Consider the following 230,686-nt stretch of genomic DNA (forward strand, 5'->3'; position numbering starts at 1 on the left):
GTACAAATAACAAGAGCGTCAGCTCCACTTAAGGCACTCTCTTTCGTACCAACCAACTTTAGATCAGGCCGATCACCATAAATTCGTTGGGTTTCTTCCATAGCTTCGGGATCAAAAGCTTGGACTTTAGCGCCGGCGGACCAGAGTGCTTCCATCAATACCCGCGAGGAGGCCTCACGCATATCATCTGTATTGGGTTTAAAAGCCAAGCCCCAAAGCGCAAACGTTTTTCCTGCGAGATTTGCACCGTAGTGTCGTTGAATGTAGCCAAATAATTTTTGCTTTTGACGCTGATTGACCGACTCTACTGCTTGTAATACTTGAGCTTGCACGCCGACCGCATGTGCACTCCGAGCGAGCGCCTGCACATCTTTAGGGAAACAAGAGCCGCCATATCCGCATCCGGGATAAATGAATTGATAGCCAATCCGGGGATCCGAACCAATTCCGCGACGGACGTGCTCAATATCGGCACCAAATGCTTCAGCTAAGTTTGCCATTTCGTTCATAAAGCTGATTTTGGTTGCCAACATACAATTGGCAGCATACTTCGTTAACTCAGCGCTGCGTACATCCATGACAATGACTTTGTCGTGATTGCGATTAAATGGTGCGTATAACTCTCGTAAACGCTTTTCAGCATACTCGCTGTCGGTACCGATAATAATTCTATCAGGCCGCATACAGTCATTAACGGCTGCGCCTTCTTTAAGGAATTCGGGATTCGAAACCACATCAAACTCAATCTCGGCATTTCGATGTCTTAAGTCACTTATAATTTTGTCCCTTACTCGGTCGGAAGTACCCACTGGGACGGTTGATTTAGTGACTATAATTTTGCGTTCAAACATCAATTCAGCAATTGAAGCTGCGACATTAAGCACATGCTGAAGATCCGCTGTACCATCTTCTTTTGGCGGAGTACCAACGGCAATAAAGATTATTTCAGCATGCTCAACGCCCTGAGATGGTTCAATAGAAAAGCGGAGTCGACCTGAACGATCGTTGTTCACGATGAGTGTTTCCAACCCTGGCTCAAAAATTGGAACTATGCCAGCCTGAAGCTGCTTTATCTTGCTTTTATTGCTGTCTATACAAACGACATCATGCCCAACCTCAGCTAAAACTGCTGCTTGTACGAGACCGACATACCCTGCACCAAACACAGTTATCCGCATAAGCGATTCACTTCCTGTCTATTCTTAACTCGCTTTTTTATATCCATTGCTTGTTACAAATCGAAGACACTTACAATTATTGCGACAATTTGGTCAAAAATTGTAGATGGGCAGACTTCGCGCATGAGTGGTTTGCAAGCTTTTTATGCCAGTGGTCAAATACCTCCGGTTGCATTGCGTTGAGCATGGTATCTGCTAGTGATGCTGCGCTGCGCGCCTCAAATGTTAGGCCAGCAACATCTTGGATCTTCTCTTTCATACCACCGATATTAGCTCCAATAAGTGGCCGTCCAAATCGAATGGCCTCCTGTATGACTACCGGCGAATTCTCCCACCAAATTGAAGGAATCACGACCCAATCACATTCTGCCATTCTGCTAGATAGTTGCTCAGCGTCATATTGACCGCGCATGTGTACCACATCTTCCACTTCTCGGAACAACTTAACAACTTTCTTTTTAAACGAACTTTCTTGCGCGTCCAGGTTTGCTCCATGCACATCGATACGAATTTTGCTGCGAACATCTTGCGGTAGAAGCGTTACTGCCTGTAATAATAAATCCAACCCTTTATAAGGATTTATCTGCCCAAAGAAGGCAAATCTGTAGCGTTTCTCAGTTTCCGCTAAAGGTCTCGGAGGGATTGCTTCTACATCGGGTAATACATTTTCAATCACATTCATTTTGTCAGCAGGAATCCCCCATTCAACATACCTTTGCGCAAGGAAATGGCTGGGCGATAGAAACTGATCGACTTGTGCAAACTGATCGAGTAAATATTGTTTGCGCAGGAAGAAATCACTTGGAGAGTGTTGCGGAAAACACTTATGGCAATCAGAGTATACGGCCTTATTGCATAGTTTCAACGCTCCCTTGGTGACCATTTGCCCATTGTGCATGCAAATCGCCATAAACTCGTGCAGAGTAAATACCAATTTTGCAGTTGGTACGGCGCGTTTAATAGCCGACAGTATTTCTATTCCCATATGAGCATAGTGATGAACATGCACAACGTCTGGCTGAAAACCTTGCAGTAAAGCACCAAAATCGTTAAACATTTTTTTTGTGTTGTTGGTACTTAAACAGAACCAATCATTGATCCCTGTATGAAACAATACCTCTTCTCCACGCTGTGAGAAGGTTGAGCCCCCATGACTGACTTCTTCTGCCCTGGCTATATAAAGGCATTCAACGCCCTGCGACTTTAACAACTGATAAAGATTCCATGATGCTACCTCTGCACCACCTTTACTCAGTTCTGGATGACCATGCGAAACAAACACTACTCTATTCATGAACAGCCGCTCCCGCATCGATGATCTTCACAATTTGACTCTTCCATTTTTCGTTAAATGTAATTGCGTTCAATATAGTTAGGTTGTGTTTCCAATGCCCAGATTCAACTAAATTTTGCGATTGACGCTCCAAGTGATAGAGCTCAGCGTCATGACAAATATAATTGGTATAACCTAGTGCTAGCGCTTTAAAGCACAAATCAGAATCCTCAAAGTCGCCTAAAACATAAACAGGGTCGAAACCGCCAACCTCAGTAAACACTTCTTTGCGCATCACCCAGCAAGCTGCTGTTAGCAAAGGCATTTTACGCAACACTGTTGAAACATTTACCAATTGCTTTGGCCAACCTTTTTTGGGGTGATCATTGAAATACAACCCCGGATATTCATGCAAAGTCATGGGGGCCATACCATCATGTTGGATAGTATCGTCTTCGAACAAAAGTCGAGCGCCTACGATGCCAGTTGTTTTTTGTTCTGCAACATTCAGCATTTTTTGCAGCCAACTGTCATCACTAGGGAGGACATCAGAATTCAATAAAACTAGGTTTTCAGAGCTAGTGTGCTTAACCGCTATATTATTTGCTTTCCCAAAACCCACGTTTTCAGCCAGATACAACACACTAAATGGGTGCTGAATACTGTAGCGTAAATGTTTCGATAATTTTTCCACAAAACTATTAAGTCTTGGATCATCCACAACATATAAAATCTCAACATCATGATATTCTGCATAGCGGTCAAAATGCGAAAGCTGGTAGCGCATGAAGTCATAGCGCCCATACAACGGGATGACTATACTTGCTCGCGGGGCTTCTATGCGACGTCCAATATCGACCCTTCGCACATCCGCCGTTTTATTGGCAGGATATAACGCTTCCAGTATTGGTCGAAATAATCCATGCGATGCCAACTGCGTTGGGTCATGAGGTACCCACGCATTCAACAGGCGCTTGAGCGTATTCATAGGCTCAGACGTTACATCGAATATCTCGCGGACGGGCACGGTTAACTCTTCAGTGTCGTCTAATTGCACTGTAAGGCGAAGATCGCCCTGTTTTATAGCCTTTGAATCATTTCTCTCAAGCAGAAGCATAAATCCCGTTTGCAGTTTTGTAGTTCCCGCTAGAGCTTCTTGTACATCGCGCCGACCAATACGCAGCTGCTTGACTATATTTGCGACAGACTTATTTTTACGGTCTATTAAAGTGGCGGAAATTTGCTCAGAGGCATCGTCTGCCCAACCAGCAAGGTAGATATGCGTTGAGGAAACAATAGCAAACTCGCAGGAGGCTTTATCATGGATATCAATTGGATGTAGCTCTCCACCATTGGCAGCCTCCACTGGAGGAGAAACAAATTGCTCAGCATTCTTGAACACTAACGGTATTCGCTTAACCTCGCCACTGGTTAAACTAGCGACCAAAACAATGTTCGCCAGCGCTACTTCTGTGTCAAAGATTAATTGGAAACCTTGCGCTGGCTGGCCTATTTGAGCAACAACATCTTGTCGTTGAATATCAGTTAAGTCACTTTCAAGATTATTACCGTCATTATCGACTATTGCGAGCGCATTGACTTGGTCGGACAAATACCATCCAATCACAACGAAGCCACTAGACGTCTTTGAGCAAATATCGACAGTAACCGGTTGCAACGTTGACGCGGAACGACCTATGAGTCGTTTAACGAGCGACTTAACTTTTTTCACAGAGTTTTGGATCCTATGGGTTAGACAGCGACTTAATCCAAGTTAACGTGTAAAAATAGCATAGACTCTAAAGTGTAATCAATGCGAAGGTAACCGACATCTGAGGTTTTCAGTGTGAATCTTCGTTGTAGGTATCACTCGATTAAATCTATCGGCTCAAAGTCAGAGTTGATTTATGTGCGAGCACTGAGAGTTGAACATTAACCGCAAAGATACAATTTCAATTTTGTTAGAAACTTGCGATAATTTTGCATTAGAAGTCGTACATCATGAAAGAACCGCGACAGCTCACCGTTGTAGAACAATAAACCTTACTGTTAACAATACGATTTTGAATTTGATTTGATGACCTCTTTTTATCTGCTTGATGCGCCCTATTCCGGCGCAGATGTTTTCTTACATCATTGTGAAATCCACAGTAAAGGTGAAATTAAAAGGTACAGAGATACGCTAACATTTGATGCTGACAATTCAACAATCAATGTAAGCTCTATTTCCCCTGAATTTTGTGCGCAAATACACCAAACTGTTGCCTCGCGACAACTGGGTATATTAGTTAAAGACCCTGCTATTCGACTTGCTCAGGCCTATTTTGTGCGTCAGAAGCTCGGCAAAGCAAAAGTCAGTTTTGCCGAATATTTCAGTACGCCGAGCAGGCTAAACATATATACGCAAATGTTACATGGACATAAGTTGGAAGACTTTGGCTTTGTTGGCGTATTTGAGCGATTTAATTCTAGCCTACTACTTGCGAAACAGTGGCTGAATAACGATCTGCGTATTCAACAATACTTTGATATTACAGCTGAATTAGAGCATGTTGTTGAATTACTGACCGTCGAACACCTTGCCGCAATCAGAACTTTGCATGCACAAGACTATGAGCTATACGATCGAGCCCTAGCCTTGGTTAACGAAAGATTTGATAGGCAACGACCACAGCAAACACTGCGCGTCCCGAAACAAAAAGAAGTGATCATCCATGTAGGTCCACCCAAAACCGGTACTTCTGCCATCCAAAAATGGCTAAATGAAAATCGTGATTCATTGGCTCGCTCTGGGATCTACTATCCGCCTCATTCAACAGATACCAATGGTGTCAGTTCCGGTAACTTTTTATCAGTGTTGAGCCCTTGTAAGGAAAATAACTACTACCGACTAGACCCGGATAAGTTCCAGAGTTTACTCGATGAATTGAAGCTGATGCCAAATCAAACGTTGTTATTGTCTTCTGAGATGTTTCATAATCACCTCCTAGACTTCTTCCAATTTCTGCCGAATGCCAAATATGTTTTTTATATCCGTCACCCAATAGACCTAATTGAATCAAGTTATCATCAAGAAGTTAAGCGGCATCGTCGCACAACGAATTTCAGAATGCCTGAAGTGTTGCGCTTTAATCGTTTGTGCGGATTCATAAATGTATGCGCTGAGTTAAAGATCAAACCCACATTACGGTTTTATGATGTTGGTTTACTTACTGGCGTAGATTTAATTACTGACTTTGTCGATATGTTGGAATTAACTGAGCAACCTACTTCCACAAGTCAAAAGGTTAACTCCAGGTTTGGTTTTGGAGAATTAGAGCTTATGCGTGAGTGTAACTCATTTCTTTCCGACCATTTACTTAGCAAGCTAGATTTATGGCTACAGCAGCAGAGCCAAAGCAAGCCATCATTCACGCTTGTTTCGAAAGTACAGTCGGATCAGGCTCGGCATTACCTTGTTAAGCAAATCAATGCACTTGTGAAAATCTCTCCAACGCTGTTTTCTACAAATGATTTAGTCAAAAAACTAGAGAAGCTCGCGCTGCTTGAAACACCACGCCCTTATTTTGATCAAAGCAATGGCAAACAGGAAGCTGGTCATGTTTGGAACATCCTGAAACGAAAAGAGTTGTCATTAGCTGGTGACATTGTTAAGCAATATCGCCAGCACATGTCAACTCAGCCAGATACTAAAAACTCAAATTTGTTCAAATGGACAACTTTGGACCAAGTACGCTTAAAATTTTCGACATTTTTTAAACGGTTCCAGCGCTAACTAGTGGGTTATGAGGGCAATGATTACTTTGCTCTCATCATTATTATAGCTGCTTCACTAGGGTCGATAGGTTTTCCACAACATTGCGCAATTCAGCGACTTTTTCTTTGTTTAAATAGGACAACACGGTTTTCAATTCGGTCGTTGAAATGTCTTTGGTTCTAGGTAGATATATAACCTTCACCAAGTCTTCTAAATCGTCAAATTTGCCAGCCCAATCATCGCCAATTGCGAATATGTCAGCTTTTTCACGTATTAAGTCCTCGCGCTTCTGCTCCCAGCACTTCTCTTCAAACACATGATCAACATAGCGACATGACATTAATATTTCATGTCTGTCCTTATAGGGTATGACGACTTGTTTGCCTTTCAGTGCATTAAATTCGTCGGTTGAAAGCCCTACGACTAGTCGGTCACCCATCTGTTTCAAACGTTTTAACAGGCGAACATGACCAACATGATACAGGTCGAAAGTTCCGTAAGTAACAATTGTAGTCAAAGCTATTAAACCTTACTGTCAGCGTTAAAATGAATATTCCATGGCCACTCATGGAACCTGTTTGACTCAGTCCATCCGTTACCGTAACGCTCAAGCAAGAACCTTTCTGGCTGCGAAGGTATTGGTAAATCGACATCGTAAAATGTCAGTGTGGAACGCTCGGCTAGAATATCCGCGGGGATGGACCTTACTGACATATTCTCCATGTAGAGCATGGTCTCGCCATCCTCATGCCAATATGGAAACACGTCAATCATAATATTAGTTTCTACATCGTAGAGATGGACATTCAAGTTTGCAACCTGACCAAAGCTTATTTCATAGCGGCCTGGCTCAAGTCGTTGCAACATTTCATCACGTAATTGCTTAGCCTCTTCAAAGCTAATATTTCCTTGCGCAAGCTCAATTAAAATATCAACGTCATCGTCATGTTCAATAAATTGGTTTTCGCGAATAGCGCCGAGTAGTGTGCCATAGGCTAAACATGGACGATACCCTAGGTTATCGAGTTCACAAACTACATTATTGAGTACAGTAACCACTTGACGTGGAGATTGTGTCAATATCCCTTTGGGCGCAATACCGTGTTTGGTAATTTGCACCAACTCCTGCGCATTGTGTGAGCGTAACTGATTGATTTTGTCTTGTAGAATATCGATACTCTCAGTTGACGCTAACAATCGCGAATGTACCCTCAAGTCATAGTCTGTATTCCGCAGAATATCTTTAAATACGACAATCGCTAGTAAGCTTAACTCTCGTTGCACATTTAAACTATCAAAAGGTTCATCAGACCATGTTAGCAGCAACTGTTTAAGAAAAAGTTCGTCAAACTGCCAACATTCATTAACATCGTCGTAGCAGCGCTCTACAATTTTACTCACGATCTGCTCTCGGACTCTTCGATTGTCACCAGCGCATTGGTTAATCTCTGACAACGAGAGAAACTGAGGTAAAGTGAGTTGTAACTGCTCTGCACCTAGTCGATGCTTATATCTATTGTAGAGCAGCTCAGCCTTCTGTTTCTTGTCTAATGCGTAAACCGCAAGATATTTAGCACGGATATTCCAATTGTCCTTGCGGTTTACAATTTTAATTCGCGATATAAAAGTTTTTTTGCTAAAGCTTATTTCCATCCATGGGTTATTCTCGAACCCTGAATGAAAACCGGCACCTTGTAGCACGGTAGTAAGATCTTTGTCTGGATTTAATTTTGAGCTGACGGCTATATTGATACTGCCTTCAGCAACTAGTCTTCTGCCATCCCTATCAAGGAGCTCCAAACCTGCAAAATTTAGATAAGTAGCCTGATTCTCAATGACGATTCGCAGGGCCTTTACTTTACGATCAACCGGGATATCTAATGGCATATTCTTGCCACCACCAAAAAAACCCAGTGATGGAAAAATCTGTTCAATACTCAAGTGCTCTAAAGTGCCGCTGACAGCCCTATCACCAAGTAGAGTTTCACATTTTACGGTTTGAATAAGACTCACTGTATGATTGTACAAAGTAAGGGTAACCAATCCTTTGGGGTTTTGGCGCAATACCGAGCTTTTCAGACTTATACGAAATCCAACAACCTCAGCCAGATCCGTGAATGGATTTTCATTCGCATTAATAATTTCCATACCACACACTTCATCCCCCATCGTGGCAAGCATAACTGCCTTATGCGACAAGTTAATATAACAAACGCCTGATAGGACAATGTTGTCGCGTCGCGGGGTAACTTGATGAATGATCCCCCGCGTTTTGAACGACAATCCGTGACTGGCATGATCGTCCGTGGTAATGGGTATCATTGAAGGATCAAATTCATGAACTATGCTTGTTGGCATTCCGTTTCCATTTATTTAACTGCAAAAGAATGACACTTCTGACTCACCGCGTCAGTCACGTCAACAATTACTTAGTATAAAGTTTTAGAGTCAAGTTAGCTAATCGGCCTCCTGGCAGAGAGACTTACAATACCCAATTAACTATCGGTAGCTTGCTTTTTAATTGGCTTTCCTGGGTAGGGGTTAACAAATTCATAGTTGTAACCTGCTGCAGCAACCACATGACATATAAGCCTTTCAATCGCATGTTCGTTGGATCCATCAGTCGCGACAGGAGAAGCAAAGTCACTCTCACTCCATTCATGTTCGGTTAACAGCGTCAATGCTTTTGGGCGATACCAAAACATACCACCTGCAGGAAAATCCCCAACCTCTTCAGGAATTGGTATCGCTAACCTTTCACCTATCGCCGTTGCTAACAAATAATTTCTTCCCCAATTAAGAGAATCGACAATAGCCGGATGATAAGGTGGCAACAGCACACCCAATTTTGGATCTGACTCAAACAATGCCAAAATGCGCTCGATGCTTGCAGCACTTCCGGCGAGAGACCATAACAGTAATAAACGCCACCCAGCTAATTTACCTGGGTTGAGGGGCTGTGTGTGTATTTTCAGCACAACATCACATTCGCTTAATCCACTTCGAGCCACTGTCAACCAAGCGTTAATATCACTCTCTTCTCGATGTAGTTTAAACAGCTGACAATGTTTGAACCGCTGGGTCAAACCCAGTAAAAACTCGTCGCATGACTCATATGAGGTTATAACAATTTGCGTCGATTGCGGTAAGACGCTAACAAATTCGATTAACTCCGGTAGCAACACCGGGTCTGTCACATGTATATGTAGGCCGATGAGATATTTTGTCAGTACTATCTGGTTAGGCTGCATATACTCAGATACGCTTGGCACCTTTCTTTCATTTAGCGTCTCAGGACAAAAAGCACTGAGTAAGGTCGGTGCAGCAAAAATCTTGTCTAAATGAGATAGTAAATAGTCAGTGAAGCACTCAATTGATGACCGATTCAGGGTTTGAGTAGCAGCGTCATACCAATTTGTATTATCACGCAGAATAAAGTTCGCGGTAACCATATATTTATCTAACTCTTGGCCCCAAGCCCGGTCTTGGGCCAATGCAGCAACCACAGTTTCATAGTCATTGATAGGCATAAATTGGTTCGTAATAGGCGTAAGACTGCTGTCGCTTTTACTCAATGATGCCTGTGCACGCGCTAACCTAATTTGCGCGTCTTTGATATTGGCGTGATCTTTATCGATAGATTGCGCTTCAACGATTCGTCGTTGTGCTGCGGAAAAGTCGCCTTCAGCGGTTGCAATGTCGGCAAGCTTAGCTATCAGCCCTGGATGATCCGGCTGACTGCTAAGCGCCTTCTGATAGCATAACTTAGCATTATCAATAAGCGACATACTGTAATAATGGTCCCCTAAGTGAGCCCATTGCCAATACAAGTCTCGCTTTATAACTGCCCTACTAATAAAAATCTCTGCAGCGTAGGTCACTTTGGCTTTAACCGCTAAATAAAACAGCTCTATAAGTTCATTATTAGTGCATGTTGACAGTCTGAGCAGATACTCCCAATCAACGCAAGCTAACAAAGAGCGGTCTAGTTGCTGCATGCGTTCAATCGCATCGGCAACTGACATATGCTTAAACGTTATTTTTCGCGCGCCAGTGTGGGGTAGTGCAAGCGCTTCTTGCTCCGGTTGAGATGGCTGCGGCGAATAATTGCTCAGCAACAATTCGGTTAATGGATGCGCCGAGCGAAGTTGTAAATTAGAGTGTGTACTAACATCAGCAATGCTCTTAAGCATGTGCATTGCTTCATCACATTCATGTTGGAGTGACGGCGAAATCATCGCTAGCAAACTCGCGGGGATCCCTGCTTGCAATAGCGACGGTTCGAGTGCTGTAGACGCCAAAAAAGAAGCGTTAACCCCCTTTTCCTGAGCTCGCTGGCAAAGCCGCGAATTTTCAGCAACAAACGCAGATTGTTCAAAGAGTAAAGTCTGCTCTGGGTATTTACGTGCACAATCAGCCATACGTTTGGCGGATTCTAACCACATTCTAGCCGCTAGATCTGGATATGCCCAAAAGGCCATATCGTCTTTGCGCTGAGATATTGGTTGATTAAACTGCAACAACAAGCGACTGTGCCTTTTCATGATAGACGAGACAGCAAGGCGCCAATCTCGGTATATCAGGATAAATCGAATGTCATCCTGCAATGCTTGATACCAGGCATCTAAAAACAACACAGCTCTTGGGTCTTTTGCCCCAAAACCGACGGCACTAGAGGAGACCGAAGCAGTTCTATGCGCTACGTAATCCTTAAGCGTAGCTAGAGCATTGGTAGGTAAAACTAAGTCAAATTCACCATGATAACGCCAGTCTGTGCCATTGGCGGCGAGCAAGTTATCATGAATATCGACTAAATTCTCATCTTCCCCATGGCCAAGTGCGTTTGAGAAGCTTGGCCCCATCAAGCGTTCTCCCATATCGACGCCGTTCGCTATCATGCTAAGCGACACCAGTGAGGTACCACTACGGTGGAAACCACTACACAACAGAAATGGATACGCACTCATAGGAAATACTTAGTCTTAACTAATCTTCTAACTTCCATGGCCACTCATGGTATTTATCAGGTGTTGCCCAGCTAGAACCATACCTTTCTTCAAGAAAGGCCTCCGGCTCGCCCGGGATCGGAAAGTTCTGACCGTATAAAGGGATTTCCTTCCGCTCGTGCATAATGTTGGCAGGCATGCCTCTGATCTGCATTTTCTCCATATGCAACATACACTGTGCACCTGCAGACCAGTAGGGAAACAAATCGATTAATACTGCACTTTTAATTACATAAACATGTAAATTTAAACTGTCACCGTGGTCATTCGAACGATTAACAATATATTTGTTTTTGTCTAATTGTTCCGCGATTGCTTGGTGCTGCTCTAACGCCTGACTAACCGTAAGGCCCTCACCGCTTAGCTCTATCAAAAGATCGACATCATCATCATGCGGGATAAACTTATTGTCGCGCACGGCCCCTAACAAGGTGCCGTAAGCCAAGCATGGCCTAACACCTAATTGCTCAAGGTCGTCTACCAACATTTTTATCGATTCGACAAAAACCTCTGGTTTAGTCGTAAGCTTGCTGGCCAAGGCTGTACCATGCTTGGTGATTTCAATTTTATCAAGTGACATCCGCTTTCGTAGCAGATTTATTTCGTCCTCAAGCAGCTGGATCTGATGACGATTAAAAAGTAGCGCTTCAAAACATTGAATATTTAACGAAATCCTGACTTTCATCTTATAAACCAAATAAATGGCTAAGAGCTTGATTTCCGTACTAGCCTCAGATTCTCGAACTCGCTTTTCACTCCACGACGAGAGTAACAATAGAATTAGATCAATGTTGTCTTCATTAATCGTATATAAATCTTCATATGTAAAATAATAATCAAGGAATAACTCAAGTACGGCTTGTCGACTCAGGTCAAAATGGAACTTTTTCGCGCCAAATAAACGCTGTATTTCATAATAGGTCGCCAACTTGGCATCTTTGTCTCCACACCGATATAAGCAATGATGGCGACTATCTATATCCAAACCATAAATACCAAGATGTTTGGAACGAACTCCCCATTTATCGTTACGATTAACAAAACGAATGTTTGATATGTAGGTATTGTCTACCAACTCCACTTCAATCCATGGTGACTCTTCCAGCTTTGAATGAAAGCCCCCTCCAGTTAAAGCGCTCGCTTGTACAGGCTCATTATTGCTTGAGCTACAGTGAATCGCCCTTATTGCGTTTTCGGGTAATACTTGGTCGTTGCCATCAAAGAGAAAGAGACTATTGAAATTTAGGTAATTTGTAACGCCATCTAGTACAACTCGTATGCGCTGAAAATATGCATTTACCGGAATATCTAATGGGTCGTTAAACGCACCGCCAATAAAGCCAAAAGACGGCGCTATCTTATCAACAAAAGTTACGATGGCCTTTTCATTGGCGAAATGTCGCCGTATCTTTTCGATCACAATTTCTTTAAGCACAGTACCTTTTTCATTTTCGATGCAAATCTTGCCGGAACCGCTTAGACCCTCGATCTTGCTTAACGCAGGATAAGGTAATTGATAAAGAGCCCAACGCTTGCCGTACTCCTCGATGTACGTAACAGCGGCCTGCGCTAATGTTACACCTTGAGCGGAAAATACAATGTTAATTCGTTCACTTAGCGCAACTTCTAGCTTCCCTACAGCCAGCAACTTGGAACCTTCCATTTAATCATTCTCTTTTAGTAAAACACGATGTAAGGCAAAAACTCTGCCCAAGCGGCACGCTTAGTAGCGCTAGACGACCGGCGTAATAATAGCAGTAAGTCAGAACGAGCCCAAGTAGCTTTGAATGAAATGTTCAGAAAACAAAAAAGGTGGCCGAAGCCACCTTTTTCACATTAACGTTTGTAACGTAGTAACTATTAGTTACCGTTGTTACCGTCGTTAGAACCGCCAGCTTCGTTGCCTTGTGTAGTCGCTGTCATGTTGAACAGTGAACCTTCACCAGTACGGATTAGGCCTAGACCTTCACAAGTATCGAATGCACCTTTAAGTACTAGACGTGCACGACCTTTATAATCAGTTGAGCCATCTACACCGAATGCAGTTTCAATGTCGATGATATCTTGGCCAGCTGCAGTAGTACGGTTAGCACCTTCAGTAGAGAATACCTGAGTTGCACTTGTTGCCAAGTCTGGAGCAATCGTTACGTCTTCACCAAGAACAGTTCCGTCTTGCGCGTAAAGCGTACCACGGATGTCACCTTCGTTAGTTGAAGATGTATTAGTCAAACGGATGTAAGCAGTATCAGCGTTACCTACAGCAGGTACGTTGAAGAAGCTTGCGATACAACCGTTACGTAGAAGCTCGCCGAAAGGACCTGCATCTTCTTCAATGTTGTCATAACGCGCGTTGAAGAAATCAATTTCCCAAGTAGCGTTGATGTCACCAGCTTCAGGAATAACACTTGTTCCGTCAACAGTGTAGCAAAGCTCGTATCCTGATGTTAGTTCAGTAGTTGTTCCACTTACAGCCAGCTCAAAAGAGTTGATTTCAGCTGCACTGATAGTATTTGAAGAGAAAACCGCACCTGTACAAGCACCCGCATTTAGCGCACGGAGCTCAACAATGCTGTCTTCCTGCAATGAACCAGAGTTAACAGAGAATGTTAACGTGTGGTCGTCACCGCCCTGGAAGTCGAAATCATCGCCATTTTCTTTCGCAATTTTCTCACCCGTAGTTGCAGGAGTGGCTGCTGCGTTGTAACCGAACCCTACGATATCTTGCAATTGAAGCTGCAAAGTACCTAGGAAAACTGTGTCAACGTCGCCTGCTGGATCAAAGTCGTTGATACCCGCGTTAGTGAATGACGTTTCTCCGTTACCAACGTTGATGCGAATACCGTTGCCAGCAACGTCTTCGATCACAGCAACCAAATCAACTGGTGCTTGTGATGCAAAAATAGTTAGAGGAGTGTCGGTTTCAGTTGCGTCAACAACGTCAGCAGCAAAGTCTGTTGCCTCAACATACTCCACACCTAGCTTCACGGTTTTATCAGTGCTTGAAGGGTTCAATGCGTCCTTTAAATTTTTGACTGCATAACCTTCGAATCGTAGGCTTGACAACTCAACATCATCTGCGGCAAAACTAATCTCAAACGTGATTGTGTTATCGCCAATCGCACCACCTTGAACCACTTCATAGGTCAAGCCGAGACCAAGGTTTTGTGAGTCGTTAATAGCCGCATCCAACTCGTCAACACCGATAAGTGTAAGCGCACCGAGGCCACCATTTGATTGCTCGACCAATGTAGTGGTTGAAAGGTCCTCACCAAAAACTGCACCGCGACCCAGCGTATACTTGATCGTTGCAACAGCATTTAGCGCACCGTTATCACCTTGAACTGCTGGCAACGCGCCAACCGCAGGAAGTGTAAAGTCTACAGTAGGAGCAGTAATCAACGTCTCTTCAGAGCCTTGACCGGGGTTACCATTACCGAAGATCACGTCAGCCAACACAACTGTGCGATCTGAGTTACCAAAATCCAAATCACCAGCAACAGCTGATGTAGCAGACATTGCCGCTACAGCAACTGCGAGTGCAGTCTTGTTAAATAGTTTCATTATGTAAATCCTTAAATATAGTTATAAAGCTATAGCCGTTTAGATCATTTAATTCACAGTTAGCGCACCGGCTTAAATGCCTAAACATGTTACTAAACGCATCAATTGAGATAGGGCACCCGAGTAATTGATGCGCCTTTCACAAAGAGCGATTCTATTATCACCATTTCAGAAGTCAACCCTTAGATTGGGCCTCTTCGTCAATTAAATTAAGTTTTTCAGTCAAATAGTCCGATTTATTTACTCGGTAATCTATCTGTTCTGTATTTAGTGAGTTAATCCGGAATCAATGTTTAAGCACCTAACGTTCCGGTTATTATTAACCTCCTTCCCAGACGACTAGGAATTTAAGACCTTCCCCTCACCCCAAAAACCATCATAGAACCCTGATTCATAAAAGATTTAGTGATTTTTGAGCGCCTTAGTTTGCTTATATTATAGTCCTCAATTTAGTTTTGTACATAGCCTTTATTTAAAAGGCTGTATCGATATTAATGAGCGTAAACACGCACATATTTAAGAAAAGAAACCATCACAGGTAATGTCAGGTTTCATTGGGTAGAACAGCGTATTGCGAAATATAAGTATTTATTTTTAGCAATAACTGAGTTTTAAGCAGATTTTACCTCAAATTTGCTCTTTGCCATTTTAAACTGGCTTGCTTGGAATAGCATCGAGCGTGTGTACAGATTGAGCTGTCAATCACATTGAGTTAATAATTCGATTGCATTAACATTGCGCGCTGGCTGTTACATCGCCAAAAATCTCTAATTACCCAGGCACGATAATAGATGACTAAACCCATTGGTGAATTGTTACAAGAGAAAGGCATTCTTTCTGACGCAGATTTGCAAAAAGCGTTAAACATTCAAGCTGAGATAGGCGGAAAACTTGGCGCGATCCTGATGAGAATAGGCGCCGCCTCGGAAGACATTATTGTGCGAACGCTCGCAGCGCAGCTAAATTTGCCATTAGTGGGTGATAATATACAACTTCCCGATGTTTCTCGTGTGATAGATACCTGTCGCGATGCCAGTATAGATGTTGAGTGGATGTTAGATCAGCACGCTATCCTCTGGGCAGAAAACAATTTAGATCAAACAGTTTATTGCGCGTCGCGAGATCCCTTATCCGAACATTTATTATCGTCACTGGAAATGCTTTGCCCTCAGACATCAATTGTTCCATGTTTTATTTTCTCGCAAGACTTTGACTCTCTCACCCGCAGCATTGACAAAATTAAGAGCGATTACTCCGGTAGTAAATCCGAAAGTGAATCCTACTTAAAGGAGTTGGCGGAAGAAGCCCCCACTATTGAATTGGTGAATAACTTGTTTGCTCAAGCGGTCGATGCGGGCGCGTCTGACATTCACTTTGAACCGGAAGAAAATAGTTTCCGAGTTAGATTTAGAAGCGATGGGGTGCTTACCACTAAGCTAACCCTGGGCAAAGAGAAGTTTGATGCACTGGTGTCTCGGATCAAATTGATTTCAGGTATGGATATTGCTGAGCGACGTTTACCGCAAGATGGCAGCATATCAACCCGCGCAGGCGGGCTAGAGATCGATATTCGTGTATCCGCGCTTCCGGGCGTTTACGGGGAATCCATGGTTTTACGCTTACTGCCAAAGGATAAGAAGCGTTTGAGTATGGAAAAGCTAGGCATGCTGCCCGATCAGATGACAATGATGGCGCGGTTAGTTCGTCAGCCCCATGGAATTATATTAGTCACCGGGCCTACCGGCTCAGGAAAGTCAACCACACTTTATACCGCGTTGGATGAATCCAATGAGAATGATAAGAAAATCATAACCGTTGAGAACCCTGTAGAGTTTAAGCTGGAGGGCATTACCCAAACCCAAACAAATGAAGAGATTGGACTCACTTTTGCAGCATGCTTACGCACCATTTTACGCCAAGATCCTGATGTAATCATGATCGGTGAGATCCGTGATTTGGAAACGGCCGAAATAGCCATGCAAGCAGCAATAACCGGCCACTTAGTGTTGTCTACATTGCATACCAACGACTCATTGAGTTCATTTACCCGGTTGATCGATATGGGTATTGAGCCGTTTATGGCAGCAACCCCAATTATCGCAACCCAAGCACAGCGACTGCTTCGCAAGCTCTGCACACACTGTGCGCAGCCTGCAACATCACTCCCTCAGGATGCTGTATCAACTTTAACTATCGCACAGCAAATTGGGCTTGAGCAACCAGCTAATTGGAAAGTTGCCGTTGGCTGTAAAGAGTGTCAGGGAACCGGTTATAAAGGGCGAATCGGTATTTACGAATTGATCGAGATTAAGGAAAAAATGCGCGCCTTAATATTAGAGCAAAAACCAGCCAGTGAACTCTATCGGTTAGCCAAATCTCAAGGTTATCGGAACTTGTATGAAGATGGCATGCTCAAAGCGTTTATGGGTCTTACCAGTGTGGAAGAGGTATATCGTGTTTGCCGTACCAGTGAAGCGAGCGATTTATGAGTCAATTTGCTTATGAGGGCGTTGATAAAACGGGCGAAAAAACCAGTGGTGTGGTTAACGCTGACAGCTTTCGTGCGGCGGCACGACAACTTGAAAGCCGAAATTTAAAAATTATTGCTTTAGATGCGGTTAGCAGCAATGCTGAGCAATCAGTTAAGTTGTCAAAAAAAGCTATTTCCAAAGATGACGTTATCCTTATATTTTATGAAATAGCAACCATGCTTAGAGCGGGTGTAAGCCTTAAAGAAGCGGTTGAAGCCCAATGTGATTCAAGTCACTCAGACGAAGTTCTTAGCGTATTCCAAAGCTTACTTAAACAATTGAAAAGCGGTACCGCCTTCTCGGTTGCGGTGCGCAATACAACGTTAAAAGTACCCGACTACATGCACTATTTGATTGAATCGGGTGAAATTACCGGGCGTTTGGCTGCATCAATTGAGCAAGGCGTTGAGCAGATGGAATATGATCTTAAAGTTCAATCAGAAACGCGTAGCGCTCTGATTTACCCGACGATACTCGTATTATCTGGAGTGATTGCGGTTGGGATCATGTTTTTATTTGTTGTCCCTAAGTTTTCATCCCTACTTAGTAGTGCCGACGAAATGCCGACTCTCGCCTGGTTAGTCATTTCGTCAGGTGTCTGGGTGAATGACAATAAACTCGCTGTATTAGTCGGTTTCACTGCTTTAATTGTCGCAGCATTTATGGTGTTCACCCAAGAGCGTTTCAGGATCCCTTTACTAAATTTTATGAGTAGAATGCCGGTCATTGGAAACTGGCTTAATGAAAGCGATATGGCCGTGTGGTCAAAAATGCTTGGCATTCTATTAGCGAGTAAAGTACCAATGCTAGATGCACTGACATTGGCTGCGAAATCCAGCCGAATTCCCTGGCGAAAGGCTCGTTTGGCTCAGGTGAAGGCTAGCGTAAAATCAGGCGTTGCGCTCTCTGCTGCACTGCAACAAGAAGCAGTCGTGTCGTCGACTACTGTCAACCTCGTTAAAGTCGGTGAAAAGTCCGGCGATATGTCTTCAACATTGGCCTCTGTTTCGCGTCTATACGACCAAGCGAGCAAAAAACGAATGCAAACCCTCTTGTCTTTGATTGAGCCAATCGCCATCTTAGTCATTGGCGTGGTTATTGGTGTAATTATTATGGGTATCATTCTGGCCATTACCAGTGCGAATGACATAGCTATTTAAACAAGAATTTAAAGTTATCTATTGATGAGGTTGTAATGCAGAGAGTTAGAAATCTTGGTTTCACATTACTGGAAATGATTGTGGTTCTGGTGATTATTGGATTGCTGATGGGGTTAGTTGGTCCACGCGTCTTTAAACAAGCTGACAAAGCCAAAGTACAAACTGCAGAAGCTCAAGTCACAATGCTAAAAGGCGCTCTGCAAACGATGCGCTTAGATATCAATCGTTTTCCAACGACAGAAGAAGGTCTTGCCCTGTTGATTAATAACAGTAATCCTGCAGATCCAAATTGGGATGGCCCCTATCTAGACGATGAAGTCCCCCTCGACCCCTGGGATCGCCCCTATCAGTATTCTTCACAAAAGACCAGAAACCAACCGTTCGAACTTTACTCGTATGGCGCAGATGGAAAATTGGGTGGCGAGGATTACGACGCTGACGTAGGCTACATCGCAGAGCGATAATTACTGAGCATATACTATGCAGCGTTTAGTCAAGAAGCATTATTGCCGCGGATACACACTTTTGGAGTTACTTATTGTCTTAGTGCTAATGGGATTGCTTATGGGATTAACTGCGCCGAGACTCGCGCAAATGTATGATTCAGTGAGCTTTTCGTTGCAAAGAGACGATGTGCTATTTCAATTACAAAGTGTGCCATTTATGGTGTTTCAACGTGGTGAAAGCTTTAGGTTACTAGACCTTAACGAAGCGCCCGATGCTGATGTCTTGGCTTTGCCGGACGGGTGGCAATTAGATGAAATTGGCACCACTGACGTGACCTATAACGCACTTGGATTTTGCTCGGGTGGCGAAGCTACATTTGTTAAAGAAGATCGGCGCTTACGAGTGCAATTAGATGCCCCAATGTGTCGACCAATTGTGTTGTAACTAACAATTATGCGAGTACCTCTCATTTATTCTAACCGTGGGTTTTCTCTATTAGAGGCGATAGTGGCACTGCTTTTAGTTACCATGGTAAGTATGGCAACGTTTTCGTGGATAAGTAATTTACTGTTGTCCATCAGTAAAATTGAAGAAAACGCTTACCGCAATGTGATGAAACGCAACGTGACCGAATATCTATCTGATGTGAATATGATGGCGCACCCGCAGGGCAGTAAAAGCTTAGGCGGGATCACTATTAATTGGACTGCAAATCTGGTTGAACCTATCAAAAAAGGGAAAAGTGTTAACGGTGGTAAGACGCCATTCGACATTGGTTTGTACCGGGTCACAGTGAACGTAGAAGATTTCACTGGTGAAAGAGCTGCGTTTGAACTTACACAAGTCGGTTACAGAGCGCTTTCAGATGGCATATTCTGACCATGCTAATGCTAAAAGCCGACGTGCGCGAATGAGAATGAGAGGCTTCACCCTACTTGAAATGATGGTGGTCCTCGTTTTAGTGAGTTTGATCACTGTTTTGATGATGCAGGGCTTTAGTTTTGTTACCGGATTACAGGAACGGATCCGTAAACAATTGGTGCAAGTGCAAGATGTGGAGCTTCGTGAGCAATGGTTTCGTGTTACGGTGCGATCTATGCACCGTGGGCGAAAATCTGATGATGCGCAATTTACCGGCGACCGCAATGAGTTTAGCGGCTTGACTCTACAGCCCCTCATACAACACTTGGGGTTGCCAACAAAAGTAACTTGGTATCTGGAGCCGCAGCAAGATAAAACAACCTTATTCTACAGTGAAGTCGATCATGAGCCTATTCCCATTATGACATGGCAAAATGCTAGACCTGAATTTCGGTTTTTGGATGCACAGGGGGAATTACAAAGCTCGTGGCCAGATGATAATCGAGGTACAGGGCTACCTTTCGACTTATTTGAAAACCCAGCAAATACCGCTTTGCCGCAAGGCGTCGCAATAATTGATGATTCTTCCGAAAGTGTTTTATTTTGGTATGTATCAATTTCCAACAATACCCTGCCAGAGGTTGACCCAGCACTATGATCCAAAGCTCAACACGCCAGCAAGGTTTCATTCTTGTCGCCTCAATATGGGTAATGGCCATTTTGATTATGATGGTTAGTGCTTTTGCCGTGTGGGTAGAAAAAAGTTTGGATAAAGCACTGCTTCAAAATCATCGCGCTAATATGGAAATCCATACAACTTCAACCCAATCCACTTTACTGTACCTAATTGCCACTCAAGGAGCTACTCAAGCCGGCATCAAAGTACCGATCGAGCAGTCAAATGGCGAACTTACCGATGTCACCTTGGATGACTTTTTGGGCGGTGCCGTGATTGATGATATGGGCTCAAAAGTTGTGACCATCGAAGGCTCAGAGCTGTACGTAGACGGCAGTTCCTATAAGGGTGTTGGCAACTCTCGGTTTTCACTTTTAGACTTATCGGGATTAATCCCCCTCAACTCCAGTTCACCAATTTTTACCGAAGAGCTTTTATCGCATTTAGCACTAGAGCCTGCTCGCATTCGACAACTCACAATGACTTTGCAAGACTATATAGACAAAGACAATGAGATGAATGCTAACGGGGCTGAATTGTTTCAGTACCAGCAAAGAGGACTACCTGCGCCACCTAATGGACAATTACTCTCAAGATTTGAGCTCAAAAATATCATTGGCTGGAGCGAGCTTGAAACCTTATGGGGTAATTCTGTCCTACACAATTCAATGGTTGCATCGACGATAGACCGGTACAACGTTAATGCGATGAGTCCTTTTATAGCGCAGGTTGTGTTTGACCTATCGCCAACTGAAGCAAATGTACTCGTTACCGAAGGGAAGAGGAAAAAGTACAGTCATTTTAAAGACATGGTAGACCGGACTGGATTAGCCTTGCACCCCTATTTCGACAGAGTAGAGTTTAACCCTTCGTCACGTTTCAGGCTCTCATTTTGGTATCCTGAAGCGAGACTTAAACGAGAACTTGATGTATACTTCCCGGTCGTTGTTCGTGCTGGTGACCTACCTTGGGTCATTAGCAGAGATCTAATAGTGCCTGTAACGGAATCTGAAGCCCTTGTTGAACCCCGTGAACCTCAAACACACCTTCTCCGCTAATCAGTATATTCAAGCGTCTCGGGAGGTTATTTTCCCAGAGAATTTGACGACTCGAGCACAGTGGATAATCGGCAGAAGTCTATGTTTGTACCGTACTTTTGAACTAGACGCTTTGCCCGATAAAAACCGTGAAGACGCTTTAAGTTTGTTAGTCAAACGCTGGGCGCCATTCTCTCGGGTAGGATACCACGCGGTATGGACTGAGCACTGTGTGGGAGTATGGGCATGGGACGCGGAGCGAGTTGAATCAGCGATTGAAGAAGTGGGTGTACAAGCTATCTCAACTCTGCCCGAATCAGTATATTTACCTAAATCCGACGAGACCAGAGCGCAGTGGCTCCCATCAGTGGATACCGGCAGGATTTTTCAACTCTGGATTAATGGAGTTTTAGTTGCCGAAAAGTGGTTTGCAGAAAAGCCTGAACAATCCAAATTTGACCTATTTTTACGTTCATTGACATTACCAGCATCTTTAACGATGGAGTGGAAAAGGCTGCAAACGTTGAGCCTCGAAGCTGCCGAGATTGAAGAAGTTGCAAGGCTTGCAACGCCTTGGGGAGCGAAAAACAAGACACTTTCGATAGTACAAAAACTGCCTTGGGAACACAGCCTTTTATTGTGCGGTGCAGCTGCGGTTCTGACTGGGTACGTGTGGGCATTTTCTTCCACGGTTTTTGCCACTATGGCGCTCAGTGAGATAAAGCAGCGAGCCGATTTAGTTGCTACGGAGGTTGAAACTGTATTAGATGCACGCTCAACAGCTGAAACCCTCAATCAACAAGCCCAATCGCAGATCTTACTCATCGATTACCCATCACAATCAAGTATGATGCTAGAGCTTGGACAAATATTTATGGAATTCAATTTAGTATTGAACGAATGGGACTTCAAAGGCTCTACGTTAGAGGTTGTATCCCAAGGTAATGTAAATACTTTAGATGTAGTTAAACGTATGGAAACTCTGGATTGGGTGGAGAGTGTATCTGTATCTTCCTTGCGCAATCGAAATCAAAATCGGTTTGTTTTGACATTGGAATCTCAGAGATAAGTCATGACCACTGTAAAAACACAAATTCTTGAACAATGGCAACAAGCAAGAGAGCAGATTGAAGCGAATACTCGCTTACGCGTTAGCTTATGGTTTATCGCACTATTGATCTTTGTCTACCCATTATTGCTCCTAGACGGTTTAAATACGGATATTCACGGTAACATTGAGAGAGAATTAGAGAGAGAAGCCAGAATTTTGCGTACTGCCAGCGAACAAGAGTGGTTTCAGCGAGCCGAACAGTTGAACCAGGTTGCCCAAACAATCGATGCTGCGTTTTGGAAAGCTCCCTCGCCCGGCATTGCAAAAGCAACTTTGTTTCAAACACTCACCGACTGGGCGCAACAAAATGAATTGAATAATGTGCAAATACGGCTTGAAGAGCCACTTGCGGTGAGCGGGCAGGCAAATATCTTCCGTATAGCAGGCCAAATTGACACAGCTTTTGATGTTACTCGTAGCCTCAAATTTTTACAGCAACTTGAAGCTAGCTCTAGCAAAATCGTGATTGAACAGATGGAAATTAGCCAACGAGCCAGGCCTTTACATCGCTTAGTTATAGCCGCTTACTTCAAGGTGGAGAGTTAACAGTCAGATGTCAATTAAGTCCTTAATTAGATTAAAAAAGTTGTGGGTAGCGGCAGTGGTATTAATGATTTTGGTCGCGTTTTTAGCCTACAATCAGCGGCCTTCGACACAAAGCATTAGTTTGGATGAAAGAAGCGATGAATGGGTAGTTACAGGCTTTTCATACGCAAGTGACAGCGAACCTTTGCTGCGTGCATTAAATGTCGACATATTATGGGGCAAGGAGAATGCTAGTGGCGAGACTCAAACCACAAGTGCCCCATGGTCTTTAAAAGGCACTATTGAAGAGGGTGATACCCGAATAGCCATTGTTGACGTTGATAAAGAAAGTAGAGAAGTTAAACGAGATCGCTACGTCAGGTTTAATGTCGGCGATACATTGCCAAATGGCGCTAAAGTAACGAAAATCGGCAAAAACCAAATAGAATTTGAAATGAACGGCGAAACTTACGTTAAAAAGCTTTATGAATAATTCGAGTAAGTCGCTGATAAACCGAGCAAATAGACAAAAATATAATGAAAATGCAGTGTGAAAAAATGAAAAATAAATGGATGAAGCAGATGCTTCTTCTGACCGTAGTTGCATCTGTGTCAGCTTGTTCAACTGTGCGTGAATATGATTTAACACCACAGCAGTTAAATGTGAAGAACAAACAAAGTACCAGCGCCAAGCAAAAAGATAACGCGAATAACTCGGACAGCATTGGCAGCGAAACTCGGATCACTCGCTCGCTCCCACAACCACCGCAGGGTAATTCAACCAATACTGCTTTAAGTTTCGAAGAAGCAATGAACTTAGAGGGTACAGAAATTGCGGTAAATATAGCGGGACTGCCATTACCTGAATTTATCCACGAGATTTTAAGTAACCAAATGGGCTTATCGTATCATCTAGATCCACGACTCGAAGATAAAAAGGATTTAGTAACGCTAAACATAGAGAAGCCTCTAAAGCCAAGAGAAATGTATCGTACCGTGCAAACTGTGTTGCAAGCGTACGGTGTAGCCTTACGCAGTGATGATGGGCTTGTACGAGTCGAGTTCTCGCCCTCAGGAGCGAGCACGGAACCACCGATCCTCGTCAGTGGTGCAGCCCTGCCTACTGTGCCCGCTACACACCGCCCCGTATTTTATTTGATGGACTTAAATGTTGTTCAAGCTCAACGTGCAGTAGGTTGGCTAGCACAAGCGTTTGAAGGGCAGAAGGCAAAATTCAGTTCAGATCCTGATCGCAATGCTGTATGGCTTAGGGGCTCTTTAGATATCGTGAAACAAGCGGCTGAAGTAGTCAAACTAGTCGACCAACCTTTAATGCGTGGTCGACATAGCATGCGAATAGAACCTCGTTACTTGGGTGCAGACGTATTATCCAATAGATTAACTCAAATGCTGCAGGCCCAAGGTTACTATGCCCAGCAAGACAAACCTGGCGCGGTTAGTCTATTTACTATTGAAGAAACAAATAGCATTATTGTGTTTGCTAACGATAAAAATGTCTTGTCTTACGTAGAGGATTGGGTAAGAGACCTCGATCAACCTCTCAAGCAAACCAAAGGCGATAGTGTTTTTTATTACGAAGTCAAAAATACATCTGCTCAAGATGTAGCCGATGCTATAAATGAACTTCGTTCACGCAGCGCATCTTCAGGTACAGCTAACAATAATTCCAATTCAGGCTCAAATGCAAACTCAGCTGGCGACCAAAGAGGCCAGCTGGTAGTTGATTTAGGCAGAAACGCTTTGTTGTTTTATGGCTCAAATACCGACTGGGTTACGATGCTACCAGCGATAGAACGCTTAGACCAGCGGCCATTACAAGTACTGATTGAGGTGATAGTTGCCGAAGTTACACTGAGCGACAGTTTCTCGTTTGGAGTAGACTGGGCAATTAATAATGTCGGCTCGGATCTTTTTGGAGGGGCGACACCTGAATCTATTGCTATCACCGGCGGCGCGCTAACCTTTTATCCAATAAGTTCGTCTGGCTACACGCGTGCAGTACTCGAGATGCTTGCGACTGATAGCAAAGTTAACATTTTACAAACTCCACGAATATTAGTCAGAAGCGGCCAAGAAGCCACCATTAACGTGGGTAACGAAGTTCCTATTATCGCTGCGACCCAAAGCAGCCAGGAAGGCGGAGCTATTACGCAAGAAGTTCAATACAGAAGTACCGGCAACAGCTTGTCGGTTAAACCCGTGATTTACGCGGGTGGCGAGGTTGACCTCGCGTTAACACAAGAGCTGAGCTCTTCGATCCCTGACAGTACCAATAATACGGGCTCTCCTACAATTTTCACACGCCGCGTATCAACCTCCTTGAGTATTCAAGATGGCGGATCAGTGCTCGTGGGTGGACTTATAGATAACAGTGAAAATGAATCTGAAAGCAAAGTTCCCTTCTTAGGTGATCTACCGTTTTTAGGCAAGCTGTTTACCACAACTTCAAAATCGACATCACGCACCGAATTAATGATTTTAATAGCTCCTTACGTGGTGAGCAGTGCAGATGATGCCAATGCTGTCACAGATGCATTTAAAGAGCAGTTAACTCTACACAACTAAGATGATTAGTAAGAAATTAATCTAGATATCAATAAAGGAGATGAAAATGCGGTTATTAGCCTTACTTTTACTCAGTTTCTCTGTAGCCATTTCTGCCGCAGATGAGGGTGATCAAACAATTAAGGTACAGGATTCAAATACAGAGGAACGTGAAATCGTATTGGATGGACACCTCTCAACTGCGCAGTTGGCAGAGCAATTTGAGGCTATTCAAGCACAAGGTATTGACACCAGCAAGCCCTATAAGTGGGAGTTTAGATTTACTGCAAAAGTGATGAGTTCTTTAGAAAACTTCTCTCAGATGGCCCATGCTTTGGATTTTTGGCCAGTCGCTTTGGAAAGTGACGTAAAGGGTGGTAAATACTGGTTGTATATTCAGAAAACCCATCAGTACAACAAAAGTGAGTTTGTCGATGAAGTAACAACCCTGTTTAAGATGGCTGACTATGGAAATTTAGACAGTTTTGACGGATTTAGTATAGATAAACCCGACACAACTGCGGCAAATTAGGCAATATTAAAATCACCATGAGCCACGAGTGATGAGTAAGTACTTGTGGCTTTTACGCTAGATTCTATTGATACCCCCACTCTTGCATATATTCACCGCACAATGCATTAACGGCAATCACGTCCTCTTGCGCATAAACCTTAGCAGTCGCCCCTCTTCGGATCGAAGCTACTACAGTTTTGGGCATTCTATCGCTCTTGATTATGCTTGAGATGAACGCCAACGTAGCTTCTGGCTTAGCAATCAAATCTTCGTAGCGAATGACATGAACGCGTTCCTTGTCTCGCCTAATAAGTTCCGCTAAATAGTTTAAATATAATGCGCGCTTAACTGGTGTGTATGGTTCCTGTCGAATGGCACTAAGTAAGCGGTGTTGCACACCATCAAGCAATGGGTCACTCTGGTCAGTAAAAGGGATGATATCAAAGTTAACGTCACGCAAATGCTCAAAGCTTTTCTTCCATGATGAAATAACATCTAACGGGTGGCGCACCATGATTATCTTCGGCATGTTTGGATGTGCATCACACAAGATCCTCAAACGTGTAAGAAACGCCAGTGGATTTTTAATCGCTAATGAGAAATCTGTGCGAGTTACTGCTGGTTGGTAGCGTCGACGAACATCGTTCAAGCGAGTGTCTTCGATCACGTCACCGGCTTCATTAACCTTGTTGCTTACGCCTTTGCCTAATAAGATATCGGTTCTCAACTTTCGAAATAGTAATCCAAGCTCATGACATTCAGGATCACTTTGAATGGCCGCAAAGACTTCCTGTGGCTCGTTGATTACCACTGTATTCGGTACCTTATGCAATAAATTGCATAACAAGCTAGTACCCGACCTTGGCAACCCGGAAATTAAAAAGTTCACATCATCGCTTAACGGTTGTCGAGCAGCAGGGGTGAAAAGGGTCAGAAGTCGATTTCTTTTAGGACTCAAGGCTGATTTATGCCTTTCAGCACGAGCAATAACGGCCTCCCATCGTGGGTACAATGCAATCAGCCTTTTTATCGCAGGAACCCCTCGCGACAACTGATGAACCACTTTGCTTAACATTTTCTCCTGTTCAATGACCTCAGGGGAGTGGTAATGACATAAGACAGGCTTCTTTTCAGCGTTAATACATTTCAAGTGGGCGGGATAATTAAATGCCTCTGTGAGTACCTCAAAAGGGTAACCCATGCTTTTTGCAGCTACTGGCAAGGCGATTTGATCAAGCCAGGGACGTTTGTGCTGAATTTCATTACATGTATCAATTTGTCTAGCAACCGACAACCAAGTCTCTGAAAAAGCTTCACCATCATGCACGGCAACAACACCGGCATTAAAGTACGGCAGCATTAATGCTTTGGATACCGTAGACAACACACGTTCTTTTGGTAACGCTTCACCAATAAAACTATAAGCCCGTTCCCATTGCTTGGGGCTTCCTTGGTAAGTATTTAAATCTGCAGGTTTAGCCTTTAACCCATTGGTTTTTAGCTGATTGAAATCGAGCGGCCCCAAACACAGAATGTCACTGTCCATAAAAACCGTTACAGAAGCCTGTGTACTAACTCCAATCGCTGCAAGTTTATTCCCAATCGGATAGTCTCTACCAAACGGAGATTCGATAATCACCTTGCGAACAGATAGATCTGCTAACGCTTGATGCGTTTGTGCCGACAAGTCTCCCCATACATCTGGAGATGGAACCGCAGCCACAAGGTCTACATTTGCTAAATTTCCGTATTTTCGTAATGAAGCAGCTAACAACAACCCTTTGAGTTCAAGTTCTCCGGCTTGACATACAAAAACAATACACAATTTATCAGTCATGTGGCCTCGGCTTGATCACACCCAACTTTGAACCACTATAACTAAAACTCATAGCCGAAATACTCCAAATCCTCAGCAAAACGCTCTTCAATAATTGTCCGCATTTCTTCACTATAATATTTGCGATAATCTGTGTGGCTAGACTTATTAATATGTGGCAAAGATACTAACGTTAGCCCTTTAATTTTACAAAGCCGTTCCACATCACGAGATAGATTCTCGAACCGACCAATAAAGTCTGCCCCAATATTTCCATCTGCTGTCTTAAGGTAGTCCGTCTGATTATATAAGAATGGTTTCCACCCTGACCTATCGGTTGCATCACTACAATTAAAAATAAACTCTTCAAACGTTGATGACTGGCTGAGTACGGTTTGCCAGATTTTGTTATAACCGGGATTTTTTTGCATTTCATAGTCAGACAACAGCCTTCCCGATTCCGTGATCATACTGTACCAAGATACAAGTCGGTCAAATGGATTTCGCACAAAGCCTACCTTAGTATATCGTTCGAATTCGGCACCCATTTTTTCTTGGGCGAAACGCAGTGGGTCATGGGGCCTTAAAAAAGCCTCAAGATCACAAATTTCTTGCTTCAAGAAACGAGTTAAACTTGTGCCTGCAGTCTTTTGAATGTGCACAAATAGTAGGGAGTGGTTAATACTAAGTAACATGAATGGTCTGTTCTAATAGCGTTTGTTTAGCGGTTAATAGCTTAACAAAAATTTATCAGGTAAATTTAATTGAAAAATAAAACGTGTCTCAGCCATCTGAAATAACGATTTAGAGCTGTGTATTTAGGCAGATAATCCGACTTACAGAAATAAAATGATTTCGTTTAAACGGTCACTAGGAACACTGGTTCGTTATTTCCAATTATCGGAGTACGCGCCAGTGGCCCCCCACAGTCCATCCCAAATACCACATAACATAAATTTAATCCGTTCCCTTCTTCGAGATTGCAAAATACTGTTGGCAAAGAAGCGAATCGGTAAGACACAAATATTTCGAATTTTCCAATAATTAGGTACATACCCTCTGCGTAATAATAAGAAAATATTTCTGAATTGATAATACAATCTTACCGGCGAACCAACTTTATAGGTCACACCAGCGAACTTACTGCGAGCATCGCCTAGTTTATGTACCATTTCTACCTTATCGGCAATAGCGACCATTAAATTCTGTTCTTTAGCGCGCCAACACCATTCATGGTCAACACCGTCAATAAACAAAGATTCATCTTTGAGCCCAATCCGCTCAACTTTCGACAAATCTATCATCATGCCAGACGAAATTATCTGAGTAACACACACTAACTCTTCATATCGGGCCACTTCACGTTGTACTCTGGGCCGCACGGTTTTCTCAGAAAAAGAACAAATGATCCGCGGACCAACAGCTACTAATGGGCGATTTTGCTGACGCGATGCAACCAGCAAAGATGAGAGGCGAAATGCAAACTCCTCGTTTATTTCACTGTCTTGATCTAGCAACATAGCGTATTCACACCCTGCCGTGATCAAATCACGTAAGCCAACATTATGTGCTGCGGCTACGCCAATGTTGTTAGCAAAATGATGATAATGAACGTTATCTGATTTCAGTTCAATCTGGGTTGCATGAGGAGAGTTATCAATGATTGTAACAACATCAACCTGTTGACTTACTGAGTGCAGTAAACGCTCAGTTTGAGCCATATCCGGTTTGTACAAAACAACAGCAGCACCAATCAATGTCTATCTCACTTGTTTAAGAAGTAGCGATCGATTTTATAGGCCAGCTTTATAAGCTTGGCCGGCATTAACCTCAAGAGTATAACAGCACATGCATAAAAGACATTGAAAAACGTCCTGCATCGTAAAACTCGCATAGCATAAAAACGCGCTTTAAACTCATTCAAGGACTTATTAAATCCCCGGCGCTTATAAAAGTCATTAACCCGACGAAACTTAAGTAACGCATCAGGCAAATTTGCAAATCTAAACCCGACGGCACACAACTCTATCCACAAAAAATAGTCTTGCGTATTTTTAAGCTCTGGACGATACCGATGCCCTTTAGCAAAAACGTCCATACGAATTGCTACAGTTGGATGATTTAGCGCACAGCGTCTCGGCAGTACTTTAAAGATTTGTTTATGATCAAGTGGCAATTGACGCTGGCCAACGATTCGACCTTTTTCATTAATCTCCACTAAAGAAGTCCCGAGAATCGAAACTTCTTTATGCGCATTGAAGAACTCAATCTGCTTACTAAGTCTATCCAACTCCGAAATATCATCCGCATCCATTCTAAAGAAGTACTTCGCACTAGGCACTTGGTCAAGCACAAAGTCGACTACATAATTCATGCATTGGCTTAGGCCAACATTATGCAGTCCCTTGAATAGAATGACATTTTTATTCTCAGCCGCTACTCGCTCTAGATACTCAAGCATAAGCACATCGATTTCACCATCGACGACGATCGCAAACAAAAAGTCACGATAAACTTGCTCAAGAATGCTATCAACCGCTCGGGAAACCCAATCTAATCGGTCCTCAGCATATACTGCCATCGCGACCACTGATTCAACCTGAAACGACAATTCAGCTGCGCCGCTGATTGTATAAGAATTACTCAATTAATGACTACACCTTACGCCATCATTGCGCGCATGTGTCCGCAGCCATGACAGCCAAATTTTAATCGCGCTAGTATAACAAAAATAGCAATCGAATATACTAAAGAATAGTGTGAAAAGGCGAAGCACAAAGTGCTCCAGATATACTTCTGGTGAGTTACTCTTTTATTGCGAAATTTTCTTGTCGCAAAGTTAAGTTGGGACTATATGCTGGATCGGCCGCTATGAACTCTGCCCATTGCTCTTTCAGGTAGTTAAGTTCTAGTTCAAATCTAGCGCGTTTTTCCGGTGTATTCTCTGAACCACGAGAGACTGATTCGTAATGAAACAACTCTGCCTGTGCACAATACAAATTACGATGCCCTAGAGAAGCAACTTTTAAACACAAGTCTACATCGTTAAACGCAACTGCTAACTTTTCCTCATTAAAACCATTCACCTGATTAAAGAGAGTCTTTTGAATCAATAAGCATGCAGCTGTGACTGCACTAAACGAATGAGTACAAGCAATACGATTTAAATAACCAGCATGGTAATCAGGGAAATATTTGTGCGCATGCCCAGCCCCACCGCCATAACCTAGGACTACACCAGCGTGTTGTATACGTCGGTTCGGGTAATAGAGCTTTGCACCAACGCATCCAATATCGTCTCTTAATGCATGCATCACCATATTCGACAACCAGTCAGGCGATATAACTTCAATATCATTGTTAACAAAAGCAAGCACGCTGCCATGTGCTTGCTTAACTGCAAAATTATTAATTGCAGAATAGTTGAACACAAAGGGGTATTGAATGAGCCTAACCTTAGCCTCTTGTGCTGCTAACTGGTTAAAATACTCTATCGATTCTATGTCATCAGACTGATTGTCAATAAGCAAAATTTCATAATTACTGTAACTTGTTTTGCTTAAGATTGATTGAATACAGGTCTCAACAAGTTCTCGCCCATTTCGTGTCGGAATAATAATGGAAACCAGTGGACTCTCATCCATAGGCCATTTCACAATCGCGTGCCCATCAGTACTATTTTCCATGAACGTGACAGGCCAATGCATATCGGTATAAAACGTGCTCACATATTTCCCCCAAGATTCTTCAAATACAACTTTTCGATGCAATAAGCTGAAAGCGACATGACTAACCTTCAATGCGGGGGTTTTGAAATTCAGGTCCGCAAGCCACAGAGCTAAACGCATTGGATGCGGATCAGGCATAACGAAGCTAACCAATTCTGCCTGTAAGCTTGGTTCACGCACACAAAAACCTGAATCTATATAACCACTTGCCAGCTGCAAATCAGGATCCCAGCTAGGAAAACACTTTGCATCACCTCGTGTACCATTTCGCTGAACGATATCATGATCACAAGTCAGGATATTCGGAGAAACGAGCAACTCGCTGGCAAAAGCTGCGATTGCTAGCTCATGGATAAATTCTCCATTGCGAAGAACGACCAGAGGAATATCACCTGTAAAATCATTTTGCCCGCGCAACACGCAAACCTTTTCGAAGGAAGAATAGATCGCTAAATTGGCTTCGTAATTTGCGTCAATTACAAACACTGTGGCAATGCGTGCGTTAAGCACGAGCGCCTGAATAGCTTCGCTGGGGTCCGAACCCAAGGTATTCACCAGCAGCGCGTTCATCTGCAGCGCCTCGTCTAAATCTGCAGCTAACAAGGCTAGTTTTTGCTCTTGCTGTTGAAGTAGTCTGTTGTATCGAGCTTGCTGCTTTTTGGGGGAAAGCGTGCCATAGAATAAATGAGAGAGGTGCAAAACTCTTGAGTACAGCTCAAGTAAGCGGTGCTGCTCTCTTAGACGTTTACGCCAACTATCTGGTAAACGATGTAAAACACTCCGTGCGCTAAGTAAAAAGAAACGTAAAACAGCACGTAAACTCAGCCCTTTCATCAAGTTCACTAACGCCTTAGCTCGTTCACTGTCGCGACAAACACGCGACAAATGCCAAATGCTAAAATATTCAACACTAAAAATAATGCTATGTTATAAACTCGATTAGGATATAAAGCCTCCTCTGGCTGCGTAGGTGATTCAATCGTAACCAGATACTTCAATTGTCTATATGCTTCAATTCGTGATTTTTCTAGTGAGACTTGAGATGAGGCATAGGCTTGCAGTGCAAGCTCCAAATCAATCTTGAATTCACTAAACTTGGCTAATATCTGACTCACACTTAAGTTTTGTTCGTCATCCGGTAAGTTTGGATCTTGTTCTGCTTGTTGAGATAGGCGAGCACGTTCAGAGTTAAGCTGCTCCTGCAAACTATCAATCTCAGCCTGTGTTTGTACCACCAAAGGAGCACTTGCACTCATACTTGAGCGTAAAAGTCTCAGTTGAGTTTGTTTAGCCGCTAATTGAGCTTCTAATCGATAAGTAATTTCTTGTAGCGCCATCCCCTCAGCTTCAGGGTTCAGTAAATTGTGACGCCGCTGGAAAGCGAGTAGTCTAGACTTAGTTTCGCGCAGTCGCTCATCAACTAGTTGATGCTCTTGCTGTATAAATCTTAGCTGCTCTTTCGCTAAATTATGCCCAATCTCGTTAATAAACCACTCGGCTCTTGCGACTATTGTTTGGTTCATTTTGTGTGCATAGGCGGAATCAAAAGCCTGAACTTCAATACTGATCACTTGTGAAGTTTCATCAATCGCGACCTCAACATGACTCTTAAAGTACTCGAGCAACTCTTCTTTCGTCGGCTCTGTATCTAAACGACTAAATATGTCGAAACGGCGATCGGTATAGTGCTCAGAAATAGACAATTGAGCATCTAAGAATTGCAACATGTCGTTAGAGTGAATAAACGCCTTAACAAGTTCGGTATCTGAACTGCCAGAACTCACCCCAAAACCCGAAAGCAAAGCTAGTGAAGTATCCAGTGTGGCAGCCGAATCAGGTTCCTTCACAATCAACTTCGCCTGACTGACGAAACGATCGGATGCAATCAATATTTGGTAAAGAGCAAACAAAAGAAAAGGAACTAAAACAAACGCTACAAATGGCTTCTTAACGAATGTTACAACTGTGTTTTTATCGGTTTGGAGTATTGAATCTGTCATACTTAGAGCGCCTGATACCGTTCAATCCCGTGCTCGAGATCATTATAAAAAGTTAGATTACCTTCATGCAGCACAATTGCACTATCACAGAACTGCCTAATTTCACTCATTTGATGACTTACCATAATGACATTTGCGTGCTCACTGAGCTCTTCAAGAGCCTCTTTGGCTCTCTTCCGGAATGTTGCGTCACCAACAGATGTGACTTCATCGATTAGATAAACGTCAAAATCGATACCAATGGAGCATGCAAATGCCAATCGAGAGCGCATACCACTAGAATAATCCTTAACTAGCAAGTCAAAATGAATACCTAATTCGGAAAAGGCCATTACGCGGTCCTCATAATTAGCTAAATTCGCGACACCATTTACCCGCCCAATAAAACGCGCATTTTCTCTTCCGGTCATTTGTGGATGGATGCCTGTCGCAAGAGCAACCGGCCAAGATAAGCTCAAATCAGTTTCAATGCTGCCTGAATTAGGATATTCACTACCAGCTATGAGCCTAAACAATGTTGATTTCCCTGAACCATTGGCACCTAAAATCGCAATGTTATGTCCGTCCGGTATAGTAAAATTTAGTTCTCTAAAAATAAACTGGTTACCCAGTGGACTGGGATAATACTTTGTGATGTTATTTAGACGAATCATCGACTTATCGCCTGCTTCCACGATACAAAGTATACCGCTAATGATAAAAATATTGAGGTCAATACTACTGAAAATAGGAACATTAAGCTCACCCCTTCATTTCCATAGGTGTGCGCAAGGCTGTACCGGCTTAATTCAATTGCATGTAGTATTGGATTCCACGCTAGGTAGGGCCAAAACTCTTGCGGAATGTCCTGCAACGAAAAGAACGTACCGGAGATAAAAAACATAGGCCTTGAAACTAGTTCGCGGATTTTACCTATCTCAGCAATATACAGTTCTGCAATTCCCGATAGTAAGCCCAACGCCCCAGCAAGCATTAAGAGCAGTGAAAAACAAACGATGAATTGCAAGCCATCTACTACTTTAATATCAATACCGAGAAAGTACATGATCACTAAAATACTGATGAGGGAAAATACCTTAACTAGGAATTCGAAGAGCATTGCGGCGATAACTGCGCTGATGGGTTGAACTTGTCGAAACGCAAACAATGCTTTATTTTTCTTAATCGACGTAGCACAAGCCGTTAAGGTTTTAAGAAAACTTTGAATATACAGAACACCGATGGCCATAAAGGTAAAGGTCGGCAATGTATGTGTGATAGGGCCGTTAATCAGCTCACGAATAAAGGCCAATGCGACAATAAACACCACCGGGTTTACTATCGCCCAGCTCATACCAAAGCGATCATTAAACCCAGTCTTTATCTCACGTGTAAATAAGGCGAAAATAACATCTCGCCACACCATCCATTTACTGCGTTTTTGTAATGTTACGGTCGCCAAGACAAATACACTAATCTAGCGCCACATTGGCGGTGATAGCGATCTGATACAAAATTTGCGTAATATCTTTGACGCTTTGCATAATTTTGCTATCGACCTTAGGTAACACCAGTATTTGGTCACCGGGTTGTAACTTATACTCTCTGTTGCCGGAGAACCAAAAGCCACTATCCCCTGTGGATACAAAGCGACTCAAGCCATTCGCTCGGACAATGACTACTTGGTCGGTATCTGCTCGCTCCGTAAAGCCGGCAGCCCATGCGATATAGTCGCCGATTTCCGCTTCTGCATTGAAAACCAATGCTTGCGGCATTAAAACTTCACCTGAAACTTGAACTAAGTCAGTGTTCTCAGGGATTACTATTTCATCTCCCTGCTCTAAACGGATGTTCGCTACCTGATCATTGTCTGCGACGATAACTTTCCCTAACGGCTCGACTTTTCTGGCTCGCTCAATAAATTGAGATACGAGCTGAGCTTCTCGTGAACGAATGAGAGCTTCGCCATCACTGGATGCCGGCGCGGTAAAAATACTGCGCTCCAGGCGCTGCAATGATTGTTCAATCAGGTACTTTTGTTGTTCAACAACACTTTTGCGCTTGATATAAACATGTTTGTAATTTGCCGAGTCTGGATCAATAGCAACATAACTCAACAAGTCAAGTAATCGGGTGCCTTTCTTCAGAGTATAAAATGAAGGTCCTTCATAACTTCCCGAAATTTGAACACTTATTACCTTCGGTCTTATGTCGTCATTAAACAATACGACATCACCATCTTCGACCGTGAAATTTTGAAACTCTTCAAAAGGGACATAAACAGAAATTGGTCCCTGCTCGCGATTACCTGTCACCGCTACGTGGGTTGTCTTCTTCAGTGGTCTCGAATAGTGAATTAAGTCGCTACCAGCACGATTTTCAGGCTTTAATTCAAATCTAAAGGGGTATCGTGCCGCCCCTTCAACCGTGATCATAGGCCCCTGCTCAGACACCAAAACAACATCATCATCTTGAAATGAGAACTCGTTGAGTTTACCCAGTTTAAGAAATTCATAAATGTCATAGGACGCAACTGCCTGCCCGTCCCTAAGAACTGAGATTTCGCGGTAACTGCCACGATAAGGATCTATCCCACCAGCCTGACTCAAAAAAAACAGCACTGAATCAGAAGCTAATCCTGCATATTGTCCTGGACGTTTCACTGGACCAGCCACATAGACACTAACGGGGGTTGCCGTCAACAGATTTACGTAGACATTAACATTATTGGGGTAAATCGTTCGAATACTATTGGTAACTACCGCGTTTAACTGTAAAGCTGGAATATTACCAACAGAAATAGGGCCTACGTCAGGCACGAAAATATTCCCCTGATTGTCAACAGTCACTACTTGCGAACGGGTTTGAGCGCCCCACATTTGAATCGCGATTTTGTCACCAGGAGCAATCAGATAACGGCTATTCAAACCATCGCTTCTTTCAGCTACATAACCACCTTTGAACAAATTACTACCGAATGGTGGTGGTAATCCTTTTTCCGCAACGGGGATATCTTCATCACTTTGGACTGGCGGTCTTGGTTGACGGCCTATATTACGACCATCAGATTGAATGTACTGCGACAAGTCTACTTGTTGTGACTGTGCAGCCATTTGTGCTTGCAATAATTGTTGCTGGGAAATGTCTTGTGCCAGTGAATTTGAACTTAGCAGAATAAGTACGACAACGACAACATTAACTATGTTAACTCGCATAATCACTGTTCCTCATAGCTATCTAACATATGCATATCAGATAAAACTGCTGGCACTGCAAACCAAATACCCTGGCTATTCCTGCAGTACAAATCTGTATCCTGAGGGCTTTTTAAATAGCGACAGTGAATACCTCTGGCAGAATAGAAAACTGGAGATAATTCGCTAGGGCCAATACCTCCTTTGTGGGTGTTTTTAGAGGCGGGCTGTTCTAGTAGCTGTTGTAATGCTGATGGCGCAGCCGCTTCCACCGAAAGTTCTGTTTTTGAGACTAATGGTATCTGCGCATTTGATTGCTTAGACGCCGAACACCCTGCCAAGAGCGCCATCATTCCTAACGTTACAAATAACTTAATCATATACCCTGAAATGTTTTTATTGTGTCAAACGCGACAACGCGATGCAGCCCAAAAAAACCGCTTTTAGGCTCCGAAAGTTTTTCTCACATATCGCAGGATTACCCAAATATTTTGCAACACTGCGCTATACAGGATTAACAGAACCATAAAGCTCCAAAACATAATATATTCTGGCACTTGGTACAATTCACCCATTATGCCGATTGCAGCGTAAACAACGCCTAACAACAAGATCATGGCTAATGCTCGACGGGATGAAAGACCTGCGCGCATGAAAATAAAATGCAGATGCTGACGATCGGGCTTAAGCACGGATTGACCTTTTTTAGCTCTGCGATACATAATTGCAGCCATGTCCATAAGAGGGAGCCCGATGATCCAGACTGCCGTTATTGGGCGCATCGCAGCATCTGCTCCCTGGGTAAAATCAACCATTAGCCAAACAATCGTCAGGCCCACGAACATGCTACCGCTGTCGCCCATATAAATTTTATTGCCTTTAAACCCTTTCCAACTAAGGTTAAACGCTAAAAATGGCACTAAAGCAGCTACGATTAACATGGGAGCCATGATCGCTTGCCCTTTATTACCCGCGACCAATAAAAATACTACAGCTAATAAAACAACTAAACTGATGCCGCCAACAGAACCATCAATACCATCGATCATATTGAAAGCATTGATAACACCAACAACGCATATAAGTGTGAAAAAGTATCCAGCCAAATCAAAAGTAATATTGCCAGTACCAAATATATTACCTAAAGACGTTATATAGTTTTGCGCAGCCAAAGCCATAATAGCCGCGACACAAAACTGACAAATCAAGCGCCCTTTTGGACTGAGATCAAATTTATCGTCCAGCATTCCCAATAGAACGATAAAAAATGAAGCGGTGAAAAACCAAGAACCATTTTTAATCCATACATCAGTAAGAATACTGGCTATAAGCACTGCTCCAAAAACTGCAACGCCACCCGTTAAAGGGATAACTCCAGCGTGTTGCTTGCGCGCTCCGGGATGATCAACAAGCCCTAATTGGTGAGCAAATGGTGTCATGAGAATAAGGAGAATTACCGCTACAAAAAAAGCGGTGAAGAGTGGAATAAATTCCAAATGTGCAAACATAGAGTCTAATGTCCCTTGCGGTTATCAGGCGAAACTAAAGCCTTAAACGTGGTCTTTCTTATTTTAATTATTAAGATTACTGATTTGTCTCCGACATGCGCAAAGCAAAAGCAACTCCCGTTTTGTCACACTCGGATTCAATGCTTCCGTGCTTCTGGAAGTATAACAAGAGACAGTAACAAGAATCTAGCACTATTAATGCTTACCCGATACAGCTTCAATCGTCTTTAGTAAGCAGTGGTAACCACCATTCTTCATTTGATAAATACCAAGCGACTGTTTTACGAATGCCGGATTCAAAACTTTCCTTTGGCATATAACCCAGTTCTTGCATACTCTTTTTAGGATTGATCGCGTATCTACGATCATGTCCAGGCCTGTCTTGGACATATTGTACCAGCTGCGCTGAATTGCCAGCATGCGCACTTTTAGCCAACGGGTACTTTGCAGCTAAAGAAACATCATTTGCAAAAGCTTCATCTAGTAACTCGCATATTAAAGTAACAATATCAATATTGGTCCACTCATTATTCCCTCCAATATTGTAATTCTCACCAACGGTCCCTTTACTCAACACTAACTCAATGCCTCGAGCATGATCTTCAACATACAACCAGTCACGGATTTGCTTACCGTCGCCATACACAGGTAATGGTTTGTTGAATAAAATATTTGTGAGTACTAGCGGAATAAGCTTTTCTGGGAAATGGAAAGGCCCATAGTTATTAGAACAGTTGCTGGTACTTACCTGTAATCCATAGGTATGGAAGTATGATCTGACTAAATGGTCGCTAGCTGCTTTACTTGCCGAATAGGGCGAGTTTGGAGCATACGCCGTTGCTTCCGTAAAAGCAGGATCGTCTGTTGCTAACGTGCCATAAACTTCGTCGGTACTGACATGATGAAAACGATGTTCAGGTACGCTGGGATTGTTCCCTAACCAGAGTTTTCGCGCCGCTTCGAGGAGTGAAAATGTCCCCACAATATTCGTTTCAATAAACTGACGAGGGCCAGTAATTGAACGGTCAACATGGGACTCGGCGGCAAAGTGCACAATCGTATCAACACGTTCTGCAAGCATCACTCGTTCAACGAGTGCTTGGTCGCAAATGTCGCCTTTAACAAAACTAAAGCGAGGCTCACACTCTAATTTTTTTAGACTTGCATAGTTACCTGAATAGGTAAGTGCATCAAGCACAATGACTCTGTCGTTGGCATTGTTGGCTAACCAATAATATACGAAGTTTACGCCAATAAACCCCGCACCTCCGGTTACCAGTAGCGTTCTATCTGTCATTTTCTGTATTCTTTATTTCATCGTTAATTTTGTTCATTACGTCAGTCAGCGCGGCTTGCCAATGAGGCAGATTCAAGGTTGGTAAAGCCTGCCGCAATGAAGCCGTGCTAAGTACACTGTAATGTGGTCGCTTAGCTGGCGTTGGAAACTGATCACTTGTTATTGGGTTTATCTGCACAGGTTGTGAAATAAGCCCTAAGCCTTGAGCTTGTTGGTAGATGGCGATAGCGAAATCAAACCAACTAGTCACACCAAGGTCGCAGGCATGATGCACGCCGATCAAACGTTGCTTAACACTTTGCAAGCACACACGCGCAAGAGTATGTGCCGACGTGGGTGCGCCAACCTGATCCATAACTACATTCAACTCATTCCGAGTCGCAAATAAGCGCAGCATCGTCTTAACAAAATTGTGCCCACACTCTGAATAAACCCAACTCGTGCGCAAGATACATGCGTTCTCTGAGTATACTTCAGCTACAGCTTTCTCACCCGCCATCTTCGACTCCCCATAGGTATTTATAGGGGCATAAGAAGTTGTGGGTAAATACGGTGACAGCGCTTCACCTGAAAAAACATAGTCTGTTGATATATGTACGAAATACAACGTTTGGCGACGACAAAAATCGACTAGATTAATCACCGCCTGAGCGTTGAGGGCGAAAGCAGCTTCACGCTCATCCTCGGCTTTGTCTACGGCGGTATAGGCAGCGGTGTTAATGATCCCTTGAATGTTCTCCAACGGTTCCAATTTGCTCGCTATATCCGCACTATCCAATAAATTGATATCATCACGTCCGAAACAGCGATAGGGTTGTTTCTCAGCTTCACATAAAGCCACACAAGCACGAGCCACCTGCCCGGATTTGCCAATAATAACTATCATAGTGACGTAAACTTAGGCGCTTGCGCAAAGGAAATACCCGCCGCGTCTTTTGCCGACAGCGATGGTTTTAACGCTGAGTCAAATGGCCATTGAACGCCAATTGTGGGGTCATCAAAGCGAATAGAGACTTCCGATTCAGGGTGATAGTAATCACTGCACTTATAGGTAAACTCGGCCTGTTCACTGGTAACATAGAAACCGTGAGCAAATCCTGCCGGAACCCACAATTGAAGCTTATTTTGTGCCGATAACAATACTCCGTACCACTGACCAAATGTGGGCGAAGATTCACGCATATCAACCACAACATCAAAAACTTCACCCGCAACCACGCGCACTAACTTACCTTGAGTTTGCTTAGTTTGGTAGTGAAGTCCTCTTAATGTGCCTCGCTGCGAAAGAGAGTGATTATCTTGCACTAAATCAACATCCGCACAATGTGCACGAAACCACTCTGTTCGAAAGGTTTCCATAAAAAAACCCCGCTCATCACCAAATACTTTAGGTTGGATCAGCTTTACATCGCCAAGTGCTGTCTCGATTACTTCCATTTACAAATGTCTCTCATTTAATATTTTCAATAAGTACTGGCCATAGCCACTTTTCAATAAAGGCTCCGCAAGGTTGCCTAACTGCACTTTACTGATAAAGCCTTTGCGATAAGCGATTTCTTCCGGACATGAGATTTTTAACCCTTGTCGTTTTTCAATTGCAGCGATGTAATTAGACGCATCGAGAAGACTATCCAATGTGCCGGTATCTAACCAGGCGGCCCCGCGCCCTAGCAACTGCACGTTAAGTTGTTGCGCGCGAAGATAGGTTAGATTCACGTCGGTTATTTCCAATTCCCCTCGCGGTGAAGGTTTAATCTCTTTCGCTATATCAACCACTTGATTATCGTAAAAATACAATCCCGTAACCGCATAGTTTGACTTTGGTTGTTGCGGCTTCTCCTCGATGGATATGGCCTTCCAGTTATCATCAAAATCAACGACACCGTAACGCTGAGGATCGTTGACATGGTATCCAAATACGGTTGCCCCATGCATAATATCGGTCAGTTTAGTGAGCTTACTCTGAAAGTCATGGCCATAAAAAATATTATCGCCAAGGATCAAGGTAACAGGATCAGAGCCAATGAATGTCTCACCGATCAGAAAAGCCTGAGCTAAACCATCGGGTGACGGTTGCTCAGCGTATTCAATGTTTATACCCCACTGCGCCCCATCGTTTAGTAACTCTTGGAAGCGAGGCAATTCAGCTGGCGTAGATATAATCAAGACATCTCTTATGCCGGCTAGCATAAGAGTAGACAATGGGTAATAAATCATTGGCTTGTCGTAAACAGGCATTAACTGCTTACTCACCACTTGCGTCAATGGATGCAAACGAGTACCCGCCCCACCCGCTAATATTATCCCTTTTCTGGCCATTAAATCTCCGCACTGCTCCTGTTTCTGGCGCGCGATCATACCCTCTTTAGTGAAAATTCTCGACCTCTAATTGCGCGCTTTTAAACGGACTAGGAATACCTTGCTGAGCTTGAACGCAGTTATGCCCTTGCGCAAGGTTAGGACTGTCTTGCATAATGACGCGCGAATTATAATAACGAAGTAATAATAACAATATGAATAAAACCAACGACACAAGTTTCTTCGGCCACCCAGGGGGCCTACAAACGCTATTCTTTACCGAAATGTGGGAGCGTATGAGTTACTACGGCATGCGCGCATTATTAGTCTTGTTCATGACAGCAAGTCTACAAGAAGAAGGGCTCGCGTTTACCGTAGCTACGGCGACGGCAATTTATGGCCTATACACCGGTGCAGTTTACTTTATGGGTTTACCTGGCGGTTGGTTAGCTGATCGCCTGTTGGGTGGGCAAAAAGCTGTGTGGTATGGCGGCATCATCATTATGTCAGGGCACATCGTACTGGCTATTCCCAGTACCCAAACGTTCTTTATCGGTTTGATCTTAGTGGTGCTTGGTACCGGACTATTGAAGCCGAATATCGGTGCCATGGTTGGTATGTTATACAGCGACGAAGATAAACGTCGAGACAGCGGCTACACGCTTTACTACATGGGTATCAATATCGGCTCAGTGATTGGCTACATTGTGTGTGGCTATCTTGCTACCAACTGGGGTTATCACTACGCCTTTGGTGCAGCTGCTGTGGGTATGGCGATTGGACTCGTGCAATATAAGCTAACCCAACCGAAGCTGGAGGGAGCAGCCGCTACTCCAACGGTTGATTTATCACCCAATGCCCAGCGCTTGAGCTGGATGGTAATCGTCGGCTTTTTAATTGCGTTAGCATTAGTTACATTCATGGTATCTAGCGGTGCATTAGTTATTGATGCCGTAGCGCTAGCCAAATATGTGGCGGTCTTCTTTACTCTTGTGTTCCTTGCCTACTACGCCGCCATCTTTTTCTTTGGTAATCTGGATGGCAATGAAAAACGCAAACTAGGTGCACTGTTTCTAGTCTGTATCGCATCAATTTGCTTCTGGGCTGGTTTTGAACAAGCAGGATCTTCACTAAACTTGTTTGGCCGTGACTACACTGACCGCATGCTAGGCAGCTTTGAAATTCCACCGGCATGGTTCCAGTCAGCTAACTCATTCTTTATCATCATTTTATCGCCGTTTTTTGCAGCGCTATGGATCAATCTGGGCAAGCGTATGCTTGACCCTTCTTATGGGTTTAAGTGTGCAATCGGCCTGATCATTATGGCAACCGGCTTTATTGTTATGTTTTTCGCAGCACAATTAGCCGCCAGCGGTCTAAAAGTAGCACCATACTGGTTAGTAATGACTTACTTCTTGCACACTGTGGGTGAACTTTGCTTAAGTCCAGTTGCATTAAGTGCAGTTAGCAAGCTTTCACCGAAACGTTTTGCAGGCCAAATGATGGGCGTTTTCGTACTTACCTATTCAATTGGTAACGTTGTAGCAGGCCTACTGGCGGGTAACTTTGATCCAAGCCGTCTCGATGAAATGCCTGGGTTGTACATGCAAATCAGTTTATTCAGCATTGCAATTGGTATCGTTGTGTTGCTCTTCGTATTAAAGACGCGACAGTGGGAAAAGCTCCCTTCGAATGATGAGAAAAAAGCAACCGCATGAAGCTCTACTTCTCAACCAAGCAAATCCCTCAATTGAGGGATTTGCCATTACAACAACGCATGGTTGCATTGGAACATGCAGCCTTAAAGATGAGCGTACCGGAGCGTTCATTGCTCAATGTATTAAAGCTCCTGATCATCGTGCCAGTTTTTGTTTTCATTTTACAAGCATCGGAAAACTGGTATGCGCTTGTTTGGGCGGCTTTAGTCTTACTCGTCTATCCGCTGTTCATTAAGCCATTGCAATACAGCTTAAGCGCAAAATACCTTGCAGAAGATATAGGGAAGTCAATATGAAAACTATTTTAGTTACCGGTGGTGCTGGTTACATTGGTAGTCATACCGTGCTGCAATTACTTGAACAAGACTACAATGTAATAGTGTTAGATAACTTGAGTAATGCATCAGAAGTCTCACTCCAACGAGTAGAAAAACTCACCGGTAAATCTGTCATATTTAGGCAAGGAGATATTCGCAATGAAGCGGATATGGAAGCGCTATTTACCCAGTACAAAGTCGACGCGGTTATCCATTTTGCCGGACTTAAAGCAGTTGGCGAGTCAGTCGAGCAGCCTTTGCGTTACTATGAAAACAATGTGTTTGGTACCTTGCAGCTATGTAAGGTAATGCAGCGACACAGTGTAAAAAACCTCGTCTTTAGCTCCTCCGCAACCGTGTACGGCGATCCGGTTGAGTTACCGCTGCGTGAAGATATGCCCACCGGGTCTCCAACTAACCCTTATGGGCAGTCAAAACTAATGGTTGAGTTAGTGTTACGCGACCTCTATCAATCAGACAATTCATGGAATATTGTCCTTTTACGGTATTTCAATCCTGTAGGCGCGCACCCATCTGGCCAAATTGGTGAAGACCCTAGCGGTATTCCTAACAACTTGATGCCATTTATCACCCAAGTCGCCACAGGCAAGCGCGAGTGCTTGAGTGTATTCGGCGATGATTATGATACCCCGGATGGTACGGGCGTACGTGATTACATTCACGTTGAGGACCTCGCTGACGGACATTTAAAAGCATTAACCAAACTGGCGGATAGGGCTGGCCTTTGTACTTTCAATTTAGGAACCGGCCAAGGCTATAGTGTGCTAGACATGGTTAAAGCCTTCGAACAAGAAAGTGGCCAATCTGTCCCTTATAAGATTGTCCCGCGGCGTAGCGGTGATGTTGCTTTGTGCTATGCAGATCCTACTCTTGCAGAACGAGAGCTTAAGTGGTCTGCAAAGAAAGGGTTAGTGGATATGTGTCGCGACTCATGGCGCTGGCAATCACAGAATCCAAATGGATACAAAAAAAGCGGCGAGTAAGCCGCTTTTTTTATTGCCTGAATAGGTTAAAGTAAGCGACACAGTAAGGTCATGAAAGGTAAGATGCATGGCGCAGAATCCGCTTTCATCTGCAAGCGATTATAGCTTGCTACGTTTCGAGCAGCTAAGCGTACACCAGCTCTATCAAATACTTAAATTACGCAGCGATGTATTTGTGGTTGAGCAAAACTGTGTATATCCCGATCTCGATGACAAGGACACAGCCCCAGACGCCCTGCATGTGTTTTCGCAATCTGATGAAACTTGCGCGCAACATAAAATCACTGCATACGCCCGCTGCTTAGCGCCGGGCGTCTCGTATCAGGGGTGCAGTATTGGGCGTGTGGTGGTGGCACCTGAACAACGAGGTATGGGTTACGCAAAAGCGCTCATGCTGGCGGCGATAAAGGCTTGTCAGCAGCAGTGGCCTAACTATCCGATTGAAATTGGTGCGCAGCTTTATCTGCAGGATTTCTATGCATCACTGGGTTTTGTAGTTTTTAGCGATGCATACGATGAAGATGGCATTATGCACATTGATATGCGGTTAGACCAAGTTATCTAATTATACGCAGTACACGCCGATGGACGAAAAGCGGGAACGTTTTTAATACTTGTGTAAATAGACTGCAATGACATGGCAGTCACGCGACAATCAAATAATAAAAAGGGGCGAATGTCACCCCTTCTAGATTGAATTTAACCGCTAATCTGTTGATCACAGGTCGTCTAACATGCTCTCGAAGTCTTCAAAATCTTCCAATTGCTCTTCTTCTGGCTCTTGTTGCTCAATCTTACCATCACTGACTTGAAAGGCTTTGTTTTGGAAGTACGCATTTTTCACAAATGCATAAGGATCAGCTGAGTTTTCAAGTTGTTGTTCTTGCTCCATCAACCTTGCCCGCGCTTCAAGTATTTCTACCCCCCACCGTAACAAGGTGAAATTACTGTTTAAGTAAGTCATTGGAAAGTAGGCATTGTCAACGTACTCGCCAGAAACTCCGCGCACATCGTTAGGGCCAGCACCTGGCAACATCAAGTAGGGCCCGTTACCAATACCCCATACACCCAATACTTCATCGAAATCTTCGTCTTGACGAGGTACGCCCATTTTTTCAGCAACGTCAAAAACCCCGAAAACGCCTATCGTGGTGTTCAACAAAAAGCGCACCATGCTATCCATTGAACCACCGACTTTGCCTTGTAGCAGGTTATTGACGAAATTCACTGGCTCTTCTAAATTTTGCGCCGCATTCAAAAGTCCGGTACGCGCAAACTTTGGCATCACAGTTACGTAACCAACGGTAACCGGGCGGACCAAAAATTCGTCAAGCACTTCATAATTAAAATCCCATAGAACACGGTTTACAGGTTCTAGTGGGTCACGCGGATCTCCATTACTTTGTTCAGCCGCCAATTGTTGTTGGCTTGATTGTGTTGCACATCCACCGAGGCTTAATAACAAAGAGCTCGCGAGTATGAAAATAAGTCTATTCATTGTATTTCCTGATCAATTAACACTTCAGCCTCGACAATCTGACCGGCTGACACCGGAATTTCTGTCATACCCTGAAGTTCGCCTTGCATGGCTTCTACATTCTCATCATTCGAGATTCTTGCGACCAATCGTGCCCGCTGGATATCATTCAGCGTAAATGTCGAGAGCATCGCTTGTTGCTCGGTTAATATCACCTTGGTTGGCAACTCAGAAAGCGGTAGCTTTACAACAGCGGCTGGTACTCGCATAGAGCCTTCTGCATCTTGGGCAAACACAAATAAAAAAGCGTTGGTCGGCAACTTTTCGCTAAGCTCGGATGTTATTGATACCTGCACACTAAAGCCAGTTAAATTTGTTTCATCTTGTTTCGAAGTTTCTCCACCAAGCTCAGCTAAACGCGCCGTTAACGACTGATACATATCACTGGTGGGTGACATTTTGGTTTTAATTAAGTCGAAATTTTCTTGTGCTTTAGCTAGCTTCCCCAACTGTGCAGTGACCACGGTTAACATTAAACGAATATTATCGTTTTGCGGTTGTTGGGTTAGCTCGAAATCGAGGATGCGCTCAGAGCGTTGAAGGTTCTCATCTACGCCAGTTAACATAAGCGCTTGGGCAAAGCTTAACCGCGTATTTACGTCTTCTGGAGCTATCTCAAACGCCCGTTCAAAAGCTTCGATCGATTGCTCGGAAAAGCCCATACTCATATACAATCGGCCAAGGTTTAACCAAGCCTGATCATCTTCAGGAGTCGCGCGCAAACGCTGTCGAATTGCCAGTGCAAGCAGCTGTAATTCCTCCGGAGAAATTTCTGCTTGGTTATTAGCTACCGCAATCAACTTGTCGCTCAATTCACTTATTGAAGCATTAGCCTGCACTAAAGTATCGACAGCTTTAAGGTGATTGGTTTGATAATAAACGACGCCACCAACGCCAAAAGCCAATATCAATCCAACCAGAATGGGTAACCTAACGCTCTCACTACTGCTCTGCTCTTGGTCTTTTACTTCATCCACTAGAGCAAGCTTTAACTCTACTATTGCTTGCTCCTTGTCAGTCGCAGAAATTAAGCCTTCTGTATGTTCCTTTTCTATTTCACTTAAACGTTGCTTAACAATTTGAGCATTGCGTAATTGGTCAGTGACACGTTGATTCCGTCGATGGAACCATGGCAAAGCGATACAGACAGCAAGCAGGCTTAAAAATCCCACCACTACAATATAGAAAACAGTCCAAGTCATTTATTCTTCTCGTTCCAGTAATGCTTCTGCGTGCTTTAATTTTTGTGCAACATCGTCTTGATCATTGTTCACTGAACGTTTACGCGCAATTAGAGCCAATGCGACTACAGCAAAAACCACCGGCAGCACCCAAAGCCAAAGTGTGTAAGGGGTAACTGGCGGTTGGTAATAGACAAAATCGCCATAGCGTGATTTCATAAAATCAATCACTTCCTGCTTGGTCTTACCTTGTTTGAGTAATTGGTACACCTTACGTCGCATGTCATGTGCAATCATGGCATCAGAGTCAGCAATGTTTTGATTTTGGCACATCGGGCAGCGCAGAACTGCGGTCAGTTCTAGAAATGTTTCACGCTGTTTAGGTGAAGCAAATTGATAACTATCAACGCCATCTTGAGCGAGAAATTCTTGCTCTTCAGCTTTGCTCGACAAACTGAATAACAGTGCGCTGGTGAATATAATTAACACACTTAATCTCATTGCACCTGCCCCGCACTTTGCTGTTCGGCAATCAATTGGTCATAGACCGGTTTGATTTTATGTGTCCATACGCGTTCATTAAGATCACCGATATGATGTAAACGTATTTGCCCCTTGGCATCGATAACAAAGTGCTCAGGAGCACCGGTAACTCCAAGATCTAAAGAATAGTCGCGGACCACATCAAATATCTGGAACTGATAGGGATTGCCTAATCGGTTGAGCATTTGGGTCACTTCGCCCTGAACCCGCTGCAAGGTTTTGGTACCAAAGTCAGGATCTAAATCCTGATCATAATACAAGCCTACAAACCGCACGCCATATTGCTCTCTTAGTTGAGTTAGATAAGGCAACTCGACAGCACACGTCACGCACCATACGCCCCAAACATTGAGAATACTTACTTCTCCGGTAAGGTCGGCTGGGGAGTAACGGATCTCTGGCTGAAACAAATCAGGCAGATCAAATGGCGGCAGTGGCTTGCCCAGCGCCATCGAATCACGCTCGCGAGGGTCACTGAACAAGCCCTGAAAAAGAAACACGACTAGCAGGGCAAAAATACTGACAGGTACTGCAAACCACCAGGCTTTTTTCATCATTTTGCTCCAGCTTGTGCTTGGTTCGTTGTTACTTGCTGGCTGTGCGAATTTATCTCGCGCCGAGCCACCTTTCTCAAGCGGTAACGCTTATCCGCTATCGACATAGCCCCACCTAAAGCCATGACGAACGCCCCAGCCCAAATCCAAACCACAAAAGGTTTGATATACAGGCGCACAGCCCAAGCATTCCCTTCTAACGGTTCGCCCAATGCAATAAACAGGTCACGCGTTATCGTGGCGTGAATACCCGCTTCAGTCATAGTTGTTCTTTGCACTGGATAAAAGCGCTTCTCTGGCTCGAGATGCACCAGCTTCTTACCGTCTTTGAACACGTCAAACACACCAACATCAGCACGGTAATTCGGGCCATCCACTTGCTTTACACCAGTAAACAAAAAGTCATAGCCCGCAAGGGAAACCGTATCACCGGGGAGCATGCGCACGTCGCGCTCTTGTTCATAGTTACTCACTAAGGTGATACCTATGAGAGTGATGGCAAAACCAACATGGCCCAAGACCATTCCCCAATGGCTACGGGTAAGGCCGCGCAATGCACTGAGGGTATCCTTATTTTGCTGAGCAGCCACTCGTTGGCGGACCTCTTGTACGGTGCTGATCAATATCCAGAAACTTAAGATCATACCCAAGGTCGCCATAAATGTTGGCTGGTCATAATTAAAGTTGACTAGTAACGCTGCACTGACACTAATACCAAAAGCGACCAGCATGTGATTGCGTAAATCTGCGACCGGTTGGCGTTTCCAACGTGATAATGGCCCGATCCCAAGCATAAACACAAACGGCACAATCAAAACCACAAACATTTGATTAAAAAAGGGTGCACCGATCGAGATAGTTCCTAGCCCTAGTTCTTTGTGCACCAAGGGAAACAAAGTGCCAAGTAAGACCACTAAAGTAGCGGCACACAACAGCACATTATTACCAATCAACAACACTTCACGCGAAAAACTGTCGTAGTTGCCACGGCTGCGTAGCTCTTTAGCCCGCAGCGCATAAAGCAATAAACCAAACCCACTCAGCACGATCAAAATCCCCAAAATAAATAAACCGCGCGCCGGATCACTGGCAAAGGAGTGGACTGATACAATAACGCCTGAGCGGACTAAAAACGTCCCCAACAAACTGAGCGAAAAGGCGGCAATCGCCAACAATACGGTCCATGATTTAAAGACTTTGCGTTTTTCGGTTACCGCCAAGCTGTGCATCAAGGCAGTACCCACTAACCAAGGCATAAAAGAAGCGTTTTCTACCGGATCCCAGAACCACCAGCCACCCCAGCCAAGTTCGTAATATGCCCACCAACTGCCTAGCGCAATACCTAATGTTAAAAAGGCCCATGCAGAAATCACCCAAGGTCTTGACCAACGCGCCCAAGTGCTATCGAGCTGACCGGAAATTAACGCCGCGATAGCAAAGGCAAAAGCGACGGAGAAGCCCACATAGCCCATATACAGCATGGGTGGATGAATAATCATGCCGAAATCTTGCAGCAAGGGGTTTAAGTCGCGTCCATCAACAGGAAATAGCGGTAATAAGCTTTCAAATGGATTGGAGGTGAGGAGCATAAACAGATAAAAGCCCACCGAAACCATACCAAGAATGGATAGCACACGAGCCACCATGGGTTGCGGGATCCCTTTGCTGAACACTGCTACCGCAATAATCCACCCGGACAACATTAACACCCACAATAAGAATGAGCCCTCGTGTCCGCCCCAAACCGCAGTCACTTTGTAGTAAATCGGCAATAAACTGTTGGAGTGGTGCGCAACGTAAGCCACACTAAAGTCATCGACTACGAAGGCGTAGGTTAGGCAGGCATAGGCAATCGCGGTAAACATAAATAACGCAATGCCTAACGGCTTGGCGGTTGCCATCAATTGGGTATTATTCGTTTGCGCGCCCCACAATGGATAAACCGACAATAAAATTGAAAGAATTAATGCGATAGTTAAGGCGATATTGCCAAGCTCAGGGATCATGCTTAGTAACCTGCTTCAGTCGGTTTGACGTGCTTAATGCCTTTCATTTTCTCAGCTAACTCAGACGGCATGTATTCTTCATCGTGCTTGGCTAATACTTCATGGGCTTCAATAGTACGCGGTTCAACTAGCACACCAGTCGCTACGATCCCCTGCCCCTCTCGAAAAAGGTCAGGTAGGATGCCGGCGTACCTAACCGTTACCTTTTCGCCAATATCAACCAAGTCGAAACTAACCGCGAGTGATTCAGACTCTCGTCTAACTGAGCCCTCTACCACCATGCCTCCTATGCGCAATCGCTGACCTACAGCAGGAATACTGCCGTTTTTGCCCTCAATGATTTCTGAGGGGGTATAAAAAAGGTCAATATTTTCATTTAGCGCATATAACATCAGGCCAATCGCGCCTGATATCAGCAATAAAATACTACCCATAACTACGAGACGTTTTTGTCTTCTTGGATTCATACAATAAACAACCTTAATTATGTATTCTTTGCGGAGTTCTTGCGTGCTTTGGCAATGCGCGCTTTGCGCGCTTGCTCAACGCCTACTTGAGCTATCAACTGGCGCTTTGCCCATAAGCTTTCAATGACAAGTAAGATCATGACCAATACTGTTACACCAAAAGAAAGCCACACAAAAAAGCCGTAACCGCCCATCGCTATAAATTCACTGAAACTGGTAAATTGCATGTACTGTTTAACTCACGTTGTTTTTCAGCTTCGCAACCATATCGACCACCCAAGGCCGATGCAGTTCGCGGCGTAGAATCTCGTTTTTCATTCGTATTAGTGTCACCGCTCCAACAAAAGCAGCAAAACCAAGGATATTAATCAATAGTGGCCACAACATTTCCGGTGCAATGGAGGGTTTGCCAAACTTAGTAATCGTGGCGCCTTGGTGCAGCGTATTCCACCATTCCACTGAGAAGTGGATAATCGGTACATTGATGACACCAACCAAGGCCATCACACCGGCAGCCTTGCCGGCCTGCTGTTTATCATCAAAGGCCGCATACAGGGCCATAACCCCCAAATACAGAAACAACAAAATCAACTCAGAGGTTAGTCGCGCGTCCCAAATCCACCAAGTACCCCACATTGGCTTACCCCATGCTGCCCCCGTCCATAATGCTACAAATGTCATTACCGCACCGACGGGTGCCATGGCTATCATCGCCATGTACGCAGTGCGCCATTGCCATATCATGCCAACGGCTGCGGCGACAGCCATTGCCACATATGTGCCCATAGATAACATCGCGCTGGGGACGTGGATATATATGATGCGAAAGGAATCGCCTTGCTGATAGTCAGCTGGAGCATACAACAACCCCCATACAGTACCAACCAATAAACTGGTTATTGCAGTGACCGCAAACCAAGGCATTAAGGTGTTGCACAACTGAAAGGCGCGCTCAGGTTTTGCGTAGGGATGTAACCATTTCCACATTAGTTCAGACTCACTTTAACTGCGTAGCTAATAGCAAACGGTGTAATCGCCATTGCCAAAAGTAATAATGCCCCGATCACCGCTAACTGTGGTAAGTAGGACAACTGCATCGCTGCGGCTTCGATTGCCGCGGTAGCAAAAATTAACAGCGGAATAAACAGGGGGATCAGTAACAACGCTAGCAGCACGCCACCGCGATTTAGCCCCATAGTTAACCCTACTGCAATTGCTCCAACCAGGCTAATCAAGGGCGTTCCTAGCGACAGTGTTGCTAATAGCGCCCAATACATCCCTTCAGTTAAATGTAAAAACAGCGCTAATAGCGGCGAAATAATAACTAAAGGAATAAACGACATCAGCCAGTGACAAGCAACTTTTATTGCCATCAAGCCTGCCATGGAAGCATCAGTTAGTGCCAACTGTTCCAGCCAGCCCTGTTGAAAATCGTCGCGAAACAATCGCTCCATACCCAACAAGGACGAAAGAATCGCGGCCACCCAAATCACACCTGGGCCAATTCGTTGCAACGTTTCTGGCGATGGCCCTACCCCTAAGGGGAATAAGCTAACCACAAGAACAAAAAACACCAAAGGCTGCACGAGTTCCGATTTTTGCCGAAATGCTAGGGTAAATTCGCGTCGCCACATCGCTGCGTATGGACTAAACCTCATAGTTGATACGCCAAATCTAATTGTTTGGATGGCACTACCGACTGCAACATTTGATGCGACGTCAACAAAACACATCCACCTTGTTGAATAAATTGTTGAATTTGTTGTTCAATTAACTGGATTCCATAGACATCAAGCGCTGTAAAGGGTTCATCTAAAATCCATACATTGGCAGCAGATTTTAACCATAAACGAGCCAATGCAACACGCCGATTCTGACCAGCTGACAATTGGCCACAAGGAACATCCTCTAACCCCACTAGACCGAGTACTTCAAGCACCTGATAAATGTCATTGACGGTTGCGGCGATCCCCTGTTGAGCACACCAAAATTGACTGTTCTCAAGCGCCGTCGCTCGAGGTTCAATGGCCGACTTATGTCCAATATAAACCAGTGAACGCGCGTAATTACGCCTCACATCCGCCTGCTGAATACTGCTCCCGTCGAAGAATAAATCACCCGCAAAAGGTTGATGAAACCCAACAACAGTGCGCAACAGACTGGTTTTTCCAGCCCCATTTTGTCCAGTCAGATAGACCAAATCGCCAGCGTTAATAGTGAAGCTGAGGTTCTCAAACAACAGCCGATCTCTACGCACACAGGACAGGTCAACAGCGCTAATACGTGACAACAATAATTCCTTATTCTGCTGAAGGGGTTTACTCGTCTTTTCTCTGGCGCGAGAGTTTACCATAACTGTGCAAAGGGTTTGGCACCTGATCCGTCAATTTAACTGAATAATTTAACAGAAAATCGCTATCATTTCGGTCAGGTCAGCGTATTCTAATACTTCAAGACGATGCTACTTTGCGCGAGATCAACGCACCTAATAGGTATGCAGTGATCGCGTATTCGACCGATAACGTTATTATGCAAGATGTTAATTTAGGTAACCTTTTAGCGTCACTTTCTAACTCAAGTGCCAATCCTGCGGCGCCTGAGTTAAAAAGTCTAACCAGTACGCGTATGCAGCCAGTCTCATTTGCTGCATTACAAGGCCAAATACAAGTGGTGCTCAAAGGTGGCCAACGTCAACCACTATTAGCGCTTACAAATGCTAATCTGCAAGGTATTAGCAGCGGACAGGTTGCGCTCAGCGCAGACGGTCAAAGCCTGATAGTCACTACAGAGCGTAAACAATTACTCGATACTATCGTGTCGTATCAGCAACAACATACGTTGTTCAAAGCACTTGCTAATCAACCTGGAGTAGCCAAGTTAGTTGAGCACAATCTCAATCTAGCCCAAATACGTCAAGCACAGGTGCTCAGTGTACAAGGTTCTGCGGTGGTTTTGCAGCTGCAACCACCAATCGGCAAGTTGGATACTCTTACAGTGCAATGGCCGCAATCAAAACCAGCGTTATCTCCTGGACAGACTGTGACATTGCAAGTGCAACAACAAGGCGACAAGTTTGTTGGTAAGATTTTACTTACCTCAGATTCGTCGCCAAAGTCCTCACCAGAAACGCCGACTATTAGTCACAGTGGTAGATCGGCTGTGAGTTCCAATGCAAAAACGGTTATCGCTCCGCTAGCTAATGAATTACCCATTTTAAAACAGGGTCTACCGCAATTAACCGCACAAGGTATCCCCCTTAAACTCGACAACGCAGTTACTCAAGCGTTAACGCCTTTGCTCAAGCCTGAAGCGCTTGCGTTACTCAAGCAAGCGGCGCAAACCGCAGGCTTGCAAGTGACTGTCAGAGCTTCTGGGGATCAACGTATGGCATTAGACATTGCGCTCCCCATCTTAAAGCAATCACTAAGCAGTAATCCTGTAAATACACTTTCTGACGCGGCAGCAAAAGGCGTTATGAGCGAGTCTAAAACAGCGCTACAGACGTTACCAAAGTTGCCGCTTATGCAAGAGCGCCAATTCAACACATTCTTTAAACTAAATGCGCAACAGCAAAGCCAGTTTATACAGGCAATAGAACGTTTCCCTCCGAGTAATGTCGGCATAAATGCGAATTCAGCACCATTAACCAGCACAGAAGCAGCTAGTTCCATCAATACTGGTATGTCTCTTGGGCAAAAAGACGCGAAAGTAGAGTCATCGTTGTTACAACAAATTCGCACGGTGGTGAAGCAACAATTTGTCAATGCAGACTCGACGAGTCAGACCTCCCAAACACTTAATCAGGCCTTACAAATACTCACGCAACAGGTTGATAATGAGGTTAAACCCTTATTCCAGCAAATTAAACAAGCACTGGTACCGCTGACCACACAACAACCTGACGCGCGACAACTACAACAATTACTGCAATTACCAGCAACACCAATTTCGAGCCAAGCGTTAGGGCAAATAAGCCCGGTAAATAATTTGGTAAGTGGTCTCGTTGCACTGTTGCAACTGAGTTTAGCTGCGCGTTCAGGTCGCAGCATTAACCTCGCTCAAGAGCGTGTCGGCCAGTTATTACAATCTTTGCAACAGGTACAAAGCCCAACTCTCGGTGCTGCTCCACCAACCGCTAATATGCGCCGATCAGCGCAGGAATTTACTCAACTGGAACAACGCCAACAACTATTGCGTAACCTAAGTAAAGCGCTTAGTCAGCACAGCTATAACAAGCTAAGCCAAACTGAGACTGCCGTTCAAGGACAAGAAAGCTTATTTTATGCCGTTCCAGGCACTGGCCAGCCTCACTTTAAGGATACTGAGTTTCTTATTCGCCGCGAAAATAACGCCCCAGATAATAAGAAAACCTCTGCAGGTTCGCGACACACATGGCACCTTACAATGCTATTACGAGTCGGTGAATATGGCGACGTATTAACCAAGTGTCGCTTACAAGACACGACGATCAATCTGGACTTATATACGAATAACGAAGCGTTGCGTCTGCGCGTGCTCGAACATTTACCTGCACTTAAGCAGCGGTTTACCGCATTGGGACTAGAAATACCTTCCAGTACCTGTCAACTCGGGGTTATCCCCGACACATTGCGTGCAAAACCCTACCAGATTTTACAAACTCAGGTGTGAAATGGCCAAACCTACAGACAAACCTAAAAATAAACGCGCCATCGGTTTAAAGTACAAAACTGAAAACGCCGGTAGTGCACCGGAGATAATCGCTAAAGGTTTCGGCGAATTAGCTGAGGAAATAATTGCCGTTGCTAAAGCCAATGACGTTTTTGTGCATGAAGACCAATATCTGTCTGAGTTTCTCAGCACTCTAGATCTCGGTCAGGAAATTCCTGAGCAATTATATTATGTCATTGCTGAGTTGATCGCTTTCTCCTATGTACTGCAAGGTAAGACACCTCCCAACTGGCAGGATCCGAACCCATCCATTAATACCAACGCGTAATCGGTAAGCCTCGCACATAAAAAAGCCGCATCAGCGTTGATGCGGCTAATAAGCTAGGGAGCTTGAAAATTATTCTTCAGTCGCTACAGCTTCTTCGCTCGCTTTGGTTTTAGGTAACAACAATTCGTTACGGATCCGAGTTTCTAGTTCAGCAGACATCTCGGGATTATCCTTCAAGAAACGCACTACATTAGCCTTACCTTGACCAATGCGATTGCCATTGTAACTGTACCAAGCACCCGCCTTTTCTACCATTTTCTGTTGTACTCCAAGGTCAATTAACTCAGCTTCTTTAGAGATACCTTGGCCATACATGATCTGGAATTCCGCTTGTTTAAACGGCGGTGCTACTTTGTTCTTCACAACCTTCACACGAGTTTCATTGCCGACAACCTCATCGCCCTCTTTGATCGAACCAATCCGGCGAATGTCCAAACGAACTGAGGAGTAGAATTTCAATGCGTTACCACCGGTAGTGGTTTCTGGGTTACCAAACATAACCCCAATTTTCATTCGGATTTGGTTGATAAAAATACACAGGGTATTAGAGCGCTTGATGTTTGCCGTCAATTTACGTAATGCTTGTGACATTAAACGTGCCTGTAAGCCGACATGCGAATCACCCATATCACCTTCAATTTCTGCTTTTGGTGTCAACGCGGCAACTGAGTCGACAATCACCACATCGACCGCACCTGAGCGCACTAACATGTCACAAATTTCAAGCGCTTGCTCACCGGTATCAGGCTGCGACACGAGGAGATCATCAATATTGACCCCTAGTTTCTCAGCGTAAATTGGATCCAGCGCGTGCTCAGCGTCAACGAATGCACAAGTTTTACCCTTCTTTTGGGCTTCAGCGATAACTTGCAGTGTTAACGTCGTTTTACCTGAAGATTCAGGACCATAGATTTCAACGACTCGACCACACGGCAGGCCACCAATGCCCAACGCAATATCAATGCTCAGGGAGCCCGTAGAAATAGCTTCAATATCCATGGCTTGGTTATCACCAAGGCGCATGATCGCCCCTTTACCAAATTGCTTTTCGATTTGACCTAGAGCGGCGCTCAATGCGCGGGATTTATTATCATCCACCGGAGTAATCCTCTTATTCATTTAACGGGCTAACTACTGTATACCCATGCAGTATACTGTATAGCCATACAGTTACAAGTTTTTTTTGGAATTATGCTAGATGTGCGGTTTTATTCAACTAGACGTTCGACCAGAAATGCTAACGCAAAAGCGATGGCTTGTCGTCTTACTTGCGCGCGATCACCACTAAATTGTTGAGCAATAAGCCATTCTTTTTGATCCACTGCAAAACCAAACCAGACGAGTCCAACGGGTTTAGTTGGTGTCCCTCCTGTGGGCCCTGCTATGCCGGTTACGCTGACGGCAACATCAGCACCCGAACGTTGTTGCACACCGTGTAACATCTCAGCCGCAGTTTGCTCACTCACTGCGCCGTTACTATCCAGAGTTTGCGTGGATACCCCAAGTGCATCTATCTTGGCTTGATTGGCGTAAGTCACCCAACTGCGTTGAAACCACGCAGAACTTCCCGACACGCTCGTAATCGCGTAAGCTATGCCTCCGCCGGTACACGACTCGGCACATGAGAGGTGCTTACCTTTAAGGGCTAGTAGTTTTCCGAGTCGCGCTGCCAAGGCGTCAAGATCACACTGTGTAGGGTTAACGGATAATTGAACATCTTCCCTTGCGGGGTGTAGGTCAGCCATGAATAATAACCTTTAACGATCGATACAAGCGATAGTATGCCGTCGAACAAACCTGTAACTCAACCACAAAGCTTCGCTGGGCACACGCCCATGATGCAACAATATTTGCGCATCAAGTCAGAACACCCAGATACACTACTATTTTACCGCATGGGTGACTTTTACGAGTTGTTCTATGACGACGCCAAACGAGCTGCACAGTTACTCGATATCTCGCTAACGGCCCGTGGCAAGTCGGGCGGCGATCCGATCCCCATGGCTGGTGTCCCCTACCACGCAGTTGAGGGATATTTAGCCAAACTAGTTAAACTTGGTGTTTCGGTCGCTATCTGTGAGCAGGTTGGCGACCCAGCCACCAGTAAAGGTCCTGTAGAACGTCAGGTTCAGCGCATTGTTACTCCCGGCACCTTAACTGATGAAGCACTACTGGACGACCACAAAGAAAATTTACTTGTTGCTGTATGTCATCAAGATAAAAAGTTTGGTCTAGCCGCACTCGACTTATCTACTGGTCGCTTTAGCTTATGTGATGCTGATGACGAAATCGGCTTAAAAGCCCACCTAGCCCGTCTGGCGCCAGCAGAGTTATTGTATTCCGAAGATTTCAGCTACGCTCACCTTGTCGCTGACATGAAAGGTGCCAGACGACGTCCGCTGTGGGAATTTGAACGGCAAAGCGCCATTGAACAACTCACTGCGCAATTTTGTACCCAAGATCTCAATGGCTTTGGGGTCAATGACGATCACCCCGGGATCGGCGCCGCTGGTTGTGTTTTACAATACGTAAAGGATACCCAGCGCAGTGCATTGCCACACATTCGGGCCTTGCTGATTGAAAATTCAGAGCATTGGATACAATTGGATGAAGCGACCCGACGGAATTTGGAAATCTCAGTTAACCTAGCTGGTGGCCGTGACAACACTTTGCTTTCGGCATTGGATACCACTGCAACCGCGATGGGTGGGCGCCTGCTCAATCGGTGGCTGCATCACCCAATCACTGATAAACATCAATTAACCGAACGTCAGTCGGCAATAGCCAGTTTAATCGAATTCGACGACATTTTAACCGGGCAGCTCAAGCACATTGGCGATATTGAACGGATCATCTCACGCCTGGCCCTGCGCTCAGCACGCCCGCGCGATTTTGCTCGACTGCGCGATGCGTTAAAAGCGTTACCCGGACTAATAGCGTCAATAGAGCAATGTATTGCCAACTCAGCATCCTCTTGTCTGGCGCGCTTGGTAAACGCCTGCTTAGGTTTTGAGCAAGCTGCAGAGTTATTGTCCACGGCGATCAATGAAAATCCTCCCGTAGTTATTCGCGACGGCGGGGTTATCGCCTCTGGTTACAGTACCGAGCTCGATGAATTGCGTGATTTAGCTGCTGGCGCCACGCAATACTTAGAGGAACTGGAAGCAAGAGAAAAAGCACGAACGGGGATCAGCTCGTTAAAAGTCGGCTACAACAAAGTCCATGGCTTTTACATAGAAATCGGCAAAGCCTCCAGTGCACAAGTTCCGGCCGACTATATTCGTCGTCAGACACTAAAAAACAACGAACGCTACATTGTTCCTGAGCTAAAAGCCCATGAGGATAAAGTATTAACCAGTCAGAGCCGCGCTTTAGCTCTCGAAAAAGCGCTATATGACGAGCTATTCGATAAGCTAATGCCGCAATTGGCCGATTTTATCAATTGTGCGCAAGCCATTGCGCAAATTGACGTCTTGCATTGTCTAGCCGAACGCGCTGAAACGCTCGATTACCATCCACCGCAGTGGGCCGCTGGCACCTCTGTATGTTATGACAACGGTCGTCACCCCGTGGTTGAACAAGTGATGAAAGAACCCTTTATCGGCAATCCGCTGGTACTAAATGATAAACGTCAAATGTTAGTGATAACTGGGCCTAATATGGGAGGTAAAAGTACCTATATGCGGCAAACAGCATTAATCGTGCTACTTGCCCACATTGGTTCTTATGTCCCTGCAGAAAACACCCAAATCGGCGAAATTGATCGCATATTCACGCGTATCGGCGCATCTGACGACTTAGCTTCAGGGCGCTCAACCTTTATGGTTGAAATGACAGAAACTGCAACAATCTTACACAACGCTACGCCAAAGAGTTTAGTGCTGATGGACGAAATTGGTCGCGGAACAAGTACGTTCGATGGGTTGTCTCTGGCCTGGGCTACGGCTAGCCACTTGGCAGAAAAAGTAAATGCTTTAACCCTGTTTGCGACGCATTATTTCGAATTGACTCAGCTAGCTGAGCAATTCAGTAATGTCGTTAATGTGCATGTAAGCGCCATCGAGCACAACGATACGATTCGCTTTATGCATAGCATTCAAGAAGGTGCCGCGAATCAAAGCTATGGCCTGCATGTTGCGCAACTCGCAGGAGTGCCAAAAGGTGTGATTAAAGCCGCAAAACTAAAACTAGCTCAGCTGGAGCATGAATCTGCGTCAACGGCAGCAACAGGTGCAAAGTCAAATGCGCCGCAACCACTCCAATTAGCAATCCCCGAGAGCCATCCGCTTGTTTCCGCTTTTGCAGCGGTTAATCCCGATGAATTGAGCCCAAGGCAAGCACTCGACACCCTTTATCGTTTGCGCCAATTGCTCGACGATTAAGGTCAAAAAAGCCAAACTTCGCCCGACGCAACGATTGTGTCGGGTGCGCTTTGGGCGTATACTATTGCGCCGTCCGCTGCACAAATCTCAGTTCACACTTTTGAGTGCGTGAGTGGCAACAGCCTGTTCAATTTCTAAGCCTTAGGTTTCGCATGACACATTATATTTTCGTCACGGGTGGTGTTGTATCATCACTTGGAAAAGGTATTGCCGCTGCCTCATTAGCCGCTATTCTTGAAGCGCGTGGTTTGAACGTAACCATGCTCAAGCTTGACCCTTATATTAATGTGGATCCTGGAACTATGAGTCCAATCCAACATGGTGAGGTATTTGTGACCGACGACGGTGCAGAAACCGACCTAGACCTAGGGCATTACGAGCGCTTCATTCGCACACGTATGACCAAGCGCAACAATTTCACCACTGGCCGCGTTTATGAAGAAGTCTTAAAGCGTGAACGTCGTGGCGATTATCTGGGCGCCACTATTCAAGTCATACCCCACATTACCAATGAAATTAAACGTCGTGTGATCTCAGGTGCCGAAGGCAGTGATATTGCTATTGTAGAAATTGGTGGAACGGTAGGTGATATCGAATCGCAACCGTTTCTAGAAGCGATTCGTCAGCTCGGAACGGAAATTGGACGCGAGCGTGCGATGTATATGCACCTTACATTAGTGCCTTACATGCCAGCGTCGGGTGAAGTAAAAACTAAGCCTACTCAGCACTCAGTAAAAGAACTGCGTTCAATTGGTATTCAGCCAGACATTTTAGTTTGTCGTTCAGTTAATGCGTTACCTGCTAACGAACGCTCCAAGATTGCCTTATTTACCAACGTTGCCGACAAGGCGGTTATCTCGCTTAAAGATGTCGACAGTATTTATCGCATTCCAGCCGCATTAAAAGCACAAGGGATGGACAGCTTAGTGGTGCAGCGTTTTGGTCTGCAATGCCCTGAAGCCGATCTAACCGAATGGGAACAAGTACTATACGCCGAGTCTAACCCGACTGGAGAGGTTACTATTGGCATGGTGGGTAAGTATGTTGAGTTGCCCGACGCCTACAAATCTGTCAATGAAGCTCTGAAACATGCAGGGTTAAAGAACCGCTTAAATGTGAACATTAAGCACATCGACTCGCAAGATGTAGAAAGCAAAGGGACCCAGATCCTAGAGGACCTGGATGCGATTTTAGTTCCCGGAGGTTTCGGTGAGCGCGGAATTGAGGGCAAGATCGCAGCTGCCCGCTATGCGCGTGAGAATAAAGTCCCTTATCTCGGGATTTGCTTAGGTATGCAGGTCGCACTGGTTGAATTTGCCCGCAATGTGGCGGGTATGGAAAACGCCAATAGTACCGAGTTTGACCCTGAAACGCCTTACCCAGTGGTTGGCTTGATCACCGAGTGGCTCGATGCCGATGGTCAAAAAGAATTTCGCGATGATAATTCTGATCTGGGTGGCACGATGCGTTTAGGTAGTCAGCTCTGTCATTTGATCCTTGGCAGCAAGGTTCACCAACTGTATGGCTCTGATGAAATCCATGAGCGTCATCGTCACCGCTATGAAGTAAACAATAATCTACGCGAGAAAATTGAAGCGGCAGGATTGGTTGTGAGTGGTTTGTCCACCGATAAACGACTTGTAGAAGTGATTGAAATTCCGGATCATCCTTGGTTCGTCGCTGGTCAATTCCACCCGGAATTCACCTCGACACCACGCGACGGACATCCATTATTTACCGGTTTCGTTGCAGCTGCAGGCGAATACCAAAAAAAACATCATTAATTAGGAGAAATCAGCATGGCAACCATTAGTCGTATCATCGGGCGTGAAATATTAGATTCACGCGGTAATCCAACGGTTGAAGCTGACGTTTATTTAGCCTCTGGTGCAATGGGTCGCGCGGCGGCTCCTTCTGGCGCCTCTACTGGCTCACGCGAAGCCTTAGAACTGCGTGATGGCGATAAAGAACGCTACTTAGGCAAAGGTGTTTTAAAAGCGGTTAACGCAATTAATGAGCGCATTGCACCGGCACTCGCAGGCGTAGACGCCGCCGATCAACGAGCTGTTGATAAAATCATGATTGACTTGGACGGCACTGAAAACAAAGAAGTACTCGGTGCTAACGCTATTTTGGCAGTATCTTTGGCGGTCGCTAAAGCACAAGCGGCCGATCAAAATATGCCTTTATTCCAGCACATTGCCAAACTTAACGGTACCGAAGGCGAATATTCAATGCCAGTACCTATGATGAATATCATCAACGGCGGCGAACACGCAGACAACAACGTTGATATTCAAGAGTTCATGGTCCAGCCTGTCGGTGCAAAAAACTTCGCCGAAGCGCTGCGCATGGGCGCGGAAATTTTTCATTCATTGAAGAAAGTGTTGAATGCCAAAGGCCTAAATACCGCCGTGGGCGATGAGGGTGGCTTTGCACCAAACCTAGCGTCGAATGAAGAAGCACTAGCAGTCATCGTGGAAGCCGTTGAAAATGCCGGTTATCAAATGGGTAGTGATGTTACTTTAGCTCTAGACTGTGCAGCTTCTGAATTTTATAAGAACGGCGTTTATGACTTGTCAGGTGAAGGCAAACAGTTCGATTCTGAAGGCTTTGGGGACTACCTAGCCGACTTGTCGAAACGTTACCCGATTGTATCCATTGAAGATGGCTTAGATGAGAGTGACTGGGACGGCTGGAGCAGCCTGACCAAGAAAATTGGGGATTCAGTGCAATTAGTCGGTGACGACTTGTTTGTGACAAATACCAAGATTTTGAAGCGTGGCATCGACAATGGTGTGGGTAACTCAATCTTGATCAAGTTTAACCAGATTGGATCATTGAGCGAAACCTTGGATGCAATCAAGATGGCTAAACTAGCAGGTTACACTGCCGTGATCTCTCACCGCAGTGGTGAAACTGAAGATGCAACGATTGCTGATTTAGCGGTTGGAACCGCGGCTGGCCAAATCAAAACCGGTTCGCTATGTCGATCTGACCGTGTAGCCAAATACAACCAACTCCTGCGCATTGAAGAGATGCTTGGTGAAAATGCACCTTATAAAGGCCGCAGTGAGATAAAAGGTCAGTAATTTAATCGATTATTGCTTGATGATAGCCTGCTTGTCAGGCAGGCTATCAAGATCCTGAAACAAACCCGCGATCAGCGGCCAATATGTCCAGTTCAGAACAACCACCACAGACCGATATTTTTGCCCAAATCAGTGAACAACCTTTGTTCGCCGATGTATGTAACGCGTTATATGAACGCGAATTGATGGTATTGGCGCAACAGGGCCCTGGACAAGCTGCACTTATGCGGCGCAAGTTGGGTGGACTGTCGCATCATGTTAAACGCGCGGCAGAGTACTTAGTCAACAATCCAACCCCACTCGATGTTGATTCACATAATGGTTCATGGCGCAATAAGCAGGCCAGCAAGAATCCAGCTGCCAGCTTAACCGCAGCCCAAATTGAACCTTGGTTTTCGCAAAAAGCGACGATCGGTTTGCCTGTTTGTGTCAACGTTACTCATTATGATCATCAACACCTCGAACTGGATTGTGTAGATCGGATCCAAACAGAGAATCAAACCTTACATCTCAATCGTTTTGGCTGGTTTTCTTTTGACGGCGCCTACGTGGATGACTCCTCGCATAAACGGCTATTAGACGCCACCGAGTTGCGACTCACATTGCCCAATAAGCGCACCATGGCAGCCGCATGTGCGGGCCATTGTTGGAATCATAAAGGCAAATTAGCTCCGCGCACGCTCACATTACGGGAACTACTGCTTAGTACGCTGATAGATTGGAAAACCTTCACCTATAGTGGTAAGCCCGTTTATTTTTAGCTAGAACTATTTAATCTGCTGCAGAGCATTATCAACGCTGATGACCACACTCAGTGCAGCTTCACTGGCGGCCACAAAGAAATCTTGATCTACTTTCTCAAAGGTATCGGTTGGTTGATGATAATCAGCATGATCAGGTACGCCTAGGTATAAAAACGGGATAGCCCGTTGGTGAAATGCCAAATGATCAGAGTCATCCGTCCAATCAGGAACCCAGCCGACTCGCCACATTGGCCTATCGTGAGCTGCGACTAACCTAACCGAGCTTTCATGTTGAGCAGCCTTAACAACATCTGATAACCAGGGTGTATGATAACTACCCACAGCAAATAAGGTGTTATCTGTATCGCGGCTTAACATATCTAAATTGAGATTAAAAAGGATCTTGTCGGGTTGCAGCATACCGGTGGTAAATAACGCTTGGGCACCATTTAACGCATCCTCTTCCGCATCAAGTGCGGCAAGTAGAATTGAATGTTTTGGTGGGTGCTCAGCGAAGTATTTAGCCATACCCAATAACGCTGCGACACCAGAAGCATTATCATCAGCGCCAGGATAAATCTCTCCATGACGCTCTCCTACATGATCATAGTGAGCAGTTACTACTATCAATTGTTCAGAGGACTCGCTGCCCTCAATTTTAGCGAGCACATTAACCGCTGTACCGCCTAAATATGCAAATGGATGATGAAAGCCTTCGCTACCGGCAGGCGATAAGCCTAATTCTTGAAGTCGTTCAGTAATATAATTGCGCGCTTGCAAGCTACCCGGCGATCCAGGGAAGCGACCAGCCAAACGCTCATCGGCCAACCACTCCACATCATTTAGCAAGGTTTGTGGCTGCATTCTTTGAGGGTGCTTGAATGTAACGGTCTGCTGAATCAGCTTATCAATGCGCTGCTGTTCTTGCACCGTTAAATATCTTAATGTGCCTAACCCAACCAACACTAAAAAAGCAGCAAGAGCACCTACACTCAATGCCAGTTTAAAGAGTCTTTTGGAACGTCTTAACACTTTGTCTCCTTGTTCATGGACCTGACTATTACCTCAATGCGGCGAAACCTCACTACTCTATCTCTAGATTCACCATGGATCCAAAATAAATCGCTAGGGGCAGGTTGAATGGCTAGGGTGCGCCTCTGTGAAGCACAATCGACTTGTCCCTAATTTAGCGATACACCTATTTTTTACGCACTGCGGTTTGCACCAAACATATCAGCCTATGATTATAACCATTCGTTATATTGAGCATTGTAAACAATGGTTGCCTAAGTGCGCGTTAATTTGTAAAGTGCAGGTAAGCAACGTAAAGATTACAAAATGCAAAAACATAACTCTCTACTCCTACTTATTCTGATGGCAGCAAGACTGCACGGGTAGATTGCATCTTTTTCGCAACACACAAAAACCCGTGCATCGCACGGGTTTTTTTATGCACACAACGAGGAGCATGGGATCATGGGCCAGGTAAAAATATTCGATACCACACTGCGTGATGGTGAACAGGCGTTGCCCGCCAGTTTGAGTGCACGCGAGAAACTCCAAATTGCATTAGCGCTTGAACGGCTTGGGGTGGACATTATCGAGGCCGGATTTCCGGTAAGTTCGCCTGGTGACTTTACTTCGGTACAGCAAATAGCGCGGACGTTAAAAACATCGATTCCGTGCGGGTTATCCCGTGCTGTTGCTGCAGATATAGATGCATGCGGACAAGCACTGAGCGTAGCTGAGCGTTTTCGTATTCATACATTCATTGCGACCTCTGACATTCATGTGAATGCCAAACTGCGTAAATCGCAAGATGATATTGTAGACATGGCGGTAGCTGCGATTAAACACGCACGGCAATACACTGATGACGTAGAGTTTTCCTGTGAAGACGCAGGGCGCACACATATTGATTATTTGTGCCGCATGGTTGAAGCCGCCATTCAAGCGGGTGCCACAACGGTTAACATCCCCGATACTGTGGGTTACACCATTCCAAGTGAATTTGGCGGCATTATTCAGCAATTGTTTACCCGCGTACCCAATATTGATAAGGCAACGATTTCTGTGCATTGTCACAACGATCTAGGTCTTGCCGTGGCCAACTCACTAAGCGCTGTTGAGCAGGGGGCGAGGCAAGTTGAATGCACCATCAACGGTATTGGAGAGCGTGCTGGGAACTGTTCATTAGAAGAAATTGTGATGGCGTTGAAAACCCGGTACGCGTTGATTGGTTTAGACACCAACATTGATACTCAAGAAATAACCCGTACATCGCGGTTGGTGAGTCAGTTGTGCAATATGCCGGTTCAGGCCAACAAGGCAATTGTGGGTGCCAATGCGTTTAGTCATTCTTCAGGTATCCATCAAGATGGTGTGCTAAAAGCGCAAAACACTTATGAAATAATGACGCCAGAAAGCGTTGGTCTTAACAAAAACAACCTTAATCTTACTTCGCGTTCGGGACGTCATGTTATCAAGCATCGCCTGCATGAATTAGGCTATCAAGACAGTGATTACGACCTCGATACGCTGTACGCTGACTTCCTGAAACTGGCAGATAAAAAAGGCCAGGTGTTTGATTATGATTTAGAAGCATTATTGTTTTTTGACCAGCAAAAACAAGAGCATGCGCATTACGCATTAGAATACTTGCACGCGAATGCCGGCCGGAACATTGTGCCAAGTGCAACGGTAACGTTAAAGGTCGGTACAGAATCAGTCACCGAGTCATCTATCGGTAATGGTCCGGTTGATGCTGCTTTTAATGCCATTATCCGGGTATTGGGGCACGATGATATTGAAATTGTCGATTTCAAGCTTGACTCGAAAGGTGAAGGTGCTGATGCATTGGCTCAGGTGAGCGTTGTTGCGGAGTATAAAGGAAGACGCTTCCATGGTATTGGACTGGCGACAGACATTGTTGAGTCTGGGGTAAAAGCGCTTATCCATGTACTCAACAATACGCATTTAGCTGATCAAATTGATGAGAAGAAACAACAGCAAGTCAAAATTAAGGGCGTATAAATGGGTGAACACACTATTGCAGTATTAGCGGGTGATGGCATAGGGCCTGAAGTGATGGCTGAAGCCATTAAGGTATTAGATGCTATTGAACAGCGCTTTGCGATCAAGTTAAAGCGTACCGCGTTTGATGTTGGTGGCTGCGCGATCGACAACCATGGGCACGCGCTTCCAGCGGAAACTCTTGCCGGATGTGAGGCTGCAGACGCTATTTTATTTGGCTCCATTGGCGGTCCGAAATGGGACGCACTCCCCCTTGAGCAACGCCCAGAACGCGCAGCATTACTGACGTTGCGTAGTCATTTCGACTTATTTAGTAACTTACGTCCAGCAAAAATCTACCCCGGTCTGGAGGCATTATCACCGTTGCGTGCGGATATCGCTGGCAGTGGTGTTGATGTGTTGGTCGTACGCGAATTAACCAGCGGAATTTATTTTGGTCAACCCAAAGGGCGTGAGGGCGAAGGAGAAGAGACCATTGCCTTTGATACTATGCGCTATAGCACGGCGGAAATTCGACGTATCGCCCATAGTGCGTTCCAGGCAGCACAATTGCGCAAGAAAAAAGTGACCTCCGTCGACAAGGCAAATGTATTGGTATGTTCAAGATTGTGGCGCGAAGTCACTGAAGAAGTCGCACTTGAGTATCCAGACGTAACCCTGGAGCACATCTACATCGACAATGCGACGATGCAACTAATCAAAGATCCTGCCCAGTTTGATGTCATGCTGTGCTCTAATTTGTTTGGCGATATCATCTCTGATGAATGTGCCATGCTGACAGGTTCGATGGGGCTTTTGGCCTCCGCTAGTATCAATGGCGAAGGATTTGGTTTGTATGAGCCTGCTGGAGGATCTGCGCCGGATATCGCAGGCAAAGGAATTGCTAATCCTATTGCGCAAATTCTATCCGCGGCAATGATGCTGCGATACAGTTTAGACGCAAACGATGCAGCAGACGCTATTGATCAGGCAGTCATCGCAACGTTGGCCAAGGGTATCTTAACCGGTGAGTTGCTGCCCGCGGAAAAACGCCATCACGCCAGCACTACCGCGCAAGTCGGTGATGCTATAGTCGCGCATATTTTATCGTCACAGGAGTAATTTAATGGCCTCGACATTATTCGAAAAGATTTGGCAAGCGCACATAGTGCAACAGCAGGATAATGAAGCATTACTTTATATCGATCGCCATTTGATCCACGAAGTGACTTCACCACAAGCATTTGCTGGACTCGATGCAAAAGATCGCAAGGTGCGCCGTCCCGATCTAACGTTTGGCACAATGGACCATTCGATTTCGACGCGCTCGTTAGCATTGGATGCCTGCGGACCAGAAAACCAACTGCAATTACAAACTCTCGCGCGCAATTGTGAGCAGCATGGCATAACGCTATATCCAGTAGGACATCAGAAGCAAGGCATTGTGCATGTAATGGGGCCAGAATTAGGCTTGATTTTACCTGGCATGACGGTTGTTTGCGGCGATTCGCACACCGCTACGCATGGCGCATTTGGCGCTTTAGCTTTCGGTATAGGTACATCGCAGGTTGAACATGTGCTTGCGACACAAACCCTAAAACAAACCAAAGCTAAAACGATGCTGATCCAAGTAGACGGCCAATTGCCGGTGGGCGTGACTGCAAAGGACATCATCCTAGCCATCATTGGTAAAATTGGACATGCCGGCGCAACAGGCCATGTCATTGAGTACGCTGGGAGTGCAATTCGGGCGCTCAGTATGGAAGAGCGCATGACCATCTGTAACATGAGCATCGAAGCAGGCGCCAAAGCCGGACTTATAGCACCAGACCAGACCACTTTCGATTACCTTAAAGGCAAGGAGTATGCGCCACAAGGAGAACTGTTCGAGCAAGCGGTTGCAGCGTGGCAACAGCTACACTCTGACCCTGATGCTAGCTTTGATACGGTGGTTCATTTGGCCGCAGCGGAGATCGAACCGCAAGTAACCTGGGGCACCAATCCAGGCCAAGTGGTGGGCGTCAATGCCCCTATTCCTGCCCCTGAAGAAGCGGCCAATCCAGTTGCGGTTGAGTCGGCGCGTAAAGCGCTAAATTATATGGGCTTAGTGCCAGGCGCACGATTGACCGATACACCGATTACCCATGTGTTTATTGGTTCCTGCACCAATAGTCGGATTGAAGATTTGCGCGCAGCGGCGCACATTGCGCAGCGCGGTAAAGTAGCGCCGGCTGTCACCGCAATTGTGGTGCCAGGCTCAGTCGCAGTTAAACAGCAAGCTGAGCAAGAAGGTTTACATGAAATATTCATCCAAGCGGGATTCGAATGGCGTTTGCCAGGCTGCTCCATGTGCTTGGGGATGAATGATGACATCCTACAAGCAGGCGATCGTTGTGCTTCTACGAGCAACCGAAATTTTGAGGGTCGACAAGGCCGTGGCGCCCGCACCCATTTGGTCAGCCCTGCGATGGCTGCAGCAGCTGCCCTGCGTGGCCGCTTTGCCGATGTAAGAGAGTTTCAGGAGTAGCAACTATGAGTGAACAAGGTTTTCAGCAACATATCGGGCGTGCATGTCCACTTGATCAAGCCAATGTGGATACCGACCAAATTATTCCAAAACAGTTTCTTACCAGCGTAACGCGCGAAGGCTACGGTAAGCATTTATTTCATGACTGGCGTTATCTTGACCAGCATGAGCAGGAGCCTAATCCTGAGTTTGTGCTCAACAATCCAATATATGCAGATTCGAGCATTTTACTGGCGCGCGAAAACTTCGGTTGCGGCTCTAGTCGCGAACACGCCCCTTGGGCACTCGCTGATTATGGCTTCCACGTAGTGATTGCCACAAGCTTTGCCGATATTTTTTACGGCAATGCCATCAACAATCAGCTGCTGCCGGTGAGCCTTGAACCAGGGGCAATGGATGAACTGTTCGCGGCGGTAGCAGCAGACCCTACCCTGCAAGTATCTGTTAACTTGCCGGAACAAGTGGTTGCTTGGAATAACCGTAGCTACACATTCAGCATTGATGCGCAGCATAAGCATAACTTGATTAATGGCTTAGATATGATCGGGCAAACCTTGGTCCATAGCGACGCGATCAGTGCATTTGAAGCCAAAATGCCTGCTTGGCTCTAAATTGGGGTGCTGCGCCAATTATACTCAATCAGCTAGGCCTTGATTTGGGCTCACGGTTAAACACGTTTTTTATAGATGAACACACTGTCGATAAATTAACTCGATAGTTGAATACATCAGATTGTTCCGTTTTTGATAATCTTTGCTACACTCAAGATCTGTGGTGTAGCAAGGTTTATCGATGTTGAAGAAAGTCCCCATTTCTGAGTTAGTTCCCGGCATGTATGTCAATCAAGTACTCAAGCAATCCGGTCACTTGAAAATGCGTTCCAAGGGCTTAGTTAAGTCTCAAGCGACTATTGAGCAATTAAAGCAAAAAGGCATCGAACTACTCGAAGTTGATTTAAGTCGTAGTCACTTGCCGGAAGAAAAGCAACCTGAGGATAAAACGCCCAGCAAATCTCTACGCGACAGGCAGCAGCCACAAAAAATTAATAAAACGGATTCTCAAGCCTTAGCTGCCGCCAATGACTTGTACTTGCAGGCGGTAATGATCCAAGGTGACTTTATTAGTGAGCTTACTGAAGGGGGCCCAGCCAACCTAGAAAAGGTCAGCGAGTTAAGTCAAAATCTAATTGATTCCATCTTTGAAAATACCAGCGCTATTTCCTGTCTTACGCTGCTCAAGAACGCCGATGAATATCTTCTAGAACACAGCATCAACTGCTCGATTTTAATGGGAATATTTGCCCGCCATATGCAGTTTGATAAAGGCCTGATTGAAGAATTAAGCCTTGGCGCGTTGCTAATGGATGTCGGTATGGCGATTATTCCTAGCGATGTGTACGATAAACCGGGCAATTTAACCGAACAAGACTGGCAGATCATCCAAGGACATGTTGACGCTGGCGTTGAATTAATCGAACAAAGCGACGATGTGACTGACATAATCATTGATGTGATCCAAAACCATCATGAGCGCATGGATGGTTCTGGATATCCCAATGGCAAGCAAGGACAGGATATCTCCACCTATGCACGTATGGCAGCCATTGTCGATTGTTACGACGCTATGATTTCTGACCGTGCACACCAGAAAAGCCAGACGCCAACCCAAGTTCTACGTAAGTTGTTAACCGACACTTCATTAGATCAAGCGCTAGTGCAACAATTTATCAAATGTATTGGTGTGCACCCTGTAGGCTCTTTAGTGAAATTACGCAGTGAACGACTTGCCTTAGTCAGCTCTCCAGGTAAAAAAGATCCATTGAGTCCTGTGGTGATGAGTTTCTACAGTATTCGTTCCAACACGCACTCAGAAATCAAGCGCATTGATTTATCCAAAGTGGATGATGAAATAGTTGCAGCAGTGAAGCCGAGCGAATTTAAGATGAATTTGCCAAAGTTCTTCCGGGAAGTATTTATTCACCAAATGCCGGAGTAAGTTAGGTTAAGCTGCTGGTGTTAGGTTGATGGTTCTGTCGATGGTACCTTGCAAACACTCTTTTCCAGGTACCTATCAGCAACTGGAAACTGAATTTATTCACGCTAAGCTTGCGGGATTAATGCTTTGTGTAGCACTAGAACAAACATACACTTGCTACACACCTGAATGAAAAAATTCAATTTGAAGAATACGAACTATTTATCCACGGCATCACATAAAATGCAGCCGCTATAGCAGCAAAATGTAACAGAATAGCCGAAACTGTTCATTTACCAGTCTGTCAGCGCAGCCATAGTAAATAATTCTCCCTCGAATGACAGCACTACACGCTGTGGCTCGATATTAATCAGCTGCACTTGATCATTGACCCAATCGGATTCAAACAACTGCTGACCATTTACCCTAACCCAACGATTCTGCGGTGCAGACGCATACATGTGGGCTGAGAATGACATTGCGGGTAACCGAGTTAATAGCCGTGCAGGCAATTGATCGATGCGTGGGATGTCACTACGCACGGTAACTTGGGTTTCTGGCGTTTGGTCGGCAGGTTCATTTTCAATCGCCTCTAGCGCTTGATTAAAACGCGCCAATAATTCTGCAGAAACACCACTGACCACCTCTTCTGACTGGCTTGGATTGAGGACTCTCCCCTCTTCCTCGCTCGCATTATCAGCTGCCTCAGAGCTGCTATTAACTGATCCAGAGCTCCCTGTAGTTATATCTGCCGGGCTAATACTATTCGCACTTTGCTCCTGTGGCGTTACGCTATCAACGTTACCGATTACAGCAATATCTTGGACATTCGATTGCTGAGTATTATTATTTTCCGTGTTTGCACGGTCAACGTCGCTAGGCGTTTTCGCCGCAGCGTCAATCGTCATTGCTGGTCGATCCGCCGTAACATGTTCAGCATTAGGTGTATTTGCCAGACGCTGAGAAACCCAAGGCGGTAGCACTGCTGCGGCAAAACCAAGGCTTAAACCACACATAACCACCAACGCGGCTATACCACCCTGACGTGCATACAATTGCCACATTGAGGGTAATTGACTGACAGAAGGCAGAAATAGACTTCGATTGAACGACTCACTCAGTGAACTATCCACCGACTGCGCGTGGTCAAACTCTCCCTGAAGTAGCTTTTGTGTCATTGAGGTTGGAACTGCTTCCGGCTCCAACTCTAATGATTGTTCAGTATCAATTTCAACTTTTAACACGCCCATTTCTGCCAAGCCGGTAAGCATGTCTTGGCTACGTACTAAGCCAACCTTACGTATCTTGACCGGACCATTTTGCTCAACCACTTGCGTGATCATCATTCCCGGACGCAGGTCTTGGATATTAATAACTTTAAGCATACCAAGCTCCTAAACCATAGCCTACGCCAAGAGCAGCTAGGAATAGTGCCACCAACAAATAATCAAATCCGCGACTACGCCGTTGCGCCACCACATCATCACCGAGGATCTGTTTTGCCGCCGCTAACAGTACATGCTTTCTGACCATCGGTGCCTGCATAGTAAATGACAAAGTCAATGCACGATCACAGAGCAGATTTATGACTCGTGGAATACCACCCGTGATGCGGAATACAGCTTCCATCGCACTGCGCTGAAACACACTCGGGTCGCCACCTGCGACTTCCAAACGGTGGGCAATGTAGGCCTTCACTTCGTCAGCAGTTAATGGCAATAAGTGGTAACGCGCGGTTATACGCTGCGCCAACTGACGCAACTCATTGCGCTTTAACAATTGCTGCAGTTCGGGCTGCCCAATTAATACGACTTTAAGCAACTTTTCACGATTAGTTTCTAGGTTGGTCAATAAACGCAACTGCTCCAGCACTTCTGGCTGCAAATGCTGCGCTTCATCGACGATCAGAACCGTATTTTTATTTTCTTGGTGGTTACTTGCTAACTGCTGCAAGATCGCATCGGTGAGCTGTTTCAAACTTTGCTTATGTTCTGCAACCGCAATGCCCAGTTCGTCACAAATCGTTGCAAGTAATTCAAGGGCTGAAAGAGTTGGGTTCAGGATCATCGCTACTTGGGTGGAATCAGGTAACTGTTGTAATAATTTGCGCGAAACAGTGGTTTTACCGGTCCCGACCTCGCCGGTCAACATCACAAAGCCCCCACTTTCGCGCAAACCAAAGGTTAAATGCGCTAACGCCTCTTTGTGGCGCGGGCTCATATATAAATATGCGGGGTTTGGCGCAATCGAAAATGGGTTGTCTTTGAGACCAAAATAATTGAGATACATGGAACGTCGTTAAGTCAAATGTCGAGGTTAAACTAGCGGCTTGCTATGGAGATGTCAAAATATCATATTTCGCAATTTAAAGTAGCATAAAGAAGCGTAATAACTACGGGTAATGCTATAATCGGCGCAGATTATTTAAGGTTTATCATTATGTTCGATCAATTAGAGCTAGATGACTCGTTATGCGCGTCGCTAGCAGCCATGGGATTGAGTTCACCGACCACGATTCAACAGATGGCCATTCCCGCAGCATTGGATGGTAAGGATGTACTTGCATCTGCACCAACAGGTACGGGTAAAACGTTGGCTTTCCTCTTACCTGCGTGTCAATTTTTACTGGATTTTCCACGCAACAAACCTGGTACAGCGCGTATTTTGATCTTATCACCAACACGCGAACTTGCCCTTCAAATATACCAGCAAGCGGTTGCAGTTACCCAAAACACAGGCTTAACCTGCGGCGTTATAACAGGTGGGATCAACTACGGCACAGATAAAGAAACGCTGAGCCAAAATCTAGATATTCTAGTCGCCACGCCTGGGCGCTTATTTGAGCATATTGAAAAAGAGAGCGCGGATTGTCGCGATATCGAATGGCTCATTTTGGACGAAGCTGATCGCATGTTGGATATGGGCTTTTCGGCCATTGTCAATCAGATTGCGGCCGAAGCTCGTTGGCGTAAGCAAACCTTACTATTCTCGGCAACGCTTGAAGGCGGTGGTATCCGACGCTTTGCCGATGAGTTACTGAATGAGCCCGTTGAGGTCAGTGCTTCACCTTCACGCAAAGAGAAGGCAAAGATTTTACAATGGTATCACTTAGCAGATGATACCAACCATAAGTATGCCTTGCTGAAGCACATTCTGACCCATGACATCAAAACGGCGATTGTATTTGTTAAAACCCGTGAACGACTGCAGCAATTAAAAGACAAACTCTTAGCCGATGGCTTTAAGGTCTGTTGGTTGCAAGGAGAAATGCCACAAGACCGTCGTAATGCAGCGATGGCAGCATTCAAGTCTGGCGAAGTACCAATTTTAATCGCAACCGATGTTGCCGCGCGTGGTATTGATGTGCCAAACGTAAGCCACGTAATCAATTTCGATATGCCACGTAAAGCCGATGTCTATTTGCATAGGATCGGCCGCACTGGTCGCGCTGGCGCTAAAGGCACAGCAATATCCTTGGTTGAAGCCCATGATTTTTTGATGGTAGGTAAGGTAGCTCGGTACACGCAAGAAGCGTTTAAAGCGCGGGTAATTGACGAATTACGGCCGAAAAACAAAGCCCCTGCGCTCATTAAAAAACCTAAAAGCAAAGTGAAGAAAGCGGCTAAAAAAGCGAAAACACGGAAAAAAGCGAAGGGGCCGCGCCCCAACCTGAGTAAACCCTAAACCCAGTGTAAAGACCATGCAGAATAAACACTTCGTCCTCGCGTCTGGCAATGCCGGTAAAGTCGCGGAATTCAATCATTTATTCAGTGCGCAACAAGTTAGAGTCACCGCACAAACAGAATTAAAGGTGAGTTCGGTGCCCGAAACCGGCACCACATTTATCGAGAATGCCATCATCAAAGCACGACATGCATCTGCACAAACGGGGCTGCCGGCTATCGCTGATGATTCCGGGCTGGTTGTTGATGCGTTACAGGGAGCGCCTGGGATCTACAGTTCGCGCTATGCTGGCGCTGAAGCCAGTGACAGCGATAATATCGATAAACTCTTGGCCGCACTGCGAGAGCAGACGAATCGCCGGGCGCACTTTTATTGTTGTTTGGTCTTTATGCGCCATGCTGATGATCCCGTACCCTTGATTAGCGAAGGCCTGTGGCACGGTGAAATCGCGCAACAGCGTGCTGGGCAATCCGGGTTTGGATATGATCCGGTGTTTTTTTTTCCTGCTCTGGGTTGCACAGCTGCAGAGCTCAGTAAAGATCAAAAAAGCGCTATCAGTCATCGCGCTAAGGCCCTAGAAATATTGCTACCACAGGTAAACGACTATTTTGCGTAACCCTCCGCTTAGCCTATATATCCATATTCCTTGGTGTGTACAAAAGTGTCCGTATTGTGATTTCAATTCACACACGTTAAAGCAGGCGTTGCCAGAGCAAGAATATGTTGCGCATTTACTGGATGATCTTGCCAACGATGCAAAGCTGGTTACTGATAGAGTCGTCGAGACTATTTTCATTGGCGGAGGTACTCCAAGTCTGCTGTCACCTGAAGCCCTTGATTCTCTGCTTAGCGGCGTAAAACAAAGAATCAACCTGGCTAACGACGCAGAAATTACGCTAGAAGCTAACCCAGGAACCGTCGAAGTGGGTCGCTTTAATGGATTTCAGGCAGCTGGCGTCAACCGCATATCAATCGGGGTGCAGAGCTTCCAAACGGAGCATTTGCAAGCTCTAGGGCGTATTCATGACAGTCAGCAAGCAAGTAATGCAGCAGCATTCGCGCGTAGTGCTGGCTTGCGTTCATTTAATCTTGATTTAATGCATGGCTTACCGCAGCAGAGCGTAGAGAATGCACTTGCCGATCTTACCCAAGCCATTGCTCAAGCGCCGCCGCATTTATCCTGGTATCAGCTCACCTTAGAGCCGAATACGCCCTTTTATTCCAAGCCGCCCACGCTACCGGATGATGACATTTTATGGCAGATCCAGGCGCAAGGTCACCAGTTGCTGATTGCTGCCGGCTATGAACACTATGAAATATCGGGCTATGCCAAACCCGCGCATCAGTGTCAGCACAATCTCAATTATTGGCGCTTCGGTGACTATCTAGGTATCGGTTGTGGCGCGCACAGTAAGATTACCGATGCGGCGAACAAACGCATTGAACGGCGGGTCAAAGTTAAACACCCCAGAGGCTATATGCAAATAGGGCGGGAATACACCGACCAGTTGACCTTTGTGAACGAGGACGAGCGCCCCTTTGAATTTTTTATGAATCGATTGCGTCTCTGCGAACCCTGCCCTTTAGAAGAGTTTAATGCGTTCACCGGCTTGGAAATCGACAAGAATATAAGCACAGCACTAAAGCGCTCTGAAGGCCTTGGGCTTATCTCGCTTAACTCAGACACAATGACCGTCACTGAGCATGGGCGCCGCTATTTAAATTCGCTATTAGAAATGTTTGTTTAGGTTCGCAGGACCCAATCAGTATCATGTTGGTTGCTTACCAAACATTATTCTAAACTCAATCTGAAAACGCTCACAATAAAGCTACTTCGTAGCTTCAATAATAATGTCGTAGGCAGCAAATTCTGGGATAGAGTCACGCATGCGCTCTTCCACACGATTCAACTGTTCGATTTTCTTACAGAACCACTTGGCCTTATCGCGCAGGTTTTCAGCCCGCGAACCAACCTCGTCTTCTAATTCGACCGACATTTGTTCTAAACGCTTGGATAGCGCTTGCATACGTTCTTCGGTAGCACCATCGCCGCTGTTCAAGCCACTAATGGCTGACAATATACCGCCTAAAGACGTGCTAATTGCCTCTCCAAGCTGCGCTTCTATCTGCTCATCGACAAAGTCGTCAACTTGCTCTAACGATCCAGGACCAATAAAGTAATGATTACTGGCGTGACGAAACTTGCCTTGGATTTTGTCTTTGGCGCGATCCATCGCTTTATGTAAACGCTGATAGCTATCATGGTCTACCCCGACAATACCCTGATAGACCTGGTCTATGGTATCAATGGCTAAGTCTACGCCTTCGGTGGCCAGAACAATCATTTTAGGCACCACATAATGCAACCCTTCTGCGTATTGCGATACCAGCTGCTCCTGATTGGGATCTAAATCTATCCACTCACCACGAATGAACAATTGCTGACGATTGTTAATTTGCAATACTGTGCGCGACTCTTCCAACACGCGTAAATGACTATTATTGACAACCACGCCGTATTTGAAATCAATGCGGCACTTCATGCCTGCAACCGCTTGTGTTGCGACAAAAGTCATCAATAGAAAAAATAAAGTCAGGACTGCAAGTTTTTTCATTTCAACGTTACCACTAATCTGTGTTGTTAGTTTGGCGTGCGTGAATCAAAATTCAACCGAGTTAAGATAAGAATTGCAAATTATTCGCTCACTGACAGTTTTACCCTAGCGGCGTGCGACCAATCGCATTGTGCTACGGACAAACAGTAATAGGAGGAGATTAGCGCCTATAGCAAGACCGAGACTCCAGAAAAGCTCATTCATGCCCAAAGGAATACCCGGTTTAAAGCGTTGTAATACTGCTGAGAGGTGGTCGAACTGCCGAGGGTTTAGCAGATAAATCAATTGCTGCGGATAATTGGCGAGGGATAAATGAGCCAGACCCGCTTCTAGTTGTTTAGTTTCTTCGAGTAACATCAACTTGTTGTTGGCGTCTTGGCGTACCACAGGATCGGTATTTTCGCTCAACCGCTGCAAAAGAACTGTCACTGAGCTTAGGTTGTTACGTTCACTCAATAACTGCCACTGCTGGATTTGTTGTTGGTTAGCCTCAACATATCCAGCTAAATATTGAATATATTGGGTGGATAGCACCGGAACTTGCAATAAAGCAATCAACAACAATGCGAACCATAGCTTATTGACCGTATCTTTGAACATGGCTTGTGCGGCTCTGAACTGAATACTTAAAGACGACTATGATGACCCCTAGTTACTCATTTGGCAACGCAGTGCGCACAAGCCGCACAAAAACAAAACGATCTTTCTCTTTAATCGAATTACTGCTGTTAAAAAAAGCGACAACCCAAGCTCGCTGAGGATCAGCGACTGATGGGGTTGAAGTCCAAAAATCATCGGCAGGCGTGTCTGGAAAAAACTGTTCGTTGATGGAAGGACGAACACAGCGCCGTTCAGTTAAGGTCGCTAATTCTTTCAGATTGGGAACTCGCCAACCTTGCGTGTTTTCAATTTCAAAACCGTGTGCGGCTTGCAACGCTTGTTGCCAAGTCAATTGCAAGGCATCGCCCTCGCAACTATTGCCATCCCAAGTCTGGCCAACAGCACACCGCATCCATATCAGTCCAGTTCTGGAATGCTTAATTTGCTGCGTAGTGAGTTCACTAAATTCGGCGCTTGGCGTTGTTTCTGGACTATTTGATAGACATTCTTGCCCCATGGCTACCGGTGCGACCATTGCAACGATTGAGTATTTAAGTATACGGATCCAAGGTATATTATTTAGCATGATTACCGTCCAGCCCTAACCAAACGTATTTTTACCGCTGATTGTTTATTTAGAAAGTTGTCTGTTCCGCTAGCAAAATCAATTGCCCAAGCGCTACGCGCCTCGTCATCCTGCACACCATCAGCATTCGGCTGAGATGTCCAATACCACAAAGGTGCTGCATTTATATCGCCGCTAAACGGAAAGTAATCCGCATCGACCATCGGCATGTTACTCAAACCATAGTGGACGATGGATAACAACTCATCGTGACGAGGCAGTCGCCAGTCGAAAAATCCGCAAAGGCCTTCAGCATTTACCGCTTGTACAAAATCAGTTGTATTGCAATTCGGCAACGTACACTGGGTATCGGGCCCATTAAGAACTCCCTCAAAGCCACCATTATCCTCTTCTTGGTACCAGCTGTAAGTGTTGTCGTAGGCATGTAGACCTGGATCTTCAGTTTTAATTTCCCACACCAAGCCAGTGATATTATCGCGTACACAGCGCCAAGGCTGAGCGATGTCATCCACTTCATCACCGTTTTGGTTTAGGCGGGTAAAATCGAATCCTTGGTCGCCTCTACCAGCTTTTTCCAATTGTCCATTGGCAGCAATCATATCCTGCCCGCGTTGACCATCTTGTCCTGGATAGTCACCTTGGTGCACGCTGGTGTTTTGACTAAGAGTGGCCTGCTGACTGACCCCAGTATCATTTAATGCTGTTATTGGTTGCGGCCTCACCTGCACAATAAGAGTGTCTTCCACTTGGTTTGCGAATGCATCGGTCGCACTGAGACTAAAACGTACATTAGTTAGGCTACTAACTTGTGGAGCCACAGCATAGGTCTGGCGGATGGTTGGCGAATCAATCGCGACAACTTGGCCACTATCTACACGCCAGAGCACTTCAAGCGGCTCTGCACGCGGAACAGAAGTCGTTGCAGTACCATTCAGAATAATGGTTTCGCCACTAAAGACCGCATGATCAGCGCCAGCTGTTACTTGTGGGATGGTGTCTGATTCACTTTGAATGAAAAAACTAATTTCGTCACTGGATTGAGCTCCTTCGCTATCGGTAACTGTTAAGCGAAAATCCAGTTGTTGCGATTGCAAAGCGATTGGCGTAGTGATTGATAAGGTCACCGCATCAGTGACCACACCGTCAAGTACATCTGCACCGGCAAGCTGTTGCCACTCATAGACAACAATTGCATCACTGCTTGCATTATCTGGGTCATTGCTGCCACTGCCATCTAAAAGTAAAGTTTCTCCGGCGGGGTATATACCATTGTCGAGTCCAGGCCAGGGTTCCAATTGAATATCCGCGACAGGTGCTTCATTGATTGGCGCAACCGAAATTATAGTTTCATCAGAAACAGTGTTACCTGAATCGTCAGTTACTCGAAGAGTCAAGGTATATGGTGTTATCTCGGTCACTTCTGGAGCCACAAACGTTGCGTTAGACACCGTGCGGTCAGGATGGTCAATGGTCACGGTTGGTGAAGCCGTCCATGTATAACTAAGACTCGTGCTATCTGATTGGACTTGGCCCGATAAAACAACGGTGGAGAGCTCAGAAACTTGACGATCGGGCCCGGCGTTGACAAACAATGTTGAACCCGGTGCGTCGCTTGAGCCACCGCCGCACCCGGTTAATACTGTGAGCCCCCAAATTAATAAAATGTACCTACAAACAGCTTGAACCATAAATAGAAAATCCGCAGAACGTTCCGCTATGATCAAAGCAAATCACTTGCCAGAATGGCTAACTAGCACATTGCACAGTGAAATTAAGCACGCTTAGCATTAGCTCGGCGCTCACTATCTTCGCTAACGCTGACTTGTAAAGACTCTAATTGTTTCTTGCCCACGGCAATATCAGTAACATCGTAAATCATCATACTGATATTCTCGACGACTCCGGTAGCAGAAACTAAAGGGGCCAAGGTGATATTTTGGTACATATAATCTTCACCGCCGGTAATCGGTCGGTAATTAGGAAATTGCAACAAATAGGGGCGTTGCTCCCAGGTCATAAATGCCCTAGTACGCAACTCAAACACAGGTTTACATTTTTGCGCAAACCAGTCCTGGCTAATTTTGGGAAACAGTTCGAAAATAGATTTATTGCGCACTTCACTGGGTAACAAGCCACTGTGACTTTCCATAAACCCATTCCAGACTTTTATCTTGAATTCACGATCCAACACCACAATCCCAACATCGACCGTTTGCAACATATCCATCATCCAATGGAATTCAAGCAGTTCTTTCAGGTTTTCATCAGCCATTGTTAATCCTCGAGCAGATGCGCCAACTTGGCATTCATGGTTGTCATCGAGTCTTCAGTAAATAACAGCACCAAATCGCACTGCACATTATACCCCTCGAGTCCGTAACTAAGCTCAATTGCTAACGTGCGTTTCCATTTCATTTTATTCGCGTTAATGATGTCACTGACACTTTGGTGTTGACCCAGCACAACCGGATGCCCTTGACTAAACGCTAAGTCCATCTGCGTAGCAAGACCTGATAAGCATGTACCAATGAGAATACTCGCGGCATCCATCAAAACTTCAAGTTGCAATTGGTCGTCGACTTCGCCATCGATATTTAAGATCTTGGCGAAATCTCCAAATGAGGAATCACTCAGAATACATAGGGCCTCGCCACTGACTCCCGGTCCCAAAAAACCCTGACAGACAGCCGAAACTTGCTCGTGGGTTTCGATATCTGACAGCATCATATGTAATTCAGAGACTTCAATAAGATTGACGTTAGGGATAGGGAGCTCCACGAATACGTTCATGATCCGCGCCAAGTGATCGCCAGCTTGGCCCATTGCTATATTGGTAATCTCTTGATAACAATCACGAATTTCAGGATCCAGCTCTGGAGCTTCGCTTTCTTCAGTTTGTGTTTTAAGGATCTTGTTAGTGGTAAGGACTTGTTGCAGCACCGCTGCATTTACCGGCTTTTTGATAAAATCCACCGCTCCCAGCTTTTTAACCCGTTCATGGGCTTCGGGCTGAATATCGCCGGAAATAACAACAACCTTGGTGGGCAACGCCTTATCCTTAATCGCTTTAAGGGTCTCGTAGCCATCCATAACGGGCATATTCAAGTCGAGTAATAGGAGTTGCCCTTTACCGCTTTCCAGAGCTTCTATCGCTTCACGCCCGTGCTTAGCAAAATGCACCGCTACTTCCCAATCTTGTGGTAAACACTTAGCGACTTGCTTTCGAGCCACTAAAGAGTCATCACAAATTAATACCGAGTACATCGTTGATTACACCTCAAACGCGAAATGAGTCTGGTTGCGCTGTGTTGTTAAGTATTAGCCGAGTGCAGCAATATTGCCAATGCAATTCGCTACATGTAGTTAACGGCTATTCTTTGTTCAGCTTTAGCTTAACCATTGGCAAAGATGAGTGGTAAAACAATAGCGGTAAACACACCATTGAGGCACAAAGACAGCGAAGCCAAGGCGGCTGTAGTTGAATTTATCTGTAAAGCACGCGCAGTACCTACTGCATGAGCTACCGTCCCTAACGCAATGCCTTGGGCCACACTGTTGCCTGGGCTCAACCACTTAAAAACCCAGGGCGACACAATAGCGCCAACGATTCCGGTTAGAATCACGATAACCGCGGCCATTGCAGGGACTCCACCAATAACCTCTGCCACATCCATGGCTAGCGGGGTAGTAATTGATTTAGCGAGGATAGTCATTTGCAGACTTACTTCAGGGTCAAACAGTTTAACTGTCACAAGAGCAAGTAATGGTGCAATGATGCCACCTAACAAGATAGGAATAACCACTCGCCAACCAAGGGTTTTCACCACATGTAATTGTCGGTACATAGGCACCGCTAAAGCGACCGTTGCGGGACCTAGCAACCAGTTTAACAAGGCAACATAGCGCTGATAACCTGCAACGTCTTGGTCGACAAGCACTAATACCAAACCGACCAGAAGTACGGTGATAATAATTGGATGAAACAATAAATTACGACCACTGACTCTAAAGACTTGTAGTGCTAACCAATAACAAACACCGGTAACAGCAAGCCACAAGAGCGTCTCGAGTATCGCGGTTAAATCATTCATGGACCTCTCCGCGTCATGCGATTGGCAATAAACGTCACTACAATCATCGCTAAAATTGTTGCAACTATTATCACAGCCACAAAACTTGGCCATTGCGCTATTAACGTGGCTCTAAAATGCCATATTCCGATCACCGCGGGCACAAAAAACAACGCCATATGCGCAAGTAAAGGTGCAGTCGCCTGTTCAATTATTTGGGGTACCCTGCGGCTAATCAAAAGCAGGCAAAGCAGTAGTAATAGCCCTATGAGAGCGTTTGGTAACGGGATCGGTAATATTGGCGCAAGCCAACCACCGGCTAAGTAGCAAGCAACAACAACTAGCAATCCCGCTAGAGCTCTTAAAAACGAAAGCAGGTGAGATCTCACAATAGTGATATACCGTTGGCAATGATAAGAAATGTTAACCAATAATGTGCAATGAAACCATGAGCAATATTGCGAAGCAGTTAGCTTAAGGAGATTTAAGTACCCCGAATGTTGCCGCCTAAGATAGCTTGATAGCTCTGCTATCAGGCGACTAATTGGTTGCAAGCAGCGCTTCGTTTGCCTCATCGATCAACATTTTATATTTACGACTCACGCGCAAGGTTTGTTGATCAGAAAGGCGCAATTGGTAGCTGCCATTAGCGTTGGGTTGACAACTGGTGACGTGCTGAAGATTGACTAAGCTAGAGCGATTAATGCGCACAAAATGATGGCTACACAGTTGTTGTTCCAACGCTTTTAACGTGGCGCGGATAATGTGGTTGTTATCTCGTGCATGAATACACATATAATCACCTGCGGCTTCAATCCAGAAAATATCAGCCACAAGTAAATTAAGCCATGAAGAACCATTGCGAAATTGAACTTTGGCAGCGGGCTGTGGCGCATGCACCTGTGACGAGGTATTAGTTACAGACGCTGCATCACGGCGTAGATACCAGTGTTCAACTTTCGCCAGAGCGCGTTTCACCTGCGGGGTTTGCAAAGGCTTAATCAAGTAATCTAAGACTGGATAATCAAAGGCTTTGAGGGCAAATTGGGCGTGTCCTGTAGTAAAGACAATCGGTGGTAACGAAGCCTTTTCTGCTAACAGAGAATCGAGAAAACCGAAACCACTCACACCTGGTAAATCAATATCCAAAAAGATTGCATCAATATGTTTGTTGTTTAAATGGTGCCGGGCTTGTTGTGTATCTTCGCAACAAAAACTAACCATATCAGCGCATGCATAGGTGAGCTGCAGTTGCAATGCTTGTCTTGCGGCGTGGTCATCATCGATGATTAGAAAAGAATACACTTAACTGATTACCTGCGATTTTGCGAAAAAAAGGGCTGTTTGTTTCCAATCAGCCCAACATACCAGGAATAAATACACACTTACTGCTATATGTATTGGCCGGTTCACTACGCCGACACTTAAACTATAGTCGACAGTTCAATTCCTTCCATAGCGATGTGATTAGATATCGATGTTGAGGGGTGAACTGCCCGAATTACGACAAAATGTGTCGAATTTACATTTTCACTCACTCAAATCGCTTCGCCGTTAACATTTCGGTGTTCACTCTGGACTTGCGCGCCAGTAGGGCTGCTGTTGCCTCTGCATTATGGCTCAGCGCGAAATCCTGCGCAGACTCACCGTTACATACCAATCCTTCGTTCACTTGCTGATAGGTTAAGCGACTGCGCTTTACCGCTCGATGTAAGGCTAACTTGCTATCACTTTTAAGCGCGACACAGATGTTCACCAGGTCTTTCTCGAGCCCGGAATCCATCACCGTTGCACTAACAGGCAAGCTCATAAATACTACTGCTGTCGCAGCGGTGCTAAAGTTCATCAATTTACGTACGGTTGTTCTCATCATTTTTTCCTCTTATCTGCACAATGGGATAGGTGCAGAACAAACCCTAATCAAAGAACCCGCACCGCGCCTGCGATTTGCGGCTAAAGCAACTTATGTGCGACAAGGCGATAAACGCGCTGATGATTACGATAATTGGTCTGAAAGGAATGGAAACTGGACTTGCTCAGGACATATTTTGTAACGCGCGCAGAAATTCCCCCCAAAAAAAGGACGATAAATCGTCCTTCTCTCTATAGTGCGCTATCGAGGTGAATTTTTATAAATAGTGGAGTGCCTACCTTTGAATAGTCGATTTTATATTCCTTGCCGTTTAACGTTTGGATAAACAACAAGGTTTTCTCATCACCAAATACATCGCTGGTAGTTACGTCAACTAATTCCATGTCCATCATTTTTGCTTCGCGCTTATTATCTGGCACTTTGCCTTCATACTGTTTTATGCCGCGATGCGTTACGACTACTGGCGGAAAATCATCGCCGTTTAAGATCAGCAAGTCTAGCTTACGAATTTTATGAATGATGGTGTTACGCCCACTCACCAAAAATGGCTTTTCTGTCATTATTATTATCTCCACGCACGAATATGACTTTTATTTCCCCTGAAGATAGCAAAGAATAATCTTTGATGCACTAGCTAATGTGCGCTTAGTCCCTGATAGTTGGTGGGTTTAGTGGTGCATGCACACGCGGATCACGTAAAAACTTATGATCGGTCAAGCTTAAAAGGAAAGCTTTCAGATCAGTATGTTGTTCTGGTGTTAATTCAAAGCCCTGCATAAAAGGACTTTTCAGTGGACTGTTTACACCTTCGCCGCGGCCACCGGCCGCATAAAAAGCGATGACGGCATCCAATGTAGGCAAACTGCCGTCGTGCATATAGGGTGCTGTTTGCGCAATATTTCTCAAGGTCGGTGCGCGGAATCGCCCCATGTCTCGTGGCTCTAATGTGATTTCAATTAAGCCTTGATCCCGATCCGGATAACTCCCCTTCCCATCTAAATTATATAACCCGGTGTTATGAAAAGGCTTTAGATCCAATTGTTGAAATGCATGCTGGCTCGATTGGGTAAAATTAAAACCTCCATGGCAATGAAAACATTCAAGTCGTTCAGAGAAAAACAACTCCATCCCACGCAGTTCTGATGGCGAAAGAGCACCGTCAATTTGTCGATAAGCGTAATCATCAAAAGCAGAGTTAAATGACACCAAACTGCGCACATAACTGGCCAGTGCCTTTACTATGCGGTCGAAGGTAATGCTGTTATCCCCATATGCGGCATTAAACATTGCGTGATAATCGTCTGTGGCAAAGCGCGCGAGGACTTTTTCTTCATTACCCGTGATCCCCATTTCAATCGGATGCTCACCGAATAGCGGGATCAACAGCTGTTGCTCGATGGTTTTCAATCCAGAATGGGCCCATGTTAGGCTGCCATTATAGGCCACATTAACCAGAGCCAGCGCATTGCGGCGCACGGGTTCCCCAGTCGATCCAGACGAAGTCAGTCGTGGCTCTGCAAAAGCATGCTCAGGCATATGGCAAGTACTACAACTCATCGCACCATTGCCACTCAATCCTGGTTCGAAGAATAGAGCTCGTCCCAAAGCCACTTTCTCTTCGGTCATTGGATTGTCTGCAGGCACATTCGGTTGCGGAAAACCTTCGGGAAGTTGCCACTGGTAGGGGGTTGGTGATGTTTTGATAACGCTGTAAAAAGCACTTACAGCAATCAGCACAAGAACAAGTAACACTAACAATCGCTGCATATATTACTGCCTGATCAGCTGTTCTTGTTGCAGGTTAGCGAGCAGCTGCTCACACCCCTTCTGCATCTCTGGTTGCAGCATGCAGTGCCCTAACCTTTCTGGTTTTACCGAGTGCAAAAGTGCGGCTAAATCAAATTTAAGCTCAGAAAGTGGCTGGGTTAACTCGATTTCTACAGTAAATCTATTCGGCTGCGCACACGCTTCTTGAGGCGGTCTAACCACTGCTTCACTGACGCAACCAACGCTGCCCAAATGAAAGGACCATGGCGCATTTGCGTCTGCCTGTGCTGAACGTAAATCCATGCGCATAAACTTATAACCCATCCGCCAAGACCAAAACATTTCAGGAATGTTGAGCGGCTGCGGTTGTAATAGCGGATTTCCATGATTGAGCGCGAATGGCACCGCCAGCGTCAACTTCAATGCCGTGGCTGAGTTTAGGGCAGCCTGGGAAGTTGCAAAGGAAAGTCGATTATTGGCCACAGGAGTAGCCCCATTGGCAACGCAATCTGTTGCAAACCACAGCAATGCAACCTCTTCGGTTTGCCAATCATTGGCGATTAGTGCAACGCCTGTCCACTGCTCGCTTTCAGCACCTTTGACAGCGACATCGGCAACAAATAGGGCAAAGCGATCGATTTGCCAACGCTGTTGGTTGTGTTCAAAAATTGCTGGACAACCCAGGGCACTACCCGCATATGTCAGCTCAATAGGCACATTGACTGGAACAGTGTTTGGTTCGGATGCTGGCGTACAGCCAAGCTGGCTAAAGACTATCAACAGCGCTATGATTGCCCCACGCAATGACAAGGAATCCAGCATGTCGTCAAATACTCTATTTCGTTTATTAAGTGTCACTATGATGCTTGGCGCAATCACCGTCAGTCAAGCAGTGTGCGCACACAGTGACAAGGAAAAAGCGCGATTTGTAGCGGAGTCAGGTGTAGATACTGGCACCTGCAACAATCGTTTCAGGCCATGTGCCAGCATTCGCTATGCGGTACAACAAGCGAACAAAGGTGACAGTATTCTTGTTGCCGCTGGCTCCTACCATATTCAAGACGAACAAGAACTGCTTTATCTTGTCTCTGAACTGCAACCAGTTTTCGGTGGGTTCAGCACGATTGATAACTATCAAGTGCAGCAACCTAGCACGTCATCAACGACGTTAATTGGCGTGCCCCTGCAATATGCCGAAACGCTCTATGCCAAGGGCTTTGATGTAATTGTCGATACGAAAGGCTTAGCAAGCCCAACTCTCGACGCAAAGCTTGATTCAGTCCAGCGCATGACAACCGCACATGGCCTCGCAGCCTGTGTGGATGGCCAAGCTGCTGGGTTTGAATGTAATAACATTAGCCTACTGGCGCACCTCCCATTATCATCACTGCCCACCAACAGCAGTTCAGCCAATGACATTTGGGGGCATGTTGACCTCAATACCATGCGCGAATATGCGATTATTGGTTTACGCCGCGGGATCGCCGTTGTCGAAGTCACCGACCCTGAGAATCCTGTGGTCGTGGGTTCAGTGAATGGACAGTCAACCACGTGGCGCGATATCAAGGTGTACCAATACTACTCTACCGGAGAGCAGCGTTGGTTAGCCTATGCATATGCAGGTGCAGACAGTGTCACCGAAGGTTTAACCATTATTGATTTAACCGGATTGCCCGAAAGTATTAGCTTGGCCAATCGCACTACCGATGATACGCGCGCCCACAATGTGTACATCAGTAATGTGGATTACACGACGAATACGGCATTAACCGGTCGCACTGCGCTATTGCATGCCGCGGGTACAAATAATTTTGGTGGCGCTTGGCGTTCTTTTAGTTTTAAAGATCCGATTAATCCTGATGCTGAGTACAGTTATAGCAGCAAAAGTTCCAGTCGTTACTATACCCATGATGCTTCCAGTGTACTGATTGATGACCAGCGTGCCGAACGCGACTGTACCGATGCTGAAAACGGCGTGTGCAATGTCATGCTCGACTTTAATGAAGATGAACTGATCCTGTGGGACCACACCTTGTCTAGCAAGGCAACAGAGCTGGGTAAGCAAACCTACCCCAACGCGCAGTACGTACACTCAGGCTGGTGGAGTGAAGATAAGCAATATGTGATCTTGCACGATGAGCTCGATGAACAGCGGGTTGGCATCAATACTACCGTCCACTTCTTTGATATCAGTGACTTAAACGCACCGCTGTTAGTTTCGTCATGGGAGGGCCCAACGCGTGCGATTGATCACAATGGCTTTGTGCGTGGTGACCGGTACTACATGTCCAACTATGAACGAGGTGTGACTATTTTGGACATCAGTAACCCATTGGCGCCACAAGAAGTCGGGTATTTTGACACCTTTGGTACGTCAAATAGCCCTTCATTTAATGGTACTTGGGGGGTTTATCCCTATCTTCCAAGTGGCATAATTTTGGCCAGCGATATTCAGGGTGGCCTATACATCTTGCGTGATGAAACGCGCAACGACGAAAGTAATCGCGTCGGTTTTGCTACAACTCAGGCTGCTGGAAACGAAGGTGAGGAGCTATCCCTGACCGTCAGTAAAATCGGAAGTGGCGCGATGAGTGTCGACTACCAGATAGTGACAGGATCGGCGACTGCGAGTGATATTGAATTTACCAATGGCAGTCTAACTTGGTCTGCCAATGACAACAGTGATCGCAGCATCTCAATTACCTTAAACAGTGATAGCAATGAAGAGCATGACGAACTGTTTTTTGTGCGCTTAAGCAACCCTTCTGGGGGCAGCTTAGAGGACCAAAATTTGGCGTTTGCCACCATCAATGGTTCACCGATTGTGCGCGGTATCGTCGGCTTTGAACAGAACGAATATATCGTTAAAGAAATAGATGGAGTGGTCAACCTAGAGGTATTCAGAAATGGCGGCGCTGACCAAAGTATTGAGGTTGATTATACCGTTACTGAACAAGGTGCAACGCTTGGGGATGATGTAGAAGTCAGTAATGGTACACTGACCTGGAGTGACGGTGACAACCAATCCAAACAAATTGTGCTAACCATTCTTAACGATGATGAAAGCGAGGGCGTTGAGCAGCTGCAAGTTACGCTAAGCGCTAACGATCCAAGTTTATTAAGCGAATCCGTCAGTACAGTTGTCTCGATTAGAGATGATGAAGTTAACTTACCCCCTGCCATTGACGCCGGTGCTGATATTAACGTAAATACACGCCAAACCGTGATTTTAAATGCAATCGCAACTGATCCGGAAGAGCAACCTATGACCTTTAGTTGGCAACAAACCGGCGGTACCAGTGTAACGTTAAGCGAAGCAGATACACTTTCACCGCGATTCTCTGCACCAACTAGTGCCACAACCATTGAGCTGCAAGTCACCGCTGAAGATGACTTTGGCACTACCAGCACAGATACTATTGTCATTACCGTAACTGCTAGCAATGCAGAGGTCATTACCTCAAATAATAGCTCCGGTGGGACTTTGTACTGGTTACTTGGCGCTTTACTCGCATTGGTTTACATCCGTAAACGTAAGTAATAGATGCATGCGCCTGAGTGAAGTGGTTAAAAAACACTCAGGCGAACGTGCCCAAGCCACACAAGAGATGACAAGCCTTTTAAAACTGCTTATACTGCGCGACGCTTAGTTCAAGCGATTCTACACAATGGCCCGATAGCTCAGTTGGTTAGAGCATCCGACTCATAATCGGCAGGTCCCCTGTTCAAGTCAGGGTCGGGCCACCATTTTTTTGCTAAATATGATGTTTTCTTAGCGAATCATATGCAGGCATAACCTCCGCCAGCACCTGCTTTTGTTGCCCTGACAGTTTCACCTCGCGCGCTTGATATTCACCAAAGCCAGTAGATTTCTCAACATTGTGGTACCAATGTGAGGCCCATACACCGTCGCTCACTCGTCGACCGGCGGGCCAACTTAACATCCGCTGTGAAAAAGGTATTTGTAACGCACTACACAGTGCTTGCATGGCATGCGCAGGATCTTGCAATACCCAATTGGAATCAATTACAGGAATATCCTGCCCCGAAATATCACAGATAGCTTGATACAATTCCCATTGCCGAATAATGCCAATATCTTCTGCACTGCATACCCCCCGACTGCGGGTATACGAATCAATAATTTGAGCAGGATCGCGAATTAAAAAGCAATGTGTCAGTTTTTTTGTCCAAGCCAAATCAACATCAGGTAGCATATGGTGTGTCATGAGCTTTTGGTACTGATATTGGCTGCAACATGGTGCTTCAGTGAGCTGCGTCACTACATCATTATAGTCTGCTGGCTGACTGGCTAGCACCTCGCCAAACATGGGGTGTGGGCTTTGCGTTTGGGTGAGGTAATACGCATAGAACGGCTCGTCTATGACCTCACAGTCTGGTCTATTTTCAAAACTACGCATCATTGCAGTGGAAATATTACGTGGGCCAGACCACATGGCGATTCGTTGTATCACAGCTGCCCGTCCTCTGCCTGGATTGCTTGTTTATAGAAGGTTTGTAGCCGCTTCATCAGACTGAAATCCCCCTCACCAATACGCCGCCCATCGACCTCGCCGACGGGAGAAAGCCCGGCAAAAGTGCCGGTAATAAAGGCTTCATCGGCACTGTATACGTCCGACAAAGTGAAGTTTCTCTCAAATACCGGGATCTGGTTCGCTTTACATAAGTCGATGACCTTACGGCGCGTGATGCCATCGAGACAATAATCGCCACTGGAGGTCCAAACTTCCCCATCGCGTACAATAAAAAAATGGGTGGAGTTGCAGGTCGCAACAAATCCCTGCGGGTCGAGCATTAACGCTTCATCAACGCCGGCTTTCGCCGCTTGAATACAGGCAAAGATACAGTTTAACTTGGAATGGGTGTTGAGTTTCGGATCTTGCACATCTGAATAACCACGGCGAACATGGGTGGTAAATAAACGCAACCCTGACTCACTGGGCGCTACTGGTGACTTGTACTCGGGAATAATAACGATGGTGGCTGGCGTAATAGTGACTCGCGGATCTTGATACGGTGTCGCTTTGATTCCGCGCGTAACCATAAGCCGAATATGCACATCATCGTGCATGTTATTCGCCTCACAGGTCGTTAAAATCCGCTCGACCAAATCTTGCTTTGATAAGCCAATATCCATATCCAGCGCCTTCGCCCCTGCGTACAAGCGTTGCATGTGCTCGCCCACAAAGACTAAACGTCCCGCGTGCAACCGAAGCCCTTCCCAAACGCCATCGCCAAGAATAAAGCCACTGTCAAAGACCGATATTTTTGCCTCATCACGCTTAAACAACTGACCATTAATGTTGATCAATATATCCGCATTGCGGGGGTCATCGCGGTATTGGTGCGTCGCCATGAAACTTCCTTCTTTTAAGGTTTTACTCACACTAAAAGTAAAAGCTCGGCAACGCAATATTTTCATCCAGTCTTCAATTAGTTATAGGATGCTAGGCGCTAACAGCTGTATACTTTGTATATGAGTTACTCCGTTCCTGTTCAAGCAGAATATGCATTGCTTGAAATCAAAAAAAGTCTGTTTCACACGCTAGCTGCACATGCAAGTGATCGACAAATGGCCATGCAGTGGTTGCAAGACATGCGCGATCGCTATCCAGATGCGCGCCACCACTGCTGGGCCTATTTATTAGGGCGCCCCGATATGCCTAGCAGTGTGGCGATGTCAGATGATGGCGAGCCCAGTGGAACGGCTGGCAAGCCGATTTTGAACGTGCTGCAGCACAATCCAATTGGTGACGTAGTGGTCATTGTGAGTCGCTATTTTGGCGGTATCAAGTTGGGGGCGGGCGGCCTCGTGCGAGCCTACTCGGCTGCTGCACAGCAGGTCATTGAACGCGTTCCCACCCAGATTTTAGTGCCAACTTCACGGGTGCGGATCAAGGCTGATTTTAAGCATGAGCAATACTTGCGGCATTGGATTGAGCAACACGGTGGTAGCGTGCAACAATGTGATTACACGACTGCCGTATCGCTTGAAGCAGATATTGCGACAGCTGAATTGGAACAACTAGCTAGCGCTTGTGCTAGCTTTAATCTGGATTTACAGGTGAAAGAATAATCTTTTGGTGGCGTTTCTTGTCCACTGTTGCCAACGTCACTAAGCAGTTACTCGAGGTGCTCTAGTAGCAGAAAACGCCTTCTAGGTTCCATTCATATCGTTGTCATCATAGACGCTAGCCGAATTGAACATCTAAAGGAGGTTGTTGCTTGGCGATATCCAGATAATCCTCCAACAATCCATCTGACTCGATATTGCTTACTCGCCATTTACCCTCTATGAGAGTAAACGTCCAAATACTGGCAACCTCCTTGTCTTTGTCATTACCTTCTACAATCTCGCCACTGGCTTTGTCTTGTAAGTAATCTTGCATGTTTGCTGCCATGTATAAAACCACAATACTTTGATTATTGGTGATCCCCTCATCGTTACGCGGCAACACCAATATCGGAAAGGTTTTGGTTATCTTGCTAATACGGCAGATATTCTGCAATCCACGCTGCTGCCAATCATCCAAGTACGTGACCTGTTGGTGTTGCAGAAAACTCTCTTCTACATATTCAGCGGCAATAGTGAGATCTTCAGAGGTCCAGGCTTGATGAATGCGTTGGAATGCGGTTTGAGCCACTTGCTTCACATGAAGCCACTCAAAGTCTCTATGCTTACGGCCTAATAACGTCAAATTACGCATCGCCATCCGACTGAGCCGGCGGGTCTTCAGCATACGCAGCACTATCAACGGTAAGAAGAAAACGATAAACAAACCCAATAGAATTTTACCCAAAGGACCATCAAATAAGGTATTAGCGATCCTACCGCTGGGCGCTGCATGGGCGAGCATGGGTAATAAATAAAGCGTTATTGTAAAAAGGTACGCTGATGTGCTGTAGAGAAGTTTTATTAGCTGCATGATAGTCCTTAAGTAAAAGTTTTACGCAGACTATCAGGCAGATTTACAGGATGAATGTGACAAAAGTCACGGTTTTAAAGAAAAGGGTTACTGTGAACTTACAGTAACCCGTTTAGTCGTCTAGAAAGACCCAATAACACTCAACGTCGCATTAACTGGCGCAGCGACTGTCGCCTGGTGTGTCGAGTGTGCGTTGGGGAAATACAGCTCGTCCGTTAAGTTCTCAACATTGAGTTGCACCCTTAACGTATCCGAAACGTCATAGAATGCAGCAGCATCAACGCGAGTATAGCTTGGTAGAACTGCTGAATTGCCGTTATCGATAAAGCTCTCATCCTGATACGTTGCACCTAGGCCAAATCCAAACGCATCATTCACCTGATAAGTACTCCAGATTGAAAAGGTATTCTCTGGTAATTCACGCGGTGCACGTCCGGTCGGGCCGTTTCGGTCCACAATTTCTCCGTCAAGGTTGCTGTAGTTAACAGCTAATGACCAGTCCTCGTTGATATACCCCGTCAACTGTAATTCAAAGCCAGAAATTTCTGAATCAATAACATCTAAAGTTGCGGGGTCGTTGTCAGCAACTTGTGGCGAGCTTTGTTCGTTTTCAAAGATAGCCGCAGTAAAACTTAAACCACCATCGAAATCCCATTTAAGGCCAATCTCACGATTCGAAAAGGAATCGGGGTCCAGCTGTGCTTTTTCACCGTTAATATCGGTAAATTGTTCCCCGCTGCGCGGCAAGAAAGACTCACTATAACTGGCATAGAGAGAAATATTTTCTTGTGGCTTATAGATAATTCCTGCACGTGGTGATACTTCTTCATCGGTACGGGTGCGCGTTTCATCGCTCTTCACGTTGAAGACATCGATATCAAATCGATCAAAGCGGGCGCCAATAACCAGATCGAGCTTTTCCGATAGCTCAATTTCATCTTGAACGTACAGTGACATTACGCCAAGGTCGACACGTGTATCATCATTCAAGTTGCTAAAAGCTACCGTAAAATTCTGACCTTGAGCGTTAGTTCCAGCCATTGCGCGGAAGCTCAATGGACGTTGCACATCGAACCATTCACGGTCCGAGTTAGTGGTTGAGAACACCGGATTCAAGCGGAATTGATCTGAACTTGTATCAATCCATTCTGCTCCCACAATTAAGGTATGACCAATACCGCCGGTTTGAAACTCGCTAACAATGTTACCCGACAGGATCAGGTTGTCACGCACGGTTTCATCAATATATCCATCTAGCTCAACTTCGTTAGCAACAGGGTCATAGTTGCTGGCGTAAAAGTTAGCGTAAACCTTGTCGTAGTCGCCATAGAAGGCATTAAAGTTACCCTTAATAAAGTCAGTGAACTGATGCTCAATGTTGGCGCGAAAAACATGCGCTTCTAGCTCGTGATAATTGTTTTCAGGATCAGCGAAAACGATATCTTCGAAGGCTTCGACAGGGCGTCCATCAGCGCCGGTTGGCACACCACGATCGATAAAACGCTCGTGATTGATGTATTCGTAAGATAGATCCAACGTGGTATCACGATCGAGTTCAATCCGTGCGGTTGGATTAAAACCAATACGCTCACCATCATAAAAGTCGCGATGATTCTCCAGCTGCTCATACATTGCGTTTACCCGCACTGCTGAACTATCACTACTGGCGACATTAGTATCCAATTCCACGCCGTAGCCACCAAAGCTATTTAACGCGGCTTTATAGCCGGTAAAATTCTCTCCTAATCGGGCTTTTTTTGAAACCCGGTTCAAGATCCCGCCAGTACCACCACGACCAAATAATAAGGCGTTCGGCCCGCGCAGAATTTCTACTTGCTCAACATTGTAAAGCGCTCGGTAATACTGCACATCGTCTCGGTTGCCGTCCAAATAAAAATCCGCTGTTGAACGTACTCCGCGAAAAACCACTGAATCGCGATGGCCCTCACCCTGTGAAGTATTAACCCCAGGGGTGTAATCAATGATTTGACCAATACTGTTGATCCCACGCTGGGTCAATTCATCGGCGGTCATTATGGATAGGCTTTGTGGAACGTCAATGATTGGGGTTGGCGTTTTAACCGAGTTAGACTCATTAACAGAAAGATATCGACCTTCGACCACAATGCGTTCGAATTCTGCAAGCGTTTCTGCAGCTAAAGAGTGACTTAACAATAGCGCGGTAGCAACACCCGTCAATTTTAATTTCAAAGCAAACCTCTAATGTTTATTGATTAAGCACGGAAAACAAAAAATCTTGGCTCACTCAAGACTGAGCCGAATAAGTTTTCAGCATGAACTAAATGATTTCGCAAATCTTAATACGAATTATTCTTATTTGCGAGTAAAAAGTAGTTATTTTTTAGATTGCAGATAAGAAAACAGCGGTGACCTAGTCAATTGGGCTGCATTGAGATTGGCTGTGGCAGGTGTTTAGTGCTCGAATAAATCCCACCAATAAAGAAGCGTAACGGGCTATACTTAAGTCTTATAAGATGCTCATTACTGTTCCTTGAGCAGTGGCAACTCGAGATAACGGTAGGACTCAGAATCTATGTACAGCGCAGCCCCCACTACTTTTGCAGAAATGATTGCGCCAGTACCTGGCAATATAAAAACGACCGCACAGCAGCTGCGCAGCATTATCAATCAAACACTTCCCATGCTTACTGAAACAGTATCTGGAGGGTTAAAGGTAGCCAATGCACTGTACAGCTTTGAGACTGAAAATCAGGTGGTTTGTGGTTTACAGGTGAATCAAGAAAACGTGAAACTGTTTATACATCAATTTTCAGCGGTAGACACTGCTGACTTCAAACTCCAAGGCTCAGGCAAACATGTCAGGCACATCAAGTTCAGTGACGTAGAATCGCTGAATATCGAGCTTATTTCACGCTTGTTGAAGAATGTGCATGCTGCCTGTGGGTATGCTTAAACTCAGCGGGTTATAATTGTTTTAAATCAATAAACCGCGCAAATCTGATATACGTCAATATTTTGCAATAGAGCATATGCTACAGTTAATTATGGGTTAACGACGAGCTGTCTTCTAAGTAACATTTTGAGGAATCTATGAGTACATTCAAACACGTGTTGTGCGTCTTAACGGAACTGCAAGCCCCAGATGAAGTAGTGAAGCATGCAATGCACATATGCCAGCAACACAACGCCAAGTTAACAGTCCTATTGACGTTGGAGCCGTTACCACCCAATGCCAATATGGTCATGGAATCATTTGCCTACATAGATACCTTTGAAAGCATGCAAAATGCAGCACAAGCTCGACTCGATAAAAAAGCCGCCGAATGGCGCCAAACAATGCCATTAGAAACTCAATTACGCATTGGACATGGATTTGTTGAAATCGCTAAAACGGCCAATGAATTGAGCGTCGACCTCGTTCTTAAAAAAGCTAAAACAGATCTCCTTGACCGCTTGTTTGGGCATGAAGACATGCGCCTACTCTCCAAGTGCCCCGCTCCGGTTTGGCTGGTGCATAAGGGGGATACCACCCAATACAAAAAGATCATTGCTGCAGTGGATGTTAACTATCACTATCCCGAACAAGAGCTTAAGATCCGTAAACAGTTGAACGAGAGTGTGGTTATTCAAGCGGCACAGGTTGCGGTAAAGGAGCAGGCGGAATTACATATCGTGCATGTGATCGATAATCACATAGACATGGTTGTCTATGACGGGATTGTCGATATTGGTGCCAATGCATTTATTGCCAATCAAGAGGATACTGAGCAAGAGCGACAAGCTGCCATGGAGAGCTTAGTAAACCTAATTTCCTCAGCGAACCCTGACGACGTGGTCGCTAATCTGCATATTCAAACTAACATCCTTAGCGGGAATGCGCGTCAAGATATTCCGCGAGCGGTGAAGGAACTCGATGCTGACTTGTTGGTAATGGGAACTGTGGCTCGTGTCGGTATTCCGGGATTTTTTATGGGTAATACTGCGGAGGCCATATTGAACCAAGTCAATTGCAGTGTATTAGCATTGAAACCACACGGATTCAGCTCACCGCTCATCACCTAATTGCGGTTAAACTGATACAAGCGACGTTTTGTCACGTAAACTCATTTTCGTAAACTCAGTTTAGAGCAGAAGGAAAACACGCGTGATCCAAACAAGGTCGGTAGTTGCATGGCTTTTCAGCTATTTAAGGCCATATAAACGCAAAGTTGTCGCTGCAATTATGGCACTGTTTGTCGGTTCATTCGCATGGCTCCTGCTCGGCCAAGGGATCCGTTTAGCGGTAGATCAAGGCTTCGTTGCCAGTAACGCCGCCAAGTTGGACCAATTGTTGTTTGGCGTGTTAATTATCAGCCTACTGGCGAGCTTGGCGACGTATTTTCGTTTCTCGTTGATGACATGGCTGGGTGAACGTGTCAGTGCCGATATCCGTATTGCGGTTTATCACCATCTATTAGCCTTAAGCCCTGAGTTTTTTAGTCAAACCCGCACTGGCGAAGTGATCTCGCGCTTCACTGCAGATACCACAGTATTACAAAGTGTCATTGGCATGAGCATATCCATGGCATTGCGCTCAAGCGTGACCTTTATTGGCGCATTATTGCTCATGTTATTTTCCAGCCCAATGCTAACGCTTTACGTGTTAATCGCCGTTCCCATTGTATTGCTACCGATCAAATTGCTGGGCGAACAAGTGCGTCACTACTCACGCCTCAGTCAGGATAGAGTTGCTGACATTGGTGCTTATGTTGATGAAACCCTGCACGAGATCCAAACAGTACAGGCCTACAATCACGAAGATATTGATCGGAAGGCGTTTAGTGACCGCATTGATAATGTGATGTCAGTCGCACAACAACGCATTCACTATCGTTCGTTATTAATCGTAAGTATTATGGCAATTAGCATGTGCGCCATCGTTATCGTGGCCTGGCTAGGTGCCACTGATGTATTACGTGGCGATATGTCAGCTGGCGAACTTACTGCATTTATGTTTTATGCCGTATTAGCTGGCGGAAGTGTTGCCACCATCAGTGAAGTGATTGGGGAAATACAAAAAGCCGCGGGCGCGTCAGAGCGGTTGATGGAGTTATTAGCTCAATCTCCCAGCATTGGACAAAAGTTAGTACCTTCCTCAACCTTAAATCTGTCCCCGGGATCCGACACAGACGCCGCATTGGTGCTGAAAAATGTAAGCTTCCACTATCCTGGCGATCCACTTAAACCTGTGCTTAAACACATAGATTTACGTGTTACAAAAGGCGAAAAAGTTGCCTTGGTCGGAGCCAGCGGTGCCGGTAAATCGACTCTGTATCAACTGTTGATGCGTTTTTATGATGCAAATGAAGGAGACATTTTACTCTTTGGGCAAGCTCACGACACTCTACCGGTGGCTAGGCTTCGCCAATATTTTGCTTTAGTCCCACAGGAGTCGGTGATTTTTGCAGACAATGTTTTGGAAAACATTCGCTATGGACGACCTTGTGCGTCCGACGATGAAGTGGAAGCTGCGGCGAAAACAGCCATGGCAGACGAATTCATCGTTGAGTTGACGGACGGATATGAGACTAATTTAGGTGAACGTGGGGTCAAACTGTCGGGTGGACAAAAGCAGCGCATCGCCATCGCCCGTGCCATCCTAGCAGACCGCCCTATCCTATTGCTGGATGAAGCCACCAGCGCACTAGATGCCATGAGCGAACAAGCCGTCAAACAGGGTCTCGATAATCTAATGCAAAGCCGCACCACGCTGATCATTGCTCATCGCTTGTCTACGGTGATCAATGCTGATCGGATTGTCGTTTTACAGCGTGGTGAAATCGTTGCTGAGGGGAACCATCAAGTATTATTGCAGCAAAGCCCCCTCTATCGGGAACTCGCCGAACTACAATTGCTGGACTAACACTTTGACGAATCTAGCCGCTGCTTAGACTTGCTCGGCAACTAGCTCTGGTAATGTAATTAATCCGGCTTTATTGTTTCTGTGCAATCATAAATTGGCCGTTTAGCGCTTGACGCCGACCGCTTTAGATCGCCCAAATGACAGTTTCTATCCACTTATCCTATGCCTGTTAGTACGTCAGTTCACCGATTTTTTACGATAGGCGACCGCACCGAATCGCTCAGATCCACAACAATAGTGAACGAAACTTTACAGATGCATATGCCCTACATATCAGCATCTCGGCTGACGAGAGTGCCAATTGCAAAAATAGGTGCAACCGCTCAGCGTTTAACAATCAAAAGGATCTATTATGAAGAAAACCCTGTTAAAGGCGTCATCTTTGGCACTCGCTATCAGCCTTGCTATTGGACACTCAGCCTTATACGCCGACGAAGAAAAAAGTGATAAGAAAGAAGAGCAAACGCTGACCCAAGTGCTTGAAAAAAAATCAGCCTACGATGGCTTTTTACCGATTTATCAAGACGAAAAAGATGGATCAAGTTTACTTGTAATTGACGCTGACAAACTTAATAAACCCTTCTTGTATTTTGCTAAAACAGTGGACGGCCCGGTTGCTGCAGGGCATTTCCGCGGTGGCTTTCGTCAGTATCGATTAATTGAAATGCGCCGCGATTTCGATCGTATTGAATTTGTCGCAACGACTCCACGCTATTACTTTGATCCTGAAAATGCGATTAGCAAAGCTGCCGACGCCAACATCAGTGAAGCAATTTTAGTGTCTGCCAAAATTGCCCATGAAGACGATGGCAAGATTGCGATTAAGTTGGATGACGTTGTTGCTAATGAGAACCTGCATCGTATTGCACCAATGCCGGCAGACGATCCTAAAGAAGATAAAAAGCGCTTTAAACTAGGCAAACTCAGTGGTGATAAAACCAAAGTTGCCAGTATCGATAACTTCGCCCAAAACACCCATGTTATCGTCGATTATGTATATGAGAACGACACTCCAAAAGTGCGTGGTGGTAACGAAATCACTGACCCGCGCTATACCACAATTAGTCTACAACATGCCTTTATCGAGCTTCCTGAAAGCGATTTTCAAGCACGCCGTGATGATCCACGAGTAGGCTATTTTACCCAGCAATTTGATGATTTAACGTCCGATCAAACATTCATTGGTCGTGATGTTATTAACCGTTGGCATTTAAAGAAAAAAGATCCGAATGCAGCAGTCTCTGATCCGGTTGAGCCTATTGTTTGGTGGATCGAAAATACCACTCCAATGGAGTGGCGCGACACTATTCGTGATGCCACATTAGCGTGGAATTCAGCATTTGAAAAAGCCGGATTCAGTAATGCAATTGAAGTTCGGATACAGCCAGACGATGCAGACTGGAAAGCGGAAGACGTACGTTACAACGTATTGCGCTGGACCTCATCACCAACACCGCCTTTCGGTGGCTATGGACCAAGCATCGCAAACCCATTAACCGGGCAAATTATCTCTGCTGACATCATGTTGGAATACACTTTCATGAAAGGCCGCTGGTTAACCGCGCAAATGTTTACTGACGGCGTCAATGTGCTGGAAAATCCACTGCCTGCAGGTCTTGAAGCTGAACAAATGAATCTATGTTCACTCGGTCATCAGTTGCATGCAGGCATGTTATTCGGCCAGTATGCTGGATTAGCGGACGACATGGGCGATATTGAGCAAGATAAGCTGTTGCGCCAATCCATGTACTATCTGATTTTGCACGAAGTTGGGCATACCTTGGGGCTGAATCACAATATGAAAGCCACCCAGTTGCATGGCCATAAAGAAGCTCACGATGCCACTGTTACACAGGGTATCCTAGCCGGTTCAGTGATGGACTATCCATCAGTAAACTACGCTCCGGAAGGTATGGAGCAAGGTGACTTCTACAGTGAGAAACCTGGCCCATACGATGATTGGGTCATTGAATATGGCTATTCTACCGCGTTAGCCGATCCTGCTGCTGAAGAAGCCCGACTCTCCGCTATCCTTGCGCGCAGCACCGAGCCTGAACTGGCATTTGGTAACGATGCTGATGATATGCGCGCACCCGGTCGCCACCTCGATCCTAGAGTTAATATTTTTGACATGTCGAGCGACGCGATTGCATACGCGCAAGATCGTTTTGGGTTAATAAAATCGACTGCGACCAAGCTTAAAGAAAAGACCTTAACTGATGGCCGCTCGCACAATGATCTGGTGGTCGGTGTAAATGTGGTTTTTGGCGAATTCGCGCGCCAAGCCAGTGTCGTGTCACGTTATGTGGGCGGTGTTTACGTGGATCGCAGCCTGGTTGGCCAAGAAGGTTACCAACAGCCGTTCACACCTGTGGCCCTTGCCGATCAGCAGCGGGCAATGCAAACCTTGCGGGATTATGTATTCGCACCTGATGCGATTAGCACCATGGAGCCACTCTTCGCGTATATTCAGCGCCAGCGCAGAGGTTTCGACCACTTCGGTCAGAACGAAGATCCTAAACTGCATGATATGTTACTTGGTGCTCAAAAGAATGTGTTGAACCACCTGTTACATCCGGCGGTGACATTACGTTTGAGTGATACCGCGTTGTACGGTAATGAGTACAAGGTTGAGCAACTCTTCTCCGACCTTACCGCAGCCATTTTCGCTGCCGACATTAAGCGTGATGTGAATAGTTTCCGCCGCAACTTGCAAAGCGAGTACGTTGAGCGTCTGATTGCGATTAGTGGACTGGAAAAAGCCAGCAAGTACGATAACTTTGCTAAGGCAGCAGCGTTGTATGAGCTAAATAAAGTGCGCGATATGGTAGATAGCAAGCGTGGCGATCAAGCAACCAAAGTGCATCGTTTTTACTTAACCGATCGCATTAATCGTGCGTTCCACAAAAGCATGAGTTAGTCATTTCCCTTTAGTATCAATGCTAAAGATTTAAAAAGCCCCCGTTGAACGGGGGCTTTTTATTTGTAACTGTCCCGCCCTAAAAACCGACAACTTATTTTAGGACGGGTCAAATGAAGAGGGAATTTAAACGACCTGTGCAGTTAACGCTTTGCCCAGGATCCGATTGGTAAGGTAGGCCAGCAACTCGGTTTCTTGCTCACTGCGCTCACCATCAATTGCCGTTAGTTCCATGGCGACTTCTAACGCCTTATTGGCATCTTGATTCAGTTCTTCACTTAATGACTGCATAAACGCCTTACAGTCATTATTATCGACTGCTTGTCTGGCTTGATGGATGGCTTCATTCAGAAACGCTTGGCGACAAATGGTACTGCCCCAATCCAAAGTAGCTAGGATTTCATCCAAATAATCTTGTTCACTTAAGGTGACTTTTCCATCCACTTGGTAAAGTAGTACCGATAATTTTATTAGTGCTTCGTTAAAGCCTTGTTCTTCGGTTAGCTGCATGATCACTCCTTACTGCACTCAAAGGAATATGGGGTTGACGAATAGCAGTTCAATGGCGATTAGACTAGGCTTTGCACTGAAAGTTGCAAAATTGTTAATAAAATTTGGGTTGGCATGCAGCCTAGCATCGTCAATCAACTACGAGGTAAGCAGACCCACATGTACCTTCATTAAGTCAATCTGCTGCAGCTGTCTTGCACTGTTGGGCGATGGAGCGATCTAACTATCTCAGCCCCAGATAAACATCATGGATCAAATAGTTACCCGAGTATTGTGGGTGTACTTCACCAGTCGCTTCAATGGCAAAATAATGTTGTTCCTCATCATCCAGTGACTGGTAGCCGCCTATAACCTGATACAACCAAGCTTCGGGATCAAAGTCCAATGACTGCCATTGCATATACTGCAGTGCAGTGATTGGCTCACCACTGTCAATCACGTAACAGAAATAAGCTTCTACGGCTTCTCTCAGCTGCGAATCATCCATTTCAATCGCCGCAATCTGTTCAATATCAATACGTACAGATGCCTTGTTGCGCTGGGTTTGACTGCGTACCCGATTGACCTGCCGAATTTGACTCACAAGCTGCTGTAGCTCTAGCTCCTGTTCCACATTATTCACATCCACGCTGGCCGGCGCCAGAATAGGTTTCGCTTGATTAAATAACATCGGTACTTGGCTTTGCGATGTATAGTCCCGCGGGGCAAAATCCGGGTGTTGTTCACAGTGCAAAACAAAACCTTTAAGTAGGCGTGTTTTGCCTCTGAATTCCCGAAAGCGACCGAGCAGCTCGATTAATCTGGCTTGAGCGGCAGCCAGTTCTTTGGTGACTCGGGTAAAACTTTGCTGTAACGCAACGACCAATAAATGCCGAAGATCTCGGTTATTGCCAGCTAATTGTCCCAACTCATCAAAGCGCAATAATTCCAGCTGATTTAACAAATCACTAACCTGCGACTGAGCTAATTCATTTTCGCGGATCTTGGCATCAACCGATGCCACATAACCAAACTCGTTGTTGATCCGGCTAAACAGCACACGAACATGATTCGCCAGTGACTCCGTTAAGCCATAAACATGCTCGCGCAGATCACTCAAATGCCCTTGTGACTCTACGAAACGACCATAATGTAGCGCTTCTTTGTAGTGCTGGGCTAGGGTCTTAATCGCCGCTAACGCACTCGCCATATTGGTATCAATTTGACGATTACGTTCGTCCTGCAAGCTGCCTTCCAATAGGTTGCGCACAGAACTTTTTAACCGCAATTCAGCATCAGGCTCGGGGCGCCATAGCACGCCCTGTTGGATCAAGGCTTCTAACACCTTAGGATTAACGTCACGTTCACTAACACTGCCAGCTAAATAGGCTCGCATAATGACATCACTGTGCCGACTCAATGCGTTAAGAAGCTTAACCCCGGCTTGAAATAAATTCTGATTCACAGCAGGCTACCCTGTTGGCTAGCAGACTGGGCCTGCTCGGCTAACGAGAGCGACTCGGTTTCATCGATGAAGCGCAGTACCTCATACAAGTAATCCAATTTACCGGTAGCAAGATAGATTTGTTTCTCTGGGTTTGGCTTGAGTAAATAGCCAAGATCGGTCAAGCGCTTAAAGACTTGTTTTAATTGACCATCGGTTTGCGTGCTTGTTGAGTTAAACAATCGATAGCGCGAGAGTTTCTCCAGTTGCTCTGCGAAGGCTGGCGTATCTTCGATAATGGTTTGTAATTCAGCTAATCGTATCGGTGTGCCCATGGTAACAGGAACATCACTGCCATTGGCTTGCTGCACAAGTAAAAGCCAATCCACCAAGGGGCGCAAACTCCCTGCTACTTCTTGAAACTGAGTACCCACGAATTTGCGCTCACTTTCGCCCAATGATTGATACGCAGCGTAAAACACATCGCCCTCAACCGTGGTCGCAAGTGTGCGATTTAACAAATTGAGATGTGGCTCAATCGCATCGCGATTGGCGCTTTGTTTTAAATAGCGCCACGCTTCTTCATCGCTTACCTGACAAATAAACTGTCCTTCCAATAAATGAGTCAGCACACGGCCTTGTTCATTGATCATGCGCTTGCCTCCTCTGCCATACGGGCTTTTAAGCGTTCACTCAATTGACTGACTTTCGGTTGTACTACTTGCAGTCGGCGCGTTGCTTTATCTATAAGGTACCGATTCTCAAACAGTTTCAACACATCTGACTCTGGATTAGGGAAGGCCCCAACTACCGAAATAGCATTGTTCTGACAGGCATCGAATATTTTCTTCACATTACTTTGATGCAAGGTACCGAGCTCATCAATGGGCCAGTGAATGGTTACATCCGCGTCATCACGGAGCAAGCGGGTAAACGCGAGTAAGAATTTGCACAAGATCAAATAGGCCATGCCGTGGCTCGAACTTTCATTCAGCTGACGATCGGTACGAATAACCAAATTAGAGTTACCTTCACGCAAGTGCAGCTCAATATCTAACAGCTTACTGATCCCGCCACTGAGCGCAGCTCGCCCGAGGATATCCAGAACCCGACGCATAGAGTGACCGTATTCTTCGTCTGGTAACTCTGTAGCACCGGATTCCATCCATTGTTGATATTGCTTCTGGAAGGCTTCCAATTCCGGCCAAAACTCTAATTCGCTGATTTTAGAGCGGATCTTAACTGCAGAATCAGACACGCCATCTAAATACAACTCTTCATCCACTTCTTTGCTGATGCGACGGCTTTGGCTGGCAATGCGTTTATCAATATCATCTAAGACATGATAGTACTGGGTTAGATCTGCACCGAATATGCGCCCCTGTTCACGCAGCCCCTGTAATTTTTGCGGCACAATTTCATTCAGTAGGCGCGCAAGGTGACTGACTAAGCGACGATGCTCGATATGCCGGCCGCCCTCTTTATCAATTTGCGTACATTCTTGACGTGAACGCTCCCACGTATCAGACAGCCCAGTGCCTGCTTGCGCAGCGATAAGCTGGTCAAAACGTTCCACGTAAGTACGGATGTCGCCTAACAGACGTTCGCGTAGCTGCAGCAATTCATTGGTTTCAGTCACCCTTTGTACAATCGCGGTCAAATCACTGCCGGTGTCCGGCGCAGCCGCTTGCGTACTTTTCAATTTGAGTTTCTGCAGTGACTTTAGTAACTGCTCAACGCTGCCGATGGCTTCATTCGCCTGGCGCAATTGCTGCTCTGCAAGAGTTTGCGCTTCGTTTAATTGCTCACGTTGCGACTTCACTTGCTGTACGCGCTCATTTAGCTCTCGCTCGGCTTGACTGGACGTTTTCTTCGCTGCGGCTAATAATTTTTGCCACGTCACTTTTTGTTCGCTGAAAACGTGCTTATACCAGCGCTGATAATCCACCACTAAATGGCGATGACGTTCGGTATAATCAATATCTTGCTTCAGCTGTTCAATATGTTTCTTTAGTGAACCAATTTCATCGATATCGACCCCGCGATTGGCCAGCTCATCAGCTAACCACTTTTCTGTCGATTGACGATCTTTCTTAGCATTAGCTTTAGCCTCGGCGAGTTGCGCCGCCACCGCTTGTTCTTCAGCAATAATATCGTCTACTACTTGCTGCCAATGGAAGTCGCATTCGGATAACGCTTCGCGCTGTTGATCATCGATCTCAGTTAGTGCTTGGTTAAACTGCGACTTTAACTTGGCTTGCTGGGTGTCCAATTGTTGTAATTGCTGCTTACTGGCTTGTTTACGTTCAGCCAACGCAGCTTGATATTCTCGATGTAACGAATGCCGGTCTTGTTGGCTACGCTTGCGATTAGCTTCAGCACTTTTTAACTGGCTCTCGGCTTTACTCAGGCCCAGTTCTGCTTGACGCACTCGGTCACTGGCTTGAGTCAATGTTTGCTCAGCTTCACTTTGCGCTTCGACTTTACGCTCTAGTTCAGCTTGAATGTCACTCAGCTGCTGCTTTAAGTGTTGCTCTGTCTGCGCATATTCAGGCAACTCCAAGTGACTTAAATCAAGAGTTAATCCAAACAGTGACTGCGTCGCTTTTTTCGCCACTGCTGGCTTTAAGTCTTTACGTTCGAGTAATTCCGGTGCCAGCACTTTGCCTAACGTCTGCTCCCAATCTGCCGCGTTTTCTCGCAAAAACGCAAGTAGCGTATTATCTTTAGGGTGCAGCAATGCCTCGGCTTTATCCAAGCGCACTTGGCTGGACATTACCTCACGACTGATTTTTTGTAAGCGTTCATTGGCAGCATTACGTTGTTGTTGCTCCGTGGTTAGTAACTTTTGTTGTTTACGTAAATTATCACGCGCAATATCTTCAGCGCTAACGGCTTCATCAATGGCAGCATCAAGTAGATCCAACTGGCTTTGTTCAAATTCAGAGAACCCCACATTTTGTAATCTTGCATTTAGGTTTGCACGCTGCTCAACCATGGCCGCACGTTGTTCTTGATGTGCTTCTTTTAGTTGGTCTTTTTGTTGAATAAAATCATCTTTAATAGCGTCGCGTTGTTGCTGACCTTCACGCTGCTTCTGGGCTTGACTGGCTAAAAGGTCACGCTGTTGTGTATTTAGTGAATCTAACTGACGGTTTAATTTTTCAGTTAACTCTGCGATCCGCTTATCAAACGTTGCTTGGATATCCTGGTGTTTGTCGGTCATTAATTGATATCGGGATTGCGCCGTTTGTAAATCCTCTTGCCATTGCGACAACTTCTTCACATTGCTTTGCAACTGGTCAATATCTTGATCCTGCCAACGCTGATATTCGTCCTCAACATTGTCCAGCTCTTGCTCATATTTAGCAATGTCACCCTTTGCGGCTGAAAGAGTTTGATTTAGTGCCTCACGCGATTGCTGCCAGTCTGATTCTAATTGCTTAATAGCATGACTAGTTTCATCAACCAGAGCGCTTTGTTCCACTTGCGTGGCTGCTAAAAATGATTGGTCGTGGGTAAACGCTGCGGTAAGCTCCGCCAAACGTTGCTCTGCATCGGTGAGTTGCACGTCCGCCGATTCTAACTGACTGAATTCAGGCCGGATAACATCAAACTCTTGGATCAACTGGCACTCGCGCAACCAGTCGTCAACATGTTTTCGGCTCAGGTTTGAGGTGGGGGGTTGCACTCCATCTTCTTCAAGGATAGCGGCGATCATCGCCTTGATGGTCTCCATCTTACCTTCCTTGGAATGCACGGCTTTGGCAAGCTTTTCGATATGTCGAATATGCTGCTTGCTTGTGCACAAGCTGAAGATGCGCGCATAGCCAATCAACTCGCGTGCACTGCTCGACACTTGCATGGTCGTCAGATCATTTTGCACAACCGCACGAAAATCCTTGGTATTGAGCTGGTTGGTAACCATGACGTTATTGCGTTTTAAACTTCGAACAACGTCTTGCGGACTAGTCGGCACGTGCTCACCCGCCTTGTTCTGAAACACATAATCATCTAACTCAAAAGGCTTACCGATTAAGCGATAAGTGACACCAGTACCATTTGAGGTAAGCACCGCTTGGCACAAACTTTCGTCGTGGTTAATGTATTCGTAGATGATATAACTGGATTCACGCGGTAAATACCAACGCTCAAAACTGTCCCGCGTAGCAGGAACTACACGGCTGGGATATTCACCATAAAATACCGGGATCAAGCGTTGTAAAGTGGTTTTCCCTGAGGCATTGGTGCCGCAAATATTGGTGTGTCCACTGAGTTTGAGTTCGACCACACCAGGTAAATGTGTATCGATCAGAATAATGCGATGTAAACCGGGCATAACTGTCCTGTAATTATTATCAATACGCGTTGCGCGAAGGCTCAACTATACTGAGCGCAAAGTCGGATGCAACCTGCTTTTGCGATTAATTTATCGGGTCATAGTGTAACCCGGCGCAAGTGTCGGATTTTCAATATTTTTAAGCACCTCAAGGTTAGCTAGTGCCAACTGACACCCCTGGCCTGTAAAGCGATATCCTGATGAACAATCAACCTGCCAATGGCGCAACACGTAGGCCGCCAAAGCAGCCTTTACATGTAGTTCATAACGGCCGTCCTGCATGTCAAAATCCAGCTCTACTGCATGTGGAAATTGCAAACTCGGATGAGGAATTAGCTCTAATTTAACCGTACTATTAAATTGCCTATCAGCCTTGGCTTCCTCCGTTGGCAATAATTCACGATCTAACAGGTTAATTCGGGTAAATCGGGTACATACGTAGTCGCGAAATGCCTGGTGAGAAACATCAAACGAGCGCACATGCCAGCGGTGACCATTATTAACCAAAGCATGCGGCACTAACTCGCGCTCATGTTCTCCAGAACTGGCTGATACATACTCACAGGCAATCGCTTTTTGTTGATGGATGGCCCGCATTAAAGCAGCAATAATCAGCGCATTGGGATGAACCAAACGCACGGCATCAAAGCACTGGGCTGAAGGTTGCACAGGAGAGGAAATGCCATCGCCGAAACCGCGGCTTAAGTTTTGTAGGATTACCTCTGGGTCATGATTAAATACCGCGCTAAATGTTGTTGTGCGATGATAACGTTTGTCCTGATGAACTAACTGTAAGTTATCTGGTGCCAATGAGCGATACAGAGAGAAATCACGCGTACTTGCCGCTAAACCCGTCTGAAAACGTTGAATTAAGTCAGTTCGAGCAACCTGACCAAAATATTGCAATGAAAAGTCGATAAACGCGAGTCTCTCACGTTGCGCATGCGGTAATGTATCTAGGTCCATAATTTACTCTTAACGGTAATTTAAGAACTACTATAAGTATTCCCAAACTTAAATACAATCATTTTGATGCGACCTTTTTGATTCTATTGTCACGGATTATTCACCACGCTTTGAGTGCGTAGCGCTTAAAAAATGGCTGCCATTATGGGGCAAGGTATTAACGACGTTGAGTGATTTAAATGTAGCTTTTGTTTGCTGTTCTTAAATTTTAAGTTTTGCGGTTCGGTATGTACTCTTAGCATTACCGTGGAGCATTGTTTGTATTAATCTTTTATCATCATTAACACGACTGAAATTTTATGCGCGTATTGGACGTCTTTTGGATTTTCTTAAAATTAGGCTGCACCAGTTTCGGTGGCCCTGTGGCTCATCTAGGCTATTTTCGTGAAGCCTTCGTTACTCGGCGCCAGTGGTTAACTGAAAGCGAATTTGCCAATACCCTTGCGTTATGTCAGTTCATTCCCGGTCCCGCTAGCAGTCAAGTTGGGGCGGCGATAGGATATGTTCGTGCTGGTTATGCGGGAGCGTTCATGGCTTGGGTTGGTTTTACTCTCCCCTCCGCAGCACTTATGACCGGATTTGCTTTGTCGCTGGTCAGTTTGGAGTCAAGTCTGATAATACCTGCCGTGCACGCGTTAAAACTTGTTGCCGTAGTCATTGTTGCGCACGCACTTTGGGGTATGCAACAGTCATTGTGTCATACACATTACCGTAAACTGTGGGCACTTGCTTGTGCTGCTGTATTGATGTTTTTTTCGGGAGTATTCACACAGTTTGCTCTGATTGTGCTGGGCGCCGTTGCGGGGTGGCTGTTGCTCACCCCAAAACAAACACCAGTAACGGTGAGCAAATTTACCCTAAACTGGTCGAGCAAATTCTGCCTGACTGCCTTCTCTGTTTTACTTGCCGTGACGTTTATTACTCCAGCAGAACATTCACTTCTCGACCTGTGTGAGCGTTTGTATCGCAGTGGAGCGCTGGTCTTTGGTGGCGGCCATGTGGTTTTGCCACTGCTTTATGCTGAGTTTGTCACCACCGACTGGCTAAACAGCGACCAGTTTGTCGCCGGTTACGGTGCGGCGCAGGCGATCCCAGGCCCGCTATTTACCCTGAGCGCTTTTATTGGTGCAAGTGTTGATAGCTCAACGCCAATAGTATTTGCCGCTCTCGCGACCGTCGCTATATTCCTGCCGGGTATGTTGCTCCTATTCGCAGCCTTACCCTTATGGCAAGTATTACAGACAAAGCCTGTCCTGCAGGGAGCTCTTGCAGGGGTTAATGTGGTCGTTGTGGGTATCCTTGGTGCGATCCTATTGAATCCGCTACTCAAAGATGCATTACTGCATTGGACTGATGCTGTATTCGCCCTGATCGCCATTGTGGCAATCATTAGATTCAAACTTCATCCTGGCTGGATCATTATGAGTGCACTTGTCTTCACATTAACCATGGTTAAATTAGTACCGTAATCAATGATGCAAGGCCCTCCATTTGCGGAAAATCAAGCTGAGGTAAGCGCCTTTTATTCCTCCTATCCAGCTATTTATTTGCCGGATAAAAAGGAAGTTATCGGCAGCTTTAGGCGCCAAGTTGCTACGCAAGCCTTGATGTTTTGAATGACTCATAAAAGTAAGGACCATTTTTCAAAACTGCACTTTCGGCTAATAAATGTTTCATTTCAGTTCGCCTTGCGACTTTACAACTTCGCTGCTTAACTATAGGAGAATAGACTTTGACGAATTGAGAGGTTGAATGGTCATTAGACATGGAACAGCGCGCAACTCGCGTGCGAAGATGGACCGCATGTCTATCCCCAACCCAATATTGCTAATTGAAGACAACGATATCCTCGCCGAAATCGTACAGTTTAAAATTACTGAGCAGTATGATGTAGAGATCCACCACGCACGGAGCCACGCAGAAGCAAAACAGTTGCTCACCCAGCATCGCTCGAATTATCTGGTCGCTTTGTGTGACTTAGTATTGCCTGATGCCCCGAATGGAGAGGTATTGAAACTAGTCGCAAAAGCCAACGTTAGATCTATTGCTTTAACGGGATTAACCGAAAAATCGCATTTTCAAGATGAGTTCAAAGGCAAGCTTGTTGACTATGTAGCCAAAGATACTCCCAATGCAATTAATTACACGGTGAACTTGATAGGCAGACTCTACAAGAATCGCTCAATGAAAGCGTTAGTGGTTGATGACTCACAAACCGGTTTATCTATCTTAAGTAACTATCTAACCCTATTGAATTTTAACGTGTACACCGCAAAAGACGGTGTTGAGGCTATCGACGTTTTAAAACAAGAAACCGACACAAGACTGATGATCGCCGATTATGAAATGCCACGCATGGATGGTATCCAACTGGTTATAGAAACGCGGAAATTAATTAATAAGAACAAACTCGCAATTATTGGTGTGTCCTCAACAGGGCGCGCAGACATAGGCGCAATGTTTATCAAAAATGGCGCCAACGACTTTTTAAGCAAACCCTACACGCTAGAAGAGCTGATTTGCCGCATCAATATGAATATGGATGCTCTCGACAATATTGACTATATCTTTGAGCTAGCGAACAAAGATGGGCTAACCGGTTTGTTTAATCGCCGTTATTTCTTTGGTGAGGTTGAAAAGATTGATGAGACGTGGGTCACTGCGGGCAGCGAGTTTTCCTGTGCGATGATAGATATTGACCATTTTAAGCGTATCAATGATACCCATGGCCATGATTGCGGAGATCAGGTATTGCGAGTGTTTGCAAAAACACTGACCGAATATTTTTCCACTGAATTAGTCGCAAGACTGGGGGGCGAAGAATTTGCAGTGATATGTGCCCCGGAAAATAAGCTGGAATTTACGTCTCAGCTAGAAAATTTTCGCAAATATATTGAAGCCAATCCTATTGGGTGGGAAGGAAATATTATTACTGTTACGGTCAGTATCGGATTATGTACTGCACCCTCTATGCCGGCAGAGGCCATGTTGAAGCACGCAGACAACAACCTTTACAAAGCAAAGGAGGGGGGACGCAATCAAATTATTGCTCTTTCTCCTACCTGATAAAACTGAAAGTCTTAGATTTAACGTTGCCCCACTAAGCGCACACAATTTTGCAGAGATAGTCGCCTAAAATCTTGTATTTCTTTACTGTACACTACCGTAATATTAAGGATAATAATCCCTAGTATCATTCTTACAGCCAGTTTTTACGTGTTAAATAGCTTATCTGCTTTTCCGTATACTGAATGACGATTTGGATAAAAGGAATACCTTGTCAACTAACCCCAAAATTACGATCGGAATTGACGGCGGTGGCACTAAATGTAGCGCCTGGGTAATTAATCAAGACTTGCACGTGCTCGGTAAAGGTGTTGCTGGTTCCGCGAATATAGCTCGCGATTTTGATAATGCCAGCCTATCAATTGAGTCAGCCATCAAAGCCGCATTAATTGATGCCAGTATGCCTCATGCATTTAGTTCACAGTTACCACCGATAGTGGCGGGTTTTGCTGGATTTAATGTACAAAGTGCACAAAAGAAACTGGCATTATGGGCAACCCAGTTCCCTTCTTTTCATGCCACGAGTGACCTTGAGGTTTCCTTGTATGGGGCCCATGCGGGACAAAATGGTAGCGTTTTGATAGTCGGCACGGGCTCATGCTCGGCCGCACTTAACACAGGTCAGATCAAGCAATGGGGTGGTCACGGTTTTTTAATTGGTGATAAAGGTAGTGGTGCGTGGTTAGGCCAGCAAGCGATCCAGCGCGTATTGTTGGCTATTGATGATGCTGCAACGCAAAACGATCCATTATTTTTTTCCACTCTCAGCGAGCAAGTCGGCGCGCGTGAGGCTCCGGGCCTTGTTGAGCAATTTTGCCAAGCCTCGCCTGCTACGTTTGCCAAGCTAGCGCCTACTGTCGTAGCTCTAGCTGAAGAGGGGTCTGAAATTGCCTTGGCAATAGTTCGTGAAGGTGCAAGCTACCTCTCCCAAATAGCTGAACATGCAATTCAGTATAGTAGTGGCAAGATTGCAATCACCGGCGGTATGAGCTGTAAAATGGCGCCTTGGTTAACAGACGAAATTCAAGAAAAGGTATCTGAGCCGGCGTATGGTGCCGAAATAGGTGCCGTTTTATGGCATAAAGCGATGGAGCGCTAAGCCGCGCTTGCCATCTCGCGGATTTTACCAACAATGGCACGCAAGCCATTGCCCCGTGTCGGAGTGATATGCCGCTCTAAGTCTAATTCTGTGAAATAACCGTCAATATCAAAAGCCAGAATTTGCGCAGGAGACTTATGATTATAGGCCGCCATCACGAGAGCCAGAAGCCCCTGAACGATAACTGCATCACTGTCTACTTCAAACTCAAACACGCCATTGGACTGATTAGCTTTTAGCCACACGCTGCTTTGGCAGCCTTTAACCAGCTTATCAGGGGTACGTTCATCCTCCGGTAACCCTGACAAGTGTTTACCTAAGTCGATGATATATTGGTAACGTTGCTCCCAATCATCAAAAAACGCTAAATCATCGACAATTTCTTCACTGGTAGGCAATGCCATTACTTATCCTTGCGGTTAAAAAAACACGCCCGCTTCAAGCTGGGCTTCTTCACTCATCATCTCGCGTGACCACGGTGGGTCGAACACCAAATCAACCTTCACGTCATCGACAAATGGTACCATTTTCACACGATACTCAACATCTCCAACCAACACTGGTCCCATGCCACAACCGGGTGCAGTCAGTGTCATTGCAATCGTAACCAAGCGTTTACCCTGATCAATATTAACGCTATAAATAAGGCCCAAAGAGACCAAATTAATTGGGATCTCAGGGTCATACACAGATTCTAGTGCTTGCCAAACTTGCTGTTCATCAATCTGCCCATCAGATGGCGAAGTAAACCGTAATTCAGTGACTTTGCGACCAATCGCATCGGCATCGGTGCCATCTATACGATACATATTGCCGCGCCATGTGACGGTATAATTTCCACCTAAATCTTGGGTAATATTAACAAACTCACCTTCAGGAATAGTGACAGGGTTTCCCGCTGGGACCAAACGCGCTTTACAGTCACGTTCAGTGACCACCATTTTTTGTTGCATATTTGTGGGTCTTATCCGACGTTAAAGCTTTCACCGCAGCCGCATTCATCGACGACATTGGGATTGTTATATTTAATCACACCATTAATACCTTCTTTGACATAGTCAATTTCAGTATTACGCACGATATCAACTGCATCAGCCGCGACAGCAACGGTCAAACGATCACTAACTAGAATGACCTCATCCCCCTCTTTTGCTGTGTCAGCAAAATCAAGAACATAAGCATAACCAGTGCAGCCACTTGCCTTGGTCGATAGACGAATAATCTGGTTCGGTTGCTGCTTGAGCTTACCTTCGAAGTGACGGATAGCACTGTCAGTGAGCGAAATCACTTGTTTGCTGGGAACGAAAGTTTCAACACTCATAAAAATCTCCTACGCCAACATCATTTTGGCTTTGTCTAGGGCAGCAAAGAAGCGGTCAATATCATCAGTTGTATTGTACAACGAGAACGACGCTCGAGCGGTGCCCGGAATACCTAAACGCTTCATGAGCGGTTGTGCGCAGTTGTCACCTGTACGAATCGCTACACCTTGCTTATCCAAGATAAACCCGACGTCTGCCGGATGCGCCCCTTTTAACATGAAACTCATTACGCCGACTTTATGCGCCGCGGTACCAATCAGTTGCAGCCCGTCAAACAGCTCGGCTTTATGCGTCGCGTATTGTAGTAAATCTTGTTCATGCTGCTGAACAGCAGCCAAATCCAACTGACTAAACCACGCAATCGCTGCACCCAATCCAATCGCTCCAGCGATGTTTGGAGTACCCGCTTCTAAACGGTTTGGTAGTGAGCCCCACGTGGCACTGTGATATTCCACATCATGGATCATTTCACCACCGACCTGCCACACCGGCCAAGATTCAAGCACATTGCGTTTACCCCACAACGCACCAATACCAGTTGGCGCAAATATTTTATGCCCGGAAAAGGCGTAAAAATCGCAACCTATGGCTTGTACATCAACGCCGCCATGGGCGATACCTTGAGCACCATCAATTAACACCCAAGCGCCCTTCGCTTTGGCCTTCGCAGTTAATTCTTTGATTGGGTTCACCGTACCCAAAGCGTTTGATACGTGCGGCATCGCGAGCAAACGCGTTTTATCGCTAAGCAAACGATCAAACGCAGCAATATCCAACTCGCCGTTATCAAAGATTGGCACAACCTTCAACGAGGCACCGCTGCGCTTACAGGCTTGTTGCCAAGTCACTAAATTGGCGTGATGCTCTAACTCAGTGACCAGCACTTCATCACCGGGTTTGAGTAACTGACCAGCACCATTCGCGACCAAATTGATCGCTTCTGTGGTACCACTGGTCCAGATCACTTCTTCACGGTGTTCCGCATTGATGAATGCCGCCACGGTATCGCGCGCCTTTTCATAGCGACGCGTGGCCTCATCAGAGAGTTGGTGCGCACCCCGATGCACATTGGCATTGCAGTTGGTGTAAAAATCCACCAAAGCATCGATCACCGCTTGCGGCTTTTGCGTAGTCGCAGCGTTATCGAGATAAACCAGGGGTTTGCCATCAAGTTCTCGGGAAAGCAATGGAAATTCAGCGCGCACCGCGTGAACGTCAAAACTCATTTGACCTCCATCTCAGCAAAACGATTGCGCAATAGTGGTGTCAGCCAATCTCTAAGTGCTGCATTTGGCATATCGTTCACTAACTCTTGAATAAAACCAAAATTCAGCATTATCAAAGCTTTAGAACGTTCGATACCGCGACTCAAAAGGTAATACAAGGCTTTTTCTTCAATCTCTGCTACCGTGGCGCCATGCGCGCATTGCACGTCATCAGCGTAAATTTCAAGCTCCGGCTTGGTATTAACTAAAGCGCGACGCGACAGTAATAAGTTTCTATTATTCAGTTCAGCCAACGTTTTTTGTGCGTCACGATGAATGTGAATTCGTCCGTTAAACACCGCTCGAGCTCGATCACCAATGATACCGCGCGCATTCTCTTCGGTTTTGCCATTCGGCATCGCATGCTCTATGGTCGAGTGCAGATCAAACAGTTCGCCTTCTGCCAATAAATAAATCGCGTTCATTTTAGCTTTGGCATGTTCACCGGCGTGAATAATATCAACGTCAATGCGTGATAATTCACTACCAAAACCCACTAATGTGCTATTTAGCTTGGCTTCAGTTAAGAGATTGAAATGACTACCACCCACTTGTTTAGCTGCGCCGGTATGCATAGCAAAACGGTAATGCTCAAGCGACGCATGCTCACCGACGCTGTATTCTGCAAACGCTGTAGTAAAGCTTGCTGTGTCACCACAGCCGTGTTCAATCACTGTGACATGACTGTGTGTTTGTAGATTAACCAAAACGCGAGTGTGCGCATCGATGTCTTGAGTGGCAACATTCACAATACGCAGCGGTCGCTCTACTTTTACGTTTGCTGCAACGTCAATATAAACACCTTGCTGGCACACAGTATCATTGACTAATCCAAAAATATGGCGTTCTGGCTTCACTGAGGCGAACAGCGCTGATATTGCTTGCTGAGCTTCAGCATCGGCTGTCGCAAGCGAAACAATACTTACCCCTTCAGGTAAATCGATTGCTTGAATGTCAGTCACTAACTGACCATCACAGAACACGATATCAACTGCTTCAAGCCCTGCAACAGCCGGAGCTGTTGCAGCTTCAACCGTTGTGCTGATAGTCATTGAGCGATTAGTTACCGATGTTAATGGGGTAAACTGCCACGCCTCGCTGCGTGCCTTTGGCCATCCATCAGCTTTCAGCTTCGCTAGGGCCTGCTCTCTTGCTGGCGACAGATAATCGTCGACACCGTCAGCCGCTGCAATGACCTGTTCAAGCCATTGACTCATGCCTCTGCCTCCGCGAACGCTTTACCCAAAAACGCATAACCTTCTTTCTCAACCTGCAATGCAAGCGAGGCGTCGCCACTTTTGACAATTTCACCATTGGCAAGAATATGCACAAAATCAGGCTTGATATAATCCAGCAGACGTTGATAGTGAGTCACGACAATAAAACTGCGCTTGCCGTCGCGTTGACTATTAACGCCGTCGGCAACGACCTGTAACGCATCAACGTCTAAGCCTGAATCTGACTCATCCAAAATACACAATGACGGCTGGAGCAAAATCATTTGCATAATTTCGTTGCGCTTTTTCTCTCCGCCACTAAAGCCTTCATTCACACCACGTTTCAAAAAATCTAATGGTAAGTGCACTTGTTTGCAGGCTTCTTTCGCAAGCTTTAGGAACTCAGCGGCTGAAAGCGCTTCTTCACCGCGGCTTTCACGCACAGCATTGACCGCTTCCTTCATGAATTCCATGTTGCTTACCCCTGGGATCTCTACGGGGTATTGAAACGCCAAAAACAAACCATTACAGGCACGCTCTTCAACCTCCATATCGAGCAAGTCTTGCTCATTTAGAGTAATGCTACCATCAGTCACTTCGTAGCCTTCACGCCCTGATAATACGTAGCCAAGAGTACTCTTTCCGGCACCATTCGGGCCCATGATGGCGTGCACTTCACCGGGGTTTATTTCGAGGTTCAAGCCCTTGAGAATGGCCTTATCTTCCACGCTTGCATGTAAATTATTGATTTTTAACATTACTACCCCACTGAGCCTTCAAGACTAATCTCAAGTAACTTTCCTGCTTCGACGGCAAATTCCATCGGCAGCTCTTTAAATACTTCTTTACAGAAACCATTCACGATCATTGATACTGCTTTTTCAGGATCAAGGCCGCGTTGTTGACATAAAAACAATTGCTCATCACTGACTTTTGAGGTGGTGGCCTCGTGCTCCACAATCGCTGATGGATTGCGACTTTCTATGTAAGGGAAAGTGTGTGCACCACATTGATCGCCAATCAGTAACGAATCACATTCGGTAAAGTTCCGCGCTCCATCGGCTTTTGGCCCCATTTTGACCAAACCACGATAGGCATTGTTGCTTTTTCCAGCCGATATGCCTTTAGAGATGATTGTTGAACGTGTGTTTTTGCCAAGGTGGATCATCTTGGTGCCAGTATCAGCTTGCTGACGCCCGCGAGTAAGCGCTACAGAGTAGAACTCACCGACGCTGTTATCACCTTTCAATATACAGCTGGGGTATTTCCACGTGACTGCAGAACCTGTTTCAACTTGCGTCCAAGATATATGAGCATTAGTGTGGCAAATACCACGCTTGGTGACAAAGTTATAAATACCACCTTTACCGTTTTCATCTCCGGGGTACCAGTTCTGCACTGTAGAGTACTTAATCTTGGCATTGTCAAGCGCAACCAATTCTACTACCGCAGCATGCAATTGGTTTTCATCGCGCTGTGGTGCGGTGCAACCCTCAAGGTAGCTCACATAGCTGCCCTCATCAGCGACAATCAATGTGCGCTCAAACTGCCCAGTGTTCATCTCATTAATGCGGAAATAAGTCGACAGTTCCATTGGGCAACGCACGCCCTTGGGAATATATACAAACGAACCATCAGTAAAAACGGCACAATTAAGCGCGGCAAAAAAATTATCAGTGCGCGGTACAACCGAGCCAATATACTTCTTCACGAGATCCGGGTATTTGTGCACCGCTTCAGAGATCGGGCAGAAGATAACACCAGCTTCTTCCAACTTCTCTCGAAACGTGGTTACCACAGAAACCGAGTCAAAAACGGCATCAACAGCAACTCCGGCCAGCATTTCCTGTTCATGTAGTGGAATACCTAGCTTTTCGTAAGTGCGCAGCAGTTCAGGATCAACTTCATCCAACGACTTTGGTTTGTCTTTCATGCTTTTCGGCGCGGAATAGTATGAAATGGCTTGGTAATCGATTTTAGGATAATCCACATGGGCCCATTCTGGCTCTTCCATTTTCAGCCAAGCTTCATAGGCTTTTAAACGCCATTCCAGCATCCACTCAGGCTCACCTTTCATCGCTGAAATACGACGGATCACGGATTCATCCAACCCAGCTTCAAAGGTTTCTGACTCAATTTCTGAGTAAAAACCTGCTTCATATTTCCGTTCTAACGCCTGTTCAATTTGTTCACTCATGATTTGAACTCGCTTGTTTGACTGTTGTGCCTGAACGTCTTAGCCATTTTGTTAGATGGTATTGCGCAGCGGTTAAAGAATGAAGAAAACCGCTCATTGACGTTAGAGATTGCAGGCCCCACACAACAAAAAATTAATCCGCAATTTTATAATACCTGAGTAATTTACTCAAAATTTAACGCAGCTAATTTACCGCGTTTTGACTGGGGAAATCCCCTCACAAAAGGTTAAAGTTGAATACTAACTTCGATGTCATTGCCTAAATTGATGGATTGGCATTTGTCCTGACGTCCTGCCACTTTTTTCACATCGCGTTTGGCCATTAACTCACCTAATGATATGGCATCAAGAAATTGATTGATGCGGTCGCTCAAGTCTTGCCACAAACTGTGAGTGAGGCACCGCTCCCCCGCTTGGCAATCGGACTGACCGTGACAGCGTGTAGCGTCAACACTTTCGTGTACGGCTCGAATAACTTCACCGATCGAAATGGTTTGCGCATCTCGTCCAAGCAAATACCCACCACCAGGTCCGCGCACACTGTCAACCAACTGTTCTTTGCGCAACTTCGAAAAAAGCTGTTCTAAGTAAGACAAGGATATTTCTTGGCGTTCAGAGATATCGGCAAGAGGTACGGGCCCCTTAGTTGAGTGCAACGCTAAGTCAAGCATCGCGGTCACGGCGTAGCGCCCCTTTGAGGTCAGCTTCATGGTTTTTCGTCCCCATTTACAGAGGCGCGAATTCTGCCATAACCTACTATTTTAGTCAAGTATTTACCTGAGTGATTTAGTCAGGTATAGGGGCTAATAACGTTTTTTCAGAATTGCTTTCTGTTGCATTTTGAAGAACTCATTAATGCTAAATAATCAAATGATTTGGCTGCTAGGTCAGCTGGCATATGAAAGCAGTAGTATGATTAATAAATAAGATAGCTTTAAGAACAAAAAAGCCCCATTACGATTGGGGCTTTAACAAATGTTACAGCTTGATTAACTCAGCTGATAAATCAGAACGAATAAATCGTTGCATTACTCAGCAGCTTGTTCGCATCAATTCTTTCTTGCACACAAGATTTCACTTGGTCAAGGGTAAACACATATACCCTGTCGCGGGCTTGACGCTTCTCGTCAACATCAAATTGTTTTAGCACAAAGCTGATGTGCTCATTTTTCGGTAATGCCCTGATACCAGAACCAAAGCGGCACAAGGTATCCCCTACCCGTTCTTCAAACGCCGACAGGAACGCTTTATCAGCTTGCAAACGCGCTTCCCGCTGCTTCTCAACTTGAGCTTTTTGCTCAGCTTCTAGTGTATCTGCATACTCATTTAACTCTTGTTTTCGAGCTTGCAATTTTTCACTGGACTTGCGAATTTCTTTTAACTCTTCTTCAAGTTCTTTTTTGCGCTCTTTATCAGCGCTGCGTAATTCAAAGTTTAGATCCCGTTGGCGACGCTCCAATTCACGCGCCTCCCATTCTAATTCTCGCGCATCTGATCGCACATCACGCATTTGTTCATGGGCCTCGCGAAACACTTCTTCAAAGTTACGCATCGTATCTTCAATCATGTGTTCCCAATCCTCAGTGATCTCAATACTGATCCCATCGCCATTTTCACCAATAATCACCGGGGGCGTTGGAGCCTCAGGCGCACGCGGGATAAATCGACGAAGATCCAAGTCCAACCCTAAGCGGCGTCGCGAGGTATTGATTTCAAACACCACACCTTGACCGGCGAGATAGCTAGTTTCCAATCCCCTAAAGCGGATTGCAGCAGTATTATCTGACTGCCTGAACGCAGTGACCAGCACGCTATCCATGATCTCTAATTCTTTACGTAATTCGTCATAATTGGTCGCGGCATTGGCTTGCAAAGCAATCGTCATTGCAACCATTCCCGACATCAAAATCTGTTTTTTCATAATCAACTCCACATTACTCATTCGGTAGCTGGCTGGCACCAGTATTTAAAGACGGTAGATTCGCGCGGATCCCGTTCTGCGCATAAATTTCTTGTTGTAAATTATTAAGCTGACGCGCGTAAAAAACTTGGTCATCACTGCGTTGCTCGTTGATAAACTTGACTAATTCAGCAAAATCTTCGCGACGCTCTTGGCGACTTGATGACAACAAATACTCAGCTAGTTTCACGCTGCTTTCTTGCTGTTGCTGATTCAACGCATCAACATATTGGGCGAACATCGCTTGATTAGACGCCTGGTAGGCCTGAATACGCTGCTCTACTAGGGCGTTAAGCTCGCTATCATTTAGCGCATCTGCAATGCCCACCGATAGCGTCCCTTCACTTACCGAGACCTGCACGTTACTCAACGTCAACACGATGGCAAAGGCAGAACATGCCAACGAAGTTAGCGATAACTTGGGTGATTGCCACCAAGGCGTGTGCTGTGCATTAGTGAATGTTGACTGCTTGTCCCATTGAGGCACGCTCGATGCTACATAATTGTCACTTAAGTTGCTCAATAGGTTGGCACTGGCAACGCGCGATGAAAACTCTTCATCCTCAATGCATAGACGCTCAAAAGCCTGGCGTTGCTGATCACTAAGACGGTCATCTAACCAAGCAGCAAATAATTCTGACTTCTGCTCTTCGTTATACATACTCTACCTCCAATTGCCCCTTTAACTTTTCCAATGCACTGTACAGACGCGACTTTACGGTATTAGGCGAAACACCTAACTGGTCTGCAATTTCGTCAAAGGTAAATTGACCAAAAAATTTTAATTCAACGACTGCACGCTGATTCACTGGTAACTGCTGCATCGCATTGTGTAATTGCGCGTTATCCTGACTTTCGGTGAGTTCTCCTTCTGGGCACCTCTGATCTGACCGTATGTCAAGCTCAGGCGTATCATCTAAACTCTGATTCGGTTTACGGCGGCGATAAAATTCAACACAGCGATAATGCGCAATTTTAAATAGCCAACTTTTGAAGGCGCCTGTGCCTTGATAACTGGCTAGGTTGCGAAACACGGAAACAAAAATTTCCTGCATTAAATCCAAACTATCCTCTCGGCTACCGGTCATGCGGATCCCGTAGTTATAAATTGATTTCTCATAGCGATTAATCAATGCAAACCAGGCTCGCTTATTGCCGGATAAAGCCTTACTAATTAGTTGTTCATCGGTTTTGGTGAACACCTATTCATTCCTGAAATTGGTTACGTGCAGATAAAGTCGAGAGGGTTGGCCAAAAAGTTTGATTATTTTTCATTTTTTTGGCCACTTTATGTGTGCTCAACGAGCAGATGTTAATGTGTCTATGGGCATTAGTGGGGCTAAACACTCCGCTAGCGAGCGAAATAGCTGAACTCGGGTTGTGCCATTGCGCCATACCAGACCAATTTCGCGATAAGCGTTATCTTCTGCGGGCAACGCAATCAGCTCTGAACGTTCAAGAATATCCTGCTGCAACGCTAATTCAGGAATAAACGTATACCCCAGCTTTGCATTAGCTAATTGCACAAGCGTATGTAATGACGTAGCCGCCAGACTATTAACTTGCTCGCTGTACTTTAGTCCACATGCGCTGACCGCATGGCCGGTCATACAGTGCTCTTGCTGCAAAAGGAAAATACTGTTTTTAGGTAAATCTTTTACCTCAATACTCTGATTTTCGGAAGGCTTAACTGAGCGATGCATGACCAAATGAAAAGGGTCATGACCGATGACCAATTGCTTGCAACCCGGCGTTTCAAAAGGTAATGCTAAGATCAACAAATCTAGCGTGCCTTCGTTCAATTGCGCTAACAGATTGTCGGTAGTGTCTTCCTGTAAATGTAGGGCGAGCTCTGGGTAAATGCGTTTAACCGATTTGATTAGGCCCTCAAACATAAACGGCGCGATGGTAGGGATAACGCCCAATTTAAGCGTGCCACGACGCCAATCACCCGCGTGTGTCGCATATTCCATTAGCTCACGAGCTTCATTGATAATTCGTTTACTGCGTTCAACGATTTCAAGCCCATAAGCAGAAAATACAAATGACTTATGCTCCCTTTCCAGCAACTGAGCGCCAAAGTGTTCTTCCAAATTCTGGATCGCTGTACTGAGTGTTGACTGGGTGACATGACATCGTTCAGCGGCACGATGAAAATGTTGCTCCTGATGTAATACCACGAGGTAGTGAAGGTGTTTAAGGTTCGGCCATTTCATTGATTTAGTCTATTAAATTCACATTCATTAATAGACTAACCAATGATTTATAAAAATAAAACCGATTTTAATCGCAGATCTGCGCCGCTTAGGCGACGCCGAAAATCCACTTGAGTGAGAAGAAGAATATAATCGCTAAACCCGCACCCGCTGGCAGTGTTACCACCCATGAAACTAAGATAGTGCGGATAATGCTAAAATTGAGAGCAGAAATACCGCGGGCTAAACCAACCCCCAGTACTGCACCAACCAAAGTTTGTGTCGTTGAGATCGGCAACCCAGTACCAGACGCAATGACTACCGTAGTTGCCGCAGCCATTTCAGCAGCGAAACCACGACTCGGCGTTAAGTGCGTAATTCCTTGACCGATAGTTTTAATAACCCGGTGACCAAATAAAGCCAAGCCAGCGACAATTCCGACCCCTCCCAATGGAAGGATCCACCAGGCTAAACTTGCGCTAGAAGTTATTTGTCCACCACTACTTACTACACTAACTACCGCAGCGAGAGGCCCAATCGCGTTAGCGACATCATTTGAACCATGTGCGAAAGCCATACAGCAAGCCGTAACGATCATAAGAATGGCAAATACTTTCTCAACGTTGGATTGTTGATGTTCGAGCGTATCATTAGCATCGAATTTTATCCGGTTGATCATCCAGACACCTAACATGCCAACCCCAACAGCAATTGCTACTGCAAGTAGGTAACCGTGTGCATCAGGCAAACCTAACCCAACGTGTTTGAGACCTTTTTTGATTGTCACCAACGACATGACAAAGCCTGCTAGAGCCATATAAAATGGTACATAGCGACGTGCATTTAAAAACGGAGTTTTGGTCTGAAATATCAGCTTATCTGCGCTAACAAAAATACCGTATGCTATTAATCCGGAAATCGCTGGCGTAATAACCCAACTCCCCACGATGCCACCAACTTTCCCCCAAGCAACGGCGTCAGAACTAACTCCAACCGCGGTAAATCCGACAATTGCACCAATGATTGAGTGTGTAGTTGAGACCGGCCAACCTTTAAACGACGCAACGGCTAACCAAATACCTGCCGCGAGTAGCGCGGCGATCATACCCAGGACTAAATATTCAGGCGTAGGAATAAAATAATCGGCATCGATAATGCCTTTGCGGATCGTCGAGGTGACCTCTCCACCAGCGAGGTAGGCACCGGCGAATTCAAACACCATGGCGATAATAATTGCCTGTTTGATTGTTAACGCTTTGGAACCGACGGACGTTCCCATTGCATTGGCAACATCGTTTGCACCAATACCCCACGCCATGATGAAACCAAATAGCGCGGCGAGAACAATAAGAATGAGGCCATAACTTTGAATAATATCCACGCTATCAGGCCCTTATCGTTGAAGACACTTCCAGTTTAAACGCAACATTTGCGTATTCACTGTTAAATATAACCATAGTATTGCCGCTGTAGAAGCATTACTGAAAACCAAACTGCCGCGCATGATACCTTAAGCACTTGCGAAGCCATAGTATATTTGTCGAAAATTTTATTCCGACAGTTCATCTATCTTTTTCTGCATGCTTTCAATTGATGCATGGCGCACATCAGCACCGCCAGATAAGTACACCACATATTCGCATATGTTTTTACAACGATCTCCCACGCGTTCAAGAGAACGCAGTGCCCACAGCACTTCAAGCCAATCATCCATTAATTCGGGATGCTGCTGCATTTCCTTCGAGGTATAACTTAACAAAGCCTTATATTGGCTATCAATTCGGTTATCCTGTTCGTATACATCGAGTGCCGCTTGTTCATCCTGTCGGGCAAACGCGTTAAAGGTGCCGCGCATCATATGAATGATGTGCTCTCCAATGGCTAACATGCTGCTTTTTATGGTTTCGGAAGCGGGTAAGTTATTTTTCGTTACCAGCTTGGCAATGCGTTCAATTTCGTCTCCAATTCTTTCAATGTCGGTGGTCGCTTTAGAAATTGTCATAACTAGACGCAGGTCACTGGCGGTTGGATGACGTTTGGCGATGATCCGCATACACTCTTCGTCGATTTGTACTTCCATCGAGTTGACCTTGAGGTCATTAAGTACCACTTTTTCTGCCAAACCTGCATTGTTTTCCCGTATAGCACGCAAGGTATCAACCATTTGTTGTTCAACTTCGCCGCCCATGGTCAGAACTGAGTTACGCAGGTTTTCTAATTCAATATTAAACCGGCCGGAAATATGAGTATTAAATTTTACTTGGCGCATAACATTCTCAGTCGTTAGCCGTAGCGGCCGGTAATGTAGTCTTCGGTTTGTTTTTTCTTCGGCATAGTGAATAACGAATCGCTGTCAGCATATTCCACCACTTCACCTTGATGAATAAATGCAGTGTAATCAGATACCCTTGCTGCTTGTTGCATATTATGCGTCACTATCACTACCGTGCAGCGCTTTTTTAAACTGATCATAAGTTCTTCTATATACAATGTGGTCAGCGGATCAAGGGCTGACGTAGGTTCGTCCAGCAAGAGGATTTCTGGTTGCAAAGCTAACGCCCGTGCAAATACCAAGCGCTGCTGTTGACCACCGGATAATATATTGGCTGATTCAAACAACCGGTCTTTGACTTCGTCCCACAATGCCGCATCGCGTAACGCTTGCTCCACAGCATCATCTAAACTGCGCCGCTGGTTCACACCCTGTAGCTTCAAACCGTAGCAAACATTCTCATAGATGCTCATCGGAAAGGGGTTTGGTCGCTGAAATACCATACCGACCCGTGCTCGCAAACGCGCCACATTTTCACGCGGGTGATTTATGTTGCGCCCATCAATTTCAATATCACCTTGATAACGACACCCATCAATCAAATCGTTCATGCGATTAAAACTACTGATGAGAGTAGACTTGCCGCATCCACTTTGACCAATCAGAGCTGTGATTTGATTTCGGGGGATCCGCATTGATACATCAGTTAACACCTGCTTTTTGTGAAACCACAGATTTAAATTACTAACATTAATCGCCGTTTGCTCGTCAGACAGCTCTGCCAGGTCTAATTTTTTGTGTTCGAAAAGGTTTAACATAATCAATTATTCCTGCGAATAACGCTTGCGTAGTCGAGAACGTAGGTTGATTGCAATCAAATTCAAACCAAACACGCAAATCAATAACAACAGGCACGCTGCAAACATCATTGAAGTACCCTGTAAACTGGTTTGACTGTGAAAAGCACCGTCATAGATTAACACCCCAAGATGCATAAACTGACGTTCTAAATGTAAAAAAGGAAATTCACCGTCCACCGGCAATGAGGGCGCAAACTTTACTGCGCCTACCAACATTAATGGGGCCACTTCACCTGCCGCCCGAGCAATTGCCAAAATCATACCGGTCATAATTCCCGGACTTGCAATGGGTAATACCGTATACCAAATTGTTTCAATTTTCGTTGCTCCCAAAGCATAGCTACTATTACGGATCCCCTGAGGCACACGCTTTAATCCCTCTTCTGTGGCTACTACCACCACGGGTAATGTAAGCAATGCCATGGTCAAAGATGCCCAAAATAGTCCTGGACTGCCAAAGGTTGGTGAAGGTAAGTGTTCAGCAAAAAACAGGCTATCAATGCTACCCCCAATCCCGTAAACAAAGAAACCCAAACCAAATACGCCGTAAACAATCGAAGGCACACCGGCCATGTTACTCACACCAATCCGTAGCGCGCTGGTAAACGCATTTGCTGGTGCGTATTCGCTTAAATAAATCGCGGCTAACACACCAAAAGGGGTCACAATTAGTGTCATCAGTAGCACCATTAAGATAGTCCCAAATAAGGCAGGGAAAATGCCTCCTGTGGTATTGGTTTGCTTGGGCGACTCAATTAAAAATACCGCAATGCGCGATAAACTAAGTCCGATTTTACCCATGGTAGATAAGCGATTTGGAAAATACACATGCGCAACCTCTGACAATCGAACGGTAGCTTCTCTACCTTCTGCATCAGCAACCTTTAGCGCAAAACCATACAATGATTTTTGCAGTTCATTGATGGCATTCTGAAAATGAAAGAATTGATGCTCGAGTTTTTCTCTCGCTGGCGCATCGGCGGCTACGCCCGAACGATTAAATTGCGCAATTTGCCGGTGGATGGGAGACAAATGTCCATCTCGGATACGTTCTATCTGCACCTCTAACGCCTCAACTTGCGAGCGCACAGCAGATAGTTGAGCAAGCGATATATCGGCTTGACTAGGTGTCTCAAGTGATTGTGCTAGAAAGAAAAAATGGTCGCCATTATCCATGTGCAGCTCAACCACGTTAGGATCTATGTTACTCCCGAATAATTGTTGTTCGCTAACTATCAACGTTTCCGATTGAATGCCCAGCGCGGTTATAAAACTGGCTTGTAAACTATATTCTGTGTCGACTTGTTGGCTACTGCTTGCTTGCAACGTATGACCCGTGGTTGTGTTGGCTTGTTGCTTTTTTGCAAACACTTGACGGGTTTCTCCGTCGAGTCCACGAAAGTGGATTGTCTCTATTTCCTGCGGCCAAAAAAATGCAGTTCCTCTGATCATGATAAATATGAGTAAAGTAACCAAGGCCACCAGCAGAATTGCCGTCATTGAGGCTGCAGAAACCATTGCAAACGACTGGCGCTGAGTATGGCTAAACCATGCAACCTTCATCAACGTGCACTCCGCCGCCGGGCACGCATGCGCAGTAGTTCCGCAAACGTATTAATGACGAAAGTGAATAAAAATAGTAGGCACGCGGTAAGAAACAACACCCGATAATGTGCATTCCCGACTTCAGCTTCGGGAAGTTCGATAGCCAAATTCGCGGTCATTGCGCGTAAACCTGCCAATAAATCCCAATCTGCGATTGGAGTATTGCCCGTGACCATCAAAACAATCATGGTTTCGCCAAAGGCACGTCCAAACCCAAGCATTAAAGCGGCCAAAATACCAGGGAACGCCACCTTGAGCACGACGTTGCGTAGGGTCTGCAAGCGCGTCGCTCCGAGCGCAAAAGACGCTCGCTTAAGACTATCTGGAACGCCTTCTATCGCATCTTCCGCCAACGAGTATATGGTGGGTGAAATTGCCAGTCCCAGTGCAATAGCAACAACCAATGTGGTTTTACTTATTTGCGCGCTAATGTTGAGATTTCCTTGCATAAATTCAAAACTGCTGGACAAGCTTCTAAACACGTCAAAAGCAAAAAATAAACACAGCATAGCAATGCCAATAACTAACAAACTGACGGCTGGTAATTCCCAATATTTGCGTAGTTGCTCCGGCAAAGATCCAGCTAACCAAGCGTGAATTGAAGTAACACCGATTAAAACAAGTGGCATAAGCACGATAAAAAAGCAGATTGAAACTAAAAACTGCTCTGCCAGCGGCGCTAACCAGACGGCAGCGATAAACCCAATGACCACTGACGGAATGGCTTCTAACATTTCAATAGCAGGCTTTATCTTAGTTCGTAAGCTGGGGTGCACAAAAAAGGCGCTGTATATAGCCGCTCCTAACGCCAATGGAATTGCTATCATCAATGCCACTAAGGATGCTTTCAGCGAGCCAATAATCAGTGGGATGATGTTGTATTTGCTAAGTTGATAATCAGTTGCGTTGGTTGTTTGCCATACATAATCTGGTGCGTGATATCCTGCGTAAAGTTGTGGTTCAAACAAGGTTGAGAACGTTGTTGTACTGTCTCGATTTTTGACTTGCCATTGAGTCACACGCTGGTCAGCTTGCATATATAGATTGTTACCAAACCAAGCAAGAGCTGTGGGCTGCTCTACAAACTGATAACGGTGCAATACTTCACCACTGACTCGGTTAAACAGCAGTGTTCGGGCTTTGTCTGTCAAGATAAGCCCCAAATTCACGCTCGGGTCAATATGCACGCTCAACGGATTTTCATCTGAACCCAGACCGATGCTATAAAGCTGTGCAAGAACAAACTCGCCATCCCGATTGAACAGGGTCCACTTGCTGACACTACCTGCTTGGGTGCTCAGATACACAGAACGTGGATCATCAGTGGCAAGTAAAAATCCCGAGGACGAGTCTCCCAATCTCGCCACAGTAGGTTTTGTTGCACCTAACGGCCATAAATTGACTCCGTCTCCTCCAACAAAAGCGGAAGCACTCGCAGAAGGCAAAGCAACGTACCAATCGTCTGCGCTGTAATTTTGTTGGACCACGATTGACGGGTTCTCGCGCTCTATCCAAAGCAGAGGACTTTGTTGCCCATTACTAAGTCGAACAATAACCCAGCTGTCAGTCACTTCGACCTTAACAATCGAAGCACCAAGATATTCATTTGGAATGGCGCGCGAAAGAATAGGCTTTATGGTCAAATCACTGCCTGCGCTGACAACCTGTTGAACGCGCATGAGCTGTTGGTTAGATACTTCAACGACATAGATATTTTCGCCCTGTCCAAGCACTTGGACCAGTGACGAACAGGAATGTGGTGAGTTCTTGACTAACTTAAACTGATTGCTAACGGATAGAATATAGAAATGTAACGCACAATCGTTACTCGTTGTGATCAATAGTCCACCTTGCTCAAGATCACCGATATATTCAACCGACTTGTGGGGTGGCATATTCAACTCCCCAACGGGAGCAATTTTGGGCGATTGGAACAAGGGCAACGCTTGGCTTAATAGATGCCAAATCAAAATGCCTAAAGTGAGCAGAACCGCCCAACCAAAAAACACAACCACACGTTGCGCAAAATAGTCTATTCTATCGCGATATCGCTGGCGAGAAGGCGTGGCGTGTTGCATGAAAAAGATAAAACATCGTTACTATTTAACGTCTTGCAGCAGTGTAAGTCGTGCTATGGTAATAGCAAGTATTAATTAATTAAGATTCTGTTAAAACAGAACCTACCCACTGATTTACATAGGAGAATTTATGAAATCCTTGGTGATGACATTAATCGGCGAAGACAAAACTGGGCTAGTTGATAGCCTAGCAAAAGCCGTACGGAAACACGGTGGAAACTGGCAAGCAAGTCGTTTTGCCCATATGGCTGGGCAGTTCGCGGGCTTCGTTGAGGTCACGATTGCCGAGGAACTGGCAGACGAATTGGTTGAAACAATTAATGCTCTACCGCACGTTTCAATTCAAATGGTGAACGTGAAAGCAACCGAAAAATCACAAGGTAAAATCGTAAACTTTAGTGTTATGGGTAACGATAAGCCGGGTATTGTCAGCGAAATAACCGCGATCTTGCAGCAATTTAACATTAACATTCAAAAATTCAGTTCTGAATGTGTTAGTGCACCCAATTGGGGAAACTTAATGTTTCAGGCAGAGTTAACGGTTGAGCTGCCTGAAGACGTTGAGTTAGATGCTATCCAAGAAGCGCTCGAGGCAATCGCAAATGATTTAGTCGTAGATATTAGCTTTGCTTAAAATCTACGAACAGACACAAAAGTGTCGCAAAATGCAGTGATAATTGTTGATTTATAAAATAGTAAGCGATGAATAATCAAGAGCAATGATCAATATGATGGACGACGAACTGTATTATCCCAAAGAATTGAGTTGGCTTTCATTTAACGAAAGAGTTTTGCAAGAGGCCGCAGATAAGAACAACCCCATCGTTGAGCGGATCCGCTTCCTCGGAATCTACTCAAATAACTTGGACGAGTTTTACCGTGTACGTGCGGCTGATGTTAAGCGCCAAATCACTATTGCGTTAAATGAAGATAACGAAGATGAAGCCGCACGCCAAACCCAACTAATGGCGGATATTCAAGCTAAGGTTGTTGAACTATCGGCTAAATTTAATGAAATTCATCGTGATGTTGAAAAAACACTCGCACGTTACAACATTAATATCATTCGCAAACCAGATCTAACGGAATACCAAAGCCAATGGCTACGCGACCTTTTCCGCAATAAAATTCTTCGCCACATTGCGCCCATATTGATTGATAACAAAACCCAACTGCTTGACCGACTTAATGGAACATCGGTTTATTTGTACGTCGCTATTCGCCGTGAAAATCGCAATACTAAGTATGCAGTAATTCAGATACCTACCGGAGAAATGTCGCGATTTGTCGTGATCCCGCCGGAAAAAAGTCGAAAAAAGAAACATATCATTTTGGTCGACGACATCATTCAGTTGTGTCTGGATGATATTTTCCGCGGCTTCGTAAAATATGACTCTCTTGAAGCCTTCTCGTTTAAACTTACCCGTGATGCTGAGTACTCCATCAACGACGAAATTGACGAAAGCTATGTTGAAAAAATGTCGGAGAGTATGAAGCAGCGCATGATTGCCGAACCCGTGCGCGTTATTCATGACAAAGAAATGCCAGAGGATATGTCAAAAGACTTGCGCAAGCGCCTAAAAATAAGTCGCCTCGACACGGTACTCGCAGCAGGACATTATCGTAACTTTAAAGACTTTATTGGCTTTCCAAATGTTGGCCGCGAATATCTGGAAAATCCGCCAATGCCGGCGATCAATACCCAAGCATTTGCGGGGCACGATACTGTTTTTGATGCTATCACGGCCAAAGATATTCTTTTGCATTACCCCTACCATCGATTCTTACACTTTACCGAATTTGTTCGTCAAGCGGCCTTCGACCCTAGCGTCAAGGTGATCCGCATCAATATCTATCGGGTAGCCAGCCATTCGCGGATCATCAATTCACTGATTGATGCCGTCGACAATGGTAAAAAAGTCACCGTCGTCGTTGAGCTTCGCGCTCGCTTTGACGAAGAGGCCAATATTGAATGGTCAAAACGCATGACTGACGCTGGGATCCGGGTGGTTTTGGGTATTCCTACTTTGAAGATCCACAGTAAGCTCTGTGTGGTCAGTCGCGAAGAAAAAGGTGCGTTGGTGCACTACGCACATATCGGAACCGGCAACTTCAATGAAAAAACAGCCAAGATCTACACTGACTTTTCATTATTTACCCGTAATCAAGAGATTGCCGAAGAAGCTGTGAATGTCTTCGACCTAATTAATTATCCTTACCGACGGTACAAGTTTCAGCATCTACAAATATCTCCGTTGAACGCGCGCACTAAAATCCAGTCCTTGATCCGCTCTGAAATTCAGCATATCAATCAAGGAGCTAAAGGCGCCATCACCTTTAAAATCAATAATCTGGTTGATAAGGAATTGATTGACGATCTCTATAGAGCCAGCCAGGCAGGAGTAAAGATTAAAGGGATCGTACGTGGCATGTGTTCGTTGATCCCAGGCAAAAAAGGCCTCAGCGAAAACATCCAAATTATCAGCATTGTTGATCGCTTTCTTGAGCATCCCCGCGTGATGGTGTTCGAAAACGCTGGTGATAAAAAGGTGTTTATCTCGTCTGCCGATTGGATGACACGTAATATGGATAACCGCATCGAGGTTGGTTGTCCCATTTACGACCCAGAACTGATTAAGCAGCTTATTGATATTTTGGAGATCCAGTTTAAAGATACCCTAAAAGCACGGGTTATCGATGAACAGCAACAAAATCATTATGTGAAGCGAGGTAACCGCAAAAAGTTACGCTCGCAAATGGAAATATATGATTACTTGTTAAAACAAGAAGAAAAATATGTCGCCGATCGATAATGTCCTGAATGACATCGAAGTCCGTGATGCAGAAAAAGTAGCGGCGTTAGACTTAGGCTCCAATAGTTTCCATCTTGTGGTTGCTCGGATCGTTGCTGGCTCAGTTCAAATTGTGCATCGCGTTAAGCAGAAAGTTCGTTTGGCTGACGGCTTGATTGACGGGTATTTAACCGAGGAAGCCATCCAAAGGGGCATAGATACGTTAGCGGTTATCGCAGAAAGTTTACGTGGATTCGAACGCGCCAGTGTGCGTGTGGTCGCTACTCATACCTTGCGTAAAGCTAAAAATGCACATGTATTTTTAGCCCGAGCGCGCAGCGTTTTCCCTTATCCAATTGCGATAATTTCTGGTCCAGAAGAAGCCCGCCTCATCTATAGCGGTGTGGCGCACACACAGCATTCCGAAGGTCAGCGCTTAATTGTTGATATTGGCGGCGGTTCAACTGAATTTGTGATTGGCGAAGGCTTCGACGCTAAACTTTGTCGCAGCTTGCAAATGGGTTGCGTAAGTTACAACCAGCGCTTCTTTGCTGACGGAAAGCTAACCGAAAGCGCTTTCAACCGCGCAGTGACTGCTGCACAACAGTCACTTGAATTGATTGATATTAAGTATCGGCGCATGGGGTGGCAACAATGTATTGGTACCTCAGGGACGATCCGCACCATTCATGCGCTGTGCCAAGAAAGTCCGGACAAAAACAGTCCTATCACCTTAAAACTTTTGAAAAAGCTCAAGGCTGACTGTATCGCAGCGAAACATATTGACGCGTTAAGTCTGCCGAACCTTTCAGAAGATAGACGGCCGGTTTTCCCTGCGGGTCTTGCGGTCTTAATCGCAGCGTTTAAGAGTTTGCATATTGAAAGCATGGAGTATTCATCGGCAGCCTTGCGCGAGGGTGTGCTCTATCAAATGAGTGAATCGCTGGAACATAATGATATTCGTAGTCGTACAGCCCAGAGCTTAGCAACGCGTTACGATGTTGATACCGAACAAGCCGCCCTCGTGCATGGCATGGCATTAAGTTTATTTGATGCCTGTGCTGAACAGTGGAAATTAACAGACGACACCCTACGCAGCATGTTGGGCTGGGCTAGCTTACTGCATGAGGTCGGTTTACAAATCAATTCTAGAGGTATTCAACGTCACGGTGCCTACATTTTACAAAATGTCGATATGCCTGGCTTCAACCAAGAAGAACAACTGCTGTTAGCCACTTTAGTGCGCCTACAACGCAAAAAGATCCGCACTGAGGATATTCCAGAGTTTGACCTTTTCGATAGTAAAAAAGTACTGCGTCTGATTGCTTTGATACGACTCGCGGTGCTGCTCAACATAAAACGCCAAGCTGATTTTTTACCTGATGTTCAACTTGGCTGTGAAGGAAAGACCTTAGCGTTACGTTTTCCTGAAGGCTGGATCGACGAAAAACCCATTTTTCAAGCGGACTTAGAGCAGGAAAAAGCCTATTTTGCAGCGTTAGATTTAGAGTTGGTGATTGATGGGTGACGATAAGATTCATCATGAGTCAGCTCGATATGAACGGTTAAAGCTTTTCTAATCTTTCAGTTTGTACCGTTTTTGCTGACATTGAAGTGACAAAATATCTACGTCCAGCGATGAGCAGGTCTTGAGTTACGTCGAACTGAAGGTCTGCTGAATACAATTTACAGCCCGTCATCCTCGAGAAATCGAGGATCTCCTGAAGACAATAACCGGACAGCCAGCTTTGTTCGATTTTTAGAATTTCAATGGTCGCTTTCTACCTAAAGCGGATGCTGGGCTTTTTTGAAATCGTAAGCACTTTTTGAATTGCAGGTTTGTTCGTATAGCGGCATATCAGTTTTTATAAACCCACATCAACTCCCATTAAGCTCACTCAAAATACCGCACTCTTTGATTGTTTTGTTGGCATCGCAGGACTGAGCCATTTGCTCAAGTGTTAACTTAAGGGAGGATAACTCCTTTATTTTTTCGTTCACTTGGCAAATGTGCTCGTCTATGAGCTTATTAACACTAGTACAGCTTTGCTCTGGATTATTCTTATTGTGGATCAAGGTTTCAATTTCCTTCATTGAAATGTCTAGCGAGCGACACTGCTTGATGAAAATCAATTCATCCAACAAGGTTTTATCATAGCTTCTGTAATTAGCTTGTGTGCGCTCAGGCTTGGATAATAGACCTTTACGCTCATAAAACCTGATTGTTTGAATACTGCAACCTGAGCGTTTCGCCAACTCACCAATTTTCATAACACATCCACTCTTGACTCTATTCTAAGTATAGACTTTATACTTCGCTTTACTGCTTGTAAAGCAAACGAATTTTTTCATTAACAAGTTATGTCATTAACAAGAGGACTCATTATGAAAGTATTTTTTGTGTTACTAGGATTGGGAATTACAATTGTGTCACTCACGCACGGTTTCTTCTCTGATATCAATATGCTTCATAGCTTGCTAGTGCATCCAATCACCGTGTTATTCGGGCTGTTGTTTGTTGCGCTTGGCTTGAAAGGCGCTAAAAAAACCAAATTACAAAGAAATGATTAAGAAGGCTTGACCCTATACCATGTATAGACTTTATGCTGTGTCTAAATAATAGCGCTGGGGGGCAATATGAGTGGATGTGGATGCGAAGTCACGATTAATGATAAATCACAAAAACGTGTACTTTATTGGCTATTAGCTATCAATGCTGCCATGTTCATCATTGAGCTAGCCGCAGGGCTGTTGGCTGATTCCACGGCATTAATCGCTGACTCAATGGATATGCTTGCAGATGCCGTTGTATATGCCATTGGGATTTATGCCGTGGGTAAATCCATTATTCACAAAGCCAAGGCAGCCAAAGTCAGTGGGTATTTTCAATTAATGCTTGGCATGATTATTCTCATCGACATTATTCGTCGCTCGATTATGGGTAGCGAGCCGGTGTCCTATCTTATGATGGGAATGGGAGCAGTAGCCTTGGTGGCAAACGTGATTTGTTTATTGATCATTCGCAAGCACAAAGACGGTGATGTAAACATGCGAGCCAGTTGGATATTTTCTGCCAATGACGTGGTTGCCAATATGGGCGTGATTGCAGCAGGTGCATTAGTGCTATGGCTTGATAGTCGCTTGCCAGATTTAATCATTGGAATGATTGTTTCAATCGTTGTGCTACGTGGTGCTTGGATGATACTCAAAGACGCCACACAAGAATTAAATGCAAATCAAAATGTGAAAACATTATCAGGAGGCTAGCCGTGACTTTTTATCAAGCAGCTAAACCATTTGTACAAGAAAAGCTTAACGCATATTCGAACGCGCTTTCCGAAGGTAGAGCTAAAGACGCATTTCAACACTTAGAAGATGTGCATGTCATTGGACAACATTCCACAAGACTTCATTGTGTGGCGCATTATTACATGCTCAAACACGGACTCAAACATGGCGATGTAAAAGAATGCTTAGGTCAAATCTTAAGGCTTATCGGCGCATTTACAAAAACTGCCGTAGGTTTTATTCCAAATGGTAATACAGGCGGTGCTAACATTAGCCCATTCAAACCGCTACCTATCAGCCAAAGTAACCAAATAATATTAGATAAGATCAAGCATGCACAGTCACAATCATAGTCATCACCACAATCACTCACACGGGGGTGAAGCATCCAAACGCATCGGTTGGGCGTTTTTTCTTAATGTGGTCTTTACCATCATCGAGTTTATTGGTGGTTGGCTCACCAATAGCACGGCCATTATGGCCGATGCGGTGCATGACTTAGGCGATAGCTTGTCAATCGGCACGGCATGGGGCTTAAACAAACTGAGTGATAAAGAGGCTAACAAGACTTTTTCATATGGCTATAAGCGCTTTTCATTACTAGGTGCATTAATCAATGGACTGGTTTTGATTACAGGCTCGGTATGGATTTTGTTTGAAGCCATTCCGCGTTTATCTAACCCTGAAATGCCGCAAGCTGAAGGTATGTTGCTGCTATCCATTTTTGGTATTACCGTCAACGGTTTTGCCGCTTACAAACTGAGCGGTGGCAGTACGCTTAACGAAAAAGTGCTTAACTGGCATTTGTTAGAGGATGTACTGGGTTGGGTAGCAGTGCTCATTGTGTCGATTGTGCTGATGTTTAAGCCTTGGGCGATACTCGATCCGATACTATCGATTGGTTTTACACTCTTTATCTTATTTAACGTAGGCCGTAATCTAAAAGAGACCGTACTATTGTTTTTGCAGGCCACACCCGATAAGAAGCAATTAGAAGAGGTGCGCAATATTTTATTACAAAGTGATAACGTGGACAGTGTGCATCATTTCCACATTTGGTCACTTGACGGTGAGCACAATGTGATGACTGCACATATACAGTTAACGCAGAATATTTCATTGCAAACCATGAGCGAGTTAAAAGAGGCGCTTAGAGCGTCTCTCGCTGATTATGATTTTGTGCATACAACCATTGAATTTGAATTTGCTGATGAGGCGTGCAGAGATGAGGCAGATGCGCTTTAGCAGTACAACAAGTAACAGCAAGATTCGTGCACAGATAAGTCGTGTGCATTATGCTATGCTTCGCAATATAAACTATGGAAGAACAGTAATAGATGTTTAAAACAAAAGCGACGAGTTATTTAGTGATCATGCTGATGTTATGTCAGTCGTTCACGGCTGTCGCCAGTCTATTGGACTTTCATTCGCTTGATGTTACGCATTTGTCTGAAGTACATAATCATGATGAGCACGACGGCCATCATCCTCATGCACTCATTGCGCCTGACAATGCTCAGCCGTCGCAGAATGCTTCTGCTTCAGACGATAATTTCCACAATCCAGCAGATTGCCATCACTGCGGACATTGCCATGGCTCTCATACTCAGTGGGTAGGGGATGCATCAAGTCTCAAACCATTTTTAGTCAACGAAGGTCACGCCTTTTTCTACCTGTCAAAAGTCATTGACGCCCCAATCTCGCGCTTGCTTAGGCCACCCAAATACACCTCCTAGTTATCTCAAATCTTGGCTCGCTATCTTGATAGCGGGAAATATTTTTTGACATAGTAGGATGTAAACAATGACATTTTTATCATTGAAACGCTCGGTGCGCACCTGTGCCTTGAGCGTATGTAGTATGGCTGTTTTTGCGTATTTGCCTGCCCATGCGCAAATGCAAAGCAACAGCGAAACAAGGTCAATTAGCTTAGAAAGTGCCATCAAGCGCACCTTGGCAAATGCACCTTATTTGCATGAATTTGCCTTTAAGCAGCAAGCGCTCGTAGGTGAGTTAAAAACAGCAGCACTTAAACCTGAATTAAACGCCGGTATTGAGCTTGAAAACTTTTTGGGTACTGGTGAGGTCTCTGGCATAAAAGAAACCGAGCTTACCTTGAGCTTATCGTCGGTGATTGAGTTTGGAGACAAACTGCAAGCGCGAAGTGACTTTACTAGCGCCAAATCACAAGTGATTGATGCACAAAAGCAAATCCGCACTTTGGATATCCTCGCTGAGGTCACCCGACGCTATGTGGATGCGTTGGCGCAGCAAGCCTTAATTGAAGCGTATGAAGAAGCACAAGCATTAGCGATATACACTTATCAATCGGTTGCAAAACGTGTTGAAGCAGGCGCATCCCCCGCGTTTGAACAACAACGCGCCGATGCGGCACTGGCGCGTGCAAGACTTGATGTACTCACGGCCAAACAAACCCATGTGGGGATGATAAAAAGCCTCGCCATTATGTGGGGCGAGCAAGCACCGCGCTTTACTAAAGTGGAAGGCAATTTGTTTGCATTGTCAGCATCGCCCTCTCTTTCGGTTTTATTTGAGCAAGTTTCCAATAGTCCAAACATTGATGTGTTTGCACAGGAATATCGACTGCAAGAGGCGCAAGTCAGGCTAGCGCAATCGGCCAATCAAGCTGACTTGAATTGGACAGCGGGCATTCGGCGTATAAACGGTATTGATGAAACCGCCTTTGTGGCAGGGGTCAGCATGCCCTTGTTTGCTAGCGAGCGAAACTTGGGCGAGTACGAGCAACAAAAAGCAGTGCTTGATCAAATAGACCAACAACGACAAGGCGCTGCCTTAGCCCTTTATCACCAACTCAATACGGCGCTCATGGCAAGGAATAATGCACTGCTTAATGTACAAACATTGCAAGGTGCAATTATTCCTCCACTTGAGCAAGCCTTGACACTGGTGGAGCAGGCTTACCTTGATGGTCGCTTTAGCTACCTTGAGTGGGTGAGTACGCGTCAAGAACTGCTTGATGCAAAACAAGCCCTTATTCACTCAGCAAGACAAGCCCATCAGCGAGCCGCTGATATTGAATCGTTAACGGCAACGCCGTTATCTAGCACTTCGGCAACATCGGCGCAGTCTGCTTTACCCACATCATCAGTCCCTAATTTTCAGCGAGTGTCAAAATGAAACGTTCAACACTAACCATCACTATTTTATCCTCATGCAGAGCTGCCTTATTGGTAAGCGCATTACTCATTTCTTTTGCTGCCATCAGTGGCGAGGGCGACCATGACGATGAGAAAAAAGATGAGCATCGCAATGAGTTTGTAACCATGACCCCAGAAATGGCAGCACAAGTGGGTGTAACGACGCAAGCGGTAAGTGCAGGCACCCTTAACATTACCAAGACGGTGTATGGTAATGTTGTGACCGATCCTGCCTCGCTCAGTCATATTCGCGCCAGATTTGATGGCGTGGTCACACGCGTCAATGCTAATTTAGGCGACAAGGTAAAAAAAGGTGCGGCACTGGCTGTAGTTGAATCCAATGAAAGCCTTAAAAGCTATTCACTTACCGCCCCCTTTGCTGGCACCGTCATTGCCAGACATGCGAACGAAGGTGAATTGTCTAATGGACAAGTGCTCTTCTCTTTAGCGAATTACGACGGCGTTTGGGCGCAGCTTAAAGTGTTTCCCAATCAACTGCGTACAGTCGCAGAGCAACAGGCTGTGCAACTCACACTAGCCGATTCAACATTTGATACCGTTATCAGTCATATCTTGCCCTCACCCGATGAGCAACCTTACGTACTTGCTTACGCCAAAATTGACAATACGTCCGGACATTGGCCGGTTGGTGCTGCTGTTTTAGGCAGTATCACGATTGATACGCTTGATGTTTCTATGATGTTACCCAAAGCAGCGATACAAGAATACGAAGGAAACACCGTGGTCTTTGTTAAAAAGGGTGATGAATATCACCCTGAGCCTGTCAGGCTAGGGAAACAAGACGCTGATAACATTCAAGTATTAAGCGGTATTGCAGTATCGGATGTAGTGGTTGTGAACAACAGTTTTCTGTTTAAAGCCGACTTGGAAAAATCGGAGGCAGGACATGATCATTAATCATCTGAACTTTCCAATCCAACGCATAAATGCTTGCCTTGCTGATAGTGATGGCCATTGCGATAGAGGAGCACTTGTATGATTGAATCCATATTAAGGACCTCCATAGAGCGCAAAGGTTTGGTGCTGATGCTGACCTTTTTGGTGATGGGGTTGGGCTTTTTCAGTTATAACAAACTGCCCATTGACGCAGTACCTGATATCACCAATGTGCAAGTGCAAATCAATACCCAAGCAACAGGCTACTCACCGCTTGAGACCGAGCAGCGCATTACCTTTGTGGTAGAAACTGCGCTAGCAGGCTTACCTAATCTATCTTACACCCGTTCGTTGTCGCGCTATGGTTTATCGCAAGTCACGGTGGTGTTTGATGAAGGCACCGACCTGTACTTTGCGCGCAACCTTATCAATACCAAATTAGGTGCGATAAAAAGTCAACTGCCGCAAGGTTTAGAGCCAGAAATGGGACCAATTGCCACTGGCCTCGGCGAGATATTCATGTACACCCTTCGCGCCGAACAAAACGCTCAGCAAGAAAATGGCGAGGCCTATGATGCTATGGCTCTGCGAGAAATCCATGATTGGATTGTAAAACCGCAGCTCTCATTAGTAAAAGGCGTTACTGAGGTTAATGCTATCGGGGGCTATGTAAAACAATATCATGTGAACCCTGAGCCACTCAAAATGCTCAACTTTGGGGTAAGTCTTGCTGATGTTCATGAAGCCTTAGCGCGCAATAATGCCAATCAAGGGGCAGGCTTTATCGAGCGTAATGGGCAGCAAATACTGATTCGTTCGCAAGGGCAGTTACAGACCATTAGCGATATTGAAAACGTGGTGGTCAAACGCGTTAATTCGATTCCTGTTATGGTGAAAGACATTGGCAGCGTGGCAATTGGCAAAGAGCTTCGAACCGGCGCAGCAACGCAAGAAGGGGTAGAGACCGTGCTGGGCACCGCGATGATGATTGTGGGCGGTAATTCCCGCGCTGTCGCACAAGCAGTCGCTGACAAGGTAGATGACATACAGGCAAGCCTGCCCACTGGGATCGTGATTGACCCGGTCTATGACCGAACAAAGCTTGTTGATAAAGCGATTGATACAGTGCAAAAAAACCTCGTAGAAGGCGCATTACTGGTCATTGTGGTGCTCTTTGTATTGCTGGGTAATATTCGTGCGGCGCTTATTACTGCCGCTGTAATTCCGCTTGCGATGCTCGCCACCGTCACGGGCATGGTCAATTATGGTGTATCGGCTAATTTGATGAGCCTAGGCGCACTGGATTTTGGCCTGATTGTCGATGGCGCTGTGATTATTGTAGAAAACTGCATTAGGCGATTATCCGAAGCCCAAAAGCGCACAGGTGGCGTGTTGCCACTAAAAGAGCGCCTAGAGTTGGTCTTTCAAGCCACGAATGAGGTGATACGGCCTAGTTTGTTTGGTGTGCTCATCATCACGGTCGTGTACATTCCGCTGTTTTCATTAACTGGCGTAGAAGGCAAGATGTTCCATCCCATGGCCGCGACCGTCATTATGGCACTGCTTGCAGCGATGGTGTTCTCAATCACCATTGTGCCTGCGGCGGTTGCCATGTTTATGACAGGTAAAGTCAGTGAAAAAGAAAGCCCTATCATTTTATTGGGCAAGTCGGTGTATCGACCTATCTTGCGCGGCGCACTTAAATTCAGATGGTTTGTCTTGGCGGGCGCGGCATCACTTGTGGTGGTCAGCGTTGTAATGGCAACGCGACTGGGCACGGAGTTTATTCCGCAGCTTGATGAAGGCGATATTGCCCTTCATGCTATGCGCATCCCCGGCACGGGGATTGAACAAGCCGTGTCGATGCAAAAAACACTTGAAGATAAAATCATGAGCTATCCGCAAGTGAAAACCGTGTTTGCCAAAACCGGCACAGCCGAGGTAGCGACCGATGCTATGCCGCCTAATGTGACCGACACCTTTGTGATGTTACATCCACGTGATGAATGGCCTAACCCCAATCTCTCGAAAGCCGAATTTGTCGAAATGTTAGAGCAAGACTTACAAGGAGTGGCAGGTAATAACTATGAGTTCACCCAACCCATTCAGATGCGTTTCAACGAATTGATAAGCGGCGTCCGCTCAGATTTAGGCATCAAAGTATTTGGGGATGATTTAGATACCTTAGTCGCCTCGGCTAACGACATACTTCGTGTGTTGCAGTCCATTGATGGCGCAGCAGACGCACGACTTGAACAAGTCGACGATATCCCTTTATTTACTATTAATCCCAAGCCCATTGCTCTGGCGCGATATGGCTTAGATGTGACGGATTTGCAGACGTGGTTAGCATCAGCAGTAGGGGGCAATAGTGCAGGGCTGATATTTGAGGGAGACCGTCGTTTTGAATTAATGGTGCGCTTTGATGAGCAAACGCGAAGTAATTTAGAGGCAATTGGGAATATTCCTATTACGATACCCGATGGCGGTTTTGTGCCTTTGTCGGAGGTGGCTGAATTAGCTTATTCGACCGTCCCTAATCAAATTAGCCGAGAAAATGGTAAGCGACGAGTAGTCGTCACCGCCAATGTGCGTGATCGCGATTTGGGCAGCTTTGTTGATGAAGCTAAAACCCAAATAGCTGAACAAGTAGATTTGCCAGCAGGCTACTGGCTCGACTATGGCGGCACCTTTGAACAGTTGGAAAGCGCGAGTCAGCGATTATCTCTGGTGGTGCCTGCCACCTTGTTCGTCATCTTGGTGCTGTTAGTGGTGGTGTTTGGCTCGCTGCGAGATGCGATTATTATATTTACCGGTGTTCCGCTTGCATTGACGGGCGGGGTGTTCTCACTATGGCTAAGGGACATGCCATTGTCGATATCCGCAGGCGTGGGGTTTATCGCGCTTTCTGGTATTGCGGTGCTAAATGGTCTTGTGATGTTGTCGTTTATAAAGCAACAATTTGAAGAAACAGGGGACCTCATCACGTCTATTGTTGAAGGGGCCATTACGCGATTGCGTCCTGTTTTGATGACCGCACTTGTCGCCAGTCTCGGCTTTATTCCAATGGCTTTGAATGTTGGTACAGGGGCTGAAGTGCAAAGACCGTTAGCGACGGTGGTCATTGGTGGCATAATTTCTTCAACTTTGCTAACGCTGATTGTGTTGCCTGTGTTGTACAGGATAGCCCATAACAAGAATATGGATAGTTAAATCATTAAAAGCGCTTTGTGTAAGAGACACGAGGCGCTTTCTTTATTTTTAGTCTAGTCACCGAAATTAATCAAAGTAACTTTTTAATTATTTTTTCAACTTTGGTCTCAAGACAATCCTGCTTAATTCAAAAAAGCTAAATTCTATTTACCTATTTCGTATTTGCCGATGCGACAGCTCTTTTATAAATCAAGTCTGACTGACCGCTCCAGCAGTAAAGCAAGCTTTCTTTGAGAGAGAAATGACCGCATTTGGCACGGAACGAACACACAAATTAATAAATAATCGATCAAAATTAGAATATCTTGAGATTCCGGTTTGTCTCAAAAGCTCCAATTTGTTTTCAACAAAATTTTAGAGTGTTTCTTTATTGGTAAGTGTCCGCTTTGCACGATAAGCAGATCCTAGGTTTTAAATTAACTCAGTGTCTGCAAAACGTACAAACTAACCATAGCCCTTCTCAAGTCGAACGTCCGCTTTCGCCCTCATTGCCGACATACAACGAACTATTCGGTTTATGGCTCGTTGTTGACATTCAGTTGTCAACGCATAAACGGCTGCGTCACAAACGAACCAGACCTTTGCTTTTGCAGAGATGAGAATCTGAATTTGGCACACCGCAGGAATTGGTTTTAACGGTCACGAACTTCCTTAATTTGTGTAAAGCTAACTGCCAGTATATGCTCTTTAACTTCTCATTTTTCAGTGCTGCTCGCAGCGCAACCACCGTTGTCCTAAAAATCCAACTAAAAGTATTAAAATCCCTCCAAATGAACCACCGCTATCGCTGCTTGGACTAGGTTTTGGTGTTGGGTTTGGCGTAGGTGCTGGTGGCGTAGGCGCTGGTGCAAATAAATCGCTGCCATCATCAATAATGCGCATGGATTTATCACTCCCGCCACGGTCGGTTGTGGCATCACCCGTGGTATTTTCATAGTTTTGCCATGCGCCTGATTGGAAATCGACCATTGTGGCGGGATCCGTGTCCAATCGTTGACCAGCAAAATCCGTAGTCTCAATTTCTAACGCTAAGCGGGTTAATTCAGACCATACAAAATCGCTATCTAGCGTGAATCCAACACTGAAAGTATCCGTTTTGTACCTAGCAAACCCTTGTTCACTTAGCCATTGCCCGCTAGCTGTATCGATATCCCACGCGGCTTCGCCGACACTGCGATTGCCAAGCCAGCGCAACGTAATATCTAATGGGTCACTTAACGAGCCAAACCCAGCCACTCCACCATCATTGAGCCAGCGCATGGGTTTATTGAATACCACCTTGAGTTGATAATCAGTTTGTGCGGCTAACTCATTGGCCTGCAACGTCACTAACTGGCGTTGATTGCCGTTTTGCTGCCATTCAAGATCGATCAGCAAGGTGTCGGCATTCGCATCCCAAACCTGCACACGTTGAGTGTAAGGAACATCAGTCATTGCATACAAACCCGCCGTCGTTGCCCGTGTTTTCTCTTCGCGCATCCGTGCTACTTCGCTCGCAGGTAATATAAAGCCATCGTGCGACACGCCAAAGCCGCCGTAATCAGCGCCAGAGTTTTGCGGCTCCAATTCCAACGTGTAAGCCGGTATATCGTAGGTCAGCGCAAAGTATTCATCCGTCGCTCCAATCCCAGAACCAGAAGATGAAGGTGCGTAACCGTATTTTACCCGCTGCGTTTGCGGGTCGCGATTTGCTTGGCGCATGACTGTGGCTAACCGGTCCAATATCTCATTACGTCTGATATTGCTTGTGTACGGAGCAAAATACACTTGAGTGAAAGAATGCACATCGGTATAAAAACGCAGTCTTGCCTCGCCAGCTTCAACCGCCGCCTGCTGTAGCGCTTGGGTTTCAGGCTCAGAGGCTGGGCCTAAGCCGTGATAGACAATAGAGTTGGGATCATTTGAGCTACGTTGTGGATTCGTTGCCCAATAGGGCGCGTTATTACGATTTAAATCGATGCCGTTCAAATTATCAAATTCAGTGTCTAATGACGTATCCACGCTGCGCATATTCTTGCGGCGCATACGCCCATCACGCGGCGACGCTTGAGTATTAGTCACCTGATTGGGGTGTCGTTGAGTTTGCAGGTAGCCATCAATATTAAGTACCGGGATGACCAGTAGGTTAAGGTTTTCCAATAAATATTGGGCTAAATGTTGATCAGTTTCGTGTGCTGCCAAATACTCGATGATCGCAGTTGTCACTTCCGGTGATTGCCATTCTCTGGCATGGATCCCACCATTGATCAATGCACTCCCCTCGAGGCCTCCACTATGCTTTTCAGTATCGCTATCACTGAGTTGATAAGCCCAAATCGGCAATCCCTCTATCGTTTGTCCCACTTGGATCGGCGCGATACTCTGGCTAGCTGCCGCCAATTGTTGATGACGCAGGTTAAGACTTTGATAAGTCCGGAAACCGTCGATAGGGGTCAAAGAATCAATTGGAATTGGCACATCGTAGCCGAGTGGAATTAAATTGCTTCCTGTTTCTGTATTAGTGTAAGTCAGGGTATTCGCGGATACACACGACGACAGAAGTACTAAAGCTGCACAAGCGATGTTTCTCATCTTGCAGCTCCTTCGCTGGGCAATCGTTCAAGCAGTATTTTGCTGGGCAAATTGTAATGCTCGATTTGTTCGACGAGCACACTGCGAAAGCTATTCTCTGGCATAAACGCCAAAGCTGCCACTGCCTGCCACTGCAAATCCGGATTTTTAATCGCTTGTTCAAGGTGCTCTTGTGCTTGCCTATCCATGCTGTATTTTTTAGCTAATAAATTTAGTGCTTGAGAACTCAATGCCGGATTGCTTAGTGCAAGGCCTAACTGAGAAATGTGTTCATAATCAGTGAAAAAGTTTCCACTCTGTTGGATAAACCAATAGGAATACTGGTCAGGAGTGCGCTGCAGAAGTTTCTCCGTGAGAAATGAGGAGCCTCCTCTCAGCGCGACTGTCGCGAGGATGCGGTTGGAACCTTCAATGTAGTCCAAACCGTAGTTTTCAAAATGCAACGCAACAGCTTGTGCCTCTGCAATAGAGAGGCTGTTTATCCACTGCACAAGGGCATCAGTTTGTGCTGATGCTGGATTAACTAAAAGTTCCTGCCAACTAAATCGTCCTCGTTGCCAATCGTGCTCAAGCATGGCTTTTAGACTATTTACTTGCCATATATACTGGGCTGCTTTAGCTTGTTTGGCCAAGTTCGCAACGCTTAAGTATGCATGCGGATGGTCGGGGTTAGCTATCACCAACTCCCGTGTATCGGTACTCATTGATGCCACCCATTGACGCTGGGCAACACTCGGCACTGAGTTGTTGGCTAACTGTTCTAACCAAAGTTGAATTTGCATGACCTGCTGTGGTTGTTTGAGTCCATCCAAGCTGGCATACCAATCACCCGACTGCAAGGCAGTATCATTGGGCAGCTGTATCTTGGCCCTATTGTGTAACAAAGTTAGCTGGTCCGGGGATGTTTGTAGAGTCTTCGCTTGAACGGAAATGACTGCGAATACCAATATAAAAATTGTAGCTGTTCGCATCTTCCTCTCCTGCACGCGAATAACTGTACAACTATAGACCAAACTGAATGCAGTTTATGCTCTTTGTGACGAATGGTTTGAAACCTAAATGTCTCTATGTGGAATAAGGTTCCAATGTATGACTTAGTAAAAGTAACGACCAAATCGCTAAATATCAGTCTTACGGGGCACCAAAATATTTAGGCAACATTAGGCTTTAACTTTAAATACATGACGCGAACCAAAAAAAAGGAGCCGTACAAGCTCCTTTTCATTGTGATTAACGGTTATTTATCAGGTCAACGACGCTTGATAGATACTTTCTATAGTCGCGTCCAATGTGCCATTGAACTCTTCGTCTGTTTGACCATAGGAAACGCCTTCAGTAAGCGCTCGAGAGAAAGATGCTATCATTCCATTGTTCTCCGATAAGCGCTCATTGGCTTCTTCACGCGAGTAGCCGCCGGATAACGCCACTACTTTAAGCACGTTGGGGTGTTCAACAAGTTCACGGTAAAAATTGGCTTCCTCAGGTAAGGTCAATTTCAGCATCACTAGCTGGTCATTCGCTAGCATGTTCAGTTGCGCCAGTAGTTCAATCTTTAGCATCGCTTCGGCGCGGGCTTTTTGCGGGCTGTTAATATCGACTTCAGGCTCAATGATCGGAACCAAACCAGCAGCCATGATCTGCTTACCAACTTCAAATTGCTGCTCGACAACCGCTTTAACACCATCAAGATTTGCCATCTTGATCACCGAGCGCATTTTGGTGCCGAAGATATCCTGTGCGTTAGCTTTTGCTAATAAAGCATCGAGGTCAGGCATTGGCTTCATGACCTGAGCGCCGTTTTCTTCATCTGCAAGACCTTTATCAACCTTTAAGAACGGTACGACTTGTTTGTCTTGCCAGAGATAATGCGATGATGGTTTGCCTTCAATAGTTCTATCTAAGGTGTTTTCAAAAAGAATTGCGCCAATTACACGATATCCGTTGAATGCTGGGCTAGTAACAATACGTGTGCGCATTGCATGTACCGCGGCAAACATTTCGTCGTCATTGCTGTAGGCATCCTCATTCACTCCATAGAGCTTGAGGGCCTTCGGGGTACTACCACCACTTTGGTCAAGTGCAGCAATAAATCCTGCGTTATTCTTCACTTTTTCAAGCATCGCCAATTGCGCTTCAGACGCCATGTGACTACTCCTTTTGTATTGCCTGTGAGGCGTGTAGGGTCAAAGATTAAATCAGTATTATTATTGTTATTTTGTATAGTTTATCAGTATTTTTCGGCTAAAACCGCTACCGCGGGTAGGGTTTTTCCTTCCAAAAATTCTAAAAACGCTCCGCCACCGGTTGAAATATAGGATACTTTTTCTGCAATTCCGTATTTATCTACCGCTGCCAAGGTATCACCACCACCCGCAATTGAGAATGCTGGGCTTGCAGCAATTGCCTCTGCGAGTGCTTTTGTTCCTGCTCCAAATTGGTCAAATTCAAATACGCCAACCGGACCATTCCAAACAATAGTCCCTGCGTTTGCTAAAATGGCGGCCAATTCTTTGCTCGATTGTGGACCAATATCAAACACCATGTCGTCAGCGCTAATATCCGCAACCGCCTTTGTTTCTGCTACAGCTGATTCAGAAAACTCCTTGCCAGTAACCACATCAACCGGTACCGGAATATAACCGCCACGTTGTTCTGCTTGTTGCATTAAACGCTTAGATTCATCAACCAAATCCATTTCAACTAATGACTTTCCAACGCCATAGCCTTTGGCTGCAATAAAGGTGTTTGCGATACCACCGCCAACGATTAATTGATCCACCTTATCCGCCAGAGACTCAAGCACTGTCAACTTAGTTGATACTTTTGAGCCGCCAACAATAGCAACCAATGGACGTTTAGGGTTTTCCAACGCTTTACCCAGTGCATCAAGTTCAGCCGCTAAAAGAGGTCCGGCACAGGCATCCTGAGCAAATTTAGCAACACCGTGAGTCGACGCCTGTGCGCGATGAGCAGTACCAAAGGCATCCATAACGAATAAATCGCACAATTGAGCATACTGCTTAGCCAGTGCACCCTCGTTTTTCTTTTCACCTAGGTTAAAGCGCACATTCTCAAGCACAGTCACTTCACCCGGCTTAGCATCTACGCCTGATAAATAATCGGTTGCCAGCGTAACATTGACTGGCAAAGCGTCTTGTAAATACTTCACTACTGGTGCTAGCGAATATTCAGCCTCCACTTGGCCCTCAGTCGGGCGACCTAAATGTGACATCACAATAACCGCTGCACCGGCATCTAACGCTTTCTGAATGGTTGGCAATGATGCCCGAATACGCACATCCGAAGTCACTACACCATCTTTAACCGGCACGTTCAAATCTTGTCTGATCAAGACGCGTTTTTGCGCAAGGGCAAAATCGTCCATGGTTTTAATGTTACTAATGGCTTGACTCACAGCGAGGCTCCTTAATTTTGGTTTGCGTTGTGTGCATGACCAGAGCGGTATCCAACATACGGTTGGCGAATCCCCACTCGTTATCACACCAGACTAACGTTTTGATTAAGTGTTTATGACTCACCCGCGTTTGCGTGCCATCGACAATGCACGAGTGCGGATCATGATTAAAATCGCAAGAAACTAACGGTTCTTCGGTGTAACTTAATATATTTCCCAAAGCGCCATGACAGGCTTGCCTGATGGCCTGATTGACTCGTTCAATATTCACGTTCTGATGCACTGTAACACTTAAATCCATTGCTGTTACGTTGATAGTAGGAACACGCACTGCAATGGCTTCAAACTTGCCTGCAAAAGCCGGCAAGATACGTTCAATCCCCGCTGCGAGCCTTGTATCTACTGGTATAATCGATTGGCTAGCGGCGCGCGTTCTGCGCAAGTCAGGGTGATATGCATCAATCACTTGCTGATCGTGCATAGAAGAGTGGATAGTGGTGATGGTTCCACTTTCAACACCAAAGGCAGCATCTAAGGTTTGAATAACTGGCACGATACAGTTAGTTGTGCAACTGCCATTTGAGACTAAACGATGCTCTGGTTTGAGTTCCTGATGATTGATGCCATAAATAATAGTGGCATCCAGATCCGGTGTGCCCGGTTGTGACAACAAAACTTTCTTTGCCCCTGCCTGCAAGTGCAATTCTAGCTGCTCGCGCGAATTAAATTCGCCGGAACACTCCAGCACGATATCAATGTCTAGTTCGTCCCACGGCAACTGGCTAGGGTCGGCCTGATGAAACAAGCGGATACGCTGATCATTAACTAATAAATCACCATTCTCCCGCCTAACCGGAAATTGAAAACGTCCGTGCGAAGTATCGTACTTGAGTAGATGCGCAATACCTTCTGGCGCAGCGAGCTCGTTGATAGCAACGACTTCAATAGCGTTATCGCGACCGGATTCGTAAAGGGCGCGCACAACGTTGCGCCCAATCCGGCCGAACCCATTGATGGCGATACGAAGCACCCGAGAGACTCCGTTGCTCACTTAAGCGTCAAGCGCCAATGCGGCTTCAACGACTGCATCTACGGTAATATTAAAGTGCTTAAATAAGTCTCCTGCTGGTGCTGATTCACCAAATGTATCCATGCCGATAATCGCGCCATTTAAGCCTACATATTTATACCAACTGTCTTTACTCAACGCCTCAACCGCTACACGTTGACTCACCTGCGGCGGTAACACGCTATCTCGATAAGCTTTATCTTGTTGATCAAATACATCGGTAGAAGGCATTGAAACGACTCTAACCGCTTTACCCTGCTGGCTCAATTGCTCAGCTGCATCTACTGCTAACTGAACCTCAGAACCTGTGGCAAGTAAAATAATATCTGGCGTTTGCGCTGCATCTTTTAGCACATAACCGCCACGACTAATATTATTTACTTGCTCCGGTGAACGCTCTTGTTGTGGCATTCCCTGACGGCTAAAAATCAGTGTCGTTGGTCCGTCAGTGCGCTCAATCGCAGATTTCCACGCAACTGCAGACTCCACTTGGTCACACGGACGCCAGTTATCTAGATTCGGCGTTGAACGTAACGCTACCAATTGTTCCACCGGTTGGTGAGTGGGACCGTCTTCGCCCAAGCCAATAGAATCATGGGTATACACAAAAATCGCAGGTTGCTTCATGATCGCGGCCATACGCACTGCGTTGCGTGCATATTCCATAAACATTAAGAACGTTGCACCGTAAGGCTTAAAGCCCCCGTGCAATGCTAGGCCATTCATGATGGCCGACATGGCAAACTCACGCACACCATAGTAAATATAATTGCCTGACGCATCGTCCGCGGTCAACGGTTGACTACCCTGCCAAATTGTTAGATTCGAACCGGCAAGATCGGCAGAGCCACCCATTAACTCTGGCAGCAATGGACCAAATGCATTTAAGCAATTCTGCGACGATTTACGTGTTGCGTCATTGGCGGGATTAGCTTGTAACTGGTTAATATACGCTGCTGACTTCTCTGCCCAATCAGCAGGCAAGTGACCCACTTGGCGACGAGCAAACTCATCAGCAAGGGCCGGATGGGCTTTAGCATAAGCGTCAAATAGTGCATTCCATTCAGCTTCGGCAACTTGGCCTTTCTCAAGTGCGCTCCAGCCGGCATAGATAGATTCCGGGACTTCAAATGGTCCGTACGACCAACCTAACGCTTCACGCGTCAGCGCAATTTCATCATCACCTAACGGTGCACCATGACAGGACTCGGTACCTTGCTTATTCGGAGAGCCAAAACCGATAACCGTTTTACAGCAGATTAACGTTGGCTGCTTAGGATTTGCTTGAGCCGCTGCGATCGCATCCGCAACTTGTGCCGGATCGTGACCATCAACGCCATCGATAACCTGCCAACCATAAGACTTGAAGCGCGCGGGTGTATCGTCGGTAAACCAGCCCTCAACTTCGCCATCAATTGAGATGCCATTATCATCCCAAAACGCAATCAACTTGCCCAAACCTAGGGTACCGGCTAGTGAACAGGCTTCATGTGAAATGCCTTCCATCAAGCAGCCATCACCCAAGAATGCGTAGGTGTAATGGTCGACAATGTCGTACCCCGGTTGATTAAACTGTGCGGCCAACGCTTTTTCCGCAATTGCCATGCCCACCGCATTGGTGATCCCCTGTCCTAGGGGGCCTGTAGTGGTTTCTACGCCTGGTGCGTAACCATATTCAGGGTGACCCGGTGTCTTGCTGTGCAATTGACGAAACGCTTTTAAATCATCAATCGAAACATCGTAGCCCGTTAAGTGTAAAAGTGAATACAGCAGCATCGAGCCGTGCCCGTTTGAAAGAACAAAGCGGTCGCGGTTCGCCCAATCGGGATTGGCAGGGTTGTGCGATAACACGTCTCCCCAAAGCACTTGCGCTATATCGGCCATACCCATTGGGGCACCCGGATGGCCTGATTTGGCCTTTTGCACGGCATCCATGCTAAGCGCTCGAATTGCATTTGCGAGTTCACGACGAGGGGGGGTATTAGACATGTCATCTCCTGATTGATCTTTTTCCAGCGCTAGAGCGTTCTGGATTGCTTGCACAGTCACCGTTTAAGGTCGGCTATTCTCACTCAGAGAGGGCCTTAGTTCAACGGCTTTTGCATTGAAATTTAGCCCGCTACAGTGGTTAAAGCCACGAAGGGTGATTGCACGTTGTGACCGATTGATACAAAGTGTCAAGCTAAGTTAACAAATAGACTTTTAGACGTCTAGAAGTAAAGACTGGTAATTTGTAAGATAGACGTTAGACTATACCCATTAAACCCATTGACTGAATGTCTATGTTAGAGGGAGCCGCAATGGCAAAACATTTATTTACATCGGAATCTGTCTCAGAAGGACATCCGGATAAAATCGCTGATCAAATTTCTGATGCCGTGCTAGATGCGATATTACAACAAGATCCACATGCCCGTGTTGCGTGCGAGAGCTTTGTAAAAACCGGCATGGTATTGGTCGGTGGAGAGGTCACAACCTCCGCGTGGGTCGATATTGAAGAGCTTACTCGCGAAACTGTGCGCAATATTGGTTATACCCATTCAGACATGGGGTTTGATGCGGATTCATGCGCGGTGTTGAATGCAATTGGAAAGCAATCACCTGATATCAACCAAGGTGTAGATCGAGCTCGCCCTGAGGATCAAGGCGCTGGTGATCAGGGGCTAATGTTTGGCTATGCGAGCGACGAGACTGACGTATTGATGCCTGCACCAATCACCTACTCTCATCGCTTAGTTCAACGTCAAGCGGAAATGCGTAAATCGGGTGAACTCTCTTGGTTGCGTCCTGACGCAAAATCTCAAGTGACATTCATCTATGAAGATGATCGTCCAGTGGGTATTGATGCAGTGGTACTCTCTACTCAGCACTGTGATTCAGTCTCAACTTCCGATCTGCGTGAAGCTGTAATGGAACACATTATTAAACCCGTATTGCCGGAACAGTGGTTAAGCAAAGATACTCAGTTTCATATCAATCCAACCGGTCGTTTTGTGATTGGTGGTCCAATGGGCGACTGTGGTTTAACCGGGCGTAAAATCATTGTTGATACCTATGGTGGTATGGCTCGCCATGGTGGCGGTGCTTTCTCGGGTAAAGATCCATCGAAGGTTGATCGTAGCGCGGCATATGCCGGACGTTACGTAGCGAAAAACATTGTTGCTGCGGGGTTAGCAAAACGTTGCGAGATCCAAGTGTCATACGCCATTGGTGTAGCAGAGCCCACGTCGATCAACATTGATACTTTTGGAACTGGTGTGATTGCTGACCACGCTTTGACCCAATTAGTACGCGAACACTTTGACCTGCGCCCTTATGGCTTGATCAAAATGCTTGACCTTGAGCGCCCCATTTACCAACCGACTGCGGCCTATGGTCACTTCGGACGCGATGAATTCCCTTGGGAAAAAACCGATAAAGCGGATGCGTTAAAATCCGCAGCGCAGCGGCTAGCGTAACAAAAAAAAGCGCTCTCATTGAGCGCTTTTTTTATCGCCTAATCAATATTAATCAAAAGGATAATCTTTGGGAAAACCGCAGCGGTGGATATTTATGGCATGATTAGGCAGAGGTGGCTCCTGATAAAATGCCTTTTCAGGAAAGTCCAAATAGACATCAACGCCTTGGCTAACCATACGATGATACATCCATTGTTCGAATAGCCAACCGGCAAACACGCAGACAGGAAAAATAGCGACAAAATGCAACGGTTCCCAATCGCGCAATAATAAAATCACACCCGCTAAAACGACAGTAAATACGACTGGTGCAACCATCAACCGAAGGCAGTAACCAACCTCTCCATAGGTACGAAACATATACAGCCGGCCAACTTGTAAAACATTTCGTTGATATCGCACTCCGCGATGTTTAAGACGTTTGACTCGATCGACCATTTGCTCGGCTAGCATAACTCTACCTGCGGCTGATGTTTAGCGTTGATGTTGCTATGCTAGCGCAAACAGCGCGTTTTAACACCTGTACTTTTGAGTAGCTTATTAGCTGATAGGTTTCGCGTGGTGTAAACCCAGTTTAACTGCGTATTTTTTGGTGATCATATTGGCTGCTATTCCGCCTATCACGCCGGGTGCTATCCAAAATGCTAATTGCCATTGACCTAATTCTGCAAAAATTACGCGCCCCCCAAAGGCTAGAAATGCCGTATATGCGCCAATCGCTGAACCAATAATAGTACCAATATGCTCCAATACCCACTCGCCCTTATTAAGCTGTGTTTTCAAACAGTAACGTAACAAGCCATATCCCAACACACAGCCGAAAAACCCAAATAGCGTATGTAAATGTCGACTACCTATAAAACCGGTAATAGCAAACACTGTGCCGACGATTACCAATGCAACCAAAGGCAAAAGGTAATGCCAGCGGCGCAGCAACTCCCGATTCTGTCGCACCTTTAGTACAGCGACGCCATGTCGAGTAGTAACAAACGACAATAAGCTCAAATACAACAGAAAACTCCAAAAAATTCTGATGCTGGTAATCGCTGCTGCTGGGTCTCTCGCGTTAAGAATTATATCTGCTTTTATTGTCATGGGCGCCACCAGCACCATGATTGCCATGAGTGCACCACTTGCCGCGACTGCGTACATGGTATTCACATAAAAACGTCCATAGGTAACATGATTCAATTGGCCTTTTTTACTGCACATAGGGATCCAAAAAAGTATCAATGCTGCAGTACCTGTCAGTATATGAATGACAAATAAGATCGAATGTATGCCTGACATAACGGAATTCCTCTGAATTATCTCAAGCACTAGGTTACGGATAGTATGAAATGCCCAACAGTGTCAAAAGTCACCACTTTAAAGATGACTTTTGGCCTATTGGGTTAGTGAGCATTTTTCGGCATACTGCGACTAGCCGAAACGGAAAAGCGTTATATGACTCGACAAGCAAAATTATTGACCCAAAGCATAGAGTGGTACAGCGCCTTTTTTACTTGGGTACTGGTAAGCCTTTCCAGCCTTTACTTCATGCAGCAAAGCGAGTCGTTTGCGTTATCCGACCTGCTCATCGTAGCCGGTCTATACATCAGTTTCTTTGTGTCGTGGACTTTTACGATCCGTGACCAGCGCTACAGCAAAGAACCCCATTACCGGATCGCTCTGTTCATTCTCCAAGTAGTCATTATTATCGCGATTTACTTTTCTGTGCCGTATACCTACAACGCAATATTCATGGTGATGGCTGGCACCGTGTTGCCTTATTTCATGAGTATTGCTCGGGCGATAGCTGCGTCACTATTGTTAACCATCCCTTTCTGGCTGATCTTTGCATGGCATTGGCAACGAGAAGGCATGTTGATTACCGCGTTATTGTTTTGGACGTTCAACTTATTTGCGATTGTCATCGTCAATGCCATGCTAAAAGCAGAACAAGTACAACAAGCGTTAGAACAAAAAAATCGCGAACTACTCTCGACTCAAGCGCTGTTAACCGAGGCCACGAAACAGTCTGAGCGGGTTAGAATTGCGCGCAATATCCATGATTTACTTGGCCACCATTTAACGGCAATGACGATAAAACTGCAGGTGGCAAGTCGTCTGAGTGATGCTGCGACAAAACAGCACATTGATGAGTGTTATCAGCTATCTAAATTACTGCTAAGTGATGTCAGAGAGGCGGTTAGCGAAATTCGTGAGAAATCATCACTGGATATCGTTGCCGCTATTCAAGCTATCCAACAAGCGGTTCCGCAGCTGACACTTAAATACGAGATTGCCAAAGATGTGAATATTGATGATGTCAACAAGGCTGAAGCCATTCTGCGCTGTGTTCAGGAGTCCATTACCAATACTCTCAAGCACAGTAACGCTACTGAATGCACAATCTCCTTGCAAAACCTGGCCGAACAATGGCAATTAACCATCTGCGACAATGGTTCTCAAGATCAACCTGACTTTAAACCCGGTAATGGCCTCAAGGGGATCCAAGAACGCATGGAAGCCGTTGGTGGTAGCGTGCATTTTAACGTTACTGATAGCGGTTTTATCACCACCGCAACCATGGAGCGGTAAGTTATGCCGCACAGAGTTCTGCTGGTTGACGATCAAGCCTTAGTCCGTTCGGGCATAAAGAGTTTGCTCAGCTTATCTGAAAGCGTCACAGTAGTAGATGAATGCGCCGACGGACTGGCGGCAGTGCAATGGCTCACCGCAGAGAATCCCCCCGCTGTCGATATCGTTCTAATGGATATTCGTATGCCCCAACTGGACGGCATTGGCGCACTACAACAACTTGCAGAAGCGGGTGTAAACACCCCAGTGTTAATGCTAACGACCTTCGACGATCACGAATTAATCTTACAAGCAGTGCATGCTGGTGCCAAAGGCTATCTACTTAAGGATGTTTCATTAGAAACTTTAATCGAGGCAATTGATGCCGTGATTGCCGGAAACTCATACATACAACCCGCGATTACCGAGCGCTTGCTTTCCTGCATGCAGACCTCAACGCCGCAGCGAGCCTCTGATCAGCAAATAGTAATCGAACCGCTCAGTGTTAAAGAGCAGGAAATTTTGCGTTTAATGGCTGCTGGTTGCAGCAACCGTGAAATTGCCCACAGCATGCATAAATCGGAAGGAACCATTAAAAATCAAGTATCGAGTATTTTAGCCAAACTTGGCGTGAGAGACCGCACAAGAGCGGTTCTAAAAAGTATTGAGTTAGGGATCATCTAACCCTGCAAAAACTGACTTTTGGGGCCTTGCGCATGGTCTTTTTCAATTGTCTAAACGTACTTCTAACATTGACTACATTTGTTTTAAATCACTGTGTATAAAAGAAAACTCTTCTACTTTGGACTGACCACCGTGTTGGTCCTGCTGGTGGCAATAACCTGTACAGCAATTTCCGCACATTTGACGCGCGAAAACATTAAGCAAAGCACAATCGCACAATCGTTGCTGACTGAACATCAACAATTATCCAGTATTTCTTATCGATTATTTAAACAACTGACCGACGGCGTTATTTTTGGCCAACAAGCCAATCAAGCGAATGTACGCAAAAAACGTTCGTTAATCGAGCAATCCCTCAATACAATCCGCCGCCTAGAAATAAGCCAACGCGAGGCACTCGGTTTCGAGGTTACTCAAGGTAGCGTTGAAGATACTGATGAACTAGAGCAAATCATCGACGATATTATTCGTCAATTTGAGGCGCTAGATTTTGCCCAAAACGAAGTACCTTTGGGCCAGCAGGAGCAACTTCGAAGTTTGCTTGAGGTCACCATTGACAATCAGTTTAGAGAATCGATTAATGCCGCTGTTACCCGTCAAAGTCGGGTAGTGGCGGCAATCAATTCAAGGATTGATACGCTCAATACTGCCATGGTGTGGTTTATTCTTGGGCTCGGTGCGTTAGCCGTTCCGCTTATCGTGTATGGTTGTTACTGGCTATTGAACCAACTTTATCAACCACTCGTGATTTTTCGTGAGGCCACCAATAGAATCGCAGCGGGTCACTATGACCAACTTATAACGGTTAAAATGGATGATGAATTTGAAGCCCTCGCAATCGCCATCAATCAAATGAGTGAACGATTGCATGAACATCAGTCCAATGCTCAGCGCAGCCGCAAAGAGCTCGAAATTGAAGTTGAGCAACGCACTAAGGAACTCACCCAGGCCAATCAAAAGCTAACCAAAATTGATTCTCGGCGCCGTCAATTCATTGCTGATGTATCCCATGAACTTCGCACTCCATTAACCATTATCCGCGGAGAAGCTCAGGTTACATTGCGATTAAAATCGGCATCACAAGATGATTACAAAGAGACGTTGGAGGCGATACTAGAGCAGTCAATCAGTTTGAGTCGTTTAGTTGATGATTTACTCTTGCTGACACGGGCAGAGATGAATCAACTACACCTTGATATTCAAGTGACGCAAATTATCGACTTAGTACGAGTAGAAAGTGAGAAATGGCAACGAGTACATGCTGATAGAGATATACAGTTTGTGAATCAGTCAGCACTGAACGAGATCTCAGTTGCTATTGATAAATCTCGCATTCAGCAAGTGGTAGCCATTCTGCTGGATAACGCCATCAAATATTCAGCAGATGGCTCGGCGATTACTATTTCCGTCAATCACAATGAAGATCAAGTAGAGGTTAGTGTGACAGACTGTGGTACTGGGATTTCAGCAGCTGAAATTGAAAATATATTTGAACGATTTGTGCGTTTTTCTAAACACGAGGGCGGCCTTGGACTTGGCTTACCCATTGCCAAAGCGATTGTGGAAGCGCATGGAGGGCACATCCAAGTAACCTCTGAGAAAGGTCAAGGCAGCTCATTCACATTTACGTTAAACAAGGTTGAATCATGAATATATTAGTCGCCGATGATGAAATCCCATTAGCGCGTTTTATTTGCAAAGGCCTGTTAGCTGAAGGCTTCGTATGCACGACGGTGAATGATTTCAATCAAGTTGTCAGCACGGTTAAATCACAAAAACCAAATATCCTAGTGCTCGACAGATTATTTGGTGATGAAGATAGTCTACAACTTTTAGACAAGATCAAAGCTTTACCATCTGCGCCCATGGTCTTAATGTTAACCGCGCTCGATGAAGTTGCTCAACGAGTGAAGGGTCTGCAACAAGGCGCTGATGACTACCTTTGCAAACCTTTCGATTTCGATGAATTATTGGCTCGAATTGAGGCGCTGAGGCGACGGATTGGCTCTCCGCCTTCAACATCACAGAATAGTCTCATCATCAGTGGCTTGGAAATCCGACTAGATGAACGCATTGCGTGGCTGCATGGAGAAGAGCTTTACCTAACTAAACTAGAGTTTGAATTGCTGCTTTATTTAGCGCAAAACACTGGCAAGGTTATGTCGCGAGAAAGGATATTAAGTCGTGTATGGCAAGCCTACTCTGATCCACAAACTAATATTATCGATGTGTACATTAGTAAGCTTAGAAAGAAATTGGACAGTGAGCCTACGCTCACTATCCAAACATTGCGCGGTAATGGCTACCGGCTCGCAAATGAGCAGGTAGACGCTTAGTTGATAGTTGACAACAAAGCAGGATTAACGACCAAGTTGCGCACTCCGTGAGCGTGGTCTTCATTAAACACATTACCTTCACACCATTTTTCTACTGAATTGATGTCCAATACGGCGGTCTCTGGTCGCATGCTCCAACTAACCTGCAAAGGAGAGCCTTGTTCGTTGAACGATGGTCCAGTGGTAGAACCTAAATATTCAACTGGCTTACCTGTATTGCTTGGAATATTGGGTGCTTGCGCATAACCATTAACCATCGCTACTTCAGCTAACTGATTAAAATCAAGTGCATTTTCATCATTCGCCAAAACAAAAACTTGCCCTTCTACTCGTAACCCGGGATTCATAGTGCTGTCGGCTAAACATGCGCCCAATGTCGGGCCAGGCGAAACTTGCGCAGCACTAAACACCCAATGCACTTCAATGGTATCACCACTTTGTAGTGGGTCGCCTTTTGCACCGCAGACTTTTCCTGACACTGGTTTCATTTGAGAATCTGACAATTTACCGTCATAAACATAACCGGTGTTCTTACCTTTGCCGTCACCGTTCCCAGCATAAGTAGTAAAGTCACCGCCTTTATGCTCAGCATTTTTGTGGAAATGGATGTTACATAGGTTCATTTGACTACGGTTCGGCGCGAAACCAAAAACCCGTTGGTTGGTGCCATAAGCCTGATCGATATCACGTGGCGATTGTGGACCAAAACCTTTGCCTGTAGTGTTTTGAGCCAGTGCTGCTCGTTGCGCTGTTACTACACTGTCGTCTACATTCTTTGCCGTCGCCGAGCATGCCATTGCACCTGACATCGCAACTGCAATCACGCCCAATTTATATTTAGTTGTTACGTTTTTCATTTTGTGTTCCTCGCAATTATTAGAGCGGAAATTACTTCATCAATCTAAACTGAATTTTACGCCATTTAGATCAATTTTTTCTTTCATTTACGGATAAAAAAGAAAGTTTTTTCTTACCTTATTAGAAGCGATAACCGATGCTTAAACTATAGACCCATGGATCAATTTGGATTGAGCCAACACTACCGGGTGTGCCATTTAAATCGAACGTGGCTTCGGTATCTATATCAATCCAACGAATAGCGCCATTAACAAACCAGCGTTCGTTAAGCATGAAATCTGCACCAAGCTGAGCAGCGAGACCGAAGGAATTGTCGAGTGATAAATTCGCGAGCCCTGCATTTACGTTTTCTGCAGAAAATTCTTCATCAAAGAAAACTGTGTAGTTAAAACCTACCCCAACGTATGGCTTGAAGGTTGTTTGATTATCACCTAAGTAGTAATTCACAGTTAAGGTAGGAGGAAGATGAGTTACCTCACCCAATTGATTACCGGTTCCTAAAGGATCATTTACCCCAAAATTTACATCGTGCTTAAACGGTGTCGCCGCCAATACTTCGATATTCATGTTGTCAGCGAAGAAATAAGCAACCGTTAATCCCAATTGCGTGTTACTGTCGACACTTAAATTAAAGCCAAGATCGGTGTCATCTAAAAAGACATTGGATGATGCATCATCCGGGCTCACCGTTGCAAAACCACCACGAACTACGATATCGCCAACCTTAAACGCTGACGCGGACATTGGCATCACCAGGGACGTAGCAACTATCAATGACAAGTAAGACTTCTTCATAAAGCACCTTTAATAAACTAATTAACCGCGACACAGCTTATTGACTCAGCCTAAAAAAGACCTTACTCAAACATTAAAATTAGATTAAAAATGGCGGTAAATAATCCCGACACGCCTAGCTCTGGCCTCGTAACACTAAATACAGTCAAGCTATCGCTCAACGTACCGTTTAATCAGCTGTCGGCAAAATCGATATTGTGAGTTAAATCTAACAAGTAGTGTCGTTGCAGCTAAGTCGCACTGAGCAACCAACTAGGGCACAAGATGGGTTACGCGCTGAAAGGTTTGTTGAATTATCATAGCGTCGACACTGGCACGATGACGTGACCCACCATACTCAACGGTGACATCTGATTTGATCATGTCCCATCTAAGTAAGTGAATTTCTTTTAATAATGATTCTAATGGACTTACACGGAAACTCATTTGACAATTAGCTGCCGCATAGAGTTTGATTAACCAAGGCTGATCAACCACCCAACCATCGCTATAAATAGTGCTATCACCAACAAACGCATTCAATGCCAAACAAACATCGATCCCGTCATTCCCATGGCGCAGCAACTTTTCGCGCGTAATGCCGTGTAAACTTGCGGCTTGCTCATCCCAGTGACACCAATCGTCAAAGGGCTTTATCAGGCGGCAAAAACGTGCACCATCGTCACGCACTACTCCCAACTCAATCGGGTAGCTATCTGCGCCGAAGCCGCTGGCTTCTATATCAATGATGGAAGGCAAAGGGGTATTACCTTTAAGCAATGCGTCAATTACACCTAGACCAAGCATAGCCATGTGAACGAGATAAATAAACTATTGATTTGGATGTATCACAACTATTGCAATCGAAAGAAATTGAGCCAGCCGATAAGCCGGGTTCTGTACACTATTGCTAGCGTGACAATCATTCATCTAGGCCAACAATCACTCGTTGGCTCAAGCAACCTACCCGATCCCGATGCGGGCCACAAAATGGGATCCTATTTGGTCTTGCTCCGGGTGGAGTTTACCTCGCCACGAACTGTTACCAGTCGCGCGGTGCGCTCTTACCGCACCCTTTCAGCCTTACCGGCATATGAATATGCTTAGGCGGTCTACTCTCTGCTGCACTTGTCGTCGGCTTGCGCCGCCCAGACGTTATCTGGCACCCTGCCCTCTGGAGCCCGGACTTTCCTCTCTCTTACTAAAGTAAAACAGCGATTGTCTGGCTGGCTCGGGAGCATTATAACTGCGAATGTGAAAGATACCTAGCACGATCCATCTTTCTTATTTGATACATCTATCTAGTACTGCTCTACTATTAATTAATGATAATTACGAACCGTTAAAATTGCATAAGTAAGGCTATAAAATTAACTTAACCACTTGTCATTCAAGCCCAAAACGCTAATGTTAAACCGTGTGTTAGAGCGTAAATGCATTCCACTCAAGAGTACCCATCATGCAAGTTAAACATGTTTTGATCATTGAAGGCTGCTGCAACTTGCTAATCATGGCATGCAAACTAGCGGTTGGTTTGACTACCCATTCAACGGCAATTATTGCTGATGCTTTTCACTCCCTTACGGACGTGGGCAACAATGTAGTAGCATGGTTTGCTTTAAATCAGGCCCAACAACCCGCTGACAACGACCATCCCTATGGCCATCAAAAATATATTCCGTTAGCAATTTTCTTTTTAGCGACTCTACTTGTAGTGCTAGCAGTAGAAGTCGTGGTTACAGCGATCGAGCGCTTTGGTGAGCCAGTTGAGCAAAGTTTCATAGGACTGGCGATTTTAATGGGTGCGCTTCTTGCCAATGCACTCCTCACGGCATGGCAAAGCTATTGGGCTAAACGGTTAGCGTCAGAATTATTAGCGGCTGATGCAAAACACACGTTTAGTGACGTATTGTCGTCAATTGCGATTATTGTGGGTTGGCAACTGGCTGTAAGCGGCTGGCCTTGGTTAGACACCTTATTCGCCCTCATTATGGCCGCAATTATTGCCTACCTAGCTTATAAATTATTCAAGCAGTCCATTCCTATTCTAGTAGACAGCACCACCGTGGACCATCGAGATGTAAAAGCCAAAATTCAGCGCTTAGATGGGGTCGATGCTATTCGTCAAGTGCGCACGCGCTTCGATGGAGAGCGCCTAATTGGCGATATTATCATAGTGTCGCCAAGCAGCTTGAATGCCAATGAGTCACATGAAATTGCTGACCGAATTGAACGACTATTAGCACAAGAGTTTGGCATTGCTGATGTGATTGTGCACATTGAGCCTGCCCCAACATGCAGAGATTAAACTGCCACATTGTCTTATAGGCTAATCAATTGCTATGTATGCTCGTATCGTCCATTAGACGGGCCGAAATAGGCCTGCTCTGCGCCCGACTTCGGTAAATAAACCAACTAGCACGAGAACGATTGAGGCTACGATAGCGACCTCTTGCCACTTTGCTGTAACAGTCAACAGACTGAACGCCAGTCTAGCTGCAAAAACTATAGAAAAAATTAGGGTTATCGCATAGAGCAGCAGAAATATAATGTGTCTAAATTTACTCACATTGTTTACTCCAAAAAAGAGGGAGCTATCTCCCTCTGGAATTATTCGTCAGAAGTATCAGTGGTTCTCTCTGACATTTTGTCGCCAACTTTACTACCAGCGTAACCCAATCCGCCACTGATAGCACCGAGCGCCATACCAACCAGTCCGCCGCGAATACCTCCGACTAAACCTGCTGCCATGGAAAGCCCGAGTCCACCTGCAGTAAAATCACCTCAGTAGTGTATGTCTGAGCTATTAGGAAAACAGCTGATCCTTGGCCTAGTCATCGGCCAGTCTGTTGCGCACAAAAAAGCCCTCTGAAATGAGGGCTTTTAGAGGGGGACTAACTCCCTTAGGTCACGCGATGTCAGTGACTATTCGGGTAAAACGGCATTGTGATAAACATCTTGTACATCGTCGCAATCGTTGAGCATATCCATAAACTTTTCAAACATAGCAACATCGTCACCACTAATGTCTACGTGAGTTTGAGGTACAAAGGAAATTTCTTCCGTTTCAAACGTCATATCAGGATAGGCTTCAGTCAAGGCGGTTTTAACTTTGTAAAACTCAGTGTGCGGCGCAAATACGCTGATCTTACCTTCTTCTTGCTCAACGTCGGTAACGTCAACATCGGCTTCCATCAAGACTTCAAGCACAGCATCTTCGTCTTCACCGTCGAATTGGAAAATAGCTTGATGATCAAACATATGCGCAACAGAGTTTTGTGCGCCCAAGTTTGACTTTGTTTTGGTGAAACAATTCCGCACATCCGTAATCGTGCGATTCGCGTTATCGCTTAGGCAATCAACGATAACCATACAGTTGCCAGGGCCAAACCCTTCATAGCGCATTGGCACAAAATCTTCACCTGCACCACCCGCGGCTTTATCGATTGCTTTCTCGATAACATGGCTAGGTACTTGGTCTTTCTTAGCCTTATCCATCAAGCGACGCAGCGAAAGGTTGGCGTCTGGGTCTGTGCCACCATTTTTCGCACAAACATAGATTTCTTTACCGTATTTCGAATAAACCTTAGTTTTAACGCCCGCAGTTTTTGCCATGGCATTTTTACGTACTTCGAATGCTCTTCCCATCGTAATCTCTTTTTTTAAAATTGAAGCCAGTTGCGTGCAATTACTCATGCAAAGCGCAATTGGGTATCTTAATTGAATGCAATTTCTGTTGCGGGATTCTACCTATTTTCTAGCTCGGATAACAGTCGCTACTACGGTAAATGTTGCTTACTTAGGTATTCATGTGACTGCATTTCCTGTAAACGACTTAAACAGCGTTTGAATTCAAAACTCAAACGTCCTTCGCTGTATAAGTGTTCCATTGCAACTTCGGCAGAGATAATCAACTTAACGTGGCGCTCATAAAACTCATCCACCATCGCAATAAAACGTCTTGCGACATCGTCGTTCTCTTGCCCCATTGGCTTAACATTCGCCAACAGTACAGTGTGATAGATACGACTAATTTCGATATAGTCTGTTTGACTGCGCGGCCCATCGCATAGCGCAGAAAATTCAACCATGACCACGCCATCAGCATCACGCAACACCGGAATCTTCCGCCCCTCAATGGCGATTGCACAGTTTTCCTTGCCCACATCTGGCGCTAACTGAGTAAAATATCGGTGTAAGTTTTCGGTTGCAGCAGTATCCAGTGGATAGTGATAAATTTCTGCTTGCTCCAGGGTTCTAAGACGATAATCAACGCCACTGTCCACATTGATGACACGCGTGTTTTGATTGATCAAATCAATTGCGGGTAAAAAGCGCGCACGTTGTAAACCATTGCGGTATAACTCATCCGGTATAATGTTTGAAGTTGCGACTAATACGATCCCATGCCCAAACAGGTATTCAAACAGTGTCCCCAAGATCATGGCATCAGTGATATCAGAAACAAAAAACTCATCAAAACAAATCACCCGGGCCTCTTTAGCGAGATCTGCTGCAATTGTTTTCAGCGGGTCGCTCTGTCCAGCCAGAGGCTTAAGCGCTTGATGCACGCGATGCATGAAACGGTGAAAGTGAATACGCAATTTATTTTCAAACGGTAAACACTCGTAGAAAGTATCAACCAGATACGTCTTACCACGACCAACCCCACCCCAAAAATACAGACCTTGAATAGAAGGCTTGTTCATTCCTTTACCAAAGGTTGCTTTAATTTTTACTCGCCAAGTCAGCTTTTTTTTCGGTTGGGTGAGTTCATCGTAGAGACGTTGCAGTTCCTGCACCGCCATTTCTTGCGCCGCATCATAATGGAAATCCGGTTGTTTTAAATCTTGCTGATATTTTTCAATTGGCGTCATCGGAATGAATACTACCTTTTACTCGTGCTAATGCTTGAAACTGAGCCCTGACTCCCCATTTAGGGGTTAAGAGTAACAAAGCGTAAATCATACTAATGAATCTGCGCAAATGCGATGATGCTTTGGTATAGTTTAAACAGTTATTAGTCCAAAGCATGAATGGAGTAACCATGGAAATTGCGATTTCGATCGGATTAGTTATCGTTGGAGCCGTTATCGGTTTTTTTGTTGCACGTTTTATCTATGCGCAACAAGGGAGTGAGCTAGCCGCTAAAGCTGCAGAGAAAACAGTTCGAGCAGTGCTGGTGCAGCAAGCCGAGCATCATGTATTTCAGGCTCGTCAAACGTTACAAGGGCTGAAACATCAGATTGACGTTTTGGAAGAGCAGATCGGTGATTACGAAGCGCAAATTCAACCGGATGACGCCTTTGAAGACTCTCCGAAAATGACCTTTTTTGGAGAGCAAACAACTGCACTATTAAGAAACTCGCAGCGTCAGCGCAAAAGTGCATCGAATGCTAACTCTGAAGAGCAACCACGTGATTTCGCCAGCACCGGCGCTTCAGGGTTGTTCGTCGACGATAAACGGCATTCAAACGCGAAAGAATAACCTTTGCTGAACTAATTTTTGGTAAAGAAGTCATTGTAGCTAAGAACAAAATAGGAGTATCAACCTTAATGAGCAAACAATTACGGTCGTTGGTAGTTATTTTTAGTATTGCAGCAGTGTCAGTGTTTGCAAGCGGGTCCGCTTTGTCTGCACTACCGTTTTTCAATAGCAGCAAGGATGAGGTGCCATCATTAGCACCGATGCTTGAAGAGGCGACACCTGGCGTGGTCAGCATTGCGGTAGAGGGGACTCAAACTGCCCGTCAGCAAGTGCCAGAAATGTTCCGCTACTTTTTCGGTGGTCCAAATGAACAAGTACAAGAGCGCCCGTTTAGAGGGCTCGGCTCAGGCGTGATCATTGATGCCGACAAAGGCTATGTGGTCACTAATAACCATGTGGTCGATAACGCCGATAATATTACCGTGAAGCTTACCGACGGTAGAGAGTTTGAAGCCAAAAAACTTGGCGCTGACCCACAAAGTGACATCGCTTTACTGCAAATCGACAGTGAAGGTTTAGTGGCAATCCCACTGGCTGATTCTGATGAACTGCGTGTGGGTGACTTTGTTGTTGCCATCGGCAATCCTTTTGGTCTAAGCCAAACCGTCACATCAGGAATCGTCAGTGCCTTGGGCCGTTCAGGGCTAAACATTGGAGGCTATGAAGATTTCATTCAAACCGATGCGGCAATTAACCGCGGAAACTCAGGCGGTGCCTTAGTCAATCTGCGTGGTGAACTCATTGGTATTAATACTGCGATTTTTGGCCCAGGTGGCGGTAACGTCGGTATTGGTTTTGCTATCCCTAGCAATATGATGAAGAGTTTGGTTGACCAAATCATCGAATTTGGTGAAGTGCGCCGTGGCTTGCTAGGAATTTTAGGCAGCAATATTGACGCGGGCCTAGCAGAAGCAATGGAGTCAAAGGTCAATAAAGGTGCCTTTGTCAATGAAGTGACGCCAGACTCAGCGGCAGAAAAGGCTGGCTTGCAACCCGGCGACATCATTATCGCTTTGAACGGTCGCTCTTTGCATTCGTTTGAAGAGTTACGCGCCAAAGTCGCTAGCTTAGGAGCCGGTACTGAAATTGATTTGACCATCGTTCGCCAAGGCGAAGAAATGACCAAGCAAGTCGTCCTAGGTGATGCGGGTGCTACGGTTGCCAGTGCCAAGGATATTCATCCGGCCCTAGAAGGCGCAACACTTGCCAATGGTCAGGACAATAGTGGTAACCGGGGCATTGAGGTCAGTGAACTTGAGGCTCGCAGCCCTGCAGCGCGTATTGGTTTACAACAAGACGATGTGATTATTGGCGTTAATCGCCAGCGCGTAACCACGATTGGTGAATTTTCATCCGCCATTGAAGGTGCCAGCGGAGTGATTGCACTTAATGTTAAACGCGGCAACTCAACGCTTTATTTGGTTATTCGATAATTCACACAATTTTTCGTTTTTACTCGTTAAGGGCAACGCCAGTTGCCCTTTTTTATGGGGCGTTCATCAATGGCACTTTGGCTTTTATGGCCTAGTGTTGTTACAATTCACAGATTAAGCGGCAGCCCAACCAAAATCATAACTAAGAGAGTTCACTGCCAGTCATGCCGAATTTAACCGCATTTATAACCTTTGTGCTGCGCTCTGTGTTTTTAGGGCTTATTGTTGCAGCGTTACTTTTGGTCTTTATTCCAGATCTGCGCATTGGTGCAGGATTTAATACCGGTTGGTTCAGTGGAAAAGCAGAACCAGTTCAGCGCGCAACTTACTACGATGCATTGAGTGTTTCTGCTCCCGCAGTAGTCAACATCTACAGTGAAAGCATCGAAGTCTCTAACAATTTGTTTAGTCAGCCTCGCTCACGTGAGCGCATCAACTTAGGTTCTGGCGTTATCATGACAGCCAATGGCTACATTTTAACCTGTCATCATGTCGTAGAAAATGCCGATAGCATTATGGTGCGTTTACAAGATAGTCGATTATTAGAAGCCGAAATGGTTGGTTTTGACGTGTTTACTGACCTAGCGGTGCTTAAAGTTAACGCTGATAACCTGCATGTTATTCCACAGTTGGAAAACCCTAAAACCCGCGTTGGCGATGTAGTTATGGCCATCGGAAATCCTTATGACCTGGGGCAAACTATCACTCACGGTATTGTTAGCCGCACTGCAGGTAGAAATGGCTTAGCCAATTACGTTGACTTTATTCAAACTGACGCGGTTTTAAATCAGGGTAATTCAGGTGGTGCTCTAGTCGATAGCAACGGTTTTTTAGTCGGTATCACTAACGCCAGTTTCCTTGTGCGCGATAACCGCCGCCGTGTGCGCAGCGTTGACGGAGTCAACTTTGCGGTTCCCTATGGACTTGCCAAACGCGTGATGGATGAAATTATTGCGAATGGCAAAGTGACACGCGGTGAGCTTGGTTTTGCCGGCAATGAACTTAACAATCGTCCCGGCGTTACGGTTAATGCGTTACGTAGTGGTGGTCCTGCCGAACTGGCAGGGTTACAAGTCGGTGATACCATCATTGCGGTCGATGGGATCGAAGTTGAGAGCGCTGGGAAATTTCTTGATCGAGTAGCAGAAACAGCCCCTGGCACAGTCATGCAACTGGAAGTTGTGCGAGCAGATCAACGTCTCAATCTTCAGGTTGTGGTAGGCGAATTAGGTGTTTCCGGTTGACGCTAGTTGCGCGAGCGCTATTGCTGTCTGTTGAGCCGAGAAATGATTAAGTTTGCGATGACCTGGTGACCATCCTGACAAAAATCGTTCAAAGTCAGCCCACGCGAAGGGTAACAAGTCACGCCACACCTTTTCTAAATGGTCACAATTAAGCTTCGCATTGGATAACCCTTGGCGTAAGCTTCGAAAGTAACATTCAATAGCTTTCGCATAGTACTGTTCAAGTTCTGCGCCATTAAAAACACTACCCAACATATACACAACGTCCTGAATACCCAGGCCCAATCCAACATATTGAAAGTCTACTGCAGCGCACTTCTGTAAATCGGCACGAAAACAAAAATTGGCGACTTTTGCATCACCGTGCAACAGCGTTTTATAAGGGCAATTGGCTAAGCGTTCATCAATCTGAGTAGCCGCAACTTTTAATCTCCCCTCTGGCATTGCCTGCCATTCGTCTTGACGCGTCGCCAGATGCCAATAGCTTCCGCGTTGCCAGACGTGCTCGCAAGGTTGTTGCATAAACGTTGCGTGAAAGTGAGCCAGCCATGTGAGCATAGCACCAACAGCGTCGATATTGGCTTGCTCGACTCGATAGGCATAGCCAGCGGCATCTAAATCCTCTAGCAGCAACCAGCTGCTCTCTCCACATTGTGCGCTAGCGACTAATTCAGCCACTCGACTGAAACCGTTTAACGCTGGCGCATAATACTGATAAAAGTTTTGTTCATTAATGTACGAAGACAACTTACGTCGATGGGAAGTAGTGCTATGCCAACCACGCGGATGACTGCTAACTGCCGGCGGTTGAATAATCTTGGCAATAACACTTAAGGACTGATCACTACTTTGTAAACGAGCGATTTCACCATAACCGCTCCACAAAGATTGAATTGTGACGGTTTTGGTAAAACATTGAGTAGGATAATGCTGCTTTAGAGCGGCAAATAAGGGTTGATAATCGATCATTGAGCAAAATACAGACTAATTAATCCGCAACAACTAACATCACTTGCATAATGTGTAACGGGTTAATACTCTTTGAGTATGAACAAATAGGGCAACCATATGACAACCGAAAGCGCTTTTCCACATTTATTGGCACCTCTGGATCTTGGCTTTACTACTCTCAAAAATCGCACCTTGATGGGCTCGATGCACTTGGGACTGGAAGAAGAAAAAGGTGGCTTTGAAAAGCTTGCCGCGTTTTATGCAGCTCGTGCTAAAGGTGGTGCAGGTTTAATCGTTACGGGTGGGATCAGTCCCAACATCGCAGGCTGGGTGGCACCATTTGCTGGACGCATGAGCAGCCGCAGACATGCCAAAAAGCATCGCGTGATAACCGAAGCAGTACATAAAGAAGGCGGTAAAATCTGCATGCAAATTCTGCATTCTGGGCGCTACGGCTATCACCCCTTCGCTGTATCTGCCAGTCCGATTAAAGCGCCAATTTCGCCTTTTAAGCCTCGCGCGTTGTCGAGCCGCGGTGTTAAGAGCACCATCAAAGATTACGTTAACTGCGCGTATTACGCTCAAATGGCTGGCTATGATGGTGTCGAAGTGATGGGCTCAGAGGGCTACTTGATTAACCAGTTCTTCTGTCAACGTACCAACCATCGAGATGATGAATGGGGCGGAAGCCTTGAAAACAGAGCTCGTTTGGCGGTAGAGATTGTGCGCCAAACACGCGAAAAAGTCGGGGATAACTTTATCATTATTTATCGCCTGTCGATGTTAGATTTGGTTGAAGGTGGTGCACCGTGGGAAGAAGTTGTGTACCTAGCCAAAGCGATTGAGCAGGCCGGTGCAACACTTATTAATACAGGCATCGGCTGGCACGAAGCGCGTGTACCAACTATTGTTACTTCTGTTCCAAGAGCAGCATTTACGTGGATTACGCAGCGCATGAAGCAAGAGGTGTCGATCCCTTTGATCACAACAAACCGCATCAACATGCCTGAAGTTGCTGAACAAGTACTCGCCGAAGGACATGCTGACATGGTCTCAATGGCGCGACCATTCCTTGCGGACCCTGATTTCGTTGTTAAAGCCGAGCGTAATGAATCCGATCTGATTAATACCTGTATAGCCTGCAATCAGGCGTGCTTGGATCATGCATTTGAGCAGAAGCGCGCAAGTTGCTTAGTAAATCCCCAAGCCTGTTATGAAACCGAGCTGATTTTTAAAGCTGTTGCGCAGCCGAAGTCTATCGCAGTAATTGGCGCTGGGCCGGCAGGGTTAGCGTTCGCAACTTACGCGGCGGAGCGCGGCCACGATGTACATTTGTTTGATCAAGCGGAACAAATTGGTGGGCAATTTAATTATGCTAAACAAATTCCTGGTAAAGAGGAGTTTTATGAGACCTTGCGATTCTTCCAACGCCGTATAGAAACCACAGGTGTTACCTTGCACCTCAATACTCGTGTGGAAGCGCAGTTACTTAAAGATAAAGGTTTTGAGCATGTGGTTATGGCCACCGGGATAAAGCCACGCCAACTCAATATTCCGGGTATCGATCACCCTTCAGTGATGAGTTACTTAGACGTGTTACGTGATCATAAGCCGGTGGGTAAGCGCGTAGCAATTATTGGGGCTGGGGGCATCGGCTTCGATGTTGCTGAGTACTTGGTGGAAAATGAAAATTTGACCACGGATCTTAACAAGTGGATGTCACATTGGGGCGTTGATAAAGACTATGCGCAACCGGGCGCGCTAAAACCCGCTGAATTACCGGCTCCAGAACGCGAAGTCTACCTTCTTCAGCGCAAAACTAGCAAGGTGGGCAAAGGCTTGGGTAAAACCTCGGGTTGGGTGCATCGCGCGTCGCTGACCAATCACAAAGTGCAAATGATCAATAGTGTCAGTTACGATAAAGTTGACGACGCCGGATTACACATAAGTATAGGAGATAAACCACGGGTACTCGCCGTTGACTCGATCATCATCTGTGCAGGTCAAGAGCCATTACGTGAATTGCAAGACAGCTTGACGAGTGCGGGGATGCAAGTACATATCATTGGTGGTGCAGATGTAGCGGCTGAGCTCGATGCGAAGCGCGCGATCCGCCAAGGAGCAGAGCTGGCAGCGAGTATTTAATAGAATTTGCAGCGTGCGCTCATGCGCGCGCCTGCGCGCGATGGTAGATTTTCATCGAGAGAATGATTAAGGCAAAAAACAATGTGATCGTATTGGCGATGATCATTGGCCCATCGCTTAACACAATGCCATAAATCAACCACATCAAAACCCCAAAAGAAAAAATCGAGTACATTGATAGCGATAAAGACGCAGTATCCTGTGTTTTAATAACTTTTATCGCTTGCGGTAAAAACGACATGCTGGTGCAAATTGCTGCAATGTAACCGATGATTTGTAGTTCCATGGTTGTCTCGAATAAATCTTGCCGAATAACTTAAGAATGGTCCAAGCGTATTCTTTCTCAACGGCGATTGTAAACTAAATAGATAAGCGCTAGCGCAAAAAGTGCTCGTCGTCGTGACTTGCTAACTTATGCGATCCACAGTGCGTAGTCCGATTAGCCTATTCATCACTAAATTGTAGCAATAAAAAAACCGCTGATTGACCCCAACCAGCGGCTTTATTTACGTCCAAAGCGAAATCATCTTAGGCTTTGTCTTTGCTCCGACTCGCACGCTTACGATCGTTTTCAGTCAATAGCTTCTTACGGATACGAATGCTCTCTGGCGTAACTTCAACCAATTCGTCATCATCAATAAACTCAAGCGCCTGCTCAAGTGTCATTTTAATTGGCGGTACTAGCGTTTGCGCTTCATCTGTACCAGCGGCACGCACGTTGGTTAGCTGTTTACCTTTCAACGCATTAACGGTTAAATCGTTATCGCGGCTATGAATACCAATGATCATGCCTTCATAGACTTCAACACCGTGACCAATGAATAGGCGACCACGTTCTTGCAGGTTGAACAATGCGTTAGTTAACGCCTTGCCGGGAGCATTGGCAATCAATACCCCATTCTTGCGTTGACCTATATTGCCGCCTTTATGTGGACCATAATGATCGAATGTGTGGTAAAGCAAGCCTGAACCTGACGTGAGCGTCATAAACTCAGTTTGGAAACCTATTAATCCTCGACTCGGAATAACAAAGTCAAGACGCACGCGACCTTTGCCATCAGGAGACATGTCTTTGAGCTCTGCTTTACGCATGCCCAATTGTTCCATGATCGAACCTTGGTGCTGCTCTTCACAGTCGATGGTTAGTGTTTCATAAGGTTCATGCACCTCACCATCAACATCGCGTAAAATAACTTCTGGGCGAGAAACAGCGAGTTCATAGCCTTCGCGGCGCATATTTTCGATTAGGATACCTAAGTGCAATTCTCCACGCCCTGACACGCGGAATTTATCCGGATCAGAGGTTTCTTCTACGCGCAATGCAACGTTGTGCACAAGCTCTGCATGCAAGCGTTCCAAAATGTTACGTGACGTCACGTATTTACCTTCTTTACCCGCAAACGGTGACGTGTTGACCTGGAATGTCATGGTAACTGTGGGTTCATCAACCGACAATGGTGGCAACGCTTCAACGGTATTAATGTCACATACCGTATCTGAAATTTTCAATTCACCAAGGCCCGTGATCGCAATGATATCGCCGGCAGAAGCTGATTCAACTTCGTGACGCTCAAGGCCTAAATAGCCAAGGACTTGACCCACTTTACCATTGCGTTTTTTGCCGTCAGCACCAACGATCGTGACTTGTTGGTTTGACTTCACCGTACCACGGGTAACACGCCCTACCCCAATAACACCGACATAACTGTTATAGTCGAGTTGTGAGATTTGCATCTGCAAGGCACCTTCCGGATCAGCATTAGGTGCCTCTACTTTCTCGACGATAGTCTCAAACAACGCAGTCATATCAGTGGCTGGTTCGTCTGCGTCCATTGACGCCCAACCATTTAGTGCAGACGCGTATACCACTTGGAAATCTAACTGTTCGTCAGTAGCGCCTAGGTTATCAAACAAATCAAACACTTGGTCCATTACCCAGTCTGGGCGCGCGCCTGGCTTATCGATTTTGTTAATAACCACGATCGGCTTTAACCCCTGAGCAAAGGCTTTTTGGGTTACGAAGCGCGTTTGCGGCATAGGCCCTTCTTGCGCGTCAACAAGCAACAATACACTGTCAGCCATTGACATTACCCGTTCAACTTCACCACCAAAGTCGGCGTGTCCAGGAGTATCAACGATATTGATGCGGTAATCGTTCCAGTTGATTGCCGTATTCTTCGCCAGGATCGTGATCCCACGCTCCTTCTCAATATCATTGGAGTCCATTACACGTTCTTGCGCTTCACCACGACCTTCCAAGGTTCCGGATTGCTGGAGAAGTTTATCAACCAAAGTCGTTTTACCGTGGTCAACGTGGGCAATAATCGCAATATTGCGTAATTTGCTAATGTCAGTCTTGTTCATTACCTAAATGCCAAAAAAAGGGCTGAAAAACACCTTACTGGTAGCCTCGCCAAACGCAATGGTTGTGCCAGTAAGTTAAAGAGCGCGGATTGTACAGATTTCTGCGCAATATTGCGATGAAGATTTAGTCAACCGAGCAATTTTTTATGGCTTAGCTTATTAAAGCTGTGCTAGGGCACTGCGAGTGTAGAGAGAATAAAGATTAATCCGAATAATGTTTTACACATCTTCCAATTAGCGACTATGCTAGGACACTGGAACGAACAGCATAACAGACGCCCAATTGCACCACCCTGGTGCACAGCGGCACTACAATGGTGCTTTTTGACGTGGCACTGCAATTAAATAAATGTAGCAATGCGGCTTAGAACAGCCATTATGTCATGGCATGAATATCGCAGTGCGAATAAACAACGTGTTTTGTACTTTATAAATTAACGCCTATAACCTGGAGGACACCATGTCAGTAGCAAAGGCCTTAGAATTAATTAAAGAAAGCGAAGCGAAATTTGTTGATTTGCGCTTTACCGACACTAAAGGTAAAGAGCAGCACGTTTCGATCCCTACCCATCAAATCGACGAAGAATTTTTTGAAGAAGGTAAAATGTTTGATGGCTCTTCAATCGCTGGGTGGAAAGGCATTAACGAATCAGACATGATCCTAATGCCAGACCCTACCAGTGCAGTTTTAGACCCATTTGCTGAAGAAACCCAAGTTAACATACGCTGTGACATTTTAGAGCCTTCAACAATGCAAGGTTATGAGCGTGATCCACGTTCAGTGGCACGCCGTGCAGAAGAATACCTGAAGTCTACGGGAATCGGTGACGCAGCATTCTTCGGCCCAGAGCCAGAGTTTTTCTTGTTTGATGACGTGAAATTTCATACAGATATGGCGGGCTCGTTTTACAAAATTGATTCAGAAGAAGCGAAGTGGAACTCAGGTGCCGATTTTGAAGGTGGTAACCTTGCTCACCGTCCAGGCGTAAAGGGTGGTTACTTCCCTGTTCCTCCAGTCGATTCTGCGCATGATTCACGTGCTGCAATGTGTTTAGTTATGGAAGAAATGGGCTTAGTTGTTGAAGCGCATCACCATGAAGTAGCAACTGCTGGACAAAATGAAATTGCATGCCAATTCAACACATTGGTTACTAAGGCAGACGAAATTCAAGTTTACAAGTATGTTATTCATAACGTTGCTAATGCATACGGGCAAACTGCGACATTCATGCCGAAGCCATTAGTGGGTGATAATGGTTCTGGTATGCACTGCCACCAATCAATCAGCAAAGATGGTAAGAACATCTTTGCCGGTGATAAATATGCAGGCTTATCTGATGAAGCATTGTACTACATTGGCGGAATCATCAAGCACGCGCGTGCCATTAACGCATTTACCAATGCTTCAACCAACTCTTACAAGCGTCTAGTGCCTGGTTTCGAAGCACCGGTTATGTTGGCTTACTCTGCACGTAACCGCTCGGCGTCTATTCGTATTCCTTATGTAACTAGCGATAAAGCTCGTCGTATTGAAGTACGCTTCCCTGACCCAACGGCCAACCCATACCTTGGATTTACCGCGATGCTGATGGCTGGTCTTGACGGTATTAAGAACAAGATCCACCCTGGTGATTCTATGGATAAGGACTTGTACGACTTACCACCTGAAGAAGCGGCAGAAATCCCAACGGTGGCAAGTTCACTAGAGCAAGCTCTGGAAGCGTTAGACAATGACCGTGACTTCTTGAAAGCCGGCGGCGTAATGACTGATGATATGATCGACGCATATATTGAGCTAAAGGCTGCGGAAGTAGAAACGTTGAACATGACAACTCACCCAGTTGAGTTTGATATGTACTACAGCGTGTAATACTTATTGATTGATATACCTAGCCCGCCGCGTGCGGGCTTTTTTATTTTTGTAAATCGCTCTACACTTAAGCGTGATGAATAAGACATTGATTTGCATTTTAACCGCAGTGTTATCTTTTAGTTCCTTAGCACAAACGGTGTATAAAGTGGTCGCTGCCGATGGCACCGTTACCTATACTGACCAACCTGTGCCGGGCAGCACTCCAGTGCGCCTGAATAAAGTGAACACCAGTGCCCCTTTAGCGAAACCCTCGCCGGCATCACCTGCAAAACCTGCACAGGACAGTCAAATCGACTACCAGCTAAAAATAACGACACCAGAGGACAAGGCTACTTTGCGTGATAACAATGGTCAGTTATCGATAGCTGCACAGCTAACCCCTACTACTCCTGGCATCTATCAACTGATGTTTGATGGCAACATGGTGGGTGAAAGCCCCTCGGGTTTGTTTGAGTTATCTGGCGTAGTGCGTGGACAACATAGATTTAAAGTTCAATTCGTTGACAATAAAGGCAAGGTCCTTGCATCGTCCCCTTCGCAAACCCTGTTCATGCATCAGGCGTCTGCACTTATCAATCCAAAGCAATAGTAAACCTGGCGTAACATCAGCACAGGATTGGGGCGAAAGCCTTATTTAAGTGCGTTGTATAACTACTCGAGTTTCAGTTGTGCACCCTTGGATTGCAAGCTAAACTGCCATTGCACCATTTTTGTGCAAGCAACCGGTGAGCAGATGTGAATTTCGAAGCGAATAAGTTGTTAGACAATCTGAATACTGCTGTCGTCATTATAGATGATGAATTCACTATTCAATTTTGTAACTTCGCGGCACAAAAGCTGTTTGAAAGAAGTTTGAATCAATTGGATGGTAGCGATTTGCGCGATTATTTCTTAAATCGCGCTATCGATGAAAGTCGCTTGCTGCGTGCCTTAACTGAAAGCGAAGAATTCACTGAGAATGAGATCCAGCTCTGCTTTCGCGATCAGCGCTATGTACTCGCCGATATCACAGTGACCGGTATTTCAGCACAAGATAAGGCTTACCTGATGTTTGAAGTGCGCCAGATCGATAAGCAAAAACGCATTTCACAAGAAACCCAACAGCATGCTCAGCAGCATGCGGCGCGTGAGCTTATCCGCGGGCTGGCCCACGAGATTAAAAATCCGCTAGGCGGTATTCGTGGAGCAGCACAATTGCTTAGCCGTTCATTAAACAACCCAGAACACACTGAATTCACAGCCATGATCATCGAGCAAGCTGATCGACTACGTAGTTTGGTAGATCGTTTATTGGGTCCAAACACTCTGCCACGCTTACATGAGTGTAATCTGCATCAATCCATTGAACGTGTCAGAACATTGGTTTGCGCAGATGAAGTCTACTCCGCACGACTCATTCGGGACTATGACCCTAGCATTCCAGACCTGTTGATTGATCCGCACATGATCGAGCAAGCGTTGTTGAATATTGTTAGAAACGCCCAACAAGCGCTGTATGAGTCAGATACGCCAGAGCCAACCATCCACTTGATCACGCGTATCGAAAGGCAGATGACTATCCACGGTGAACGTTACCCATTATGTGCGTTGATCAAGATAATTGATAATGGCCCCGGTGTGCCAGCGCAAGTTCGGGATACGCTGTTTTATCCAATGGTCTCAAGTAAAACGGATGGCAGTGGCCTTGGTTTATCGATTTCGCAAACGTTAATCGATCATCACAAGGGCAAGATTGAGTGCGACAGCCATCGTGGACATACCGAATTTTCTATTTATTTACCGATTGTGACTACTGCTAAGTTGCCATCGGCGGAGCTATGAACAATATGCATAAGGTAACCGATTATGAATGCTGAACCTGTTTGGATCGTCGATGATGACAGTTCCATCCGTTGGGTCCTGCAAAAAGCTCTGCAAGCGGCCCATATCCCCTGCGTATCGTTTGCGAACCCGCAGGATTTGCTACTCCAGCTTGACGTAGCTCAGCCTCCTCAGGTCATCATTTCTGACATTAAAATGCCGGAAATGGACGGTATGACGTTGTTAAATCGTGTACATGATCAATATCCAATGCTACCGGTAATTATCATGACTGCCCATTCTGACCTAGACAGTGCGGTTAATGCCTATCAAAGCGGGGCCTTTGAATACCTGCCCAAACCCTTTGATATTGATGAAGCTATCGCATTGGTGCAAAGAGCATTAATTCATGCCAAAGAAAACAGCCGCACAGAAAACGTTACTGAAGAAAAGCCTGCGTCGGAAATTATCGGCGAAGCCCCTGCAATGCAGGAAGTGTTTAGAGCCATCGGACGACTTTCGCGCTCATCAATAAGTGTCTTGATCAATGGGCAATCAGGTACAGGGAAAGAATTGGTTGCACATGCTTTACATAAGCATTCGCCGCGTGCCATGAGTCCATTTATCGCCTTAAACATGGCGGCAATTCCAGCTGATTTAGTAGAGTCTGAACTTTTTGGACATGAAAAGGGCGCATTTACCGGCGCACAAAATTTACGCCAAGGACGCTTTGAACAAGCCAATGGTGGCACACTGTTTCTGGATGAAATTGGCGACATGCCATTAGACGTTCAAACGCGACTACTACGAGTCCTCGCGGATGGCCAGTTCTATCGAGTGGGCGGCAGAGAACCGATAAAAGTTGATGTTAGGATCATTGCTGCCACACACCAGAATCTGGAGAAACGCGTAACAGAAGGCAAATTCCGCGAAGATTTGTTTCATCGATTGAATGTGATCCGGGTGCATATTCCATCCCTTAAAGAGCGTCGAGAAGATATTCCGCTATTGGCCAAGCATTTTCTCAATCGCGCAGCCAAAGAGTTGGACGTAGAAGCCAAAACGCTTAGCAAGGATGCTGCACGTACGATGAGCGACCTGGCTTGGCCGGGTAATGTTCGGCAGTTAGAAAACGTGTGCCGCTGGCTGACCGTTATGGCTTCAGGTCAAGAAATTCTACCCGCTGATCTGCCACCAGAAATCCATGAAGACATCACGCCACAAACAAGTAGTATTGACAGTTCATGGGATACATTATTGGCCAATTGGGCCGATCAGCAATTGAAGAGTGGTAAAGATAACATTCTCGATGATGCAATGTATGTATTTGAGAAAACTCTGCTACAACGTGCACTGCACTTTACCCATGGGCATAAGCAGGATGCGGCAAAACGACTGGGTTGGGGGCGCAATACCTTAACGCGAAAGCTAAAAGAGCTTGATCTGTAAGTCTGCTAGCGTTGGATTTTCTTGCCTTAGCGGATTCAAATATTGCAATAGAGCTTAATCCAGTAACGCCGTGATTTGGCTTGTCGAAAATGTAAACACATTGCACTCGCTCGAGCTTTTAGCGTACGTGTCTGGGTTTGGAACGTCAGAACTACTCTGATGTTGGAAAATTCATAGTCAATACAAGCTATTATAAGTTACTCTATAGAGGTTTCCTGTTCCTGATAAGCGTAACTAATGGCCGAAGCTTTAGAATCCAATCGCACCCGCGCGCAAATGAAAGAAATTATGCGTGCCCTAGCATCTGGACGCTTTGTTTCAGTGCGCAGAACGTTACATACCCTGCCCGCGTCTGATGTTGCCTTGGTTCTTGAGTCCAGTCCGAAAAAATCCCGCGATGAATTGTGGCAGTTAATCGATAGCGATTTTCACGCTGATGTCATAGAAGAGCTGTCCGAAGAAGTACGTAACGGCATTATCACCCAAATGACCACTACCAATGCAGTTGATGTATTGGGTCAGATGGATACTGACGACTTGGCGGAAACTCTAAGTTCATTACCTGAAGAAGTTTTGGCCTCATTGCTTAAATCAATGGACGCGCAAGATCGACTGCGCGCTGAGCAAGCCTTATCTTACGGTGAAGAAACCGCCGGTTTCATCATGAATACCGATACCATCACGTTGCGTTCTGACGTAACTATTGATGTGGTTTTGCGATATTTACGATTGCGCTCTAAAGTGCCTGAAGATACCGATACATTCTATGTTGTTGACCGTAACGATACGCTCATCGGTAGTTTACCCGTCACCCGCTTATTGATCGAACCAGCAGAAGCTCTGGTTGCTGAAGTCATGGATGATGAGCCTGAAGCAATACCAGTTGATATGCATGATGGTGAAGTTGCAAGCTTATTTGAACGCTACAACTGGCTGTCTGCGCCTGTCGTAGATAGCAAACACCGCTTAGTCGGTCGGATCACCATCGACGACGTGGTTGATATTATTCGTGAGGATGCCGAGCACTCGATGATGAGTATGGCGGGTCTTGACGATGAGGAAGATACCTTTGCACCAGTCCTGCAAAGTACCCGAAGACGCTCAATTTGGCTCGGGGTAAACTTACTAACCGCATTGATGGCGGCTGCTGTGAGTGATTTATTTGAGGCCACGTTAAGTCAACTTGCGGTACTTGCAATCTTAAACACCATCGTACCCAGTATGGGCGGGGTCGCGGGCAATCAAACACTAACTCTCGTTATCCGCGGTATGGCGCTAGGCCATGTCAACTCTGGCAATAGTCGCTCACTGGTCAGTAAAGAATTAGCCATTGGCTTTCTGAATGGCATTATTTGGGCGGTTCTGATTGCCGCGGTAATAGCACTTTGGAAACAGGATTATCAGCTCGGTGTTATTATTGCTTTTGCGATGCTCGCCAATATGATAGCAGCAGCGCTCTCTGGAGCGACACTGCCGATAATTATGAAACGGTTGAAAATAGACCCGGCCCTAGCTGGAAGCGTTATCCTCACTACGATAACTGATGTGGTCGGCATTTTTGCATTTCTAGGCACAGCGACACTGTTTTTAATCTAGCGCGACTACAGTTCAATATGACCGAGCATAGTAGTCGGTACTTGTGATACTACGGCTTGATAACCCCTGAAATTAAATCTTGGTGGGATGCTAGATTTTAATCGGCTAATACAGCTTTATCTCGCCCCATAGCCTTGGCTCGATATAACGCCTTATCAGCACGACTTATCAATTCATTTGGCTCTTCACCCTTGTTATAAACGGCGACTCCAATTGAGATACTGAGCTGATGTTTGTCATTAACAACGGTCGAATTATGCTCAATGTCACTACGCAGAACTGCGCAACGCAAAGTTTCAGCAATCTGCAAAGCTTGCTCGGCTGACGTGTTGGGTAAAACCACGGAGAATTCTTCCCCGCCAAAACGCGCGACTAATTCTCCGGCGCGTCGTGTGTGCTCATTGATCAATTGCGCAATCAAACGTAAACAATCGTCACCCTGCAGATGACCGTAGGTATCGTTGTATTGCTTAAAAGAATCAACATCAATTAGCAGCAATGCTAATGGTGAGCCTGCACGTTGTGCGCGGAGTATTTCTTCTTGTAAAGCCTCATCAAAATAACGGCGATTGGCTAAACCGGTCAAACCATCCTTTCGTGATAAAGCAAGTAGCTTTTCTTCTGCGCGTTTACGGATTTCTATTTGCTCTTTTAATTGTGCATTTAAGCTAAACGCCTCTAGGATAGAACGGTTAACTGGTAACATCGTACGCAAAATAACTGCACCGTATAACAGCATACACACCGCCAAGGCATAACTAAGACTGTCACCAGCGAGTAAGAAATAACCAAAAGCAGGAAGAAACACGGGTAAAAAGAATGCCATCATGGCGCGCCAATCTGATGCATAGCCAACTAATGCTGTTGCACTCAAGCCTATTGCAAGTAGAGCCACCAATGCAGACACAATGGGATCATTCGCGGTTAATAAATGGCACCACGCAATTCCGTACAATATGCCTTGGGTCGCACTCGCCAGGATAAACCGATTATGCAGTCGTGCCAGTACTTTTGGATCGCAAGTGTCTTTATACCTGCGGTAATAGAAATAAAGCGGTATGCGCACAACAGAAAGCCCGCACACCGCAAAAAACCATTGCATTGCATACGCAAGCTCAACAGACGAACGGAATAGGTAAGTGATCAGAAGAGCTGCAAGAGGGTGAGAGATTATGAGCGTAAAAGAATGCGCATAGATACTATCAACTTGCTTCCTTTTTAGCTTCACGTTTAATCCCTTAACTACTTCCATGTAATGTCCTTAAGGGATTTATTTCACTACACGCAGTGAGGGTTTCGCCTTAGCTTTTTTAGTAGCTGGTGTTTTTTCAGGTTCTGTTGGAGTCGCAGTGGTAGGCTCGCTAGCGAGTTCAGATTCAGTTGTGAACACCGTACCAGCGCCATTTTCTCGTGCATAAATCGCTAGTACTGCATGACTTGGAATAAAGATACGGTGAGGTTGGCCACTGAAACGAGCCTGAAAACTCAGGCTCTCATAATCCATCGTAAAATGCACACACGCAGATGGAGAAATGTTCAACACGATTTGCCCATCCCTGACAAATTGCTGAGGTACTTCAACACCTGTCGCATTCGCATTCACCACGATGTAAGGTGTAAGGTCATTATCCACAATCCAATCAAAGAAGGCCTTTAACAGATAGGGTTGGTTTGAAGTCATTGCAATTTGGTCAGTCATTGGCACTTATAATGGATTGTGGATTTCACGCTCTTGGTCGGTCAATGAAGCTTTGAAAGAACTACGCCCAAAGATCCGCCCCATATAAGCAAGAATATCTTTACTACCTGCACCTGATAACTCAATCTTCAATGCTGGTAAGCGCCATAGTAATGGTGCCAAATAACAATCGACCAAACTGAATTCTTCAGACATAAAATAAGGTGTTTCAGCGAACAATGGAGCAATACTTAAAATTGCTTCACGCAATTCATTGCGAGCAGTGTCTACATCACCTCGATTATTCATTATAGCGTCTGCAAGTGAATACCAATCTTGCTCAATGCGGTGCATCATTAAGCGGCTTTGGCCACGTGAAACGGGGTAAACTGGCATAAGCGGTGGATGTGGGAAACGCTCATCAAGATATTCCATGATGATATGCGACTTATACAACACAAGTTCGCGATCCACTAAGGTCGGTACAGTGCCATAAGGATTTAAATCAATTAGGTCTTCTGGCAAATTGGTTGGGTCAGTATAACTGATCTCAACACCTACACCTTTTTCTGCTAAAACGATTCTGACTTGATGACTGTAGATATCCAAAGTATCTGAAAACAAAGTCATAATTGACCGTTTATTTGTGGCAACTGCCATTTACGTTCCTCCGCATTACGCAGTTATTGCAATCGCCAAAAAACGATCGCATATATTCATTCGTCAAAAAAGGGCGCGAGTGCGCCCTCAATCAAAGCATTATACCTTAAGTTGTACGTTTAGTGCACGTCGCGCCAGTATTCTTTCTTCAGCAATAATGCGAATACAAAGAAGACAACGATAAACACCAATACCCATTTACCAATAGCTTCTGACTTAAGCCGTGCAGGTTCACCGGTGTACTGAAGGAAATTAACCAAATCAAGCATCGCTTGGTCATATTCATCTGCAGATAACATGCCGTCACCATCAGATTTTAAACCTGCGTAACGCTCGACCATTTCACCATCTACCATTACAGTTTCGTAGTGTTCACGCGGAGTCCCTTGCAGCTCTTGCAGTACATGCGGCATACCAACATCAGGAAACACCTTGTTGTTTACGCCAAAGGTTTTATTTTCATCTACATAAAAGGTACGTAGGTAGGTGTACAGCCAATCAGCACCCCGTACACGCGCCACCAATGTCAAATCAGGAGGTGGTGCACCAAACCAGGTCGCAGCATACTCTGCCGGCATTGGCGTAGTGATATAATCCGAAACCTTTTCGCCTGTGAACTGCAAATACTTTTGACCTAATTCATCAGGAATACCAAGGTCATTAAAAGTACGCTGATAGCGTTGATACTGCATTTGGTGACAACCTAAGCAGTAATTCATAAAGATCTTGGCGCCGTTTTGTAACGAGGCCTTATCCGTCAAATCATAGTCTGCGTGATCGAGCGGATAAGTACTACCTGCAGCCCATACCAAAGAGGGCAAGGTTAGAAGTGCCGCTATTATAATTCTTCTCATCGTGGGATCCTCGCGGGTACAGGCTTGGTTCCTTCGTTTTTACTGTATATAAACAGCAACACGAAAAAGCCAAAATACATAATCGTTGCAAACTGTGACGCTACAATCTTCCAGTTTTCTTGTGGCGTACCGCCCAGGTAACCCAAGAATACGAAAACCGCAGCAAACATTAACAAGTTAACCTTGTGCAAGCCACTACGATAGCGCCATGAGCGCACGCGCCCGCGATCAATCCATGGCAATGCAAATAAAGCAGCAATCGCTGCAAACATAAAGATGACCCCGAAGAGCTTATCCGGGACAGCTTTTAGAATTGCGTAGAACGGTGTGAAATACCAAACAGGGAAAATATGCTCTGGCGTTTTTAGTGGGTTAGCAATTTCAAAGTTGGGCTTTTCTAAGAAGTAACCACCCATCTCCGGCATAAAGAACATGACATAACAGAAGCCAAACAAGAAGACTGCAAAAGCCACCAAGTCCTTCAATACGATGTGCGGGAAGAAGGGCACGACATCGTCAGCAATGTCATATTTGCTGGTGTAATACTCATGAATCTTCCACTTAGTTTTCTCGTCATCAGAAAGCGAGCCTTTCTTGTGCTTAATTGCGACGCCGTCCGGGTTGTTAGAGCCAACCTCGTGCAGTGCAATGATGTGTAAGAACACTAAAATCACGATGACCAATGGTAATGCAATAACATGTAGAGCAAAGAAGCGGTTCAACGTGGCGCCAGAAATTACGTAATCTCCTTGGATCCATACAACTAAGTCTGGACCGATAACGGGAATGGCGCCGAACAGTGATACGATGACCTGAGCCCCCCAGTAGGACATTTGTCCCCAAGGAAGTACATAACCCATAAATGCTTCTGCCATCAGTGCTAAATAAATCAGCATACCAAAGACCCACAGCAACTCGCGTGGCTTTTGATACGAGCCATAAATCATGCCGCGGAACATATGCATGTAGACGACGATGAAGAACGCCGAAGCGCCAGTTGAGTGCATGTAACGAATAAGCCAACCGTAATCGACCTCGCGCATAATATACTCAACCGAAGCGAATGCGCGCTCTGCACTAGGCTCAAAGTTCATGGTTAACCAAATACCAGTGACGATTTGGTTTACTAATACGATCGTGGCAAGAAAACCAAATACGTACCAAAAGTTCATATTACGTGGCGCTGGATACTGGATAGCATGCATGTTCGCCACACGCATCATCGGGATGCGCTCCTCAATCCAATTTAAAAATCCTGACATGTTAAGCGACCTCTGCTTCTGAACCGATGATAACGGTTGTATCGTCAACAAACTGATAAGGCGGTACTACAAGATTTGATGGTGCTGGGACGTTTTGGAAAACACGCCCTGCCATATCAAACTTAGAACCGTGACATGGACAGAAGAAACCGTCAGAAACGCCTTCCGCATATTGCGCCATGGCACCATCTTTAAGGTGCTGTGGTGAACAGCCAAGGTGAGTACAAATACCGACCAAGATAAGATACTCGTCTTTCAATGAACGCCATTGATTCTGAGCAAAGGTCGGTTGTTGTTCTACTTCCGAGTTTGGATCTTTTAATTGATCTTCGTGGGTCGCTAATGCTGCCAAAATCTCTGGCGTTCGACGCACAATCCACACCGGCTTACTACGCCACATAACCCGTACCAACTGCCCTGGCTCAATGCCAGAAATATCAACTTCAACATCTGCACCAGCGGCCTTAGCCTTGGCACTTGGATTCCAAGAAGCAATAAATGGAACAGCTGCTCCAATGACACCTATACCGCCAACTACTGATGTAGCGACTGTTAAAAAGCGTCTACGATTATTAGGTTGTGGTTGACCTTGTGCTTGCGAAGATTCGCTCGCATCAACAGATACATTACTCATCCACGGTTCTCCAGATTTGGACAAATGGCTTCTCGTTTGTGAGAAAGCCGAAAGCGAGTCGTCATGACGATTCGAATGATTATTTTCGATCGGAAATGATAAAAAAAACCCCCGCCAATGACAAGGAAATACAGGCAAAAAACAAGGATTTAGTTGAAATTCACCATTTCCTATGGCCATACAAGGGAAAGGTGAGAATAAATCTCATGTTGCATACCGAAAAAGCTATTTTTCACCCTACCAATTATACATCTCTGCAAAAGGTATAAAAAAACCCGGCATGTGCCGGGTTCTTTGTGCAATCCAATAAAACTTAACGTTTTGAGAATTGTGGTTTCTTACGCGCTTTGTGTAGACCCACTTTCTTACGTTCAACGCGACGTGCATCACGGGTAACGAAGCCAGCTTTACGTAGTGCTGGGCGTAGTGTCTCATCAAACTCCATCAATGCACGAGTGATGCCGTGACGGATAGCGCCAGCTTGACCACTGATACCACCACCGCGAACAGTGATGTAAAGGTCAAACTTTTCAGTCATTTCAACTAGCTCAAGCGGTTGACGAACGACCATGCGAGCAGTCTCACGACCAAAGAACTCGTCTAGAGGACGTTGGTTAACTGTGATGCTACCTGTACCTGGACGCAAGAATACGCGAGCAGTTGAGCTTTTGCGACGACCAGTGCCGTAATATTGAGTATCTGCCATGTGTGTCGCTCCTTAAATATCCAAAACCTGTGGTTGCTGGGCAGCATGATTATGCTCAGAGCCAGCGTACACTTTCATTTTGCGGAACATTGCACGGCCAAGAGGACCTTTAGGCAACATACCCTTAACAGCTTTCTCTAGAACCATTTCTGGCTTCTTATCGATAAGCTTTTCAAAAGTGATGTCTTTCAAACCACCTGGGTAACCAGAGTGCGCATAGTAGACTTTGTCTTTTGCTTTGTTGCCTGTTACAGCAATTTTTTCAGCATTAACAACTACAATGTAATCACCAGTATCAACGTGCGGTGTATACTCTGGCTTATGCTTACCGCGCAAGCGGCGAGCGATTTCAGACGCTAAACGTCCAAGTGTTTTATCAGTGGCATCAACCACGAACCAGTCTCTTTTTACTGTTTCTGGCTTTGCAACAAAAGTTTTCATTATTCGTCACCCGAAAATATAACTGTTACCGATTACCGCAGTAATCTCCCGAAAATCAACGCCTAGGCCCCTTCGAACCTGTTGATTCTTCCACTTTCCCAAAGTGGGCGTAACTGGGCAGGGCGCGAATTATACAGATTTTGACGTAAAAGCGAAGACCCAATCGTAAATTATTCAAAAAATAACCAGCTAGCTTTCAATTTCTAAGCAGTATGATAAGTTTTAGCCTAATCATGTAGTGTCAATGGTCGGCAAAGTGAAATTTAAATTGCATCATTGCAAGCAAGTAACATTCCTTAGGTGCCTTCGTTTGCATCTGGTTTTGTTAGGTTTAATTGGTGCTTTTCCAGTATGTGCTCAAGCGGCAGACAATGAGGTTATTTTCGCCTCACTCTCACAAACTTCACCGACTCAGCGTTATTATATTGAATTATTGCAAATTGCCGTGGAGGAAAGTACTGAAGAATTTGGTGCCGTGACCTTACGGAATTATCCCACTCCGATGGACCAATCCAGACAAATACAACTGTTGCTTGAAGGCGAAGCAGATGTGATGTGGACAATGTCCACACCAGAGCGTGAAAGTGAGCTTCTTGCCGTCAAGTTTCCATTGATTAATGGATTATTAGGTAAGCGTGTATTTTTAATCGCTAAGGGCAGTCAACGCGCCTTTTCAGGCCTAAGTACCCAGCAACTTCGAGCCAAAGTAGCGATTCAGGGCGAAGGTTGGCCGGACACTGATATTCTTCGGCATAATGATTTTACCGTGTCTTCTGTACAGTGGTATGAGTGGCAATTTGGTATCGCGAAGCTACTGCTGACTGGAACCGTTGACTATTTCCCTCGCAGCGTTATTGAAGCTGAAGCCGAACTCGCATTGCCTCACAACAAAGGTCTGGTCATAGAATCTCAACATTTACTCGATTATCCAGCATTTATTTATTACTTCGTAACCCCGTCTAAACCTGACCTTCAGCAGCGACTCTTGGTTGGCTTGCAGAGGGCCGAGAAAAGTGGTCGACTCCAGGCTCATTTTGCCTCATATCCGGGATACCATTCAGCAAATCAGTTACTCCAACAAGAGCGCACGATACACACCTTGCAAAATCCATTCTTCCCAAACCAGTAAGTTACGAACTTTGCCATAAGTATGCGCTAGTAATCGGGACTTTAAAGTGTTTATTTTTTCAACATCTTACACTATGCTAATTCAGCAATTCGCTTATCAAGCGTGAGCAGTTCAAGTTAATCAACTCAATAAAAAGGTTTTACCATGAAAAGGATGTTTTTAGCTCTATTAGCATTTAGTGTTGCATTCAGCACACCAGCATTGGCCCGTGATGATCGTCTTCAGTTCGATCTTGAACCCTTCCTTAGCTCAGAAAAAGCTAAGTCGGCGTTACTTGATGTGCCTTTATATTTTGCCGGGCAAAGCTATCCAGAGGTAAAGAGTTCCTATGGCAATGTGTCGACGAACAAAAAAACTAATGCATTTAACAAGTCTGACCAAGAAGCGTGTGAGTGGGTTATGTTATCAGCCCTGAAACAATTGCAAGAGCGCGCGTTAAGAGAAGGCATGAATGCTGTGGTTAACATCAAGTCGAATTACAAGCACAAAGAATTTGCCAGTAGTGAAAAGTTTGAGTGTGGGGCAGGCAACATAATCGCCGGTGTTGCATTAAAAGCTGACTTAGTAAAAATTTAACCGGTGGGGGTTGCGAAAGCAACCCCTTCTCATATACCGTAAGGTGATGTATTCGAGTACGGCTCGTGATAGGTGGCAGTACTTAATTTAACGGAATAATTTTAAACAACAACACCAAGGAGACGTCACACTATGAATATAAAACCTACTCAATCAAAAATTGCCGTAATACTCACGTTCCTGCTGGCTTTTGGGCTGGCCGGTTGCTCATCGACGGGCAGTTCTTCAGATAAGGCTGAAAGTAACGAAGCGGCCGAGGCTGAAGCTAAAGAGGCGCAAGAAGCACAATCTGAATTAGCTTCCATCCCTGATGATTCGCCTATGAAGCAAGTTGAACTAGGCATGAGTGACACGCGTGTACGGAACATCCTGGGCAATCCAGATGATTCAACATCCTATCAAACAGGCAAAGCGTGGATACCCTTCTATTACGGAACTGATACACATCGCGTTGATTGGCTTTACTTTGGTAAAGGCCGCGTAGTGTTTTCGATCAATCGCTATAGCGGTCAGCATAAAGTGATCCGTGTGTCCTACGAGCCGGATTTAAAATAATCCAAATAACTTGCGCCGCCCCAAATATTTGGGCGGCGCATTGCTGTTAGCTACGAATGCCACATGAGTAATGCTTGAATATCTCGATTTAGTTTTAACTTTTGCCTATTAGTGAACGCGTATGGGCATCTCCTAGAGCACAAACGAAAACATAAGCATTTGAGAAGAAAATTGGCACTTAATGAATGCCTCGGTTGCACCGATGCATTTCACTTACTCTTTGTGTCGTTGTTTAGCCTCTTCCCAAAGAGCCTCCATTTCCTCCAACGAAACAGCGTGGATCTGTTTGTCCTGTTCCTGAATAGCTGTTTCGATGTAGTTAAAACGTCCTTCAAATTTTTGACAGGCTTTGGTTAAAGCAAGCTCAGGAGATACCTTCATATGCCTCGCTAGATTGACGACTGCAAACAGCAGATCGCCAAGTTCTTCTTCGGCGGCTTCTTTATCTAAAGTTGACGCATTGAGTTCGCTACGTAATTCAGTAACTTCCTCTTCAACTTTGGCTAAGACTGGCCCTATAGAGTCCCAATCAAACCCTACCTTGGCACAAGCATCTTGCAATTCATACGCACGTTGAAATGCCGGAACTCCTCTTTTAACTCTATCGAGAATACTGGATTGAGTCTCCTTGGTTAGCTGTCGTTCAGTAGCCTTGATCGCTTCCCATTGAGCCGCCAGCTCTTCATCCGTATGTACTACAGTACTATCTTCAAAAACATGGGGATGACGACGAATAAGCTTATCCGCAATAGCTTTGGCAACGTCATCAAAACTAAATTGGCCTTGCTCATGGGCGATCTGAGCATAAAAAACCACCTGAAATAATAAGTCGCCGAGTTCGTCACATATCGCTGTTGGCTCAGCTCTCAAAATAGCATCAGCAACTTCATAGGTTTCTTCAAGAGTATATTTAAGTAACGATGTCATATTCTGCTTGCGATCCCACGGACAGCCGTTTATTGGGTCGCGCAATTGCTGCATGATTTGCAGCAGACGAGTCAGGTTTTCGGGTTTCTCGGTCATTATGCGTCTTTTCTTACCACATCAACTACATCGTGAATTTGCTTGAGACTGAGCATAACCTTACGCAATGATTTCACATCAGCGACTTCTACAGTTAAGACAATATCCGCAGAACCTGAAGACTTATTACTTAAACTATTAACCCCTAACAAGGATACTCTTAAATTAGCTAGCACAGTGGTTATGTCCCGCAGGATGCCAGTTCGATCAGTACAAATAACTAGCAACTGCGCTTCAAACCCAGCGGCAATATCACCAGACCAATTGACCTCAACCTCGCGCTCAGGGTGCTGTTCCAATAAATGGACCAATTGCTCGCAGTTTTGTCGATGCACACTTACGCCCCTGCCCTGGGTAATAAACCCCACAATAGGCTCGCCTGGAACCGGTTGACAGCAGTTAGCTAAATGGCTCATCAGGTGCCCTACTCCCTCAACAACCACACTGTCATCACGTTTCTTATTACTTTTCGGTCTGCTTGGCGTTTTCACCAGCCTTTCTGGTGTTGGCTCAGGTTCGGGCGGTTGTAAGTGCTGTTGTAATTGCCGTACAACAGACATTATTCGAACGTCACCGGCGCCAATGGCAGTATAAAGCTCGTCTACCGAAGGCTGATTAAAGCGTTCGCAAATTTCCCCTAAAGCCTTAATCGGAAGGTGGACCTTGTTTACCTCCCGTTCAGCAATCTCCTTGCCTGCTTCCAGGTTTTTCACCCGGTCTTGCTTCTTAAAGAAACTATGGATGGTTGCCCGCGCCCGCGAGGAATGAACGTATCCAAGTCCAGGGTGCATCCAATCTCGGCTCGGACTGGGCTCCTTGCCGGTTAGCACTTCGACCTGATCGCCGCTTTTGAGCTGATAGGTGAATGGCACAATTCGTTTATTCACCTTCGCGCCAATACAACGGTGTCCAATGTTGGTGTGGACATAATAGGCGAAATCGAGTGGCGTCGAGCCCTGAGGCAAATCCAAAACATCACCCTTAGGAGTGAATACATATACCCTATCATCAAAAACTTGACTACGTAGCTCTTCGACTAAGTCACCGGACTCTGCAACTTCTTCTTGCCACTGCAAAATTTTGCGCAACCAGTTCAAACGCTCTTCATGTCCTGACGTTTTACTTTGCGCCCCCTCTTTATATTTCCAATGTGCGGCGACCCCAAGCTCAGCATCTTGATGCATTTGCTGAGTACGGATTTGGATCTCAATAGACTTGCCTTGAGGGCCAATGATGACTGTATGTATGGACTGATAACCATTCGGCTTCGGAGTGGCAATGTAATCATCAAATTCATTGGGTATGTGTTTAAAATGCGCATGCACAATCCCCAAAGCGGCATAGCAATCCTGTAATCGATCGGCGATGATTCGCATCGCGCGAATATCAAACAGTTGCTCAAAGGTCAGCCGCTTTTTCTGCATTTTTTTCCAAATACTGAAAATATGCTTGGGACGACCATAAACTGCGGCCTGAATACCTTGTTCATTAAGTAATGACTGTAAACGCGCCACCATCGACTCGATATATTCAGTTCTGTCTGCACGCTTTTCATCTAGCATGCTAGCAATTTGTTTGTAGGTTTTCGGGTGCAGGTAGCGAAAGGCAAGATCTTCCAGCTCCCATTTTAATTGCCCGATGCCCAACCGATTGGCCAACGGCGCATAAATTGAGGCACATTCTGTAGCCACCATGACACGGGTTTCTTCGTCAGCGTCTTTGACTGACTGTAACGCACATATACGTTCTGCCATTTTAAGTACAACAGCGCGCACATCCTCTACCATCGCGAGCAGCATACGGCGGATACTATCGATTTGATGTTCCTGAAATTGTGCGGTCTTATTAATCCCGGTGCGGCCATGCAAAGCGCGAATGGCTTCCATCTTGCGCACGCCTTCAATTAGTCTGCCGATTTCTTGTCCGAAAGATTCAATGACATCTTCATTGGAAAGGGCATGCTGTTGACAATAGGGAAACACTAACGCCGCCTGCAGCGTCGTATCATCCATATTGAGCTGAACTAAAATTTCGACCATTTCCTGGCCGACAAGCAAGATCTCTGGCTTTTCAGCAATCGAACGCAAGGCCTTTTGGGTATCTTGAGGCAGTTGCAATTGCGCCATCCATTGCTCGAATGGTGGCCGTTGTTCACTATGTACTTTTCGTGTCGAAACCATGGTTCTCTGTATTAACTTCGGTGAAACACTGCCATTAATTCACAATGCTTGGTATAAGCAAACATCTCTACCAAACGGATTTTCTGCAACTGATAACCTCGTGCAATTAGCTGTTTGGCGTCACGGGCAAAACTGGCAGGATTGCAAGAAACGTACACAATAATCGGATGATGCTGAGGATTTAAGTGAGCACAAACTGTTGGAGCGCCCTCGCGCGACGGATCAAGCAATACTGCATCAAAAGGTTCGCGTAAGATTTGCTGCACAATCTTCTCGTCGAGTAGATCGTGATGGTCAAAACTGCACTGTTTTAGTGCGAGATGCTCTGCACTCTGTTGAGCACGAGTTACCATACTGGCGACCCCTTCTACGCCCCGAACCTGAAAGCCACGATTGGCCAGAAGCAAACTAAAATTTCCAGTACCACAGAACAAGTCAAGTACTGAGTTAACCTTAGCCTCGGCGAGCCACTTTGCAACCTGAGCAACCATATGTTGATTAACTCGAGCGTTGACTTGGACAAAATCATCAGCCCCGACGGGGATCTGTATGCCATCACCGGGTGAATAAGTGACCGTAGCGAGATCCCCGTGCAATGTTTCGGCAGACTTATCTGCAATCGCTATCGATACGTTACAGTCAAACTGCTCAGCTAATTTTATTAATGCATTGGTATCTTCACTGGCCAGCGCCGCCATCGCGCGAATGTGCACCAATACTTGGTTGTCACCAGAGAACAACGTAATGTGCCCCAGCGGCTTGGGGTTTTGTAGCTCGCTAACCCAAGCTTGCAGAGGCTGAATAAGACGTTCAATTTCTGGCGCTAGTACTGCGCACTCATGCAGCTTAAAGACCTCGTTGCTTTTACTGCGGCGGTAGCCGAGCCGGCGGTCATTGTTATCTCGAACATCTACAGCAAGGCGCGCTTTACGTCGATACCCTAGTGGTTCAGCAAAAATATCAGCTTCCCACTCACACTCTTTAACACCGGCAATTTTCGCCAATAATTGCGTGATCGCTTGCTTGCGTTGTTGGCGCAAATACTCCGGTTCAACGTAGTCAAGCTGACACCCACCACAGTCTTGTGAATGTTGACAAAATGGCAGTTGTCGCGCTGAATTTGATGTTTCAATCTGTAGCATTTGACCGTGCCAAACGTGCTTTTTGCGCGACGCTATTGCAACCTTCACGGTTTCGCCCGGCAACGCCCCTTCAACGAATACCACTGGCGCATGCTTGGCAGCCACGCCTAAGCCAGTGTGATCGAGCACAGTTATTTGAGTCGTAATTATTTGCTCTGCACCCGAGTTACGGCGGGTATTCAATGACTTTGCGCGGCGCTTAACCGGCTTAACAAACCGCACCATAGACTAACTCGATGACTCTAGAATAACCGTCGCAACTGCATAGTGCTTTTCGTCAGAAATAGATACAGCGGTCGAATTCACACCTCGCGACTCACACAAGCGCGCAAACTCACCACTAAAGTGAAGTTGCGGTTGTCCAAGTGCATTATTGTCAATTTCAATGTGCTGCCAACTTACACCGTTGCCAATTCCTGTACCGAGCGCTTTGACGGCAGCTTCTTTTGCGGCAAAACGCTTGGCAAGATAGCGGGCTGGATGTAGGTGATTCGCATAAACCTGCATTTCTTTCTCGGTTAACACTCGTTCTGCTAAACGTGAAGACTTAGCACAATGCGCTTCGATCCGCTCAATTTCAACAATATCTGTACCTAGGCCGATGATCACTGGAGTAATTCCTATTGTTTACAGTTTATACGCAGACAAACGTGCTTGTTGCATAAGATCACGCATATCTTTAACTGCGGTATGTAAACCATCGAAAGCGGCACGAGCAATAATTGCATGCCCGATGTTCAACTCTACTATCTGTGGGATTGCAGCAATGGGTTTAACATTGTGATAATGCAAACCATGCCCCGCGTTGACTTCTAACCCAAGCGAATCCGCATAAATAATACCTTCGATTAGTTTAACCAATTCCACTTGCTGTTGTTGCAGAGTTGGCGCATCGGCATACTGCCCCGTATGAATTTCGATGAAAGGCGCGCCACATTCCTTGGCGGCTTCAATTTGGCGCTTATCAGCATCAATAAACAAAGAGACTAATATTCCGTTTTCAGCGAGTTGACTGCACGCATCCTTGATTGCCGCAAGATTGTCAGCCACATTGAGGCCGCCTTCAGTTGTAAGCTCTGCGCGTTTTTCAGGCACCAGGCAACAAAACGTCGGCTTCACCCGGGTGGCTATGCCCAACATTTCAGCAGTAACTGCCATTTCCAGGTTGAGTCGTGTTTGTACCGTTTCACTTAGCAACTCGACGTCACGATCGCGAATATGTCGCCGATCTTCACGTAAATGTACGGTTATGCCATCAGCCCCTGCTTGTTCTGCGATCTGTGCTGCGTGCACTGGATCGGGATACTGCGTTCCTCGGGCATTGCGAAGCGTGGCGATATGATCAATGTTGACGCCTAAAAAGATATCGTTCAAACACCTATCCTCATTTATTTCAGGACCAAATTCAGGAGTATGGTAGCAATAATGCTACGTGCTGTCTGTCCGCTTATTGCGTACTTTATTGCGAAATTTTCACGATGTTTACTTTACCTGTGCAAACAGTGAGCGACTTTGTAACGGTTTACTGCCAATCACACTGGGCAGCGCTAGACGTACGAACAGTTTGGCCGCTCGTAGGCTAGTTGTATGCCAATCCTGCATTTGCATAGCGATGATATCCCGCCCATAAAACAAAGGGGCTGAATGCGCTTGGTGATCACCTGATAGGGTCGCGGTAACGAAACCCTGCTCTGGCAGAAAGGTGTAACTTGCACCTTCTTCTATTGGATTATGCGATTCTGCGCAAGCTGAGAGATCAGGCAAATAGCCTAAGTGCTCTAACAACTTGAGTTCAAAACTTCTGAGTATAATTTCTACATCTGCACTTCGCGTATCAGAGCCGGCTTTAGCTAAGTGCTGCAAGGCCAATTGATAGTCACTAAAAATTTCCTCGTGCGGCAAATCAATCGGTAAGGCCCGGCTAAGCAATTCATTTAAGTAAAAGCCACAATAGAGTGCTTGTTGGGTAAGAGAAACGCGGCCAGATAGCGCCTCAACGCGCCCTAAATTACGCAATTCATTGCGCCCAGAAACAACACATTCAAGCAACTGGAATGGCTGAAGTAAGCTTTTCCGATCCGATTTACTGCCCCGTACACCTTTTGCCACAACTCGCAGCTTGCCACTTTCCAGGGTTAACACATCAACTAATAAACTGGTTTCTCGGTACGGTAACCGATGCAAGACATAACCCTGACAGGTAAAGCCTGACATTTTTAACTGCGCCTCAAGCGAACCACTTTCATGGTTTCAAAAGATATGCCCGCCACTTCTTGAGTCTGCGGATAATAAGTCAGGTCGACGCGTGCCCCGGTGAGCGTTTGATAAGGATTTTTACGCCGATAAACAAAAGGTACGTCGTAGCCATCCAACATTAGGGTGTTGATGTACCAGTCATCTTCAACCCGCTGCACGTGAGAAACCACCTTACAATATTCGCTATGGGTTAAATCAGGGTGCTTGCTGAGTAAACGATTCAATGTTTTGTTAACCATTAGTCGAGGGCCTCAACTAACAACTGCAAATTGCGCTTATTACGAAATTCGTTAACGTCGAGGCGATAAGCCAACTGGACTTCTGTTTGCTCAGAGGCAGGCCAGCGGGCCGTATCCACATTAAACGCAATGGCGTCAAGATAATCACCATTCTCGGCTTTTAGCACCATTTTCAAATGCTTTTCACCGACAATCCGTTGTTGCACCAAAGTGAAAACACCATCAAAAAGTGGCTCTCTGAAGCCTTGTCCCCATGGAATGATATGTTTCAACTGCTCAGCAAACTCCAATGAAAAACAATCAACTGGCAACTCCCCGTCAGAGTATATCGCTTGTTCTTGCTGGATCTGGCTTTGCCACTGACTTAACGCATCTTCGAAGGCTTGGCAAAAATGTTCAAAATCTGCCTTAGCAATACTAAGACCGGCCGCCATAGCGTGGCCACCATATTTAATCAGCAAACTGGGGTTACGGCTGTCTACTAGGGCTAAAACGTCGCGAATATGCACCCCACTAATGGAGCGTGCAGAGCCTTTTAATTGAGTGTCATTCTCTTCCGCAAAAATTATCGTTGGGCGGTGCAACTTATCTTTTATGCGACCTGCAACTATGCCAATAACTCCAGCGTGAAAATCAGCTTGATAGAGCACAACCCCGTTTGACGAGTGATACTCCTCGGTATCAAGTGCAGGAATGGTCGCCAACACATCCTGCTGCATAGACTGCTCGATTTGCTTGCGTTCTTGGTTTAGCCGGTCTAGTTCAATGGCAATGCTTCTGGCATGTTGCAAGCTATCCGTAATTAAGCAAGCAATACCCATCGACATATCATCCAAGCGACCAGCGGCATTCAGGCGTGGCCCCAAAACAAACCCTAAATCTGTTGAGGTGAGTCCACTTGCATTGCGCTGGGCCACATCCAGCAAGGCTAGAATGCCGGGGCGACATTGTCGGGCTCGAATGCGTTGTAAACCTTGATAGACTAGAATTCGGTTATTGTGATCAAGAGTCACCACATCAGCCACAGTTCCTAGAGCCACAAGGTCCAAATATTGGGCCATATTCGGCGCAGTTATTTGTTGTTGAGCAAACCACTGCATTTGCTGTAAATGGGCACGCAACGCCACCATTAGATAAAATGCCACGCCGACGCCTGCTAGCGTCTTTGACGCAAACTGACAATTTGGTTGATTGGGATTAACAATCGCATCAGCGTTTGGCAGCGTTTCAGAAGGCAGATGATGATCGGTAACTATAACCGTCATTCCCAAAGCCTTAGCATGGGCAACACCAGCGTGACAGGCAATCCCATTATCGACGGTTACGATAACCTGACCGCCGCGTTGATGCACTACATCGACAATTTGAGGCGTTAAGCCATAGCCATATTCGAAACGGTTTGGCACCACGTGATCGACATGCTTTGCCCCCATCGCGGTTAGCGCCAACAAACACAGGGCGGTACTGGTAGCACCATCAGCATCAAAATCACCGACAATACTTATCGCTTGCTGCTGTTCCAATGCTGTAGCCAAGAGTTCAACCGCGCGATCCATGCCTTTCAACGTGGTGTAGGAAAGCAAGCCTGCTGCGCCTGTCGCTAACTGCTCTGGCGAACTCACCTTACGGCTGAGAAAAATCCGCTTCAATATAGGGTGGTAATCGAGTTGCTGCATCCAATCAGGAAAGTCAACGTCAGCGGAGGTATTCCTAATGATGTTTAACGGCATGATTTTGCGGGTATAAATCTGCGTGGCGTATTACCACGCAGATGAAAAGTTGATGCTTGTATTATGAGTTATCTTTGATGGCTTGTTCAAGCATTTCAGCCGGTTGGTAGCCAGGAATGATTGTGCCGTTAGGCATAATGATGTTGGGCGTACCCGTAACACCTATCTTTTGCCCAAATAAATACTGTTCGGCCACTGAATTTTCGCACTTTGCCGCCGCGACAGTATCGTCTAATTTAGCCTCGGTCATGGCATCCTGTGGATTCTTCGCACACCATACCGACACCATGTCATTGTACCCTTGACTGTTTAAACCCGCGCGCGGAAAGGCCAAATACCTTACGGTAATGCCGCGCGCGTTGAACTCTTCGATTTCACGATGCAACTTACGACAGTATCCGCAGGTGATATCAGTGAACACGCTGACGACATACTTTTCATTTTCAGCTTTAAAATCAATCGTTTGACCTACAAAATCTTTAAGTCCTTCCGTCCGGATTGCTGACATTGCGACTTCTGTCTCATTACGCATACCCGCATCTAAATTATAAACGTTCGCGCGTAATAAATAGGTACCGTCCATGCTCGAGTAGAACAATCCACGCGCCGTATTCAGTTGCAAAAGCCCTGGCACCGGAGATTCAGCAATGGCATTAACTGGAATCGAAATTTTGCTCTCAATCTTGGCTTTAACTGCATCATAATTATCCGCTTGCGCCTGCAGCCCAACGAACATAAGGAATAAAACACTCAACTTTTTGACTATCGACTTCACTGAAAACCTTCTTTTTAGTTCTGAGTAATAAACTGACCGTATATGTCAGCACATTCTTTCACTATGACCGTTTTGCAAGCCATAAGTTTCTGCGTAAGAGTTTACCAGAGAATGGCCTTAGCCAAAATGACTCGCCGCAGCTATTGCGTACCTTATCGAATACCTTTTCCTGCTAGCCGCGTGGATGATGCTCTCCGATCAAAGACTGTAACCGCTCTTTAGCAACGTGAGTATATATTTGTGTGGTCGATAGATCACTGTGCCCCAGCAGTAGCTGGACGACGCGCAAGTCGGCGCCATGATTCAATAAATGGGTTGCAAATGCATGGCGCAGTGTATGCGGTGATAACGCGACCTGAATGTTGGCACGTAACGCATACAGCTTGATGCGATGCCAAAATGTTTGTCGTGTCATCATGCGCCCGCGGGAGCTGGGAAACAATATGTCTGATTTTTGCTGCAGTAATTGTGGTCTTGCTTCTTTGATGTAGCGTTGCAATTGGTCAAGTGCCGCTTCACCCAGCGGCATTAATCGCTCTTTATTGCCTTTACCTGTGACACGCGCAACCCCTTGTGTTAATGACAAGGAGGATGTATCCAAACTGATTAACTCGCTGACCCGTAACCCCGTAGCATAGAGCACTTCAAGCATAGCTTTGTCGCGCAATTCTATCGGATCGTCAGTGCGCGGTTCATCCAGTAATGCGTCGACTTGCGCTTCGCTAAGCGTTTTCGGTAATCCTATTTGCACCTTGGGATTGGTTAGCTGGCGCAGTGGGTTACTCGCACGGCGCTCTCGATTAACCTGATAGCGATAGAATGCGCGCAACGCGCTCATCGCCCGGCTGTTACTGCGGTGACTCATGCCTGCACGATTGCGGTGGTCGATAAACCGCTGGATGTCTTCTTCTTCAACGGAATTTAACTCTTGCTCTGATACAGAGGACTGGGTTAAGAACGTAATAAAAGCGCTAATGTCAGAACGATAAGCGTTGACAGTATTCTCACTTAAGCCTTTTTCTAACCATAGCACCTGCAGAAACTCATCTAACAGGTTTTGGTTACGACTCACCACGCTCATTTAGAAACCTCTCGACTCCTTAATATACTCATAGGCTTGCTGAATATCCTGTGCCTTTTGCTTGGCCACCTGCATTGCTTGTTCTGGCAAACCTTTAGACATCAACTTATCGGGGTGATGGGCCGACATTAATTTACGATACGCCTTTTTGATGGTGGCATGGTCGGCATTCGGGGCTACACCTAAAATTTGATAGGCATCGGCTGATCGCTGCTGCTCGTTATAGCTCTGAGAGCGGTTTTGTCGCGGTCCCGCTTGACGAAAACGCACTTCCGCTTCATACATTCGGATCAAATAGTCAAGTTCCTGCCGCCTAAATCCGGCCGCTTTGGCGACTTTCACTAACACGTTATATTCAGCCTGCGACAACTGACCGTCAGAAAAGCAGGCCTGAATTAAAATTTCCAGCACAATCTGGATGATATCTCGACGTCCATGGCAGGAATCCACAAATTCGGTGATGGTTGCCTGAATCGGGTAATCTGCAGCTTTGCCCTCACGAAAAGCTGCCTGAGCAGCCTCTCTAGTTTCTCCACTTAGACCCATTTCATCCATTAGTCGGCTCGCCACTGCAATCTCTGATTGGGTAACTGCTCCGTCAGCTTTGGCTAAGTGCCCTAAGGTGGCAAATAAAGTATGAAAAAAGATTGCTTGCTGTTTGAAATTGTCTTTATCAGTAAAAAAACGGCCAAAGCCCCCCATTTGACTAAAGTCTTGACTGTAACCTTTATCAAACATGTGCCCCACGATCAGGCCTAGAATCGCCCCAACCCATTTACCAGCCATGAAACCCAGCGCAACGCCGACAACTTTACCCCAATATGCCATAGTGCTATGAACCCTCCGCAACGAGTCTGAATCCTAACTGATCAACCCTTAGAGCGAAAGAAAATCACAGAAAAAGCGACTAATTGACGTTGTTTGCTTGGTTAATCGGGGATAACAGCTTAAAATCGCCATAATTTGGCAAAATCAACCGTATAGGTGATTACTGTTCGTGTCTTACTCACCTAGCAAAAGAGCAAAACCGTTTTGAAGTTTTCACACTGTGCGTTACTAGCGCTAACGGCAATAGCAGTAAGCCCTGGAGTTCTAGCGCAAGAGCCGGTGACATTATGTGCCGTGCCACCCGTTTCCTTTGATCCCCAACAATTGACGTCTGGTGGGGAAGTTGTGGTGCGCGCCAATCAAGCTGAAATTATCGAAGATAAGACCGCCTTATTTCAAGGAAATGTTGATATTTACAGTGAACGTGCGGTTATCAGCGCCGAAAGAGCCACCATTGAAGATAATGGCAAAAGCGTCTTCGCCGAAGGAAATGTCACTTACCAAAGTGAACAGCTCAAAGTAGAAAGTCAGTCTGTTAATGTCGATTCAAACAGTCAAAAGCTGAACCTAATTGCAACCCGTTACCAATTGACTGGCTTCGTTGGACATGGAGCTGCGGATCAAATTTCTGTCGATGCCAATGAAGGGATCTCATTACAAGATGTATCTTTTACCACTTGCCCTATCGGTAGCGAAGATTGGCAAATCCGCGCCAGTGAAATCAGCCTCGAAAAAGGCTCAGTCTTAGGTGAGGCGAAAAACACCCGATTTTATGTCAAAGGTGTACCCGTTTTCTATTTGCCTTACTTTGCATTTCCCGTATCAACGCAGCGTCAAACTGGACTACTGTTCCCCAATATAACAAGCTCAAGCGCTACTGGTATTGATTATGAACAGCCGTTTTATTGGAACATCGCGCCTAATTTCGACATGACGATTTCACCACGTCTCATGACTGACCGGGGCTTACAAATAAAAAACGAGTTTCGCTATTTATTGAAAAATGCAACCGGAAGCGTCCACTTAGAATATTTACCGAATGATGACGAGTTGGCTGGCAGCGACTCTGACCGGTATTTTTATCGTGTCTTTCACCAAGGGCAATTCGCCAAAAATTGGCAACTTAATATCGATTTCAACGGATTAAGCGACGATAACTATATTGTGGACTTAGGATCCGATTTCTATAACCGAGCTGACACCCATTTATACCGCACGATTGGCGTATCTTATTATACTCAACAACTGGATTTCACGGCTCAATTGCGCGATTTTGAGGTCATCGGTGATCATCAAGACACCTATCGCGCATTACCTGAAACTAAACTTGAATACCGCACGTCGCTGCATGACTTAGTGGATTTAAGGATCAACTCTGAATTGGCCTATTTTGATAATCCTCTCGCTGAACAACCAAAAGCACTGCGCTTTCACATTGCTCCCACGTTGGCCATTCCTTATCAACGCCAATGGGGTGAATTGCTCGCCGAAGCCAGTGTTTTGAATACCCATTATAAACAAGAAGATGTCGAAGGCACTGAGTTGGCGGAAGAAGTTACCCGCACGCTAGGGCAAGTAAGATTGTATGGCAACGTGGTTTTTGAACGCAATCAGACATGGGATGGAGAAGCCTCGACGCTAACGTTTGAGCCCCAATTCCAGTACTTATATACCAGTTACGAAGACCAGTCGGATATTGGCTTGTATGATACCACACTGCTGCTCAATGACGTCGATGGTTTGTTTCGTGGTCAGGAGTTTACCGGCTTGGATCGCATCAGTGATAATAATCAAGTCACACTGGGGGTAACCAGCCGATTATTGGATTCCGCCAACCGCGAGCAATTAGTGATAAGCTTGGGGCAAATTTTTTATCTCGATGATAATCGTGTTGTGGCAGCAGCAAAAGACGAGAACAGTTCAGCAATTGCTGCAGAGCTTGATTGGCGTATCAGTAAGCGCTGGTTGGTGCATTCTGACGTGCAAGTGTCCAGCGCTTCTGACAAGGTTGATCGGAGTAGCTTAGCCTTGGAATATCGCCGCGATAATGCGAGCTTAGTGCAGTTGAGTCATCGTTATGTACGCAATTTATCGGGTGAACAAATTGACCAAATTGGCCTCTCAGCGAGTTGGCCAATCAGCGACAAGTGGCATTGGGTGGGACGCTGGTATCGCGATCTGAACTTAAATCGCAGTATAGAATCATACTTCGGGTTACAATATGAATCTTGCTGTTGGGCTTTACGTTTCGTCGCTCAACGTCATTTAAGTAATCGCTTTGATGGCGGTGGCGTGCAGAGCACAAATGAGTTCGACTCCGGCGTCGCACTGCAATTTATCTTTAAAGGAATTGGTTCGTCACGCAACAATCGAGAAATGCTCGAAGAGGGTATGTTTGGGTACCGCCAACCCTACGTTTTAAATTAATTAGAAAATTAGAGTTAGTTAATATCTATGAAGAAACTTTTAATAGCACTTGCTTTTGTTCTATCAGCCAGTCACATCCATGCGCAAGAAACAAAACTAGATAGCGTTGCTGTCATTGTTGATCAGGGCGTGATCCTTGAAAGCGAAATCCAAGAGCTGATCAGCAATGTCAAGCGTAATGCCATCGCCAATGATCAATCGTTACCCTCTGACCGTGCCTTGCGCACGCAAGCGATTGAACGCCTCATACTAACCAATTTACAAATGCAGATGGCTGACCGCATGGGGATCCGCATCAGTGACCCTCAACTGGACCAAACCATACGCAACATTGCCCAGAGTGAAGGCATGACGTTGGAGCAATTGCGCTCTCAAGTTGCCCTTGAAGGCATCAGCTATGAGCAATACCGTGAATCTGTGCGCCAAGAACTGATTACGGGTGAAGTTACGCGGGCGAATGTGCGTCGCCGTATTTACATCACTCCGCAGGAAATTAATACCCTGGTTGACCTTATCGACCAACAAGGCGCGCAACAAGCGGAATATCAACTGGGGCACATTTTAATCGGTTTTCCTCCACAGGCTTCAGATGACGATATTGCTGCGGCAAAAGACCGTGCCGAGAGAGTGATCGAATTACTCGAAAGTGGCTCTGATTTTGCCAAAATAGCGATTGCATCGTCTTCTGGCTCTGAAGCCTTGGAAGGCGGCAACATGGGCTGGATGAATATTAACTCAATGCCTACGCTATTTGCTGAAGCTGTGCAGTCCAAGCGCAAAGACTCGCTCGTCGGTCCGATTCGCAGCGGCGCAGGCTTTCACATCTTAAAAGTGTTAGATACTCGTGGGATAGAAACGGTTGAAGTAGAAGAAGTCAATGCTCGCCATATTCTGATCACGCCATCGATTATTCTCAGCGAAGAAAAAGCCGAAGAGATGCTCAACACCTTTAAACAGCAAATCATTGACGGTGAAAAAACCTTTGAAGAGTTAGCCAAAGAACATTCAGAAGATCCGGGGTCTGCCCTGCGCGGTGGCGAATTGGGCTTTACCGATCCCAATGTATATGTGCCAGTTTTCCGTGACACCCTAGCAACCCTTCAACCTGGCGAATTTAGTAAGCCAGTGCGTTCACAGCACGGCTGGCATTTAATTCAATTGATTGAACGACGCATGGACGATGCAACGGAGCGACGCAAAGAAGACAAAGCTTATCAATTAATTTTTAATCGCAAGTTTTCTGAAGAAACAGACAGCTGGCTACGCGAAATGCGCGATGCTGCTTACATCGAAATTGTTGGTGGTGGGAACGCGTAACTATGACACTGCGTATTGCGATAACGCCAGGCGAACCTGCGGGTATTGGCCCCGACTTAGTAGCCAAAATAGCGCAGCAGCAGTGGGATGCTCAGCTTGTTGTTTTCGCTGATAAAAGCATGCTGGCTCAGCGCGCTGAACTATTAGGCCTGCCTTTACAGTTAACCGATTTTGAATTGGACGAAACACGCCTGCAAAAAGCAGGCGAGCTTTTTGTAAAGCATATCCCGTGTGATAAACCTGTGCAGGTGGGTGAGCTTGACAGCGATAATGGGCATTATGTCGTTGAAACATTACGTGCCGCTTGCGAAGCAAATATGCACGGCGAGTTTGACGCCGTTGTTACCGGTCCTGTGCATAAGGGGATCATCAATCAAGCAGGCGTTAGTTTCAGCGGACACACTGAATACTTTGCGGCCCAATCCAACACCACTGATGTGGTTATGATGTTGGCCACCGAGGGTTTACGTGTAGCATTAGCGACGACGCATATTCCGTTAGCCTATGTTTCGCGTGCGATTACAGTGGAGCGGTTACACAAAGTCATCCATATCATCAATACAGATTTACGCCTCAAACTGGGTATAGAAGCGCCTAAAATATATGTCTGTGGGCTTAATCCTCATGCCGGTGAAAACGGCCATTTGGGTAAAGAAGAAATAACCACAATTACTCCTGCGCTTGATCAATTGCGCACTGAGGGACTAAATGTCATTGGCCCGTTACCCGCAGACACAATTTTTCAACCTAAATATTTAGAAGACGCCGATATTGTGCTCGCCATGTACCACGACCAAGGGCTTCCGGTGCTCAAATATAAGGGCTTCGGAGCGTCGGTAAATGTTACCTTGGGCTTGCCGTTTATTCGTACTTCTGTGGACCATGGCACAGCTTGTGATCTGGCCGGGTCTGGCAATGTGGATGCAGGGAGCATGCATTTGGCATTGGCTACAGCAATTGAAATGGCAGGGAAACAGCAATGAGTAACAAGCACCTTGGCCATACCGCACGCAAGCGATTTGGACAAAATTTCCTGCATGATGAGTACATCATTGACAAGATTGTTAGCGCTATCAATCCGCAAAACGACCAGGTTATGGTTGAAATTGGCCCCGGCCTGGGCGCCCTTACCGAACCTGTTTGCGAGGTTATCAATCATTTAACCGTAGTGGAGCTGGATCGCGACTTAGCGAAGCGATTGCGCCATCATCCCTTCATTCAGTCCAAGTTAACGGTAATCGAACAAGATGCACTAACCTTTGATTTTGGCTCTTTGTGTAAAGATGGAAAGCGGATCCGAGTATTTGGTAATCTGCCCTACAACATTTCAACTCCACTGATGTTTCATCTATTTAGCTTCACCGGTTGCATTGCGGATATGCACTTTATGCTGCAACAAGAGGTGGTTAATCGTCTGGCGGCGGGGCCAAACCATAAAAATTATGGGCGTCTATCAGTAATGGCACAGTATTACTGCCAAGTGATGCCTGTGCTGCCCGTTCCCCCGTCCGCGTTTAAGCCGCCGCCTAAAGTAGACTCTGCGATCGTACGTTTGATCCCCTACATCGAACCACCGGTAGCCGTGGATAATATCGCGCGTTTAAATCAAGTCTGCGCCATGGCATTCAACCAACGCCGGAAAACCATACGCAATAGTTTAAAAGAGCTGATTGCTGATGAAGACTGGTCTGAACTTAATATTTCTCCGGACCTACGCGCAGAAAATCTCGCATTGACCGACTACGCAGAGTTAGCTAACTTTGTTGAAAAGCATTCAGACAAGGGGCTGCATGACGGTCAATAATGCAATCCAAGTAAGAGTCAAAACCCGCTATCTTGCTGAGCATGCGAAAACTGATGAAGGTAAATTCGCATTTGCGTATCAAGTAGAGATTAGCAATATTGGTGATCAAGCCTCGCAGCTAATGACACGCTATTGGCTCATCACAGATGGCAATGGTAAAACTGCGGAAGTGCGCGGCGATGGTGTGGTTGGCAAGCAACCCACTATCCAGCCGGGTGAGTCATTTGTCTATACAAGTGGTGCGGTGATCGATACACCGGTTGGGACCATGCAAGGCTATTATGAAATGCGCGCTGCTGATGGAAAGCATTTTAAGGCTCCAATCGATGTATTTGGCTTGCGTGTGCCCCATTTAGTGAATTAAACGATGGCGAACTACGTCGTCGGTGATATTCAGGGGTGTTACTCCGGGCTAAAACGCTTGCTTAAATCGATTCAATTTGACCCGAGCAAAGATACCTTATGGTCGGTTGGTGACCTAGTTGCTCGTGGCGAAGATTCCTTATCTACCTTGCAATTGTTATTCGATCTCAAAGACAGCTTCAAAACCGTTCTGGGCAACCACGATTTGCATCTCTTGGCCATTTGTTACGGCATCCGCAAAGCCAAACCACAAGACAACCTTGATGCGTTGCTAAACTCGCCACAGCTACCCGATTTCGTGCAATGGTTGCGTAACCAACCACTGGCTCTCAGACTCGACAAGCGTACGCTGTTAGTGCATGCCGGACTTTATCCACAGTGGTCACTTAAACAAAGTGTGGCATATAGCGATGAAGTCGCACAAAAGCTGAAAAGTAAGAAATGTGAAGCGTTCTTAAAAAACATGTATGGCAATACACCAAACCAATGGAAAAACGGTTTGTCTGGCGATGACCGCTTGCGCTTTATCGTTAACGCAATGACACGTATGCGGTTTCTTGATCAACAGCAACGATTAAACTTTTCAATTAAGGACTCTCCGGCCAGCTGCCCAACAAAATATCGGCCTTGGTTTCAGCTCAACAATGCAATGTTAAAGAAAAAGCACCGTGTAATATTTGGTCATTGGGCAGCATTAAATGGTTTGTCTGATCATGCCCAATTTATTGGACTCGACACTGGCTACGTATGGGGCGGCAAGTTAACCGCATTGCGGCTTGATGACATGACTTACTTTTCCGTTAAAAATCAGACTTAAGGGAATCAAATGCAGGTCGATAACTTAATAATAATGCTTTTTTCTCGCTTTTAGCGCAATAAAAGCAGACAGAGGCTAAAGATTGAACTAAATTTTTAACCTCAGGGGGTGTAATTTTCTGCGGATTTTGTCACACTCGATACAATCGGTAGTTGCGCAACACCCACGTTGTAATACAAGCACAGGCTCAGGAGTTCCTATGAGAATCACAGTCGCAAGACGGATCTATGGTGGTTTTGCTATCATCATCCTCTTACTCTTAGTGATCAGTTATTCATCGCTCAGTAACCTCAGTGACATTCAAGGTGAAACTGAACAGGTTAACAAAGTCGCTATACCAGCCGTGGCCGGGAGTAACGGGCTCAAAGCAGCCTTCCTGAATATGGGGCGATTAACTTTTGAAGCCTACTACGAACCGACACTGGACGGTTTAGCCAGCAAGAAAGACAGCTTCAATAACAGTAAAAGCAACTTTAATACTGAGCTTAAAGGACTAGAAAGCGTCGTCGCAGCTGACCAAGAATTACGCGTAGCACTGGGCAATGTTGTGACAACATTCCAGGAATACGAAGGGAACGTTGATTCCATGTACAGTAATCATCAACGGGAATTAGAGCTGCGCAACGAAGTGCAAGATAAAATCGGTGATTTGGAAGACAATGCCGATGATGCTTCTTCTTATATTCTCGACTTTAGTGACATGGACTCAGTACAAAGCAATTCTAACTTGAGACGAGCCGCCGAAATTGGTAGTGAAATCGAGGGTGATTTATTGTCCTTGGTCACCGTTACAATCGAATATGCAAAAACTGAGACCATTCAGCGCACGCAAACCATCGGCAATGAAGTTGAATTAATTGTTGGTCAGATAGCGCAGAAACTGTCTGACATGCAACAAGCAGAGGGTGGCCGGGACAGCTCAGGTACGATGGCCGATATTGCAGACCTAATTAGTAGTGCGACCTCTGCGATCTCAGCCAACGATGGTATCTTGGCATTGCATGTTGAGCGTCTAGAACGCGCTCAGGCAGCGCAAGCGGCATTGCAAGCTTCTGAAGAAAACATAGCGCAAGCAATTACTGAATTGAATAGCCTGCTTGCATTAGCTGATAAGAAAGTAAAAGTCACCGAAGAGAGTGTTAATAGCTCGGTAAGCGGAGCCACCACCAGCATTATTATTATCGTGATAGTTTCGCTGATTATTGCTGGCGGCATTTCTTATTACACGGTAACCGCTATAACCAAACCGCTAGATAAGGTAAACCGGATTTTAAATGTCTTGGCTTCTGGCGATTTAACCCAAAAAATTCAAGAGAAAAGCAAAGACGAGTTTGGTGATCTTGCTCGCAACTGTAACAACCTGATAGATAGTCTTACCAAATTGGTTTCTGGTATTCGCTCTCGTGCAGAGCAATTAGCGGCGGCGTCAGAGCAAACCTCTGCAGTTACCACGCAGACTACCGCTTCTATTCAAGATCAAAAATCTCAGATCGCTCAGGTTGCGACTGCAACTACAGAAATGCACAGTACTTCACAGTTGGTTACGCAAAGCGCAGAGGACACGTTGGCGCAAATCAAGCATGCTGACAAAGAGGCTGAAAAAGTCAGAGCGATTTCACTCGAAAACAAGAGCACTATCGAAGTGTTAGCGAAGGATGTTGAGCAAGCTGCGGACGTTATTAATAAGTTGCATCAAGACAGTGCCAGTATTGGCGGAATTCTTGATGTTATTCGTGGGGTTGCTGATCAAACCAACTTACTCGCATTAAACGCAGCAATTGAAGCCGCCCGTGCTGGCGAGCAAGGCCGTGGTTTCGCGGTTGTTGCCGATGAAGTGAGAACCTTGGCCAGCCGCACGCAGGAAAGCACGCAAGAAATTAACAATATGATTGAGGTGCTCCAGGCCGGTGCTGAGAAAGCAGTAGCAGTAATGACTCAGGGTAAAGAGCAAACCACGATTTGTGTCGAACAGACCGAGAAAGCTACCGCTGCACTAGATTTGATTTCAGATGCTGTACACAAAGCACATGATGTTAGTTCTCAGATTGAACAATCCGCACGTGAGCAAAATGTGGTGTCACAGGAAATCAGTGAACGCTTGGAGAGTATTGTTGGTATAGCCGAGGAAACGACCGTCGGTGCGCAACAAACTTCACAAAGCAGTCAAGAAGTTGCGAAACTAGCTGAAGAACTTCAACAATCGATCAAACAATTTAAAGTGTCCTAATCGAAACCTTAAAAAAAACGCGGCTTCAGCCGCGTTTTTTAATTACTCATACGCAAGTATAAATTGGCGCATTGCTGACCTACTGAGTTAAGACTATAGTTAAATGACTGTCGGATTATTGTTGTTTCAAGTTATGAAAAGCGTACCCCTTGCAATTCTTTGCTTTGCATCCTTTGGCTTGCAGGCTGCAACTGATCAATCTTGCCCTTTATCGCTAGATGGCGTAGCCGTACATTCAGCCGCTAAAATGTGTCAACAATTTAACGCTAGTGATGACCAACCACATCAATCAATGAGCTATCATATCCCGCTCTCTACCGATGACGCTATCGCGTATTATCAAACCCAACACAATGAGCTAACGGTGCATTCTGTGTTTAATGGCAGAACCTTACTTACCATGCAAGAAAACCGCGTGAGAGTCGCTATTTCTGCGGATAATACCGGAGCTCAAGTCGACATCCTGATTTTATAAATCTGTTATCCTGCCTTTCGGTAACTGAAAGGCTTCTTACCCTTTTTATCTCCATCTATAAAGTAATCAATTAACTTGGCACTTGCCTTGCAAAGTTCCTGATACGTTGCAGATCAGCTCTGTCAACGTCAAATTTTTGACTTCGTATCATTGTGTAAAGAGGATTTTCATGGAACTCGCCATTGTATTGTTAATGCTTTTAGTATTTGTCGGGATCGGCGCCGTGAAGTTAAGTGCGCAATCAACTGCTACGCAATTGAGTTTCCCGTTCAGTCGACGATCTCAGCTATTCACTCCCGTCGAGCGCAACTTCCTCGAGCTTTTGGAAAAGGCCATGGGACATGAATTTCGGATTATTTGTCGTGTACGCTTGGCTGACTTGATCAGTATTAAGCAAGGTTCAAATACCAAGAACAGTAAATCTGCATTAAGCAAAGCTGTTGGTAAGCAACTCGACTTTGTGTTGTGCAGTAAGTCTAATATGGATCCTGTGCTGGCAATCGATTTGGTTTACCAGCAGGGCAAAGAAGGTTACAAGATCCAAAAAGACTGGTTCGTCAGTGGTGCATTAGAAGCAGCTAAAGTTCCGCATATGAGGATAAAAGTCAAATCTGGCTATACCGTATCAGAGGTGCGTGAAAGTATCGAAGTGAAGCTCATTCCATACCGTAAGGCCCTCGCCAAAGAACCGCTAGTTAATGGTGGCGGAAAACGCCCTGACGGTAGCAAGCGTCCCACTCGTCCGTTACGCTCCAGCCGCCCAGTTACTGCTTAAAACTGGTTGCAAAGGTGTTAGTTTGCGCGCTTTTAGATTACACTGCGCGCAATTAAACAATACCTTATGTGAAACATGAAAATTGCAATACTCGGCGCGATGGATCAGGAAGTTGCGCTGTTAAAAAGTTCTCTCGAAGATGTCCGCGTTGAAGAATACGCTCACCTCCAGTTCTACTCTGGAAAATTGCATGGCGTTGATGTGGTTGTCGCTAAATGTGGCATAGGCAAAGTTGCCGCTTCGGTAGCAACGACTATCCTAATTGACCAGTACGCGCCTGATTTTGTGGTTAATACTGGTTCTGCCGGTGGCTTTGATCCGACCTTAGATATTGGCGACCTCGTTATTGCCAGTGGCGTTCAGCATCACGATGTCGATGTTACCCATTTCGGCTACGCGCGCGGTCAAGTGTTTGGAATGCCTGACATTTATCCGACAGATGTTCGCTTGATCGAAGCCGCTGAGCAAGCCGCTGAAGAAGTCGTGCACATCACTAGTAAGCGTGGTCTTATTTGCACTGGTGATTCATTTATTGGCTGTGACGAAGCAGTAGAGCGCTTACGCACATTATTCCCCGATATGTGTGCAGTAGAAATGGAAGGGGCAGCCATCGGGCAAACATGTTTTATGTTCGATACTCCATTTCTGGTGATCCGCTCGTTGTCTGATATTGCCGGAAAGAGCTCTTCTGTATCTTTTAAATCCTATATCGACAAAGCAGCTAAGCATTCTGCCGAACTCGTTATGGGTATGATCAAGCGTTTAAAAGACATTCAATTAGTCGGCTGATGGATTGGCACCTGCTGTGGGCATCACCACTACTTCAACCTGCATGGTTGATTGCTTTGGCGATGCTCATCGAGTCTGTGTGGCGATGGCCAGAAAAAATCCACCCATTAACTTTTTTTCGCTTTATTGCATTGCGCTTAGCGCGCAGAGTTAACCGTGCGGAGCAGCGCTCTATACAACAAAACCGTATAGCTGGCGTACTTGCTCCGGCACTATTAATTGCTCCATTGTCGATTTGTCTTTGGCTTTTCTTAGAATTGGTCTATTTTCGCTGGTTTTTTGAAGGACTGATTTTAATTGTTGCAATCCACTTTAATCCGCATTTTACCCGCTATAAACGCATCGTTGATTTAGCTCAAAAACAACAAAAACTGTTAGGTCGCGACTATTTGCAGCATTTTGTGTTACGTGATGTAACTCAACTCTCACCGCTAGGTATTGGCAAAGCAGCAATGGAAGGGAACGTGCTACGTTTTTACTATCAAGTCGCGATCCCCTTGTTCTGGTATTTTTTACTGGGGCCGATTGCCGCAATTAGCGCCCGATTATTGTATGAATGTGTGCAAGTTTGGTCGCTCAAGCATCGCCAATACAAGCAGTTTGGCTTGCCCGTTGCTGCATGCTTTAGATGGCTGGGATTTGTTCCTCGCCTGTATACTAGTTTTGTACTCAGCTTGTTTTATCGCCCATGGCATACACTTCCTGAATGGCTGCGCAGCCTGTCATCGCAAAGCCGCGATGCGATTTTGCGCATTACCGCAAAAGCAATCAGTGCAGAGCTTGGTGGTCCGGCCATGTATGAGGGGAAGAAATGGCGCTTTCAACGCTGGAATCAGATATTTCCCACGCGCGTAGGCCACATGGCGATAATGCAGCAATATATTCAAGGCGCCAAAGCAATTTTAGTGGTTAACTACATGTTACTTGCGGTATTAAGCTATGGACTCATGCGCCTTGCGTAGTTACCTTGCCATGTTTGTGCTAAATAGCATGATTATATGTTTTAGCATAGCTACAGAGGCACAGCCGGTTACGCAAGCTCAACAGCGCATTGTTACGCTTGCCCCCCATTTATCCGAGTGGATCTATTTACTTGATGCCGAGCAAGACTTGGTGGCTGTCAGTGCATTTAGTGATTATCCTGCTGCCGCCAGTGACCATCCGGTGGTCGCCGATGCCAACGGAGTCAATTTTACCCAGTTGTTTAATTTACAGCCAACATTAGTGTTGGCTTGGCAAGGCGGTAACAAGCCACAAGATATTAGTCGTATCGAAGCAAGCGGAGTGCGTGTGTTTACTTCTGCGCCAAAAACCTTAGAGGATATTGCAGCAGAGCTAATAGCCCTCGGGAAAATCCTCAATCGAGAGGCGCAAGCGCAAGCAATTGCGAATCAATTTATGCGCAAATTGCTTGCGCTACAACAACGCTATCAGGCTAACCCTGTGGTGACGGCATTTTACTATCTTTGGCATAAACCCTTGATGACCATAGGCCATAACGCCTGGCCCAATCAGTTTCTTGCCGTGTGCAATATCCGAAATATTTTTAGCGATTCGCCGATTGATTATCCTGAAGTACGGCTAGCTGAAGTGGTACGCCGTAAGCCGGATGTGCTGATTACCACCATAGAAGATGCGGCCGAATCCCACGCCGCATTCTGGCAGGCGCACAAATCAGTCTTGAACGCCCCCATTATTGCCATCGAGGCCAACAAAGTACATCGCTTTACACCGCGCATACTTGATGAACTTTCGCGTCTTTGCGAACAAGTTCAAAGCAAAGACTAACAACTGCCAAGTCATTGCGCCGATGTCGCTTGGTTTTTGAACTTATGCGGATATACTACGTACATAAAACATCCAAAATAAGTAAGTAAAAGTCTATGCATCAGGATAATCACGTTATGGCAACGGGTGACTATAAAGTCGCCGACATATCATTGGCTGATTGGGGCCGCAAAGAACTCACCATCGCTGAAAGCGAGATGCCTGCATTAATGAAAATACGAGCCAAGTATATGCAGGAACAACCACTTAAGGGTGCAAAAATTCTCGGCTGTATTCACATGACGATACAGACCGGTGTGCTGATTGAAACACTCGTGGCATTGGGCGCAGAAGTGCGTTGGTCATCATGTAATATTTTCTCTACTCAAGATCATGCTGCAGCCGCGATTGTTGCGGCCGGTGTGCCAGTATTTGCCTGGAAGGGTGAAACAGAAGAAGAATATGAATGGTGTCTCGAGCAAACCATTCTTAAAGACGGTGCACCTTGGGATGCCAACATGATCCTTGACGATGGCGGCGATCTTACCCAAATGTTGCACGATAAATATCCGCAAGTGCTGGAGAACGTGCACGGTATCACTGAAGAAACAACAACCGGGGTGCATCGACTAATTGAGATGCTAAAACGTGGCACGCTAAAAGTACCGGCAATCAATGTTAATGACTCGGTGACCAAATCAAAAAATGACAATAAGTACGGCTGCCGTCATAGTTTGAGCGATGCTATCAAACGCGCAACTGATCACCTACTTATGGGTAAAAAAGCACTGGTTATTGGTTATGGTGATGTGGGCAAAGGGTCTGCTTTATCGCTACGCCAAGAGGGTATGATTGTGCGCATTAGTGAAATTGACCCGATTTGTGCGATGCAAGCCTGTATGGATGGGTTTGAAGTGGTTTCGCCTTATCTAAATGGCAAAAATTCGGGCGATGGCAGCAATCTCAATACAACGTTGCTTGAGAACACCGATTTGGTAGTAACGACCACAGGGAACGTAAATGTTTGTGATCGCTATATGCTGGCTGGGCTAAAAAATGGCGCGGTTGTGTGTAACATTGGTCATTTTGATAACGAAATCGATACTGCCTATACTCGTGAGCATTGGCGCTGGGAAGAAATTAAACCTCAAGTGCATAAGCTTTATCGTTCGGACGACGCGACTGATCACCTTTTATTATTGTCTGAAGGTCGACTCGTGAACTTGGGTAATGCGACAGGCCACCCTTCGCGTATTATGGACGGTAGCTTTGCTAATCAGGTGTTAGCACAAATCCATTTGTTCCAACAAGGCTATGCGGCGCTCGATCCAGAGCAACAGCGCGAACTACTAAGTGTTACTGTACTGCCCAAACATTTGGATGAAGAAGTTGCGCGCTATATGGTTGAGGGTTTTGGCGGCGTGATCACTGAGCTTACCCAACAGCAGGCAGACTACATTCAAGTGAATGTTGATGGCCCATTCAAAAATGATGACTATCGTTATTAAGGAATGGCTATGAAGAGATGGTTATTTACCCTGATCAGTGCGCTAAGCTTTTCGCTGGCTGCTGCAGATCTCAAGAGTATTTCGTCTGACGAATTACTTAGCGCAGATACCAGTGAATGGTTAATTTTAGATGTGCGCAGTGATGAAGAGTTTGCGCAAGGGCACGTGCCAAATGCGCTCAACATTGCACACAAAGACGTTGCCGAACAGCTCAGTCGAATTGCGGAGTTTAAAGATAAACCGGTGGTAGTTTATTGTCGCTCTGGCAGGCGAGCAGGCATGGCGGCGGAAATTTTAACTGAGGCTGGTTTCAGTGATGTGCGTCATCTGGAAGGTGACATCATGGGGTGGAAGGAAGCCGGTCACAGGTTAGCACAATAATGCTAGAGCGCCGCTGGCAAGACAAATATGGTAGTTATACCCTGTATGCGCGCGACAACTTTATAGAATCGATAATCTTAGGGGCTATCGGCGACAATATCACTGCCCACTTTAAGAAGGATATTATCGATTTAGCCAAATCCTATGGCGGTCGCCCGTTTGGCTACTACGCTGATCTAACTGGTTCAGAAGGCTATACCGAAGTGGCTGAGCAACACATAATTGTGGCCTATAAGGCATGCTTGGAATTTGGCTGCGTAATCGATGCGATGACTATCAAGTCCCCACTGGTTAAAGCCCAAATGGAGCGAGTCAGTGATATTGTCGGTATCGATCTTCCGCTCGCGGTACGAATGTTTGAATCGCGAGAAGCTGGTATCGCTTTTGTTGAAAAGCTGGTCCAGAAAACCAAAGACAGGTTAGCCAAGTGACAATTACTCTAGCCACTCCAGCCATGTTATTCCCCGCAATATCGTTATTGTTGCTTGCCTATACGAATCGTTTTCTAACGCTCGCTACAGTTATTCGTAATTTTACCGACGATGACAATAGTGTGAATAAACAAATCATCAATTTGCGCAAACGCATACAGCTAATCAAAGCAATGCAAGAAGCTGGGGCGGTGAGTTTCTTTATATGCGTCTTGTCGATGTTAGCGATTTACCTTGACTATCAGGTGGTGGGTAGTTGGCTTTTCGCCTTTAGTCTCGTTTGCCTTTTATACTCACTTTTGTTGTCAGTGCGTGAGATTCGGATTTCTGTTGAGGCGCTAGATGTGCACCTCAACAGTTTGCGAGAAAAATAACCTTAACGGGTCAAAGTGATACGCGCAAACTTGCGTTTGCCAACTTGATAGACCGCACAACTCTCTTCGGTAAGCATTAATTTAGCATCATTGACCCGTTCGCCATCTATTTTCACTGCGCCTTGTTTTATCATTCGCATCGCTTCGGATGTAGAGGCAACCAACTCGGCTTCTTTGAGTAGATTTCCAATGGCTAATCCCTCATTGTCCAGCGGCAAAGTGAGTTCTGGCATTTCATCAGGAATAGCATTCTTGCTAAAGCGTTGAATAAAGTCTTGGTGCGCCGCTTCTGCTGCAGCTTCCGAATGGAATCGAGCAATTAATTCTTTGGCTAACTCAATCTTTGCATCGCGCGGATTAGCACCTTGTGCAATAGAGGCTTTTAATGCTGCGATTGTGTCTAATGGCTTAAAGCTCAGTAAATCATAATAGCGCCACATCAAGTCATCAGATATCGACATTACCTTACCGAACATATCATTCGGTGCGTCAGTAATGCCAATGTAGTTATTTAATGACTTGGACATCTTTTGCACGCCATCAAGACCTTCCAAAAGAGGCATCATTAAAACGGTTTGCTGTGCTTGACCCTGCTCTTTCTGTAATTCACGCCCCATTAATAAGTTGAAGCGCTGATCAGTCCCGCCAAGCTCTACATCACTCTCTAATGCAACAGAATCCCAGCCCTGTACCAGGGGGTACAAAAATTCATGGATCGCAATCGGCTGCCCATTGTTGTAGCGCTTTTTAAAATCATCACGCTCTAGCATGCGCGCTACCGTCTGGCTGGCAGCGAGTTTGATCATACCTGCGGCACCCAGTTGATCCATCCACTCTGAGTTGAATCTCACTTCAGTTTTTTCTGGGTCTAGGATTTTAAATACCTGCTGCTTGTAGGTTTCAGCGTTAGCAAGTACTTGCTCTCTCGTTAACGGTTTGCGGGTTACGTTTTTACCCGTCGGATCGCCAATGAGACCGGTAAAGTCACCGATCAAAAATATAACCTGATGACCAAGTTGCTGAAAGGTACGCATCTTGTTGATTAGCACAGTGTGACCCAAGTGCAGATCCGGCGCGGTTGGATCAAACCCAGCCTTTATTTTCAGCGGTTTCCCGGACTTCAGTTTTTCAATCAGTTCGGCCTCAACCAAAATATCGTCTGCGCCACGCTTTATTTCTTCTAGCGCAGCCTGCCAATCAGCCATTTGCTACTCACTTTCGAATGTATTTTAACAAAGCCGCATAGTTTACTTTCAGTGGAGTGCCATTGAAAGCATGGCGCTCGAAAAAGTCCTCAAATTGGGCTGTTTTGCGATAGAATTTCCCCGCGATTCACCCCGAACTGCTGGCGATTTTGTTTTAATCGGTATATTCTGACCAAGAATCAGATTTATTTCGGTGTGTATGTCTTTTCGAGCAACAATCATTCGGTCATTTCGATCATTACCCAGCACGCATAAAGTCGCGGTCAGTAGCTTAGCTGTGCTTTGCGTGTTGCTGTTATTGATGCCAGCAGAGACGGTAGTTGCCTCCAAGCATACTGAAGCCCATATTTTGGAAGCTGGTAAACGCTACCCTTTAGATCTTCCTGAACTCAATTCCACATTGCCGTCAGCCGGAGTGTTAGAGGCCAGTGATTGGGTTAGTTATCGCGTTCGTTCTGGCGACACGCTCGCCAAAATTTTTAAACGTGCAGGCTTAACCCCCCGCGATACATATGAAGTCACTCAGGTGGGTGATCTCGCCAAGCGACTAATCGCCCTTAAGCCCGGTGAAGAAATTGCCATCAAGCGTGATAGCTACGGACGTCTCGAAGGCGTCGAATATGTTTTCTCACCGACTGAAAAATTAACCATCACAGCACAATATAGTGAAGATGCTGACGCGCAACGCTCGTTTAGCGCCAGTATCGTGGAAAAGCCAGTGGATATCCGGCATAACTTCGCGCAAGGTGAAATTGACTCAAATTTCTGGAATGCCGGTGTTGACGCAGGCTTGACTGATAATCAGATCATGCAACTTGCAGGAATTTTTGGCTGGGATATCGATTTCGCCTCAGAAATTCGCTCCGGAGATACATTCAATATTGTATTTGAGGAAAAGTATATCGATGGCGAGTTTGTCGGTCATGGTGACATTGTTGCCGCGGAATTCGTCAACCAGAATGAAGAGTTCAATGCGATTAGATACACCGATGGTAACTATTACACAGCTGAAGGCCGCAGCATGCGCAAGAGCTTTCTGCGCGCACCGGTGCACTTTACTCGGGTAAGCTCCAACTTCAATCCACGACGTTTTCACCCAGTACAAAAACGCTGGAAAGCACACCGTGGTACCGACTATGTTGCCCCTGTAGGTACGCCGATCATGTCAGCGGGAGATGGCAAGGTTATTCGGTCAGGCTATGATAAATACAACGGACACCATGTGTTTATCCAGCATGGCGAAAAGTACACCACCAAGTATTTGCACTTTAAAAAGCGTGCTGTAAAAGTTGGCGAAACGGTTAAACAAGGTCAAGTTATCGGTTATCTCGGCAGTTCGGGTATGGTGACTGGTGCCCACTTGCACTATGAGTTTCTTGTCGATGGCGTGCATCGTAATCCACGCACTGTAGAATTACCCAAGGCTGATCCTATCAACCCCAAAGAGCGAGCAGAGTTTGAGCAGTTAGCCTCGCTTCGCCTTGAGCAATTAAGCCACAATAAACGTATTATGCTTGCCATGAACTAAGTTTTACGATGCCTGGATCACCGCAACGTTTTATAGGATTGATGTCAGGCACCAGCATGGATGGAATGGATGCGGTAATTGCAGATTTCTCTGCTGCGTCGATAACACTAATTGCCCATGCCCATTTGCCCTACCCAGCAAAGCTTCTTGATTTATTACAACAGTTGTCCATTCCTGGTGACAATGAAATCGACCAATTAGGCGCTGCGGAGTATGGTGTTGCAGAATTGAGCGTTGCAGTTATTGCAAAATGCTTATCCAAGGCCGGGCTTACTGCTCGCGATATCATAGCTATTGGTTCTCACGGTCAGACCATTCGCCATCGCCCTCGCAATGCCCAGCAAGAAGTAATGAGTCCATTTACCCTTCAAGTGGGTGATCCGAATGTTATTGCTGTGCAGACAGGGATCCCCGTGGTTGCCGATTTCCGCCGTAAGGACATGGCATTGGGTGGTCAAGGAGCGCCTCTGGTACCCGCTTTTCATCAAGCTACCTTTGATACCCCCAAGCGCACCGAAGCTATACTCAACTTAGGTGGAATTGCAAATATCACTTTACTGCCCGAACATAGCAGTCAACAATCGGTGATCGGTTTCGATACGGGACCAGCGAATACGTTAATGGATGTATGGATCAAGCAGCAAAAAGGCCTAGCGTATGACCATGACGGTGAATGGAGCCGCTCAGGAAACGTCATTCAAGATTTATTATCGCGAATGCTACAGGACCCTTATTTTCAGCTACCCGCGCCGAAAAGTACTGGTAAAGAATATTTTTCAACGCAATGGCTAAACCATTATCTAGGTAACTCTTCTCTGCGTGCAGAGGATATTCAAGCGACTTTGTGCGCATTAACAGTAACTAGTATCTCACAAGCACTTAAGCCCTACCCGCCAATCAATGAGCTCATCGTTTGCGGTGGGGGTGCGTTAAATCGCTATTTACTTGAACAATTGTCGCAACATTTGCCGCAAACCACGGTGGTGACATCACATTCTCGTGGTATTGATCCCATGCACGTTGAAGCATTAGCATTTGCTTGGTTGGCCAAACAATTTTACGCGCGGCTCCCCGGCAATATACCCGCAGTTACCGGCGCAAGCCGACCCGCCATACTCGGCGCGCTATACCCTGCTGAATGAAAGGATGAACATGACAAATAAACAAACCTTGGATGTCATTGATATTAATATACTGGCACAGTTGTATGCAGACCCCGCGATCAATAACAAATCACTCGCTGAAGCGGTTGGTCTTGCACCATCTTCCTGCCATGAGCGTGTCAAACGGCTAAATGCGCAACACATCATTCGTGGTAGCCAGTTGATTGTTGATATTGAAGCGCTTGGCGGTCACATTCAAGCGATGGTTGCGGTTAGGTTATCGTCGCACGACAGGAGTACAATTGCTGGCTTTCAGCAGGATCTACTACAAACCACGGAGGTTGTGAGTATTTATCACACCGGTGGCGAAAACGACTTTTTGCTCCACGTGTGCGTCCCAAATGCGCTACATTTGCGTGACTTTGTGTTTGACAAGGTGACTGCACGTGCGGAAGTGAACCATGTAGAGACCGCACTGGTATACAATGTTCAAGTAAGCCAAAAACTACCCAGTTACCTTTAAACAAATGAACTTTGCGTTCGAACTGTGGGTCATAGAATGCGCGACCAAGATTGTAGCGCACCGTATTTGCTTGCACCTACATGCTTCACTTCGCACAGCAAGTTCACTAAGATTATTAGTGTAGCTGAAGAGCAACCCATTCAATCAACGTCACATGAGGTTATTAATGCATTATCTGCGGGTCTTATCATTATCTCTTATTATTTTAGGCTTAACGGCGTGCTCATTAACGCCTCGCGTCAATACTGATTATGATACAACGGCTAGCTTTACTCATCTGAAGTCGTTCGCCTTTGCCCCTGAGCACAGTTCCAACGAAACGGTGACGACACTATTGAACAAGCGGGTAAAGGACAGCCTCACGGCTACGCTTACCACCAATGGCCATCCCTTGGTTGACGAAGCTCAAGCCGACTTCTTGGTGGCTTTTCATACCAGTTACGAGAAACGCATTGACGTTGATACATATTACACAACATGGGGAATTCGCCCTTTTTGGTGGTATGGTCCCTTCGACCGCGCCCATGTACCCACTACCCGTGTCCGTGAATACACGGTAGGTACATTGGTTGTCGATATAATTGATAACCGCGCCAAAACAGTAGTGTGGAGTAGTTCTGCGGCGAATACGGTGTCTAAGTATGCTTCACCTGAAGAGCGAGAGGCGCGTATTAACGAAGTTGTGAACGCGATGTTGGCGGACTTCCCACCGCGTTAAGTTAGTTGCAACTGACCGTCTAATTAAGCACTGTAATTCTGCTCAACTTTGTGCAGGCATTTTGACATTGCGTATGATTCAATGTTTGCGCACCGTTGGGCATTAACGGTTCAATCTCTTAACAATTAAAACCTGACAATACCCTTACTATAATCAGGTTTATTTTTATCTGTTATCTCCGTAGTTTTATCGCGTTACACTGATCTTTCAGTCTCAAAATACGCTATAAAAGGCAGCTAAAACACTCAACGGAGATCTTTATGAAATACTGGTTACGTGCAAGCATTGCATGGTTATCACTGTGCAGCCTATCGGCTTTTGCATCAATCTCTTTGGATTTTGCGACCTCGCCAAATCAGGACAGTGACAAGATCGCTCTGGTCATGCAAAACCCGCAATTAGAGAGCGAGCTTGCACAGCAGATTAATGCTCAATCCAATGGCGAATTTATGCGTCAGCTTGAGCAAATCACCTTCAAACCCGACCAAGCGAAGAGTTTCACTTTGTACGGTATTGGCAAATACAAGCAAGTTTTTGTGCATGTTGCTAACCGCAACGACATCCAAACAGGCCCAGAATGGCAAGCCCTTGGCGGGCAAAGCGTGGCCTGGCTAAGTAAGAGTGCGGGCAGTGAGCCTCTCAACGTGGTTTTAGATTTGCCCTCTGCTGATGTAAGTGCATTGGCTAACTTCGCGTTAGGCGCGTCGCTGCGTGGCTATCATTTCGACCGTTATAAAAAGGCCGACAACAAGCCAACTTCTCTAAACGTGGCTCTTGTGCATGCGCTCGCTGCAGACGCTGCTACGGCATATCAGCAAGATCTTACTCATGTAGCCAAAGGCGTCTATTTGGCACGTGATATGGCCAGCGAACCAGGCAAAACTATTTACCCTGAAAGTTTTGTTCAACGCGTCAAAACCTTATTTAAAGGCATCGATAATGTCGACATCGATGTTCTTGATGTAAAAGACATGCAAAAGCGCAATATGGGTGCGCTGTTAGGCGTTGGTAAAGGATCTATCAACGACCCACGTCTGTTAGTGATTGAATACCGTGGCGGCGCCAAAGACAGTGCTCCTATCGCCTTGGTTGGCAAAGGTATCACCTTTGACACCGGTGGTATCAGCCTCAAGCCAAACAATGGTATGTGGGCGATGAAGTCCGATCTCTCTGGTGCTGCAGCGGTTGCTGGTACGTTATTGGCGGTGGCGAGCCGGGGTGAGGCAATTAACTTGGTTGGCTTGATGCCACTGGCCGAGAACATGCCGTCACAAGATGCTATTCGTCCTGGTGATGTGCTTGAAACCATGCACGGCACGAGTATAGAGATCATTTCTACTGATGCTGAAGGACGCCTAATCCTAGCCGATGCCGTTACCTATGCGCAGCGCGAGTTTAAGCCTAAAATGCTGGTTAACATTGCGACGTTAACCGGCTCTGCGGCACGTGCGTTAAGTGATGAGTATGCAGCCGTGATCACCCGTGACTTTGCACTATCGACTGAAATGATGGCGGTTGGTGAGGCAGCTGGCGAAGACGTCTGGCCTTTACCTTTGCATCCTAATCATTTCGAGCAAATCGAATCAGATATCGCAGATATTAAGAATTCAGGTGCAGGCAACCCAGGTGCCAGCATTGGCGCTGCGGTAGTCGGTACATTCGTAGATGAAAACTTACCTTGGGTGCATTTAGATATCGCTGGTGTTGATTACCTATCCAGTGATACCGATATTGCGCCTAAGGGAGCTGCAGGCTGGGGGGTTCGCTTTATGGATCAGCTCGTGCGCCAGCACGCGCAAGCAGCACAATAATTCACTTCCACAAAGATGCTCCGCGTGATAGTGCGCGGGGCATTTGCTTCTATCTTATACCGTTCTGATTGTTGGGATTATCACAAGATCCCCAATATTTTATCTAACGATAGTTAATCAGGAGATACACCGTGAGTGCTACTACACTTTTCGACCCCATTGATTTTGCTTCAGGTTCTCTAAAAAATCGCTTTGTACTTGCACCACTGACTCGTGGTCGCGCTGGCAGCGAACGTGTTCCAAATGCGTTAATGGCCGAATATTACCAGCAACGTTCAAGCGCTGGACTGCTTATTACTGAGGCCACAACCATTTCAGCTGAAGGTAATGGTTGGGTAAATTCACCGGGAATTTACACCGCTGAAATGACGGCTGCGTGGCGACAAGTCACCGATACAGTACATCAACAAGGCAGTCGAATAATCTTGCAGCTTTGGCATTGTGGACGCGCGTCACACAGCGACTTCCACAATGGCGAGCTCCCTTTGTCGGCGTCAGCAGTGAAATTAGAAGGCGACCATATCCATACGCCACAGGGCAAAAAAAGCTATGAAGTCCCAAGAGCGATGACCAAGGATGATATTGCGCGCACCATCGAAGATTATCGTAAGGCTGCTGATAATGCTAAACAAGCGGGCTTTGATGGCGTTGAAATTCACGCCGCTAATGGCTACTTGATTAATCAATTTTTAGATGGTCGCAGCAATCAACGTGATGACGAATACGGCGGTAGTATCGAGAATCGATACCGTTTTCTTGGCGAAGTTGTCGACGCAGTTTTGAGTGTATGGCCGGCTTCACAAGTGGGTGTTAGGTTGTCACCCAATGGCGTATTTAACGACATGGGCTGTGATGATTACCGCGAGCTCTTCACGTACGTTACCCAGCAGTTGAATAAACATGCGCTTGGCTACCTGCACGTAATGGATGGCCTCGCCTTTGGTTTCCATGAGCGCGGTGCACCTATGCAGCTAAGTGAGTTTAGACCCCTATTTGATGGGCTATTGATGGGTAATTGCGGCTATGATCAAGCAACTGCAGAGCAAGCAATTGCCAATGGAGAGGCAGATTTGATTGCCTTCGGTCGCCCCTATATTAGTAATCCTGATCTACCGCAACGGATGCAGAATGGTTGGCCACTCGCACCGGCGGACGACATGACCTATTGGTACACCGATGGTGCACAAGGTTACACGGATTACGCAACCTACAGGGAAGAGGTTTAACTCAACACTAAGCGTGACAGCTTCTCAAGGCAATCTATCCAGCCTTGTTGATGCTGATCACGCTCTGCATCGTTGGCAAAGCCACTGTGAGTAAGCGTTAGTTCACAGGTATCTTCAGCGCTGGCGACAAAAACCACATCAACTTCTGTCATGATGGTCTCTTCAGCATTATCTGCCCATGCCCACGAATAGCGTAAGTGAGCGTTTTCTTTAATCTGCAAATATTGGCCCACTAATTGAAACTGTTGTCCTGTAGGTTCTTGCATGGTGAGACTATATTTGCCACCTTCGACGAAACTCGACATCACCTGTACAACAACAGAAGCGCCTGGTGCAAACCACTGGACCAATTGTTCGGGTTGGGAAAACGCAGCAAACACTCGTTCAACTGGCGCGTGCAGACTAATACTAAGGGATAACTGACTCATCTCTGATCCTAACTGCTTATTTGGTTATAAAGCTATTATCGGCCACTATGCAGCAAACAACACTAATGAATGTAATACGTTACCCTATGCAGATAGAGGACAGACAGAAAGATGTGAACTAATTTAAATTAGCGTCGCTACGCTGGCCTAAAAAACACGATAGTTTTATATCGATAACCGCAAAAGCGCATCGGGCGAAGATAAAGACCGTTTGTCTTCGCCCTGGCGCTATTTACTTTCCCTTAGTTCATCAAAGATTGCATGCTTGGCATGGCGGCAAAGTGCTGCTGACTAACTTCCATTGCCGTTTTATTAAATAACGCTTCAATCTCATCCGCGCCCATAAATTGTGCAGAGAAGCCCGGAACTGCAGGGTCAATATGCAACTTAGCCGCATGGATGAAGTGTGCAATCAATGCTTTCACATTATCGGTTCCCATTGCGATCCGCATGGTCGTCATATAAATCTGTGCCTTGCGTTGCTCTTCAGCGCTCAATTCACTGTGTGAAGTCAGTGCGGGGCATAAAATGATGGTGTTAGTTTGACCGATGCTGACCTGATGACCAAACGCTGGCTCCAAGGCATCAAAGAAACGCACAAATGTGTCACGATCCATTTCTGCTGACTCCATGTCCACAGTAAATAGACTGCAAGGCCAGCCATTATTCATTGATGCTTGGCGAATCGCAGCATTTTTATGGTCATCCAGAGCGTTTGAATTTACATTAAACGCCGGGTGGGCATGCAAAAATTGGGTAAACACTTTGGTGTTAATTACTTTTTGCATGATCCGCTGCGGCAACGTTTTCATGCCAGTCAGTACATCAAAAGCTTTTTCTGAATCGAGGAAAGCGCCCTTAATATAGTAAACATCCCAAAACATCGTACGTGACCAATCCCAACCGTTTACACAATCGCCTTTCGATTGGAACATACGATAAGCTTCACCAATAACCACCCCAGCGGTAGTGGCACCAGTACCACAAATATCTTTGGTATAGCTATGCACAATATAATCTGGGCGGGCATCTTTATCAGGGTGTTGCAGTGGTTGTGACAAGACGGGTGTTGCTAGAGTGCTGTCTAACATCACCAAGGCATCGTGTTGGTGCGCGATACGTGTAATTCCAGCCACATCCAAAATATAGCCATGTGGATTACAAGGTGATTCCAGATAAACGTGCATTGCTTTACCTGCCTGCAAACGATCAGCATGGGTCACTTGCGCTTCGGCAAAGCATTTAGCAAAGTCTTCTGCGCTATAGCCATCAAACCAGACAAGCTGAATATCCATACGATTAGCGCGAGCGAAGAAGTCATGTAGAAGCTGGAATACTCCACCATATACATTGCGCGAAACCACCAGCACATCACCATGGGTTAGCACATTCGACAACAAAGCATCGATTGCGGCCATGCCCGAGTTAAAGTTCCAGGCTAGATAGTCAGCCGCATGTGGGCCTGCCTCCATATCAACGATCGCGTTGGCTAGTGAAATATTGGTTGGATTTAGCAAGCGCGAATAAATTTGATGCGTAGATTCTTTACCCTGAAACGCATCATCCACCCATTCAGTACACGCATACACATAGGTTGCCGTGCGCACGACGACTGGCGTTGCAGAAAACAATGCAGTTACATTATCAAACAAAGGATAGTGCGACTTGCCCGTTGTCGTGTCTGTAGACGACAGCGCTTGGTAAGTTGCGCGAAATGGGTTTTGCAGTGAATCTAAGATTTTTGCAATTTGGAAGGATAAAAATTTCTTCGCGTTGAAATAAGCAACCTTCTCTTGCTGCCCGATTTGGCTTAACGTTTGCTGGGTTATTTCCCACAGTTGCATCACACTGGATTGACTCTGATACAAGTGCTCAGCGGCTTCGGCAAGTGCTTTACCATAGTCGGAGTCGCGCGCAATGCCAAAGTGCGCGAGTTGCTCATCGACCAAGGCAGGAATGGTCGTTGCTTGAGTTGTATTGCGTTTGGGCGACAAGGATTTGGCTTGCATCAACGTGCGCTCAAGCTCTTGTGGGTTGTTTGTCATAATTATTCTCTTACTGGATTTTATTCCGAATATAATTCGTTTTTAAATAATTATAAACGAACGATGTTCCGCAAAAAGAAAATAATCACTCCCCACTAGGCAAGTAATCTTTACTCAGGCACACTAATCTTCTGATTAATAACGAATAATCGAAACTAACTAAATGCCAGCAAAGCATACCCTGAGTATTTTGAGTCGCGACGTTGAGCAATATAGCAGGCTCGCGCAGTCAGAACCGGCGCTAGCATCCAGGCTGATTCAGGTCGCCTCAAGTCCGCAGGAGCTTGATCCGCAACGGGTGGAAATATTACTCAGTGAGCCAGACTTGGCCGTTCAAGTTATACCCGAATGTCCCAATCTGGTCTGGTTACAATCTACCTGGTCAGGTAATGCACCGCTCCTCAAACTAACAAAGCGAAATTATGTGCTGACCGCTGCCAAAGGGATCTTTAACGCAGCCATCCGTGAGTATGTGCTGGCGTATTTGTTGTACTTCACGCGCAACATGCCTTCCTTTCATCCTCGTCAGGGCGACCCTGAGCATATTCGTCCGCGGCAATGGCAGCCGCCTCAAATAGATACTTTGGCGAACAAGCGAATTGGTATTTTGGGGGCTGGCAGCATGGCATCGGCATTAGTACCGGTTTTACGCGGCTTTAGCGCAACTATACTCGGTCTCAATCGCTCAGGGCAAAGTACGGACGAATACACCCAAATGTATGCATTTTCTGACTTGCATCAATTTCTAGCAAAGCTCGACTTCTTAGTGGTTTTATTACCCGATACACCCGACACCCAACATTTACTAAACCAACAAACGCTCGCGCTATTACCCGCACATTGCGTGCTGATTAATGCGGGTCGCGGGAGCACCATCGATGATCAGGCACTACTTAATGCCCTAGATCAGAATAGGCTAGGAGCTGCGGTATTGGATGTTTTTGCTCAAGAGCCGTTACCGAGTGAACACCCGTATTGGCAACACCCGAAAGTCTGGATCACGCATCACACAGCTGCAATCTCAGATCCTAATGCAGTTTTCCAAGTTTTTAACGATAACTTTCAGCGTTGGTCTAGTCACCAACCACTCAACTATCAAATCGATTTTAACCGAGGTTATTAATGCAAATTAACGCTGTTTTTAGAATTGCCGGTATCCTTACCGTGTGTCTCTCAAGTTCCTTACCAGCTGCCGCGGTTGAGCCAGCAGCAACTTTTTTCACCGACCTTAAGCGCTTGTGTGGTAAAGCATTTGCGGGCACGGTTCGGGTTGATACACCAGCCGGAGCAGGATTTTCGGATCAATCGCTTGTGATGCATGTGCGCGAATGCTCTGAGCAAGAAATTCGCATTCCTTTTCATGTGGGTAACGACCGCTCACGCACTTGGGTTATCCGCTATGACAAGCACGGACTGAGTTTGAAACATGATCACCGTCACGAAGATGGTTCAGAAGACCGCTTAACCCAATATGGTGGTACGAGTACCACCGCTGGTTACGCCCAGGTGCAATCCTTCCCAGCTGATCAATTCAGCCAGCAAATGTTTGTCCGTGAAGCTATTCCGCAATCCATGGATAACACCTGGCAACTGTTGTTGTACCCGAACCAATTCAGTTATCGCATGTATCGGCCAGCGCGTGAATTTCGAGTGGATTTTGATTTAACCAAACCGATCGACGCCCCACCGCCGCCTTGGGGCGCGACTGAATAGCCTAATCCCTTCTTGGGTCAGTTGCCGTGGCTTCAATGCGATCCACATTACGCTGATGAAAGGCACGTAAATGCCCCATTTCTGACAAGTCATGCAAGGTCCGGAATTCTATCCAGTCAATTAAACAAAACAAACATATTGCGGGATAGTTCCAGTCGTCAAAAAAACCTCGGTCGACTAATTCGTCGAGGTGCTGCAAGCTCGTGTCGATGCGTTCACGTTGAATGCGAAAATACATATGGTCGGCGTCGGTATCAAAATCTGAGCGCTTCAGCAACAGGATCTGCACAAGAGAATCATTCACTGCATCAATCACTGTCAGTTGATTCTCCTGCTCCCAACTGGGCATTGGATAATCATATTTAG

At 45.7% G+C, this 230,686-nt stretch carries 211 protein-coding genes, 1 tRNA gene and 1 other RNA gene (2 of these 213 only partly in view); 94 read left to right on the forward strand and 119 right to left on the reverse strand.

The genetic code is table 11. The features are described 5' to 3' along the window. From CSH92_RS01920 to CSH92_RS01930, 3 genes are all read right to left on the reverse strand, one after another. On the reverse strand, nucleotides 1–1,178 hold the 5' portion of the coding sequence (locus CSH92_RS01920) for a UDP-glucose dehydrogenase family protein (RefSeq protein WP_100655909.1). It extends 169 nt beyond the left edge of the window; the window shows 1,178 of its 1,347 coding nt (coding positions 1–1,178); the start codon lies at nucleotides 1,176–1,178; the stop codon falls past the left edge of the window. A 76-nt stretch (nucleotides 1,179–1,254) separates the two neighbouring features. Then, a complete protein-coding gene (locus tag CSH92_RS01925) occupies nucleotides 1,255–2,472 on the reverse strand; it encodes a glycosyltransferase family 4 protein (RefSeq protein WP_100655910.1) in 1,218 nt (405 codons plus the stop codon). After that, on the reverse strand, nucleotides 2,465–4,183 hold the full coding sequence (locus tag CSH92_RS01930) for a glycosyltransferase family 2 protein (RefSeq protein ID WP_100655911.1): 1,719 nt from the start codon (nucleotides 4,181–4,183) through the stop codon (nucleotides 2,465–2,467). Before CSH92_RS01930 ends, CSH92_RS01925 begins: the two co-directional genes overlap by 8 nt. Nucleotides 4,184–4,528: 345 nt before the next feature. Here CSH92_RS01930 and CSH92_RS01935 point away from each other — a divergent pair, with 345 nt between their 5' ends. Beyond that, on the forward strand, nucleotides 4,529–6,226 hold the full coding sequence (locus tag CSH92_RS01935; protein ID WP_100655912.1) for a hypothetical protein: 1,698 nt from the start codon (nucleotides 4,529–4,531) through the stop codon (nucleotides 6,224–6,226). 43 nt (nucleotides 6,227–6,269) lie between these two features. Here CSH92_RS01935 and CSH92_RS01940 read toward each other — a convergent pair whose 3' ends face one another. The 5 genes from CSH92_RS01940 to CSH92_RS01960 form a co-directional block, all read right to left on the reverse strand. Then, complete coding sequence (locus CSH92_RS01940; protein WP_100655913.1) at nucleotides 6,270–6,725, reverse strand: adenylyltransferase/cytidyltransferase family protein; 456 nt, start codon at nucleotides 6,723–6,725, stop codon at nucleotides 6,270–6,272. Between the two features lie 5 nt (nucleotides 6,726–6,730). After that, nucleotides 6,731–8,566: a LicD family protein gene (locus CSH92_RS01945; RefSeq protein ID WP_100655914.1), complete on the reverse strand. Its 1,836-nt coding sequence runs from the start codon at nucleotides 8,564–8,566 to the stop codon at nucleotides 6,731–6,733. A 137-nt stretch (nucleotides 8,567–8,703) separates the two neighbouring features. After that, the gene (locus tag CSH92_RS01950; protein ID WP_100655915.1) at nucleotides 8,704–11,175 is read right to left on the reverse strand and encodes a rhamnan synthesis F family protein; all 2,472 of its coding nucleotides are present in this window, start codon (nucleotides 11,173–11,175) and stop codon (nucleotides 8,704–8,706) included. Nucleotides 11,176–11,194: 19 nt separating this feature from the next. After that, nucleotides 11,195–12,877, reverse strand: coding sequence for a LicD family protein (locus CSH92_RS01955; protein WP_100655916.1), 1,683 nt, complete (start codon nucleotides 12,875–12,877; stop codon nucleotides 11,195–11,197). 197 nt (nucleotides 12,878–13,074) lie between these two features. After that, the gene (locus CSH92_RS01960; protein ID WP_100655917.1) at nucleotides 13,075–14,775 is read right to left on the reverse strand and encodes a hypothetical protein; all 1,701 of its coding nucleotides are present in this window, start codon (nucleotides 14,773–14,775) and stop codon (nucleotides 13,075–13,077) included. A gap of 791 nt (nucleotides 14,776–15,566) precedes the next feature. Here CSH92_RS01960 and CSH92_RS01965 point away from each other — a divergent pair. The 12 genes from CSH92_RS01965 (at nucleotide 15,567) to CSH92_RS02020 (ending at nucleotide 26,220) form a co-directional block, all read left to right on the forward strand. Further along, a complete protein-coding gene (locus tag CSH92_RS01965) occupies nucleotides 15,567–17,264 on the forward strand; it encodes a GspE/PulE family protein (RefSeq protein ID WP_100655918.1) in 1,698 nt (565 codons plus the stop codon). After that, the gene (locus tag CSH92_RS01970; protein WP_100655919.1) at nucleotides 17,261–18,466 is read left to right on the forward strand and encodes a type II secretion system F family protein; all 1,206 of its coding nucleotides are present in this window, start codon (nucleotides 17,261–17,263) and stop codon (nucleotides 18,464–18,466) included. Before CSH92_RS01965 ends, CSH92_RS01970 begins: the two co-directional genes overlap by 4 nt. 35 nt (nucleotides 18,467–18,501) lie before the next feature. Further along, on the forward strand, nucleotides 18,502–18,930 hold the full coding sequence (gene gspG, locus CSH92_RS01975; protein ID WP_100655920.1) for a type II secretion system major pseudopilin GspG: 429 nt from the start codon (nucleotides 18,502–18,504) through the stop codon (nucleotides 18,928–18,930). Between the two features lie 16 nt (nucleotides 18,931–18,946). Beyond that, entirely contained in the window at nucleotides 18,947–19,357 is a 411-nt protein-coding gene (locus CSH92_RS01980; protein WP_100655921.1) for a prepilin-type N-terminal cleavage/methylation domain-containing protein, read from the forward strand. Nucleotides 19,358–19,366: 9 nt separating this feature from the next. Next, a complete protein-coding gene (locus CSH92_RS01985; RefSeq protein WP_124916899.1) occupies nucleotides 19,367–19,792 on the forward strand; it encodes a prepilin-type N-terminal cleavage/methylation domain-containing protein in 426 nt (141 codons plus the stop codon). A 31-nt stretch (nucleotides 19,793–19,823) separates the two neighbouring features. Then, nucleotides 19,824–20,432 (forward strand): PulJ/GspJ family protein, encoded by a 609-nt coding sequence (locus CSH92_RS01990; RefSeq protein WP_164084631.1) that lies wholly within the window; start codon nucleotides 19,824–19,826, stop codon nucleotides 20,430–20,432. After that, entirely contained in the window at nucleotides 20,429–21,508 is a 1,080-nt protein-coding gene (locus tag CSH92_RS01995) for a type II secretion system protein GspK (RefSeq protein ID WP_100655924.1), read from the forward strand. The genes CSH92_RS01990 and CSH92_RS01995 overlap by 4 nt, the downstream gene beginning before the upstream one ends. Beyond that, complete coding sequence (locus CSH92_RS02000) at nucleotides 21,480–22,556, forward strand: hypothetical protein (RefSeq protein ID WP_164084632.1); 1,077 nt, start codon at nucleotides 21,480–21,482, stop codon at nucleotides 22,554–22,556. Before CSH92_RS01995 ends, CSH92_RS02000 begins: the two co-directional genes overlap by 29 nt. A gap of 3 nt (nucleotides 22,557–22,559) precedes the next feature. Then, nucleotides 22,560–23,144, forward strand: a complete 585-nt coding sequence (locus tag CSH92_RS02005; RefSeq protein WP_100655926.1) for a hypothetical protein — start codon at nucleotides 22,560–22,562, stop codon at nucleotides 23,142–23,144. 121 nt (nucleotides 23,145–23,265) lie between these two features. Further along, entirely contained in the window at nucleotides 23,266–23,616 is a 351-nt protein-coding gene (locus CSH92_RS02010) for a hypothetical protein (RefSeq protein WP_164084633.1), read from the forward strand. 65 nt (nucleotides 23,617–23,681) lie between these two features. Next, nucleotides 23,682–25,709, forward strand: coding sequence for a secretin N-terminal domain-containing protein (locus CSH92_RS02015; protein ID WP_164084634.1), 2,028 nt, complete (start codon nucleotides 23,682–23,684; stop codon nucleotides 25,707–25,709). Nucleotides 25,710–25,755: 46 nt separating this feature from the next. Beyond that, the gene (locus CSH92_RS02020) at nucleotides 25,756–26,220 is read left to right on the forward strand and encodes a ribonuclease E inhibitor RraB (protein ID WP_164084635.1); all 465 of its coding nucleotides are present in this window, start codon (nucleotides 25,756–25,758) and stop codon (nucleotides 26,218–26,220) included. A gap of 64 nt (nucleotides 26,221–26,284) precedes the next feature. On the opposite strand, the gene CSH92_RS02025 is transcribed toward CSH92_RS02020, so the two are convergent. From CSH92_RS02025 to rfbA, 15 genes are all read right to left on the reverse strand, one after another. Beyond that, nucleotides 26,285–28,039 carry a sulfotransferase family protein gene (locus CSH92_RS02025; protein WP_100655930.1) on the reverse strand — a complete coding sequence of 585 codons (1,755 nt, stop codon included), beginning with the start codon at nucleotides 28,037–28,039 and terminating at the stop codon, nucleotides 26,285–26,287. Between the two features lie 41 nt (nucleotides 28,040–28,080). Further along, entirely contained in the window at nucleotides 28,081–28,713 is a 633-nt protein-coding gene (locus CSH92_RS02030; protein ID WP_100655931.1) for a sulfotransferase family 2 domain-containing protein, read from the reverse strand. Between the two features lie 192 nt (nucleotides 28,714–28,905). Then, entirely contained in the window at nucleotides 28,906–29,775 is an 870-nt protein-coding gene (locus tag CSH92_RS02035) for a glycosyltransferase family 2 protein (RefSeq protein ID WP_100655932.1), read from the reverse strand. Between the two features lie 8 nt (nucleotides 29,776–29,783). Continuing rightward, the gene (locus CSH92_RS02040; protein WP_338063724.1) at nucleotides 29,784–30,665 is read right to left on the reverse strand and encodes a glycosyltransferase; all 882 of its coding nucleotides are present in this window, start codon (nucleotides 30,663–30,665) and stop codon (nucleotides 29,784–29,786) included. 157 nt (nucleotides 30,666–30,822) lie between these two features. Then, the gene (locus tag CSH92_RS02045; protein ID WP_240612724.1) at nucleotides 30,823–32,580 is read right to left on the reverse strand and encodes a glycosyltransferase family 2 protein; all 1,758 of its coding nucleotides are present in this window, start codon (nucleotides 32,578–32,580) and stop codon (nucleotides 30,823–30,825) included. 8 nt (nucleotides 32,581–32,588) lie between these two features. After that, nucleotides 32,589–33,746 carry a KpsE/RkpR family capsule polysaccharide export protein gene (locus CSH92_RS02050; RefSeq protein ID WP_100655933.1) on the reverse strand — a complete coding sequence of 386 codons (1,158 nt, stop codon included), beginning with the start codon at nucleotides 33,744–33,746 and terminating at the stop codon, nucleotides 32,589–32,591. Between the two features lie 2 nt (nucleotides 33,747–33,748). Further along, nucleotides 33,749–34,399, reverse strand: coding sequence for an ABC transporter ATP-binding protein (locus CSH92_RS02055; protein ID WP_100655934.1), 651 nt, complete (start codon nucleotides 34,397–34,399; stop codon nucleotides 33,749–33,751). After that, a complete protein-coding gene (locus CSH92_RS02060; RefSeq protein WP_240612706.1) occupies nucleotides 34,396–35,187 on the reverse strand; it encodes an ABC transporter permease in 792 nt (263 codons plus the stop codon). Before CSH92_RS02060 ends, CSH92_RS02055 begins: the two co-directional genes overlap by 4 nt. Before the next feature lie 10 nt (nucleotides 35,188–35,197). Then, entirely contained in the window at nucleotides 35,198–36,940 is a 1,743-nt protein-coding gene (locus CSH92_RS02065) for a polysaccharide biosynthesis/export family protein (protein WP_100655936.1), read from the reverse strand. A 2-nt stretch (nucleotides 36,941–36,942) separates the two neighbouring features. Continuing rightward, nucleotides 36,943–37,299, reverse strand: a complete 357-nt coding sequence (locus CSH92_RS02070; protein WP_124916902.1) for a putative periplasmic lipoprotein — start codon at nucleotides 37,297–37,299, stop codon at nucleotides 36,943–36,945. Between the two features lie 63 nt (nucleotides 37,300–37,362). Then, on the reverse strand, nucleotides 37,363–38,427 hold the full coding sequence (wecA, locus tag CSH92_RS02075; RefSeq protein ID WP_100655938.1) for a UDP-N-acetylglucosamine--undecaprenyl-phosphate N-acetylglucosaminephosphotransferase: 1,065 nt from the start codon (nucleotides 38,425–38,427) through the stop codon (nucleotides 37,363–37,365). Between the two features lie 217 nt (nucleotides 38,428–38,644). Beyond that, entirely contained in the window at nucleotides 38,645–39,724 is a 1,080-nt protein-coding gene (gene rfbB, locus CSH92_RS02080; RefSeq protein WP_100655939.1) for a dTDP-glucose 4,6-dehydratase, read from the reverse strand. After that, nucleotides 39,714–40,610, reverse strand: a complete 897-nt coding sequence (rfbD, locus tag CSH92_RS02085; RefSeq protein WP_100655940.1) for a dTDP-4-dehydrorhamnose reductase — start codon at nucleotides 40,608–40,610, stop codon at nucleotides 39,714–39,716. Before rfbD ends, rfbB begins: the two co-directional genes overlap by 11 nt. Continuing rightward, nucleotides 40,607–41,161: a dTDP-4-dehydrorhamnose 3,5-epimerase gene (gene rfbC / locus CSH92_RS02090; RefSeq protein ID WP_100655941.1), complete on the reverse strand. Its 555-nt coding sequence runs from the start codon at nucleotides 41,159–41,161 to the stop codon at nucleotides 40,607–40,609. The genes rfbD and rfbC overlap by 4 nt, the downstream gene beginning before the upstream one ends. After that, nucleotides 41,162–42,043, reverse strand: a complete 882-nt coding sequence (rfbA, locus tag CSH92_RS02095) for a glucose-1-phosphate thymidylyltransferase RfbA (protein ID WP_100656291.1) — start codon at nucleotides 42,041–42,043, stop codon at nucleotides 41,162–41,164. Nucleotides 42,044–42,237: 194 nt separating this feature from the next. Between rfbA and CSH92_RS02100 the strand changes: the two genes are divergently transcribed. The 4 genes from CSH92_RS02100 (at nucleotide 42,238) to CSH92_RS02115 (ending at nucleotide 45,626) form a co-directional block, all read left to right on the forward strand. After that, the gene (locus CSH92_RS02100; protein WP_100655942.1) at nucleotides 42,238–43,740 is read left to right on the forward strand and encodes a peptide MFS transporter; all 1,503 of its coding nucleotides are present in this window, start codon (nucleotides 42,238–42,240) and stop codon (nucleotides 43,738–43,740) included. Next, complete coding sequence (locus CSH92_RS02105; RefSeq protein WP_100655943.1) at nucleotides 43,737–44,036, forward strand: DUF6170 family protein; 300 nt, start codon at nucleotides 43,737–43,739, stop codon at nucleotides 44,034–44,036. Before CSH92_RS02100 ends, CSH92_RS02105 begins: the two co-directional genes overlap by 4 nt. After that, nucleotides 44,033–45,061, forward strand: a complete 1,029-nt coding sequence (gene galE, locus CSH92_RS02110; protein WP_100655944.1) for a UDP-glucose 4-epimerase GalE — start codon at nucleotides 44,033–44,035, stop codon at nucleotides 45,059–45,061. Before CSH92_RS02105 ends, galE begins: the two co-directional genes overlap by 4 nt. Before the next feature lie 67 nt (nucleotides 45,062–45,128). Then, on the forward strand, nucleotides 45,129–45,626 hold the full coding sequence (locus CSH92_RS02115) for a GNAT family N-acetyltransferase (protein WP_100655945.1): 498 nt from the start codon (nucleotides 45,129–45,131) through the stop codon (nucleotides 45,624–45,626). 153 nt (nucleotides 45,627–45,779) lie between these two features. Here the strand turns inward: CSH92_RS02115 and CSH92_RS02120 are convergent, their stop codons facing one another. From CSH92_RS02120 to ccmA, 10 genes are read right to left on the reverse strand one after another with little or no spacing between them, the layout of a single operon-like run. Beyond that, nucleotides 45,780–46,559, reverse strand: a complete 780-nt coding sequence (locus CSH92_RS02120) for an MlaA family lipoprotein (protein ID WP_100655946.1) — start codon at nucleotides 46,557–46,559, stop codon at nucleotides 45,780–45,782. Further along, nucleotides 46,556–47,800 (reverse strand): c-type cytochrome biogenesis protein CcmI, encoded by a 1,245-nt coding sequence (gene ccmI, locus CSH92_RS02125; RefSeq protein ID WP_100655947.1) that lies wholly within the window; start codon nucleotides 47,798–47,800, stop codon nucleotides 46,556–46,558. The genes CSH92_RS02120 and ccmI overlap by 4 nt, the downstream gene beginning before the upstream one ends. Then, nucleotides 47,801–48,280 (reverse strand): cytochrome c-type biogenesis protein, encoded by a 480-nt coding sequence (locus CSH92_RS02130; protein WP_100655948.1) that lies wholly within the window; start codon nucleotides 48,278–48,280, stop codon nucleotides 47,801–47,803. Continuing rightward, the gene (locus CSH92_RS02135) at nucleotides 48,277–48,876 is read right to left on the reverse strand and encodes a redoxin family protein (protein WP_100655949.1); all 600 of its coding nucleotides are present in this window, start codon (nucleotides 48,874–48,876) and stop codon (nucleotides 48,277–48,279) included. The genes CSH92_RS02130 and CSH92_RS02135 overlap by 4 nt, the downstream gene beginning before the upstream one ends. Next, nucleotides 48,876–50,882, reverse strand: a complete 2,007-nt coding sequence (locus CSH92_RS02140; RefSeq protein WP_100655950.1) for a heme lyase CcmF/NrfE family subunit — start codon at nucleotides 50,880–50,882, stop codon at nucleotides 48,876–48,878. Before CSH92_RS02140 ends, CSH92_RS02135 begins: the two co-directional genes overlap by 1 nt. 2 nt (nucleotides 50,883–50,884) lie before the next feature. Next, nucleotides 50,885–51,349, reverse strand: coding sequence for a cytochrome c maturation protein CcmE (ccmE, locus tag CSH92_RS02145; RefSeq protein WP_100655951.1), 465 nt, complete (start codon nucleotides 51,347–51,349; stop codon nucleotides 50,885–50,887). Nucleotides 51,350–51,366: 17 nt separating this feature from the next. Next, nucleotides 51,367–51,576, reverse strand: a complete 210-nt coding sequence (ccmD, locus tag CSH92_RS02150) for a heme exporter protein CcmD (RefSeq protein WP_100655952.1) — start codon at nucleotides 51,574–51,576, stop codon at nucleotides 51,367–51,369. 7 nt (nucleotides 51,577–51,583) lie between these two features. After that, nucleotides 51,584–52,336: a heme ABC transporter permease gene (locus tag CSH92_RS02155; protein WP_100655953.1), complete on the reverse strand. Its 753-nt coding sequence runs from the start codon at nucleotides 52,334–52,336 to the stop codon at nucleotides 51,584–51,586. Beyond that, nucleotides 52,336–53,007, reverse strand: coding sequence for a heme exporter protein CcmB (gene ccmB / locus CSH92_RS02160; RefSeq protein ID WP_100655954.1), 672 nt, complete (start codon nucleotides 53,005–53,007; stop codon nucleotides 52,336–52,338). The genes CSH92_RS02155 and ccmB overlap by 1 nt, the downstream gene beginning before the upstream one ends. Continuing rightward, entirely contained in the window at nucleotides 53,004–53,639 is a 636-nt protein-coding gene (gene ccmA / locus CSH92_RS02165) for a cytochrome c biogenesis heme-transporting ATPase CcmA (protein WP_100656292.1), read from the reverse strand. The genes ccmB and ccmA overlap by 4 nt, the downstream gene beginning before the upstream one ends. Before the next feature lie 209 nt (nucleotides 53,640–53,848). Here ccmA and CSH92_RS02170 point away from each other — a divergent pair, with 209 nt between their 5' ends. Together CSH92_RS02170 and CSH92_RS02175 are read left to right on the forward strand one after the other, a co-directional pair. Then, complete coding sequence (locus tag CSH92_RS02170; protein WP_100655955.1) at nucleotides 53,849–55,999, forward strand: flagellar hook-length control protein FliK; 2,151 nt, start codon at nucleotides 53,849–53,851, stop codon at nucleotides 55,997–55,999. 1 nt (nucleotide 56,000) lies between these two features. Then, entirely contained in the window at nucleotides 56,001–56,327 is a 327-nt protein-coding gene (locus tag CSH92_RS02175; protein WP_100655956.1) for an EscU/YscU/HrcU family type III secretion system export apparatus switch protein, read from the forward strand. A gap of 69 nt (nucleotides 56,328–56,396) precedes the next feature. Here the strand turns inward: CSH92_RS02175 and recA are convergent, their stop codons facing one another. Then, entirely contained in the window at nucleotides 56,397–57,425 is a 1,029-nt protein-coding gene (gene recA / locus CSH92_RS02180; protein ID WP_100655957.1) for a recombinase RecA, read from the reverse strand. A 110-nt stretch (nucleotides 57,426–57,535) separates the two neighbouring features. After that, nucleotides 57,536–58,072 carry a CinA family protein gene (locus CSH92_RS02185; protein ID WP_100655958.1) on the reverse strand — a complete coding sequence of 179 codons (537 nt, stop codon included), beginning with the start codon at nucleotides 58,070–58,072 and terminating at the stop codon, nucleotides 57,536–57,538. A gap of 36 nt (nucleotides 58,073–58,108) precedes the next feature. On the opposite strand from CSH92_RS02185, the gene mutS reads away from it, so the two are divergent. The 4 genes from mutS (at nucleotide 58,109) to CSH92_RS02205 (ending at nucleotide 64,562) form a co-directional block, all read left to right on the forward strand. After that, nucleotides 58,109–60,709, forward strand: a complete 2,601-nt coding sequence (mutS, locus tag CSH92_RS02190; RefSeq protein ID WP_240612708.1) for a DNA mismatch repair protein MutS — start codon at nucleotides 58,109–58,111, stop codon at nucleotides 60,707–60,709. Nucleotides 60,710–60,861: 152 nt separating this feature from the next. Continuing rightward, nucleotides 60,862–62,493: a CTP synthase gene (locus CSH92_RS02195; protein WP_100655959.1), complete on the forward strand. Its 1,632-nt coding sequence runs from the start codon at nucleotides 60,862–60,864 to the stop codon at nucleotides 62,491–62,493. Nucleotides 62,494–62,508: 15 nt separating this feature from the next. After that, a complete protein-coding gene (eno, locus tag CSH92_RS02200; protein ID WP_100655960.1) occupies nucleotides 62,509–63,801 on the forward strand; it encodes a phosphopyruvate hydratase in 1,293 nt (430 codons plus the stop codon). 83 nt (nucleotides 63,802–63,884) lie between these two features. Continuing rightward, complete coding sequence (locus tag CSH92_RS02205) at nucleotides 63,885–64,562, forward strand: hypothetical protein (RefSeq protein ID WP_100655961.1); 678 nt, start codon at nucleotides 63,885–63,887, stop codon at nucleotides 64,560–64,562. A gap of 6 nt (nucleotides 64,563–64,568) precedes the next feature. Here CSH92_RS02205 and CSH92_RS02210 read toward each other — a convergent pair whose 3' ends face one another. Further along, nucleotides 64,569–65,576, reverse strand: a complete 1,008-nt coding sequence (locus CSH92_RS02210) for a M28 family peptidase (RefSeq protein WP_100655962.1) — start codon at nucleotides 65,574–65,576, stop codon at nucleotides 64,569–64,571. A 441-nt stretch (nucleotides 65,577–66,017) separates the two neighbouring features. Here CSH92_RS02210 and leuA point away from each other — a divergent pair, with 441 nt between their 5' ends. From leuA to CSH92_RS02235, 5 genes are all read left to right on the forward strand, one after another. After that, nucleotides 66,018–67,577: a 2-isopropylmalate synthase gene (gene leuA / locus CSH92_RS02215; protein WP_100655963.1), complete on the forward strand. Its 1,560-nt coding sequence runs from the start codon at nucleotides 66,018–66,020 to the stop codon at nucleotides 67,575–67,577. Then, nucleotides 67,578–68,678: a 3-isopropylmalate dehydrogenase gene (gene leuB / locus CSH92_RS02220; RefSeq protein ID WP_100655964.1), complete on the forward strand. Its 1,101-nt coding sequence runs from the start codon at nucleotides 67,578–67,580 to the stop codon at nucleotides 68,676–68,678. Between the two features lie 4 nt (nucleotides 68,679–68,682). Beyond that, a complete protein-coding gene (gene leuC, locus CSH92_RS02225; RefSeq protein ID WP_100655965.1) occupies nucleotides 68,683–70,083 on the forward strand; it encodes a 3-isopropylmalate dehydratase large subunit in 1,401 nt (466 codons plus the stop codon). A gap of 5 nt (nucleotides 70,084–70,088) precedes the next feature. Continuing rightward, nucleotides 70,089–70,694 carry a 3-isopropylmalate dehydratase small subunit gene (gene leuD / locus CSH92_RS02230; RefSeq protein ID WP_100655966.1) on the forward strand — a complete coding sequence of 202 codons (606 nt, stop codon included), beginning with the start codon at nucleotides 70,089–70,091 and terminating at the stop codon, nucleotides 70,692–70,694. 181 nt (nucleotides 70,695–70,875) lie between these two features. Continuing rightward, a complete protein-coding gene (locus CSH92_RS02235) occupies nucleotides 70,876–72,078 on the forward strand; it encodes a cyclic di-GMP phosphodiesterase (protein WP_100655967.1) in 1,203 nt (400 codons plus the stop codon). A gap of 272 nt (nucleotides 72,079–72,350) precedes the next feature. On the opposite strand, the gene CSH92_RS02240 is transcribed toward CSH92_RS02235, so the two are convergent. Both CSH92_RS02240 and CSH92_RS02245 read right to left on the reverse strand, forming a co-directional pair. Next, on the reverse strand, nucleotides 72,351–73,442 hold the full coding sequence (locus CSH92_RS02240; protein WP_100655968.1) for a general secretion pathway protein GspB: 1,092 nt from the start codon (nucleotides 73,440–73,442) through the stop codon (nucleotides 72,351–72,353). Beyond that, entirely contained in the window at nucleotides 73,435–74,346 is a 912-nt protein-coding gene (locus CSH92_RS02245) for an ExeA family protein (RefSeq protein ID WP_100655969.1), read from the reverse strand. The genes CSH92_RS02240 and CSH92_RS02245 overlap by 8 nt, the downstream gene beginning before the upstream one ends. Before the next feature lie 150 nt (nucleotides 74,347–74,496). On the opposite strand from CSH92_RS02245, the gene srmB reads away from it, so the two are divergent. The 3 genes from srmB to hemW are packed head-to-tail and all read left to right on the forward strand — an operon-like array spanning nucleotide 74,497 to nucleotide 77,489. Further along, on the forward strand, nucleotides 74,497–75,741 hold the full coding sequence (gene srmB, locus CSH92_RS02250) for an ATP-dependent RNA helicase SrmB (RefSeq protein WP_100655970.1): 1,245 nt from the start codon (nucleotides 74,497–74,499) through the stop codon (nucleotides 75,739–75,741). Between the two features lie 16 nt (nucleotides 75,742–75,757). Continuing rightward, nucleotides 75,758–76,357 (forward strand): RdgB/HAM1 family non-canonical purine NTP pyrophosphatase, encoded by a 600-nt coding sequence (gene rdgB, locus CSH92_RS02255; protein ID WP_100655971.1) that lies wholly within the window; start codon nucleotides 75,758–75,760, stop codon nucleotides 76,355–76,357. Beyond that, nucleotides 76,350–77,489 carry a radical SAM family heme chaperone HemW gene (hemW, locus tag CSH92_RS02260; RefSeq protein ID WP_100655972.1) on the forward strand — a complete coding sequence of 380 codons (1,140 nt, stop codon included), beginning with the start codon at nucleotides 76,350–76,352 and terminating at the stop codon, nucleotides 77,487–77,489. Before rdgB ends, hemW begins: the two co-directional genes overlap by 8 nt. Before the next feature lie 81 nt (nucleotides 77,490–77,570). Here the strand turns inward: hemW and CSH92_RS02265 are convergent, their stop codons facing one another. The 13 genes from CSH92_RS02265 to CSH92_RS02325 form a co-directional block, all read right to left on the reverse strand. Continuing rightward, the gene (locus CSH92_RS02265) at nucleotides 77,571–78,356 is read right to left on the reverse strand and encodes a DUF2884 family protein (protein ID WP_100655973.1); all 786 of its coding nucleotides are present in this window, start codon (nucleotides 78,354–78,356) and stop codon (nucleotides 77,571–77,573) included. Between the two features lie 105 nt (nucleotides 78,357–78,461). Then, a complete protein-coding gene (locus CSH92_RS02270; RefSeq protein WP_100655974.1) occupies nucleotides 78,462–78,956 on the reverse strand; it encodes a DUF2937 family protein in 495 nt (164 codons plus the stop codon). Nucleotides 78,957–79,008: 52 nt separating this feature from the next. After that, nucleotides 79,009–79,542 (reverse strand): Lcl C-terminal domain-containing protein, encoded by a 534-nt coding sequence (locus CSH92_RS02275; protein WP_420807484.1) that lies wholly within the window; start codon nucleotides 79,540–79,542, stop codon nucleotides 79,009–79,011. Between the two features lie 2 nt (nucleotides 79,543–79,544). Beyond that, complete coding sequence (locus tag CSH92_RS02280; protein WP_100655975.1) at nucleotides 79,545–81,230, reverse strand: Lcl C-terminal domain-containing protein; 1,686 nt, start codon at nucleotides 81,228–81,230, stop codon at nucleotides 79,545–79,547. 83 nt (nucleotides 81,231–81,313) lie between these two features. Further along, nucleotides 81,314–81,814, reverse strand: coding sequence for a PAS domain-containing protein (locus CSH92_RS02285; protein WP_100655976.1), 501 nt, complete (start codon nucleotides 81,812–81,814; stop codon nucleotides 81,314–81,316). Nucleotides 81,815–81,816: 2 nt separating this feature from the next. Then, nucleotides 81,817–82,806 carry a response regulator gene (locus tag CSH92_RS02290; protein ID WP_100655977.1) on the reverse strand — a complete coding sequence of 330 codons (990 nt, stop codon included), beginning with the start codon at nucleotides 82,804–82,806 and terminating at the stop codon, nucleotides 81,817–81,819. A gap of 128 nt (nucleotides 82,807–82,934) precedes the next feature. Further along, a complete protein-coding gene (locus CSH92_RS02295; RefSeq protein WP_100655978.1) occupies nucleotides 82,935–83,633 on the reverse strand; it encodes an LrgB family protein in 699 nt (232 codons plus the stop codon). Next, nucleotides 83,630–84,187 carry a CidA/LrgA family protein gene (locus tag CSH92_RS17405; RefSeq protein WP_100655979.1) on the reverse strand — a complete coding sequence of 186 codons (558 nt, stop codon included), beginning with the start codon at nucleotides 84,185–84,187 and terminating at the stop codon, nucleotides 83,630–83,632. Before CSH92_RS17405 ends, CSH92_RS02295 begins: the two co-directional genes overlap by 4 nt. Then, nucleotides 84,153–84,917, reverse strand: coding sequence for a LytR/AlgR family response regulator transcription factor (locus tag CSH92_RS02305; RefSeq protein WP_100655980.1), 765 nt, complete (start codon nucleotides 84,915–84,917; stop codon nucleotides 84,153–84,155). The genes CSH92_RS17405 and CSH92_RS02305 overlap by 35 nt, the downstream gene beginning before the upstream one ends. 229 nt (nucleotides 84,918–85,146) lie before the next feature. Continuing rightward, on the reverse strand, nucleotides 85,147–85,485 hold the full coding sequence (locus CSH92_RS02310) for a DUF3718 domain-containing protein (RefSeq protein WP_100655981.1): 339 nt from the start codon (nucleotides 85,483–85,485) through the stop codon (nucleotides 85,147–85,149). A gap of 230 nt (nucleotides 85,486–85,715) precedes the next feature. Further along, a complete protein-coding gene (locus CSH92_RS02315; RefSeq protein ID WP_100655982.1) occupies nucleotides 85,716–86,045 on the reverse strand; it encodes a hypothetical protein in 330 nt (109 codons plus the stop codon). 85 nt (nucleotides 86,046–86,130) lie between these two features. Beyond that, nucleotides 86,131–87,252: a methanobactin export MATE transporter MbnM gene (locus CSH92_RS02320; RefSeq protein ID WP_100655983.1), complete on the reverse strand. Its 1,122-nt coding sequence runs from the start codon at nucleotides 87,250–87,252 to the stop codon at nucleotides 86,131–86,133. 3 nt (nucleotides 87,253–87,255) lie between these two features. Then, nucleotides 87,256–88,074 (reverse strand): MbnP family copper-binding protein, encoded by an 819-nt coding sequence (locus CSH92_RS02325; protein WP_100655984.1) that lies wholly within the window; start codon nucleotides 88,072–88,074, stop codon nucleotides 87,256–87,258. On the opposite strand from CSH92_RS02325, the gene CSH92_RS02330 reads away from it, so the two are divergent. Continuing rightward, nucleotides 88,073–90,793, forward strand: coding sequence for a choice-of-anchor B family protein (locus tag CSH92_RS02330; RefSeq protein ID WP_240612709.1), 2,721 nt, complete (start codon nucleotides 88,073–88,075; stop codon nucleotides 90,791–90,793). The genes CSH92_RS02325 and CSH92_RS02330 overlap by 2 nt on opposite strands. A 129-nt stretch (nucleotides 90,794–90,922) precedes the next feature. Next, nucleotides 90,923–90,999: transfer RNA gene (locus CSH92_RS02335), tRNA-Ile, on the forward strand. Nucleotides 91,000–91,007: 8 nt separating this feature from the next. On the opposite strand, the gene CSH92_RS02340 is transcribed toward CSH92_RS02335, so the two are convergent. Continuing rightward, on the reverse strand, nucleotides 91,008–91,727 hold the full coding sequence (locus tag CSH92_RS02340) for a sulfotransferase-like domain-containing protein (RefSeq protein WP_100655986.1): 720 nt from the start codon (nucleotides 91,725–91,727) through the stop codon (nucleotides 91,008–91,010). Further along, on the reverse strand, nucleotides 91,724–92,629 hold the full coding sequence (locus tag CSH92_RS02345) for an aminotransferase class IV (RefSeq protein WP_100655987.1): 906 nt from the start codon (nucleotides 92,627–92,629) through the stop codon (nucleotides 91,724–91,726). The genes CSH92_RS02340 and CSH92_RS02345 overlap by 4 nt, the downstream gene beginning before the upstream one ends. A gap of 120 nt (nucleotides 92,630–92,749) precedes the next feature. Between CSH92_RS02345 and CSH92_RS02350 the strand changes: the two genes are divergently transcribed. Beyond that, nucleotides 92,750–93,349, forward strand: a complete 600-nt coding sequence (locus CSH92_RS02350) for an IMPACT family protein (RefSeq protein ID WP_100655988.1) — start codon at nucleotides 92,750–92,752, stop codon at nucleotides 93,347–93,349. A gap of 115 nt (nucleotides 93,350–93,464) precedes the next feature. Here CSH92_RS02350 and CSH92_RS02355 read toward each other — a convergent pair whose 3' ends face one another. Together CSH92_RS02355 and CSH92_RS02360 are read right to left on the reverse strand one after the other, a co-directional pair. Next, nucleotides 93,465–94,199, reverse strand: a complete 735-nt coding sequence (locus CSH92_RS02355) for a Tim44 domain-containing protein (RefSeq protein WP_100655989.1) — start codon at nucleotides 94,197–94,199, stop codon at nucleotides 93,465–93,467. A 120-nt stretch (nucleotides 94,200–94,319) separates the two neighbouring features. Then, entirely contained in the window at nucleotides 94,320–96,410 is a 2,091-nt protein-coding gene (locus tag CSH92_RS02360; RefSeq protein ID WP_100655990.1) for a TonB-dependent receptor, read from the reverse strand. A gap of 343 nt (nucleotides 96,411–96,753) precedes the next feature. Between CSH92_RS02360 and CSH92_RS02365 the strand changes: the two genes are divergently transcribed. The 4 genes from CSH92_RS02365 to CSH92_RS02380 all read left to right on the forward strand — a co-directional run bounded on the left by CSH92_RS02365 (nucleotide 96,754) and on the right by CSH92_RS02380 (nucleotide 103,003). Beyond that, on the forward strand, nucleotides 96,754–97,134 hold the full coding sequence (locus CSH92_RS02365) for a DUF1801 domain-containing protein (protein WP_100655991.1): 381 nt from the start codon (nucleotides 96,754–96,756) through the stop codon (nucleotides 97,132–97,134). 137 nt (nucleotides 97,135–97,271) lie between these two features. Next, the gene (locus CSH92_RS02370) at nucleotides 97,272–98,243 is read left to right on the forward strand and encodes a universal stress protein (protein ID WP_100655992.1); all 972 of its coding nucleotides are present in this window, start codon (nucleotides 97,272–97,274) and stop codon (nucleotides 98,241–98,243) included. An 82-nt stretch (nucleotides 98,244–98,325) separates the two neighbouring features. Beyond that, a complete protein-coding gene (locus tag CSH92_RS02375) occupies nucleotides 98,326–100,083 on the forward strand; it encodes an ABC transporter transmembrane domain-containing protein (protein ID WP_240612710.1) in 1,758 nt (585 codons plus the stop codon). Between the two features lie 352 nt (nucleotides 100,084–100,435). Beyond that, nucleotides 100,436–103,003, forward strand: a complete 2,568-nt coding sequence (locus tag CSH92_RS02380; RefSeq protein WP_100655993.1) for a zinc-dependent metalloprotease — start codon at nucleotides 100,436–100,438, stop codon at nucleotides 103,001–103,003. Between the two features lie 126 nt (nucleotides 103,004–103,129). Here the strand turns inward: CSH92_RS02380 and CSH92_RS02385 are convergent, their stop codons facing one another. The 5 genes from CSH92_RS02385 to CSH92_RS02405 form a co-directional block, all read right to left on the reverse strand. Then, entirely contained in the window at nucleotides 103,130–103,513 is a 384-nt protein-coding gene (locus CSH92_RS02385) for a tellurite resistance TerB family protein (RefSeq protein WP_100655994.1), read from the reverse strand. A gap of 223 nt (nucleotides 103,514–103,736) precedes the next feature. Continuing rightward, nucleotides 103,737–104,957, reverse strand: coding sequence for a phosphoenolpyruvate carboxylase (locus CSH92_RS02390; protein WP_100655995.1), 1,221 nt, complete (start codon nucleotides 104,955–104,957; stop codon nucleotides 103,737–103,739). Then, entirely contained in the window at nucleotides 104,954–105,589 is a 636-nt protein-coding gene (locus tag CSH92_RS02395; protein WP_100655996.1) for a hypothetical protein, read from the reverse strand. The genes CSH92_RS02390 and CSH92_RS02395 overlap by 4 nt, the downstream gene beginning before the upstream one ends. Then, nucleotides 105,586–109,275: an ATP-binding protein gene (locus tag CSH92_RS02400; protein WP_100655997.1), complete on the reverse strand. Its 3,690-nt coding sequence runs from the start codon at nucleotides 109,273–109,275 to the stop codon at nucleotides 105,586–105,588. Before CSH92_RS02400 ends, CSH92_RS02395 begins: the two co-directional genes overlap by 4 nt. A 90-nt stretch (nucleotides 109,276–109,365) precedes the next feature. Then, a complete protein-coding gene (locus CSH92_RS02405) occupies nucleotides 109,366–110,241 on the reverse strand; it encodes a WYL domain-containing protein (protein WP_100655998.1) in 876 nt (291 codons plus the stop codon). A gap of 299 nt (nucleotides 110,242–110,540) precedes the next feature. On the opposite strand from CSH92_RS02405, the gene chrA reads away from it, so the two are divergent. The 3 genes from chrA to CSH92_RS02420 all read left to right on the forward strand — a co-directional run bounded on the left by chrA (nucleotide 110,541) and on the right by CSH92_RS02420 (nucleotide 114,406). Continuing rightward, on the forward strand, nucleotides 110,541–111,710 hold the full coding sequence (gene chrA / locus CSH92_RS02410; RefSeq protein WP_100656000.1) for a chromate efflux transporter: 1,170 nt from the start codon (nucleotides 110,541–110,543) through the stop codon (nucleotides 111,708–111,710). Between the two features lie 283 nt (nucleotides 111,711–111,993). Continuing rightward, entirely contained in the window at nucleotides 111,994–113,307 is a 1,314-nt protein-coding gene (locus tag CSH92_RS02415) for a GGDEF domain-containing response regulator (RefSeq protein ID WP_100656001.1), read from the forward strand. Nucleotides 113,308–113,518: 211 nt separating this feature from the next. Next, nucleotides 113,519–114,406 (forward strand): glucosamine kinase nucleotide-binding domain-containing protein, encoded by an 888-nt coding sequence (locus tag CSH92_RS02420; RefSeq protein ID WP_164084637.1) that lies wholly within the window; start codon nucleotides 113,519–113,521, stop codon nucleotides 114,404–114,406. Here the strand turns inward: CSH92_RS02420 and CSH92_RS02425 are convergent. The 17 genes from CSH92_RS02425 to CSH92_RS02505 form a co-directional block, all read right to left on the reverse strand. Then, nucleotides 114,403–114,810, reverse strand: coding sequence for a SufE family protein (locus CSH92_RS02425; RefSeq protein ID WP_100656003.1), 408 nt, complete (start codon nucleotides 114,808–114,810; stop codon nucleotides 114,403–114,405). The two genes, CSH92_RS02420 and CSH92_RS02425, sit on opposite strands and share 4 nt — an antisense overlap. A gap of 15 nt (nucleotides 114,811–114,825) precedes the next feature. Then, nucleotides 114,826–115,359, reverse strand: a complete 534-nt coding sequence (gene sufT / locus CSH92_RS02430; protein ID WP_100656004.1) for a putative Fe-S cluster assembly protein SufT — start codon at nucleotides 115,357–115,359, stop codon at nucleotides 114,826–114,828. Between the two features lie 11 nt (nucleotides 115,360–115,370). Further along, nucleotides 115,371–115,727 (reverse strand): HesB/IscA family protein, encoded by a 357-nt coding sequence (locus CSH92_RS02435; protein WP_100656005.1) that lies wholly within the window; start codon nucleotides 115,725–115,727, stop codon nucleotides 115,371–115,373. A gap of 9 nt (nucleotides 115,728–115,736) precedes the next feature. After that, nucleotides 115,737–116,954, reverse strand: a complete 1,218-nt coding sequence (locus tag CSH92_RS02440; RefSeq protein WP_100656006.1) for an aminotransferase class V-fold PLP-dependent enzyme — start codon at nucleotides 116,952–116,954, stop codon at nucleotides 115,737–115,739. Continuing rightward, nucleotides 116,951–118,210, reverse strand: a complete 1,260-nt coding sequence (gene sufD / locus CSH92_RS02445; RefSeq protein ID WP_100656007.1) for a Fe-S cluster assembly protein SufD — start codon at nucleotides 118,208–118,210, stop codon at nucleotides 116,951–116,953. The genes CSH92_RS02440 and sufD overlap by 4 nt, the downstream gene beginning before the upstream one ends. After that, nucleotides 118,207–118,968, reverse strand: coding sequence for a Fe-S cluster assembly ATPase SufC (gene sufC / locus CSH92_RS02450; protein WP_100656008.1), 762 nt, complete (start codon nucleotides 118,966–118,968; stop codon nucleotides 118,207–118,209). The genes sufD and sufC overlap by 4 nt, the downstream gene beginning before the upstream one ends. Nucleotides 118,969–118,970: 2 nt before the next feature. Next, nucleotides 118,971–120,407 carry a Fe-S cluster assembly protein SufB gene (sufB, locus tag CSH92_RS02455; protein WP_100656009.1) on the reverse strand — a complete coding sequence of 479 codons (1,437 nt, stop codon included), beginning with the start codon at nucleotides 120,405–120,407 and terminating at the stop codon, nucleotides 118,971–118,973. Nucleotides 120,408–120,634: 227 nt separating this feature from the next. Beyond that, nucleotides 120,635–121,117 (reverse strand): Fe-S cluster assembly transcriptional regulator IscR, encoded by a 483-nt coding sequence (gene iscR / locus CSH92_RS02460; RefSeq protein WP_100656010.1) that lies wholly within the window; start codon nucleotides 121,115–121,117, stop codon nucleotides 120,635–120,637. Nucleotides 121,118–121,413: 296 nt separating this feature from the next. Beyond that, complete coding sequence (locus CSH92_RS02465; protein WP_124916904.1) at nucleotides 121,414–122,328, reverse strand: hypothetical protein; 915 nt, start codon at nucleotides 122,326–122,328, stop codon at nucleotides 121,414–121,416. A 13-nt stretch (nucleotides 122,329–122,341) separates the two neighbouring features. Beyond that, a complete protein-coding gene (locus CSH92_RS02470; RefSeq protein WP_100656012.1) occupies nucleotides 122,342–123,028 on the reverse strand; it encodes a hypothetical protein in 687 nt (228 codons plus the stop codon). Further along, nucleotides 123,021–123,569 carry an RNA polymerase sigma factor gene (locus tag CSH92_RS02475; protein ID WP_100656013.1) on the reverse strand — a complete coding sequence of 183 codons (549 nt, stop codon included), beginning with the start codon at nucleotides 123,567–123,569 and terminating at the stop codon, nucleotides 123,021–123,023. The genes CSH92_RS02470 and CSH92_RS02475 overlap by 8 nt, the downstream gene beginning before the upstream one ends. Nucleotides 123,570–123,665: 96 nt before the next feature. Continuing rightward, complete coding sequence (locus tag CSH92_RS02480; RefSeq protein ID WP_100656014.1) at nucleotides 123,666–124,583, reverse strand: hydrogen peroxide-inducible genes activator; 918 nt, start codon at nucleotides 124,581–124,583, stop codon at nucleotides 123,666–123,668. 88 nt (nucleotides 124,584–124,671) lie between these two features. Continuing rightward, entirely contained in the window at nucleotides 124,672–125,943 is a 1,272-nt protein-coding gene (locus CSH92_RS02485; protein WP_100656015.1) for an inorganic phosphate transporter, read from the reverse strand. Between the two features lie 168 nt (nucleotides 125,944–126,111). Next, complete coding sequence (gene phoU, locus CSH92_RS02490; RefSeq protein WP_100656016.1) at nucleotides 126,112–126,831, reverse strand: phosphate signaling complex protein PhoU; 720 nt, start codon at nucleotides 126,829–126,831, stop codon at nucleotides 126,112–126,114. A gap of 14 nt (nucleotides 126,832–126,845) precedes the next feature. Then, nucleotides 126,846–127,652: a phosphate ABC transporter ATP-binding protein PstB gene (gene pstB / locus CSH92_RS02495; protein WP_100656017.1), complete on the reverse strand. Its 807-nt coding sequence runs from the start codon at nucleotides 127,650–127,652 to the stop codon at nucleotides 126,846–126,848. A 6-nt stretch (nucleotides 127,653–127,658) separates the two neighbouring features. Continuing rightward, nucleotides 127,659–129,257: a phosphate ABC transporter permease PstA gene (gene pstA / locus CSH92_RS02500; RefSeq protein ID WP_100656018.1), complete on the reverse strand. Its 1,599-nt coding sequence runs from the start codon at nucleotides 129,255–129,257 to the stop codon at nucleotides 127,659–127,661. Beyond that, nucleotides 129,257–131,377 (reverse strand): ABC transporter permease subunit, encoded by a 2,121-nt coding sequence (locus CSH92_RS02505; RefSeq protein ID WP_100656019.1) that lies wholly within the window; start codon nucleotides 131,375–131,377, stop codon nucleotides 129,257–129,259. The genes pstA and CSH92_RS02505 overlap by 1 nt, the downstream gene beginning before the upstream one ends. Nucleotides 131,378–131,507: 130 nt before the next feature. Here CSH92_RS02505 and CSH92_RS02510 point away from each other — a divergent pair, with 130 nt between their 5' ends. The 3 genes from CSH92_RS02510 (at nucleotide 131,508) to ppx (ending at nucleotide 135,697) form a co-directional block, all read left to right on the forward strand. Then, a complete protein-coding gene (locus tag CSH92_RS02510) occupies nucleotides 131,508–132,011 on the forward strand; it encodes a glycine cleavage system transcriptional repressor (protein WP_100656020.1) in 504 nt (167 codons plus the stop codon). Between the two features lie 94 nt (nucleotides 132,012–132,105). Beyond that, nucleotides 132,106–134,190 carry a polyphosphate kinase 1 gene (gene ppk1 / locus CSH92_RS02515; protein ID WP_100656021.1) on the forward strand — a complete coding sequence of 695 codons (2,085 nt, stop codon included), beginning with the start codon at nucleotides 132,106–132,108 and terminating at the stop codon, nucleotides 134,188–134,190. Beyond that, on the forward strand, nucleotides 134,174–135,697 hold the full coding sequence (ppx, locus tag CSH92_RS02520; protein WP_100656022.1) for an exopolyphosphatase: 1,524 nt from the start codon (nucleotides 134,174–134,176) through the stop codon (nucleotides 135,695–135,697). Before ppk1 ends, ppx begins: the two co-directional genes overlap by 17 nt. Nucleotides 135,698–136,047: 350 nt before the next feature. On the opposite strand, the gene cadR is transcribed toward ppx, so the two are convergent. Further along, the gene (gene cadR, locus CSH92_RS02525; protein ID WP_100656023.1) at nucleotides 136,048–136,440 is read right to left on the reverse strand and encodes a Cd(II)/Pb(II)-responsive transcriptional regulator; all 393 of its coding nucleotides are present in this window, start codon (nucleotides 136,438–136,440) and stop codon (nucleotides 136,048–136,050) included. 114 nt (nucleotides 136,441–136,554) lie between these two features. Here cadR and CSH92_RS02530 point away from each other — a divergent pair, with 114 nt between their 5' ends. From CSH92_RS02530 to CSH92_RS02565, 8 genes are all read left to right on the forward strand, one after another. Next, nucleotides 136,555–136,740 (forward strand): hypothetical protein, encoded by a 186-nt coding sequence (locus CSH92_RS02530; protein WP_100656024.1) that lies wholly within the window; start codon nucleotides 136,555–136,557, stop codon nucleotides 136,738–136,740. Nucleotides 136,741–136,806: 66 nt separating this feature from the next. After that, nucleotides 136,807–137,436, forward strand: coding sequence for a cation efflux transmembrane domain-containing protein (locus tag CSH92_RS02535; RefSeq protein WP_100656025.1), 630 nt, complete (start codon nucleotides 136,807–136,809; stop codon nucleotides 137,434–137,436). A gap of 2 nt (nucleotides 137,437–137,438) precedes the next feature. Next, a complete protein-coding gene (locus CSH92_RS02540; protein WP_100656026.1) occupies nucleotides 137,439–137,810 on the forward strand; it encodes a DUF3703 domain-containing protein in 372 nt (123 codons plus the stop codon). Continuing rightward, entirely contained in the window at nucleotides 137,791–138,702 is a 912-nt protein-coding gene (locus CSH92_RS02545) for a cation diffusion facilitator family transporter (RefSeq protein WP_100656027.1), read from the forward strand. Before CSH92_RS02540 ends, CSH92_RS02545 begins: the two co-directional genes overlap by 20 nt. 92 nt (nucleotides 138,703–138,794) lie before the next feature. Beyond that, entirely contained in the window at nucleotides 138,795–139,193 is a 399-nt protein-coding gene (locus tag CSH92_RS02550; RefSeq protein ID WP_100656028.1) for a hypothetical protein, read from the forward strand. A gap of 67 nt (nucleotides 139,194–139,260) precedes the next feature. After that, entirely contained in the window at nucleotides 139,261–140,616 is a 1,356-nt protein-coding gene (locus tag CSH92_RS02555; RefSeq protein ID WP_100656029.1) for a TolC family protein, read from the forward strand. Further along, complete coding sequence (locus tag CSH92_RS02560; protein WP_100656030.1) at nucleotides 140,613–141,554, forward strand: efflux RND transporter periplasmic adaptor subunit; 942 nt, start codon at nucleotides 140,613–140,615, stop codon at nucleotides 141,552–141,554. Before CSH92_RS02555 ends, CSH92_RS02560 begins: the two co-directional genes overlap by 4 nt. 78 nt (nucleotides 141,555–141,632) lie before the next feature. Continuing rightward, nucleotides 141,633–144,746 (forward strand): efflux RND transporter permease subunit, encoded by a 3,114-nt coding sequence (locus CSH92_RS02565; protein WP_100656031.1) that lies wholly within the window; start codon nucleotides 141,633–141,635, stop codon nucleotides 144,744–144,746. Nucleotides 144,747–145,448: 702 nt separating this feature from the next. Here the strand turns inward: CSH92_RS02565 and CSH92_RS02570 are convergent. From CSH92_RS02570 to tkt, 6 genes are all read right to left on the reverse strand, one after another. Further along, nucleotides 145,449–147,317: a M14 family zinc carboxypeptidase gene (locus CSH92_RS02570; RefSeq protein ID WP_100656032.1), complete on the reverse strand. Its 1,869-nt coding sequence runs from the start codon at nucleotides 147,315–147,317 to the stop codon at nucleotides 145,449–145,451. Further along, complete coding sequence (locus tag CSH92_RS02575) at nucleotides 147,314–148,288, reverse strand: hypothetical protein (protein ID WP_100656033.1); 975 nt, start codon at nucleotides 148,286–148,288, stop codon at nucleotides 147,314–147,316. The genes CSH92_RS02570 and CSH92_RS02575 overlap by 4 nt, the downstream gene beginning before the upstream one ends. Before the next feature lie 273 nt (nucleotides 148,289–148,561). Next, a complete protein-coding gene (locus CSH92_RS02580; protein ID WP_100656034.1) occupies nucleotides 148,562–149,461 on the reverse strand; it encodes a fructose bisphosphate aldolase in 900 nt (299 codons plus the stop codon). 83 nt (nucleotides 149,462–149,544) lie between these two features. Then, complete coding sequence (locus CSH92_RS02585; RefSeq protein WP_100656297.1) at nucleotides 149,545–150,702, reverse strand: phosphoglycerate kinase; 1,158 nt, start codon at nucleotides 150,700–150,702, stop codon at nucleotides 149,545–149,547. 13 nt (nucleotides 150,703–150,715) lie between these two features. Then, entirely contained in the window at nucleotides 150,716–151,762 is a 1,047-nt protein-coding gene (gene epd / locus CSH92_RS02590; protein WP_100656035.1) for an erythrose-4-phosphate dehydrogenase, read from the reverse strand. Between the two features lie 21 nt (nucleotides 151,763–151,783). After that, nucleotides 151,784–153,790, reverse strand: a complete 2,007-nt coding sequence (gene tkt, locus CSH92_RS02595) for a transketolase (RefSeq protein WP_100656298.1) — start codon at nucleotides 153,788–153,790, stop codon at nucleotides 151,784–151,786. A gap of 311 nt (nucleotides 153,791–154,101) precedes the next feature. Between tkt and metK the strand changes: the two genes are divergently transcribed. After that, nucleotides 154,102–155,259, forward strand: a complete 1,158-nt coding sequence (gene metK, locus CSH92_RS02600) for a methionine adenosyltransferase (protein ID WP_100656036.1) — start codon at nucleotides 154,102–154,104, stop codon at nucleotides 155,257–155,259. Between the two features lie 48 nt (nucleotides 155,260–155,307). Here metK and CSH92_RS02605 read toward each other — a convergent pair whose 3' ends face one another. Together CSH92_RS02605 and CSH92_RS02610 are read right to left on the reverse strand one after the other, a co-directional pair. Beyond that, nucleotides 155,308–155,712 carry a hypothetical protein gene (locus CSH92_RS02605; RefSeq protein WP_100656037.1) on the reverse strand — a complete coding sequence of 135 codons (405 nt, stop codon included), beginning with the start codon at nucleotides 155,710–155,712 and terminating at the stop codon, nucleotides 155,308–155,310. An 87-nt stretch (nucleotides 155,713–155,799) separates the two neighbouring features. Continuing rightward, on the reverse strand, nucleotides 155,800–156,549 hold the full coding sequence (locus tag CSH92_RS02610) for a hypothetical protein (RefSeq protein WP_100656038.1): 750 nt from the start codon (nucleotides 156,547–156,549) through the stop codon (nucleotides 155,800–155,802). Between the two features lie 156 nt (nucleotides 156,550–156,705). Here CSH92_RS02610 and CSH92_RS02615 point away from each other — a divergent pair, with 156 nt between their 5' ends. From CSH92_RS02615 to CSH92_RS02630, 4 genes are all read left to right on the forward strand, one after another. Then, nucleotides 156,706–157,842 carry a sensor histidine kinase gene (locus CSH92_RS02615; protein ID WP_100656039.1) on the forward strand — a complete coding sequence of 379 codons (1,137 nt, stop codon included), beginning with the start codon at nucleotides 156,706–156,708 and terminating at the stop codon, nucleotides 157,840–157,842. 3 nt (nucleotides 157,843–157,845) lie between these two features. Continuing rightward, nucleotides 157,846–158,505: a response regulator gene (locus CSH92_RS02620; RefSeq protein WP_100656040.1), complete on the forward strand. Its 660-nt coding sequence runs from the start codon at nucleotides 157,846–157,848 to the stop codon at nucleotides 158,503–158,505. 132 nt (nucleotides 158,506–158,637) lie between these two features. Next, on the forward strand, nucleotides 158,638–160,155 hold the full coding sequence (locus tag CSH92_RS02625; protein WP_338063725.1) for a sensor histidine kinase: 1,518 nt from the start codon (nucleotides 158,638–158,640) through the stop codon (nucleotides 160,153–160,155). Beyond that, nucleotides 160,152–160,841: a response regulator transcription factor gene (locus CSH92_RS02630; protein WP_100656042.1), complete on the forward strand. Its 690-nt coding sequence runs from the start codon at nucleotides 160,152–160,154 to the stop codon at nucleotides 160,839–160,841. The genes CSH92_RS02625 and CSH92_RS02630 overlap by 4 nt, the downstream gene beginning before the upstream one ends. Here CSH92_RS02630 and CSH92_RS02635 read toward each other — a convergent pair. The 4 genes from CSH92_RS02635 to rnpB all read right to left on the reverse strand — a co-directional run bounded on the left by CSH92_RS02635 (nucleotide 160,838) and on the right by rnpB (nucleotide 163,707). After that, nucleotides 160,838–161,698 (reverse strand): delta-class carbonic anhydrase, encoded by an 861-nt coding sequence (locus CSH92_RS02635; protein WP_164084638.1) that lies wholly within the window; start codon nucleotides 161,696–161,698, stop codon nucleotides 160,838–160,840. The genes CSH92_RS02630 and CSH92_RS02635 overlap by 4 nt on opposite strands. Before the next feature lie 121 nt (nucleotides 161,699–161,819). Then, nucleotides 161,820–162,494 (reverse strand): OmpW family outer membrane protein, encoded by a 675-nt coding sequence (locus CSH92_RS02640; protein ID WP_100656043.1) that lies wholly within the window; start codon nucleotides 162,492–162,494, stop codon nucleotides 161,820–161,822. Between the two features lie 252 nt (nucleotides 162,495–162,746). Further along, nucleotides 162,747–163,280: a 3'-5' exonuclease family protein gene (locus CSH92_RS02645; RefSeq protein WP_100656300.1), complete on the reverse strand. Its 534-nt coding sequence runs from the start codon at nucleotides 163,278–163,280 to the stop codon at nucleotides 162,747–162,749. Between the two features lie 63 nt (nucleotides 163,281–163,343). Beyond that, an RNA gene (gene rnpB, locus CSH92_RS02650) (RNase P RNA component class A) lies at nucleotides 163,344–163,707 on the reverse strand. Nucleotides 163,708–163,932: 225 nt separating this feature from the next. On the opposite strand from rnpB, the gene CSH92_RS02655 reads away from it, so the two are divergent. After that, nucleotides 163,933–164,781 carry a cation diffusion facilitator family transporter gene (locus CSH92_RS02655; RefSeq protein WP_100656044.1) on the forward strand — a complete coding sequence of 283 codons (849 nt, stop codon included), beginning with the start codon at nucleotides 163,933–163,935 and terminating at the stop codon, nucleotides 164,779–164,781. A 302-nt stretch (nucleotides 164,782–165,083) separates the two neighbouring features. On the opposite strand, the gene CSH92_RS17090 is transcribed toward CSH92_RS02655, so the two are convergent. The 3 genes from CSH92_RS17090 to zapE form a co-directional block, all read right to left on the reverse strand. Next, nucleotides 165,084–165,224 carry a hypothetical protein gene (locus tag CSH92_RS17090; protein ID WP_164084639.1) on the reverse strand — a complete coding sequence of 47 codons (141 nt, stop codon included), beginning with the start codon at nucleotides 165,222–165,224 and terminating at the stop codon, nucleotides 165,084–165,086. A gap of 174 nt (nucleotides 165,225–165,398) precedes the next feature. After that, nucleotides 165,399–166,121, reverse strand: a complete 723-nt coding sequence (locus tag CSH92_RS02660) for a YebC/PmpR family DNA-binding transcriptional regulator (protein ID WP_100656301.1) — start codon at nucleotides 166,119–166,121, stop codon at nucleotides 165,399–165,401. A 131-nt stretch (nucleotides 166,122–166,252) separates the two neighbouring features. Then, a complete protein-coding gene (gene zapE, locus CSH92_RS02665; protein ID WP_100656045.1) occupies nucleotides 166,253–167,350 on the reverse strand; it encodes a cell division protein ZapE in 1,098 nt (365 codons plus the stop codon). A gap of 170 nt (nucleotides 167,351–167,520) precedes the next feature. On the opposite strand from zapE, the gene CSH92_RS02670 reads away from it, so the two are divergent. The 3 genes from CSH92_RS02670 to CSH92_RS02680 all read left to right on the forward strand — a co-directional run bounded on the left by CSH92_RS02670 (nucleotide 167,521) and on the right by CSH92_RS02680 (nucleotide 170,638). Next, on the forward strand, nucleotides 167,521–167,961 hold the full coding sequence (locus tag CSH92_RS02670; RefSeq protein ID WP_164084640.1) for a ZapG family protein: 441 nt from the start codon (nucleotides 167,521–167,523) through the stop codon (nucleotides 167,959–167,961). 68 nt (nucleotides 167,962–168,029) lie between these two features. Beyond that, on the forward strand, nucleotides 168,030–169,394 hold the full coding sequence (locus CSH92_RS02675) for a DegQ family serine endoprotease (protein ID WP_100656047.1): 1,365 nt from the start codon (nucleotides 168,030–168,032) through the stop codon (nucleotides 169,392–169,394). 164 nt (nucleotides 169,395–169,558) lie between these two features. Further along, on the forward strand, nucleotides 169,559–170,638 hold the full coding sequence (locus tag CSH92_RS02680; RefSeq protein WP_100656048.1) for a trypsin-like peptidase domain-containing protein: 1,080 nt from the start codon (nucleotides 169,559–169,561) through the stop codon (nucleotides 170,636–170,638). On the opposite strand, the gene CSH92_RS02685 is transcribed toward CSH92_RS02680, so the two are convergent. Beyond that, nucleotides 170,621–171,607 carry a phosphotransferase gene (locus tag CSH92_RS02685; RefSeq protein WP_100656049.1) on the reverse strand — a complete coding sequence of 329 codons (987 nt, stop codon included), beginning with the start codon at nucleotides 171,605–171,607 and terminating at the stop codon, nucleotides 170,621–170,623. The two genes, CSH92_RS02680 and CSH92_RS02685, sit on opposite strands and share 18 nt — an antisense overlap. A 99-nt stretch (nucleotides 171,608–171,706) precedes the next feature. Between CSH92_RS02685 and CSH92_RS02690 the strand changes: the two genes are divergently transcribed. Then, nucleotides 171,707–173,734: an NADPH-dependent 2,4-dienoyl-CoA reductase gene (locus CSH92_RS02690; protein WP_100656050.1), complete on the forward strand. Its 2,028-nt coding sequence runs from the start codon at nucleotides 171,707–171,709 to the stop codon at nucleotides 173,732–173,734. A gap of 19 nt (nucleotides 173,735–173,753) precedes the next feature. Here the strand turns inward: CSH92_RS02690 and CSH92_RS02695 are convergent, their stop codons facing one another. Together CSH92_RS02695 and typA are read right to left on the reverse strand one after the other, a co-directional pair. Beyond that, entirely contained in the window at nucleotides 173,754–174,020 is a 267-nt protein-coding gene (locus CSH92_RS02695) for a SemiSWEET transporter (protein WP_100656051.1), read from the reverse strand. A gap of 242 nt (nucleotides 174,021–174,262) precedes the next feature. Beyond that, nucleotides 174,263–176,098 (reverse strand): translational GTPase TypA, encoded by a 1,836-nt coding sequence (gene typA / locus CSH92_RS02700; RefSeq protein WP_100656052.1) that lies wholly within the window; start codon nucleotides 176,096–176,098, stop codon nucleotides 174,263–174,265. Between the two features lie 460 nt (nucleotides 176,099–176,558). Between typA and glnA the strand changes: the two genes are divergently transcribed. The 5 genes from glnA to mgtE all read left to right on the forward strand — a co-directional run bounded on the left by glnA (nucleotide 176,559) and on the right by mgtE (nucleotide 182,816). Then, nucleotides 176,559–177,968 carry a glutamate--ammonia ligase gene (gene glnA / locus CSH92_RS02705; RefSeq protein WP_100656053.1) on the forward strand — a complete coding sequence of 470 codons (1,410 nt, stop codon included), beginning with the start codon at nucleotides 176,559–176,561 and terminating at the stop codon, nucleotides 177,966–177,968. Between the two features lie 76 nt (nucleotides 177,969–178,044). Further along, the gene (locus tag CSH92_RS02710) at nucleotides 178,045–178,560 is read left to right on the forward strand and encodes a DUF4124 domain-containing protein (protein ID WP_100656054.1); all 516 of its coding nucleotides are present in this window, start codon (nucleotides 178,045–178,047) and stop codon (nucleotides 178,558–178,560) included. A gap of 146 nt (nucleotides 178,561–178,706) precedes the next feature. Next, nucleotides 178,707–179,792, forward strand: a complete 1,086-nt coding sequence (gene glnL, locus CSH92_RS02715) for a nitrogen regulation protein NR(II) (protein ID WP_100656055.1) — start codon at nucleotides 178,707–178,709, stop codon at nucleotides 179,790–179,792. Between the two features lie 24 nt (nucleotides 179,793–179,816). Then, on the forward strand, nucleotides 179,817–181,220 hold the full coding sequence (gene glnG, locus CSH92_RS02720; protein WP_100656056.1) for a nitrogen regulation protein NR(I): 1,404 nt from the start codon (nucleotides 179,817–179,819) through the stop codon (nucleotides 181,218–181,220). Nucleotides 181,221–181,457: 237 nt separating this feature from the next. Next, on the forward strand, nucleotides 181,458–182,816 hold the full coding sequence (gene mgtE, locus CSH92_RS02725) for a magnesium transporter (protein WP_100656057.1): 1,359 nt from the start codon (nucleotides 181,458–181,460) through the stop codon (nucleotides 182,814–182,816). Between the two features lie 97 nt (nucleotides 182,817–182,913). Here mgtE and CSH92_RS02730 read toward each other — a convergent pair whose 3' ends face one another. From CSH92_RS02730 to rplM, 8 genes are all read right to left on the reverse strand, one after another. Next, complete coding sequence (locus CSH92_RS02730) at nucleotides 182,914–184,068, reverse strand: GGDEF domain-containing protein (RefSeq protein WP_100656058.1); 1,155 nt, start codon at nucleotides 184,066–184,068, stop codon at nucleotides 182,914–182,916. 18 nt (nucleotides 184,069–184,086) lie between these two features. Further along, a complete protein-coding gene (locus tag CSH92_RS02735; RefSeq protein WP_100656302.1) occupies nucleotides 184,087–184,497 on the reverse strand; it encodes a ClpXP protease specificity-enhancing factor in 411 nt (136 codons plus the stop codon). Nucleotides 184,498–184,521: 24 nt separating this feature from the next. Further along, nucleotides 184,522–185,154 carry a stringent starvation protein SspA gene (gene sspA, locus CSH92_RS02740; RefSeq protein ID WP_100656059.1) on the reverse strand — a complete coding sequence of 211 codons (633 nt, stop codon included), beginning with the start codon at nucleotides 185,152–185,154 and terminating at the stop codon, nucleotides 184,522–184,524. Nucleotides 185,155–185,273: 119 nt separating this feature from the next. Next, nucleotides 185,274–186,008 carry a cytochrome c1 gene (locus CSH92_RS02745; RefSeq protein ID WP_100656060.1) on the reverse strand — a complete coding sequence of 245 codons (735 nt, stop codon included), beginning with the start codon at nucleotides 186,006–186,008 and terminating at the stop codon, nucleotides 185,274–185,276. Next, nucleotides 186,005–187,270, reverse strand: a complete 1,266-nt coding sequence (locus CSH92_RS02750; protein ID WP_100656061.1) for a cytochrome b — start codon at nucleotides 187,268–187,270, stop codon at nucleotides 186,005–186,007. Before CSH92_RS02750 ends, CSH92_RS02745 begins: the two co-directional genes overlap by 4 nt. A 1-nt stretch (nucleotide 187,271) precedes the next feature. Continuing rightward, nucleotides 187,272–187,904 carry a ubiquinol-cytochrome c reductase iron-sulfur subunit gene (gene petA / locus CSH92_RS02755; RefSeq protein WP_100656062.1) on the reverse strand — a complete coding sequence of 211 codons (633 nt, stop codon included), beginning with the start codon at nucleotides 187,902–187,904 and terminating at the stop codon, nucleotides 187,272–187,274. Nucleotides 187,905–188,217: 313 nt separating this feature from the next. After that, a complete protein-coding gene (rpsI, locus tag CSH92_RS02760; RefSeq protein ID WP_100656063.1) occupies nucleotides 188,218–188,610 on the reverse strand; it encodes a 30S ribosomal protein S9 in 393 nt (130 codons plus the stop codon). A gap of 12 nt (nucleotides 188,611–188,622) precedes the next feature. Further along, on the reverse strand, nucleotides 188,623–189,051 hold the full coding sequence (gene rplM / locus CSH92_RS02765) for a 50S ribosomal protein L13 (protein WP_100656064.1): 429 nt from the start codon (nucleotides 189,049–189,051) through the stop codon (nucleotides 188,623–188,625). Nucleotides 189,052–189,361: 310 nt separating this feature from the next. Here rplM and CSH92_RS02770 point away from each other — a divergent pair, with 310 nt between their 5' ends. From CSH92_RS02770 to CSH92_RS02780, 3 genes are all read left to right on the forward strand, one after another. Further along, on the forward strand, nucleotides 189,362–190,180 hold the full coding sequence (locus CSH92_RS02770; RefSeq protein WP_124916905.1) for a type 2 periplasmic-binding domain-containing protein: 819 nt from the start codon (nucleotides 189,362–189,364) through the stop codon (nucleotides 190,178–190,180). A gap of 144 nt (nucleotides 190,181–190,324) precedes the next feature. After that, a complete protein-coding gene (locus CSH92_RS02775) occupies nucleotides 190,325–190,756 on the forward strand; it encodes an excinuclease ABC subunit A (RefSeq protein ID WP_100656066.1) in 432 nt (143 codons plus the stop codon). A 132-nt stretch (nucleotides 190,757–190,888) separates the two neighbouring features. After that, on the forward strand, nucleotides 190,889–191,311 hold the full coding sequence (locus CSH92_RS02780) for a hypothetical protein (RefSeq protein WP_100656067.1): 423 nt from the start codon (nucleotides 190,889–190,891) through the stop codon (nucleotides 191,309–191,311). A gap of 213 nt (nucleotides 191,312–191,524) precedes the next feature. Here CSH92_RS02780 and mazG read toward each other — a convergent pair whose 3' ends face one another. From mazG to djlA, 11 genes are all read right to left on the reverse strand, one after another. Beyond that, nucleotides 191,525–192,334, reverse strand: coding sequence for a nucleoside triphosphate pyrophosphohydrolase (mazG, locus tag CSH92_RS02785; protein WP_100656068.1), 810 nt, complete (start codon nucleotides 192,332–192,334; stop codon nucleotides 191,525–191,527). Further along, nucleotides 192,334–194,514, reverse strand: coding sequence for a GTP diphosphokinase (gene relA / locus CSH92_RS02790; protein ID WP_100656069.1), 2,181 nt, complete (start codon nucleotides 194,512–194,514; stop codon nucleotides 192,334–192,336). The genes mazG and relA overlap by 1 nt, the downstream gene beginning before the upstream one ends. 11 nt (nucleotides 194,515–194,525) lie before the next feature. Continuing rightward, nucleotides 194,526–195,881 (reverse strand): 23S rRNA (uracil(1939)-C(5))-methyltransferase RlmD, encoded by a 1,356-nt coding sequence (rlmD, locus tag CSH92_RS02795; RefSeq protein ID WP_100656070.1) that lies wholly within the window; start codon nucleotides 195,879–195,881, stop codon nucleotides 194,526–194,528. 3 nt (nucleotides 195,882–195,884) lie between these two features. After that, the gene (gene acpS, locus CSH92_RS02800) at nucleotides 195,885–196,265 is read right to left on the reverse strand and encodes a holo-ACP synthase (protein WP_124916906.1); all 381 of its coding nucleotides are present in this window, start codon (nucleotides 196,263–196,265) and stop codon (nucleotides 195,885–195,887) included. An 18-nt stretch (nucleotides 196,266–196,283) separates the two neighbouring features. After that, nucleotides 196,284–197,030 (reverse strand): pyridoxine 5'-phosphate synthase, encoded by a 747-nt coding sequence (gene pdxJ / locus CSH92_RS02805; RefSeq protein WP_100656071.1) that lies wholly within the window; start codon nucleotides 197,028–197,030, stop codon nucleotides 196,284–196,286. 108 nt (nucleotides 197,031–197,138) lie between these two features. After that, nucleotides 197,139–197,870 (reverse strand): DNA repair protein RecO, encoded by a 732-nt coding sequence (gene recO / locus CSH92_RS02810; protein ID WP_100656072.1) that lies wholly within the window; start codon nucleotides 197,868–197,870, stop codon nucleotides 197,139–197,141. 2 nt (nucleotides 197,871–197,872) lie between these two features. Next, nucleotides 197,873–198,151 (reverse strand): hypothetical protein, encoded by a 279-nt coding sequence (locus tag CSH92_RS02815; RefSeq protein WP_100656073.1) that lies wholly within the window; start codon nucleotides 198,149–198,151, stop codon nucleotides 197,873–197,875. Then, nucleotides 198,151–199,827, reverse strand: coding sequence for a single-stranded-DNA-specific exonuclease RecJ (recJ, locus tag CSH92_RS02820; RefSeq protein ID WP_100656304.1), 1,677 nt, complete (start codon nucleotides 199,825–199,827; stop codon nucleotides 198,151–198,153). Before recJ ends, CSH92_RS02815 begins: the two co-directional genes overlap by 1 nt. 115 nt (nucleotides 199,828–199,942) lie before the next feature. Beyond that, nucleotides 199,943–200,617 (reverse strand): thioredoxin fold domain-containing protein, encoded by a 675-nt coding sequence (locus tag CSH92_RS02825; protein ID WP_100656305.1) that lies wholly within the window; start codon nucleotides 200,615–200,617, stop codon nucleotides 199,943–199,945. 211 nt (nucleotides 200,618–200,828) lie between these two features. Next, on the reverse strand, nucleotides 200,829–201,737 hold the full coding sequence (gene xerD, locus CSH92_RS02830; RefSeq protein ID WP_100656074.1) for a site-specific tyrosine recombinase XerD: 909 nt from the start codon (nucleotides 201,735–201,737) through the stop codon (nucleotides 200,829–200,831). Then, the gene (gene djlA, locus CSH92_RS02835) at nucleotides 201,738–202,565 is read right to left on the reverse strand and encodes a co-chaperone DjlA (protein WP_100656075.1); all 828 of its coding nucleotides are present in this window, start codon (nucleotides 202,563–202,565) and stop codon (nucleotides 201,738–201,740) included. 204 nt (nucleotides 202,566–202,769) lie between these two features. Between djlA and CSH92_RS02840 the strand changes: the two genes are divergently transcribed. From CSH92_RS02840 to CSH92_RS02915, 16 genes are all read left to right on the forward strand, one after another. Further along, on the forward strand, nucleotides 202,770–204,992 hold the full coding sequence (locus tag CSH92_RS02840; RefSeq protein ID WP_100656076.1) for an LPS-assembly protein LptD: 2,223 nt from the start codon (nucleotides 202,770–202,772) through the stop codon (nucleotides 204,990–204,992). A 27-nt stretch (nucleotides 204,993–205,019) separates the two neighbouring features. Then, nucleotides 205,020–206,309 (forward strand): peptidylprolyl isomerase SurA, encoded by a 1,290-nt coding sequence (gene surA / locus CSH92_RS02845; protein ID WP_100656077.1) that lies wholly within the window; start codon nucleotides 205,020–205,022, stop codon nucleotides 206,307–206,309. A 2-nt stretch (nucleotides 206,310–206,311) separates the two neighbouring features. After that, on the forward strand, nucleotides 206,312–207,292 hold the full coding sequence (gene pdxA / locus CSH92_RS02850) for a 4-hydroxythreonine-4-phosphate dehydrogenase PdxA (RefSeq protein ID WP_100656078.1): 981 nt from the start codon (nucleotides 206,312–206,314) through the stop codon (nucleotides 207,290–207,292). After that, complete coding sequence (rsmA, locus tag CSH92_RS02855; protein WP_100656079.1) at nucleotides 207,289–208,113, forward strand: 16S rRNA (adenine(1518)-N(6)/adenine(1519)-N(6))-dimethyltransferase RsmA; 825 nt, start codon at nucleotides 207,289–207,291, stop codon at nucleotides 208,111–208,113. Before pdxA ends, rsmA begins: the two co-directional genes overlap by 4 nt. Next, complete coding sequence (gene apaG, locus CSH92_RS02860) at nucleotides 208,100–208,477, forward strand: Co2+/Mg2+ efflux protein ApaG (protein WP_100656080.1); 378 nt, start codon at nucleotides 208,100–208,102, stop codon at nucleotides 208,475–208,477. The genes rsmA and apaG overlap by 14 nt, the downstream gene beginning before the upstream one ends. Nucleotides 208,478–208,480: 3 nt before the next feature. Further along, nucleotides 208,481–209,293: a symmetrical bis(5'-nucleosyl)-tetraphosphatase gene (locus tag CSH92_RS02865; RefSeq protein ID WP_100656081.1), complete on the forward strand. Its 813-nt coding sequence runs from the start codon at nucleotides 208,481–208,483 to the stop codon at nucleotides 209,291–209,293. A 199-nt stretch (nucleotides 209,294–209,492) separates the two neighbouring features. After that, complete coding sequence (locus CSH92_RS02870; RefSeq protein ID WP_100656082.1) at nucleotides 209,493–211,520, forward strand: methyl-accepting chemotaxis protein; 2,028 nt, start codon at nucleotides 209,493–209,495, stop codon at nucleotides 211,518–211,520. Between the two features lie 133 nt (nucleotides 211,521–211,653). After that, nucleotides 211,654–211,995 (forward strand): hypothetical protein, encoded by a 342-nt coding sequence (locus tag CSH92_RS02875; RefSeq protein ID WP_124916907.1) that lies wholly within the window; start codon nucleotides 211,654–211,656, stop codon nucleotides 211,993–211,995. A 169-nt stretch (nucleotides 211,996–212,164) separates the two neighbouring features. After that, entirely contained in the window at nucleotides 212,165–212,770 is a 606-nt protein-coding gene (locus CSH92_RS02880) for a DUF2726 domain-containing protein (RefSeq protein WP_100656084.1), read from the forward strand. Between the two features lie 75 nt (nucleotides 212,771–212,845). Continuing rightward, nucleotides 212,846–213,559 carry a 5'-methylthioadenosine/adenosylhomocysteine nucleosidase gene (locus CSH92_RS02885; protein ID WP_100656085.1) on the forward strand — a complete coding sequence of 238 codons (714 nt, stop codon included), beginning with the start codon at nucleotides 212,846–212,848 and terminating at the stop codon, nucleotides 213,557–213,559. After that, complete coding sequence (locus CSH92_RS02890) at nucleotides 213,559–214,521, forward strand: cobalamin biosynthesis protein CobD/CbiB (RefSeq protein ID WP_100656086.1); 963 nt, start codon at nucleotides 213,559–213,561, stop codon at nucleotides 214,519–214,521. Before CSH92_RS02885 ends, CSH92_RS02890 begins: the two co-directional genes overlap by 1 nt. Beyond that, nucleotides 214,499–215,347: a cobalamin-binding protein gene (locus CSH92_RS02895; protein ID WP_100656087.1), complete on the forward strand. Its 849-nt coding sequence runs from the start codon at nucleotides 214,499–214,501 to the stop codon at nucleotides 215,345–215,347. The genes CSH92_RS02890 and CSH92_RS02895 overlap by 23 nt, the downstream gene beginning before the upstream one ends. Before the next feature lie 95 nt (nucleotides 215,348–215,442). Then, nucleotides 215,443–216,834 (forward strand): adenosylhomocysteinase, encoded by a 1,392-nt coding sequence (gene ahcY / locus CSH92_RS02900; RefSeq protein ID WP_100656088.1) that lies wholly within the window; start codon nucleotides 215,443–215,445, stop codon nucleotides 216,832–216,834. A 9-nt stretch (nucleotides 216,835–216,843) separates the two neighbouring features. Beyond that, nucleotides 216,844–217,215, forward strand: coding sequence for a rhodanese-like domain-containing protein (locus tag CSH92_RS02905; protein ID WP_164084641.1), 372 nt, complete (start codon nucleotides 216,844–216,846; stop codon nucleotides 217,213–217,215). Next, nucleotides 217,215–217,646 (forward strand): hypothetical protein, encoded by a 432-nt coding sequence (locus CSH92_RS02910; protein ID WP_100656090.1) that lies wholly within the window; start codon nucleotides 217,215–217,217, stop codon nucleotides 217,644–217,646. The genes CSH92_RS02905 and CSH92_RS02910 overlap by 1 nt, the downstream gene beginning before the upstream one ends. Then, nucleotides 217,643–218,020, forward strand: coding sequence for a DUF2721 domain-containing protein (locus tag CSH92_RS02915; RefSeq protein ID WP_100656091.1), 378 nt, complete (start codon nucleotides 217,643–217,645; stop codon nucleotides 218,018–218,020). The genes CSH92_RS02910 and CSH92_RS02915 overlap by 4 nt, the downstream gene beginning before the upstream one ends. A 2-nt stretch (nucleotides 218,021–218,022) precedes the next feature. Here the strand turns inward: CSH92_RS02915 and tyrS are convergent, their stop codons facing one another. Beyond that, complete coding sequence (gene tyrS, locus CSH92_RS02920) at nucleotides 218,023–219,225, reverse strand: tyrosine--tRNA ligase (RefSeq protein ID WP_100656092.1); 1,203 nt, start codon at nucleotides 219,223–219,225, stop codon at nucleotides 218,023–218,025. Nucleotides 219,226–219,424: 199 nt separating this feature from the next. On the opposite strand from tyrS, the gene CSH92_RS02925 reads away from it, so the two are divergent. The 6 genes from CSH92_RS02925 (at nucleotide 219,425) to CSH92_RS02950 (ending at nucleotide 226,134) form a co-directional block, all read left to right on the forward strand. Beyond that, on the forward strand, nucleotides 219,425–220,753 hold the full coding sequence (locus CSH92_RS02925; protein WP_100656093.1) for a peptidoglycan DD-metalloendopeptidase family protein: 1,329 nt from the start codon (nucleotides 219,425–219,427) through the stop codon (nucleotides 220,751–220,753). A gap of 8 nt (nucleotides 220,754–220,761) precedes the next feature. Next, a complete protein-coding gene (locus tag CSH92_RS02930) occupies nucleotides 220,762–221,895 on the forward strand; it encodes an anhydro-N-acetylmuramic acid kinase (protein ID WP_100656094.1) in 1,134 nt (377 codons plus the stop codon). A 10-nt stretch (nucleotides 221,896–221,905) separates the two neighbouring features. Then, a complete protein-coding gene (locus CSH92_RS02935; RefSeq protein ID WP_100656095.1) occupies nucleotides 221,906–222,379 on the forward strand; it encodes an Lrp/AsnC family transcriptional regulator in 474 nt (157 codons plus the stop codon). A 154-nt stretch (nucleotides 222,380–222,533) separates the two neighbouring features. After that, on the forward strand, nucleotides 222,534–223,097 hold the full coding sequence (locus CSH92_RS02940; RefSeq protein WP_100656096.1) for a DUF4136 domain-containing protein: 564 nt from the start codon (nucleotides 222,534–222,536) through the stop codon (nucleotides 223,095–223,097). A gap of 260 nt (nucleotides 223,098–223,357) precedes the next feature. Then, a complete protein-coding gene (locus CSH92_RS02945) occupies nucleotides 223,358–224,908 on the forward strand; it encodes a leucyl aminopeptidase family protein (RefSeq protein WP_100656097.1) in 1,551 nt (516 codons plus the stop codon). A 131-nt stretch (nucleotides 224,909–225,039) separates the two neighbouring features. Continuing rightward, a complete protein-coding gene (locus CSH92_RS02950) occupies nucleotides 225,040–226,134 on the forward strand; it encodes an alkene reductase (protein WP_100656098.1) in 1,095 nt (364 codons plus the stop codon). Here the strand turns inward: CSH92_RS02950 and CSH92_RS02955 are convergent. Then, nucleotides 226,131–226,562 carry an SRPBCC family protein gene (locus CSH92_RS02955; protein WP_100656099.1) on the reverse strand — a complete coding sequence of 144 codons (432 nt, stop codon included), beginning with the start codon at nucleotides 226,560–226,562 and terminating at the stop codon, nucleotides 226,131–226,133. The two genes, CSH92_RS02950 and CSH92_RS02955, sit on opposite strands and share 4 nt — an antisense overlap. A gap of 242 nt (nucleotides 226,563–226,804) precedes the next feature. Next, nucleotides 226,805–228,607 (reverse strand): trans-sulfuration enzyme family protein, encoded by a 1,803-nt coding sequence (locus CSH92_RS02960; protein WP_100656100.1) that lies wholly within the window; start codon nucleotides 228,605–228,607, stop codon nucleotides 226,805–226,807. A gap of 163 nt (nucleotides 228,608–228,770) precedes the next feature. On the opposite strand from CSH92_RS02960, the gene CSH92_RS02965 reads away from it, so the two are divergent. Both CSH92_RS02965 and CSH92_RS02970 read left to right on the forward strand, forming a co-directional pair. Further along, nucleotides 228,771–229,730 (forward strand): D-2-hydroxyacid dehydrogenase, encoded by a 960-nt coding sequence (locus tag CSH92_RS02965; RefSeq protein ID WP_100656101.1) that lies wholly within the window; start codon nucleotides 228,771–228,773, stop codon nucleotides 229,728–229,730. Further along, nucleotides 229,730–230,320 carry a hypothetical protein gene (locus CSH92_RS02970; RefSeq protein WP_100656102.1) on the forward strand — a complete coding sequence of 197 codons (591 nt, stop codon included), beginning with the start codon at nucleotides 229,730–229,732 and terminating at the stop codon, nucleotides 230,318–230,320. The genes CSH92_RS02965 and CSH92_RS02970 overlap by 1 nt, the downstream gene beginning before the upstream one ends. A gap of 1 nt (nucleotide 230,321) precedes the next feature. On the opposite strand, the gene CSH92_RS02975 is transcribed toward CSH92_RS02970, so the two are convergent. Further along, nucleotides 230,322–230,686: the 3' portion of a glutathione S-transferase family protein gene (locus CSH92_RS02975; RefSeq protein WP_100656103.1), read on the reverse strand. It continues 211 nt past the right edge of the window; the window shows 365 of its 576 coding nt (coding positions 212–576); its start codon lies off the right edge, out of view; its stop codon occupies nucleotides 230,322–230,324.

Origin of the sequence: Neoalteromonas flava, from assembly GCF_002807685.1 — a bacterium.
Taxonomy (GTDB): domain Bacteria; phylum Pseudomonadota; class Gammaproteobacteria; order Enterobacterales; family Alteromonadaceae; genus Alteromonas_E; species Alteromonas_E flava.

What these genes read in the sequence shown, in the direction of transcription:
- CSH92_RS02315 (WP_100655982.1), bottom strand. Translation starts at nt 86,045, where the DNA reads ATGACAGAAAAGCCATTTTTGGTGAGTGGGCGTAACACCATCATTCAT.
- CSH92_RS02285 (WP_100655976.1), bottom strand. Translation starts at nt 81,814, where the DNA reads ATGGCTGATGAAAACCTGAAAGAACTGCTTGAATTCCATTGGATGATG.
- CSH92_RS02395 (WP_100655996.1), bottom strand. Translation starts at nt 105,589, where the DNA reads ATGATCAATGAACAAGGCCGTGTGCTGACTCATTTATTGGAAGGACAG.
- CSH92_RS02645 (WP_100656300.1), bottom strand. Translation starts at nt 163,280, where the DNA reads ATGCTTGGTCTAGGTGTAATTGACGCATTGCTTAAAGGTAATACCCCT.
- CSH92_RS02575 (WP_100656033.1), bottom strand. Translation starts at nt 148,288, where the DNA reads ATGCGAACAGCTACAATTTTTATATTGGTATTCGCAGTCATTTCCGTT.
- surA (WP_100656077.1), top strand. Translation starts at nt 205,020, where the DNA reads ATGAAGAAACTTTTAATAGCACTTGCTTTTGTTCTATCAGCCAGTCAC.
- CSH92_RS02875 (WP_124916907.1), top strand. Translation starts at nt 211,654, where the DNA reads ATGAAAAGCGTACCCCTTGCAATTCTTTGCTTTGCATCCTTTGGCTTG.
- CSH92_RS02550 (WP_100656028.1), top strand. Translation starts at nt 138,795, where the DNA reads ATGTTTAAAACAAAAGCGACGAGTTATTTAGTGATCATGCTGATGTTA.
- sufC (WP_100656008.1), bottom strand. Translation starts at nt 118,968, where the DNA reads ATGTTAAAAATCAATAATTTACATGCAAGCGTGGAAGATAAGGCCATT.
- CSH92_RS02320 (WP_100655983.1), bottom strand. Translation starts at nt 87,252, where the DNA reads ATGCAGCGATTGTTAGTGTTACTTGTTCTTGTGCTGATTGCTGTAAGT.
- CSH92_RS02050 (WP_100655933.1), bottom strand. Translation starts at nt 33,746, where the DNA reads ATGACAGATTCAATACTCCAAACCGATAAAAACACAGTTGTAACATTC.
- CSH92_RS01965 (WP_100655918.1), top strand. Translation starts at nt 15,567, where the DNA reads ATGACTAAACCCATTGGTGAATTGTTACAAGAGAAAGGCATTCTTTCT.
- CSH92_RS02290 (WP_100655977.1), bottom strand. Translation starts at nt 82,806, where the DNA reads ATGTACTCGGTATTAATTTGTGATGACTCTTTAGTGGCTCGAAAGCAA.
- CSH92_RS02680 (WP_100656048.1), top strand. Translation starts at nt 169,559, where the DNA reads ATGCCGAATTTAACCGCATTTATAACCTTTGTGCTGCGCTCTGTGTTT.
- CSH92_RS17405 (WP_100655979.1), bottom strand. Translation starts at nt 84,187, where the DNA reads ATGAGGCAAACGAAGCGCTGCTTGCAACCAATTAGTCGCCTGATAGCA.
- CSH92_RS02135 (WP_100655949.1), bottom strand. Translation starts at nt 48,876, where the DNA reads ATGAAAAAAGCCTGGTGGTTTGCAGTACCTGTCAGTATTTTTGCCCTG.
- CSH92_RS02020 (WP_164084635.1), top strand. Translation starts at nt 25,756, where the DNA reads ATGCGGTTATTAGCCTTACTTTTACTCAGTTTCTCTGTAGCCATTTCT.
- CSH92_RS02435 (WP_100656005.1), bottom strand. Translation starts at nt 115,727, where the DNA reads ATGAGTGTTGAAACTTTCGTTCCCAGCAAACAAGTGATTTCGCTCACT.
- CSH92_RS01925 (WP_100655910.1), bottom strand. Translation starts at nt 2,472, where the DNA reads ATGAATAGAGTAGTGTTTGTTTCGCATGGTCATCCAGAACTGAGTAAA.
- rdgB (WP_100655971.1), top strand. Translation starts at nt 75,758, where the DNA reads ATGCAGAATAAACACTTCGTCCTCGCGTCTGGCAATGCCGGTAAAGTC.
- CSH92_RS02660 (WP_100656301.1), bottom strand. Translation starts at nt 166,121, where the DNA reads ATGGGAAGAGCATTCGAAGTACGTAAAAATGCCATGGCAAAAACTGCG.
- leuD (WP_100655966.1), top strand. Translation starts at nt 70,089, where the DNA reads ATGAGTGAACAAGGTTTTCAGCAACATATCGGGCGTGCATGTCCACTT.
- relA (WP_100656069.1), bottom strand. Translation starts at nt 194,514, where the DNA reads ATGGTTTCGACACGAAAAGTACATAGTGAACAACGGCCACCATTCGAG.
- CSH92_RS02970 (WP_100656102.1), top strand. Translation starts at nt 229,730, where the DNA reads ATGCAAATTAACGCTGTTTTTAGAATTGCCGGTATCCTTACCGTGTGT.
- recJ (WP_100656304.1), bottom strand. Translation starts at nt 199,827, where the DNA reads ATGCAGCAACTCGATTACCACCCTATATTGAAGCGGATTTTTCTCAGC.
- pdxA (WP_100656078.1), top strand. Translation starts at nt 206,312, where the DNA reads ATGACACTGCGTATTGCGATAACGCCAGGCGAACCTGCGGGTATTGGC.
- CSH92_RS02940 (WP_100656096.1), top strand. Translation starts at nt 222,534, where the DNA reads ATGAGGTTATTAATGCATTATCTGCGGGTCTTATCATTATCTCTTATT.
- CSH92_RS02965 (WP_100656101.1), top strand. Translation starts at nt 228,771, where the DNA reads ATGCCAGCAAAGCATACCCTGAGTATTTTGAGTCGCGACGTTGAGCAA.
- CSH92_RS02565 (WP_100656031.1), top strand. Translation starts at nt 141,633, where the DNA reads ATGATTGAATCCATATTAAGGACCTCCATAGAGCGCAAAGGTTTGGTG.
- CSH92_RS02955 (WP_100656099.1), bottom strand. Translation starts at nt 226,562, where the DNA reads ATGAGTCAGTTATCCCTTAGTATTAGTCTGCACGCGCCAGTTGAACGA.
- CSH92_RS02115 (WP_100655945.1), top strand. Translation starts at nt 45,129, where the DNA reads ATGGCGCAGAATCCGCTTTCATCTGCAAGCGATTATAGCTTGCTACGT.
- CSH92_RS02370 (WP_100655992.1), top strand. Translation starts at nt 97,272, where the DNA reads ATGAGTACATTCAAACACGTGTTGTGCGTCTTAACGGAACTGCAAGCC.
- CSH92_RS02695 (WP_100656051.1), bottom strand. Translation starts at nt 174,020, where the DNA reads ATGGAACTACAAATCATCGGTTACATTGCAGCAATTTGCACCAGCATG.
- CSH92_RS02015 (WP_164084634.1), top strand. Translation starts at nt 23,682, where the DNA reads ATGAAAAATAAATGGATGAAGCAGATGCTTCTTCTGACCGTAGTTGCA.
- CSH92_RS02330 (WP_240612709.1), top strand. Translation starts at nt 88,073, where the DNA reads ATGTCGTCAAATACTCTATTTCGTTTATTAAGTGTCACTATGATGCTT.
- tkt (WP_100656298.1), bottom strand. Translation starts at nt 153,790, where the DNA reads ATGTCTAATACCCCCCCTCGTCGTGAACTCGCAAATGCAATTCGAGCG.
- recO (WP_100656072.1), bottom strand. Translation starts at nt 197,870, where the DNA reads ATGTCAGGCTTTACCTGTCAGGGTTATGTCTTGCATCGGTTACCGTAC.
- CSH92_RS02270 (WP_100655974.1), bottom strand. Translation starts at nt 78,956, where the DNA reads ATGTTCAAAGATACGGTCAATAAGCTATGGTTCGCATTGTTGTTGATT.
- CSH92_RS02275 (WP_420807484.1), bottom strand. Translation starts at nt 79,542, where the DNA reads ATGCTAAATAATATACCTTGGATCCGTATACTTAAATACTCAATCGTT.
- CSH92_RS01935 (WP_100655912.1), top strand. Translation starts at nt 4,529, where the DNA reads ATGACCTCTTTTTATCTGCTTGATGCGCCCTATTCCGGCGCAGATGTT.
- CSH92_RS02070 (WP_124916902.1), bottom strand. Translation starts at nt 37,299, where the DNA reads ATGATTAAGTTATTTGTAACGTTAGGAATGATGGCGCTCTTGGCAGGG.
- ccmE (WP_100655951.1), bottom strand. Translation starts at nt 51,349, where the DNA reads ATGAATCCAAGAAGACAAAAACGTCTCGTAGTTATGGGTAGTATTTTA.
- CSH92_RS02130 (WP_100655948.1), bottom strand. Translation starts at nt 48,280, where the DNA reads ATGAGATTAAGTGTGTTAATTATATTCACCAGCGCACTGTTATTCAGT.
- CSH92_RS02415 (WP_100656001.1), top strand. Translation starts at nt 111,994, where the DNA reads ATGGTCATTAGACATGGAACAGCGCGCAACTCGCGTGCGAAGATGGAC.
- eno (WP_100655960.1), top strand. Translation starts at nt 62,509, where the DNA reads ATGGCAACCATTAGTCGTATCATCGGGCGTGAAATATTAGATTCACGC.
- CSH92_RS02510 (WP_100656020.1), top strand. Translation starts at nt 131,508, where the DNA reads ATGAAATCCTTGGTGATGACATTAATCGGCGAAGACAAAACTGGGCTA.
- ppk1 (WP_100656021.1), top strand. Translation starts at nt 132,106, where the DNA reads ATGATGGACGACGAACTGTATTATCCCAAAGAATTGAGTTGGCTTTCA.
- CSH92_RS02205 (WP_100655961.1), top strand. Translation starts at nt 63,885, where the DNA reads ATGTCCAGTTCAGAACAACCACCACAGACCGATATTTTTGCCCAAATC.
- wecA (WP_100655938.1), bottom strand. Translation starts at nt 38,427, where the DNA reads ATGTTTGCACATTTGGAATTTATTCCACTCTTCACCGCTTTTTTTGTA.
- CSH92_RS02530 (WP_100656024.1), top strand. Translation starts at nt 136,555, where the DNA reads ATGAAAGTATTTTTTGTGTTACTAGGATTGGGAATTACAATTGTGTCA.
- CSH92_RS02925 (WP_100656093.1), top strand. Translation starts at nt 219,425, where the DNA reads ATGTCTTTTCGAGCAACAATCATTCGGTCATTTCGATCATTACCCAGC.
- CSH92_RS02120 (WP_100655946.1), bottom strand. Translation starts at nt 46,559, where the DNA reads ATGAATAGACTTATTTTCATACTCGCGAGCTCTTTGTTATTAAGCCTC.
- rsmA (WP_100656079.1), top strand. Translation starts at nt 207,289, where the DNA reads ATGAGTAACAAGCACCTTGGCCATACCGCACGCAAGCGATTTGGACAA.
- CSH92_RS02100 (WP_100655942.1), top strand. Translation starts at nt 42,238, where the DNA reads ATGAATAAAACCAACGACACAAGTTTCTTCGGCCACCCAGGGGGCCTA.
- CSH92_RS02630 (WP_100656042.1), top strand. Translation starts at nt 160,152, where the DNA reads ATGAATATATTAGTCGCCGATGATGAAATCCCATTAGCGCGTTTTATT.
- CSH92_RS02465 (WP_124916904.1), bottom strand. Translation starts at nt 122,328, where the DNA reads ATGAAAAAACAGATTTTGATGTCGGGAATGGTTGCAATGACGATTGCT.
- CSH92_RS02400 (WP_100655997.1), bottom strand. Translation starts at nt 109,275, where the DNA reads ATGCCCGGTTTACATCGCATTATTCTGATCGATACACATTTACCTGGT.
- rfbD (WP_100655940.1), bottom strand. Translation starts at nt 40,610, where the DNA reads ATGATAGTTATTATTGGCAAATCCGGGCAGGTGGCTCGTGCTTGTGTG.
- sspA (WP_100656059.1), bottom strand. Translation starts at nt 185,154, where the DNA reads ATGGCAGTTGCCACAAATAAACGGTCAATTATGACTTTGTTTTCAGAT.
- CSH92_RS02310 (WP_100655981.1), bottom strand. Translation starts at nt 85,485, where the DNA reads ATGATGAGAACAACCGTACGTAAATTGATGAACTTTAGCACCGCTGCG.
- CSH92_RS02025 (WP_100655930.1), bottom strand. Translation starts at nt 28,039, where the DNA reads ATGACTGATAAATTGTGTATTGTTTTTGTATGTCAAGCCGGAGAACTT.
- CSH92_RS02355 (WP_100655989.1), bottom strand. Translation starts at nt 94,199, where the DNA reads ATGCAGCTAATAAAACTTCTCTACAGCACATCAGCGTACCTTTTTACA.
- djlA (WP_100656075.1), bottom strand. Translation starts at nt 202,565, where the DNA reads ATGGCATATTGGGGTAAAGTTGTCGGCGTTGCGCTGGGTTTCATGGCT.
- CSH92_RS02870 (WP_100656082.1), top strand. Translation starts at nt 209,493, where the DNA reads ATGAGAATCACAGTCGCAAGACGGATCTATGGTGGTTTTGCTATCATC.
- CSH92_RS02140 (WP_100655950.1), bottom strand. Translation starts at nt 50,882, where the DNA reads ATGATCCCTGAGCTTGGCAATATCGCCTTAACTATCGCATTAATTCTT.
- CSH92_RS02365 (WP_100655991.1), top strand. Translation starts at nt 96,754, where the DNA reads ATGTACAGCGCAGCCCCCACTACTTTTGCAGAAATGATTGCGCCAGTA.
- sufB (WP_100656009.1), bottom strand. Translation starts at nt 120,407, where the DNA reads ATGAGTGAACAAATTGAACAGGCGTTAGAACGGAAATATGAAGCAGGT.
- CSH92_RS02240 (WP_100655968.1), bottom strand. Translation starts at nt 73,442, where the DNA reads ATGCTTAAAGTTATTAATATCCAAGACCTGCGTCCGGGAATGATGATC.
- CSH92_RS02710 (WP_100656054.1), top strand. Translation starts at nt 178,045, where the DNA reads ATGAATAAGACATTGATTTGCATTTTAACCGCAGTGTTATCTTTTAGT.
- CSH92_RS02585 (WP_100656297.1), bottom strand. Translation starts at nt 150,702, where the DNA reads ATGGACGATTTTGCCCTTGCGCAAAAACGCGTCTTGATCAGACAAGAT.
- mazG (WP_100656068.1), bottom strand. Translation starts at nt 192,334, where the DNA reads ATGACCGAGAAACCCGAAAACCTGACTCGTCTGCTGCAAATCATGCAG.
- CSH92_RS02775 (WP_100656066.1), top strand. Translation starts at nt 190,325, where the DNA reads ATGAAAAGGATGTTTTTAGCTCTATTAGCATTTAGTGTTGCATTCAGC.
- CSH92_RS02265 (WP_100655973.1), bottom strand. Translation starts at nt 78,356, where the DNA reads ATGAAAAAACTTGCAGTCCTGACTTTATTTTTTCTATTGATGACTTTT.
- CSH92_RS17090 (WP_164084639.1), bottom strand. Translation starts at nt 165,224, where the DNA reads ATGGCAGCAGGTTTAGTCGGAGGTATTCGCGGCGGACTGGTTGGTATG.
- apaG (WP_100656080.1), top strand. Translation starts at nt 208,100, where the DNA reads ATGACGGTCAATAATGCAATCCAAGTAAGAGTCAAAACCCGCTATCTT.
- zapE (WP_100656045.1), bottom strand. Translation starts at nt 167,350, where the DNA reads ATGACGCCAATTGAAAAATATCAGCAAGATTTAAAACAACCGGATTTC.
- CSH92_RS02440 (WP_100656006.1), bottom strand. Translation starts at nt 116,954, where the DNA reads ATGAGTTTTGACGTTCACGCGGTGCGCGCTGAATTTCCATTGCTTTCC.
- CSH92_RS02480 (WP_100656014.1), bottom strand. Translation starts at nt 124,583, where the DNA reads ATGAAATGGCCGAACCTTAAACACCTTCACTACCTCGTGGTATTACAT.
- CSH92_RS02555 (WP_100656029.1), top strand. Translation starts at nt 139,261, where the DNA reads ATGACATTTTTATCATTGAAACGCTCGGTGCGCACCTGTGCCTTGAGC.
- CSH92_RS02470 (WP_100656012.1), bottom strand. Translation starts at nt 123,028, where the DNA reads ATGTATAACGAAGAGCAGAAGTCAGAATTATTTGCTGCTTGGTTAGAT.
- mgtE (WP_100656057.1), top strand. Translation starts at nt 181,458, where the DNA reads ATGGCCGAAGCTTTAGAATCCAATCGCACCCGCGCGCAAATGAAAGAA.
- CSH92_RS02610 (WP_100656038.1), bottom strand. Translation starts at nt 156,549, where the DNA reads ATGTCAGGCATACATTCGATCTTATTTGTCATTCATATACTGACAGGT.
- CSH92_RS02545 (WP_100656027.1), top strand. Translation starts at nt 137,791, where the DNA reads ATGCACAGTCACAATCATAGTCATCACCACAATCACTCACACGGGGGT.
- CSH92_RS02945 (WP_100656097.1), top strand. Translation starts at nt 223,358, where the DNA reads ATGAAATACTGGTTACGTGCAAGCATTGCATGGTTATCACTGTGCAGC.
- CSH92_RS01985 (WP_124916899.1), top strand. Translation starts at nt 19,367, where the DNA reads ATGCGAGTACCTCTCATTTATTCTAACCGTGGGTTTTCTCTATTAGAG.
- CSH92_RS02745 (WP_100656060.1), bottom strand. Translation starts at nt 186,008, where the DNA reads ATGAGAAGAATTATAATAGCGGCACTTCTAACCTTGCCCTCTTTGGTA.
- CSH92_RS02345 (WP_100655987.1), bottom strand. Translation starts at nt 92,629, where the DNA reads ATGGCGACGCACCAATACCGCGATGACCCCCGCAATGCGGATATATTG.
- CSH92_RS02865 (WP_100656081.1), top strand. Translation starts at nt 208,481, where the DNA reads ATGGCGAACTACGTCGTCGGTGATATTCAGGGGTGTTACTCCGGGCTA.
- CSH92_RS02910 (WP_100656090.1), top strand. Translation starts at nt 217,215, where the DNA reads ATGCTAGAGCGCCGCTGGCAAGACAAATATGGTAGTTATACCCTGTAT.
- CSH92_RS02690 (WP_100656050.1), top strand. Translation starts at nt 171,707, where the DNA reads ATGACAACCGAAAGCGCTTTTCCACATTTATTGGCACCTCTGGATCTT.
- CSH92_RS02605 (WP_100656037.1), bottom strand. Translation starts at nt 155,712, where the DNA reads ATGCTAGCCGAGCAAATGGTCGATCGAGTCAAACGTCTTAAACATCGC.
- ppx (WP_100656022.1), top strand. Translation starts at nt 134,174, where the DNA reads ATGTCGCCGATCGATAATGTCCTGAATGACATCGAAGTCCGTGATGCA.
- CSH92_RS02885 (WP_100656085.1), top strand. Translation starts at nt 212,846, where the DNA reads ATGAAAATTGCAATACTCGGCGCGATGGATCAGGAAGTTGCGCTGTTA.
- gspG (WP_100655920.1), top strand. Translation starts at nt 18,502, where the DNA reads ATGCAGAGAGTTAGAAATCTTGGTTTCACATTACTGGAAATGATTGTG.
- CSH92_RS02935 (WP_100656095.1), top strand. Translation starts at nt 221,906, where the DNA reads ATGACAAATAAACAAACCTTGGATGTCATTGATATTAATATACTGGCA.
- CSH92_RS02655 (WP_100656044.1), top strand. Translation starts at nt 163,933, where the DNA reads ATGCAAGTTAAACATGTTTTGATCATTGAAGGCTGCTGCAACTTGCTA.
- CSH92_RS01950 (WP_100655915.1), bottom strand. Translation starts at nt 11,175, where the DNA reads ATGAGTGCGTATCCATTTCTGTTGTGTAGTGGTTTCCACCGTAGTGGT.
- chrA (WP_100656000.1), top strand. Translation starts at nt 110,541, where the DNA reads ATGCGCGTATTGGACGTCTTTTGGATTTTCTTAAAATTAGGCTGCACC.
- typA (WP_100656052.1), bottom strand. Translation starts at nt 176,098, where the DNA reads ATGAACAAGACTGACATTAGCAAATTACGCAATATTGCGATTATTGCC.
- phoU (WP_100656016.1), bottom strand. Translation starts at nt 126,831, where the DNA reads ATGCGCCAAGTAAAATTTAATACTCATATTTCCGGCCGGTTTAATATT.
- CSH92_RS02620 (WP_100656040.1), top strand. Translation starts at nt 157,846, where the DNA reads ATGCCGCACAGAGTTCTGCTGGTTGACGATCAAGCCTTAGTCCGTTCG.
- CSH92_RS02685 (WP_100656049.1), bottom strand. Translation starts at nt 171,607, where the DNA reads ATGATCGATTATCAACCCTTATTTGCCGCTCTAAAGCAGCATTATCCT.
- CSH92_RS02045 (WP_240612724.1), bottom strand. Translation starts at nt 32,580, where the DNA reads ATGAAAGGGCTGAGTTTACGTGCTGTTTTACGTTTCTTTTTACTTAGC.
- CSH92_RS02425 (WP_100656003.1), bottom strand. Translation starts at nt 114,810, where the DNA reads ATGGCATTGCCTACCAGTGAAGAAATTGTCGATGATTTAGCGTTTTTT.
- CSH92_RS02750 (WP_100656061.1), bottom strand. Translation starts at nt 187,270, where the DNA reads ATGTCAGGATTTTTAAATTGGATTGAGGAGCGCATCCCGATGATGCGT.
- CSH92_RS02825 (WP_100656305.1), bottom strand. Translation starts at nt 200,617, where the DNA reads ATGTTCGTTGGGCTGCAGGCGCAAGCGGATAATTATGATGCAGTTAAA.
- CSH92_RS02960 (WP_100656100.1), bottom strand. Translation starts at nt 228,607, where the DNA reads ATGACAAACAACCCACAAGAGCTTGAGCGCACGTTGATGCAAGCCAAA.
- ahcY (WP_100656088.1), top strand. Translation starts at nt 215,443, where the DNA reads ATGCATCAGGATAATCACGTTATGGCAACGGGTGACTATAAAGTCGCC.
- CSH92_RS02155 (WP_100655953.1), bottom strand. Translation starts at nt 52,336, where the DNA reads ATGTGGAAATGGTTACATCCCTACGCAAAACCTGAGCGCGCCTTTCAG.
- CSH92_RS02570 (WP_100656032.1), bottom strand. Translation starts at nt 147,317, where the DNA reads ATGAGAAACATCGCTTGTGCAGCTTTAGTACTTCTGTCGTCGTGTGTA.
- CSH92_RS02580 (WP_100656034.1), bottom strand. Translation starts at nt 149,461, where the DNA reads ATGGCGTCTGAAGCGCAATTGGCGATGCTTGAAAAAGTGAAGAATAAC.
- CSH92_RS02930 (WP_100656094.1), top strand. Translation starts at nt 220,762, where the DNA reads ATGCCTGGATCACCGCAACGTTTTATAGGATTGATGTCAGGCACCAGC.
- CSH92_RS02890 (WP_100656086.1), top strand. Translation starts at nt 213,559, where the DNA reads ATGGATTGGCACCTGCTGTGGGCATCACCACTACTTCAACCTGCATGG.
- rpsI (WP_100656063.1), bottom strand. Translation starts at nt 188,610, where the DNA reads ATGGCAGATACTCAATATTACGGCACTGGTCGTCGCAAAAGCTCAACT.
- srmB (WP_100655970.1), top strand. Translation starts at nt 74,497, where the DNA reads ATGTTCGATCAATTAGAGCTAGATGACTCGTTATGCGCGTCGCTAGCA.
- petA (WP_100656062.1), bottom strand. Translation starts at nt 187,904, where the DNA reads ATGAGTAATGTATCTGTTGATGCGAGCGAATCTTCGCAAGCACAAGGT.
- CSH92_RS02175 (WP_100655956.1), top strand. Translation starts at nt 56,001, where the DNA reads ATGGCCAAACCTACAGACAAACCTAAAAATAAACGCGCCATCGGTTTA.
- leuC (WP_100655965.1), top strand. Translation starts at nt 68,683, where the DNA reads ATGGCCTCGACATTATTCGAAAAGATTTGGCAAGCGCACATAGTGCAA.
- CSH92_RS02735 (WP_100656302.1), bottom strand. Translation starts at nt 184,497, where the DNA reads ATGACTTCAAACCAACCCTATCTGTTAAAGGCCTTCTTTGATTGGATT.
- CSH92_RS02675 (WP_100656047.1), top strand. Translation starts at nt 168,030, where the DNA reads ATGAGCAAACAATTACGGTCGTTGGTAGTTATTTTTAGTATTGCAGCA.
- CSH92_RS02185 (WP_100655958.1), bottom strand. Translation starts at nt 58,072, where the DNA reads ATGGCTGACCTACACCCCGCAAGGGAAGATGTTCAATTATCCGTTAAC.
- CSH92_RS02005 (WP_100655926.1), top strand. Translation starts at nt 22,560, where the DNA reads ATGACCACTGTAAAAACACAAATTCTTGAACAATGGCAACAAGCAAGA.
- CSH92_RS02380 (WP_100655993.1), top strand. Translation starts at nt 100,436, where the DNA reads ATGAAGAAAACCCTGTTAAAGGCGTCATCTTTGGCACTCGCTATCAGC.
- CSH92_RS01980 (WP_100655921.1), top strand. Translation starts at nt 18,947, where the DNA reads ATGCAGCGTTTAGTCAAGAAGCATTATTGCCGCGGATACACACTTTTG.
- CSH92_RS02105 (WP_100655943.1), top strand. Translation starts at nt 43,737, where the DNA reads ATGAAGCTCTACTTCTCAACCAAGCAAATCCCTCAATTGAGGGATTTG.
- rfbA (WP_100656291.1), bottom strand. Translation starts at nt 42,043, where the DNA reads ATGGCCAGAAAAGGGATAATATTAGCGGGTGGGGCGGGTACTCGTTTG.
- CSH92_RS02030 (WP_100655931.1), bottom strand. Translation starts at nt 28,713, where the DNA reads ATGTTACTTAGTATTAACCACTCCCTACTATTTGTGCACATTCAAAAG.
- glnG (WP_100656056.1), top strand. Translation starts at nt 179,817, where the DNA reads ATGAATGCTGAACCTGTTTGGATCGTCGATGATGACAGTTCCATCCGT.
- pstB (WP_100656017.1), bottom strand. Translation starts at nt 127,652, where the DNA reads ATGTTAAACCTTTTCGAACACAAAAAATTAGACCTGGCAGAGCTGTCT.
- sufT (WP_100656004.1), bottom strand. Translation starts at nt 115,359, where the DNA reads ATGCAACAAAAAATGGTGGTCACTGAACGTGACTGTAAAGCGCGTTTG.
- CSH92_RS01995 (WP_100655924.1), top strand. Translation starts at nt 20,429, where the DNA reads ATGATCCAAAGCTCAACACGCCAGCAAGGTTTCATTCTTGTCGCCTCA.
- CSH92_RS01990 (WP_164084631.1), top strand. Translation starts at nt 19,824, where the DNA reads ATGAGAATGAGAGGCTTCACCCTACTTGAAATGATGGTGGTCCTCGTT.
- CSH92_RS02880 (WP_100656084.1), top strand. Translation starts at nt 212,165, where the DNA reads ATGGAACTCGCCATTGTATTGTTAATGCTTTTAGTATTTGTCGGGATC.
- xerD (WP_100656074.1), bottom strand. Translation starts at nt 201,737, where the DNA reads ATGAGCGTGGTGAGTCGTAACCAAAACCTGTTAGATGAGTTTCTGCAG.
- CSH92_RS02280 (WP_100655975.1), bottom strand. Translation starts at nt 81,230, where the DNA reads ATGGTTCAAGCTGTTTGTAGGTACATTTTATTAATTTGGGGGCTCACA.
- iscR (WP_100656010.1), bottom strand. Translation starts at nt 121,117, where the DNA reads ATGAAGCTGACCTCAAAGGGGCGCTACGCCGTGACCGCGATGCTTGAC.
- CSH92_RS02235 (WP_100655967.1), top strand. Translation starts at nt 70,876, where the DNA reads ATGTTGAAGAAAGTCCCCATTTCTGAGTTAGTTCCCGGCATGTATGTC.
- CSH92_RS02905 (WP_164084641.1), top strand. Translation starts at nt 216,844, where the DNA reads ATGAAGAGATGGTTATTTACCCTGATCAGTGCGCTAAGCTTTTCGCTG.
- CSH92_RS02245 (WP_100655969.1), bottom strand. Translation starts at nt 74,346, where the DNA reads ATGTATCTCAATTATTTTGGTCTCAAAGACAACCCATTTTCGATTGCG.
- galE (WP_100655944.1), top strand. Translation starts at nt 44,033, where the DNA reads ATGAAAACTATTTTAGTTACCGGTGGTGCTGGTTACATTGGTAGTCAT.
- metK (WP_100656036.1), top strand. Translation starts at nt 154,102, where the DNA reads ATGGCAAAACATTTATTTACATCGGAATCTGTCTCAGAAGGACATCCG.
- CSH92_RS02195 (WP_100655959.1), top strand. Translation starts at nt 60,862, where the DNA reads ATGACACATTATATTTTCGTCACGGGTGGTGTTGTATCATCACTTGGA.
- CSH92_RS02065 (WP_100655936.1), bottom strand. Translation starts at nt 36,940, where the DNA reads ATGCGAGTTAACATAGTTAATGTTGTCGTTGTCGTACTTATTCTGCTA.
- CSH92_RS02615 (WP_100656039.1), top strand. Translation starts at nt 156,706, where the DNA reads ATGACTCGACAAGCAAAATTATTGACCCAAAGCATAGAGTGGTACAGC.
- CSH92_RS02635 (WP_164084638.1), bottom strand. Translation starts at nt 161,698, where the DNA reads ATGAAAAACGTAACAACTAAATATAAATTGGGCGTGATTGCAGTTGCG.
- pstA (WP_100656018.1), bottom strand. Translation starts at nt 129,257, where the DNA reads ATGAAGGTTGCATGGTTTAGCCATACTCAGCGCCAGTCGTTTGCAATG.
- ccmD (WP_100655952.1), bottom strand. Translation starts at nt 51,576, where the DNA reads ATGCAATTTACCAGTTTCAGTGAATTTATAGCGATGGGCGGTTACGGC.
- tyrS (WP_100656092.1), bottom strand. Translation starts at nt 219,225, where the DNA reads ATGGCTGATTGGCAGGCTGCGCTAGAAGAAATAAAGCGTGGCGCAGAC.
- CSH92_RS02350 (WP_100655988.1), top strand. Translation starts at nt 92,750, where the DNA reads ATGAGTTACTCCGTTCCTGTTCAAGCAGAATATGCATTGCTTGAAATC.
- ccmB (WP_100655954.1), bottom strand. Translation starts at nt 53,007, where the DNA reads ATGAGGTTTAGTCCATACGCAGCGATGTGGCGACGCGAATTTACCCTA.
- CSH92_RS02730 (WP_100656058.1), bottom strand. Translation starts at nt 184,068, where the DNA reads ATGGAAGTAGTTAAGGGATTAAACGTGAAGCTAAAAAGGAAGCAAGTT.
- rlmD (WP_100656070.1), bottom strand. Translation starts at nt 195,881, where the DNA reads ATGGTGCGGTTTGTTAAGCCGGTTAAGCGCCGCGCAAAGTCATTGAAT.
- CSH92_RS02815 (WP_100656073.1), bottom strand. Translation starts at nt 198,151, where the DNA reads ATGGTTAACAAAACATTGAATCGTTTACTCAGCAAGCACCCTGATTTA.
- CSH92_RS01960 (WP_100655917.1), bottom strand. Translation starts at nt 14,775, where the DNA reads ATGAAACTATTTAACAAGACTGCACTCGCAGTTGCTGTAGCGGCAATG.
- sufD (WP_100656007.1), bottom strand. Translation starts at nt 118,210, where the DNA reads ATGAGTCAATGGCTTGAACAGGTCATTGCAGCGGCTGACGGTGTCGAC.
- mutS (WP_240612708.1), top strand. Translation starts at nt 58,109, where the DNA reads ATGCCGTCGAACAAACCTGTAACTCAACCACAAAGCTTCGCTGGGCAC.
- CSH92_RS02505 (WP_100656019.1), bottom strand. Translation starts at nt 131,377, where the DNA reads ATGCAACACGCCACGCCTTCTCGCCAGCGATATCGCGATAGAATAGAC.
- CSH92_RS02295 (WP_100655978.1), bottom strand. Translation starts at nt 83,633, where the DNA reads ATGAATGATTTAACCGCGATACTCGAGACGCTCTTGTGGCTTGCTGTT.
- CSH92_RS02325 (WP_100655984.1), bottom strand. Translation starts at nt 88,074, where the DNA reads ATGCTGGATTCCTTGTCATTGCGTGGGGCAATCATAGCGCTGTTGATA.
- CSH92_RS02405 (WP_100655998.1), bottom strand. Translation starts at nt 110,241, where the DNA reads ATGGACCTAGATACATTACCGCATGCGCAACGTGAGAGACTCGCGTTT.
- CSH92_RS02895 (WP_100656087.1), top strand. Translation starts at nt 214,499, where the DNA reads ATGGACTCATGCGCCTTGCGTAGTTACCTTGCCATGTTTGTGCTAAAT.
- rplM (WP_100656064.1), bottom strand. Translation starts at nt 189,051, where the DNA reads ATGAAAACTTTTGTTGCAAAGCCAGAAACAGTAAAAAGAGACTGGTTC.
- cadR (WP_100656023.1), bottom strand. Translation starts at nt 136,440, where the DNA reads ATGAAAATTGGTGAGTTGGCGAAACGCTCAGGTTGCAGTATTCAAACA.
- CSH92_RS01955 (WP_100655916.1), bottom strand. Translation starts at nt 12,877, where the DNA reads ATGGAAGGTTCCAAGTTGCTGGCTGTAGGGAAGCTAGAAGTTGCGCTA.
- ccmI (WP_100655947.1), bottom strand. Translation starts at nt 47,800, where the DNA reads ATGACTTGGACTGTTTTCTATATTGTAGTGGTGGGATTTTTAAGCCTG.
- CSH92_RS02385 (WP_100655994.1), bottom strand. Translation starts at nt 103,513, where the DNA reads ATGCAGCTAACCGAAGAACAAGGCTTTAACGAAGCACTAATAAAATTA.
- rfbC (WP_100655941.1), bottom strand. Translation starts at nt 41,161, where the DNA reads ATGGAAGTAATCGAGACAGCACTTGGCGATGTAAAGCTGATCCAACCT.
- CSH92_RS02670 (WP_164084640.1), top strand. Translation starts at nt 167,521, where the DNA reads ATGGAAATTGCGATTTCGATCGGATTAGTTATCGTTGGAGCCGTTATC.
- CSH92_RS02055 (WP_100655934.1), bottom strand. Translation starts at nt 34,399, where the DNA reads ATGATTCGTCTAAATAACATCACAAAGTATTATCCCAGTCCACTGGGT.
- CSH92_RS02535 (WP_100656025.1), top strand. Translation starts at nt 136,807, where the DNA reads ATGAGTGGATGTGGATGCGAAGTCACGATTAATGATAAATCACAAAAA.
- leuB (WP_100655964.1), top strand. Translation starts at nt 67,578, where the DNA reads ATGGGTGAACACACTATTGCAGTATTAGCGGGTGATGGCATAGGGCCT.
- CSH92_RS02560 (WP_100656030.1), top strand. Translation starts at nt 140,613, where the DNA reads ATGAAACGTTCAACACTAACCATCACTATTTTATCCTCATGCAGAGCT.
- CSH92_RS02640 (WP_100656043.1), bottom strand. Translation starts at nt 162,494, where the DNA reads ATGAAGAAGTCTTACTTGTCATTGATAGTTGCTACGTCCCTGGTGATG.
- glnA (WP_100656053.1), top strand. Translation starts at nt 176,559, where the DNA reads ATGTCAGTAGCAAAGGCCTTAGAATTAATTAAAGAAAGCGAAGCGAAA.
- CSH92_RS02780 (WP_100656067.1), top strand. Translation starts at nt 190,889, where the DNA reads ATGAATATAAAACCTACTCAATCAAAAATTGCCGTAATACTCACGTTC.
- rfbB (WP_100655939.1), bottom strand. Translation starts at nt 39,724, where the DNA reads ATGACAGATAGAACGCTACTGGTAACCGGAGGTGCGGGGTTTATTGGC.
- CSH92_RS01945 (WP_100655914.1), bottom strand. Translation starts at nt 8,566, where the DNA reads ATGCCAACAAGCATAGTTCATGAATTTGATCCTTCAATGATACCCATT.
- CSH92_RS01970 (WP_100655919.1), top strand. Translation starts at nt 17,261, where the DNA reads ATGAGTCAATTTGCTTATGAGGGCGTTGATAAAACGGGCGAAAAAACC.